This is a genomic window from Hafnia alvei, assembly GCF_964063325.1.
Classification (GTDB): Bacteria; Pseudomonadota; Gammaproteobacteria; order Enterobacterales; family Enterobacteriaceae; genus Hafnia; species Hafnia alvei_B.
In genome coordinates this window covers 3,392,422-3,623,107 of the sequence record NZ_OZ061315.1, presented here as the reverse complement: position 1 = coordinate 3,623,107, position 230,686 = coordinate 3,392,422, and the positions used below count along the sequence as shown (strand labels likewise).

The following is a 230,686-nucleotide window of genomic DNA, read 5'->3' as shown; positions in this document are numbered from 1 at the left end:
CATGGTGGCTAACTGAGCGGCGAGCAATATAAAAGGCCATTGATGCTTTTTATGATGGAATAAAAAGGCAATAGTTGCCGCCGTAGGGAACCACAAAGAGGCTAGGTTGGTGTCGTGCTGAGTGAGTGTGATGCAGAAGCAGGCAAGCAGATAAATCAGACCGGCGAAAACGGTAAGCGTCACAATAAAATAGGGCTTTTTTTCATCGCCAACATCTAAACTAACATCCATACCCCTGCCTTAATGACGTGTACGTGACACGTTCAATACGTTAATTTATCTGATATTTATTGCGTTAGCATTTTCACGAATATTAGTCTAAATGTCATCATGTGCAACATTAATTAGCATAGCAAATGAATTCTGGTTTATCTCTTGTGAGGTGTTTAGCTGTAGCGCACAAGACAACGAAAGAATCTGTGCGCTAGCTTGAAAGTTAGCGAGGTGTTAAAGCAGAAATAGCGTTGCCAAACCGAGGAAAATAAAAAAACCGCCGGTATCTGTGATCGCGGTGATAAGTACGCTGGAACCCACGGCAGGATCACGGCCAAAACGCATCATAGTCATCGGGATAATGACGCCCATTAACGCGGCCATCAGCAAATTTAGCACCATTGCCAACGTCATGACGCCACCCATAGCGGCATTGTGGTAAAGCAAAAAAGTGACGACGCCCATAATGCCGCCCCAGACCACGCCGTTAATCAGCGCCACGCCCAGTTCGCGTAATAATAAGAATGAGACATTCCCGGCCTGGATGTGCTGCAAGGCCAAGGCCCGAACTATCATGGTGATAGTTTGGTTTCCTGTGTTACCGCCGATTCCTGCCACAATAGGCATCAACGCCGCAAGCGCCACCAACTGCGAAATAGTGTGCTCAAATAAGCCGATAACGCGTGAAGCCACGAACGCCGTGCACAGGTTAATGGCCAACCATGCCCAACGGGTTTTGACCGCCTTTGTTACGGGAGCGAAAACATCTTCTTCGGCGCTTAAACCGCCCATACGACGTAAATCGGTATCACTCTCTTCATAAACGACGTCGACGATGTCTTCGATGGTTAGGCGTCCCATTAGCTTGCCTTTGCCATCAATCACGGCAGCGCTGAGTAGGTCATCTCGTTCAAAGGTACGCGCTGCATCTTCGTCATTATCTTCGGGATCAAAAGTTGCAGGGTCTTTGTCCATGACATCACCAACCAGCGCCTCTGGTTTATTCAGCAAGACCGTGGTTAGAGAGAGCTCGCCAAGCAGACGGTTAGTGCGGTCAGTGACAAACAGTTTGTCAGTATTGAGCGGAATGGTTCCGCGCATGCGTAAAAAACGCTGCACGGTAGCGAGAGAAATATCAGGGCGCACGGCAATGATTTCGAAGTCCATAATCGCGCCAACGGTATGCTTACCATAGCGGATGACCTCTCGAACCTGTGCGCGTTGCTCTGGTTCCATGGACGTAAGTAGGCGTCCCATCAAATTGCGTGGGAGGTATTGTCCGAGATAAACCTGTTCATCAATATCTAGTGATTGCAGGGCTTTGAGTAACTCTTTGTCACTCATCTCGTCGATCAGGCTGTCCCAGACGCTTTCAGAGGCTTCAACCAGCGTTTTACCGCGTTTTTCTTTTCCAACCAAACGCCATAATGCGTGTCTTTCTTCTGCAGGAAGTGCTTCTAGTGTATCCGCCAAGTCTGGCGCAGGGAGTTTATTTACTAGCGATTTTATTTCTGCGGTCTGGTCGAGAAGTTCGGGATTGTTGAGCTGCGAGGGGTCTTCAAGCTTACCGAGTATCCCTTCAGATAACGATTTATTATTGAGTAGTAACTGGAGGATACGGAAGCGATCTTCTGCGCGTTGTTTGACGCTATTTTTTGCAATGACGGGCATTGGAAAAATCATTCCTTTTTTATTAATTATTAAGCAGCAGGCGGGAATTGAGCTCTTAGATAGTAGTCGTCAGACTAGGGTTGTGCCCCTTTTTTATCCACTGACGACGTTTCTGGGGTATTCATCTGTAAAGGCTGAGATTTTTCAGTAGGCGCAGGCGTTGTATTTTCTTTTTTTTCCTGATGATGGGATATCGCACCAAAGGAGGCATAAACTAAGCGGCCAATCAAAATAAAGAAGCTGATTAGCAATACAATTTTGGTCATGTGGACGTTAGTACGTCGTTTTAATTTATGAATATTCATCACTATCTAATCATCTCGTTTTAGAGATATCAGTCTCTGATTTAGGCATAGTCGGGCTCGGGCGTCAATCATAGGATACCGTGTGATAAAAATATTTCATACTATGAATGAGTTATCTCATCACACTGCTTAACGTTTAATAGGGTAATTTTCGACGCTGACAGCGTCTAGCATTTTAGTTGCTTTTTAAATGATGGTTTAACATTGGTTCATTATTTAATCTTTTTGTGTCATGTATGCTGAGAGTGACTTACAGGATAAATCTGGATTAAGCATAATTTATGATTGAATTTAGTGTTTTTTGATCATTATCAAAAGGTAGAATGCGCCGTTACATAATATTTCAGGCCGCTCTCAGATGTATTTCATTACAATGGGCTTGGGTTGACGTTCTGAACTCCAAAGGTTGAGTTCAAAAGAGTGATTAGGAAGCCACTTTTAATTATCATTGTTTTTTCAACGGGTTCTATTTTATAAGTTGCTTTATGACCGTGTTAGAACATGTAGCAAGGAGTGACCTCGGGACCTGTTGAAGTCTAATCCATGAGCCAATTACAATATTTACTGCATCGTTTGAATTATTGGTGGGGGACTCCCCTGCTTTTTGCTCTCGTATTATTACCTTTCAGCCTTTTTGTATCTCCTCATCTCGTCACGAGTGATGGTGTCGTTTATCTTTTATTCTTACCAATGGCGGTTTCACTTTCGCTATTAATGATTTTTAGCTGGCGCGTGATGCCAGCGCTAGCCGTTGTCTCCTTTGGTCTTTATATCTATAAGATAGGTTATTTACCGGGGGCACTTGTTGCCACTGCGCTAGTGCTTTCGCTTGGTATTAGCTGGTATGGCTTTCTGAAGCATGTAGGGCGGCGTTGGTCATGTGGCTTTGGCCGAATGCAAACCATGTTGCCGCGGCTGTTTTGGATGGTTGTCGTATTGCCGCTCGTCTTCCTGATGTTGATTCAGATAATTGTTGCTCTAGGCATTTTCGAACCCGTTGAAAAAATGGCCGCATCGGCACCTTTTTCTATTAGAACGCTGATTGGCTACCAAGCATTGGTACTCGCCTGTCTCGCGGGTGTACCTGCGTGTTATTACCTGCTGCGTGTTGTTCTTAAGCCGCGTTTTCTTAGCGTCATTGTAAATCGTTGCCGTAAGGAAATCGCGCAAGGTGTCACGGCATGGGAAATTCAGATCTGGCTGTTGCTGCTCGTAGCGATGATAACCGTGTTGGTTATTCCTGCCACTGACGATAGCAGTATTTTTTATACTGACTACACGTTAACGCTGTTGCTGCCATTAATGCTTTTTGGTGCGATGCGCTATGGATATCAGCTCACCAGCTTGGTGTGGTCAGCATCGGTGATCACGTTACTCCTAAACTATGACGGTTTTGTACAATGGGATAATTTGGTTCATAGCCTGGCGTTGATTATGTCGATGATGGTGATGTTTACGCTGACGATTATTCTGATGGCGGCAGTGAATACACGCCAACGTCGTCTTTATGAAAAGACCCAGCGGGCATCAATGATCGATCCCGTCATTCAACTGCCGAACCTTCGTTGCCTACAATATGACTTGCAGCAGCATGAGCGTTCGGTTGTTTGTTTCCTACGTATTGCGAATCTCGATACGCTTTGCCGCACGTATGGCATGCAGCTTAAGCTTGAATATAAGCAACGGTTAGCCTGCATGATCAAAAAAGTGTTGGCGGCTGACGAAGATGTGTATCAGTTACCGAGTTACGATCTTGTCTTGCGTCTTAATAATCGAAATGCGCCCGAAACGATTAAACGCCTTAATGATGCGATGAAGCTATTCCGCTTACTGTGGAACGGCTTACCACTACGTTTGCACTATGGAATCGGCTATTGCACGGTTCGCCAGCCGCTGGTTCATATTTATAGCGTTATTGGCGAGTTGAGCTCTATGGCAGAGCGTTCGCTACTTACAGGGAATGCGGAATCCACCCACCTCAATGCTCAGAGCTTGCAGCAGGGTATTCATAGCAAAGTGGCGATGCTGCATCATATTCAGCAAGGATTGGATAAAGATCGGTTTATGCTGATGGCTCAGCCTATTGAAGGGTTTCGAGGCGATCGTTATCACGAAATTTTGCTTCGCCTGCATGATGAAGATGGCAATATCATCATGCCTAACGACTTCTTCCCTGTCGTCGCTGAATTTGGTCTGAATTACGATGTCGACTTATGGGTACTTGTTCATGTACTGGAGTTTATTAATTTAAACCGTGAGCGCTTTCCTGCTGCATGTTTCTCGATCAATCTGACTCCGTCAACGCTGGCTAGACCTACGCTGGTGCAGGATATCTCCCGCTTGTTGGCCAAGTATCAGGTTGAGGCCTACCAGATCATTCTCGAAATAACAGAAAGTAATATTACGCAGTCTAAAGAGCTCACGGCAAAAACACTGTCACAGCTCCGACAGATGGGATGCCGAATTGCTATCGATGATTTTGGCACTGGTTTTGCCAGTTACGATCGCCTGAAGAATATTGAAGCTGATATCTTAAAAATTGATGGCAGCTTTGTTCGTGAATTGATCGATAGCCCGATCGATCAGCAGATTGTCTCTGCGATGTGTCAGATTGCGCGCTTGAAAAAGCTTTTAGTGGTTGCTGAGTACGTCGAAGATGAAGCACAGAAGTTTCAGTTAAAAGCACTGGGTGTTGATTATATTCAGGGTTATCTGCTAGGAAAGCCGCAATCTCTCGCTTCTCTCTAAGTTAAACCATAAGTTAACGAAATCTGCGTTTTATGGCCGCCAGTGTTTTCTGGCGGCTATTTCTTTTTCATTGTTAATTAACAAATTGATTTTTATGTATTTTATTTATTCATTTTTACCATTTGATAGCGATATACATTATTTTTTTGCCATGGTCTCTCGCAGTGTAAAATTCTATGCGTGGGTTATTTATTGAACAATCATCCGCAGAGAATACCACCCTAAGGGGCAATTTATGTATGGTGATACTCTTAAAATGCCAAATCATTAACTGGTCTGCCAACTTTCTCTGGATGATGATTCCGCAAGTGAATTTAGCTCTTGTCTTTTACCTGCCAGAACGTGTTTACTTGTCGGTGTAGTCGCCATATAACGCCAGCTAATAACTTATACAGTAATCATCTGTCGGGTGGTGTAACCCACACCAATGGCTTCTCTCAGGGGAAGTCAGGGTTATGAAATCAAGACAGAGCGGCGTTTATGTGTTGGTGTGAATTATGAAGTTATGAAGAAAAAGGCGATCGTCCTATAACGCTATTTTCTTCTGTCGGCATATCTCTCATCTGTAAGGATATTTCTCCGCGGCTCATTATTCGATTGAAACTCTTTAAACTGTTATAAGGCAGCACGACATCTCATTATGACTCATCGTTTAACTTCTAAAGATATCCTGGCATTAGGATTCATGACCTTCGCGCTGTTTGTCGGCGCAGGCAATATCATATTCCCTCCGATGGTAGGGTTGCAGTCTGGCGAGCATGTCTGGATTGCGGCTATCGGTTTTCTTATCACCGCAGTAGGTTTGCCTGTTATCACCGTCGTCGCTTTGGCGAAAGTCGGTGGCGGTATCGATGCGCTGAGCACGCCAATTGGCCGTAAGGCGGGTTTGCTGCTGGCAACCGTCTGCTACCTAGCCGTAGGGCCATTGTTTGCGACTCCGCGTACGGCAACCGTTTCTTTTGAACTCGGTATCGCGCCTCTAACCGGCGACGGTGCAGCCCCATTGCTGATTTATAGCGTGGTTTACTTTGCCTTGGTCGTGGCTATTTCTCTGTATCCGGGCAAATTGCTGGATACCGTTGGCCATATTTTAGCGCCGTTGAAAATCGTTGCGCTGGCCGTTCTGGGGATCGCCGCTGTTCTGTGGCCTGCAGGTTCTCATGTTCCCGCGATTGAAATTTATCAACAGGTACCGTTCTCCAGCGGGTTCGTTAATGGCTATCTGACAATGGATACGCTTGGTGCGATGGTGTTTGGTATTGTTATCGTTAACGCGGCTCGTTCCCGCGGTGTAAGCGATACCCGTTTGCTGACGCGTTACACTATTTGGGCAGGGTTAATCGCAGGTATTGGCTTAACGCTGGTTTATCTGAGCCTGTTCAAACTGGGTTCGAGCAGCGGTGAGTTGGTGCCAGATGCTCAAAATGGGGCGGTTATTTTACACGCTTATGTTCAGCATACCTTTGGTGGTGTCGGTAGCTTGTTCTTAGCCGCGCTGATCTTTATTGCCTGTATGGTAACGGCCGTAGGCCTGACCTGTGCGTGTGCCGAATTCTTCGCTCAGTACTTGCCATTCAGCTACCGTACGCTGGTATTTATTCTGGGTCTGTTCTCTATGGTGGTATCGAATCTAGGCCTGAGCCATTTGATTCAAATCTCCATTCCAGTTCTGACCGCGATTTATCCGCCGTGCATTGTGCTGGTGGTGTTGAGCTTCACTCTGCGCTGGTGGAATTCCGCTCCGCGCGTATTTTCGCCGGTAATGGTTATTAGCTTGGTATTTGGCATCTTGGATGCGCTGAAAAGCTCTGCGTTGTCATCCTATATGCCAGCATGGACGGAGCATTTGCCGCTGGCAGGTCAAGGCTTAGCATGGTTACCACCGTCATTAGCGGTTCTGGTTGTGATGGGCATTTATGACCGCACCATGGGCGCGCGTAACGTTGCGGTGCATAACTAAAGATTACTCCAGACGGAACTCATTACATATTTAGATAGTGTATTCAGAACTCTGTGCATTTATAATCAAAAAATATGAGTTAATTTGCAGCACGGGCGTATAGCGCCCGTGTTTTTTTTGACAGGTACTAACGGGTAATTTTTGTATGCAACAACAACCCAACCAGCTGAAACGTGGGCTTAATACGCGTCACATTCGCTTTATGGCGTTAGGCTCGGCCATTGGTACTGGACTGTTTTATGGCTCTGCTGATGCCATAAAAATGGCGGGTCCGAGTGTTTTACTGGCTTATTTGATAGGCGGCGTTGTCGCTTTTATTATCATGCGTGCGCTCGGTGAGATGTCGGTCAATAATCCTCAGGCCAGCTCTTTTTCTCGCTATGCGCAGGATTATCTAGGGCCAATGGCGGGTTATATCACCGGATGGACATATTGCTTTGAAATCCTGATTGTCGCGATTGCAGATGTTACCGCGTTTGGCATCTATATGAGTGTCTGGTTTCCCGCGGTTCCGCATTGGATCTGGGTACTCAGCGTCGTACTGATCATCGGTGCGGTTAATTTGATGAGCGTGAAGGTGTTTGGCGAGCTTGAGTTTTGGTTCTCCTTCTTCAAAGTTGCCACTATCATCATCATGATTGTCGCGGGCATTGGTATCATCTTCTGGGGCATTGGAAACGGCGGCCAGCCGACGGGGATCCACAATTTGTGGAGCAACGGCGGGTTCTTCAGTAACGGCTTCGTTGGCATGATTTTCTCGCTGCAGTTGGTGATGTTTGCCTACGGTGGGATCGAAATTATCGGCATCACGGCGGGTGAAGCTGAAAATCCAAAAGTGTCGATTCCTAAAGCTATCAACTCGGTACCGCTGCGAATTCTCGTGTTTTATGTTGGTACGTTGTTCGTAATTATGTCGATCTATCCATGGAATCAGGTCGGCACGCAGGGGAGTCCGTTTGTGCTGACGTTCCAGCATTTAGGGATTACCGTAGCTGCTGGGATTTTGAACTTCGTGGTGATTACGGCATCGTTGTCCGCGATTAACAGCGATGTGTTTGGTGTGGGCCGAATGCTGCATGGTATGGCTCAGCAGGGACATGCGCCGAAGATTTTCTCTAAGGTTTCTCGCCGTGGCATCCCGTGGGTAACGGTATTGGTGATGGTTTTAGCCTTGCTGATCGCGGTGTATCTAAACTACATCATGCCTGAAAATGTTTTCTTGGTGATTGCTTCGCTGGCAACGTTTGCTACTGTTTGGGTGTGGATCATGATCCTTTTCTCTCAGATTGCATTCCGCCGCAGCTTAAGCGCTGAACAAGTTAAAGCACTGGAATTCCCATTACGTGGGGGAATATTTACCTCGGTCATCGGTATTATTTTCCTGGTGTTTATTATTGGCCTGATTGGCTATTTCCCAGATACCCGAGTGTCGCTTTATGCTGGATTGGTTTGGGTTGTGGTGTTGCTGGCAGGCTATTGCCTAGTGAAGAAGTCAGCCAAAGTTGCATCGCAGGACAAAAAGAAACAGATCTCAGATTAAGCCAGAACCTTGATGAAATGAGAACGGAGCCAAATGGCTCCGTTTTTTTATGGGGGGTTAGACGTGTAGAGGCCTTATCAACCTAATCGTAGATTTCTACCTGATTGGGCATTTGCAGTTGGTGCAGTGACCTCATGGTGCTCTTCATCTTGCTCTTCTCGCCGAGACTCACGTACGCTGAGAATTAGCGCTTCACGAACGTCATGTAAATCGCTAGTGAGTTGAGAATAGCTTTGGTTATTTTGACTGGCAAGTTTACTGATATCGACATCGGCAGAGTGCAGACTGGTCATCAGGATCAGCGCAGACAAAAATGGCATCAGGTGTGCCCTTAGTTTACTAAGGCAAAGTGTACTGAACAATTTCCCCTCCGTTGATGTGAATAAAAGGAGTGCTATTGATAACAGGTTTTGATTATAAGGGAAGGGGGTGGACATTTTTGGCCATGTTTGACATCGCTTCCTTACCTTCAGAAACAATTCTGTGAGGAAATGTCAGCTGAAGGTAAGGGATGTGTGGGCCTTAGTTTAGCTGTGTGCGGCCTATTGCCCGCATATCGTTACCTGTCGGGGTTTGATGCACGCGCAGTCCAAACTCGGAAATAATCGCGAAAGTGTGATCAAAAATATCGGCCTGAATGCTTTCATACTGAGCCCACACCGTTGTATTGGTGAAAGCATAGATTTCCAGAGGCAAACCGTCAGACGTTGGCGCAAGCTGCCGAACCATGAGAGTCATGTCTTTACGGATCTGCGGATGCGCATTGAGATAGGCAATTAGATAGGCGCGAAAGGTACCCAAATTTGTCATCCGCCGACCATTTAGCGGTGAGCTGAGATCGGCATGCAACCCATTGTTATAGGTCTTGATCTCTTGGGTTTTGGCATCGATATAAGGTGCCAACAACGCGCTTTTCATCAGCCGTTGATGCTCTTCATCTGACATAAAGTGAACGCTGGTGGTATCAATATTCAAACTGCGTTTGATTCGACGCCCACCGGATTCTGACATAGCACGCCAGTTGATAAAAGAATCAGACACCAGCGCATAGGTTGGGATCATGGTGATGGTGTTATCAAAGTTGCGTACTTTGACCGTCGTCAGACCAACATCAACAACGGTACCGTTCGCACCATATTTAGCCATTTCCAGCCAGTCACCCAGCTTAAGCATGTTGTTTGCAGAGAGCTGAATACCGGCAACCAAACCTAAGATAGGGTCTTTAAACACTAACATTAGCACCGCAGCCATGGCCCCCAAACCGCTAATTAATAGCAGCGGCGACTGGCCTATCAGAAGCGAAATCATCAAAATGCCGATGATGATTGCCGCAACCAATTTTAGGCTTTGGAATATACCTCGCAAAGGCAGTTGCTCTGCGATAGACATACTGCGCGTGAGATCGAGTAGCGTATCCAACAGCGAAAAGAATGAAAGTAGCGCGTACAGCATTACCCACATTTGTGCGCAGATAATCAGGGCATCGCCCGCGTCAGTGCCGGGATGTAGCCAGAATACCGCTTGGATATTGACGATAACGCCTTGTAACGTAAAGGCTACGCGATGAAAAAGCTTATGCTGGGTAATCACTTTCAGCCATAGCATTTTGCTGTGCTGACCGCGCTTTTCTAAGCGAGAAAGTAGCACCCGATGCAAAAGCAGATGAATGATGACCGCAGTCACCATAATGAGGCCAATAACAAGAATGAGCGAAGTCACATGTGTGAACTCGATTCCATACTGTTCTAGCCATCGTTTCAGTGTGTTGTGCATTGAGCTTCCCTTTTCTTTCAAATATTTTGACGCAATAACCTGACATAGGCTAACGACTTGGCGTTTTCAGTCAACCAGAAGCGAAGCAAAGCACCAATATAAACATAATCATCGCTATCCTCCCCCTCGCTCATCCCTATAAAAAGTGGTTATAGAGGAGTGCGGCCTAATCGCAACGTGGCATGCTCTGCGTTAATCATTCGTGGGGGATAATTTTATGTTGTTTGCCTGGCATTTACCGGTACCACCGTATGTACGTTATCACGCGGAGCATCTTGAGATCCGTCTTTGGGTGCAGGGAGACGATGAACTGCCGCAGCAGGTTATGTTGAGATGCGAGCCCGATAATGAAGAGTGGCTGTTGACGATGCAGCCAGAAAAACAGGGGCATTTTATCTGTTATCAGGCCGATCTCACGCTGCTGGCCGGTGAAGCCGTACGCCGCTACTGCTTTAAATTTTTGTGGGACGATCGGCAGCAGTGGTTTGGGCCGCAGGGCTTCAGTGTCGTTCCTCCAGCGCAGATGGAGCAATTTGCGGTAGAGATCCCTACGCAGTCGCCGGAGTGGGTTGCCGATCAAGTTTTTTATCAGATCTTCCCCGATCGTTTCGCCGCGAGCGGACAGGATCATTCGGTGGAAAATGACAGTTATTATCACCATGCAGTGCAGCGCAAGGTAATTCGCAAAGACTGGGACGATCCTTTGACGGAGGAAAATGCCTCTTCCACTTTTTACGGCGGTGATTTAGACGGAATTGTCGAACGTTTACCTTATCTGCAGGAGATTGGTGTTACAGCTCTGTATCTCAATCCGATCTTTACCGCTCCTAGCAACCACAAATATGACACTGAAGATTATTATCAGGTCGATCCCTATCTTGGCGGTAATGACGCGTTGGTACGCCTGCGTGAGGCAACGCAAAAGTTGGGCATGCGTCTGATCCTTGACGGCGTCTTTAACCATACGGGAGATACCCATCCGTGGTTTGATCGTTATCAGCAACGTACGGGTGGGGCATTTTACGATCTTGCCTCTCCTCATCGTACACGTTTCACTTTTACCGCTGACGGACGAGTGCTTGATTGGAAAGGAAACTCAACGTTACCCAAGCTTGACTTCTCGAGTCAGGCCGTGGTGGACAGCGTTTATCAGGCGGACGATAGCGTACTGCGGCACTGGTTGAGAGAGCCTTACCACATTGATGGCTGGAGGCTTGATGTGGTGCATATGCTGGGGGAAGGAGGGACTGCACGGGGTAACTTGCATCACCTTGCTGGGATGTATCGTGCGGTAAAAAATGAAAATCCCCACGCTTATGTATTTGGTGAGCACTTTGGTGATGCGCGGCGCTGGCTGCAGGCTGGTGTGGAAGATGGCGCGATGAACTATATGGGGTTTGCGCTGCCAGTGCGTTCGTTTTTAGCCGGGGTTGATGTGGCTTATCAGCTGATCCAGCTTGATGCTCAGCAGTGTGCCGAGTGGATGGACGGCTACCGGGCAGGCTTATCGCATACTCAGCAGTTGGCTATGTTCAATCAACTGGATAGTCATGACACCGCGCGCTTTTTAACTTTATTGGCCGATAAACCACAGCGTATGCGCATGGCGCTAGTTTGGCTCTTCACCTGGATTGGCGTGCCATGTTTATATTACGGTGATGAAATTGGTCTTGATGGAGGCAACGATCCGTTTTGCCGTAAAACATTCCCGTGGGATGAGTCACGCTGGGACGGTGATTTATTGGCGTTAACTAAACAGATCACCACCTTAAGACACCACAGTAACGCATTACGGCGAGGCGGATGCATGGTGGTACATGCTCGCGCCAATACGCTGGTATTTGTTCGTCAGTATGAAGATGAAACGCTGCTCATTGCTCTGCAACGAGATGGCGAAGGACACTGTGTTTTGTCTAATTCGCCAATAATTCCGACGGGCAGTTGGGAAAAATTCGACGGCGAGGGGAAATTGGCTCAAGAGGCTGACTATATCGAACTGACTTTACCTACCGAAAGTGCAACTGTCTGGCAGTGGTCTGCTGCCTAATACATCCTTTAGCTAATAAAAAAGCGGCCAATTGGCCGCTTTTCTCACATTGCTAACTGAATTACAGTTTAGCAGCGTTTTCAGACAGGTATTTAGCGACGCCGTCTGGAGACGCGCCCATACCTTCTTGGCCTTTTTCCCACTGAGCTGGGCAAACATCACCGTGCTCTTCGTGGAACTGCAGCGCATCAACCATACGCAGCATTTCATCGATGTTACGGCCCAGAGGCAGGTCGTTAACAACCTGATGGCGAACCACACCTTCTTTGTCGATCAGGAATGAACCGCGCAGAGCAACGCCAGCTTCTGGGTGTTCGATGCCGTATGCCTGCATGATTTCGTGTTTGATGTCAGCAACCAGTGGATACTGAACTTCACCGATGCCGCCATTGTCGACAGGGGTTTTACGCCATGCGTTATGAACGAATTCAGAGTCCATTGAAACGCCAACAACTTCAACGCCACGGGATTTGAATTCTTTGTAACGATGATCAAAAGCAATCAGCTCAGAAGGACATACGAAAGTGAAGTCCATTGGCCAGAAGAAGACAACCGCTGGCTTGCCTTTAGTAAATTCTTTGAAGTTGAAGTTTTCAACGATTTCACCGTTGCCCAGTACGGCAGCGGCAGTAAAGTCAGGGGCTTGACGAGTAACCAGGACCATATTAACTCCTGTTAATTGTATGTTGGATGGATGATTAAATTCTTAGGTCGGGAGTCACTATACGTATTAAACGTTGGTGAATAAAGCGTAAAGCGCCGATTGATAAGATAGCTTTTACCTATCAATAATGCAAAAGGGTAAAAGTAAAGATTGGTATATAACATAGCGCTTTTGTAAAAAAGGGCAATAGGGAAACGCACTAACTGTTAACAGCGTCAGTGTTTATAGGGTCTTTGCCTTTGCTCGGGCGATCATTTGTGGATAAAACTGCCAAAATGTTTGCTCAAGAAGGGTGTAGTTATTTTCGATATCGTTAAAAGATCCCGCCAGCGCACCGAGTTTCGGCCTGCGATTTGCCATACCTTGTAACACTTTGGCAATAAATGGCAGTTCAGCGTAGCGTTCTAGCCAGCGCTCTTGCCACATATAAGCATTGAGGTTTTGAAAGCGCTCTGGAGAATTTGGCAGCATCGGCACAATTTCAATTTGAGCACGGTTAACGAAAGCATGTAGAGAGATGTCTGGCTCCAATTCTTGCCAGTGCAGGGCGAGAAAATGATCCCATACGACATCAAGCGTGATGGGCGCAACGCGGCGAAATTCTTCGCGGAAAAAGCGTTTCGCCTCTAAAACTTGCGGGAGGCGGTCGATCATCACATCAACTCTGCGATGCATGAATATGCCGTCGATAACCTTTTCTGAGTAATTTCCCTGTGGGTTACCGCGGACAAAGTCGGCCAAAATATTGCCATACAGCGAGCTGTTGGCCAGTGAGGCAAGATGAAGGTGTGCGAGAAAATTCATCTAACCATTATAAATGAGAATGAAGATGTTTAATCCATGTTTTTATGTGGGTAAGGATTCCTATTAATAAAGACTAATAACATCCTTAACCGCTTAACAGTTGCAGCCGAACGCTTGCGGCTCTAGACTAAGCGGCCTGTTTTTTGCGTGCTCCTACGTCTGCTATATATAGAGTGAATACTAACCATGCGTGTTTCTGATTTTTCGTTTGAACTTCCCGATAACCTTATTGCTCGCTATCCACAAGCAGAGCGTAGCGCGTGCCGTTTGTTATCGCTAGACGGGCCAACGGGAAAATTAGAGCACGGCGTTTTCACTGATGTTCTGGATAAAATTGAAGCAGGCGACCTGCTGATTTTCAATAATACCCGCGTTATTCCTGCTCGTCTGTTTGGCCGCAAAGCCAGTGGCGGTAAACTAGAAGTATTGGTTGAGCGTGTGCTGGACGATACCCGAGTATTGGCACATGTGCGCGCTTCGAAGTCGCCTAAACCTGGGGCTGAGCTGCTGCTGGGGGATAACGAAGATATTCGTGCCACCATGGTTGCACGTCATGACACGTTATTTGAACTGCGCTTTGACGACGGTCGTGATGTGCTGACGATCCTGAATGCAGCGGGTCATATGCCATTACCACCTTATATCGACCGTCCTGACGAAGATGCCGACCGTGAACTGTATCAAACTGTCTATAGTTCCCGTCCTGGTGCCGTAGCTGCACCGACTGCGGGTCTGCACTTTGATGAGCCGTTGCTAGAAAAACTACGCGCCAAAGGCGTTGAGATGGCCTTTGTGACACTGCATGTTGGCGCGGGGACGTTCCAGCCAGTGCGTGTTGATACCATCGAAAATCACACCATGCATTCCGAATATGCCGAAGTGCCACAGGATGTGGTTGATGCTGTGCTGGCATGTAAGGCGCGTGGCAATCGCGTTATTGCGGTAGGAACAACGTCCGTTCGATCGATCGAAAGCGCGGCAGCGGCGGCAAAAGATGCACTCATCACGCCATTTTTTGATGACACGCAAATCTTTATCTATCCGGGCTATCACTATCAGGTGATTGATGCTCTGATAACCAACTTCCATTTGCCTGAATCTACGTTGATCATGTTGGTGTCTGCTTTTGCGGGTTATCAAAATACTATGCATGCGTACCACGAAGCGGTGGCGAAGGAATATCGTTTCTTTAGCTATGGGGATGCCATGTTTATTACCCGTAGCGAGCTAGCAGAGCAAGAAAAAATCTCTGCTGAGTGATTTCGTGGCCCGTAGAGCTGTTGATAAGACGCAGCATACGGGCCAATTTTTGCCCATAAAATGTTTAGCTTCCCGCTCTGACGGGTATGTTGAATAGGGCTTCTTTCCATTAGGAATGCAACATCAGACTGTTTTTCTGATGCTGGAGGTTTTGAGTGAAGTACGAATTAGATACTACAGATGGCCGTGCTCGTCGCGGTCGTTTGATTTTCGATCGTGGCGTGGTTGAAACACCTGCGTTTATGCCTGTTGGGACCTACGGTACCGTTAAAGGAATGACGCCAGAAGAGGTGAAAGAAACCGGCGCACAAATCTTGCTGGGTAATACTTTCCACCTTTGGCTACGTCCAGGACAGGAAATTATGAAACTACACGGCGATTTGCATGACTTCATGCAGTGGAAAGGTCCTATTCTGACCGATTCCGGTGGTTTTCAGGTCTTTAGCCTAGGCAAAATGCGTAAAATCAAAGAGGAAGGTGTCCATTTCCGCCACCCGATCAACGGCTCACCGATTTTCTTAAGTCCTGAAAAATCGATGGAAATTCAGTACGATCTGGGTTCTGATATCGTCATGATCTTTGATGAGTGTACGCCGTACCCTGCTGATTGGGATTACGCCAAGAGCTCTATGGAGATGTCTCTGCGCTGGGCAAAACGCAGCCGTCAGCGCTTTGATGAACTGGGCAATAAAAACTCTCTGTTCGGGATTATTCAGGGCGGTGTTTACGAAGATTTACGAGATGTATCACTAAAAGGGCTGGTAGATATCGGCTTTGATGGTTACGCTGTGGGCGGCTTGGCCGTGGGCGAGCCAAAGGAAGACATGCACCGTATTCTGGAACATGTTTGTCCGCAAATTCCTGAGGATAAGCCTCGCTACCTGATGGGCGTAGGTAAACCGGAAGATTTGGTGGAAGGTGTACGCCGCGGAATCGACATGTTCGATTGCGTGATGCCAACTCGAAATGCGCGTAATGGTCATTTGTTTGTGACCAACGGTATTGTAAAAATCCGTAACGCCCAATATAAAGATGACGTCACAACGCTGGATGCAGAGTGTGATTGCTATACCTGCCGCAACTATAGCCGTGCTTATTTGCATCACCTTGACCGTTGTAATGAAATTCTTGGTGCTCGCTTAAACACGATCCACAACTTGCGCTATTATCAGCGTTTGATGGCTGGTTTACGTCAGGCCATTGAAGACGGTAAATTAGACGAGTTCGTGGCCGATTTTTATGGTCGACAGGGTAAACCTGTTCCGCCAGTGGGCGCCAAATAAATTTAGGCCGGCAGGAGCGATACCTGCCGGCTTTTAGAATGGCTTGTTTCTGGCTGTTTGTAGTTGCATTCAATCTGTAGTTAATAATGAGGGATATTTAGATGAGTTTATTCATTTCCGACGCTGTGGCATCTGCTGGGGCACCGGCTCAGGGCAGCCCGTACTCTTTGGTTATCATGCTGGTAGTGTTCGGCCTGATTTTCTATTTCATGATCCTGCGTCCACAGCAGAAACGTGCGAAAGAACATAAAAAACTGATGGATGCCATCAGCAAGGGTGATGAAGTTCTGACCAACGGCGGTTTGATCGGTCGCGTAACGAAAGTTGCTGAGACGGGTTACATTGCCATTGCTCTGAACGATACCACCGAAGTTATCATCAAACGTGATTTCGTGACCGCTGTTCTGCCGAAAGGTACGATGAAAGCGCTGTAATTTTTTGATTTTCCCTAAGGGAACTGCCGTGTTAAACCGTTATCCTTTGTGGAAGTACATCATGCTGATCGTGGCGCTAGCCGTTGGTCTGCTTTACGCACTTCCTAACCTTTATGGCGAGGATCCGGCTGTTCAGATCACTGGCGCGCGCGGTGTCGCCGCCAGTGAAACAACACTGGTCCAAGTCCGTGATGAGCTTGAAAAACAGCACATCGCCAGCAAGTCTATTGCGCTGGAAAATGGTGCCATTTTGGCACGCTTCAAAGATACTGACGTTCAGCTCCGTGCACGTGAAGTGCTGATGGATATGCTGGGCGACAAATACGTTATTGCATTGAACCTTGCTCCGGCAACGCCGATGTGGCTTGAAGCCATTGGCGCGGAACCGATGAAGTTAGGTCTGGATCTGCGCGGTGGTGTGCACTTCCTGATGCAGGTTGATATGGAAACGGCTCTGAGCAAACTGCAAGAGCAAAGTATGGATATGCTGCGCAGTGATTTGCGTGAAAAGGGCATTCCATATTCAACAATCCGTAAAACTGACGGTTCCTCCAATGGCGTCCTGATTACATTCCGTGATGCAGCGACTCGTGATAAAGCGAGCAGCTATCTTTCGCCTCGTTACCTTAATAATCTAGTCTTTAGCAAGGTTGGCGATAATGGTCTGAAAGCAGTAATGACCGATCAGCGTCTGCAAGAAGCTCGCGAATATGCTGTTCAGCAGAACATCAATATCTTGCGTAACCGCGTCAACCAGTTGGGTGTTGCCGAACCGCTCGTTCAGCGTCAAGGTGCAGATCGCATCGTGGTTGAGCTGCCGGGTATTCAAGATACTGCACGTGCAAAAGAAATTCTGGGTGCAACCGCGACCTTGGAATTCCGTTTGGTAAACTCGAATGCTGACAGCACTGCTGCTGCTAGTGGACGTGTGCCGGGCGATTCCGAAGTGAAGTACACACGTGATGGGCGTCCGATCGTGATGTATAAGCGCGTTATCCTGACCGGCGATCATATTACCGATTCTACCTCGAGCCAAGACGAGTTTAACCGCCCTCAGGTTAATATCTCGCTCGACAGCGCCGGTGGTAGCGCGATGTCTAACTTTACGAAGGATAACATCGGTAAACCGATGGCAACTCTGTTCGTTGAGTATAAAGACAGCGGTAAGAAAGATGCGGGCGGCAAATCAATTCTGGCTAAGCAAGAAGAAGTGATTAACGTTGCGACTATTCAGTCTCGTTTGGGGAATAGCTTCCGTATCACCGGTATCGATAACCCGAATGAAGCACGTCAGCTTTCGTTGCTGCTGCGCGCGGGTGCGTTGATTGCGCCAATTCAGATCGTTGAAGAACGCACTATCGGCCCGACTCTAGGCGCTGAGAATATTACCCAAGGTCTGGAAGCGTGCTTGGCTGGTTTGGTTATCTCGATCCTGTTCATGCTGTTCTTCTATAAGAAATTTGGTCTGATAGCGACCTCTGCGTTGCTGGCTAACCTCGTGCTAATCGTTGGGATTATGTCTCTGCTGCCGGGGGCGACTCTGACCATGCCGGGTATTGCGGGGATTGTGTTAACCCTTGCAGTAGCAGTAGATGCTAACGTACTGATAAACGAACGTATTAAGGAAGAACTTAGTAACGGGCGTTCAGTACAGCAGGCGATCAACGAAGGTTATCAAGGCGCATTCAGCTCCATTTTTGATGCTAACGTTACGACGCTTATCAAGGTCATCATCCTGTATGCCGTTGGCACCGGGGCAATTAAAGGCTTTGCGATCACGACCGGTATTGGTGTGGCGACGTCAATGTTTACCGCCATCATCGGTACTCGTGCCATCGTAAACCTATTGTACGGCGGCAAGCGCATCAACAAGCTGTCTATCTGAGGAGTGCGTTGTGGCACAGGAATATAGTGTTGAGCAATTAAACTACGGCCGTAGAGTCTATGACTTTATGCGCTGGGACTACTGGGCTTTCGGTATTTCTGGTTTTCTGTTGATACTTTCTATCGCAATTATTGGCGTGAATAAGTTCAACTTAGGACTCGATTTTACCGGTGGTACCGTCATCGAAGTTTCGCTGGAAAAACCAGCGGATATGGACATGATGCGTGATGCTTTGCAGAAAGCCGGCTTCGTTGATCCGCTGTTGCAGAATTTTGGTAGCAGCCGTGACATTGTTGTGCGTATGCCTCCGACTACCAGCGAAGCGAGTGGTGAAGCGTTAGGCAGCAAAGTCCTTGGCGTGATTAACGAGGCCACCAACCAGAATGCAACGGTAAAGCGTATTGAGTTTGTCGGGCCGAGCGTTGGTGAAGATCTGGCACAGCACGGTGCGATGGCGCTGTTGGTAGCGCTGCTTGCCATTTTGATCTACGTTGGTGTTCGGTTCGAATGGCGTTTAGCTGCTGGGGTGGTTATTGCATTGTTGCATGACGTGATCATCACCTTGGGCGTATTGTCGTTGTTCCATATTGAGATCGATTTAACCATCGTCGCATCGCTGATGTCGGTTATCGGCTACTCACTTAACGATAGTATCGTGGTTTCCGACCGTATTCGTGAGAATTTCCGCAAGATCCGCCGCGGAACACCTTACGAAATCTTCAACGTGTCGTTGACACAAACGTTACATCGAACATTGATCACTTCAGGCACCACGTTGATGGTTATCCTGATGCTGTATTTATTCGGTGGGCCGATGCTGAAGGGCTTCTCGCTGACCATGCTGATCGGTGTTTCTATCGGTACGGCCTCTTCCATCTATGTCGCATCCGCGCTGGCGCTGAAACTTGGCATGAAGCGTGAACACATGTTGCAGCAGAAGGTAGAAAAAGAAGGGGCGGATCAGCCGTCAATTCTGCCGTAATAACCGTGAAATACTGTCGGTTAGAGTGACAAAAAACCCCGCCTCGGCGGGGTTTTTTTATGCTTGCATGTCAGCGTAAAACTACTGACGTTCTAAGCCACTGAGGCGGATGAAACCAAGGTTCTCCGGCGAGATATCGCTGAAGCGGACTTCCATGCTGGTGACATTGGTTGGTGCAGCAGGGCTCGTGAAGCTGATATTTTGCGACAGGATACTGCTTTGGTCAGGTTCCAGCGTTGCCTGATTTAACGTACCCCATTCCAGAGAGCCGGTGAAGCTAGGCAAAATCGAACCATTGGCCGTTTTGATCTGCAATACGGCTTTGCTGCCGTCTGCTTCAGGCTCAAGATGGCTGATTAAGATGCGTAGTTGACCAAGACTTGTGATCCCTAATGCGTCACTATTAGCCGCAGGGATCAGGTAAATACGCTGTTCATTATTTTCGTTCATCGCTTTCTGACGCTCCAGATACTCAGCTTCAGTGCTTAGTTTCTGGACTTTTTGTGTCAGCTCCTGAACTTCAGACTGAAGAGCTTCAGTTTTAGGATCAGAAGCGCATGCCGTTAGCATCAATGCCAAAGGGGCAAGCACGAATAAAGGGCGGAATATAGACATAGATCGCTCGATTTATTATGGACATAGATAAAAGATTAATCGCCTTTGCTCTGAATGTCACATGCTAATTGCTTTGTTTCCGATATCAATAAGTATAGTTTGCTGGAAATAATGCGTAATAAGTTTGTCTATTCAGGTTTCTTGAAACTTGAGAACGATTAGCGCTGAGACAACAATGAGACAACAAATAGTGCAGAAAAGGCATTAAATAGCACTCATTGGTCAATGTTCGATGGAAATGTGTTATTTACCGCATAATTGGTAAACTGACTTCCTTTTGTTGTTATGTCACTTCGGGGTACACTAGCGTTATCTCAGGCCTTTCAGGAAGAGCTATGCATTGCCCATTTTGTTCCGCCGTTGATACCAAAGTTATTGATTCCCGTTTGGTTGGTGATGGTACTCAAGTGCGCCGCCGCCGCCAGTGTCTGGTTTGTAACGAACGTTTCACCACCTTTGAGGTTGCTGAACTGGTGATGCCTCGCGTCATCAAAAGTAATGACGTTCGAGAACCGTTTAACGAAGATAAGTTACGCAGTGGCATCTTAAAAGCATTAGAAAAACGCCCTGTAAACTCAGATGACGTTGAAATGGCGATCAGCCATATTAAATCTCAGTTACGTGCCACCGGCGAGCGCGAAGTTCCTACTAAAATGGTAGGCAACCTCGTCATGGATGCGCTGAAAAAACTCGATAAAGTTGCCTATATCCGCTTTGCTTCCGTATATCGTAGCTTTGAAGACATCCGCGAGTTTGGCGAAGAAATCGCGAAACTACAGGACTAGGCTATTTTCAATATTTGACAGTACCAGCTTAGCGTTTATTTCATTTTTGGACGATATTTATGCAGCAAGATCAGCAGCGTGGCGACGAATTTTATATGGCGAGAGCCTTTGAGCTAGCACGCCGTGGGCGTTTCACCACCACGCCGAATCCCAATGTTGGCTGCGTTGTCGTTCTTAACAATGAGATTGTAGGGGAAGGTTATCACCTACGCGCCGGTGAGCCTCACGCTGAGGTTCATGCGTTACGTATGGCAGGGGAGAAAGCCCGCGGCGCAACGGCCTATGTCACCCTTGAACCATGCAGCCATCACGGACGCACACCACCTTGTGCCGATGCGTTAATCGCTGCTGGCGTCAGCCGAGTGGTTGCGGCAATGCAGGATCCGAACCCCAACGTCGCAGGACGCGGTCTATTCAAGCTGCAACAAGCAGGTATCGATGTTAGTCATGGTCTGATGATGAATGAAGCCGAAGCCGTCAACCGTGGCTTTCTCAAACGCATGCGGACTGGTTTCCCTTTTGTGCAACTGAAGATGGCGGCATCTTTAGATGGCAAAACGGCGATGGCATCTGGCGAAAGTCAGTGGATCACGTCGGCTGCGGCACGGCAGGACGTGCAGCGATACCGTGCCCAGAGCTCAGCAATATTGAGCTCCAGCGCCACGGTGCTGGCTGATGATCCCTCACTTACCGTGCGCTGGGATGAATTAGATGTAACGACTCAGCAGGCCTACCCGAAAGAGCATCTTCGCCAACCGCTACGCGTTATTGTTGATAGCCAAAACCGCGTCACACCAGCGCATAAAATTGTCTCACAGCTGGGCGAGACGCTGTTGGCAAGAATTCATCCTGATGAACAAGTGTGGCCAGAAGGTGTCAAGCAACTCTCTATTCCACAGTACGGCCAAGGGCTGGATCTGGTTGTGTTAATGATGCAACTGGGCAAGCAGCAGATCAATTCGGTTTGGGTGGAAGCTGGTGCATCCTTGGCCGGAGCTTTGCTACAGGCTGGCTTAGTCGATGAGCTGATTGTTTATATTGCGCCAAAACTGCTGGGCGATAGCGCGCGCGGTTTGTGCGTATTACCTGGTTTGACTGAACTGGCGGATGCACCTCAGTTTGTATTTAGCGAAGTGATGCCTGTGGGCTCAGATTTACGTGTTGTACTACGTAACGCGTACTAATCATGCTCTGAGCGTTGTTTTTACTGCTTTATTTTTGTTTCATCTCATCGCCTGCCCCAAGTTAGCGAAATGCACCTGAGCAGGGGACGAAAGAATGTGGTAGAATCCGCCCCCCTATTCGCTCTGAAGAGAGATAGGGGTATTGAACATAAAGATTTTAAGGAAACTGTATGAAAACGATTGAAGGCGTTGTTGCTGCTCCACAGGCTCGTGTTGCTATCGCTATTGCGCGTTTTAACAATTTCATTAACGACAGCTTGCTGGAAGGTGCGATTGACGCCCTGAAACGTATTGGCCAGGTTTCTGATGACAATATCACTGTAGTTTGGGTTCCGGGTGCCTACGAACTGCCATTAGCCGTTCGCGCGCTGACCGACACTAACCGCTATGATGCGGTTGTCGCCTTGGGAACCGTAATCCGTGGCGGTACTGCCCACTTTGAATTTGTTGCAGGAGAATGCAGCTCTGGTCTGGCAAGTGTAGCCATGAACAGCGTTGTACCTGTCGCATTTGGCGTACTGACTACCGAAAGTATCGAACAAGCCATTGAACGTGCTGGGACTAAAGCGGGCAATAAAGGTGCAGAAGCTGCCCTGACCGCTCTCGAAATGATCAATGTTCTTAAAGCAATTAAAGCCTGATTTTTAGTAAGGGGAATTCCGTGAAACCTGCTGCTCGCCGCCGCGCCCGTGAATGTGCTGTTCAAGCACTTTATTCTTGGCAGATATCCAAAAACGACATTGCTGATGTTGAGTATCAGTTCTTGTCAGAGCAGGACGTCAAAGATGTCGATATTAGCTACTTCCGTGAGCTATTGTCTGGTGTCGCTACTAACGCAGAATATTTGGATGGCCTGATGGCGCCAGTATTATCGCGTCAGTTGGAAGAATTGGGTCAGGTTGAGAGAGCGGTTCTGCGTATTTCTCTGTTTGAACTGAGCAAGCGCGAAGACGTCCCTTACAAAGTTGCAATTAATGAAGGTATTGAGCTCGCAAAAACTTTTGGCGCTGAAGATAGCCACAAGTTTGTTAACGGCGTACTGGATAAAGTTGCTCCAACAATTCGTAAATCTAAAAGATAAGATTGCTGTTCAGGTTTACCTGACGGAAGCCCTCGGGCCATTTCGTACACCCAAAAAGGCCGGTTCTCCGGCCTTTTTGTTGGGCAAAATTAGGTAAACATAGAAGAGTAGTATCATTAAACCACTCAGGAAATGTGTTATGGCATGCGGCGAATTTGATGTTATTGCCCGCTACTTTAACCGTCATCGGACGGCTCGTCGGGATGTGCAGCAGGGAATTGGTGATGATTGTGCCCTGCTTTCCGTTTCTGAAAAACAGCTGATTGCAATCAGCACCGATACCCTAGTATCTGGCATTCATTTCTTACCTGATATCGATCCTGCCGATTTAGGCTATAAATCTTTAGCTGTAAACCTGAGCGATTTGGCGGCTATGGGGGCAGATCCTGCATGGGTTTCTTTGGCACTGACGCTCCCTGAAATCAATGAGCCGTGGCTTGCACGTTTTAGCGATAGTTTATTCGAGCAGCTTGATTATTACGGTATGCAGCTAATTGGCGGTGACACCACCCGCGGCCCGTTAAGCATCACCTACACCATCAATGGCCTAGTGCCTGCTGGGCGCGCATTACTGCGCAGCGGCGCCCGTATCGGTGATTGGATTTATGTTACCGGTACGTTAGGAGATAGCGCCGCTGGATTAGCTATTTTACAGAATCGACTTTCGGTAGAAGATGATGAGGAGCGTAATGCGCTAATTCATCGCCATCTGCGACCCCATCCGCGCGTGTTACAAGGACAAGCATTGAGAGATCTTGCCAGCTCGGCGATTGATATTTCTGATGGTGTTGTTTCAGACTTGGGGCATATTCTGAAAGCTAGCGATTGTGGTGCTAATCTTTACCTAGACGATTTACCGATGTCAGCAAGCTTAACGAATAATACAACACCGGAACAGGCACTACGGTGGGCGTTGTCCGGCGGCGAAGATTACGAGCTATGTTTTACCGTTCCTGAGCTGCATCGTGGTGCGTTAGATGTTGCACTAGGCTTGTTGGGCGCTGATTTTACCTGCATTGGACAAATTGCCCCAGCGGCTGATGGTATGCGGTTCTGGCGTGGTAACGCTCAGGTGGAATTAGATCTTCAAGGATTTGACCATTTTGGCAAAAATTAGCAAGTACGACAGCCAGGCTGCGAAAGCGCGCCTGCGCATGAGCAACCCGTGGCATTTACTAGCAACAGGATTCGGCAGCGGTTTGAGCCCGATTATGCCCGGGACTATGGGGTCTATAGCCTCAATCCCGTTTTGGCTATTGTTGATCCAGCTACCGTGGCAGCTTTACTCGCTGGTCGTGATGTTTAGTATTTGCATCGGGGTTTATATCTGTCATCGCACGGCGAAGGATATGAAAACACACGACCACGGCAGCATTGTGTGGGACGAGTTTGTTGGCATGTGGATAACGCTGATGGCCCTACCCGTCAATAGTTGGCAATGGGTGCTAGGCGGTTTTCTAGTCTTTCGTGTGCTGGATATCTGGAAGCCGTGGCCAATTCGCTGGTTCGATCGTAATGTTCACGGCGGCATGGGTATCATGGTGGATGATATCGTGGCGGGTGTCCTCTCCGCGGTGATTATCTATGTGATTGGTCATCATTGGCCGATAGCGTTATTTGGTTAATGTATCCTCAGAGGTTATTGCAGGGCGTAGAAGCTGTGCGATAACCTACTTAGACATTTTATAATAATTGGTTTATTTCTCTCCAAGAATCACTCAAAGCAACCTGCCTGCCTGCCTGCCTGCCTGCCTGCCTGCCTGCCTGCCTGCCTGCCTGCGTACGTACGTACGTGACTGATATGTCATTTCTAACTCTGTAATTTCTTCATATTTTATCTGAATATCTAATGTGGTAATGGTGTTCTTGCCGCAGTATTGCAACCCGAACCGATATTTGCCTTGTCGAAAAATAATTACCTGATTCATAGGGTTACTGTTGTAGGAACAAGCCGCTCTTTTTGTTTGAGGTCCAAGCATGGTTATCACGGCTAGGCTCACCATATGTCATACGGCCTAAACATAAGCACTGGTGCTGCCAAATTAGGTGTAGTGGATTGCGGCTCCTAATGTCTCACTACAATATTTTAGTATGAGTAAATTGTATTTATAGTCATGTGTTTAATTGATTATGGATGTATACCATCAGAATATCAAAGATGATTGATTTCATATTATTTGTGGTGGCGTGAATTTATATTCTTTGGATTTATTTGTATTTTGAATATTAACTCACTTTTCATTTGATGAAATTATTTATGTAACTTAGTTTAATTGTATTGAATGAATAAATAAATTTTTAGAAATTATAATAGATAATAAAAAATGTTATAAAACTTATTGCATAGATTGCTAGCGAAGCAATCCGTTTTTAGTTTTATTTTTCTCATTGACTAATCGGATTATTATATGAATAAGAAATCAGAAGGTAGTGTCGCTCCCAAGGAACGAATTAATATAAAGTATGTTCCATCTACGGGGGAGCAGCATGATGAAGTTGAATTACCTTTAAATCTGCTTGTTATTGGCGATTTAAAAGGGACAACAGAAGATGCTTTAATTGAGGAGAGGCCTGCGGTCTCTATCGATAAGTATAACTTCTCATCGGTAATGAAGGAAGCTGATATACAGCTAGATATGGATGTACCAAATCGCCTAGAAGACAATGCTAAAGACGACCTACGCGTACGGCTTAACTTTGAATCAATGATTGATTTTACCCCCGACCGTGTCGCCCGTCAGGTGCCAGAGCTAAATAAACTTTTAGAGCTTAGAGAAGCACTGGTGGCATTAAAGGGGCCATTAGGGAATATTCCAGCCTTTCGTTCTCGCTTACAATCGTTATTGTCTGATGAATCGTTAAGAGACCAGCTATTAAGCGAGCTAAATATGTCTATTGCTGCTGGTGAATCTAAATAACATTATTATGTTATTTGTTCTGAGAATGTTTTGAGTGTAAAAAAGGAATTAACCCAATGTCATCAGAAACAGAATTAGAAGGATACAACGTTGAAGAGCGTGAGTATTCACCTTCATTACTAAATGAAATAATGGCTCAGACACGACTGACCCCTGGCGACGATGCCTATGATATTGCCAAGCAAGGAGTTTCAGCATTTATTAGCAATATCTTAGAAAATGGAAGCAATAACGAGCCTATCAACAAATTATTAGTTGATCGTATGATTGCCGAGCTAGACAGCAAGCTCAGTAAGCAGATGGATGAAGTTTTACATAGCTCACGGTTTAAAGAGCTAGAGTCGTCATGGCGGTCTTTGAAATTACTCGTTGATCGTACTGATTTTAAAGAAAATATTAAAAATCATATTTTGCATGCCACTAAAAGTGAGCTTTTGGATGATTTCGAGTATTCACCTGAAATCTCTCAATCGGGTTTCTATAAGCATGTTTATGCGAGTGGCTATGGGCAATTTGGTGGTGAACCGATTGCTTCAATTATTGGCAGCTATGAGTTTAATCAAAGTTCGGCAGATATGAAACTGCTGCAGTATGTTAGCTCTGTAGGCGCGATGGCACATGCTCCATTTTTATCTTCAGTTTCACCATCGTTCTTTGGTTTGAATAGCTTTACTGAATTGTCTGCAATCAAAGAGCTAAAAGCCGTTTTTGAGGGGCCTGCTTATGTGAAATGGCGAGCTTTGAGAGAAACGGAAGACGCTCGTTATATTGGCTTAACTGCCCCAAGATTTTTACTCCGTCTACCGTATGATCGCAATGAAAACCCAGTTAAGTCATTTGATTATCAGGAAGATGTGAATGCCGACCACGAGCACTATCTGTGGGGCAATACTGCATATTTGCTAGCTTCTAATATTACGGATAGTTTTGCTAAATATCGTTGGTGTCCAAACATTATCGGGCCTCAAAGCGGTGGCAGTGTTAATGATCTACCAGTGCATATTTACGATTCTCTTGGACAGTTACAATCAAAGATCCCAACCGAAGTTTTGATTACAGACCGCAGAGAGTATGAGCTTGCTGAAGAAGGTTTTATTACTTTAACCATGCGTAAAGGTAGTGATAATGCGGCTTTCTTCTCTGCTAACTCAATACAAAAATGCAAAGTTTTCCCACCTACTCGCGAAGGGAAAATTGCAGAGACCAATTATAAATTAGGTACTCAACTTCCTTATATGTTCATCGTGAACCGCTTAGCTCATTACATTAAGGTTCTACAGAGAGAACAGCTGGGGGCGTGGAAAGAGCGACAGGACTTACAGCGAGAACTCAACCAATGGATTCGCCAGTTTGTGGCCGATCAAGAAAACCCGCCATCTGAGGTTCGCAGTCGTCGTCCATTACGCGGAGCATCGATTACTGTGAGCGATGTTGATGGCGATCCGGGTTGGTATCAAGTTTCAATGTCTGTGCGCCCGCATTTTAAATATATGGGCGCAAGTTTTGAGTTATCTCTCGTCGGTCGCTTAGATAAGGAATAGTTGTATGCCTGCACTCACCCCTTGGCAAAGAACTCGGGCGTGTAGCTTGTTTGGGCGTATTGATGAAGGTGCATCGATAAGGTCACTGGACAAGTCCAGTGACCTACTTACGTCGCTGAAACAAAACCTTAACGACGTGTTGAACTCACGCCCAGGATGTTGCCAAAGTAGCCCCGAACTAGGTGTTGTAGATTTTAATGATGCAACAGGAAGCTCTGTCGATATATCTGCTTCAGTTTGTAAAGCGATTCAACAATGTATTGAGAACTTTGATCCAAGAGTAAGATCAGTGGATGTTGCCACCTTTAATAAAGAGAGCGATCCGCTAACGTTATTTTTTCAGGTCAAGGCGCATATACAATTCGAAGATATAGACAGTGTCGTCAACTTTAATATTCAGCTCGATGATAGCTCGCGTTATCAGCTGCGCTAAACTAAATAATTAAATATGAAACTAGAAGATTATTTTAGAGATGAGCTGGCATATTTACGTAATCAAGGTGCTGAGTTTTCTCAGATATGGCCGCAACTAACACGTTTTTTATCGGAGCAAAGCACCGATCCTGATGTTGAACGATTACTGGAAGGGTTCGCATTTCTCTCTGGGAGCCTGCGAGAAAAAATTGAAGATGAATTTCCAGAGTTGACTCATGGCCTCCTTAATATGCTTTGGCCTAATTATTTACGCTCTGTACCAAGCATGACAATAATTCAGTTTTCACCGAAGGAACAATCGATCAGTGAGGCCGCTTATATTTCAGAAAATGTTTTATTAGGGGCTAAAGCGATAGATGGATTATCCTGCCAGTTCTCTACCTGTCGGGATGTATGGATCCTACCCATTGAGTTAAATGGTATACAGTCAAATAACAGCAATGAAAATGGAAAACTGACTTTGTCATTTGACGTTTTTGGTCAAATTAGTCTGGAAAAGATAAGTTTAGATAACATGAGGATGTATCTTGGTAATAATGACCATAGTGCAACTCAATTATATTTATGGTTTTTACATCATTTTAAATCTGCGGCTGTATTGCTAGATGGTGTTGAGTTTTCTGTGCCAAATATAGATATCTCGCCTGTTGGTTTTAATAATCAAGACGCGCTTTTGCCATATCCAAAAAATGTATATTCCGGATACAGAATATTACAAGATTACTTTTGTTTTCCTGAGAGCCTATTATTTTTAGACTTCAAAGGATTTGGCTCTCTACCACAAGAAAAACCAGTTAGAAAAATAGAGATATCATTTTATTTTGATAAACCATTGCCAGCAGATGTAAAAATCCACTCTGATAGCTTACGATTACATTGTGCCCCTGCTGTTAATCTATTTCCACATCACAGCGAGCCTCTACAATTAGATGGGCGAAGTGTTAGTTATCCATTACGAGCTAGCCACTCACGACCAGAGTTTTATGAAATATTTTCAGTAAAAAAAATAGAAGGATGGCTGACAAAACATGGGCATGAACAGCGCAACGAAACTAAGCCCGCTCGTATTTATCACCCATTTGAAAGTTTTCGTCATCAAACTGAATATGAGAAAGAGCGTTCAACACGTTACTATCATCTAGGCGTTCACAACGCACTTAAATTCGATGGCCTAGAGCATAGCATTACATTTGTTCGCGGGGATGAATCTGTAATAACTGATGATGAAGAAACGATATCCGCAGAGTTGTTATGCTCTAACCGCCGAGTTCCTACAAGATTAGGTATTGGCGATATTAACGTAAGTTATAGTGATACACCTCCATTTGTTAGTTTTAAAAATATAACTCATCCTACCTTGCCACTTAGGCCCATTATGGATGGCGGATTACAATGGACGTTAGTATCAAACTTATCACTTAACTATCTATCGTTGTTGAACAAAGACGCGTTGTTACAAATTATTAGAAATTATGATTTCCCTGCAATGAACGATCAACAAGCCTCTAAAATATCCCAGCGACGTTTGTCAGGGATTGAACGATTAGAAACTAAGCCTGTTGATAGGCTGATAAAAGGGCAACCGGTTAGAGGTATTCAGTCAACGCTGTATATGAAGCAATCAGCATTTTCTAGTGAAGGAGATATGTATTTATTTGGCAGCGTCCTTGCTAGATTTTTTTCTTTGTTTGCCAGTGTAAATGCTTTCCATGAATTAACGGTAATTAATACAGACAGCCAAGCAAGTTATCGCTGGCCACTTCAATTGGGAAGTCGGCCACTAATATGACAGAACTTACAAATATTCAACATTATAACTTCTACCAACTCGTTGAGCTTTTATACAAAATAGAAAATCAGCAGGTTGAATGTGAGAAGGGAAGGCTTGCTAGCGAGGAGTTTATCCGTTTCTCTTCTTGTGCATCTTTGGGGTTTCCTTCTAGCGATGTCGTATCTTTGAAAAAGGATGGGCGAGGCTATGATTTAGAAGTTTCCTTTTTGGGACTTCATGGCAGCCAGTCCCCATTGCCCGGTTATTATTTAGAACGGCTGGCTTGGGAGTATGCGCAGCAAGACGGCAATCTTTATCATTTTATTGATTTTTTTAATCATCGCTTTTTGATGTTATTGCATCTAGCTTGGAGAAAATATCGCTATTACATTCGTTATCAGGCAGATGGTAATGATGGTTTTTCTCAGATGATGTTTTCGTTAGTTGGCTTAGGGAGCCGAACTTTACGCGATGTGATCCCGGTTAATCACAGCAAAATGTTGGCCTATTCTGGCCTGCTTGCTGCGCCGGGTCGATCTCCTGACGTTGTGTCGGGATTAATTTCTCATTGCTTTGATTTGCCAAACATTGAAGTAGAGAGTTGGCAATATCGCCGGGTTCCAATTGTGCCACACCAACAAAATCGTTTAGGTGAATTAAACTCTGATCTGCGTGGGAATTTCGTTATTGGCGATTATTCACCTGACGTTTGTGGAAAATTTACGCTATGCATTCATGATCTTTCTCACGCTCACTTTTTGCGCTTTTTACCTAATGGCGATCTTTATCGACCTCTAGTCACTTTTGTTGCATTTATTCTGCGAGACCAGTTGGCATGGGATTTACAGCTTGGACTAGCACCAAAGCAGTCAGTGAGAACCTGCTTAGGTCATGATAAAGGGTGCTTATTAGGATGGACGACATTTCTTGGTCAGCCTCCAGTCATTCCCCGTGTAATTATAAGTGTTCAGGAGTAACAACATGGATGGTTCTACATTTTCATCTGCAACATTAACTCTTTATATCAAAGATATTAAATCGTTGCGTGGAAGCATTGATAGGATGCATGTATTTACAACCGAAGGGGGAAGCTTTGGCTGCGAACCTGTTAGTGTCGGTAACCATTGGTTATTGCAAGACTCTGCACAGAAAATTAAGCCACTAAATGCCAATATTATTTGGAGTGATGGGCAATTCTGCTTGCAAGATCTTATTGGTAATTGCCTGATTAATCACTCTAATCATGGCTGCCCTTCAGAAAAGTTAATCGCATTATCTCAGAGTGACTCTATAAGTATTGGAGATTTAAATCTTAGTGTTCATTTGCAGTTAAATGAGCACTCTCCGGCGGCGCCAGACTATTTGCAGCTGCAAAATATCATTAGTACTGAAGAAATGAATAATGTTAACCGTGTCATCAATGAACCAACGAATCATGCTGCATCTCAATATAATTTAAGCACATCAATAAAAGAATCGAATATGCAATCTTTTGAACCAAGTACATTAGGTGTGAATCGTAACTCAGTGGCCGATAACTCATCTTCTCATTTGTTAGATAATCCATTAATGGCTCGCACAGAACCGGTTGTTACTTCGCAAGAAGAACATATGATGGATGATGAGTATCTTGATGTTCCATCCTCTTTTTATTCAGCGCCATTGAATGAAAGTAATGCTGATATATTTGAGAATGTTGCTTTGACGCCCGTATTACGTGGGTTAGGCGAGTTTTTACCTTTCAGAGACAGTCAGGCAGCGAATAGTTTTCTTGAAGAGGCAGGTCGGACATTAAATGCGGCCATTCAAGGACTATTAGATCTCAATCAAGCTCAAAAAAATACCAAAAAACAGCTACAACCGATCGAAGATAATCCGTTGCGTTTAGGGCTGAACTATAAAGAGACGGTAGAGACTCTTTATGGCGATCAAAAAAGCCAGGTTCATCTCACTCCTTCAGCGGCAGTTGCAGAAAGCCTTACTCACATGAGACTGCATTATCAGGCTTCAAATAGAGCTATTGATGCAGCTCTTTCTTCTGTCATTCAGAGCTTTTCGCCTTCTGTTTTAATGGCTCGATTTCAGCGTTATCGCAGAGACCACATGGCAAGTATCAATGATCAAAATTGGATCTGGGAAATGTATCAGCATTATTTCAACGAGTTGCTTTCTGGGCGTCAAATTGGCGTAGAAAAATTATTTCATGAAGTCTATGAGCAAGTTTATGACCAAACTTTGCGCCAGCTTCAAGGAGAGGAATCTTAATGATCCTATGGCAAAAAGTATCCGCTATTCTCCTATCGATATTGTTATTGAGTGGATGCGGAAAAGGACCTTGGTTTGGCAAGGAAGAGCCTGATGCAAGTAAATTGTCATCTACTTTGGGATTAACATTGTTGGCGGACGATGACATAAATCCAAATAGTGACAATGAAGCCTCTCCGCTAGCTTTTCAGGTGATATTAATGTCTGAGGACTCCAAATTGTTAGCTGCCGATTATGATCAGTTGACTGCAAAGGATATGAAAGAGGTTCTAGGGAAAAACTATATTGACCATCAGGACTTCACGCTATTGCCAGGCCAGTATAAGTATATTTATCCGACTGAGTTAGATAGCAAAGTTCACTATATCGGTGTAGCTGCTTATTACAGTAAGCCTAATGGTGCTCAATGGAAGAAAGTATTAAAGCTAGCCCCCATAGGACACAAGTACCAAGTGCTAGTGCATTTGCACAAGGCTGATATTGATGTACGCAAGGAAAGCGAGGATTAATTATGTTGACACGTAACCGTATTATTTGGAGTGAGGGTTTATTTATTAAACCGCAGCATTTCCAACAGCAACAACGTCACATTGATTATCTATTACATAGCCGATTCTCTGCTTTAGGAGAGCACTTCTCGGGGGTTACCGAGTTGAAAATCAATGATGATCATCTTAGCTTTGGCCGAATTACATTGAGTAGTGCTTCCGGGGTTATGCCTGATGGCAGTGTTTTTAGCCTACCCTATGAAGATGTGATGCCCTTACCGCTTGAAATTAACGATGCCAGTTTAGTCGGACAAACTGTTTACTTGGTGCAAGCATTGGCAAACGATCATGTTGCGGAGGTCAATCTACAGAATCGTTCTGGGCCAAACCACTCTCGTTTTCAATCACACCAAGAAGATGTCCGCGATCTCTATTCATTGAGCGCGGATATAACCGAACTCCCGCTGGCAAAAGTGAACTTGCGTCTTATGCTGGAGAGTCAAGATCGAAGCACCTATGCCGCTTTGCCAATTGCAAAAATTGCGGATAAACGCCCCGATGGCAGCATCTTGCTGGACAGCGAGTTTATCCCAACCTGTCTTTCAATTAGTGCGACACCACGATTAAAAAGTTTCTTATCAGAAATTAGCGGGTTAATAACAGAAAGAGCCAAAAACTTGGCTGAACGTATTGGTTCACCTAACCAACAAGGTGTTGCTGATGTAGCTGAATTTATGTTGTTGCAAATGCTAAATAGAGTCCAACCGCGGTTACAACATTTAACACACCGGGCAACTCTTCATCCTGAGCCTTTATTTCATGAACTGATTGGTCTTTGTGGCGAGATGATGACATTTACGGATGCATCTCGATTACCAATAGATACGCCTGTGTATCGGCATGACAATTTACAGCTTAGCTATACACCGCTGATGTTAGCGCTCCGCCAAGCATTGAGTACTGTGCTTTCGCCGCGGGCAGTGTCATTGCAGCTGCGCGAGCAGCGCTTTGGTGTGCTGGTAGCGGTAGTCGGTCAAGTTGAGTTGTTGCAAGAAGCAGAATTTGTATTGGCTATTCGTGCAAACATGCCGTTAGACATATTAAGCAAACAGTTTGTACAACAAAGTAAAGTGGCGACGCCAGAGAAAATCATGCAACTGGTAAGCTCGCATACCCAAGGTATTCAACTTCGGTTACTCACCTCAACGCCAAGGCAGCTGCCTTACCACAGTGGATACATCTATTTTTCTCTCGATCGCCAAAGTCCACATTGGCCTGAACTGACTAAGGATAGTGGGTTTGCATTCCATATCGGTGGGAAGTTCCCAAATCTTGATATGCAGTTTTGGGCGATTAGGAGATGACATCAATGGATATCGTTATTAATAACGACAATGCGGGGAAAAATAGCGCTGAGTTTCTTTCGGGGGCGGCTGGCGTGGAACATGCGACTAGCGACGATGCGCTTTCTTGCCTAGTGCATCGAAACCCACTGATTGAAGCTTCTGCGCCGTTGCTTGGGCTTATTAATCGGATTAAGTCATTGAATGAGCCGCCGCTGATCCCTCCCTTGATTGCTCAAGTGGAGCAAGAGATTAGAAATACGCTGCAGCGGCTTGAGGTTGAAAATTATGAGCCAGGTATTTTGCTGTCTTGGAGTTACTTTTTTTGCACCTTCATCGACGAAATGGTGATGGCAAGACCGTGGGGAGTTGATGGTTGGGCGCAACATACATTGTTAGTCCGTTTCCATAGTGAGACTTGGGGAGGCGAGAAATGCTTTCAATTGATAGATCGGTTGCTTCTCGAACCGGCTCGATATCGTGATCTGTTAGCGTTTATACATCTATGTTTGTGCTTAGGTTTTCAAGGGCGCTATCGGATGACAATGCAATATCAAGAAGATAGAGAAAAAATTCTGCGTAATATTCACCAAAAACTACAGATTTTGAACAAAATTGACCCAACCCGTGGTTTAGAAATCCTGAATGCCACAGTCGTGCATTTCGGGAAATCTAACAGTGAATCTCGGTATCGCTTGAATCGGTATTTAACCGGGAGAAAAGTTTTCTGGGGGCTGGTGACGGTGGCTTTATTTAGCTACGGCATGTTTGCCTGGGGCTTACATAATCAGACTCAAGACATTATTACTCGGTTAAATGATTTGCTGCCATAAATTATTCATGGATGAGGAAAAGCGTAGATAGCTCGCTTTACCCGTATTTTCACAAGGAGAAGTAAGTGATTAGAATTGATCTTCCTGCTTTAGTTGAGCGTCTTAATCCCGTAGCGCGTAATGCTCTAGAAAATGCCGCGGCCTGGAGTTTAAACCAGCAGGCTACGGAAATTACGGTCGGGCATTTTTTATATCAGCTGCTTGAGACGCCTTTGTGTGATGTGCGGGTGATATTTGGCCAACTTGGCGTAAACCTAGATGACTTTAAGCAAGGTTTGTTAAATCAGCCCGTCGACCATTCAGCCTACCCACAAAGTTATCCGAGTTTTTCACCTTTGCTCGTGGAGTGGCTACAAGATAGTTGGCTACTTGCTTCTATTGAGTTAAAGCATGAAAACTTGCGTAGTGGCGTGCTGCTTCTTGGATTGTTGCATCATCGCCATCGTTATTTACCGGTAGAAATTAGCTATCGTTTGGATGAATTAAATCGAGAGCAGATTGCGAAGGATTTTATTGCATTAACTCAAGACTCCGCAGAGATTCCGATAGCTAAAACTCAGGGGGAATTAAGCACGTCATCTGGCCCAAATGGGAACTCTGACGGTTCGCTTTTATCTCGCTTTACCTTGAATGTGACAGAACAGGCCCGTACTGGAAAGCTGGATCCTGTGCTGTGTCGCGACGCTGAAATTGATTTAATGATCGATATTTTATGCCGCCGTAGAAAAAACAACCCGATTGTGGTGGGTGAGGCTGGAGTAGGAAAAAGCGCACTCATTGAAGGACTGGCATTACGCATTATTGCAAATCAGGTGCCTGAAAAAATACAAGGCAGTGAGTTGCTGAGTTTAGACCTAGGTGCAATGCAGGCGGGGGCATCGGTAAAAGGTGAATTCGAAAAACGCTTCAAAGGGCTTATGCAAGAGGTCCTAGAAGCTGAACATTCTATTATTTTATTTATTGATGAGGCTCATACATTAATAGGCGCAGGAAACCAACAAGGTGGGCTAGATGTATCAAACTTACTTAAGCCTGCATTAGCGCGCGGTGAGCTTAAAACGATAGCGGCGACTACTTGGCATGAATATAAAAAATATATTGAAAAAGATGCTGCGCTATCACGTCGTTTCCAAATAGTACAGGTTAAAGAGCCGTCAATTGAGCAGGCAACGATTATTCTGCGAGGTTTACAGTCTCGGTATGAAGACGCTCACGGGGTCCTCATTAATGAAGATGCTATTCAAGCTGCTGCACAGCTCAGCGCCCGTTATCTATCTGGACGTCAGCTACCCGATAAAGCGATAGATGTATTGGATACCGCCTGTGCTCGGTGTGCAATAAATATGACAACACCGCCTCGCAATATTAGCGCTTTGCAAACGCAGCTATGTGAATGCCAGCTTGAAATTTCCAATATAGAGCGTGAACAGCGTATTGGATTAAACGACCACGCTAGTCGATTGAGCGATCTTTATCAGCTTCAGCAAATATTAAAAAATGAGCTTGATGAACAGCATGCGACTTGGCAAAAACAGCAAACGCTGGTCATTGATATCATTAAACAACGGCAAGCTATTTTAGCTGGCGAAAGTACGCCGCAGTTGGCGGAAAACTTAGTCAGACTTGAGCATGAACTAGCTGAATTACAGCTGCAAAACGTCAGTGTTTCTCCTCACGTTGACCGACTTCTTATCGCTTCTGTTATTGCCGAATGGACAGGTGTTCCCCTAAATCAAATATCGCGCAGTGAGCTTAAAGTGATTACTGAGCTACCTGACTATTTAGGGGAAGATATCAAAGGGCAGGGTTTAGCGCTGAGCCATTTGCATCGTCATTTATTAACTGCACGTGCAGATTTACGTAAAACAGGACGGCCTCTAGGTGCATTCTTGCTGGTGGGGCCAAGTGGCGTAGGTAAGACTGAAACCGTTTTGCGCATTGCCGATCTGTTGTTCGGTGGGCGAGCTTGGTTGACCAGCATTAATATGTCGGAATTTCAGGAAAAACATACCGTTTCTCGGCTGATCGGCTCCCCTCCTGGATATGTTGGCTACGGCGAAGGCGGTATTCTGACAGAGGCTATTCGCCAAAAGCCATACTCAGTTGTATTACTGGATGAGGTTGAAAAAGCACATCCCGATGTTCTGAATCTTTTCTATCAAGCTTTTGATAAAGGGGAACTTGCTGATGGTGAAGGTCGGATAATTGATTGCAAAAACATCGTATTTTTCCTGACCTCAAACTTGGGATATCAGGTTATCGATGAATTACATGATCGACCTGAAGAAATTCAAGATGCTCTTTATCCTGAACTCGCCGCGTTTTTCAAACCAGCTCTATTGGCGCGAATGGAAGTGATTCCGTATCTGCCATTGGCTCCTGATGTTCTCAGGGAAATTGTTGCGAGTAAATTAGCTCACCTGAATAAAACGTTGGCTGAGCGTTTTCATGCAGAGGTTGTGATTGACGAGGCAGTGCATGAAGAAATCTTGTTGCGTGCGCATCGAAAAGAGAATGGCGCACGCATGCTGGAATCGGTCATTGATGGTGTGTTGTTACCCCCGGTATCACTCGTTTTATTACAGCGCTTGGCCTCCGGTGAAGCTATTACGAAAATTCATTTCGGTGTGAAAAGCGGAGAGTTCAGCATTGAGGTAGATAGCTAATGAATGTTTCTGCGCAGCAGGCCACGCTGGCCCTGTTGTCATGTGAATGTTTAGAAACATTAGGGCAGGCGCTTTGCGAATGTATTTTGCAATGGGCGCCTGGGGCTTATTTACTTGTGGGTTATATATCACCGAGTAAGCAAGATCTTGCGTGTTATTCAAATGGCAAAGGTGAATCGATACTAAAATTACAGTTTGACGATTTTAGTCATCCATTTGCCCAAGTTATGCGCACGGGAAAATCAGCTGTCTGGTCAACGTTAAACTACGGGGTGCGAATTGAGCACCCTGAGTTTAGAGCGCTTGTACAAAATATGGGTAAAGAGTGTGGATTATCTGTTCAGCCTTTCTTTGATAATGAACAGCGGCTAGTAGGTATATTTGCTATTTTCGATATGCCTTCGGTTCTTAATACCTTAGTACAGCCTGAGCATGCATTTTTCTATCTATTACAGGTGTATTTATTGCAAGTTAAGCATTTAAAAAAGACAGCTGATTTGGTGTCTAAAAATAATGCCCGCCATGAAGTTTCATATGTCCAACAGATAGAAATCAACAATATATCGCATACGGTGCAACGAGCATTCGTTGGTAGAAGTTCGTATATCTGCCAATTACGTAAAAAAGTTCAGGTGGCTATAGCGCACGAAGCTCCTATCAGTATAGAAGGAGAGAGCGGCAGTGGTAAAAGCAGGCTAGCGGCTTTATTGCACACGTTATCACGACGGAAAGGGGATTTAGTTGTTGTTGATTGTAATAGTTTAGATTTGCAGCAACAGGGTATGCGCCTTTTTGGCGCTGATAATGTCAGTGAAAGCGCTTTGATAGAGGCAAACAACGGAACGCTGCTGCTGGAAAATATTGATCAACTTGCGCCTTGTTGGTATGGAAGATTACAGCATGCTCTTGATTGTGGAGAGGTACACTCTAGCCAAAATTATGACATCGCTGTAAGCCAATTCCGTATGCTAACCACGAGTTGCCAATCCCTATCAGCTCTGGCCGCTACGGTGCCATCGTTTCACTCTTTATATTTACGCCTTAATCATTACCCATTAATGCTGCAACCGCTACGTTGTTGGCGTGAAGATCTCGATCTTCTGGTACCCAGTATTATTTCAGAGCTTTGCCAGCAGCATCATAAACCGATATTTGTCATTCCTAATGAATGGCTCACTCTCCTTCATGCTTATCACTTCCCTGGCAACGTCTTAGAGTTGAAAACATTGCTAGAGATTTTGCTGCTCGAATATTCGGATGCGGAATTACCAGCCATTCACGAAATTCTTGCAGAAAGGTTAACTAATAGTCTGGGCGCAGAGCCTATTGCCGCACCTGACTATACGCAATCCGGCACTCTGAAAGAGGTGATCTCTGTTTTTGAAAAGGCAGTGATTAGTCATCGACTTCATAGAAGAAACTTCAATAAAGAGAGAGTTGCTAACAGCTTGGCAATTTCCCGCCGTTCATTAGATATGAAATGTAAGAGATTAGGGCTATCCAAATGATAATTAAACTAAGAAGAAGCCTGTTTATTATTGCGCTCATTCCGTGTCTGGTTTTTGCTGCGGAAAAACCTAAAAAGCCAGATGCCAGCACATTATTATCATCTGATGTGCAGCGAGCGATGGAAGCGTGCCGTAATGAGCCTTTTCCATTGCCTCGTTTACAGTGCTATGACCAAGCATGGCACCCCAAAATGCAGAATGTTGGCGTACCTCTTGGTAACGCTAAAACCGATAAACCTGACGAGGCATGGCAGTTGGCGATGGCTCAAGAACATCAACGCTCTTCAAATGACCCTACCTTGCTATTACGTGAGCTCAATAATAACAGTGGTGAGCCCATTTTATTGATGACAACCCCGAGCCAAGAGGGTGGCTCCGTGCAGGCTATTTTAGCTATCAGCTGCGTGGAAAATATTACTCGAATGCAGCTGGTATTTAACCAGCCATTAGGGAATGGAGAAAGCCCTTTAACATTAAGAACTAGCAAGAATGACATTGATACGCGCTGGTTTTGGCGTTCGAGTGGCTATCGTCTCGAATCCAGCCGTGGACTTAGTGGTATAGCCGAAATTCAGCAGTTATTTGGTAGCGCTACGCTCACCCTCATTGCGAATAAAAAGGCGCTAAACGGATTAACTTTCCAACTCAATAACCTCCAAACAACGCTACAGCCGCTACGTAAGGCGTGTCACTGGTAATAACAAAATACTGGCGGGATAAGCCGGTAAATACAGGGATATGTAATAAAAATGACCACAATTGAAGATACGGTATTGATGGAGCATCCATGGCGTCAGAGAGTTTTGGCGTTATTACCAGAAGCAAATATCGTTGCTCGGATCCCTGATGATTTTCCTGAATGGGAGTTTATTGATACAGAGATAGCTAAGCTTGGCTCGCTATCCCACGAGCAGGTGGATATTGCTGCACTCCAAAATGGATGTTTGCACTTATTAGAGTCCGAATGTAAAGACATGAGGATTATGGTTCATTTCCTGCGGACGTTACAGCATGGCGGAGAACCTTCAAATATTGCCCTGGCTTGTACTTTGCTCGTTGATTATGTCAGCCGCTTTGGCGCACAGGCGTGGCCTCATGATAGCAAGTTACGCCATCGACTATTACTACAGGTGATCAAGCGTTTTTCTGGCAGCGCTGGGCATTTCTGTCAACACGCTGATGCCCATTCTCGCGAACTGGTCCGCAATGGCTTGCTTCAACTGCAAAAGTTGTTTGAGTCGGTTGATCCTGCATTAGCAGGTGAGGTCACTCATCTTATTCCTCAGTTTGAACAGGTTGTGGCAGCGAAGGCCGATACGCCAATACCACAAGGCCAGATCAATAGTACCGCGCCTCAAACTGAGCAAAATGTTGTTTCATTGATGCCTAAAGTAGAGATTCAGCACGATTCCGATCGTGTATGGAAGCAAACGTTGTTGAAGGTCGCTGAGCTTCTCTGTGAAAGTCAGCCTGATGATCCCATCGGCTATAGCCTACGCCGCCATGCAATCTGGTACACCTTAAAGACCGCCCCGTTGTGCAAGGATGGGCGGACTACGCAGCTTGCGGCAGTCTCTCACGATCGTGTTGCCGACTACCGAACTGCGCTAGCGAATGCTGGAATACCCCTCTGGTAGCAGATAGAGACGAGTATCACGCTGGCTCCGTATTGGTTCGATGGACACTTTTTCTCTGCTCAAATTGCCCGTCAATTGGGGTATTCCGCGGTTGCTGAATCAATAAGGCAGTCCGCACAACGGCTACTCGAAAAAATACCCTCGCTGAATTCTATGACATTTAGTGATGGAACGCCGTTTATTGGCGATGACACGCGCCAATGGCTTGAGGAAAAGCAGAAGAATACGGATATTTCGACGGGGTCTTATGAAAGTGTTTGGGCGCAATATCGTGAACATGGCTTGAGTGCGGCCTTGAAGCAATTGGAAAACCAGCAATCGCGCGAACAGGAACCTCGTGAGCAGTTTTATAACCAACTGACAATTGCGCAACTTCTTATGGAAGCAGGGATGACGACATTATCCAACCAGCATTTTGAGAGTTTATGGCGTAATAGTCATGGTGTAACCCTTGCAGATTGGGAGCCTTCATTGCTCTCTCAATTAGAAGAACACGTAGCTGAACGTTCTGTTGTTACCACAGAGGAGTCAGTATCATGAATGTTCAGTCAATTATCTCTTCAATTTCCACATTTACCTCTAACTTGCTAACACCTGTACGTTATTTCCGTAATTTATTGCGCTTTCGGATCCCTTTTTCATTACCTCGTCCGACATTTTCATTAACGATCCTCTGGGTATTATGGGTTATTGGTCTATTCAGTATTTGGTGGTGGGGGCCCCGGTGGCATATCGGCGACCTATCCCCACTCAGTACACCAAGCCGCCAAGTCGTCGCGACATTAGGGATGTTGTTGCTCGCGCTGGTGGTTGTGATTGTTTATCTTTATTCGCAAATTTCCAAAACTGCAGCTATTCAGCAGCAGGATGAATCTGAACCCTACAAAAACAGTACGGAACAACAAGCCGGATATTTGCAAACATGGTTAGCACAGTACCAGCAGCGAAGCCATCGCCGAAATGCGATGTATGCACGGCCGTGGTATATCGTGATGGGGGAAAGTTTAAGCGGGAAAACGAGTCTGATTCAAAAATCTAATCAAATTATTCCCATTGGCACCGCTGATACACCAACTATTGCAAATAAAGAAGGCTCAGGCGTAAAAACATTACAACTTTGGTTAACACAGAAGGCTGTAATAATAGATCCTCCCGGTGAGTTTTTTGGCCAGAATAGTACTGAAGAAAAAAGTAATGAAATTTCTCGAGGTCATGCATTACGCCTAAATTTGCAAGATTGGTTAATGAAAGTGCGCCAGCGTCAGCCTCTTAATGGTGCGATTTTGACCATTAATATCCAAGAAATAATGGAAATGACGGCAGAAGGGCGACGTGAATGGTCCCAAAAATGGCAGGCCTATATTCTGGAAATGAGCGATCGTTTTGCTTGTCGTATACCGGTCTATTTAGTTTTCACTAAGTTAGATGTATTGACCGGCTTCGAGACAATCTATCCTATTCTTGACCGCTCACGGCTTGATGAAACATTAGGGATCACGTTTGCATTAGATGACGCTAATGAGGATGCCTGGCGACGGGAGCTAACCCAATTTTGGGGAGAATGGCAGGAAAACTTTAATAATTTGATGCCGGATCAAATGGTGCACCGCACGTCGCTCGATCTCCGTTCGGCATTATTTAATTTTGTGGGGCAAATTGCGGGTATTAAACTGGTTGTTGAAGAGCTGATTGCGGGATTAAAACGACATTATAATCGTGATCCCGGCCGGCAAATGCTGATTCGTGGCTGCTATTTCACCTCTAGCTTACAGCAAAATAGACGCAGCGATTTTTTCAGCGATGCGGTATGCCGTCACTATAAGCTCCACGTTAGTCATAAAAATGTGTGGGCAAATCAAGATAATCAGCGCAGCTATTTCATACCCCAGCTATTTAATCAGGTTCTTTTTTCTGAGCCTAATTTGGCGGGTGAAAATCATGAACATGTCAAAATTCGTCGTCATAACCTGACGCTTATTGCCGTGATTTCAGGTGGTTTTGCTCTGCTATTACTGAGTGGTTGGTATTATTATTATTTGAAAAACTACCATGCTGGTGAAGTTGCGCTTAATAAAGTGAGCGAATTTCAAAAGCTAGGTGAACCGGTGAGTAAACTACCATTGGGGGCTGATTGGCTGCCTCATATGGATCTTATTCGCGATGCGACGATGTCTTACGGTGACTATCGTGAGAAAAATCAGTTCATGTCAGATATGGGACTCTATCAAGGGGCCAAAATTGGTCAATTAGTCGAAAAAACCTATTTACGATTGCTTGAGTCGCGCTTCTTGCCAGTGCTGATGAAAGATCTCCAACAGCATCTTGATAACGCTCCGGCCAATAGCGAAGAGAAGCTCGCTCTATTGCGTATTATGCGCATGATTGATGACAAGAGCGGTCGTAATATTCCGCTAGTGGAAGATTATATGCGCGCTCGTTGGCAAACCGCATATACCGGACAACGTGATGTACAAGAGCGCTTGATGACGCATCTTGATTATGCGTTGCAACATACGGATTGGGCACTGGATCGTAGCCAATCAAATGCTGAAGCTATCAAAACGTATGAGCCATATGCATCTTCAATCCGCTCTGCTCAAATAGAATTAAGCAAATTACCCTTGTATCAGCGGGTTTACCAAAATCTCATTATTAAGGCGAAAACTCAGCTTCCTCAGGATATGGACTTGCGTACGGAGATTGGTGCTCAGTTTGATACGGTTTTCGTCGCTGACAATGAAGAACTCCTCAAATTGCCTCAGTTCTGGACGCGTTATGGCCTAAGCCGTTTCTTTGTAAAACAAACTGATAAGTTGGTTTCTATTACGGCACTTGATTCATGGGTGCTGGGTTTAACCGACAACGTCGATTATAGCGATGCGGATAAGGCCGAGATCGAACGTCAAATCACAGAACGCTATGTGGGAGATTACACCAGCACTTGGCGTAATGCGGTTAATAACCTGAGCATTAGGCCTTTTGATGATGTTGAGCAGGCTTCAGATGCGTTAGATGCGGTACTTAACAACGGCCAGCCTCTTTGGCGGACGCTTGTTTTACTTGGCGATAATACTCAGCCTCATTTAGTGGCTGCGCTAGCGAGCGAAGTCAAAACACCACCAGTCGTTGTAGCCAAAGGGCAAAAGGAAAACTCTGTGGCTAATAAGGTACTGAACTCAGCGCAAAAAGAATCGCTTAATCAACTCGATAATCAGCCAGAGTACCTGCTACTCAATCGTATTAGCCGTTCGTTCTCCGAGCAAAATGCGCTGGTTGAAAATGGTGACGATCAAAACGGCCAAGTCCAGCAGGCCTATAAAGCACTCAATGAAATGAGCAATGAGCTGCATCGAATCAGTAACGCCCCAGAACCGGGTAAAGCGGCGTTGCTTCTGGTACAGATGAGGTTGCAGCAGAATAACGCCGATGCTTTCTTTACCGCTCAACAGCTATCTAAAAATTTGTCAGATCCACTTGGGCGTTGGGTAGCGCAGCTGGCTGAAAACAGTTGGAATACGATAACGGCGCTGGCTTTAAAATCACTTGAGGCCGAATGGTCTAAAACCGTAGTCACGCCGTTTACCACTCAAATGGCCGATCGTTATCCGTTCGATCCTAAGGCAACCAAAGAAGTGGCGTTGAGCGATATGGAGCGTTTCTTTGCTCCAAATGGAACCTTAGATAGTTTCTATAAAAATAATCTCAAGGTCTTTATTGAAGATAGCGGTTCTTTGGATCGTGAAGGTAATAGCCTGATCCGCCCTGAAATATTAACGGCGCTGGAGCAGGGTGAAAAAATCCGCTCAACCTTCTTCTCAGCACAAAATGGCTTTGGTATTCAATTTGCCGTTGCTCCGGTCGATTTGAGTTCAAACAAACGTCGTGCGGTACTGAATTTGGATGGTCAATTACTAGACTACACCCAAGGAAATAGCCATACGGCACATTTGGTCTGGCCAAATACCATGCGAGCAGGAAATGAAAGTAAGTTAACGCTCGTTCCTGATATCAGTGGAGGATCCCCGCGCAGCGTTGGTTATGTTGGGCCATGGGCGATGTTCCGTTTATGGGATAAGGGTGAACTGACCAACGTGCAGGATAGCAGTTTTGATGTTCGTTTCTCTGTAGATAACGGAACGATGACCTACCGCGTATTTATGGATGCATCAAATAACCCGTTCGCTGGTGGCTTATTCAGTCAATTTACTCTGACTGACCAACTTTACTGATCAGGAGAATATCAGTGTCGTTGGTGATGTTCCGGCGGCACTGATGTTAGGCATATGGCTAATATTGATTATCAACAAGTAGCAACAGGAAAAGATCCGCGCGATTTTGATGAATTTGAGCGTATCCGAGGCGAAATTAATAAGATGACTCACCCTTTGCATCCTCCGGTTGATTGGAGTTTGGTGCAACGGCTTGGGGTTGCTCTATTTACTAAAAACGGCGTTGATTTACAAAGCGTGGTTTATTACTCGATGGCTCGAACTCGTTTAAATGGATGGAACGGGTTTGCCGAAGGCTGTGAGCTCATGGCGGTTCTTATTGTGTCGCAGTGGGAGACCTTCTGGCCAAGTACGGGCGCGATGAGAGCACGCAATGAGATGCTTGATTGGTTTGCCGCTCGAGTGGGCGCACTTGTACGACAACTCGTTCGTTCACCGGAAACGATGCAAGATGTATTTCGAGCCGAATATGCGCTAAAGCGCGTGAGCGATAAATTGCAACAACACAAAGAGATCAACGTTATGTTGATCAATAGCTTGCTTTACTTTTTACAAGAGTGCGTAAAAGAAAGCAAAGCGGCGGCGAGTACGTATGCGAGTGAGCCCCCCGTGGTATTGCCGCTGGTTTATCTGCCTCAGCAAGAAGCGCCAACGAACTCCTCTTTTTCCTCCGCCATACCGACAACGACAGATTCCCAACAAGTATTTACTTCAATTCATGCCCTGAAAACTAAAAAGCGTTTCCCATGGATCCCGGTGCTATCGGGCATGGTAGCAGGATGCGTGTTAACGCTTGGGGGCGTATTGGCCTATCACCTGTGGGAACCAGAAGCGCCAGTGGCACATTTTTTAGCGGCCGCACAGCCAGAGCCTGAGCTTATGCCGATCAATCAAGCGATGACTCACAACGCTGAATTGCAGCAACAAGAACAAAAGATTCTTCGCGTTTACCAGCAAAAATTACTGGATATTGCTCAAGCCTCTCCGATAAATGACTTACAGCGTGGGCAGGAAATAAGTCAATTGCTACAAAAAGTCTACCCACAAAATAGCGTTTCTACCCAATGGCGACAACAGTTAGAAAACCTATCGGCGGTAGCCAAAGATACAGGCTATTTATCTACCCAACAGGCAGTGCAAGCCTTACTGAATGAGCTCTTAGAATCAGAGAAACTACACCGCGGTTATATGACGATCTCTAGCCTTAAAACAGGGCTATACAACATTCAAAGTCAATTAAGCGCATCTCCACCGATGGCTTATTTGCTCACGCAAATAGAGCAGCAAAATCAGCAAGGCGTGAAACCTTCACCTGCCCAGTTGCACCAAATTGATGATCAACTAAAAGGGCTACAGGCACGTTATTTATTATTACAAGCAGCAAAAGAAAGAGAGTCTCAATAATAGAGTCTCAATAATAGAGTTTTGAGTGATGTTACACCGCGTATTTATTAACGAGGACGAGTTAATGAAAAAGAATGCATGGATAAAAATAGGTGCACTGAGTTTCGCTATTTTAATTAGCGCGAGCCAAGCGGAGAGCGGCACAACGCCCTCCGTGCAGGAACAAATGAGCGGATTGGCCGATTTAATCGGCAGTGCTGCTTACCTACGCGACCACTGCGGCGTGGCAGATATACCCGCTAATAAATCCCTGAGCATGATTGCTATTGTTACCGCCATGGATATGGGCTGGGATAGCCGCGAATACTACCCGAACGGTGAATCTACGGGGATGTATAACGCTAAGCTCGATCAGATGGGGCAAAAAGTTGAGCAAAGTATAACCGCGGATGGCACTGATGTTTCCAGCACCTGCCAATCGCTGGCCGCTAACCAGCACATCGCCGCATTTGTTGCTTTGGCTAAAGCCAGAGGCTAGGGGGCAATATGTCTGATAACACGGGATTACAGTTCACCTTTACCACTCAATCATTGCCTGAACACACATTTAACGTAGTCAGCTTTACCCTTGATGAAGGACTCTCACAGGTTTATTCGTTATTGGTTGAGCTTTCGAGTGTGCTACAGAAAATCAGTTTTGGCCGAGTACTCGATAATACCGCTGAGCTACAAATCTGGTACAACGGTGCGCTTCAGCGGCGAATAAATGGGGTGATTAGTCGCTTTTCCCACAGCGATGCGGGAAATGAACGCACGCGATATAGCGTCACATTACGACCCGCTATATGGACGCTGTCTTTAGAGCATTCGTCACGTATTTTTCAGCAGCAAACACCGCAACAGATTATTACTACATTGTTGCGCAAGGCTAATGTCATTCAGTTTAGTTTCCAACTGCGTTATGAACATCCAATGCGGGAATATTGCGTGCAGTACCGTGAATCAACGCTGGCATTTATTGAACGATTAGCCGCTGAAGAAGGTATTTCTTGGTATTTTCGTTTTGAAAATAATAAACAGGAAATCGTGTTTGTTGATGATTGTACCTTTTTACCAATGGGAGAAACGCTTCCCTATAATCCGCATCAGCGCGGATTGAATGAGGGCGCAAGTATTCAGCGTTTTAGCTATGAAGAAAACGTGCGTACAGCGCAGGTATTGCTTAAAGAGTACACCTTCAAAAATCCGGCATGGGAAATGCTTTATCAAGAGCATAGTCGGGGCGATCATCAGCGGAGTGAAGCGTTGCATTATGATTTTCCTGGGCGATATAAAACGGATTTTAATGGTCTGGCGTACACGGGATATCGTTTGGACGCACTGCGGCAGGACGCGATGCAAGCACGGGGGCGTTCAGATAGCCCTGCTTTGATGGCAGGTCAGTGCATTGCCATGACTTCTCATTCACATGAGCCATTCAACCAGAAGTGGCAAATTATTTCGCTCAAAACGGAAGGGCAGCAACCACAATCACAAAGGGAAGAAGCCGGTGCTACGGGGACTTTTCTGGAAAGCTACTTTTTGATGATCCCAGATGGTCAAACGTGGCGGCCTTTACCTAATGCGCGCCCGCGTGTTGATGGGCCACAGATGGCGGTAGTAGTTGGACCGGAAAATGAAGAAATTTACTGTGACGAAGTGGGGCGGGTCAAAGTTCAGTTTCCTTGGGATCTTGAAGGCAAAGGGAACGAAACCAGCTCTTGCTGGATCCGTGTCGCCCAAGGTTGGGCGGGCAGCCGCTATGGTGCTATGGCAGTGCCGCGTATTGGGCATGAGGTTATTGTCGATTTTTTAGAGGGTGACCCCGACCAACCGATTATTACTGGCCGTACTTATCACGTTGTTAATGTTCCTCCCCACGCATTGCCTATGCATAAAACGCGCACCGTGCTGCGCACCGATACCCACAAAGGGGCCGGTTATAACGAACTCTCATTTGAAGACGAGCAGGGGCAACAGCTTGTCTATCTGCATGCGCAAAAAGATCAGCAGACTGAAGTTAAAAACAACCAATACCTCGTAGTCGAGCAAGATCGCTCTAAAACGATCAAGCACGACCAGGTTGAGGAAATTGGCAACGATAAAACCAGCGATGTCACTCACGACCATATCGAACGCATCCATCACGATCAGATGATAAATGTGATGAATAACCAACAAATACAAATAGATAATCAGTATTTGTTTCATGTTCTTAATCAGCGTAAAGATAAAATGGGTGCGGATTTTTCCGAGGAGATTGCGGGAGATCACCATCACACGGTAGCGGGAACCTATGAGCTACTGGCCAATAAAAAGGTGCTGATCAACACCAACGATCTGGTATTGCAAGGGGCAAAAAGCGTGGTATTGCAAGGCCCTAGCGGCAAGATTGTCATCGATAGCTCAGGCATTTCGCTATCGTCGAATTTGGTCAATATCAAGGCCGTTACGCGTATTACCAGCGGTGGGAGCAGTTCGATGTCGGCCTTAAGTGCCACGGCAATGAATGGCGATCCCCTTTCAGAAATTTGTCCAATTTGTTTACAGTCATTGTGATAGGGAGAAAACAATGGGCGTACCCGTTGCATTACTTGGTCATCAACATGTTTGTCCGATTCCTTTTCATGTTGGTGGGCCAATCATACAAGGCGATCCGGCATTAACGGTTAACGGCATACCTGTTGCGCTGGTTGGCCACAAATGTGTCTGTGCTGTCGGCGGCCCCGACATTATCGCTACTGGCAGTCCGTTACTGACGGTAAATGGGATTGCAGTCGCTGTTATGGGGTCATCAACAAAGCACGGCGGAGTGATCGTCCAGGGCGATCCGGGTCTTATCATCGGCTAGGGACAGCGTGATGGAAAAGAAACACTGGTATTTGAATGCACAAGATCAAGAGAATCTTCAGAGTGGGCGCGAGCAAACGCTGATAGGGAATGCGTTGCGTACGGTGATGGCCATACAGGACCTTCCTCCTATATTGCTCGAAGAGGAAGGTGAAAGGCGGCTAGAAACCATTATTGCTTTGGCTCAACACTACAAGGTGATGGATGATTACCGGCTACCGATATGGATTGAAATATCGCATCGCGGCGGTGAATCATTTTGGCAACTTGCTGATGTGCGCGATGTACTACATACCGGGGAGATTGATAGCGTACGGCTAAATACGCTGCTGCAAATGGCGAAGTTAGAACAACGTAATACGGCTAAACAGACGTCAACCGTATTGGATGTAACTCACAGCGCTATCTATCGCTGGTGCGAGGCTGGGTTGCCGCTGTGGGCCATCATTGACGGCGCAGTAGATGCTGCACCTCAGGGTTTTGCTAGCGGTTTGGATGTTGCTCATTATTCGTTGTTCAATGCGGCAGACCGTTCTTTGGAAAGCCATGGTCCGTGGCTGATAGCCGCATGGGCCAAACCGCGCATGGTGCAATACCTGCTATCACGCCCAAATTACGCGATCAATACGTTATGGCTGGTCGCAGACGGTGATGCCAACGACCTTGTTACCCATCTGCAAGGTCTGCTTTATATCAAGCAACATGATGACCGGAATAGTCGGTTTCGTTTTCACGATCCACGCGTATTTTCTCATTGGCTTAATACACTCGATTCGCTCCGATTAACGGACTTCTTTGGCCCAATACAGCGCTGGATAAGCCCAGATCCTAATCCCTTATGGTCACATCAACGGCTCCAGCGTTACAGCTTGGTTGACGATGAACTGGAACATCAAATCTTTATGATGTATCCGCAAAATAAGGAGGTGACGGCATGAGCGATCATGAATGTCGTGGCGAATGCCAGTGCAAGAAAGTGGTTATTCCGGTGATTTTTGTGCCGGATATCTTAGGAACGCGTTTATCTAATGCCAGAAATCATAAAACGGTGTGGGATCCGATGGCGGGAATGGGCAGTTACCACACCCCACTGGGCACCGCTGCGATTGATTTAAGCGGGATGATCACCAAACAGACTGCGATGGCTAATGCCTCCCCTTTGGTTAAAAAACTGCTGGCGCTGCAGGAAAAATTGACGCAGTTACACGGCGCGCTGATGGCGCTGTATCAGATGAGCCAAAAAATCGCTAAGGCTCTCGGTCTTGATAGCCTTAGCAAGCGGCTTGAGGGAGCCAGCACCGATGCGGTGGGCGATACCAAAGAAACTACCAGTAAACTCAAGGCCCAACTTGCAGAAATAAAAGCCAAAATTGCCCACATCGAAAAAGAAATTACCCATGTCTTTGAGGCGATGGGGAAGGCTGAGGATATCTTGCGCATTGGGCGTAACGTGTGGGGGGCCATTTCGGTATTGGAATGGATGTTTCGTGATGCGAGCAAACGCAGGGAAATGCTGGTGGGAACGCAGATTGGCCGCGATGATAGCCTGCTTGAAATCAGCCAAGATGCAACCAAAGGCAGCGCAGATACCCTCTATTTCAGCACCATGACCTCGGTGCGGGTGCAGGATATTGATCAGCGCTTTAAACAGGGGTGGGGGGAAGTGTGCTGGCATCAATACGGTGAATTTTTGATGACGCTACAGCGCCATTTGGATGCGCGTTTTAATATCAAAGACGTTAGCGTTGCGGGGCAGAATTTGCCGGGCGATATCCCCCAGCCAGTAATGCCAACGGGAAAAGCGCTGAAAGACTTGTTGGCTGCCATTGAAGCGCTGTTTGATTTTAGCGATAAATCGGCATCCAAGCCTGCTGCAGCTACTGCCGCGCCTAAAACGGTTACCTCAGTGTCAACGCCAGCTCCGACGCCTCCGGCGGCTCCCTCCACCGATTCAAGTAAACAATCGCCACCGCCCTGGGGAGCGGATGCCAACTTTGCCAAGGTGATGGGAGGCTACGCGTTTCCCTTACACGTGGTGGGCTTTAACTGGATGCAGGGCTGTGCCGACGGTGCTCAGCGGCTCACGACCCGTATTGCACAGATTATGGCGATGTACAAAACCTCAGATGACGGCGGCGACGGTACATGGATGACCAAAAAGCCGGTTGAAAAGGTACTGATTATTTCGCATGGGGCGGGTGGGCAAGTGGTGCGGGCGATGCTTGCGGATTTATCACCGGAGACGTCGGGAGGGAGTGGTTCTGGCGAAAATTCTTCTCAGAAGGATTCAAACTCTAAGGAGAATTTTGATAATGCCGACAGTCAAAATCACCCGGCAGCAGCAGCCAGTGATAAAAGCACACCGCGTGGCAGTGCTGTTGTTATTAAAAAGGCTATCCCCTCCTTTGATAAATCTCAGTTAATTAAAGTAGTGCATGTTGGCCTGCCAATAGATGGTATGCCAGATATCTATTGCTGGTTCCGTGCGGGTATGCAAACGCCGGTATCGGTGGACTGGAGCAAGCACGATCAGGCTGCAAAAGATAAGGCGCTGGCCTATATCAGTAATCAGGTGCTCGGTGCCAATGCGGCAGAAATCACCATGGTACTGAGCTACAGCCAAAGCGCGCTGGAAGTGTTGCCCAATAATAGCTATGAGAAAGGATGGATTTGCTATCAGCCGCCGTCTATTTCATTGGTGGAGGGAGAAAAAGCCCCAGATCCGGTGGCGATGGTTGTGGATAGTGATACCTATGTGGAATACCAAAATGAAAGTCATTGGTATAAAGCAATTGATGGGAAGAAGCTTTGTGCTGAGTCTGATCGTTGCGATGATAATTTTCGGATTGTGTCTGGATATCTAAAAAATGCCTCATTATTTCATTCGACTTTGGGAGCTGGAGGGCTAGATAAAACTCAGCAATTGAGCGGCAAGAACAGTAAGCCTATGTCGCGAGATAAAGCGGTTTGGCAGGCACAGAGCGTGACTCCACTGGGAACACCGGATAGCTGGCAAAAGTTTGGTCAACGAGTGGCTAACGCCAGCGGCCTGCTCAACGGCATTGACTCGGTATTAGGTACCCATTTGTTTAGCTCACTGGCAGATAGCGGGCAGGGTACGCTGTATCTGACGGGGGCAACGACTAGTTTAACCGTGTTGCCAACCGAGTTTGTGCTGCAAAAAGGCAGCAGCGTTGGTGACGGCGAGCTTTCGCTGTCGGCGGCGAAAGGGGCTACGGAGGTCGAATGCAGTGAATATCACGATAGCCTGTATCAAGACGAAAAAATTCGTGCAGCGGTATATAAGGAGCTGCAAACCGCCAGTTGGGCCTATAACGCTGAAATTAGCGCGCCAAAAAATAAAAGGAATTAGCTATGCGGCATTTATCGTGGTTATTACTTGGCACTTTGGTGTTATCAACAGCCGGCTGTGGGCCACACTCTCTTCGTAAGGATACTGCTATGAATACTCAACTTCCCACGCAAAAACATTGCTTTGGCCTTTATGAAATTGAATTGCCTAATTTTATGTATATGAATAGCGGAAGCTATTCCTTTGAAAATTTTAGCATTGAAATTGTAAGGGCAGTCAGAACGGACTACCCAACTATTGAAAAGGATTGGGTTAATTATATTAACAACAAAGTTTCAACCGATGTGGCTATTTCTCCCGGAAGTCGAATAATTAATAAGGATATGAAGAATAATCCAAGGCTTATGCTAGAGTATATTGATACATCAAAGGAAGTATCTAAAAGATTAAACTCTATTTATATGTTTCACCCCTATTATTTAAAATCATTCGCTGAACGTAAGGAATGGATATTGGCCACGGGGAGGACAATCGAAATCTCTCGCCCGCAATCAGTCGATGGACTTGACCGGGAGTTAAAAGACAGAACTGATGCTCAAATGCGGGATATAAAAAAAATAGCCTACCATGCCTATCCTCACTACGAACAAGGCTACTGCCTTGATAATGAATATCAATATTATCCAGGGCGCTTAGAAAAAAGAGATAGCTACGGAATTACATGGAGCGGTACGACGGGAAGTAAAGATACTTCTAGCTATATAACTATTGACGTTCGGAGCTTAAATAAAGATGAACAGGAGTTTTTGGATAGTCGCACTTCCAAAGGCAAATTACTCAGAACCTTCTTCCCGAGTACCACGGTTGTTGTTGGGGGAATTAAAGGGGAACTCTATACCAGCCACGATAAACTCAACCCGACCGGGCGTGAATTCCAATGGCTGCCAAGCGGTACTGAACTGGGCAATCGCCTAAAACCGCTGATTATGATTGACGGTGAAATTGATACTCGCGATCTGCCCGTTGAATACCGCGACAAAATTAGCGGTGAGGAGCTTATCCTATGGATACTGGAAAGTATCAAAATGCGGGTGGGTGGTGACGAAGATATTCTATCTCATCGATAAATAGCCTGCTTTAAGCTAACGCCATTATTTATATGCATGGCGTTAGCGACTCAAACGTATATTTTTCCTTAATAGCTATATGACTAATGTATTTGTCGTGTTGTAAATATAAAATTGTATCGAGCAGTCTTCTTATAAAATCCATACAAACCGCCAGTTGGGCCTATAACGCTGAAATTAGCGCGCCAAAAAAATAAAAGGAATTAGCTATGCGGCATTTATCGTGGTTATTACTTAGCACTTTGGTGTTATCAACAACCGGCTGTGGGCCACACTCTCTTCGTAAGGATACTGCTATGAGTACTCAACTTCACACGCAAAAACACTGCTTTGGCCGTTATGAAATTGAATTACCTAACTTTATGTATATGAATAGTGGCGGTTATTCCTTTGACAGCTTTAGCATTGAAATTGTAAGGGCAGTCAGAGCTGATTATCCAAATATAGAAAAAGACTGGATTAATTATATTAATGAAAAAATATCTAAAGATAGTGAGTACAACAAGGGTAGTCGCATTGTGCACAAAAATATGGACTCTAATCCTAAGATAATATTGGAGTATTCAAATACAGAAAAGAATCCAGATATTGGGATGAGTTCTTTATATCGCTTTCATCCGTATTATTTAAAATCAGTCCCCGAGCGTAAACAATGGATATTAGTCACAGGAAGGTCGATAGAAATCCCTCGTCCACTATCAGCCGATAGACTAGATCAGGAGTTAAAAAACAAAACTGATGCTCAAATGCGGGATATAAAAAAAATAGCCTATCATGTTTATCCGCACTATGATCAAGGCTATTGCCTTGACAACGAGTACCAATATTACCCAGGGCGCCTTGAGAAGCAAGATAGTTATGGCATTACGTGGCGTGGCATCACAGGTGGGAAATATACCTCGAGCCGTATTACCATTGATGTGCGTAGTTTAAATAAAGATGAACAACCTTTTTTAGATAGTCGCATCTCCAAAGGCAAACTACTCAGAACCTTCTTCCCTAGTACCACGGTGGTTGTTGGTGGGATTAAAGGGGAACTCTATACCAGCTACGATAAACTCAACCCGACCGGGCGTGAATTCCAATGGCTGCCTAGCGGTACTGAACTGGGCAACCGCTTAAAACCGCTGATTATGATTGACGGGGAAATTGATACTCGGGATTTACCTCCTGAATACCGCGACAAAATTAGCGGTGAGGAGCTGATCCTGTGGATACTGGAAAGTATCAAAATGCGAGTGGGTGGTGACGAAGATATTCTGTCGCATCGATAATGACTAGCTAAGTAAAAAATAAATGCCGTGCGCTTCAACGCATGGCATTTATTTTGCTTGAAATAAAGGCTTCATAATTTATGAAGTTCAAATGTTTGTTACGTGGATGCAACCGCAGCAATGATCGACAGCGCTGTAGAGTCTTGTTTGCCACATAACCCACTAAACTCTAATTTTTAACGGTGAACATCACTATGAGCGGCTACAATGAAGTCTTAGCAAGAAACACGCAGAATGCACCAAGCGATATCGAACTCCATTCACAAACTGTCGCATTTTCTCATTATAATAATTTTTCAGTTCAGTTGCCTATTGATCCAAAATCAGGTGAATTGGTCGCAGGTGGTATAAAAGAGCAGGCCGGGCAGTGTTTTAACAATATTAAAGCCGTTGTAGAAAGCATCGAACATGTTATGAGTGATATTATTCGTATCACTATATTCGTTAAGAATATCAAAGATGCTGACGCCGTAGGTATAGTTTATAAATCATTCTTCCCAACCTATGTTCCCGCCCTAACGGTTGTTGCGGTTGATGCTTTGCCTATGGGGGCGTTAGTGCAAATTGAAGCACTTCTCTCAAACGGAGAGGGCACAATTCCAAACGCCCCACAAACTGGCGACCTGATAAAGCTTATAAATAACACGGTAAATGCGCCAGTGAGTTCTCTATCTTCACAAACAGTCGCTTTTTCTCATTATAATAATCTTTCGGCCCAATTACCTATTAATCCGATAACCGGCAGAGTGGTAGAGGGGGGGATTAAAGAGCAAACTAAGCAGTGTTTAAAGAATATTAAAGCTATTGTAGACAGTATTGACGTGTCCTTTGATGACATTGTGAAGATAAGTATTTTCCTGAGAAACCTTTCGGATCTTGAAGCCGTCAACGAAGTTTATGCTACATTTTTTCCCGACTCAGCGATTGCCCGAACCTTGGGCTATGTTCCAGCACGAGCGGTGATTGTTGCGTCAGGGTTACCTATGGGGGCTTTGGTGCAAATTGAAGCCGTGGTGTCACACGGCGACGGTACACCGCCGCAGGCCGTTGAAGATAGACATGGGCTCATTGTAGAACCACACAATACGGACAATGCGCCAAAATGCCCTCTGTCTACACAGACTGTCGCTTTTTCTCATTACAACCATTTGTCAGCTCAACTGCCTATTGATGCCAAATCCGGCAAATTAGTCGCCGGTGGTGTCAAAGAGCAGGCTGAGCAATGCCTTAAAAATATTAAGGCAATTATAGAGAGCATCGAGCACACGATGGGTGACGTTGTTAAAGTTAATATCGCCCTTAAACATATTGCAGATATTTCCGCAGTAGATAGCGTTTACACAACATTCTTCCCAAGTGGTACTCCTGCACGAAGAATTATTGGCGTATCTGCTTTACCTAAAGATGCGCTAATCCAGATAGAGGTTGTTGTCGCAAATGAGGAAGGAACGCCGCCGAAGGCATAAACTTTGACTTGTGATTTCTTCGCTAACTATGTTTATTCATCCGAATGACTGGTTTTATTGAGTGGTTCGAGATGTCGTCTCTTAATATCGTTATTTCAATCAAGCCTCGCTCTGCATAGGGCGAGCGCACGCAGTGCTCAAAAAATAAAATTCTTTGGTCGCGTAATTCCATCTATTGGCGGAAGGGCGTTTTATCTCCAGTGTATAAAAAACTTAGCACATGGTTTTTGTAGATTATTAATCTAATTATTAGGTTTTTCACAATTAAAACGCTCAAAATGGAAGTTTTTTTCTAGTTTACGAATAATGTTATTCATATTTTCTTACATTCATTTTAATGGTTGGAAACAAATTTCTCAGATAGGCAGATAGCATGCAGAAAGAAAAAGACGCACTTCCCTTTTTCTTTTAAGGAACATCCCTCTTAACTCAGTTCGGTTTATTTATAAGGATATTGCAATGCCTACTCCATGTTATATCTCCATCCAAGGTAAAACGCAGGGAAATATTACGTCTGGCGCATTCACTTCTGATTCTGTGGGTAACATTTACGTTCAGGGCCATGAAGACCAAATGCTAGTGCAGGAATTTGAACACATTGTGACTGTACCAACCGACCCACAGTCAGGTCAGCCTTCTGGCCAGCGTGTTCATAAGCCGTTTCGTTTCACCGTTGCGTTGAACAAAGCCGTGCCTTTGCTATATAACGCATTAGCTTCAGGCGAGATGTTGCCGAAAGTTGAGCTGAAATGGTATCGCACTTCCATTGAGGGTAAACAAGAGCATTTCTTCTCAACCATTTTGGATGATGCCACAATTGTTGATATTGATTGCCACATGCCACACTGCCAAGATGCCGTTAAAGCTGAATTCACTCAGTTAGTCAAAGTGTCTTTGGCATATCGTAAAATTACTTGGGAACATACCGTTTCCGGTACTTCTGGTGCCGATGACTGGCGTGCGCCAAGCGAGTCTTAATATTGGCTTAGCTTGTGTGTTAAGTGCAAAAAAATCAAAGCTACCGAAAGGTAGCTTTGTTATTTGGGCAATGAAGTTTAGTCTTGTAACCAACGCTCGATCTGGCTGACGATGCCTGCCGAATCAAGTTCGATTTCATGCAATGCTTCAGCCTGAGTACCCTGCGGGATAAATTTATCGGGTAAACCAAGGTTAAGTACAGGGACGACTTTACGCTTAGCCATCAGCAGTTCATTCACGCCGCTACCGGCACCGCCCATAATGGCATTTTCCTCTAGCGTCACTAGCACATCGTGCGTCGCGGCCAGTTCCAACACTAATGCTTCATCAAGTGGTTTAACAAAGCGCATGTCAGCGACGGTGGCATTTAGCTGTTCGGCGGCGATTAATGCATCTGGCATTAACGTGCCGAAGTTCAGTATGGCGACTTTCTCTCCCTGACGACGAACAATGCCTTTGCCAATTGGCAAACAGGCTAAAGGTTCTAACGCTGCCCCCGTGCCTGAACCTCGCGGATAACGTACAGCCGTTGGGCCTTCCTGATATTGATGCCCGGTGTGCAGCATCTGGCGGCATTCATTTTCATCACTTGGTGTCATGATGACCATGTTAGGGATACAGCGCAGGAATGAGATATCAAAGGCACCCTGATGCGTTTGCCCGTCGGCGCCTACGATACCGCTGCGATCGATAGCAAACATCACCGGAAGCTTTTGCAGCGCCACATCGTGAATGACTTGGTCATAGGCACGTTGCAGGAACGTGGAGTAAATGGCGACGACCGGTTTATAGCCACCGATGGCTAAGCCAGCGGCGAATGTGACGGCGTGCTGTTCGGCAATCGCAACGTCAAAATATTGCTGCGGGTATTCTTTCGAGAACCGCACCATGCCAGACCCTTCACGCATGGCGGGCGTGACAGCCATTAATTTGCTGTCGTCGAGCGCCGTTTCACACAGCCAGTCGCCAAATATTTTGGAGTAGGTTGGTAATCCACCTGAATTTTTTGGCAAGGTACCGCTGGCTGGATCGAATTTAGGTACCGCGTGCCAGCTGATAGGATCTTTTTCGGCAGGGGCGTAGCCTTTGCCTTTTTTGGTCATAATATGCAGCAGCTGTGGGCCTTTTAAATCACGCATGTTTTTTAGCGTGGCGGCCAAGCCTTGCACATCATGCCCATCAACGGGGCCAATGTAGTTAAAACCGAGTTCTTCGAACAAGGTGCCAGGGACAACCATGCCTTTAAGGTGCTCTTCGGTACGTTTTACCAGCTCTTTGATCGGTGGTAAGCCGGATAGCACTTTTTTCCCACCTTCACGCAGGCTGGAATAGAGTTTGCCGGAGAGCAATTGGGCCAAATGGTTATTCAACGCGCCCACATTTTCGGAGATCGACATTTCATTATCATTCAGAATAACGAGCATGTCCGCTTTGATATCGCCGGCGTGGTTCATGGCTTCAAAAGCCATGCCTGCTGTGATAGCACCATCGCCAATGACACAAACTGTGCGACGGTTTTTACCTTCCCGTTCGGCGGCAACGGCCATCCCCAATCCAGCACTGATGGATGTCGAAGAGTGGCCCACGCTGAGCACGTCGTACTCACTTTCATCGCGCCATGGGAACGGATGTAAACCGCCTTTTTGGCGGATGGTTGCAATGCGATCGCGGCGCCCAGTCAGGATTTTATGCGGATATGCCTGATGGCCGACATCCCAAATTAGTGAATCAAATGGGGTGTTATAGATATAGTGCAGCGCGACCGTCAGTTCTACGGTCCCTAGCCCTGAGGCAAAGTGCCCGCTAGAGCGGCTAACGCTATTGAGCAGATACTGACGAAGTTCGTCGCACAGCTTTGGCAGGCTTTCTTTCGGCAGTAGGCGAAGATCGTTAGGATCTTCAACCAGTGCGAGTGTCGGGTATTTGGCTATATCAAAACTCATTAGCGGCTCATGTCTGAATTACATTTTTCAATATATACCCGTCATACTTCAAGCTGCATGCGCGTTGTTAAGGTGTTGTTCACCTGCCGCCTGACTGCAACTCTGATTATTTCGGGTATAGACTCCAACCCATCAGCGTTTTAACGTGCACGAAGGGCGGTTTCTATTTTTATTGGTTTAATTATCGCGCTCAATGATGAAACTGGCTAAGGATTTTAACGCCAGAGTATCAATGCTGTGGTGTTGCTCAAGCTCTTCGAGAACATGTATTGCATCTTTATACAGATCGAGCGCTTTATTTTGGGCCTGTTCGAGGCCGAGCAATGCAGGGTAAGTGCTTTTTTCTAATTCTTGATCTGAGCCCTGAGGTTTGCCCGTTTTAGCGCTGTCACCGATAACATCTAAAATGTCGTCTTGTACTTGGAATGCAAGTCCGATGGCCTGAGCGTAACGGTCTAACAACGGCAGCGCAGCGCGTCCGGTATCGCCGGCGGCCAAGGCCCCCATACGAATAGCACAGCGGATCAATGCCCCGGTTTTGTGGCTATGAATTTGCTCAAGCGCCTGCAAATCAACGCGTTTACCTTCGGCCTCTAAATCTAACGCTTGGCCACCGCACATGCCTGCCACGCCGCTGGCCTGCGCCAGTTCGCTAAGCATCGCCAATCTATCGGTAACGGCAACCGCAGGCATTGGGCTATCGGCTAGAATCGAGAACGCCAGCGTTTGCAGCGCATCGCCGGCCAAAATCGCGTGGGCTTCACCAAATTTAATATGGCTGGTGGGCTGACCACGACGCAGATTATCGTCGTCCATAGCGGGTAAATCGTCATGCATCAGCGAATAGGCGTGAATGCATTCAACGGCCGCAGCGGGGGCATCCAGATTATCTAACGAAAGGCCGAACATTTCGCCGGTGGCATACACCAAGAAAGGGCGAAGACGTTTTCCGCCGAGCAGTGCACCATAGCGCATTGCTGCGACCAATTGCCCGTCAGAAAAGGGCAGTGGGTCAATATAGTGTATTAACGCGGCATCGGCGCGTTGATGATAGGTTTTGAGTAACTGTTCAAAAACAACCATGTTTTATTCTTGATCCGCGTTAAAAGGGGATAAAAGGGCGTCCTTATCGTCATTGAGTAGGATCTGTACGCGCTGTTCGGCCTGTTGCAGCGTCTGCTGCCCTTGACGTGCAAGCTGAACGCCACGTTCGAACTCATTGAGCGCGTCTTCTAATGGCAGTTCGCCAGATTCTAAATGAGTCACAATCTGTTCTAGTTCGCTCAGAGCTTGTTCAAAGCTAGGCGCGGCGGGTGCTTTTTTTGCCATAGTCTTCTTTTCTTCGCTGTTCTGTAATGTTGTTCTGCAATAAATAGCGGTTCTGCGATGGAGTGACAGAATTTTTTGCCACGTTACCGGAGTCTGTAGGACTTGGCAAATTACGGATTTTAAACTCGTGAGATGAGGTTCAGTGCGCCAGTGAGCAAGTTAGTGCTATACTGCGCGCCTTGTACATTGCGTCCTCAATTTCTTAGCATGCAGTGTAAGCCCTTTTAACGTAAATCACGACGAAATAGCCACTGCCATCATGAAGTTTATCATTAAATTATTCCCAGAAATTACTATCAAAAGCCAATCAGTGCGTTTGCGCTTTATTAAGATCCTTACCGGGAACATTCGCAACGTTCTGAAAAAACAAATTGATGAAGTGGCTATCGTACGCCATTGGGATCATATCGAAGTTCGCGCTAAAGATGAAAGCCGCACCGAACAGGTTCGTGATGCTTTAACACGAATCCCTGGGATCCATCACATTTTAGAAGTTGATGACTGCCCTTACACCGATATGCACAACATCTTTGAGCAAACGCTTGAAATGTATCGTGACAAGCTGGAAGGGAAAACCTTCTGCGTGCGTGTTAAGCGTCGTGGTAAGCATGATTTTACGTCGATTGAAGTTGAACGCTACGTGGGTGGTGGTCTAAATCAGCATATTGAAAGTGCTAAGGTAAAACTGTCCCATCCTCAGGTCACCGTTCATCTGGAAATTGAAGACGACCGCCTGCTGCTGATCAAAGGTCGCTACGAAGGCTTAGGTGGCTACCCAATCGGTACGCAGGAAGATGTGCTGTCGCTGATTTCCGGTGGCTTCGATTCCGGCGTTTCCAGCTATATGCTGATGCGCCGTGGCTGCCGTGTACATTACTGTTTCTTCAATCTGGGTGGTTCTGCGCATGAAATTGGCGTCAAACAAGTCGCTCATTATCTGTGGAACCGTTTTGGCAGCTCTCATCGTGTGCGTTTTGTGGCCATCGATTTTGCCCCTGTGGTGGGTGAAATTCTGGAGAAAATCGATGATGGCCAAATGGGCGTTATCCTCAAGCGCATGATGATGCGTGCGGCGTCGAAAGTTGCAGAACGTTATGGCGTTCAGGCTTTGGTTACCGGTGAAGCACTGGGACAAGTTTCAAGTCAAACGCTAACCAATTTGCGTTTGATTGACGGCGTAACCGACACGCTGATCCTGCGCCCGCTGATTTCGCACGATAAAGAACATATCATTGATATGGCTCGTGAAATTGGGACTGAAGATTTTGCCAAAACCATGCCTGAATTCTGCGGCGTGATTTCAAAAAGTCCAACCGTAAAAGCCGTGAAGTCCAAGATTGAAGCTGAAGAAGAAAACTTCGATTTCGACATTCTTGAACGTGTGGTGGCCGAAGCGCAAAACATGGATATCCGTGAAATCGCCCAGCAAACCAGCGAGCAGGTGGTCGAAGTTGAAACCGTTGATGCACTAAGCGGTGATGAAGTAGTTCTGGATATTCGCTCTAACGACGAACAAGAAGACAAACCGCTGAAGATTGAAGGGCTAGAAGTGAAAAGCCTACCATTCTACAAACTGGCTACTCAGTTTGGCGATCTCGATCAGAACCGCAACTATGTGTTGTACTGCGATCGTGGCGTGATGAGCCGCTTGCAGGCGCTGTATCTGAAAGAGCAGGGATATAACAACGTTAAGGTGTATCGCCCGTAATCTGCTAGCTTGCCATTTTGAACTCGGGCAGTGCTCGCAATCCTCACGTACTGAATGTACGCTCCGGTTGCTGTGCGCTGGCCGAGCTCAAACTGACTTCGCCGCTAACGCAGATTATACGCTTGGCAAGATGTCTGGATTACCACTCCTGATAGTCATAGATCCCCGATGCGGGAATTAACTGAGCTGCCACTTCGGCGGCTTTTTCTTTGCCTAAAAGCACGTCGATAATCTTTAGCGCAAAATCGATGCTGGTTCCCGGCCCTTGGCTGGTTAGCAGGTTAACGCGTTCATCAAAGTAAGCGCGTTTGTCGATCCACTGATTTTCGGGGATTTGATCTTTCAGCGTTGGGAAACAGGTGATATTCCCTATTGGGAATAGTTTGTGGTGAGCCAATACTAACGCTGGTGCAGCACAAATTGCGGCGACCAGTTTTCCTTCTAGATGCATTTGACGCACTTTCTCAACGACTAATTCACTGTCTCGAAAACACTCGGCGCCTTGCATTCCACCGGGCAAAACAATCACGTCATAAGACTCATCGGCAACCTGAACCAGTGGTTTATCTGCTAGCAGTTTAACGCCGCGTGAACAGACTATGACTAATTCGCCATCGCTGGCAGCACTTGCCGTAGTGACTTTAATGCCCGCGCGAACAAGCAAATCAATGGTTGTTACTGCTTCAGTTTCTTCGCTACCAGGAGCCAGACACACCAGAGCCGATGCGCTCATAGGTTTGTTCCTTTCGTTTAATGGTTTCAAAAATATGGGCATTCTCAGTAACGCTAAGCCCGTGCTTACGTGCCATCCTGAGCAGATAGCCGGTGATGTAGTCAATTTCAGTATGTCGCTGTGCCTGCACGTCTTGGTACATAGAAGAGTAATTATCGGCGGTCATGCACATCACGTTGGTCACGTAATGCAATAGGCTTTCGGGGGATGTTCGATACCCTTCAGCCTCCATGACATCGGAGATTTCTTTTACGATGGCCTCTACGTGCGGCATGTATTTTTGCAGATCGCCGTTGCGGCAGTTATAGATGACCGACAATGGATTAATAACGCAGTTAACGGCTAATTTTTTCCAAATAGCGGGCATGATGTTGTCATGCCATGCCACATCAGGAAGCGCCTGATGCAAGACTTCAGCAACGTTGCTTTGCCCAATAGCGGCTGAGTTCGTTGGACCGATATGCGTCGCACCCGCGGCAACGTGGATAATCGTATTGCCATCACGGCGCGCGGCATGGGTGGTTACCCCTTGAAATAGAGGTTGTTCAATCAGCTTTGGTAACTCATCCTGACTGCCCATGCCGTTATGCAGCAGGATAATTCGGCAATGAGGGGGGATTTTTGCCAGCAACGGAACCAAACCGTTGTATACCTGCCAAGCTTTTAGCGTAACCAATAAAATTTGGCTTTCGGCTAAATGCAGAGGGTCGTTCGCTGCGAGGTTTTTATTGTAGGACTGCCCGTTAAGTTGGATTATGTTAACTGGACAGTAGGGCTGAGGCACGCGCAACCAGCCTTGAACATCGTGCCCAGCTTGTTCCAGTGCCGATAACCATAGCTGCCCTAGCGCCCCACAACCAAGAACTGTTATTTTCATTTGGCCTCCTGCCCGATGCATCAGGCGATTTGCGCGCAAAGCAGAAATATTCAATCTATAGCCAAAATAATTCGAGTTGCATCGCGGCGGCAAAAGAGCGAGTCCCGATGAGCTTACTCGAGTAAGTGATTCGGGCGAGTGAGCGCAGCCAACAAAGATGCAGCTTGAAGTATGATGGATATTATCAGTATAAACTTTTATGACGCAGATCGCAGTGAGAAGCATTGGTTATGGTGTAAGGACGGTGGCTGGTCTTGCATCGTCGGAGGAAGCCGCTATTATGCTCGGCATTCAACCGAGAGGAGATTTAACATGCCTTCATTCGATATCGTTTCTGAAATTGATATTCAAGAAGTTCGTAACGCCGTAGAAAACGCTTCACGTGAGCTAGGAACCCGTTGGGATTTTCGCAACGTTGAAGCCAGCTTTGAGCTGAATGAGAAAAATGAAAGTATAAAAATCTCCAGCATCTCTGATTTCCAAGTCAACCAGCTCGTGGATATTATGCGCGAAAAACTGGCGAAACGTGGCATCGATGGTGCTGCATTAGAGATCCCAGAGCAGATAGAACACAGCGGTAAAACCTACAGCATTGAAGCCACGCTGAAAAAGGGCATTGATAGCGCAATGGCGAAAAAAGTCATTAAGCTGATTAAAGACAGCAAGTTGAAAGTGCAGGCGCAGGTTCAGGGTGAACAAGTGCGTGTCACGGGTAAATCACGCGATGATTTGCAGGGCGTTATGGCCCTTATTCGTGGTGCAGATTTGGGACAACCATTCCAGTTTAATAACTTCCGCGATTAACAAATTGTTTTAGGCGTAAGGTTTGTAGAATCGCGTAAGGTTTCGGACGCCAATTAGCATTTGGGTTTCCATGAAAATGCTGGTTCAGGCGTCCAACGAAAGGTTGCTGGCACGCAACCTCTCGACTCTCGCGCTTTTTACCGAGTTGTTTGTCCGACCGGTCTCGGAGCGCACGTCCTGTGCGCCCTCAACCTGCCACCAGCATCCTTGCTGGCGGCTCTATCGTGTATCTCATCCAACAAGAAAAACAAAAGCATCAGATAAACAGGCCTAAATCTAATGCTGCCCCGCCACAAACAGCTCAATATCGCCGCGGTTGGTGATTTTAGAATCAATCTTCACATACGCCGTTTTTTCTTCAGGAATAAGCACCACATCAGCCACGCCGTGCAGTTGTTTAAGCGCCAGTTCTAATTCTGGCGTTGCAGGGATCGTGTCGGGAATAACAATGCGCAAACTGCTGACGTAAGGAGGCTCTTTCATCGTCATGCTAACCGCAAGCCAGATCACGGCCAACACTGCGCATCCGGTAAACACGGTTGCCGCGCCGTTATGTGAATATAAGAATCCGCCTAAGCTCCCACCGATGGCCACGCCGAGAAATTGGCTGGTGGAGTAAATTCCCATCGCTGTGCCTTTATATCCAGCGGGCGACTCTTTGCTGATCAGTGAAGGCAATAGCGCTTCCATCACATTGAATGCAATAAAGAAAACTTGAACGCCAAAGATAATGCCCCACAGGTTTAAATCGGCGTACCAGAGGATTACCTCAGCGGCGAGCATTAAAATAACGCACACCTGAAATACCTGTTTCATACGACGCTGTTTTTCAGCATAGATGATGAAAGGGATAACGCAGACAAATGCGATCAGCATGGTCACTAAATAGACTTTCCACTGATTATCCCTTGCCAGACCCGCTTCTTCCATGAGCGGTGGCAGCGCTACAAAGCTCGACATCAGTAAAATATGTACGCACATAATGCCGAAATTAAGCTTAAGCAACCGGCTGTTTGCCAGTACTTTGCTAAAACTGCCCTTCACCATGCTCGATTCACGGTTCAGCACGTGATGGCGCGGCGTTGGGATGCAAAAGAGCGTGATGATAACGCCACCTAATGCGAGCAGCGCGATCATCCAGAAAAGCCCGGAGAGGCCAATTGCGTGGGTGATAATCGGGCCTGCGACCATTGCAATGGCAAAGGTGACGCCAAAACTGACGCCGATAAATGCCATCGCCTTAGTGCGATTTTGCTCACGGGTTAAGTCGGATAACAGCGCCATAACCGCGGCGGCAATAGCTCCCGAGCCTTGTAAAGCGCGGCCAAGGATCACGCCCCATATTGAGTCTGTCATGGCCGCAATGGCGCTGCCGAGAGCAAATATCAGTAGTCCACCGACGATCAGAGGTTTACGTCCGATTCGGTCGGAAAAGAGGCCAAATGGGATCTGGAAGACGGCTTGTGTTAAGCCATAAATTCCAATCGCGAGCCCGATTAACGTTTCGGAAGCGCCCGCCAAAGACATACCATAGGTGGTTAGCACCGGCAAAACCATAAACATCCCAAGCATACGCAATGAGAATACGGTTCCTAGACCCCAGGTGGCTTTCCGTTCCTCTGGTGTCATCTGAAAATCATTCATTACAACCTCAGTTTCTTTTAGTACGGGAACAACCCAGCGTTTCACTGCGTTGAAATTATTCTTGTTATTGGTGCTTTCTGATGAGCACTGCTCTGGAGGCAGTTGGTGGAAAGCATTCCCGAGGAATAGTATCTATTGTAATTAAAGCCGAGCTAGATTACTTGACCTTACCCGTTTTGAACAGACTAAGGACTCAGCGGGGGAGGGGGAAAAAGAAAGCCGGATGAGATATCCGGCTTTTTACGATTAACCATTAAGACTAAACGATCAACGCAGCATCGTTAGCAGGCTTTCTGTTGCCGGAGACTGGAAGTCAACCGACATCATTACGCTCAGGCAAGTGATGGTCACGATGGAGAACACAAACAGTTTGCGAGCCCATACGCGATCGTCCACCGCTTTCTTATAGCCAGAGAGCGCCATACCTAACCACCACACGCTGACCGCGGCTGCAACAACCAGATATTTATAGCCAGCATACCCGCCTAGAGACAGCATCAGCGTGGCAACCATAAACGCCACGATGTACAGCGTGATGTGGTTTTTAGCTACCGAAATACCTTTAACCACGGGCAATACTGGAATATTGGCAGCTTGATAATCCTTGAAGCGGAAGATGGCAATCGCATAGGAGTGCGGCATCTGCCACAGGCTGAAAATAGCCAGAAGGATCAGCGCGCCGGCGTCAAACTCGTTGCTGACGGCGCAATAGCCAATAACCGGTGGAGCGGCGCCAGACAGGCTGCCAATCAGCGTACCGTATACGGAATGACGCTTCATATACAGGCTGTAAACGCCAACGTAGACGATGAAGCCAATCACTGCCAACAGCGCGGCTAACGGATTAGCCGCAACATATAACAGTGCAACACCGGCAAGGCCCAACAGCGTAGCGTAGGTCAATGTCACTTTAGGCGCGATTAACCCTTTCACCAAAACGCGGTTTTTGGTTCGCTCCATAATTTTATCTATGTCTCGGTCAATGTAGTTATTAAATACACAGCCCGAGGCGACAACCAGCGACACGCCTACCATGGTCGCGATGAACAGGGGAACATCTAAGCTCCCCTTCGAGGCCAGGAAGAATCCACCGATAACCGAAATCAGGTTACCGAAGATAATGCCCGGTTTTGTTACTTGCAGGTATTGCTTCATCATCACAGGCAGCTCTTTAGTGGACCATCATATTGATGTTGAGGTTGTACATAATCCAAAGTGAGCCAACGACAACAATGGCGATAATCAAGGCGGTAAATGCCAGAGCTATCAGGTTCCAACGCTCTTCAGACGAGGTGTTCATGTGCAGGAAGTACACCAGATGAACAAAAATCTGAATCACTGCCATCGCCACCACGGTAACCAAAATCGTTTGGTGCGAAGCGGTACCTTCCATCACCATCCAGAACGGGATAACCGTAAGGATGACCGACAGAATAAAGCCAATCATGTAAGACTTTGCGCTGCCGTGGCTAGCACCGTTGTTGTCTGTAGAATGGTGACCCGTTGTAGGTGAGTGACTCATTACATTGCCCCCATCAGATAAACTACGGTGAATACGCAGATCCACACCACGTCCAAGAAGTGCCAGAACAGGCTCAGACACATCAGGCGAGTACGGTTACGCGCGGTCAGGCCTTTTTTGCCTACCTGAATCATCATCACGATAATCCAGATCAGGCCACTGGTAACGTGAATACCGTGCGTGCCAACCAAGGTAAAGAAGGCAGACAGGAATGCACTTTTGTCTGGACCAAAACCTTCGGCAATCAGGTGATGGAATTCGTAGATTTCCATCGCGATGAAGCCTGCACCGAACAGGAAGGTCAAGCCTAACCAGGTATTTACGGTGCCTACTTTACCTTTGTTCATCGCCAGCATGGCGAAGCCATAGGTGATGCTGCTAAATAACAGCAGGAAGGTTTCAACCAACACAAACGGCAGTTCAAAAATATCTTTGCCGGATGGGCCGTCAGCGGTGCCGTTGACCAAGACTGCATACGTTGCGAACAAGCTCGCGAACAGAATACAGTCGCTCATCAGGTAGACCCAGAAGCCGAACACTTTCGTGTCACCGGCGTCGTGGTGCCCATGCTCCGCATGGGCCTCCTGACCGTGAGTATGATGTAAAGTATCAGTTGTCATATTTCACGCCTGCTTTGCTAATTTGTTCAAAGTGTTGATTCTCAATACTTTCAATTTCAGGAACTTGAACGTAGTAATCAACATCATCGTTGAAGCTGTGCACGATCCACGTGGCAATCATGCCCAGGAAGCAGACAATCGCCAGCCACCAGATGTCCCAAATCATGGCAAAACCAAAGACGAGGCTGAAGCCTGCAATGATGACGCCTGCGCCAGTGTTACGTGGCATATGAATTGGTGCATATTTTTCTGGTTTCTTATAAGCGATACCTTCTTCTTTCAGCTCCCAGAATGCATCACGCGAATGAACCTGTGGCTCGATAGCGAAGTTATAGAACGGCGGTGGAGAAGACGTTGACCACTCCAGCGTACGGCCGCCCCATGGATCGCCGGTCAGATCGCGGTTCTGATCGCGGTCGCGAACAGACACGAAAATCTGAATCAGCTGGCAGGCAATACCGCATGCAATCAGCGCAGCGCCGCCCGCAGCAACCATCAGCAGAGGATGGAATGCAGGGTCAATTTGCTGGCTCAGACGACGAGTCATGCCCATGAAGCCCAAGCCGTACAGCGGCATGAAGGCAACGAAGAAGCCGATGATCCAGAACCAGAATGCGCGTTTGCCCCAAGTTTCGTTTAGCGTGAAGCCAAATGCTTTCGGGAACCAGTAAGTCATACCGGCGAAGCAACCGAATACCACACCGCCGATGATCACGTTATGGAAGTGCGCAATCAGGAACAGGCTGTTATGCAGAACAAAGTTTGCACCAGGAACAGCCAGCAGAACTCCGGTCATACCACCCACGGTAAAGGTGATGATGAAGCCAATAGTCCACAGCATCGCAGAGTTAAACACGATGCGGCCTTGGTACATGGTGAACAGCCAGTTGAAGATTTTTACCCCGGTCGGAATCGAGATAATCATCGTGGCTATACCGAAGAACGCATTGACGTTCGCACCTGACCCCATGGTAAAGAAGTGATGCAGCCAAACGATGAACGACAGAATGGTGATACACACGGTCGCCCATACCAGCGAGGTGTAGCCAAACAGACGTTTCTTACAGAAGGTTGCCACCACTTCGGAGAACACACCGAAGACAGGCAGAACCAAGATATACACTTCCGGATGGCCCCAGGCCCAAATCAGGTTGATGTACATCATCATGTTGCCGCCCATATCGTTGGTGAAGAAATGGGTGCCGAGGTAGCGGTCAGCCGTCAGTAAAGCAACGGTAACGGTTAAAATCGGGAAGGCAGCAATGATCAGAACGTTGGTGCACAATGCGGTCCATGTGAAAACCGGCATTTTCATCAGAGACATGCCAGGAGCACGCATTTTGATGATGGTGGCAAAGAAGTTAACGCCCGTCAGCAAGGTGCCCAAGCCGGATATCTGTAGACTCCATATCCAGTAATCGACCCCTACGCCAGGGCTGTACTCCTTACCTGATAGCGGTGGATAGGCCAACCAGCCAGTTTGAGCAAATTCGCCCACACCCAGCGACAGGTTGATCAGAACCACACCGGCAACGGTGAACCAGAAGCTCAGGTTATTCAGGAATGGGAAGGCAACGTCGCGAGCACCGATTTGCAACGGCACAACGACGTTCATCAGACCTACCACGAACGGCATTGCTACAAAGAAGATCATGATAACGCCGTGAGCGGTGAAGATCTGGTCGTAGTGATGCGGTGGCAAGAATCCGGCTTCACCGGCGGACGCAAGCGCCTGCTGGCTACGCATCATGATGGCATCGGCAAAGCCGCGCAGCAGCATGACAAACGCCACGATGATGTACATGATACCCAGACGTTTATGGTCAACCGAAGTTAGCCACTCCGTCCATAGGTATTTCCATTTTCCAAAATAGGTAATCAAAGCCAGAAGGGCCAGACCGCCTAAGATAATGCCGGCAACCGTAACCATAACAATCGGTTCATGGTACGGGACGGCGTCGAGTGTTAGTTTTCCAAACATCTGTTATTCCTCGGCTCCTGCGTGAGCGTGCTCACCCATGTCCATATCCATATGCTCGTCTTTCTTCATGTCCATCTTCTTGCTGCCCATGAATTTGTTAATCACATCGACAAACAATTCTGGATTAGCGCTAGAGAAGTATTCAACCGGATGGTATTCACTTGGCTTCGCTAATGCGTCGAATTCAGCCATGGTGGTCAGCTGATTAGGTGCTTTCTTAACGTTGGCAACCCACTGATCAAAGGTTTCATTATCGGGCGTTGCGATGGCGGTGAACTTCATTCCAGAGAATCCTGGACCGCTGTAGCTGCTGGAAATCCCGTTATATTTACCCGGTTCGTTGGCAATCAAATGCAGTTGGGTCTGCATGCCTGCCATCGCGTAAATCTGCCCACCTAAACGCGGAATGAAGAATGAGTTCATCACCGAGTTTGACGTGATGCGGAAATTAACCGGAGTATTGGCTGGGAAAGCCAGTTCATTAACGGTTGCAATCCCCAAGTCTGGATAAACGAACAACCATTTCCAGTCGAGTGAAATTACATCAACACGGATTGGTTTAACGTCGGAGACCAGTGGTTTATACGGATCAAGTTCGTGAGTCGTTTTCCACGTCAATGTTGCGAGGATAGCGATAATGATAATTGGCACTGTCCAAACGACAGCTTCAATTTTATTAGAGTGAGACCAGTTGGGAGTGTATTTGGCATCAGTATTTGACGCGCGGAATTTACGCGTAAATACAATTGTCATTACGATTACTGGAATCACCACGATTAACATCAGCCCAAGGGCAGTCAGTATCAGGGATCTCTGCTCTAGACCTATTTGTCCTTTAGGATCCAGAAGCGCCATATCACAACCGCTCAGCAAGGCCGAGGCTGCGATTAAAGATAATATCCCAAAGCTTTTATTTAATTTACTGAGTCTCATCTAACGACCTCAATCGAAGGCTCTCTGTCGTCCCAAATGTAGGGGCATTTTACGGGAAGGTTGCAGATCTGTAAACATTCTTAAAGGTCTGTCACTCCATTGTTTAAAAAGTCCAGTTTGTTTGTTCTAAATGTCGCATTTCATGGTGTGTTTAAGGCGAAATGTAGCTATCAAATCAGAGGCTTATTTTCACTTTGTTGTAACAAAGTAAATGTAACAAAAAATATTTACGTACCTCTGGAAATCACGTTTTGTCACTTCTAGCCTAGCTCCTAATCTGCGGTTAGCCCATGTATTGCCAGCTTTAAATAGGAATATGTGACACAGATCGTAGGGATATGTAACTCGTTACATTTAGGTTTATTTATTCTCTTAGAAGGCACGAAACGTGAAAGAGATCTCTATTTGTTAATTTTTTGTTCTTCATTTTTCTGACGTCTAAATGAATTTAGCGTGAAAATTGAACAGTTGCTTAGGTGTGAAAATACAGAAAAATATCAGTAGAAAATTATTTAATGGATAATTAAGCGGCAAATTTGAATAATAAAAAAAACGCTGCCTAAAATATAGGCAGCGTTTTTTTTATTATTTTAAGACTTAAATTAATTTAGTTACGGAATTAAATTGTCGGCTGTAGATCGCGCTGGCTGCGATAATCCAAACCCGCGCCAAGTAAAATGCCAAATAAGCTCAGCAATAAACCAATATTTAACAGCCAATCCATGAGGACATCAGCACTCGAGCCAGAAAGAGTTTCTACGAGCAGCCCAAGCAGCCATAATGCAATCAAAATGCATCCGACCAACAGTGATTGAGAGGCCAGCTTATAGGCTCGAGCAAAGCGGGTTCGGCGCGAGAACTCACCGGTGGTTTGTGTGTATTCCAAGGTTTTGCGGCAGGCGACCAGCAGCAAGAGCCCAGGAACGGCGGCGACGATCGAGAAAAGATAGAACAACGGCCAGCCATGTAATTCAACAAACCAACCCGCAACCGGCCCTACATAGACACGACCTACGGCTGAAAGCGCCGACAATAGAGCGAATTGGGTTGCTGAGAATGACTTGTTACACAGCGTCATTAACAGTGCGACGAATGCCGCGGTGCCCATTCCCCCACAGAGGTTCTCCAGAAAAATGGCGCTGCCCATGGTGAGCAGGTTTTTATCGGTCACCGCCAGCAGCCAGTAGCCAAAATTGGATACCCCTTGCAAGATACCAAATAGCATCAATGCGCGGAAAAGGGACAGGCGTTGCATCAGTACGCCGCCAAACAAGGCGCCAACGATGGTGGCAAACAACCCTAACGTTTTGTTGACGATACCAACTTCACCCGCGTCGAATCCGACACCGCGAATCAGAAACGTTGTGCTCAAACTGCCGGCGAAAGCATCACCCATCTTGTACATCACGATGAGTAATAAAATTAGCCACGCATTATTTCGGCCAAAGAAATCCTTAAGCGGCTCAATCACGGCCTGTTCAAGCGTGCGTGGTGCAGGCGCTGATACCTGAGGTTCTGGAGCAAATAGCGTAGCAGCGATACCGATCAGCATTAAACCAGCCATCAGCCAATAGGTGCCTTGCCAGCCAAAATAGCGATCGGCTAACCACAGCGCTAACCCACCGGAAACCAGCATCGCCAGCCGATAGCCCAAAACGGAAACAGCCGCGCCGGTTCCGCGTTCTTCAGCGCTAAGCAAATCAGTTTTATAGGCGTCGAAGACAATATCTTGGGAGGCTGAGCAGAATGCGACGATGACGGCCAATCCTGCCAGCCACCACAGATGCTGGATAGGATTGAGTAATCCCATGGCAAAGATGGTGATAAGTAGCAGGATTTGAGTCACTAAAAGCCAGCCACGGCGGCGACCAAGGAAGGAAGGCGTATAGCGATCCATCATCGGTGACCATAGGAATTTAAAAACGTAGGCCTGACCAACCAGTGAAAAGAATCCGATCGTTTTGAGATCGACGTTGGCAACGGTCATCCAAGCCTGAAGTGTACCGGAAGTTAATGCGAGAGGAAGGCCAGAGGCAAAACCCAACAGTAATAAAATGACCGTATTACGCTGGGTGAAAATAGCTAAGTTTGAATTAGACATTCAATTGATTCCCATGCTCTGCCCAAGGTCGGGCAGAGCGGGGTGAAAACGGCGTATGCTCATCATCATTCGATCGTGCTCTTATCCGGCAAAACGAATGGCTCTGAGCATAGAGATTAACGTGCGTTGGCTTTGATGAAGTCGCTGATGCTAGTGTCTTGCGCCATGTTAGATACGATGTCTGACATGGTATTATTGACGGCATTAGTGATTTTGCTATTCGATGCGGTAAATGCACCTTGCTCGTTGTAAACAGAGCGATAGTTTTTCACCTGCTTATTACCATTTTTCGCCTGTGCGATGATAGAAATATCAGCATTGGTGGTGATGTTGTAACGCAGATTGCCTTCTTTCACATCGGCATACAGCTGGTTGACAACGATCTGCAAATCAACAGCGCCGCTTGGACCGACCATATAACCGCGCTTAGTCATCTGATTTTCCAACACTTCCTGCAGCAAGAAACGCAGATCGCGTGAAGGCGTCAGCGTGACTAACTCACCATCGCGATTAACTTTTGCCAGCGCCTTATCTTGGCGAACATCCGCACCGTTAATGCTGATCGTGATGCCTTGCAAGGTTGGATCCTGCTGTGGCAAGGCCATCTTAGGGTTAACGTCTATTGTATTGGTGCTGGTTGCGCATCCGGCCAAAGCGAAAACGGCCAAAAGCGGGAAAAACAGTTTTTTGATCATATTCATCGAGTTAATAACCATTTTACGTGGGAAGACGCCGTGCTCATCCTTCATCTATGACTGAGTTATGACTGAGTATGATTATGACGAGCCAACGGGCTTTACGGACAAAATATCCGCCATCATAGCATTGCCATTGGGATGTTGAAGCCCCCTATAAATATTTTTATCTTAAGGATAATGAAATCACTAACGTGGTGGCGTTTTGTCTTTCTGTTTAAACATTAAACTGACTTTTAAAGCCACCCATTTGAATGATAGACAGAAAATTTTTATAAGTTACGCTACGCAAAACACGATAAAAATGTTTTGTAGCGGCGTTAGTTGTGAAAAAACAGCTACGCTTAACGTTAAGATGTGTTTTCCGATTGGGCGTTTGTCCGCCCCTGATGCGGGCTGCCACTGATAATACTTGTGATGGCTTAGCCGTTCCGAGAAGGAAATACATTCCATTAAGAGCAGCGCTCTTTCTGCCGATGCAGTATGAGGGGATATCTTATGATGAGAGAACAGATAGAAGCAAAGTTACGCGCCGCGTTTGAACCTTTCTATCTTGAGGTGGTTGATGAAAGCTATCGCCATAACGTACCGGCAGGTTCTGAAAGTCACTTTAAAGTTGTCATGGTTAGCGATCGTTTCCAAGGCGAGCGCTTCTTGACGCGTCATCGTTCTATATATGGCGTTCTGTCAGAGGAACTGGCTGATGGTGTGCATGCGTTAGCCTTACATACCTATACCCATAAAGAGTGGGAGGCGTTGCAAGATACGGTTCCTGCATCACCACCCTGTCGCGGGGCTGGCACCCTAGCCTAAGCTAACTTGCTTAAATAGGCGGCGAAAAGGCAAGTAAATTACCACGAAGGTGGAACTCTTAGCCGTTTTTGCTGTATTAATAGCGTGTTTGACGAGAAACGGCCCGAGTGGCCGTTTCTTTTTGTGTAGCAACTTTATGACTTAGGTGCGCACGCGATTTCGTGACTTTGGCCCGTGGAACTTGGCGCTACAACGTTCTACTGTTGTACCCGAGTTGCCGAGGTATCGCTCGAAACTGTGAATCACGCCGCGGACAGTTGGCGTGCGGTTCTCGACTCATCGCTCATGCATCGCTATAATGTCGCGTCTATTTTTTCCTGAATGTATTCGGGACGCTTCTACGCCCAAAGTACTTGATGTTGTTGCTAGGCGGCCAGCGAGTGAATCCCGATGAGCTTACACCGGTAAGTGATTAGGGTGAATAACCGCAGCCAACACCGTAGCGGCTTCAAGTAAGAAGGGATAAACAGGGAACACGGTTCTGCTGAAAGCGGCCGTCCCGGTTCTGTGAAGTCGGGTTTTCTTCATTGAAAACGACTTCTGGAGTTGACCGAGCACTGTGATTTTTTGAGGTATAAGATGCAAGTTTCTGTTGAAACCACCGAAGGCCTTGGCCGCCGCGTAAATATTACTGTTGCAGCCGACAGCATTGAAAAAGCAGTAAACAGTGAGCTGGTCAACGTGGCTAAAAAAGCACGTATCGACGGCTTCCGTAAAGGTAAAGTGCCAATGCACATTATCTCTCAGCGTTATGGCGCATCTGTTCGCCAGGACGTTCTGGGCGATCTGATGCAGCGTAACTTCGTTGATGCGATCATCAAAGAAAAACTGAATCCAGCTGGCGCGCCTAACTATGTACCAGGCGAATACAAACTGGGCGAAGACTTCTCTTTCGCGGTTGAATTCGAAGTTTACCCAGAGATCGATCTGAAAGATCTGGAAAGCATCGAAGTTGAAAAGCCAGTTGTTGAAGTAACTGACGCTGACGTTGACGCGATGCTGGACACCCTGCGTAAGCAGCAGGCAACTTGGACTGCAATCGAACGTGCAGTTGAAGCTGAAGACCGCGTAACCGTAGATTTCACCGGTTCTATCGACGGCGAAGTTTTCGAAGGCGGCAAAGCCTCTGATTTCGTTCTGGCAATGGGCCAGGGTCGTATGATCCCAGGTTTCGAAGAAGGTATTCTGGGCCACAAAGCGGGTGAAGAATTCGCTATCGAAGTGACCTTCCCAGAAGATTACCACGCTGAAAACCTGAAAGGTAAAGCGGCTAAATTCGATATCGTTCTGAAGAAAGTTGAAGAACGCGAACTGCCAGAATTCACCGAAGAATTCATCAAACGTTTCGGCGTTGCTGATGGTTCTCTGGATGGTCTGAAAGCTGAAGTGCGTAAAAACATGGAACGCGAACTGAAAGGCGCAGTACGTAACCGTATCAAGTCTCAGGTTATCGACGGTCTGGTTAAAGCAAACGACATCGACGTTCCAGCTGCACTGATTGACGGTGAAGTTGACGTTCTGCGTCGTCAGGCTGCACAGCGTTTCGGTGGCAACGAGAAACAAGCTCTGGAACTGCCACGCGAACTGTTCGAAGAACAGGCTAAACGTCGCGTTGTTGTAGGTCTGTTGCTGGGTGAAGTTATCACCAAGAAAGAGCTGAAAGCTGATGAAGATCGCGTTAAAGCGCTGATCGAAGAAATGGCTTCTGCTTACGAAGATCCAAAAGAAGTGGTTGAGTTCTACAGCAAAAATAAAGAGCTGATGAACAACATGCGTAATGTTGCTCTGGAAGAACAAGCTGTTGAAGCACTGCTGGCTAGCGCTAAAGTGTCTGAAAAAGCGACCAACTTCAGCGAACTGATGAACCAGACTCAGGCTGCGTAATGTTGCTCTGAACGGCTTATTCGTTCCGAAGTAATAAAAACCTTCGCTCTTGGGCGAAGGTTTTTTTATGGGAAAAGGTTTATTTCTTTGATTACTGTCCCCAAATATTGGCTAAGTGTCTAACCTATAACAACAGACACAGACAGTTGAGCATGGTCAACATAGTTTATCTACAGTAGAATCAAAGCAAATAATGCCAAAGTGATTTCTATAGGAGACGGTTAATGTCATACAGTGGCGAGCGTGATTTAGCACCGCACATGGCCTTAGTGCCAATGGTTGTTGAACAGACTTCGCGTGGCGAACGTTCATACGATATTTTTTCCCGTCTGTTGAAAGAACGAATCATCTTCCTGACTGGTCAGGTTGAAGATCACATGGCAAATCTGATCGTGGCTCAGATGCTGTTCCTCGAAGCAGAAAACCCAGAGAAAGATATCCATCTTTATATCAACTCACCGGGTGGCGTTATTACTGCAGGCATGTCAATTTATGACACCATGCAGTTTATCAAACCCGATGTGAGCACCATCTGTATGGGACAGGCGTGTTCCATGGGCGCGTTTCTGCTGACGGCAGGGGCGAAAGGTAAGCGTTTCTGCCTGCCAAATTCACGCGTGATGATTCACCAGCCGTTGGGTGGTTTCCAAGGGCAGGCGACGGATATTGAAATTCACGCCAAAGAAATCCTGAAAGTTAAAGCTCGTATGAATGAGCTAATGGCAAAACATTCAGGTAAATCGCTCGAAGAAATCGAGCGTGATACCGAACGTGACCGCTTCTTGTCAGCGGACGAAGCTGTAGAGTACGGCTTGGTTGATTCGGTAATGACTCACCGCGGCTGATTGTGTCAGACTACGGCCTAGATTCAGGACGTCTGTGAGACCTATTATCTCGTCCAGCCGCCGATAGCGTGACTATCATGTTACGGCGGGTTGCCGATATACTATAGTGAATATAAAGCGCGGAGCGATGCCCGCATCGCGCTAATGGGTTACATAGACTACGCTGATAGGCCGTTTTGCGCAGATTGGTCGCACTGCCGTTGAGCGGTCTTAGCCGTAATAGGCTGATTCGACGGGACAGATACTTAATGAAAGAGGTTTACTGATGACAGATAAGCGCAAAGACGGTTCAGGCAAGCTGCTGTACTGTTCTTTTTGCGGCAAAAGCCAGCATGAAGTTCGTAAGCTGATCGCCGGGCCGTCAGTGTATATCTGCGACGAGTGTGTCGATCTGTGTAATGACATCATTCGCGAAGAGATTAAAGAAGTTGCTCCACACCGTGAGCGCAGCTCTCTGCCAACGCCGCATGAAATCCGTAACCATTTAGATGATTACGTTATTGGTCAGGAACAGGCGAAAAAAGTCTTGGCGGTAGCGGTGTATAACCACTACAAGCGCCTGCGTAACGGCGATAGCAGCAACGGTGTCGAACTGGGCAAAAGTAATATCTTGCTGATCGGTCCAACCGGTAGCGGTAAAACTTTGCTGGCGGAAACGCTGGCACGTTTCCTTGATGTGCCATTTACCATGGCTGATGCAACGACCCTAACCGAAGCCGGTTATGTGGGCGAAGACGTTGAAAATATCATTCAGAAGCTATTGCAGAAGTGTGATTACGACGTTCAGAAAGCACAGCGCGGTATCGTATACATTGATGAAATCGATAAGATTTCTCGTAAGTCTGACAACCCGTCTATCACCCGTGATGTTTCAGGTGAAGGCGTACAGCAGGCATTGCTGAAGCTGATTGAAGGTACTATCGCTGCGGTTCCACCTCAGGGCGGCCGTAAGCATCCACAGCAGGAATTCTTACAGGTTGATACCTCTAAGATCCTGTTTATCTGTGGCGGTGCTTTCGCCGGCTTGGATAAAGTGATTGGCCAGCGTGTGAATACCGGCACCGGTATTGGTTTTGGCGCAACGGTTAAAGCGTTGTCTGAAAAAGCAACCGAAGGCGAGTTGCTGGCTCAGGCAGAACCAGAAGATTTGATCAAATTTGGTCTGATCCCTGAGTTCATCGGTCGTTTGCCAGTTGTCGCTACCCTGCGTGAACTGAGTGAAGACGCGCTGATTCAGATCCTGAAAGAGCCAAAAAATGCCCTGACCAAACAGTATCAGGCATTATTTAATCTGGAAGGTGTAGATCTGGAGTTCCGTGACGAAGCCCTGACGGCTATCGCGAAAAAAGCGATGGCGCGTAAAACAGGTGCTCGTGGTCTGCGTTCTATCGTTGAAGGCGCGTTGCTGGAAACGATGTACGACTTACCATCAATGGAAAACGTCGAAAAAGTGGTTGTCGACGAAAACGTCATTGAAGGTCAGGCGGAGCCAATGCTGATTTATGGCAAACCAGAAGCACAAGCTTCTGGCGAATAATTAGCCAGTAAACTGATGGGTTATCAATAAAATGGGGGATTTTATCTCCCATTTTTTTTTCTGTTGTTGTTTGCGTTGAATCCCTGGTAAACATCCCCATATACTCAGATACAAACTGGGTGAAGCAACAACGTAAAACGGGTTGTAAGATTCCCATAACCTGGCGGAAGCTAAACTAAGAGAGAGCTCTATGAATCCTGAGCGTTCCGAACGCATAGAAATCCCCGTATTGCCTCTGCGCGATGTGGTGGTTTATCCGCACATGGTGATTCCATTGTTCGTAGGCCGGGAAAAGTCAATCCGGTGCCTAGAAGCCGCAATGGATCACGACAAGAAGATCCTGCTGGTCGCGCAAAAGGAAGCCTCAACGGATGAACCAGGGGTAAATGACCTTTTCTCTGTAGGTACCGTTGCCTCTATTTTACAGATGCTGAAATTGCCCGATGGCACCGTCAAAGTGCTGGTTGAGGGACTTCAGCGTGCGAAAATCACTACGTTATCTGACAGTGGTGAACATTTTGCTGCACAGGCTGAATATTTAGAAATTCCAGAAATGGACGAGCGCGAACAAGAAGTGCTGGTTCGTACCGCCATTAATCAGTTTGAAGGCTATATCAAACTGAATAAAAAGATCCCACCAGAAGTGCTGACATCGCTCAACAGTATTGACGATGCGGCTAAGCTGGCAGATACCATTGCTGCACACATGCCGTTGAAGTTAAACGACAAGCAGGCCGTGCTGGAAATGTCAGACGTGACCGAGCGTCTAGAATATCTGATGGCGATGATGGAGTCTGAAATCGATCTGCTGCAGGTTGAAAAACGCATTCGTAACCGCGTTAAAAAGCAGATGGAAAAGAGCCAGCGCGAGTACTATCTGAATGAGCAAATGAAAGCGATTCAGAAAGAACTGGGCGAAATGGACGACACGCCAGACGAATTCGAAGCGCTGAAACGCAAAATCGAAGCGGCAAAAATGCCGAAAGACGCGCGCGAGAAAACGGAAGCCGAGCTGCAAAAGCTGAAGATGATGTCGCCGATGTCCGCTGAAGCAACCGTGGTGCGTGGCTATATCGATTGGATGATTCAGGTTCCGTGGAATGCGCGCAGCAAGGTCAAAAAAGATCTAAATAAAGCGCAGGAAATTCTGGATACCGATCATTACGGTCTTGAGCGCGTCAAAGACCGAATTCTGGAATATTTAGCGGTTCAGAGTCGTGTTAGCAAAATTAAAGGGCCTATCCTCTGTCTGGTTGGGCCTCCAGGGGTCGGTAAGACCTCTTTGGGTCAGTCTATTGCCCGTGCTACGGGGCGTCAGTATGTCCGTATGGCGCTGGGTGGCGTGCGTGATGAAGCCGAAATTCGCGGCCATCGTCGTACTTATATCGGTTCTATGCCGGGTAAACTGATCCAGAAGATGGCCAAGGTTGGGGTGAAAAACCCACTGTTCCTGCTCGATGAGATCGACAAAATGTCTTCGGACATGCGTGGCGATCCGGCTTCAGCGCTGCTGGAAGTTCTGGATCCAGAACAGAATATCGCGTTCAACGACCACTATCTGGAAGTTGATTACGATCTGTCTGACGTGATGTTTGTGGCAACATCGAACTCGATGAACATTCCTGCGCCGTTGTTGGATCGTATGGAAGTGATTCGTCTGTCGGGTTACACCGAAGATGAAAAGCTCAACATTGCGAAACAGCATCTGCTGCCAAAACAGTTGGAACGCAACGCACTGAAAAAAGGTGAGTTGACGGTTGATGACAGCGCAATTAGCGGCATTATTCGCTATTACACGCGTGAAGCGGGCGTGCGTAGTCTGGAACGTGAAATCTCAAAACTGTGCCGTAAGGCGGTTAAAAATCTGCTGATGGATAAATCCGTTAAGCATATTGAGATCAACGGCGACAACCTGAAAGACTTCTTAGGTGTGCAGCGCTACGACTATGGCCGTGCGGACAGTGAAAACCGCGTGGGTCAGGTTACTGGCTTGGCATGGACTGAAGTAGGCGGCGATTTGCTGACGATTGAAACCGCATGCGTGCCAGGCAAAGGCAAGCTGACGTATACCGGTTCTTTAGGTGAAGTCATGCAGGAATCCATCCAGGCGGCGTTGACCGTGGTACGCGCTCGTGCTGAGAAATTGGGTATCAACCCTGATTTCTACGAAAAGCGTGATATTCACGTCCATGTGCCTGAAGGTGCTACGCCGAAAGATGGTCCAAGTGCGGGTATTGCGATGTGCACCGCGCTGGTTTCATGCTTAACCGGTAATCCTGTGCGTGCCGATGTTGCTATGACCGGTGAAATTACGCTGCGTGGGTTAGTGTTGCCTATCGGTGGTTTGAAAGAAAAACTGCTGGCAGCTCACCGCGGTGGAATTAAAACCGTGCTGATCCCAGACGAAAACAAACGCGATTTGGAAGAGATTCCAGACAACGTGTTGGCCGATCTGGATATCCATCCGGTGAAGCGAATTGATGAAGTTTTAGCCTTGGCGCTGCAAAATTCACCATTCGGAATGGAAGTGGTTACTGCGAAATAGTGATATATCGCATAAACCGCTGATAAAACCTATGCTGGCAGTCTATTTCGGACTTGCCAGCATTTTTTTGTGCAGCTAACTTAGAGCCCTGTCAAATTAGGAAAAGCCGCATCTCATGTGTCTTGCCATGAACTGACAGGATTGATATAACTGCAGCGCAGCCGTACCCTAAGGACAATATTCCAGTACGGCATAAGATTTCTAAAGGGGATGAAAGAGTGAATAAGTCACAACTGGTCGATAAGATTGCCGAAGGCGCAGATATTTCTAAAGCAGCAGCTGGCCGTGCATTAGATGCGATTATTGCGTCTGTTACTGAGTCTTTGCAGAGCGGTGATTCTGTTGCTCTGGTCGGTTTTGGTACTTTTGACGTGCGCGAACGTTCTGCACGTACTGGCCGTAACCCTCAGACAGGTAAAGAAATCAGCATTCCTGCTGCCAAAGTACCTGGTTTCCGTGCTGGCAAGGCACTGAAAGACGCTGTTAATTAATAATGCGTCTGACTCAACCGTCTGAATTTGTTTGTATGTTATGAAGCCACGTGAGTGGAAACAATGAAACATTAGACTGACGTGGCTGAGTTGCTAGGGTAAAATACAAGGCGCATCATAACTGATGCGCTTTTTTTTATGGCTGAAGTTTCATGGAAACAGAGCCTTTCCCAGTAGGTCGATTCGGTTAATGGGATAGGTTTTTGATCTTATAGCCCAATTTTATCGTATTACGTGTGCAGTGTTGGCTACGAATCAGATAGACTGAGCCGACAAAAATTACTGTATTACCCACAATCACAGCGGAGTGTTGCCACACTATGATGGACAATTTACGCGCGGCCGCTAATCACGTCGTGCTCAAAATCATCCTGGGCCTAATCATCGTGTCATTTGTTTTGACCGGGGTAGGGGGTTATTTGACCGGCGGTTCCGGTGACTATGCGGCTAAGGTCGATGGTCAGGAAATTAGCCGTGGTCAGCTTGAGCAAGCGGTTCAAAGCGAACGTAGTCGCTTACAGCAGCAATTGGGCGACCAATTTTCAGTGTTGGCAGGTAACGAAGGCTATATGAAGGAACTGCGCAAGCAGGCTCTTAATCGCCTAATTGATGACACTCTGCTTGATCAGTACGCCAAGAAATTGGGTCTGGGGATCAGCGATGAGCAGGTGAAAGAAGCTATCTGGGCAATGCCTTACTTCCAGACCAACAACCAGTTCGACAATGCTAAGTATCTGAACATTATTGCCAATATGGGATTGAGCCCAGATACCTATGCGCAGTTGGTTCGCCAGCAGCTCACCAGCCAACAGCTGATTCAGGCTTACACCGCAACGGGCTTCACGCTGCCGGTAGAAGTTGAAGCGATGGCAGCGCTAACGATGCAGCAACGCGATGTGCGTTTGGCAACGATTGATATCAAAGCGTTGGAGAAAGCTCAGCAGGTTACTGATGAAGAGCTGAAATCCTACTACGAGCAAAACCGAAATAGTTTTATTGCGCCGGAAGAAGTGAAGGTTAGCTATATCGAAATGGATGCCGCGGCGATTCAGGACAAAATTACCGTTTCTGATGAGGATATCGCAGCTTATTACGATCAGCATAAATCCAGCTACACCCAGCCGGAGCGCAAAGATTACAGCGTTATTCAGGTAAAAACTGAAGCCGATGCTAAAGCGGTATTGGATGAACTGAACGGCGGTGCTGATTTCGCTAAAGTCGCTGCTGAGAAATCTACTGACATCATCTCGCGTAAAAACGGCGGTGAGTTGGGATGGCTAGAGCCGGGCACTACGCCAGATGAAATTCTGGGCGCTAAGTTAACCACTAAAGGTCAGCTGTCAGGCGCGGTAAAATCAAGCGTTGGCTACCTCGTTATTCGCCTGAATGACGTGAAACCAGAGCAGGTAAAACCTCTGGCTGAAGTCCGTGCGGATATTGCCACTCAGGTAAAACAACAGAAAGCGCTGGATGCTTACTATGCGTTACAGCAAAAAGTGAGTGACTCTGCAACCAGCGATAATGAATCACTGGCGGGCGCAGAAGAAGCGGCCGGCGTGAAGGCGATTGAAACTGGCTGGTTTACACGCGACAGCGTTCCTGCAGCGCTGAACTTCAAACCCGTTACTCAGGCCATCTTCGATGGTTCTCTGATTGGTGAGAATGGCGCTCCAGGAAGCAACTCTGATGTGATCAGCGCCGAAGGCGACCGTGCTTTTGTGATCCGTATCTCTGGTCATAAGCCAGAAGGGGTTAAACCGATGGATCAGGTTAAAGATCAAATCACCAATATGGTGAAGCGTCAGAAAGCCATCCAGCAGGCACGTAATGAAGGCGACAAACTGCTGAGCGCATTGCAGTCAGGTAAAGGTGACGAAGCGCTGAAAGCTGCGGGGATTAGTTTCGGTGCAGAGCAGACGTTGACGCGAGCCTCTGAGGATCGTCAGTTAGCCGATACCGTGTTTGCCATGGCGCAGCCAAAAGATAACAAGCCGGTTTATGGTTTGGCCCAAGATCGTCAAGACAACATCGTGCTGATCCAATTGGATGCGGTTAAGTCGGGTCATATGAGTAATGAAGAACTTAAAGCCTTCTCTTCTCAGATGTTGACCGGTGCAACCGGCATTACCTTCGACTCTCTGATGGATAATCTGCGTTCAAATGCCAAAATTAAATTAGGCAGCGCAGCGAGCGAAATGCAGTAAGCATCGCACTAAATTTGCATCCTGATGCAATCTCAAAAGGCCGCTTATGCGGCCTTTTCCATATCTGGAGAATGGTGTTTGTTATGTTTTTTTTCCTGCTGCACTCTGTGTTCGCTGACACACAACAGGAGAACTTCAGCATGAAAAAGCAAAAAATGATGGTGCAATTAATCGGGGTATGGGCTGTGCTTACAGGGGCCTTGCTGCTGCCGTTACAGGCTCAATCAGCGACGCCTGCTAAACCTATAACCCCTAACGTTGAACAAACACAAAAAGCCACGGACCCTCAGCCGGTAATTAAAGATGCCTCACCGGGTGCTGTGGGAACCAGCATCAATATCAACACCGCCAGTGCGCAAGAGATAGCAACGGCGCTCAACGGTGTTGGCCTGAAGAAAGCGCAGGCGATCGTGGAATATCGTGAGAAAAACGGGGCCTTTACCCAGATCGAGCAATTGGAAGAGGTGAAAGGAATTGGCGCAGCATTAATCGCACGTAACCGCGATCGCTTAAAATTGTGATCGAGCACAAAATTCAGTGGTCAAACCAGTTTGGTTTTTTAGCGCTCTGCTACTTTCAATAGTGCGCTAAGAATTAAAAATAGCTGAGCAGGCGACTGCATATTTGCAGTCGCTTCAGTCAACTACTGGAAAAGGCCATATGAACGATGAGCAATGCAACCATCATTAAGGTTCGAGGATATCATTTAGATGTTTATCAGCATGTTAATAACGCCCGTTACCTCGAGTTCCTTGAGGAGGCGCGTTGGCAGTGGCTTGAAGACCACGGTGCTTTTGATTGGATGATGAAGGAGGCCATCGCGTTTATGGTGGTGAATCTCAACATCAACTATCGTCGCGGCGCGGTGCTAAATGATGAGCTGGTGGTGGAGAGTAAGCTGCATCAGCTTAATGGGCGCAGCGGCGTGTTAAATCAAACTATCACTCGTACTTCAGACAATGAAATTATCATTGATGCTGCTTTAACGTTTGTTTGTACCGATCTGAGAACGCAAAAAGCATTGCCTTTAGAAGGTGCATTACGCGACCGTTTGCTGGAATTGAGCGGAGATAAGTGAAAATCATAAAATGAGCCGCCAATACGAGAATATAGCGGCTCATTGAAACGTGATCTTATAGGTTGATGTTGATCATGATAGCTTGATTTTAGGGGGAGCACACCGATGGGGGCGTAGCGGCGTAAGCCGCCGACAACTTTGCCTGGAGCAAAGTTGAACAACGCGTAAGCGTTGCCCTTTAGGGAGGAACACATGGATGTGTTCCGTAACCGCCCCGCGGTGTGGTAGACCCGTGTATCTCGATCTTATAAACGATAGACAAAAATCTTACAGACCGGTTTTTTCTTTCAGGCTTGCAGAAACCGCCGCGCGGTTCGCTAAATAATCATTGAGCCCGTGCGAACGCAAATGACAGGCAGCGCATTCACCGCAGCCGTCACCCTGAATGCCGTTGTAGCAGGTGAGCGTTTCCTGACGCACCAGATCAAGTTTTTGGTAATGATCGGCTAGTGCCCACGTTTCTGCTTTGTTCAGCCACATCAACGGGGTTTCGAAACGAACGTCGCGCGCCATGCCTAAGACAATTGCTTTGTTTAACGCTTTCACAAATTCGTCACGGCAGTCTGGGTAGCCGGAGAAATCAGTTTCGCATACGCCGGTAATCACGGCCTCGGCCTGCACTTGATAAGCATAAATGGCGGCTAAGGTCAGAAACAGAATATTGCGGCCAGGCACAAAGGTATTTGGAATACCGTCTTCGCTTTCGGTTGGAACCGGAATGTTGTCGCGGGTAAGGCTGCTTATCGCCAGTTCGTTAAGCAAGCCAACATCGAGCACTTTATGCGCTGATGCGCCAAGCTTAATGGCGAGATCGCGTGCCACATCAATCTCAGCACGATGGCGTTGGCCATAATCAAAAGTGATGCAATGCACTTCATCATAACGTTCCAAAGCTTGAATTAAACAAGTTGTGGAGTCTTGACCGCCACTGAATACTACCACCGCGCGTTTCATTGCCTTACCTCTATCAATCTAAAAAAAGATAGGCAGGCAATAAAATTGCCTGCCATAACGCTGCCTATGGTAACGGCTATGGAAAGAGATGAACAGCCAGACTATTCATCCGTAGGCGCGGGAACCCATGCACGACAGAAATCGAACCACCCATAGGCGGTAAGCGTCACGCCTTCTACGCGAGGAGGTGCACTGATTTGATACTGGTAATTAAACAGCGGCATGATGATGCTTTGCTGCATGAGATGGGTGTAATAATCCCGTAGAGCATGGTGGCGCTGCGTTTCGTCCGCTAACTGTTGCACGCCATCAAGCACCGAACAACATTGCTGCTGCTCTTCGTCACTCAAAATCGCCTGCCAAAGCACATCAATCCGCAGCCAATTCTCCAAGGCCACTTCCGGCGACTCGCCGATTAATCTGTCGCCTAAAATAATGTCGACGTCGGCAAACTGCTCATTAGATTCCCAACGCTTACCGTCATAGAAGCGTACTTCTAACTCACATCCAGCCTGTGCTAAGCGTTCCTGTAGTCGGTCGGAAAGCGCGGTGAGCTCTGCCGGTGGATGGTAAAGCAACGTGAGCTTCGGGGGCAGCGTAATCGGCTCAGGAGTAGGTTCCGGCAGTGGCCAGCCAGTAAGCATTGCGCTGCTGCGTGCGATCAAACCATTTTCAATCGGGAGATGATTGAGCGTATTTTCCTCGCGTATCAGCGTCGTGAGGTAACGGCTTTGAGCCGCTGTGAGTTTTCCGCGCTTCTGATTGAGAGCGATATAACAAAAGCCGACGCTGGTGCTGCGCTGTACCGGACGCACGCTAGCCAATTCCTCATACTGCCCGATGGTTATTTTTACCGGATGCTGGCTGCTGGAGGCTGACGCCTGCTCTGGACTGGATGTGATCCAATATTCAATCGCATGCAGGTAAGGGCGGTGCAGATGATAGCTGCTGTGCTGCTCAAGCCTAATGAGCATGTCTGACGAGCTGATCTGACGAAAAGGCCCCGCGCCAATTTCAGGATAATCAGGATGAGGCAAAAGGCAGAGTAAATCAGCCAGACGGTGAGCAAGCCAATAGTCTGCACGCTTTAAGGTAAAACGAATACATAGCGCATGGGGCAGAGAAATATCCGCGATGCTACTCAGAAAACTCCCGCAGCGAGGATGATGGCACAGCTGTTTTAGCCGCTGAACCAATTGTTCGGCAGATATAGGTTGTCCATTGTGCCAGCGCAAATCGCTACGCAGTAAAAACTGCCACTGCAGACCATCGGCGCTGGTTTGCCAATGATGTGCTAAATCGGGCTGTGGATGAGGATTACCGGTTTCAAAGCGAGTGAGCCCGGCATGGATTGTATGGGCAAGATGCTGTTCGGCGCGCCCGGTTAGCGCCAACGGCGCGATAGGTTCGAGCGTTCGATAGTACGGAATACGCAGCGTAGGAAGGTCCGCATCCCATTGACCGCCCAGATGCGGCATAAGCAGTTCATTGAGATGAATAGGGTCACGTTCGGCCAGCTTTAATGCATTTTGATGGTCGCCCGCGTTGAGCAGTTGCTGCATTAGGTTGGCTCGAAGCTGTTGTTCAGGAATAACGCAGTGCAAACGTGCGCGTTTCCCACGGCCCGCTGTTGCATGCCACTCCAACCACTTCAGCTCTTGAAGCTGGGCTAACAACGTACGCACGTGGCGTTCGCTACAGCAGAAAACCCCAGCCAGTTCAGCCACGGTTGTCTGAATAGGAGCATCGCCAGCGAACTGGTTTAAACGTTGATATTGGCTAAGTCTTTGCAGCAGGCGCATCGTTAAATCCTGAACAATTTTCTTCAATTGTTCACTATTAGTTCCGTAAATGCCACGCCATACTGTTTATCTCACTATATTCGTCACAAAAATGATTCGTCACAAAAAGAGGTTTCGGTATGGTTCGTTTAGCAGCCTTTGATATGGATGGCACACTGCTGATGCCTAATCATCAGGTTGGGGCTGAAACCTTAGATGTGCTGCATCGTTTATCTGAGAACCAGATTGCATTGACGTTTGCAACGGGGCGCCATTTTCTCGAAGTGCGCACTATCGCGCGCCGGTTAGGTTTGCAGGGCTATATGATTACCGGCAATGGCACGCGGATACACGACCGCGAGGGTAATAACTTATTTTCCAGCGATTTAGTGCCAGAAATTGCGCTTGAGGTTTTGCATTCTCATTGGGAAACCCCCGCCTCAGTTCACGTTTTTAGAGATGATGGTTGGTTGACTTCAGTCGAGCGCCCAGAGCTCTTAGTTCCACATGTGGAAAATGGTTTTGGCTATCAAATCACGCCGCTGCGTGCTCTACCGGCTTATGGTATTAGTAAAATCTGTTTCTGTGGCGATCACGATGCTTTAACGCTTTTACAAACGCGGCTGCGTCAGCATTTTGGCAAGGCTGTTGATCTGTGTTTTTCGGCCTACGATTGCTTAGAAGTTTTGCCCGCAGGAACTAACAAAGGCTCTGCGCTGAGTCATTTATGCGACCATCTTGATATCGATCTTGCTGATTGTATGGCGTTTGGTGATGCGATGAATGACAGAGAAATGCTGGGCATGGTGGGTAAAGGCTACATCATGGGTAATGCATTGCCGCAGCTTAAAGCCAGCTTGCCACACTTAGAGATTATTGGTCACTGCCAGCAACAGGCGGTGGCACAACAGTTAAACAATTGGCTGAGTTCACCAAAAAAACCTCACCATTCCCCCGAATAACGAGGATTCTTTTACAGCCGCCGGGCCTACACATCGTGTGTATAGCCCGGTTTTTTATTTCTGCTTTAAACAGAATAGGTAAGCTACATCGCTTCCAACTGTTGGGTATATTGGCTTAAATCGCCAATATTCGTTTTCACCCAATCAGCATCATAGTAGGTGTCTAAATAACGTTCACCGCTGTCGCAGAGCAGGGTAACGATAGCGCCTTGTTCGCCACGATCGCGCATTTGACGTGCCAGCGTTAATGCACCCCACATATTTGTTCCTGTCGAAGCGCCGACCTTGCGCCCTAATACCTTCTGCAGCCAATGGATAGTGGCGATGCTGGCGGCATCTGGAACCCGCATCATGCTGTCGATAGCCTCAGGGATAAATGAAGGCTCAGCGCGTGGTCGTCCGATACCTTCGATTTTGCTGCCACAGGTGCCCGTAATGGTGCGGTCTTTTTGCAAATAGCTATCCATAAACACCGAGTTTTCAGGATCGACCACCATCAGATGAGTCGGGTGTCCTTGGTAACGAATATAGCGGCCTAAGGTTGCAGACGTGCCGCCGGTGCCCGCACTCATGACGATATAAGCGGGAACCGGATGCGGCTCGCGCTCCATCTGGCGAAATATGCTATCGGCAATATTATTGTTGCCACGCCAGTCGGTTGCTCGTTCAGCATTGGTAAACTGATCCATATAATGGCCGTTCAACTCTTTGGCTAACTGTTCTGACGCCGCATAAATCTGGCTGGCGCTGTCAACAAAATGACAGCGGCCACCATAAAACTCGATCTGTTCGACTTTTTTACGTGCGGTGCATGACGGCATCACAGCGATAAACGGCAAATTCAGCAGTCGAGCGAAATAGGCCTCGGAGACGGCGGTGCTGCCTGAAGAGGCTTCGATAATCGTGGTGTCTTCTTTAATCCAACCGTTACATAGCCCATACAAAAAGAGTGAGCGGGCTAGACGATGTTTCAGGCTGCCGGTTGGATGCGTGCTCTCATCTTTCAGATACAAATAGATGCCGGGAAAAGTAGGAAGATTTAGGCGAATAAGGTGTGTGTCTGCCGAACGTTGAAAATCGGCTTCGATCTCGCTGATAGCGTGCTTTACCCAAGCGTTGTTCATGATAATGGCCTATGTGAGTCAGTCTGAACGTATGGGATAAGACTATCGGATTTTGCAGAAAAAGAAGTTGCTATATAGACTTCATATTGGCCTAATAAGAGAAAATATTTCTCCATAAGTGATATATGTTAGATAAAACAGACCGAAAACTGTTGGAACTCTTACAGCGCGACTGCACTCAGTCGTTGCAGGTGTTGGCCGATGCGGTCAACTTGACCTCTACGCCCTGCTGGAAACGCCTAAAACGCCTAGAAGATGAGGGCTATATCGTTGGGCGTGTGGCGCTGCTAGACAAGGATAAGCTTGGCCTTGGTCTGACCGCGTTTGTTATGATCAAAACCCAGCATCACAGCAGTGAGTGGTATCATCATTTTGTGCAGCAGGTTGAGCACATGCCTGAAATCCTTGCGTTTTATCGCATGGCAGGAGAGTACGATTATTTAATGCAGGTGCAGGTTGCGGACATGAAAAGCTACGATGCTTTTTATAAGCGATTGGTGAATGCGGTGAAAGGCTTAAGTGACGTCACTTCCAGTTTTGCGATGGAACAAATAAAAAGCACCACGTTTTTGCCCGTGGGTGAATAAAGCACACAAATTTGCCCATCACGCAGTTACCTAAGTTTCCTATCGGTGTTATCCTAGTGCTGTTTATATATACAGCATTCAAAATCAAAGCCCATAGCGGGCTATGGAATAAAAATACGTGAGATTATTTGCCCAACTAGGCTGGTATTTTCGTCGTGAATGGCGGCGATATCTGGGAGCCGTACTTTTATTAGTCGTTATCGCTATCTTGCAGCTGGTGCCGCCGCGCATTGTTGGCATCGTGATTGACGGCGTGTCAAAACAGCATATGCCTGCGACAACGCTGGCGTTTTGGATTGGTATTTTACTGCTCGTCGCGGTGGTGGTGTATCTGTTGCGCTATGTGTGGCGAGTGCTGCTATTCGGTGCGTCCTATTTGCTGGCCGTTGAACTGCGTGAAAAATATTATCGTCAGCTCAGTAACCAAGCCCCTTCATTTTATCACCGCCACCGTACCGGCGATTTGATCGCTAGAGCGACCAACGACGTCGATCGCGTTGTTTTCGCCGCGGGTGAAGGTGTATTGACGCTGGTGGACTCGCTGGTTATGGGCTTGGCGGTGCTGTTTGTGATGAGCACCCAAATAAGCTGGGAGCTGACGCTGCTGTCTCTTATTCCAATGCCGATTATGGCTATGGTCATTAAGCATCAAGGCGCGCAGCTACACTCGCGGTTTAAGTCTGCGCAGGCGGCTTTCTCTATGCTCAACGATCAGGCTCAAGAGAGCTTGACCAGCATTCGCATGATTAAATCCTTTGGTTTAGAAAATCATCAGTCGAAACGCTTTGCCGACGTTGCAGCTGAAGCCGGTGTCCGCAATATGCACGTGGCCAAGGTCGATGCACGCTTTAACCCGACGATTTTTATCGCGATTGGCTGTGCCAACTTGCTGGCGATCGGCGGCGGCGGGGTGATGGTGATTCATGGTCACCTGACGTTAGGGCAATTGACCAGTTTTGTGATGTATCTGGGCTTAATGATTTGGCCGATGTTGGCATTAGCGTGGATGTTTAACATCGTGGAGCGCGGTAGCGCGGCCTATAGCCGTATTCGCAGCATGCTGTCCGAGCCGTCAACCGTTCAAGACGGCGAACGGTCTTTACCACTGGGGCGAGGTGCTCTTAGTGTTAATATCGAGCGTTTCGCTTATAGCGAAGGGACTCATCCTGTACTGCATAACATCCAATTCAATCTCGCGCCGGGTCAGATGCTAGGCCTGTGCGGACCAACGGGCGCGGGCAAAAGCGCGTTGCTCTCATTGATTCAGCGACAGTTTGATCCCGACCAAGGGGAAGTGTGTTTCCACGGCATCTCTTTGCGTGAGCTGCGTCTTGATGAATGGCGCGCTCGGCTCGCCGTGGTGAGCCAAACACCGTTCCTGTTCTCGGATTCTGTTGCCATGAATATTGCATTAGGTAAACCTGATGCAACACAAGAAGACATTGAACGCGTGGCGAAGCTCGCCAGCGTACATGAGGATATTCTGCGCTTGCCCGAAGGCTATCAAACCGAAGTGGGAGAGCGTGGTGTGATGCTGTCCGGTGGGCAAAAGCAGCGCATCTCTATCGCTCGAGCATTGCTATTAGATGCCGAGATTTTGATCCTCGACGATGCGCTATCGGCGGTTGATGGCCGCACAGAATATCAAATTCTGCATAATCTGCGCGAATGGGGAGAGAATCGAACGGTGATTATCAGCGCTCATCGTCTTTCTGCGCTGACAGAAGCCAGCGAGATCCTTGTTCTGCAGCAAGGCGTTGTGGCTCAGCGTGGCTTGCACACTGAACTGAGCCAACAGCGCGGTTGGTATCGAGATATGCATCGCTTCCAGCAAATTGAAGCTCAGCTTGATGAACCCGATTCGCAGATTCAGGAGCCAGATAATGCGTAATATCAAACAGCTCTGGCCCACCCTGAAACGCCTGCTCGCCTATGGTGGCCCGTACAAAAAACCGTTGGCGATTGCCGTGGTTATGCTATGGGTGGCTGCGGCTGCGGAAGTTTGTGGCCCGATTATCATCAGCTACTTCATCGATAATGTGGTTGCCAAAGGCGATCTCAGACTTGGGTTGGTGACAGGCTTAGCACTGTTATATCTGCTGCTTGAATTTACCGCCGCGGGCTTGCAGTATGCGCAGGCATTATTGTTCAACCGTGCGGCGGTTGGCGTCGTACAACAGCTACGTACCGACGTTATGGATGCTGCGCTGCGTCAGCCTCTATCCGCTTTTGATAATCAGCCTGTTGGGCAGCTTATTTCGCGAGTGACCAACGACACTGAAGTGATCAAAGATCTTTATGTCACGGTGGTGGCGACGGTGCTGAAAAGCGCGGCGCTGATTGGTGCGATGCTGGTGGCCATGTTTACCCTTGATTGGCGAATGGCACTGATTTCTATTTGTATTTTCCCCGCCGTGTTTGTAGTGATGGCGGTTTATCAACATTACAGCACGCCGATTGTACGTCGCGTTCGTAGCTATCTTGCTGATATCAATGATGGTTTTAACGAAGTGATCAACGGCATGGGCGTTATCCAACAGTTCCGCCAGCAGGCGCGCTTTGGTGAGAAAATGGGGGAGGTTAGCCGCTCTCATTATCAGGCGCGTATGCAAACACTGCGTCTGGAAGGTTTTTTGCTGCGACCGTTGCTGAGCCTCTTCTCCGCGATGATCCTCTGTGGATTGTTAATGATGTTTGGCTTCAGCGCCGAAGGTTCGATTGGCGTGGGCGTGCTTTATGCTTTCATTAACTATTTAGGTCGTCTGAATGAGCCTTTGATTGAGCTCACCAGCCAACAGTCCATGATGCAGCAGGCCGTTGTTGCCGGGGAGCGCATTTTCGAGTTGATGGATGATGCTCAACAGAACTACGGCGGCGACATTCAGCCTTTGCAGAGCGGGCGAGTCGATGTTAACAACGTGACTTTTGCCTATCGGGAAGGCCGCCCAGTTTTGCAGGATATTAATCTGCACATTGCATCGCGCGGATTTGTGGCTTTGGTAGGGCATACCGGCAGCGGTAAATCGACGCTGGCTAATTTACTGATGGGTTACTATCCGGTTAATCAGGGTGAGATCTGTATTGATGGCCGATCGATCCCTACGCTGAGCCATCAGGTTCTGCGTGAAGGCGTGGCTATGGTTCAGCAGGATCCTGTGGTGATGGCAGAGTCGGTTATGCATAACGTGACGCTTGGCCGTGATATCAGCGAGGATCAGGTGTGGAAAGCGCTGGAGGATGTCCAGCTTGCACCGCTGGTCAGAAGCTGGCCGCAGGGGATTCAAACCCAGCTGGGTGAACAGGGTAATAATTTGTCTGTGGGGCAAAAACAGCTGTTAGCGATGGCGCGTGTGCTGGTTCAGGCTCCTCAAATCCTCATTCTGGATGAGGCTACGGCCAATATAGACTCCGGTACCGAGCAGGCAATTCAGAAAGCGCTCAATGTGATTCGCCAGCAAACAACCTTAATTGTTATTGCTCATCGCTTGTCGACCATTGTCGATGCTGACTCTATTCTTGTTCTGCACCGAGGACAGGCGGTAGAACAAGGCTCGCATCATGAGCTGTTAGCGAAGCAGGGACGTTACTACCAAATGCATCAGCTGCAATTGGTGGGAGAGGCGCTGGCGGCTGGATTGCATCAAGAATCACCGACGATCTAAATATTGTCCATCGCTACAAAGCCGGTTGTTATGCCACGGATGCATAGCACCGGCTTTTTGTTTTCTGCAGCGTCAATCACGGCAATTGCCTCTGTGCATTTGCAGTGCATCGTAGCTTTGAATTGTGTAAAAAAAATGCACCGTATATTCCCTGATTGCACGCTATTGGTGCGTTTTTGAGAAATGCCTCACGTTTTATCTACTGTAACCGTGTCTTTCCCTCCCTAAAACCAGCATTTTCTTCCGCGGACTAACCTTATGCAAAGTTGGCATAGCCTTTGCTCATATCAATGCGTAGACGAAATTATTCGAAGTCATGTGAGGAGAGGCCGTATGAAGCTTGTAACCGTGGTGATTAAGCCGTTCAAACTGGAAGACGTACGTGAAGCCCTTTCCTCTGTTGGGATCCAGGGATTGACCGTTACCGAGGTGAAGGGATTTGGCCGCCAGAAAGGCCACGCCGAGTTATACCGTGGGGCAGAGTACAACGTGAATTTCTTGCCCAAAGTAAAAATTGATGTGGCGATTGCTGACGATCAGCTCGATGAGGTGATCGATGTCATCAGCAAATCAGCCTATACCGGAAAAATTGGCGACGGGAAAATCTTTGTTGCCGAACTACAGCGCGTTATTCGCATTCGTACCGGTGAAACCGACGAAGCGGCTCTGTAATTAATAACTCACACAGATAGGGATGGATTAATGATGAAAACACGCTTATCCACTTTAGCTCTGGGGAGTGCTTTATTACTACCCGGTGCCGCCATGGCCGCAACGCCAGCCGTAGCAGATAAGGCTGATAACGCCTTTATGATGATTTGTACTGCGCTCGTTCTGTTTATGACCATCCCCGGTATTGGCCTATTTTACGGTGGATTATTACGCTCCAAAAACGTGCTGTCATTGATGACGCAGGTGATGGTGACGTTTGCCGCCATCTGCGTGCTGTGGATTGTCTATGGCTACTCTTTGGCATTTGGTTCCGGTAACGCCATTTTTGGCAACCTAGATGAAGTGATGCTGAAAGGGATTGGGCTAACCGATTTAACCGGCTCATTCTACAAGATGATCCACGTTGCGTTTCAGGGCTCATTCGCCTGTATTACCGTTGGTCTGATTGTGGGCTCGTTTGCAGAACGTATTCGCTTTTCGGCGGTGCTAATTTTTGCCGTACTGTGGTTCACGATCTCTTATATTCCGATGGCTCATATGGTGTGGGGCGGTGGATATTTAGCGGCAGACGGAGCGCTGGACTTTGCGGGTGGGACGGTTGTGCATATTAATGCGGCGATTGCAGGTTTGGTTGGTGCGTATCTGTTAGGTAAGCGTGCAGGATTTGGCAAAGAAGCCTTCAAGCCTCATAACCTACCGATGGTCTTTATGGGAACTGCGATTCTGTATATCGGTTGGTTTGGCTTTAACGCAGGCTCGGCAAGTGCAGCGAATGAAATTGCCGCGCTGGCCTTTGTGAATACGGTGGTAGCGACGGCGGGGGCGATTCTGTCTTGGGTATTAGCTGAGTGGATGACGCGCGGGAAACCCTCTCTGCTGGGCGCGTGTTCTGGCTGTATCGCTGGGCTGGTTGCGGTAACGCCTGCCGCAGGCACCGTTGGAGTGGGGGGCGCGCTGTTGCTCGGCCTGATTGCGGGTATCGCTGGGCTGTGGGGCGTGGTGATGCTGAAACGCTGGCTGAAGGTGGATGATACCTGTGACGTATTCGGTGTACATGGCGTGTGCGGTATCGTGGGGTGTTTAGCCACGGGTATCCTAACTGCAACGTCTTTGGGAGGAACCGGTTATGCCGAAGGGGTGACGATGGGTCATCAGTTAGGCGTGCAGGCTCTTAGCGTTGTGGTCTGCATTGTTTGGTCCGGTGTGGCAGCGTTAATTGCCTTCAAGATTGCCGATGTTTGTGTTGGCCTGCGTGTGCCGGAAGAACAAGAGCGTGAAGGCTTAGACGTCAACAGTCACGGTGAGAACGCGTACAACCAGTAGTTTCCTTTTTTATCGTTCAATTGCAGAGGTGAAAAGGGCGGAGAAATCCGCCCTTTTGCGTTATGAGTGATGCTCGTTTTTACGAACGCTGGCGGATTACGCCTTCCTGCACCGTAGACGCAATCAGCTCACCGGCTCGGTTATAGAATTGTCCACGCACAAAACCGCGAGCGCCAGACGCTGAGGTGCTCTCGACCGCATAAAGTAGCCACTCATCCAAGCGGAACGGGCGATGGAACCACATCGAATGGTCAATCGTTGCGACCTGCATGCCAGGCTCTAAGAACCCTTTACCGTGTGGCTGTAAGGCGGTTGGTAGGAAGTTGAAATCAGACGCGTAACCCAGCAAGTACTGATGAATACGTGGGTCGTCAGGCATTTCGCCATTGGCTTTGAACCAAACGTTACGGATTGGCTCTTCTACTTTGCCCATCAAAGGGTTATGGAAACTTACCGGACGCATCTCAAGCGGTTTTTCACAGGTAAATTTTTCACGTACGGCTTCAGGGATAAGGTGCGCCATGCTACTGGCAATTTCAGACTCAGATTTTAATGATTCCGGCGCGGGTACATCGGGCATCACGTTTTGGTGTTCGAAACCGTCTTCTGCAGTCTGGAAAGATGCCGTCATGTAGAAAATAGGTTTACCGTGCTGCACCGCCTTTACCCTGCGCGCGCTGAAACTATTGCCGTCACGCAGATTTTCAACGTCATAGATTATCGGCTGGCTGCTATCGCCGGGGCGGAGGAAATAGCTGTGAAAGGAGTGAATATTGCGTTCTAAAGGCACCGTTTGTTTCGCGGCATAGAGCGCTTGACCAACCACCTGACCGCCAAAAACCTGACGTAAGCCAAGATCTTCACTCTGCCCGCGATAGATCCCTTCTTCGATTTTTTCCAGATCTAACAGATCGAGTAAATTTTTTAATGCCTGACTCATGAGTGAGATCCTAATTAACCAGTGTTGAAAACAGGAGCGAAAACCCCAATTGCATTATCAATTATGGCAGAACTTATCACAAAACTATTTAAGGGGGTGCCATCGTTTCTAGGGTTCAATTATCTGAAAATGTTAATGTAAAGTAGATAAAACTGGAAAACTCAGCGCTTTGTGCCATGCTTATCAAGTATCGTAGTTTAAGAAACTATTTTAAGAGGCTCGTATCGGTTGCTCAATGTGCTTTTGTAGATTGGCATCCGATAACAAAAATAAAAGGAAGGAGACCGAACTTATGAAACTCTGGAAAATTGTAGGTGGTGTACTGATGACCGCAACGGTTGCTGGCTGTTCTTCAAATGCCGCTGATGTTCCAACGCCGGCTCCGGGTAATCAAGTGACTGCAGATGCATCGCAGATTAGCGGCCCAGCGGTACGCGGTAGCGTGAATATTCGTCAGCGCATCGCTCTGCCACCGAATGCGGAAGTTACGGTCACTTTAGCCGATGTTTCTCTGGCGGATGCGCCTGCTCGTGTGTTGTCACAGAAAGTGTTCCGCACCGATGGCAAACAGCCACCTTATAACTTTGTTCTGCCGTTCAATCCTCAGGATATTCAGCCAAACCAGCGTATTAACCTGAGCGCGGCAATTAAAGTCGACGGTCGTTTAGTCTTCATCACCGATACCCTGAATGAAGTGGTGAATAACAACGCTGGCACGCAGAAAGATCTGGTCTTGGTGCCTGTTTCTGCTGATGGTGCAGCCACCGTGTTGAGCGAAAAAAAGAAGGTTGAGGGAGCATCACCTTTCTAATATTCGTTTAGGCGATGGCGATATAGAAAACCTGCCCATTGTGGCAGGTTTTTTTATAGCTGCGACGGATCCCATCCGTAAAGAGCCAAATCGATAACGCCGCTAGCGTTGAAGGTGACGCCTTCATCTTGCAAGGCGGTACGCTGACGTACGTAATCAGGGCCAATCAGAGAGATGTTGCCGCTGCGATTGACAACGCGATACCAAGGAATCGAGGAACCCTGGGGGAGCTTGCGTAAAATACCACCAACCTGCCGTGCCGCACGTGAGGAGCCCGCAAGGCGAGCTATTTGTCCATATGTCGCTACCTTGCCAAAGGGGATAGCGTGAATTGACATCAAAACACGTTGGCGAAAATTATCTTCAGGTATCGATGGGCTATCTTTTGGCATAAGACGTTGAAGTTCAAAGTTAGTGGCTCGGAATATGGGCTCAGTTTGCCATAAGGGGCTGATGGATTGAATGATTGTTTAATAAAACGACGTTCGACAGCCTTAGCCTTGCATTTCGCGGAGGCATCACTGATAATGCCCCCGCACTGAAGTTATGCATGACGTTATGCAGTAGCAAATTCAGTCGCTCATCAATGGAGGCCCTGTTGGTTCTCCCGCAACGCTAACTTGTGAACTCGGTCAGATCCGGAAGGAAGCAGCCGCAGCAGGCGACGTGTGTGCCGGGATGTAGCTGGCAGGGCCTCCACCCATTTATACCTCTGTAATTATCTTAGCTTTAAAACCTTTCGGTTCTTTCATCTGTTACTGACCTATTCTCAAACCCGTTGTATTGCCTAATCATCATCGTTTTGCCACAACGGTAATACGCAAGTGCGAGAGAAGTTGTATATATTCTTTCTATTGGGTGAATTAATGAGGTTATCGTGATGAAGAAAGGGTTACTGGCGATAGTGTTGTTTTCATGCAGTCTATCAGTACATGCCAAAACGCCTTTGGGCAAAGATATCGATGCTGCTTTGGCGCTCTGTAAAAATGCGGCTTCTGCGACACAAGATATTTCTGACTGTTATCAGACTGCGATGAAAGCGTGGGATGCTGAGTTAAATAAACAGTATAAATCATTACTCAAAGATCAATCCGAAGTTGCACAGGCAAAACTAAAAATCGCGCAAAGAGGGTGGGTTAAATACAAAGATGATTACTTTCTAGCGATAAATGCGTTTTATCAACAAGAGCAGGGGACTGTATGGGGCCTTGTCGCGGCTGAAACCAAGCTAAATGTGATTAAAGAAAAGGCTATTGACCTAGATAGATTGCGGCGTAGTACGGATTTATCAGGTGAATAGAGCAAGTAAAGGCCAGCGTATATATACGTCATTGGCCTTTACTGTTTTTCTTTCTGGCTGCTGAAACAGTAGCACCTAATGTAAGGTGCAAAAATACAAATGGAAAACCATTGGTGATTAATCCAATTGATAAAAGTGTTTATTAATCGTTAAGTAATAAATAAAGGTAATTTCTTAAGTGACAACTTAGATTAACTAATTAACGTACATACTTCCAAACTTCAGCAGGGATCTTATCGTACAGTTTGTTCATGGTAAGTTCGGCCAAACGATGGTCGGCGGCTGAGTAGAATGTTTCTAGCTCATCGTCGGAGAGTTCGTATTTGTTTTTTTCAATTACGCGCTCTAGGGTGTCTAGCGTTGTGCACTTGCGTAAACGCATAAGGTAATCAATTTTAGTCATAAAAACTCCTGTTCGAAGGTTAAAAATTCAACGCGGATGCTGGTTTTTCACCCGCTAAATAACGCAAAATACGGCCTTTTGCTTTAAGCCATTTTTTAAGTTCTGGTTCATTTATGCTGTAATTACTAAACAGACTATAAGTTTCGTCAAGATACTCATCTAATATTTCAGTTAATTCTGAACTCTTTGGATACTTAATCTTGAACGTTAAACCAAACGTTGCGATATGTTCGTTTAATTCATTTAGTTGCAGATTAGCTACAGCAGTTGGGTCATTAACCCAGCCATGATGGCTATCACTCAGAACTTCCATTCCCTGATTATACAGCATATTGCAGAGGTATTTCAGCTCTGTTATATCGTGCTGATAAGACGTGTATTCATCCATATCATGCCTCCACCTTGCTCAACGTTGTCTCAACGAATTAGTCTATGTTGCCGTGAAGCCACAACAATAAACGTCAAAAGCAGTTTACAACCATAAGCATTACTAAAGGCCGCAACATCATAGCAAAAGCACATCTAGATTGGCGATAATTTGTGTTAATAAGTATTTAATTAAGGCGTTTTGCGTGTTTTTTAAACGCTTTTCAGACAACTCTAAAACAAATTACCTTGCGATTCTAAAGGCATTTAACTAATTAAACATCGGGTAATGACTTGAAAATAATTATCTCTCTATGATTATTGCACAAATAGGTACCTAACCAAGTGAATTTTACTTTTTATTACGCAGAGTTTATGAGTCTTGGTGTGAGAACTAAGTCCTAGAGCGCTGATTCTTTTTTTTTCAATATGTTGGAAGTAAGACTAGGCATAAGGCAGGGTAAAGAGAGCAGTGTGATGAAGAGGCGGGAGCAGCCCCACGATGTGGGGCTGTGGTGAGTAAAAACAGACATATTCAGCGTTTTTTCTTTCCTCCCTGTACGGCTTTGAAGCGTGGATTCGACTTGCAGATAACAAATATGCGGCCATGACGTTTTACAATTTTGCAGTCAGGGTGGCGTTTTTTTGCGGATCGTAATGAGCTTAAGACTTGCATTAGTTAACCTCTACAGGTTTTTTCTTCGTCATAAAGTGACCGAAACGTTGCTGGAATTTAGCTGCGCTGCCTTCTTTAGAAAACTCTTTCTGCTTACCCGTGTAATAAGGATGGGAAGCGGAAGAGACCTCTAGCGTGACATACGGATAGCTAACCCCATCCAATTCGATAGTGCGATCGGATTGGATTGTTGAACCGATTTTGTAATAAGCATCTGCGGTTGTGTCGTGGAAAACCACGGTGCGGTAGTTTGGATGGATATTGGCTTTCATTTCTCACTCTTTATTTATGTTATAACATAACAATTATTATGCGGCGCATTTTTTGCCGATGCAAGCGGATTGTTGAACAGGATTTTTAAACTGGTGAGAAATGGTCGAGAAGGGCAATAAAAAAGGCCGCATATGCGGCCTTTTGAGCAGGAGATAAATTATTTCACCTGATGGTCAACGGGATGGCTATGTTCAATGTCTTCACCGCCTTTGTTAAAGCGACGGCGAACGACCACAAAGAACATCGGTACGAAGAAGATGGCCAGAATAGTTGCAGTAACCATACCGCCCATTACGCCTGTACCTACCGCATTCTGTGCACCAGAACCGGCACCGGAGCTGATAGCCAATGGCAGAACACCCAGCATAAACGCCAGAGACGTCATCAGAATTGGACGTAGACGCATGCGTACCGCTTCTAACGTCGCTTCAATCAGCCCTTTACCTTCTTTATCCATCAAGTCTTTAGCAAACTCGACGATAAGTATGGCGTTCTTGGCCGAAAGTCCGATGGTCGTCAACAAGCCTACTTGGAAGTAAACGTCGTTGTTCATACCACGCATCGTTGCTGCCAACAGTGCACCGATAACGCCCAATGGAACCACGAGCATAACGGAGAACGGAATTGACCAGCTTTCATACAATGCAGCCAAGCATAGGAAGACCACGATGAGCGAGATGGCATACAGCGCCGGAGCTTGGTTACCTGATAGGCGTTCCTGATAGGACATTCCTGTCCAGTCAAAACCGATACCGGTAGGCAGCTTGGTCACCAAATCTTCCATCAGAGCCATTGCTTCACCGGTACTTTTACCCGGTGCAGCTTCCCCAAGGATTTCCATGGATGGCAGGCCGTTATATCGTTCCAGACGCGGAGAACCATATTCCCATTTTGATGATGAGAACGCTGAGAACGGTACCATTTGTCCTGAATCACCACGGACATAGTAGTTATTGATATCGTTTGGCAGCATACGATATGGCGCATCAGCCTGTACGTAAACTTTCTTCACACGACCACGGTCGATGAAGTCGTTCACATAAGTACCACCCAACGCGGTAGACAGCGTTTGGTTGATGTCTGAAATCGAAACGCCTAACGCCTGTGCTTTTTCCTGATCGACAATGATCTTGAACTGCGGCGTATCTTCCAAACCGTTTGGACGTACACGAACCACGGTGTCTGGATGCTGTGCGGCCATGCCTAACAGCTGATTACGTGCTTCGGTCAGTTTTTCGTGGCCGAGGCCAGCCTGATCGATAAGTTCAAAGTCAAAGCCGGTAGCCGTACCCAGTTCGATAATTGCTGGCAGGTTGAATGGGAACACCAAGCCATCTTTAATCTTACTGAATGCGCCAGTCGCGCGGGCGATAATGGCTGGAACCTTGTTATCTGCACCGGTACGTTCATCCCAAGGTTTCAAGCTGACGAAGGCCAAGCCGTTGTTCTGACCTTGACCGCTGAAGCCGAAGCCACTCACGGTAAAGACGGATTGAACGTTGGCTTTTTCTTTATCCAAGAAATAATCAGTGACTTGCGCCAGAACCTTGTTGGTACGTTCTTGCGTTGCACCAGACGGTAACTGAACCATGGTCAGAGCAATACCCTGATCTTCATCCGGTAAGAATGACGTTGGCATACGGACAAACAACAGACCCATACCGACAACGATAATCAGGTAAATCAGCAGATAACGACCGGTACCACGCAGAATGCCAGCAACGGAATTCGTATAGTGCTCGGTGCTCTTATCGAACATGTTGTTAAACCAACCAAAGAAGCCGGTGGTTTTACCATGGCTGCCTTTTTCGATCGGTTTAAGCATGGTGGCACACAGAGCCGGTGTCAGGATCATTGCTACCAGTACTGACAGCACCATCGCGGAAACGATAGTGATGGAGAACTGACGATAAATCGCACCGGTTGAACCACCGAAGAATGCCATTGGGATAAATACTGCGGACAGTACCATCGCAATCCCCACCAAGGCGCCCTGAATCTGCTCCATGGATTTACGCGTTGCTTCTTTTGGTGGTAGGCCCTCTTCGGCCATAACACGCTCAACGTTTTCCACCACAACGATGGCGTCATCCACCAAGAGGCCTATCGCGAGCACCATACCAAACATGGTTAGGGTGTTTATCGAATAGCCAAAGGCGGATAGAACAGCAAACGTCCCTAGCAGAACCACAGGAACCGCGATGGTTGGGATCAAGGTTGCACGAATGTTCTGTAAGAACAGATACATAACCAAGAACACCAGCACGATAGCTTCCAACAACGTTTTCACAACTTCGTTGATGGAAATCTTAACGAACGGCGTGGTGTCGTATGGATAAACAACCTTCATGCTGGCAGGGAAGAACGGCTGCAACTTAGCCAGCTCTTTTTTAACCCCTTCAGCGGCATCCAGTGCATTAGCACCGGTTGCCAGTTTAATCCCCAGACCTGCGGCAGGTTTGCCGTTAAAGCGTGCGATAACGTTATAGTTTTCGCCGCCTAGCTCAATCTTGGCTACGTCACGCAGCAGCACGCGAGAACCATCGGTTTGAACCTTCATCAGGATCTTGCCGAATTCTTCCGGTGTCTGTAAGCGCGTTTGCGCAATGATTGAGGCGTTCAACTGCTGACCAGGAACCGGAGGAGCGCCACCTAATTGGCCAGCTGCAATCTGGTTGTTCTGGACTTTGATCTGGTTGATCACGTCCAGAGGGGTCATTTGGTAGTTGTTCAGCTTATTTGGGTCTAACCAGATACGCATCGCGTACTGAGCACCAAACAGCTGTACGTCACCAATCCCTTCGGAACGGCTGATCGGATCTTTAATGTTGGAAGCCACGTAGTCGGCGATATCATCCTGAGACATACTTCCGTCATCAGAAATAAAGCCAGCAACCATCAGGAAGCTACTACTGGATTTCTCAACGCTGATCCCTTGTTGCTGAACTTCTTGCGGCAGCAACGGCGTTGCTAGCTGCAATTTGTTCTGCACCTGAACCTGTGCGATATCCGGGTCAGTACCAGACTGGAAGGTAAGCGTGATCGACACGCTACCCGATGAGTCGCTGGTAGAGGACATGTACATCAGATTATCGATACCGTTCATGTTCTGTTCGATAATCTGTGTCACCGTGTCCTGCACCGTCTGCGCATCAGCACCAGGGTAGACTGCGGAGATCGACACCGCCGGAGGGGCAATCGTTGGATATTGCGCCACCGGTAGTTTCATAATCGCTAGCGTACCGGCCAGCATGATAATGATGGCGATAACCCAGGCGAATATAGGTCGATCTATAAAAAACTTAGCCATGAATTACTGGCTCCTTTTTATCAATGTATCAGCAACGAGCATCACTTAAGACTTCTTCGGTTCGCTAGCCGCTGCATCTTTTGTTGAAGCGTTCCCTGCAGAAGCTTCTTCTACTTTCACTTGCACACCTGGACGAACTTTCTGCAAGCCAGTCACAATCACTTTGTCACCGGATTTCAGACCATCGGTCACTAACCATTTATCACCGATGGCTTGCGCTGCGGTTACGGTACGGTTTTCAACTTTGTTGTCGGCACCGACTAACATGACGGTTGCTTCACCGCGAGGATTACGGGTGACGCCTTGCTGAGGTACGAGCAACGCATTGTTTTTGATCCCTTCATCCAGACGAGCGCGCACAAACATGCCAGGCAACAAATCGCCTTTAGGATTCGGGAACACGGCGCGAATAGTGATTGAGCCAGTGCTTTCATCAACGGTGACGTCAGAAAACTCCAGAGAGCCTTTCTGTGCGTAAACCTGTCCATTTTCCAACACCAGTTCAGCCTTAGCCTTACCGCCTTCCTGCTCTAAAGTGCCGTTAGCCAGCTCTTCTTTTAAACGCAGGAAGTCATTGCTTGACTGAGTCACGTCGACATAAATCGGGTCAAGTTGCTGAACGGTTGCCAGCGCATTAGCCTGATTAGAGGTCACTAAAGCCCCCTCGGTCACGCTGGATTTACCAATACGACCGCTGATTGGCGAAGTGACTTTGGTGTAAGCCAGATTGATACGTGCAGTTTCTACCGCGGCTTTTGCTGCGGTAACGGCTGCATCCGCCTGACGCGCGTCGGCAACAGCTGTATCGTATTCTTGCTGACTGATGTACTTAGTACCGACTAATGTCTTATAGCGATTGACTGTCAGGTGAGCGATATTTGCGGCGGCTTCAGCTTTGGCCAAATCGCCACGTGCGCTGTCATAAGCGGCCTGATAAGTTGCTGGATCGATTTGATACAGGGAAGAACCGGCCTGGATGTCGCTGCCTTCCACGAAGTTACGCTTAAGGATGATACCGCCAACCTGAGGGCGAACTTCTGCGATGCGATATGCAGATGTACGTCCAGGAAGCTCAGTGGTGACGTTCAACGGCTCAGCTTTCAGCGTCACAACACCCACCTCAGGTGCGCTTTGCTGACCTTTTTGCTCGTTTTCGTCGTTACATCCTGTAAGAAGTAAACTACCAGAAAACATTAGCACGGCCGCCAGAGGCGTTAACCCTCTGTTTTTATTCATAGATAACCTCAAGAGTTCGATTGTTAAATGGGTATTGATTCATTTGTGAAAACCCATTGCTGCGCTAATTAAAACTGCATGTTATGGTACATACATTCATGAATGTATGTAAATCAAAGCACATTAAAAATATAACGCCATGGCACGAAAAACCAAAGAGCAAGCTCAAGCAACCCGACTGCAAATACTTGAAGCGGCAGTATGTGAGTTTTCCGCACGCGGTGTGTCCGCTACCTCTCTAACGGATATTGCCAACGCAGCTGGTGTGACGCGTGGCGCAATTTATTGGCACTTTAAAAATAAAGTAGACCTTTTTAATGAAGTCTGGAACCTGACCGAATCAAAAGTCAGTGACTTAGAGATAGAGTATCAAGCAAAGTATCCAGATAATCCACTTAGGATTTTACGCGAAATCCTAATTTATATCTTAGTCGCAACCGTCGATGACCCACGCCGTAAAGCGTTGATGGAAATTATATTTCATAAATGCGAATTTGTCGGCGAGATGCGTTCTTTAGCTGATATTCGCAAGATTTTGTACCTCGAAAATTTTGAGCGCATCGAAAATGTGCTACGTAACTGTATTGAGTGTCAACAGTTGCCTGCCGAACTTAATACTCGGCGCACAGCGGTAATGATGCGTTCGTATATAACGGGTATAATGGAAAGCTGGTTATTTTTACCAGAAAGCTTTGATTTAAAAGAAGAAGCTTCATTTATGGTCGACAGCTTTATCGACATGATCAAGTACAGCGAACATCTCCTGCATGGCGCTGTTAGCATGCCGTTTGAAGCGCCGGCATATACGGTAGCGATGACGCCGCTGAACAGAGGGAAATCCTAATGCAGAAAATTGTTTTGATCGCCAATGGGGCCGGTTATGGCCAAGAATCATTGTTTAACGCGCTGCGCTTGGCTATTGCGATGAAAGAGCAGCAGGGCGAGATTGAGCTGAAAATCTTTTTGATGTCTGATGCTGTCACATCGGGTTTAGCCGGACAAAAGCCCCATGAAGGCTATAACCTCCAGCAGATGATTGAAATTCTGACGGCTCAGCAGGTGCCTTTTAAACTGTGTAAAACCTGCGCCGATGGCCGTGGAATCAGCACATTACCGTTGATTGACGGGGTTGAGATTGGGACGTTGGTTGAGCTGGCTCAGTGGACGCTAGCCGCAGACAAGGTGCTTACGTTCTAATTTTGCATTGAACCTTAACGAGGACGATAGGGATTAATTCCCACACAAATGTCGTCCTTATTTATTATATAAAAAATAGATTTCATTTTCGGCTTTTGCCTATTCATTGTCTTAATATCTTCGTGCTACGCTAATCTACTCTTCCCGTTAAACGATCTCTTCCCATGATGGCTGGCAGCATTACGTTACGCTCTGTTAAATTAACTCGGCGCGCACAGTTTTATTTAATTTCACTAATTATTAGTGTGCTTATTTTATTGGTTCCTGATTATGCGTTAGCACTGAGCGGCGATATATCGACGCGGGCTGAAGTGCAGAACCAGTTAGATTCTTTAAGTAAGCAGAAATCGCTGTCGCCGGGAGAAAAGCTTTCGCAACAGGATTTGATGAAAACGCTCGAATACCTCGACGGTATCGACCGCATCAAGCAGGAAAGCCAGCAGCTTAAACAGCAGATTCAACAAGCTCCGCTCAAGCTAAATCAGGCGCTCAGCGGATTAGAATCTATTCAACAGGCCGATAGCGAAGCCATCACGCGTTCGTCGCTGTCGACGCTCTCTTTGCGCCAGCTAGAAAACAGGATGGGCAGCACGCTGGATGACCTACAAAGCGCGCAGGAAGACTTAGCCAATTTTAATAGCCAGCTTATTTCTCTTCAGACCCAGCCAGAGCGTGCGCAAAGCAGCATGATGGCGACGTCACAACAGATACAACAAATCCGAAACGCGTTATCCGATCCCAGCAATATGCGTCCAACACAGCAAAACATGCTGAATACGCAAATGGCGATGCTGAACATGTCCCTCGACTACCAGCGCCAAAGCTTGTCGGCTAACACTGCATTACAAGATTCCCTGCAAAAGCAGCGTGATTACGCCAATGCCAGAATCAATCAGTTAGAACACATGGTTCAACTGGTTCGCGAGGTAGAAAACGGCAAGCGCTTAACCCAGTCTGAAAAGACGGCGCAGGAAGCGCAAAACCCTGATGACGCCACTCAGGATATTCAGCAGGATCCTATTATTGGGCGCGAGCTCGATATTAACCGCCAATTGAGTAAGCGGTTAATCGAAGCGACCGAGGGCGTGAATACGCTGGTTCAGGAAAATATCCGTATCAAAAACTGGCTAGACCGCTCTCTACAGGCAGAGCGCAATTTGAAAGAGCAGATAACGGTGCTGAAAGGCAGTTTGCTGCTGTCGCGCATTCTCTATCAGCAACAACAAAATCTGCCGACGGAAAAACTGACTAACGATGTTGCTACGCAGATTGCCGACTTACGTTTGGAACAGTTCGACATCAATGAAAAGCGAGATGCGCTATTCCAAGGAACGGATTATGTCACCCAGTTGCTTAGTCAAAATAAGGATAAGCCGTCTGACGATGTGGTTAGCGCGCTAGAAGATATTGTTGATGCTCGCCGCGAGCTGTTGGATCAGCTCAATAAGCAGCTCGGCAGCCAGTTAACCTTAGCCATTAGCCTGCAGATCAATCAGCAGCAGTTGCTGAGTGTAAATGAATACCTTCAGCATACGCTGACCCAGCAAATTTTCTGGGTCAGCAGCAATAAGTCAATGAATCTCAATTGGTTTATGGACCTTCCTAATGCCCTAAAAGTTCAGGCTAATTCGCTGCACTTTGACCTCAAGCCGGGGGCGTTGGCTGAAGGCGCGCTAAGCTCCATGTTCGTTTTCATTCCCTTGCTGATCCTCTTCGGCCTTTTCCGTTGGCGCTATCGTAAAATTAATGAGCTGCTGGAAAAGCTTGGCAACGAAGTCGGCCAGCTGAAACGTGATACACAGCTGCATACGCCAAAAGCCATTGGACTGCTGATGGTGAAAGGATTACCCGGCACGCTATTCATACTGGCGCTGGGTTTTTGGTGCTACCGCTCGGATATTAGTATTAATAACTTCATATGGTCGCTGTCGTTGCAGTTTGCCATGTTCTGGATGGTTATTAGCACCACATATCGCCTGCTAGCGCCGGAAGGGGTATCGGAAAAACATTTTAATCTTTCTCCGCTGCTATGCGCGCACTATCGCCGCGTGACTCGCCGAGTTGGGGTTACGTTAATCCCGCTGATTTTCTGGTGTGTGCTGGGCGAAAAAGCACCGCTGCGCTTGAGTGAAGATGTGATTGGTCAGGTTGCAGTGCTTATTACCTTGGCACTGATTACCGCTTTTGTTTTTCCTATCTGTCGCGATGCATGGCGCGAGAAAAACTCTCATACCGTACGACTCATTATGGTGACGCTGTTAGCCATGACGCCGCTGGTGCTGATGGTGCTTACCGCGTTCGGCTATCTCTATACCACGCTAAGTCTAGGACTGCGTTGGCTCGATAGCCTCTATTTAATGGTGCTATGGACCATTATTTATGCGACGGCTATCCGTGGATTGAGCGTTGCCGCACGGCGTTTAGCCTACCGACGCGCTTTGGCTCGTCGTCAGCAAAATACCGCGCGTGAAGGCGCGGAGGGCTCAGAGCCGGTTGAAGAACCGCCATTGGCGATTGATCAAATTAATAGCCAGTCATTGCGTCTGACAACGATGGTGCTATTCCTCATCTTTGGCTGCGTTTTGTATTGGATTTGGTCCGATTTGGTTACGGTGATTTCCTACCTCGACAGCATCACCCTGTGGCACTACAGCAGCGGTTCAGGTGCAAACCAGACCTTACAGGCCGTGACGTTAGGCAGCGTGCTCTTTGCTTTGGTGTCGGTGGTTATTGCCTATATCTTAACGCGCAACTTACCGGGATTGCTTGAAGTGCTGGTGCTCTCGCGTATTCAAATGCGCCAAGGTTCTTCCTATGCCATCACCACGGTTCTGACCTATCTGATCATCGTGGTGGGGACGATAATCTTCTTCGGTTCGCTAGGGGTGTCATGGGACAAGCTGCAGTTCCTAGCTGCCGGATTATCGGTTGGTCTAGGTTTTGGTTTGCAGGAGATTTTCGGAAACTTTATCTCTGGCCTCATCATCCTCTTTGAGCGCCCAATTCGCATTGGCGATACCATTACTATCGGGACTTTCTCTGGAACGGTAAGCCGAATTCGTATTCGCGCCACCACGATCACCGATTTTGACCGTAAAGAAGTGATTATTCCGAATAAGGCGTTTGTGACAGAACGGCTGATCAACTGGTCATTATCCGATACTACAACCCGCTTACTGATAAAAGTGGGGGTCGCTTATGGTTCCGATCTGGACAAAGTGAAGCAGGTTCTTCTGCAAGCGGCTAAAGAAAACCCACGCGTGATGAACGATCCCGAACCCCAGGTGTTCTTCTTGGCGTTTGGGGCGAGCACATTAGATCATGAGCTGCGGTTATACGTGCGTGAACTCCGCGATCGCAGCTATACGGTTGATGAGCTGAACCGCCGAATCGATCAGCTATGTCGTGAAAACGATATTAATATCGCGTTTAATCAGCTGGAAGTGTATCTGCATAACCAAGAAGGTAAGGAAGTTCAGGTGATCAAAAAAGATCTGGACGGCAAAGCAGGTAATGAATCATTAGCGTAATCACGTCGTGGTAATGGCGTGATTTGAATCCCGATGGAAGCTTACGGTATTTGTTTAAGCCCTGAGTTCTGACTTAAATAAACGTTGTAAGCTTCCATGCAGGTGGAAAATATCGCCGTATTTTGCTGCTTAAGGGCTAAGCCTTCGTCACGATAGTGTTCTTCCCGTTATGCTTAGCGGTATATAAATAATCGTCAGCAATTTTCAGTATTTCCTCTGCGGTTTCACCACTCCATTTCGTAAGTCCACCGCTGAAGGTGACATGTAAGCCTGCTTCGTGCCACTGTTTCTGCTCAATGGTGATGCGCCATTTATCAAGCAGGTGCACCACGCTGCTAGCATCGCTGTTCAAAATCAGCATCACTAATTCCTCTCCGCCATAACGACACAACAATCCTTGAGGCCCCGCAATTTCCTGACCGACCTTGCCGATATATTTTAAAACCTCATCGCCCACCGGATGACCAAAGCGATCGTTGATTTGTTTAAAATTATCAATATCAATCATGGCTAAAAAGAACGGGACTCTATTTTCAATCAGGCTGGGCAAACGCTCATCAAAATAGCGGCGATTAAATAATCCCGTCAGGCTGTCTTCAATAGCGGCTTTATTGGCTTCGGCTCTGGCTCGGTGCTGTTTTTTAATTTCAGAATAGACGCTAGCCAGATCGGATGTTTTTTCGTCCATGCTGCCACTGCGTATTGTTGCCAGCAGTTCACTGAGCATCCGCTGTAGGCTCGTGTTCCAAAGTACCGCCACGGTGATATAAAGCATCACCGTGACAATCGCCAATATCAACATCGGTTGCGTCGACTCTGCAATCAACGCCTCAATCTTATTCTCCTCTACGGTAAGAATAAGATGCCAGTCGGGGTTGGTAAATGAATGGTAATAAACGTGAATACCTGAATTTTCGTCATAAAAATAGCCTTCAGCATCACTCATTTGTTTCAACCATTCTGGATGAGCAATAGGCAAGGTAATTTCTTGAGGATTGGCGTGCATGACAATCTGCCCAGAATGATGGATTACGGCCAACTTTCCATTTAATGGTAAGGCTATCTCTTTTAATGGCAGGCTCATTGCGGCCAAATCTAAATCCATCGATAACGCGCCATACCGAACCCCTTGTTCGTCATTCAGGTTTTTCGATATGGTCAACACGTTATGATGAGTAAACTCATCGCTATAGGGCATAGAGAAACGTACCCAGTTATTTTTTAGGGTATCGCGAGGAAACCAAGGGCGTTCTTTAGGATCGTATGTGGGAGACTCTATTTTAGGAATACTGTTAAACCCGACACCATCGACCCACACTAGAATGTTGGTAAAATGGCGATTAGCATTAATGGCATAGGAAACAATTTTCTTTAGATTGCTCTCATCTGAATCAATGAACATACGTGATTCACTTGGCGAGGCTTGGGTTGCAAGCGCAATGACGCTATTTTTGATATCTTTAATTTGACGATCAACTGACTGCATAGCCGTATTATGTGCGATGAAAGCTAGCGTCTCATCGATATTATGATACGTCTCTTGCTTCACGTGCTGATAGAACCACACATAGAGAACGATCAGTGGAAGAGCCAGCGTGAGAATCGCTAAGTGAACCTGCTTTTTAACTGACCATGGTTTTTGCAAAGTAGAAATCATAAATTAAGAGGCTTATGTTGCATTGAGTAACCAGAATAGTTATCTGGAGGTAAGTCCTTTACCAAAATATCCCCTTCATACTTGAAGTTGCATCTGTGTTGGCTACGTTCACTCACCCGAACCACTTACTTGAGTAAGTTCATCGGGATTCGTTCTCTTGCCGCCGTGATGCAACTCCAATTATTTTGGGCATAAATAATATATTATTTATAATAAAACTTTATAGGAGTAATGAGTATATCAACATGAATAATAATATTTCATCGATCATAAAATGATCTTGAGGGAAATCAATTTAACGTATTAAGGAAATGACTCTTCCGCCATTAATTAACGTAATGGAATGACTTTTTCCCAGAAAATAAACATAATTAGGAAGTTTTATTTCCAATGTTATAAAATAAATCTATTCAGATATTTCTAACTATGGTTAGCATGATAAATATAATATAACCAATAAGTGTTAATGGTATAAGTAAATAGGAATTTTATAAAAACAAACCAGAGTATATATTAATTATAATAAACACATTCGATACAGATTATTCTTGAAAAAAAGGAGCCATTTGGCTCCTTAAGATATGACTCGAGATGCTATACGTTGCTGAGCGGCGAAATTGTTTGGTGTTTTTTGAGCGACAATTTAGCCTGATAGTCTTTTTTTACTATTTCTAAGGCTGCTAACACGACTTCAGGACCGAGATCGTTGCTTTCCAGCAGATAGATCAAATCGACGGCAAGTTGCACTTCAGGCGCTGCTTTCTCGAGTGACATAACCTTTCCTTAGTTTTTCAATTTGCGATAGATGAACAACAACAGCATAGCACCCAGAATTGAAATGATCAGGCTAGCGAAATTAAAACCAGTGACGCTTCCCATTCCGAAGAATGAGCTGATGTAGCCACCGACTAATGCGCCTGCAATACCTAAAATAATGGTCATGAAGAAACCACCGCCATCTTTACCCGGCATGAACCATTTAGCCAAAATACCGACAATAAGACCAAGAATAACCCAAGAAATAATGCCTATGATACGTCTCCCTCAAACAAACATTCAGCGCCAACCCCGATGATATCGAGCGCGATATCAGAGAAGAAAGCTTTGATAATTATAGATAGAAATAAGCCCTCACAATGAAGGCCAGACCATTTTATTTGTTTGTAGGATGAATAGAACGACTTTCTGCATAAATGGGTTATTTTCAGAATTTTAGGAAAAGCCGAGCTCCATTTGTTCTATTTGTTTTTCAATTTTTTTCAGCGCCTGGCGGCAGCGACTTAAACGTCCTTCTAAGGCCACTAATTCTTGCTGAATACCTTGTTGTTGTTGCAACGTTTGACACTGGCCAAGCTGGCTTTCTCGTTCATAGAGCATGTCATTTAAGCGCCGTTCATAGCCCTGATTTTCTGCCAGTTTTTGCTGCAGAATAGACAGCGGCGAGCGCCGGTTTTTAGCATCTTGGCGGCGTAGCTGCTGGGTGGCGAACTCTCGCTGTAGCGCTTCGATCTGAGCGACTAAACGTTCAGCTAAAAAACTGACCTGCTGTGGGTGGTTACGCTTAACGGCATCGGTGAGTTTTGCAAAATTACCGCGCAGCTCTTGCAAATAATCTTTTAGCCCAGTTTCGGCGCTGACAAAAAGAGCACGATCAAAACGTGGTTGGCGGGTCGGTATATAACCGCTGTTTTTCAGTGAAAGCTCCAGCTGGATGATGCGCTGTTCTAACACCTGTAAAAGCTGTTGGCTTGACATCAAAGGTACCTTAGCGGTGAATATCGGGCTCAGAGAGGAGGGCGGGGTAGTTATCCCCCATGACTTTCGGTGCAATGCTCATGTAACATCAGATGGTAATGGAGTCGTGGGGAGTAGGGCAAGAGACATCATGCAACGCATATTACTCATTGTTTTGGGCTGGATCGCATTTGGTCTGGCTTGCCTAGGCGCCATTTTGCCTTTATTACCGACCACGCCTTTCCTGCTGGTGGCGGCGTGGTGTTTTTCTCGTTCGTCGCCGCGTTTCCACCGCTGGTTATTGTATAACTCTTGGTTTGGCAGCTACTTACGCCACTGGCAAAAACATCGTGGTTTGCCATCAAGAGCTAAGCCAAAGGCCATTATTTTTATTATTCTGACCTTTGCGCTTTCGTTGTGGTTGGTGAACATGTGGTGGGTTCGAATTTTATTGCTGGTGATTTTGGCCTGCCTGCTCTTCTTTATGTGGCGCCTGCCGGTAATTGATGCAGAGCAAGAAAAAACACCGTGAAATGAACTCTACAGTTGCATTTGCTCGCCAGTTTCAATAGATTTGAGCGTTTTCGTGCGCGGGTTACCTCCCTGTCCCTTTGCTCTATACCGAACACCGTAGGTCTGAGACTACAGGCCATGTATCGGGGGAAGTTCAGGTGGCTTGCGTTAGCCCGGACCCGCTGTTTTATCAGGCAACAATTTTATGACCGCTACAGCACAACAAATCGAATTCCTTAGAGAAAGCATTAAGACTATCCCGGACTATCCAAAACCAGGGATTTTGTTCCGCGATGTCACCAGCATGCTGGAAGACCCAAAAGCCTATGCACTGAGCATCGACCTGCTTGTTGAACGCTATCGTAACACCGGCGTGACCAAAGTCGTGGGCACCGAAGCTCGTGGTTTCTTGTTCGGAGCACCTGTGGCTCTGGCGCTGGGCGTAGGCTTTGTTCCTGTGCGTAAGCCGGGCAAGCTGCCTCGTGCTACGTTAAGCGAAAGCTACGAACTGGAATACGGTACCGACACGCTGGAAATCCATCAGGATGCTATCCAGCCAGGCGATAACGTTTTGGTCATTGACGACCTTTTGGCTACCGGTGGCACCATCGAAGCCACGGTGAAACTGATCCGTCGTTTAGGTGGCGTGGTGACCGATGCCGCGTTTATCATTGATTTGCCAGAGCTGGGCGGCGAAGCTCGCCTGACGGCACAAGGCATCAATTGCTATAGCCTCGTTGACTTTGCTGGTCATTAATAATCGGTGACAAGCATCAACAATCGCTGAAATAAAGCCCCGTTTATACGGGGCTTTTGTATTTTGTAGACAGTAAAATTTGCGATATGTATGCGGTCTCCAAAACGTGCCGCACGCCGGGCCGAAAGTAATTAGGAATCAACATAAAGCTGCTGTTACAATACAAAGATAGCTCGTCATAATGCGGCTGAGCGTAATCATAAGTTGAGATCTTTCTGTTTAACGCCATATATAACGAGTTCGTTGAACAGAATGAGCCCCCGGTCGGTATATGATAACCCCGATCAGCATCGCGGTTTTTGCAGTCATACTGAAATTACCCCTTACAAATCAATGATGAGTATCAATGAGCTATCAGGTACTTGCCCGTAAGTGGCGTCCACAAACGTTTTCTGACGTCGTGGGTCAGGAACATGTTCTGACCGCGCTAGCAAACGGCCTTTCTTTAGGGCGTATTCACCACGCCTATCTGTTTTCCGGCACCCGCGGCGTGGGTAAAACCAGCATCGCGCGCCTATTGGCGAAAGGGCTTAACTGCGAAACCGGCATCACCTCAACGCCTTGTGGCGTATGTGATAATTGCCGTGAAATTGAGCAGGGCCGTTTTGTTGATTTACTCGAGATTGACGCCGCTTCGCGCACCAAAGTTGAAGATACCCGCGATCTGCTGGATAACGTTCAATACGCGCCTGCGCGTGGCCGTTTCAAAGTCTATCTGATCGACGAAGTACACATGCTTTCCCGCCACAGCTTTAATGCGCTGTTGAAAACGCTGGAAGAGCCGCCTCCGCATGTCAAATTCCTGCTGGCAACGACGGATCCTCAAAAACTACCGGTAACGATTTTGTCTCGCTGCCTACAGTTTCATCTCAAGGCATTGGACGTTGAGCAGATCCGCACCCAGTTGGAAAAAATTTCCACCGCGGAAGGATTTGCCGCCGAGCCGCGCGCATTGCAGCTATTGGCGCGTGCCGCCGAAGGCAGTATGCGTGACGCGCTAAGCCTCACCGATCAGGCGATTGCGATGGGGCTGGGGCAAATCACGGCAGAAACCGTTGGTCAGATGCTCGGCACCCTAGATGACGAGCAGCCACTTGCTATTATTGAAGCGCTGGTGGATGCCGATGGCGAGAAAGTCATGGCGCTGGTTGAACAGGCGGCTTCACGCGGAGTGGATTGGGAAAATCTGCTGATTGAAACCCTGACTCTGCTGCACCGCATTGCGATGCTGCAACTGCTGCCAAATGCGCTAGACAGCCACTATATTTCCGTTGAGCAGCGCCTGCGTGAATTGGCGCGTACGCTGCCGCCGTCAGATTTGCAGCTGTTTTATCAGGTGTTACTGACAGGGCGCAAAGAGTTAACCTATGCGCCAGATCGTCGCATGGGCGTAGAAATGACGCTGCTACGCGCGCTGGCGTTTCATCCCAAAGCCGTGATTGCTGAACCTGTTGCCGCGCCGCAAACGGCGTTGCCAACCATGCCTGCACAAGGCGGGGCTCATTCGGCGATGTCAGGTTATATGCCAGCACAGAATGCAGCACCGAATCAGAGCACTATGCCGCCAGCGGGGCAGTTCCAACCGCAGAACGTGCCTCCGGCTCAGCCAGCGGCAAAACCGGCCGGGCTTTCGGATGCCACAGCCCAGCTTTTGCAGGCTCGAAGTCAGCTACGGCAAAAGGCGGGTGGGGGAACTGACCCAAAAAAGAATGAGCCGGCAGCGCCTGTAACCGCGCGGCCGGCAAGCTCAGCACTGGAGCGTTTGGCCTCAGTGACGGAGCGCAGCCAGCAGCGTCAAGCTGCCGCGGCAGAAGCGAAACCGTCTAAGAAAGAAGCCTACCGTTGGAAAGCACAAACCAAAGCGGTAGAGGTCAAACGCGAAGAAATTGCTACGCCGAAAGCGTTGCGCACCGCGCTAGAGTATGAAAAAACGCCTGAGCTGGCCGCCAAGCTGGCTGAGGAATCGTTGACCCGTGATGAATGGGCAGCCGAGTTAAATCAGCTACGCCTGCCAAAACTGGTTCAGCAACTGGCATTGAATGCGTTTCGAGAACCGGCAGAAGAGGGCAAAGTGCTTCTGCATTTACGTTCTTCGCAACGTCATTTAAACTCCGCTTCTGCGCAGCAGACTTTGTCTCAGGCGCTGAGTGAACATTATGGTCGCCCGGTTGAGCTGACGATTATCGAAGACGATAATCCAGAGCGACTCACGCCGCTGGAATGGCGGCAGGCGATTTACGAAGAAAAACTGGCGCAGGCTCGCCAGTCCATTGCTGCGGATAGCAACATCCAGACTTTGCGACGTTTCTTTGACGCCGAACTGGATGAAGAGAGCATCCGCCCTGTTTAACCGCTGTGTCAGCACGAGGCCGACACAGCCCCACGCAAAGAGAGAACACTATGTTTGGTAAAGGCGGATTGGGCAACCTGATGAAGCAAGCCCAGCAAATGCAAGACAAAATGGCGAAAGTGCAGGAAGAGATCGCTCAGCTGGAAGTGACCGGTGAATCTGGCGCGGGTCTGGTAAAAGTGACCATCAACGGTGCGCATAACTGCCGTCGTATCGAAATCGATCCAAGCCTGATGGAAGACGATAAAGAGATGCTGGAAGACCTGATCGCTGCCGCGTTCAACGATGCGGCACGCCGTATTGAAGAAACTCAGAAAGAAAAAATGGCTTCAGTTTCCAGCGGTATGCAGTTGCCGCCGGGCTTCAAGATGCCATTCTGATGCAAACCAGCCCGCTTCTTGAATCATTAATGGAAGCACTGCGCTGCCTGCCGGGCGTTGGCCCGAAGTCGGCGCAGCGCATGGCATTCCACATGCTGCAGCGCGATCGCAGCGGTGGAATGCGTCTGGCGCAGGCGCTCACCCGAGCGATGTCGGAAATCGGCCATTGTGAAGACTGTCGTACGTTTACCGAACAGGATATATGTACGATTTGTTCTAACTCGCGTCGTAAAGAAAATGGACAAATCTGCGTGGTCGAAAGCCCAGCAGACATCCATGCGATAGAGCAAACCGGGCAATTCTCAGGTCGCTACTTTGTTCTGATGGGGCATTTGTCCCCGCTGGACGGCATCGGCCCGCAGGATATCGGTTTAGATCGCTTGGAAGAGCGTTTGGGGCAGGAGTCACTCACCGAGGTGATTTTGGCTACTAACCCAACGGTTGAAGGCGAAGCGACCGCGAACTACATTGCTGAAATGTGCAATGCTCACGGCGTATTGGCTTCCCGCATTGCCCACGGTGTTCCCGTTGGCGGTGAGCTTGAGATGGTTGACGGTACTACGCTGTCGCACTCTCTGGCCGGACGCAACCCGGTTCGTTTTTAACCTCTGCCTGACCGGCGTGTAATTTATCCACTGATAAAGTGATCTGAGTTACACGTCGCATTTCTTTTTTCCTCGATTGTATTTTTTACCCTTGAAATTCAACATCCCATCCCCATTTTTTAACCACTCTACCCAAAATAGTTCGAGTTGTAGGAAGGCAGCCAGTTTATGAGTCCCTAGCAGCATAGATAACTATGTGACTTGGGTGAATAAACGCAGCTAACGCACATACGGCTTGAACAATGAAGGGTAAAACATTTTTTTCTGAGTGCTATCCATTGAGGTAAAAGCAAAATTATGAAAGGCCAAGAAACCCGTGGCTTCCAGTCAGAAGTCAAACAGCTTCTGCATTTGATGATCCACTCACTCTATTCAAACAAAGAAATTTTCCTGCGCGAGCTGATTTCCAACGCATCCGACGCGGCCGATAAACTGCGTTTCCGCGCGTTATCGAGCCCTGAGCTGTATGAAGGCGACGGTAATCTGCACGTCCGTATTTCAGCAGACAAAGAAAATCGCACCCTGACTCTGAGCGATAACGGTATCGGGATGACCCGTGACGAAGTTATCGACAATTTGGGGACGATTGCGAAATCGGGTACCAAGGCATTCTTGGAGTCTATCGGTTCCGATCAAGCCAAAGACAGCCAGCTGATTGGCCAATTTGGTGTCGGTTTCTATTCTGCTTTCATCGTGGCAGACAAAGTTACCGTTCGCACGCGTTCAGCCGGTGCTAACGCCGATCAGGCGGTATTCTGGGAATCAGAAGGCGAGGGTGATTACACCATCGCTGATATCGAAAAAGTAGAGCGCGGTACTGAGATCACTTTACATCTGCGCGAAGGCGAAGATGAGTTCCTTGATGATTGGCGTCTGCGCAATATCATTAGCAAATACTCTGACCATATCGCGCTGCCGGTTGAGATCCTGACCACCGAAGGCGAAGACGGCGAGCAGAAGTGGGAAAAAATCAACAAGGCGCAGGCTTTGTGGACGCGTACCAAGTCTGAAGTGACCGACGAAGAGTACAAAGAGTTCTACAAGCACATTGCCCATGACTTTACCGATCCGGTCACTTGGAGCCATAACCGCGTTGAAGGTAAGCAGGAATACACCAGCCTGCTGTACATTCCTGCGCAGGCACCGTGGGATCTGTTTAACCGCGACCATAAGCACGGGCTGAAACTGTATGTGCAGCGCGTATTCATTATGGATGACGCCGAACAGTTCATGCCGAACTACCTGCGCTTTGTGCGTGGCCTGATAGATTCTAACGATCTGCCATTGAACGTTTCGCGTGAAATTCTGCAAGATAGCCGCGTGACGCAAAGCCTGCGTGCAGCGCTGACCAAACGCGTGTTGCAGATGCTGGATAAACTGGCCAAAGACGATGCTGAGAAATACCAGAAATTCTGGCAGCAGTTTGGTCTGGTGCTGAAAGAAGGCCCAGCCGAAGACGGTAGCAATGCTGAAGCCATTGCTAAGCTGCTGCGCTTTGCATCAACTCATAACGACAGCGCTGTGCAGAACGTCTCTCTGACCGACTACATCAGCCGCATGGTGGAAGGCCAAGAGAAGATTTACTACATCACGGCCGACAGCTATGCCGCCGCGAAGAGCAGCCCACATCTGGAGCTGTTGCGTAAGAAAGGCATCGAGGTGTTGTTGCTTTCCGATCGCATCGACGAATGGATGATGAGCTACCTGACCGAGTTTGATGGTAAGCCATTCCAGTCCGTCAGCAAAAAAGATGAATCTCTGGATAAGCTGGCAGATGAAGAAACCAGCGAACAGAAAGAAGCTGAAAAAGCGCTGGAGCCGTTCGTTGAGCGCGTGAAAACTCTGTTGGGCGATCGTGTGAAAGACGTACGTCTGACGCATCGTTTGACCGAAACCCCTGCGGTAGTCACTACCGACGCGGATGAAATGACCACTCAGATGGCAAAACTGTTTGCTGCTGCTGGTCAGGATGCGCCTGAAATTAAATACATCTTTGAGCTGAATCCCGATCATGCGCTGGTGAAACGTGCCGCTGATGAGCAAGACGAAGCCCGCTTTGGTGAATGGATTGAACTGCTGCTGGATCAGTCACTGTTGGCTGAACGCGGTAGCTTGGAAGATCCGAACCAGTTCATTAAACGCGTGAACGATTTACTGCTGGCTTAATCGTTGTTAATCAAGTGATAACCTATGCCGCTCCGTGATACGGGGCGGCATTTTTTTATTCTGTCATTGCCGCTTTTCTCTTCTATTACCCGCTATTTTTGCGCCGCGCATTGCATTTTTGAATATCCGCTTTGATAAAAACAAAACGCTGTTTTATAAAAACGGAGAGGTTGATCGGTAATCTCTTTATATTTTTGCCATTTACCGTCATCAGGTGGCAAAAGCACAAAGGTTTTCAGTCGGTCATAAACCTACTTTAGACCCATAGGAAGAGTTCCCTCTGCTATTTCGTGAATGACGGAAATAGTGGCGGAGCGCTCAGATAAGACACTACGGGGAACGAAAGTGATGACGATGCCATTGCAAAAGACACGCAAAATAGGGCTGATCAATTATTTGGCCTACGGCTCCGGAGATTTTCTCGGTGCAGGCACCACGGCGCTGACGGCGGCTTGGCTCCTCTATTTTTACACCACGTTTTGTGGACTAAGCCCGATAGAAGCCACGTTTATTTTTGCTATGGCGAGAGTGCTTGATGCGGCAGTGAGTCCTTTGATGGGCTTTTTAACCGACAACTTTGGCTCAACGCGTTTGGGCAAGCGCTTTGGTCGGCGTAAATTCTTTATTCTGCTCGGTATTCCTTTGGTGTTCAGCTACAGCCTGATGTGGGTTGGCGAGATGCATTATTGGTACTATCTGCTGACCTATCTTTTCTTTGATGTTGTTTACTCAATGATTTTGGTGCCGTACGAAACGCTGGTGCCAGAAATGACCGATGACTTTAAACAGAAAACCAAATTCTCCGGCGCTCGAATTGGCTTGGCGCAGCTCTCCGCGATATTGGCGGCGTTTCTACCGGGAATTCTGCTGGCTTATTTTGGCAAAGATAACGCTGTCTCCTTTTTCTATGCAAGCTTGGTGTTCTCGGTCATCTGTGCAGGCGTGTTAACGCTGGTCTATTTCTATACGTGGGAACGGCCGCGAGAAGAAATGTCGGAAACTCAACTAAGAGCCGAGCAGGAGAAGCAAAAACTGACTTTGCTGCAAAGCCTGAAACGTTTGAACGTGGAACTCACCTCAACGCTGCGTATTCGTATTTTCCGCCAGCATCTGGGGATGTATCTCGGTGGCTATATTGCCCAGGATGTTTTTAACGCGGTGTTCACCTACTACGTAGTTTTCGTTTTGATGCAAAGCGCTACCGTAGCCTCTAGCTTGATGGGAACCATGGCCATCATGCAGTTTATTGCGGTCATTGGCATGATCCCGCTGTGTATCCGTTTTGGCCCTGCGCCTTCTTATCGCTTGGTGGTGGTGTTGTTCGGCCTTAGCGCCTTGTCTTATGGCGTGCTGTATTACGCGGGCATGAATGACGCGATGTCGCTGCTGCTGTTGATTTCTGCGGTGGCAGGATTGGGACGCGGTGGGATCAATTATGTGCCGTGGAATACCTACACCTATATTGCTGACGTTGACGAAGTGATCACTGGGCAACGCCGCGAAGGCATTTTTGCCGGCATTATGACGCTCACCCGCAAAGCCTCTCAGGCCTGTGCGGTGATGTTAGTTGGGATAGTTATGCAGCTCTCCGGTTTTGTTTCGGGTCAGGCGCAGCAGGCACCGGCAGTCGGTCACACCATTCTGATGATCCTCAGCGTAGGCACCGTCTGTGTGCTATGCGTCGGTTTTTATATCTCCTTACGTTTCAAGCTCAATCTGCAAACACACAGCGTACTGCGCGAAGAAACCATCAAAATGCGTGAGGCAGGGCATATCGTGCCCGAACAGATCACGCCAGAGGCGAAAGCTACCGTCGAACTGCTGGCAGGTATGCCATATGAATCGCTATGGGGTAACAACAATATTGGCTATCTCAATCGTGACAAGCCTGCGCCTAAATCGCTGCATATATTGAAAAATGCCTAATCTGAGCAGCGTAGCGAAAAGACACCGTGAAATAAATTTGAGTTATTTTCTGAATTAATTAAGGGAGTTCCCATGCTCGTATACCCGGTAAAACATAGCCCATTACTGCGTCAGCCAGAGCGCTTTATCGCTCGCGATGAGCTTAAGGGGCTCATCTGTAAGATGACTGACAATCTGATTAATATCAGCGACGAAACCGGAGAGTTCCTGCTGCGCTTGGACGATGGGCGAGTGATTGATACCAAAGGCTGGGCAGGTTGGGAGTGGACGCACGGTATCGGCCTCTACGGTATTTATCAGTATTACCAGCAAACGGGCGATCAAGAGATGCGCGCGATTATTGATGACTGGTTTACCGCCCGCTTTGCAGAGGGAACACCCACCAAAAACGTGAATACAGTGTGTCCGTTTCTGACGCTGGCTTATCGCTATGAAGAGACTCAAGATCCACGCTGGCTGCCTTACTTAGAGCGCTGGGCCGAATGGGTGATGTATGAAATGCCGCGCACCGAACGTGGTGGTATGCAGCACGTGACGCTAGCGGAAGAGAACCATCAGCAGCTTTGGGATGACACCCTGATGATGAGCGTGTTGCCGCTGGCAAAAATTGGTAAGTTGCTGAATAAACCTGAGTACATTGAAGAAGCTAAGTATCAGTTTTTGGTTCATACCCAGCATCTGATGGAGCGTGAAACTGGTCTGTGGTTTCACGGCTGGACGTTTGAGGGCCACCACAACTTTGCCAAAGCGCGTTGGGCGAGAGGGAATAGCTGGTTAACGATGGTGATCCCTGAATTTATCGATCTGCTGGATCTCCCTGAATATGATGCAACGCGACGTTTCTTGATTCAGGTACTTGAAAGCCAAGTTTCAGCATTGGCGAAATGTCAGGATGACAGCGGTTTGTGGCATACCTTGCTCGACGATCCTGACTCCTACGTTGAGTCGTCTGCCACCGCCGGATTTGCCTACGGCATTCTCAAAGCGGTGCGTAAACGCTATATCAGCGCAGACTATGCGCACGCGGCGGAAAAAGCGGTGAAAGGTGTGATTAAGCATATTAATGCCGAGGGTGAATTAACTAACGTTTCGTTTGGTACGGCGATGGGGCGAGACCACGACTATTATCGCCAGATCCCGCTGACGTCGATGCCGTATGGTCAGGCGATGGCTATTCTATGTTTGTCGGAATATATGCGCGTTTATCTTTAACGTTTATTCGCTGAGAATCAGACCAAAACGGGCGCGGGTGAGAGAAAAATCACTCGCGCCCGTTTTATTATACGAGTTTCACGTTTCAGCAGCGGCCCGATTCCTTGAGGTAGCGGTCACAAAAATGGTAAGGTTTAGTGTTTTTGAATTTTATAAAAAATAATTTAAGAGGATTTACGCGATGCGTATCATTCTGCTTGGCGCTCCTGGCGCAGGTAAAGGCACTCAGGCACAGTTCATCATGGAGAAATACGGCATTCCGCAAATCTCTACAGGTGACATGCTGCGTGCAGCAGTGAAAGCCGGTACCGAACTGGGCAAAAAAGCAAAAGAAATCATGGATGCAGGCATGCTGGTAACCGATGAACTGGTTATCGCTTTGGTTAAAGAGCGCATCACTCAGGAAGATTGCCGCAACGGTTTCCTGCTAGATGGCTTCCCACGCACCATTCCTCAAGCTGATGCCATGAAAGAAGCGGGCATCAACGTTGATTTCGTACTGGAATTTGATGTTCCTGACGAACTGATCGTTGAACGTATTATCGGTCGTCGTGTGCATCAGGGTTCTGGCCGTGTTTACCACATTAAATTCAACCCACCGAAGGTTGAAGGTAAAGACGACGTGACCGGCGAAGAACTGGTTACCCGTAAGGACGATCAGGAAGAAACCGTACGTAAGCGCTTGGTTGAATATCATCAGCAGACGGCTCCGCTGATCGGTTACTACAGCGCAGAAGCCGCGAACGGCAAGACCAAGTACGTTAAATTAGACGGTACTCAGTCTGTTGCAGCGGTTCGTGCTGAGCTGGAAACAATCCTAGGTTAATTCTGGGCTAAAACGATTTTAGGCGATTTTGGTCTAGAGCGATGAAAGGCGGCTAATAAATAGCCGCCTTTTCTATATCCACGCTTTGATGATGTTGACCAATAAGAGTAATTGGTTGGGATTTGCAGCATTTTGGTTACAATATCAAAACTTCCAATCTATCAAGATAATGCAAAACCGAGGACCGCATGAGGCAAGAAAAATTCGGCGTACTATTAGTGAATCTGGGCACGCCAGAGGCTCCAACCTCGTCAGCGGTTAAACGTTATCTCGCTGAGTTTCTTAGCGATAAACGCGTGGTAGACGTCTCTCGCCTGATCTGGTGGCCGGTATTAAACGGTATCATTTTGCCGATCCGCTCTCCTCGGGTGGCTAAACTGTATCAATCCGTCTGGATGGATGAAGGCTCACCGCTGATGGTGTATAGCCGCCGTCAGCAAGCCGCTTTGCAGGCGCGTTTGCCTAACATTCCGGTTGAACTGGGCATGAGCTATGGTCAGCCTGCGCTGAAAAGCGCAATTGATAAGCTGCATGACGCCGGTGTCGATCGCATTATTCTACTGCCGCTTTATCCGCAATATTCCTGTTCGACCAACGCCGCCGTGTTTGATGCGGTCGCTAGGCATTTTGCTCAGATGCGCCGTATTCCGTCGTTAAACTTTATCCGTGATTATGCAGAACATCCTGCCTATATTGCGGCGCTGAGCCAGACAATTAAAACCAGCTTTGCCCAGCATGGTGAGCCCGATATGCTGCTGTTTTCATTCCATGGAATTCCACAGCGTTATGCCGATCAGGGGGATGATTATCCGCTGCGTTGCCGTGCAACCACTCGTGCAGTAGCAGATGCCTTAGGACTCAGCGCTGAGCGTTACATGATGACCTATCAGTCGCGATTTGGCCGTGAACAATGGCTAACACCGTTCACTGACAAAACGATTGAACAGCTTCCTGCCAAAGGGGTGAAGCATCTTCAGGTTATCTGCCCAGGATTTTCGGCTGATTGTCTGGAAACGCTTGAAGAGATCAAAGTACAAAACAAAGAGTTCTTTATCGAAGCGGGAGGAACGCAGTTTGAATATATTCCTGCGCTCAACGATGACGCTTTGCATATCGAACTGTTTTATCAACTGGTGATGGAGCAGGTGGCGCACTCTGCATGATCGCGTTGGCTAAAGTTTAGCGTCGGAGTCTTCGACTCTGACGATTAAGCAAGTGATGTGTTAGAATTCTCGGCTTCCCGTTATTAACAACGCTTCATAACTGCTGACGACACTGATGAAATTCCCTGGCCAACGCAAATCTAAACACTACTTTCCTGTAAACGCGCGCGATCCGTTGTTGCATGCAACACAAAAAAGCGAAATTGATACCTCCTACGTAGTCGGCATCGACCAAACGCTGGTGGATATTGAGGCGAAAGTCAGCGACGATTTTATTACCCGTTACCGTCTAAGTCAGGGACATTCTCTGGTAATTGAAGACGATGTAGCGGAAGCGCTGTATCAAGAGTTAAAAGATAATCAGCTGATCACCCATGAGTTTGCCGGCGGTACTATCGGCAACACCATGCACAATTACTCCGTTTTGGCTGACGATCGCTCCATTTTGCTGGGCGTCATGTGCAGCAACGTGAAAATTGGCAGCTACGCCTATCGCTATCTGTGCAACACCTCCAGTCGTACCGACCTCAACTATCTGCAAGGCGTTGACGGCGCGATTGGTCGCTGCTTCACCTTAATTAGCGATAACGGTGAACGTACCTTTGCCATTAGTCCGGGGATGATGAATCAGCTGCGTCCTGAAAGCATTCCTGAAGAAGTTATCGCTGGTGCTTCTGCACTGGTGTTGACGGCTTATTTGGTGCGCTGCAAGCCGGGTGAACCGATGCGCGATGCCACTATGAAAGCCATCGAGTATGCAAAAAAACACAATGTACCGGTGGTGCTGACGCTAGGCACCAAGTTTGTGATTGCTGACGATCCGCAGTGGTGGCGTGATTTCCTGCGCGATAACGTGACGGTTGTGGCGATGAATGAAGAAGAAGCGGAAGCCTTAACCGGGTTTAACGATCCGCTGGCGGCATCAGATAAAGCGCTGGAGTGGGTTGATCTGGTGCTGTGCACCGCAGGGCCGGTTGGCTTGTATATGGCGGGTTATACAGAAGAAGAAGGTAAACGTAAGACTCAGCATCCATTGCTGCCGGGCGTGATTCCAGAATTTAACCTGTATGAATTCAGTCGTCCGATGCGCAAAATCGCCTGCGAAAACCCGTTTAAAATCTATTCGCATATCGCGCCATACATGGGCGGCCCTGAGAAGATCATGAATACCAACGGGGCTGGCGACGGTGCTCTCGCCGCCTTGCTACATGATGTTGCAGCGAACGGTTTCCACCGTACCAACGTGCCAAATTCCAGCAAACATCAACGCACTTATCTGACGTATTCCTCGCTGGCGCAGGTTTGTAAATACGCTAACCGCGTGAGCTATCAGGTGCTTAACCAGCATTCACCGCGCCTAACGCGCGGCCTGCCGGAACGAGAAGATAGTTTGGAAGAGTCGTACTGGGAGAGGTAAGTGGTTATCTCTGCTTATTGATTTATGTCGCTGGAGTGTAACGTTCCGCCCGCCAGTCAATATCGAGCATTATTGCCACATCAGTGAAGGCGTACGGGCAGAGACCACCAGCGCGTGGTCTCTGCACTCGCGCGCTTTTATCTGAGACGCCATTTCCGCTCCGGTTTGGTATCGCCCATCCAGGGCGCCCCAAACTCCACCGGTACATCCCTGTACCGGTGGCTCTCCATGCCAATACTTAAACTAAAAACCAGACACGCATTTTGCTTTAACTTTGACTTTTTCCGGCACGTTGTTCTTCAGCCGAATAGAGGAATGTAGGCTAGGATTCGCCGACAGGGACGTCGGCGAAAGAACGGAGGAGCCAGGATGGCGATTGCCGTTCGTTCCGTTAAAGCCGGAATGACGAGATGCGGGCACCTGCGAAGCAGGCTGAAGGGCGGTGCCAAGCTGGGGAGTCGGGGGGCAGCGATTGGCCCCCCGACTCGGACGCCTGTACAGTGTATATGTAGATTTCGGTGGATTAGGCGTACGAAACCTACACCGTTCCCATTCAGATCGGACACTCCTGCATTTTATCCGCATCCGTCATCTTATCGACCTGCAACAATTCCAGCATGCTGTTCGCAATTTCGCGTTCCCCCATCACCACCTGATTGGCGCCACGGTCTGAAATGTAGGCCACTTCATCGTCGTAGTGCGCACGGGCAATGATGTCCAGCGTATCGCGTTTGGTTCGGGCGAAAGCCACAATCTCACCGGCTTCATAGCCGTTTGGAATGGTGAGCAGCAGCCAGCGTGCGCAGTCAATTCTCGCCAGCTCCATGATTTCAGGATTAGCCGCATTCCCTAGCACGGCATGAATACCTTGCTCACGCAGCGCTTCAACGCGAGGGCGTGAGTTCTCGATAACCACCAGAGGAACGCCCGCATCGTGTAGCTTAGCCCCAATCAGGCTGCCTACGCGCCCGTAACCAACCAGCAGCACGTGGTTGCATAGGTCAACGGGGATCTGCTTCTCTTCTTCCTCTGTGACCTCTTGCAGGCTCTGGTCTTCAATGGTCTCGGTTTTGGCAAGATAGCGCTCTAACAGTGTAAACAGCAGCGGGTTAATCATGATGGAGAGGATTGCGCCCGCCAGCACCAAATTCCGTCCTTCTGGTGACAGCATATTCAACGAAATGCCTAATCCCGCCAAAATAAAGGCAAACTCACCGATCTGCGCCAAGCTCACAGAAACGGTCAGAGCAGTACGCTTGGAGTGACCAAACATTTTTACCAAGAAGAATGCGGCGACGGATTTACCAAAGACGATAATCGCCAAGCAGCCCAACACCGCCAGCGGCTGTTCAACCAGAATCATCGGGTCAAACAGCATCCCTACGGAAACAAAGAACAGAACCGCAAAGGCATCGCGTAGTGGAAGCGTATCGTGAGCAGCACGATGGCTAAGCTCAGACTCGTTCAGCACCATCCCTGCAAAGAACGCACCCAGCGCAAAGGAAACGTCGAAGATCGCCACTGCGCCATATGCCACGCCCATTGCCAGCGCTAAAACGGAGAGCGTGAACAGTTCGCGAGAACCGGTACTGGCGGTTTTCGCCAAAATCCACGGCACCAAACGGCGACCTACCACAATCATAATGGTGATAAAGGCCACGACTTTGCCCAGCGTAATACCCAGTTCGATCAGCAAATCTTTGAGCTGCATATCTTGGCCTTCGCCCATAATTCCGGCAAAAGCAGGTAGCAAAACCAGCGTAAGCACCATGGCGAGATCTTCAACGATCAGCCAGCCAATGGCGATTTGGCCGCGTTGGCTGTCAATCAACTGCCGCTCTTCCAGAGCGCGCAGCAACACCACGGTACTCGCGGTGGATAAACATAAGCCAAACACTAAGCCTGTAACTAAATCCCAACCCAACAACGACGAAAGCCCCATACCCAACAATGTCGCCACTGCAATTTGTGCAATAGCGCCGGGTATGGCGATGTTTTTAACCGCCATCAAATCTTTTAGAGAGAAATGCAAACCAACGCCGAACATCAGCAGGATAACGCCAATTTCGGCCAGTTCAGGGGCAAGCGAGGTGTCTGCCACAAAACCAGGGGTGAATGGGCCAGCAAGCACGCCTGCGACGAGATAGCCCACCAGAGGGGATATTCGCAGGCGATTTGCCAGCATACCTAAAAGAAAGGCGAGAACTAAGCCTCCAACGATTGTCGTGATAAGCGGGGTTGAATGATGCATCTAGACTCCTTCTAGCACTGCACGAACAGCTAAATAATTAATACCCTTCTTAACTTGAAGCAGCACTGGATAGCTCGCTGCAACTTCAATTAATGTGTGTATAAATCCGGCGTTTTCCACTCCTTTAGCGCAATCAATGTGCATTGGCTGAGTGAAACTCACAGGTATCTGTAATAAGTTTATTGTATTTATCGAAATTCTGCTGAGTTAATTTTGGGAAATAAGTCTTAATTTAGAAAAAAAACGCGCCAACGGCGGTAAAGAGAGGTTTTGTGATACAACCGCATGCAGCACGCGGCTTTGAGAAAAAGCAAACCCGACCAATCCTACAGGATAAGTCGGGTTATTAAGTCTAATTAGCGTCTTTATGTTCTATGTTTGGCAATAATGCCGTCAAGATGCCGAGTAATGGCAGGAATGCGCAAATTTGATAAACCAAGTCAATGCTGGTTAAATCGGCAACATAGCCTAAAACTGCGGCACCTAAGCCACCCATACCAAAGGCAAAACCAAAGAAGAGGCCTGATACCATCCCAACTTTGCCAGGAATCAACTCTTGCGCGTAAACCAAGATGGCTGAAAACGCCGATGCCAGAATCACACCGATGATCACGGTTAAAACCCCAGTCCAGTAAAGCGATGCATAGGGTAAAGCCAGCGTAAACGGTGCGACACCCAGAATAGAGCCCCAAATAACATATTTACGCCCTATCTTATCGCCCAGAGGCCCGCCAATAATGGTTCCGGCGGCAACGGCAAACAGGAAGGCAAACAAATGTATTTGCGCACTTTGTACCGAAACGCCGAACTTATGGATGAGATAAAAGGTGTAATAGCTACTAATGCTGGTGAGATAGAAGTATTTCGAGAAAATCAGCACTAGCAGTATGGATAAAGAAACCACTACGGTGCGGCGTGGAAGCACTTTCACGTTGCCGTGGCCTTTAGGCTTACCTTTGCTTTGTCGGGTTTGCTGCTGATACCACTTGCTGACCTGAAGCAAAACAACAATAGCCAACAGCGCCGCCAGAGAGAACCATGCAATATTTCCTTGGCCATAAGGTGCAATGATCGCTGCAGCTAGCAAGGGGCCGAGCGAGCTACCGAAGTTACCGCCCACCTGAAACACCGACTGCGCGAGGCCGTGGCGTCCACCAGAGGCCATACGCGCGACACGGGAGGACTCAGGATGGAAAATAGACGACCCCGTACCCACTAATGCGGCGGCGATCAGCACAATTTCAAAACTAGGCGCAACGGAAAGCAGTAAAAGCCCCGCTAAGGTGAATCCCATACCGATTGGCAGAGAGTAGGGTTTCGGATGTTTATCAGTGTACATACCGATCAACGGTTGCAGCATAGAGGCAGTCAGTTGATAGGTCAGAGTGATAAGGCCTATCTGTGCAAAATTCAGCGAAAACTCACCGCGCAGAATAGGGTAGATCGCCAGAATCAGCGATTGGATCATATCGTTTAGCAAATGGGACACGCTGATAGCGCCCAGTATGGAAAACGAGGTGCGATTGACGGGCTTTTGTGTCACGGACTCGGACACTGGATCGATGCGGTCAGTCATAGTCTGTTTTTATGATTTCGTCAGTTAAAGAGCTATTTATGCAGGCAGATAAATAGGGATAGACATCACGCTAACAATGACAAAGTTTATCATTCTTGGTCAACCGTTGTTTTTGCCTTCATATGGACTATTTACCGGCTATTGAGGCTAAATGAGCGGCGTAATTTGAAATAGCTCGCAAAAAAATGAAAAGATCCCCTCATCTTGCCGTTAGAATTTTAGACTTGGTATCAAGCGCAGTGATTTGAATTTGATAATCATAATAATGAGAAAGTCTTTGGGATGATGAATATGACGACACGGAGAATCCGTATGAAATTGGCTTTAAAAGGCACCGCATGTGCGTTAGCGGTCACTCTGGCATTGGTGCCAACGTGGGCAGCAGCATGGGAAAAAGATAAAACCTATAACATCACCATTCTGCATACTAACGATCATCACGGCCATTTTTGGCAGAACGCCAACGGTGAATATGGCTTAGCGGCACAAAAGACGCTGGTGGATCAGATCCGCCATGAAGTGGCAGCGCAGGGCGGTAGCGTTTTGTTGCTTTCCGGCGGCGATATTAATACCGGTGTTCCTGAATCTGATTTACAGGATGCCGAGCCTGATTTCCGTGGCATGAACCTCGTGGGTTATGACGCAATGGCTATCGGCAATCATGAGTTCGATAACCCGCTATCGGTACTGCGCCAGCAGGAAAAATGGGCCACGTTCCCGTTACTTTCCGCCAATATTTATCAGCAAGGTACGGAAAAGCGTCTGTTTAAGCCGTATGAGATTTTCGATAAGCAAGATATCAAAATTGCGGTAATCGGCTTAACCACCGACGATACGGCCAAAATTGGTAACCCTGAACTGCTAAAAGGTATCGAATTCCGCGATCCTGCGGTAGAAGCAAAAACGCTGATCCAGCAGATCAAACAAAACGAAAAGCCTGATGTAATTATTGCCGCCACGCATATGGGACATTATGACAACGGCAACCACGGTTCGAACGCGCCAGGCGACGTTGAAATGGCGAGAAAATTGCCAACCGGATATCTCGATATGATCGTTGGAGGCCACTCACAGGATCCTGTTTGTATGGCGTCCGAGAACCAAAAGCAGGCCGATTATGTGCCGGGAACGCCGTGCGCGCCCGATCGTCAAAATGGAACTTGGATCGTACAGGCCCATGAGTGGGGTAAATACGTTGGGCGAGCTGATTTTACCTTCCGCAACGGCGAGCTGACGCTGCAGCACTACCAGCTCATCCCCGTTAATCTGAGTCAGAAAGTGACTAAAGAAGACGGCACAACCGAGCGTGCTTACTACACCCACAAGATTGATGAAAATCCGCAGATGCTGAAACTGCTAACGCCGTTTGAAGAGAAGGGCAAAGCGCAGTTGGAGGTCAAAGTTGGCAGCGTGGATGGCAAATTAATGGGCGATCGTAGCAAAGTTCGCTTCGAACAAACCAATATGGCGCGTTTACTACTTGCCGCGCAGATGGAGCGCACACAGGCGGATTTGGCCGTGATGAGCGGTGGCGGGGTACGAGATTCAATTGAGCCGGGCGATATCACCTACAAAGATGTGCTGAAAGTTCAGCCTTTCGGCAATTTGGTGGCTTACGTCGAGATGAACGGCCTTGATCTTGAAAAATATCTGGCGGTGGTCGCCAATAAAAAAGTCGATTCAGGGGCGTATGCGCAGTTTGCTAATGTGAGCCTAGTCGCTGATGGGAAGGGCGTAAGCGACGTGAAAATCAAAGGTGAGCCTTTGCAGGCAGACAAAATCTACCGTTTAGCGCTGCTGAGTTTTAACGCCACCGGCGGCGATGATTACCCTATTGTGAGCGATCGGCCAAGCTATGTGAATACGGGGTTCGTCGATGCTGAAGTGCTGAAACAGTACATCGAAAAACACTCTCCGCTTAAAGTCGCAGACTATGAGCCGAAGGGGGAGATTGTTTATAAATCGGCGAATTAATCCGCCGACGCTAAACTGATTCAGAGGGCAGATTTCTGCCCTCTGACCTGTCGCAAAGATTGCGAACACCTAAACTTCCACCAGTCTAGCCGTCTAGATGAGAAAATTATTATTTGAAAATAGTTCTTGATAACTGAGGGTGGGTATGAGTAAATAGCGTCATCGGTTTGAAACACAGACCTTATGAACGCAGTTTTAGTAAAGCAGTCCTCAGTTCAAGCGCTATCCGCATAGATACCTCTTCTTCTTGTGAGTCTTCTCCTAAGTGCTAAGTAAGAACTTTTCAATAAGTAACTCTTTGAAGACGACCACCTTCGCTGCATGATTTATTTGAATCATTGCGGCACACAAAACAAATAAAGGAAGTATCTATGTCTAATAAAATGACTGGTTTAGTAAAATGGTTTGACGCTGGTAAAGGTTTTGGTTTTATCTCTCCTGAAGATGGCAGCAAAGATGTATTCGTACATTTCTCTGCAATCCAGAGCAACGATTTCAAAACTCTTGATGAAGGCCAAAAAGTTGAGTTCTCTATCGAGAACGGCGCTAAAGGTCCATCAGCAGTAAACGTTGTTGCGCTGTAATAGCCAACAGCCATCGCAGTAACCTCTGAGTTGCTGTGAACCGAAAACCCGCCTAGTGCGGGTTTTTGCGTTTCTAAGTATTGCATTGGATTGCATTCTTCTGTTCAGCGGCACTTTTACTCTAGTTATCAAATATCTATTCTCATTTGTGGCGCAAATGTTATCGCTGTCACGGTCAGATGAAAGAAGAGTGCTTAAGATGCCAGACAGGAGGAAACACACTGATGAAGAAAATTGTTTTAGCGACGTTAGTTGGTTTATTAGTTTCTGGTTACGGCATGGCTGCCGACGATCACTATCTTAAATATGAACAAGCGCCTGACAGCTTAAAGCTGCTACCGCCACCGCCGTCTTACACCAGCATCGATTTCTTAAGCGATAAAGCGCATTACGATGAAGGCAAAGCGCTGCGCAGCACCGAGCGTGGTAAACAGGCTTACGATGATGCTGATGTGTCTAAAGATAGCTTGGCGAGAAATTTCTCCACCGCTTTTGGCATTCCTATTTCTAAAGAAAAAAACCCTGAAACGTTCACGCTGATCACGACGATGAAAGAAGATGCGGGTGAATACGCAACGCGTTCAGCGAAGCAGCACTATAATCGTGTGCGTCCTTTTGCTTTCTATAAAGAAGCAACCTGCCGTCCAGAAGATGAAAAAGAGCTCTCCACCAATGGTTCATATCCTTCGGGTCACACCACGATCGGCTGGTCAGTGGCGCTGGTGCTAGCGGAAGTGAATCCTGCAAGACAGAATGAAATTCTCAAGCGTGGTTATGAGCTTGGGCAAAGCCGTGTGATCTGTGGTTATCACTGGCAGAGCGACGTCAATGCTGCGCGTGTAGTAGGAAGCGCGGTTGTTGCCACTCTGCACAATAACCCTGCTTTTGAAGCTCAGTTGGCGAAGGCCAAGGCTGAAGTGCAAAAGCTCAATCCTCAGAACTGATCCTGCCTTGAATATTTAACGAGTCTTGCCACATGCAGGGCTCGTTAATCTCGTTTGGCAATTTCCGCAAAGCTGCCGCTGGTCATACGGCTAAGATCCTGAGCTGCAAGCTCAATATCCAGACCACGCTTTCCGCCTGAAATAAAGATCGTGGCAAATTCTTGAGCACCGCTGTCGATCACGGTAGGCAAACGTTTCTTTTGTCCAAGCGGGCTAATACCGCCGACCAGATAGCCGGTTACGCGTTGTGCAATCTGAGGATCGGCCATGTCAGCTTTTTTAGCCGACAGCGCCTTAGCGACCTTTTTTAAATCCAGCATTGAGGCCACCGGTGTTACCGCCACGGCTAAATTCTTGCTATCACCGTTGAGTGAGACTAGCAGCGTTTTGTAGACCTGCTCGGCGTTCAAACCCAATTTACGCACGACTTCATCGCCGAAATTGGTTTCGTCGCTATCGTGATGATACTGATGGAGAGTAAAAGGGACCTTATTTTTTTCAAGAAGAAGTACTGCGGGAGTCATTTTCTAAGCCTCTACGATGACGAATCACGCAATGATAGCGCTGTTATTTCGTGGAGTCAGTTTCGGAGAGTTATTTATTCGTGCGTTATATGCATAAGTGCGGTGCCATATAGAGAATAACCGTTGCCAGAATCACTGCTGCATTGTTAATCTATGCGGGAAACTGTAAGGGCAGACGCCATGTTTGCACTTGCAGCATAACGATAATAATGAAATTCCTCTTTGACTGGCCAATAGAAATATTGGCCATTTTTTTCGCCTAATGAATCACATACGGTGCCAGCAGCTCGGGCAGGTTTCCTTCGCTGTATAGATGCAATGCGCCTACCGCCACCACATAATTTCCCGCCGGCAGAGCGAGCAACATTTCTTGCCATTTATGATTTCGTTCCCCCATCAAAATCTGGTAGAGATCGTCACTAAACGTGGCCGGCAACTCTGTCGTTGCCATAGTTTTCGTGGGTGAAATCCACCAACCGATCAGCGTTTGCAGCAGGCGAGCGTTGGTATGCCAGTGTGCCAATGTGTCTTTTAACAGTACGATCCCGTTATCGGGCAGCGCATGCAGCAGCGCCATTTGAGTATCGGCGCCTTCCAACTCCATGGTTTTCAGCGACGCTTGTTGGGCAAAGCGCAGCATTTGGTAGTCGATACCATATTCAGAACGCAAACCAAGCTGATGCGCCTGCTGTGCCTGCAGGGTCAGTGCCGTGCGCCACGCTGGATAATGTTGAATCGCGTTGGCGGGAATGCCCGTTTCTTGACAGCGCTGTAAGACTTGCTGCCAAAGCTCTGGTGAAAGCTGCGACTCCAAAGCCTCTGCGACTTCTCCGGTATCAAACGAGGGCGATGCTTGGGTTATGTCTGCTTCAACAATCAGCGCATCCGCGCGTTTAAGACGCTGAATTAATGCCGCGGGTAGAGGCGACATGTTTTCAGTACCCATATGAATACTTCCCACCAGATGCAGATGGATACCGCCTTGAAGATGGATATCAAGCGCTGGATAGGCATAAGTGGTTGTGGGAATAATTCCCAACCAGAGCGCGAACTTTCGCAGCCATTGAGTCATAAGTCACCTTTGCCTTTTTTTCTATGCTACGTGCAGTGTGAAGGTAAAGGCAAAAAAAAGCACCGAAACGTCGGTGCTTTTTGTGTCTTTCAATGTCTATTTAAATCTCATTTAGACTGTGACTTGGGCTTAAAGCGTAACAGGCGGTTGGCGTTGCTCACCACGGTAATGGATGAAAGCGCCATGGCCGCTCCTGCAACCACAGGGCTAAGCAGGGCTCCGGTTAACGGATACAGCACGCCGGCGGCAATTGGGATGCCTAACGAGTTGTAGACGAACGCGCCTAACAGGTTTTGCTTCATATTGCGCAGCGTGGCACAGGAAAGCTCCACCGCGTCAGCCACGCCGTTCAGGCTATGGCGCATCAGCGTAATTGCAGCGGTTTCAATGGCAATATCGCTGCCGCCGCCCATCGCAATACCCACATCAGCCTGAGCTAAAGCAGGGGCGTCGTTGATACCATCGCCGACCATCGCCACTTTATGTCCTTTAGCCTGTAACGCTTTAATCGCATCGGCTTTACCTTCAGGGAGAACGCCCGCGATGACCCGATCGATACCCGCTTCTTTAGCAATGGCATTTGCGGTGAGTGGGTTATCGCCGGTTAGCATCACCAACTGATAGCCCAAACCGTGTAAGCGTTGTAATGCTTCCACGCTGTCGCTTCTTAGCGGGTCACGGATAGAAAGCAATGCGGCAGGCTTTCCATCTGCGGATAACAGTACCGGCGTTATCCCGCGTTCGGCCTGCTGTTTAAGCAGGGATTTAACCTCAGAAGTATCAACCTGCTGCTGCTCCATTAGCGCGTCGTTCCCCAACAGCAACGTATGTCCATCAACGTCACCGCTCACGCCAAGACCACGTAATGTGCGGAACTGGGTAACTTCAGGTATGACCAAACGATCCGCTCGTTCTGTGATTGCGCGAGCCAATGGATGGTTTGAACCCGCTTCTAAGGCCGCAGACCACTGCAATGCCTGCGCTTCACTTACACCGTTAAAGGTGTGAATTTCAACTACTTTTGGCTGGCCTTCAGTCAAGGTACCGGTTTTATCGAATACTAACGTATCGAGTTCACTGGCGCGTTGTAATGCGTCGGCATCACGCACCAATACACCCAGCTCAGCGGCACGCCCAACACCGGCAATGATCGACATTGGCGTTGCTAAGCCTAAGGCGCATGGGCAGGCAATAATCAGTACCGTAGTCGCCACCACCAAGGTGTACACAATCTGCGGCTGTGGGCCGAAGAAGTACCAGATAAGGCCGCTAAATACCGCAATCCCAACCACGGTGGGTACAAAAACTGCGGAAATACGGTCAGCCATTTGCCCAATTTCAGGCTTGCTGCTCTGCGCTTGGCGTACCAGCTTAATGATGCGTGCCAGCGTTGTTTGGCTGCCAATAGCACCCGCACGGAACAGAACGCTACCGTCTTGCACTACGGTACCTGCATGCACCGGATCGCCTGAGGATTTCTGCTGTGGAATCGGTTCGCCGGTCAGCATGGCTTCATCCATCCATACTTCGCCGGTAATAATCTCACCATCAACCGGAACCCGATCGCCGGTAGTTAAACGTAGCGTCATGCCAAGCTTAACCTCGGCCAACGGTAATGTTTTCTCACCCTCTTCGGTGACTACGCGAGCGGTCGGCGGGGTTAAATCCAACAAACGCTCAAGCGCTTTGGAAGAGCGTTGACGCGCTCTGGCCTCCATGGCATGACCAAGGTTGATCAAACCAATAATCATCGCACTGGCTTCGTAGTAAAGGTGACGCGCTTCCATCGGGAACACATGCGGCCACAGCGTTACCGTGATGGAGTAGAGCCACGCGGCCCCGGTGCCCAATGCGACCAAGGTGTCCATGGTGGCACTACGATTCATCAGGCTACGCCATGCGCTGCGATAGAAATGCCCACCGGCAAATACCATCACAGCAAGGGTAACCAGCCCAACGATCAGCCAGTTGTTTTGGTTGCTCGCCGTGAGCTCCATGGATCCGCCGAACAGCCCCCATGCCATCAGTGGCACGCCTAGACCTAAGCCCAGAGCGGCCTGCCAGCGGAATTTTTTCACCGACTTTTCTGCGGATTCTTGCTGACGCGCCCGACGCTTTTCTTCATCTTGAATGATTTCAGCGCCGTAACCGGCTTTTTCGACGGCGTGTATCAAGGCATCTGGATCGCTATGTCCTGTGACCAATGCGCTGCGCTCGGCAAGGTTTACGCGCGCTTGTTCAACGCCAGGCACGCTCTGTAACGCATTCTGTACTTTTAATACGCAGCTCGCGCAGCTCATGCCATCGAGCAACAGCTGAACGCTATCGTCATCGTCAGAAGCGTTCGAAGTTGCAGTCGCCGGAGAAATTATTTCAGCCGCTGCCAGAGTTTCCGGCGCTTGTGGTGCTGTCGAGTTTGCTGTTGCAGACTGTGTCAGCGGCTCAGTTTTTGGGTGGCTTTCTCCACTTGGCAATAATGACGCTTCATAGCCAGCGGCGATAACGGCATTAATCAGCGTGGTTGCATCGGCGGAACCATAGACTTTGGCGTCGGTTAATGAAACTTCAACCGCATCAACGCCCGCAACAGCCTCCAGCGCTTTGGTGACGCTGGCGGTGCAATGGCCGCAGCTTAAACCGCTTAGCGCCAGCGCTACGTCAGGCGTTCCCGCAACCGTGGCATGGTAACCCGCTTGCTCTACGGTTGAGATAATCGCGTGAGCATCGGCGTCGCCGGTGACTTTGGCATAGCGTGGATTATTTAGCTGAGCCAGTTCAATATCGGAACGCGCTTCAAGCGCGGTTTTGACTTTCTTCGCACAGTTCATGCAGGACAGGCCTTGCAGCGCGAACAATTGAGTTTGTGACATAATAAAATCCTCTCGGGTATTGCCCTGCGAACACGTGGTGTTGGTGGGCGAATCACATGGTATTCTTCACTTGGACTAAGCTTAAACCTTCCTGCAAGGGTAAGGTCAAGAGGGGAGGCAGAATGAACATCAGTGAGGTTGCCAAGAAAACCGGACTCACCAGTAAAACTATCCGTTTTTATGAAGAAAAGGGGCTGATGACCGCGCCAAACCGCGCTGACAATGGCTATCGGTTCTACGGTGAAAAACATATTGAAGAGCTCACGTTGCTGCGGCAGGCGCGGCAGGTGGGCTTTACGCTGGACGAATGCCGTGAACTGGTAGGGCTTTTTCATGACAAAAGCCGCCACAGCGCTGACGTTAAGCGGCGCACGTTAGAGAAAGTGGCCGAACTGGAACGGCATATTGAAGAATTGCAGCAAATGCGCCACCGATTGATGGCGTTAGCCGATGAGTGCCCCGGCGATGAAAGTGCAGATTGTCCGATCATTAATAATCTGGCGGGTTGCTGCCATGGACATAAGGCGTAAGTGGCTTTTCCCCCGGCAAACCTCTGCGCGGGGGAGAGAGCAACTTAAATACTTTTCACCACTAACGTAATACCTTCTACGTCGATAACTTCTACAACGGCCCCGATCGGTAACTCCTGCGAACAGGTCACTCGCCAGCTGCTGTCGCCGATACGAATGCGTCCATTGCCGTTGACGATAGGGGCTTCAAGCGTGGCTCGCGCACCAATAAGCTGTCGGCTACGTTGATTAAGCAGATCATCATTATTTCTTGCTACCGGCTGACTGCGCCGTAACCAGCGCCACCATAGTAGCGCGGTGGCGACAGTGAGGATCGCAAACAGCGTGGCCTGCCATTCCCAGCCAAATGGCAGTACCCACGTTAGCAGGCCGACCAATAGGGCTGAAATGCCGCACCACAGCAGATACCCGCCAGCGCCTAACAACTCCGCAGCTAGTAGCACACCGCCCAGCGACAGCCAAAAACCATGCGGATTTTGGGCAATGTAATCAATCATTATGATTTGCCTTTAACGGGGCCTGTTTCTTTCAGCAATTCAGCGATACCGCCGATGGAGCCCATCAGGTTGCTGGCTTCCAGCGGCATCATGATCACTTTGCTGTTAGTGGCAGAACCGATTTTTTGCAGCGCGTCAGTATATTTTTGTGCCACGAAATAGTTAATCGCCTGAATGTTCCCAGCGGCAATCGCCTCTGACACCATTTTGGTGGCCTGAGCTTCAGCTTCAGCGGCACGTTCGCGCGCTTCTGCCTGCAAGAATGCGGACTGGCGTTCACCTTCGGCTTTCAGGATCTGAGACTGCTTTTCACCTTCGGCACGCAAAATGGCTGCCTGACGTACACCTTCCGCTTCGAGAATATCTGCACGTTTGGTTCGCTCGGCTTTCATCTGGGCGTTCATGGAGGCAACCAGTTCGACCGGTGGACGCACGTCGCGGATTTCAATACGCGTCACTTTTACGCCCCAAGGATTGGTGGCTTCATCAACGATATGCAGCAAACGACCATTGATGTGGTCGCGCTGTGACAGCATTTCATCCAGTTCCATCGAGCCCAGAACTGTTCGAAAATTTGTCATGGTTAAATTGACGATGGCGCGTTCTAAATTGCTCACCTCATAGGCGGCGCGCGCAGGGTCGATAACCTGAATAAAGCAAACGGCATCGATAGTGACGTTGGCGTTATCTTTTGAAATGATTTCTTGGGCTGGGATGTCTAAAACCTGTTCCATCATGTTGATCTTACGACCGACGCGATCCATGAATGGAATGATTAAATTCAGGCCAGGCATTAATGTTTTGGTGTAGCGGCCAAAGCGCTCGACGGTCCACTGGAAGCCTTGCGGCACGATTTTAATCCCTGACCATACGATGACCAACGCAACAACCACTAAGACGGGAATAACGGTAAACATCGACAACCTCCTGTTAGCGAACGGCCTCATACCGCACGATTGGTAATAGTTTAACCAATCGTGCGTAAGACTGACATGATTAACAGGAATAAATCATTTTAGGTTAATGAAGATTAAGACTTCTCGGGTTTATTCATCAAATCCGGTTAATTCAAAGACCCCAAGATGACCGTGACCGTCTAAATCAACGGTGTGAGTTTGTGGGCGAGGCGTGACCAGCACGGCGCTGTCGTAGCGGTTAAGCGTAATAGAGTTGCCGCCGCCAATTGGCGTCAGTGAAATTTCTCCGTCGTGGCAGAATAAAATAATGGTGCTGGCGTGACAGCGGAGTGGCGGCATCTTCGGGCTGGTGGTCACCCACTGAAGGCGTGCGCCATAATAGCGTGGGTCGTAAATCAAATTCAGATCGCGCACTTTGCCATTGAGCAGCGTACTGCTCACGCGACTATCGCCGGAAAAACGTTGGATCCCACAGGTCAAAATCGGTGGCTCGATGCGCCCATCGATTTTTAGCTGCAAGCCATCGCCTTCCAGAATGGAAAGGATGCGCTGATATCCCGTATAGCTGGAGAAATCACCGTCAGAGGAAACTTCTGCCATGGATAAACGCCAGCGAAAATCGCGCCCGCTTGGGGAGTCCACTCGCATGATCTCCTGCGTAACGCCTTGTCCATTTTTCCAAGGCATCGCGTGATAATCAGCCCATCGTATGATCTGCCATTGATTCATGAGGTGAAATGTCCTTTTAAACGATGTCGAGTTCCGGGAAACAGCAATTTTGCAAAGGTAACATTATGATGTTTAGACCAAGTTCGACGTTCGATCAATAGGCAAGGTTCATTCGCCTGAATGTGCAGCCAGTGGCTTTCTTCAGCCGAAGGCAGCAGGGCTTCAACAATATGTTCCCCTTCGGTGAGTGGTGCTACGCGTGATAAATAGTCGTGCGGCGTGATTTTGAGAAAGTCCTGCTGCAGGTAATCAGGCGCAACGATAGGATTTACATAGCGATTTTCAATCTGCACCGGCGTGTCATTTTCGTAATGCACGATGATAGAGTGAAATATTGGCGCGCCCACGCTGAGATTTAACGCTGCGGCTTGTTCACTGTTAGCCTGCGCTTCATCCAGCAAGATTATTTTGCAGTGATGGCGGTGATTGCGCGCCAGAATTTCGTCGCGAATGCTGTGCACTTCGAACAGTGCAGATTGCCCTTTCGGCTCCGCAACAAAGGTGCCAACGCCCTGCATGCGCACCAGCAATCCTTGATGGGTTAATTCCCGCAACGCTCGATTGATGGTCATGCGGCTGAATCCCAGATGCGCGACCAGCTCGGCCTCAGAGGGAATGCGATAATTTGGCGGCCAAGCTCCGTTACTGATGTTATCGGTAATCATTTTTTTGACCTGCTCATACAGCGGCGCAGGCGTTGATAGCGGTGATAAATCAGCGGGAAGAGTCATGGATAACATTCCTTATGGGCAATCGCCGATGTTCCATTGATGTAGAATTTGCCATGCAATGCGTGCCGCGGTGCGGGCACCGAATTGCTGAATATCCAAAGAGGGATTGTATTCCACCAGATCCGCTCCCCACAATGACGGACTTTCACATATCGCACCTACCAGCCGCAAAAGTCGTTCGATTGGTAATCCCACGGCGGCGGGCGCTGAGACGCCGGGCATTTGCCACGCAGGAAGTACATCCAGATCGATCGTTAGATAGACGATCTCACACTTATCCATAAATGCGCCAATCTGGCGATGCAGATCGTCAAGCGATCGCGTGAGCGCGTCGGTATCCCATACGATCTCAACGTTCAAACGCTTGGCCTCGGTGACCAATGCCTGCGTGTTTGCCGCGAGGCTAGCGCCGACGCAGAGATAATGAAACGGTCGCTGGCTCTGCTCGCAGTAATGGGCGAGCTGGCGAAACGGCGTGCCTGACGTCGCCACGTCGTTGCGGCGTAGATCCAGATGCGCATCAAAATTAATTATGCCGACGGTTTTGTTGGGATGTGCCTGATACAGCCCTAAACCGTGAGCGAAGGCGGTTTCATGACCGCCGCCGAAGACCAAGGTTCTCACCCCTTGCTGATGGTATTGCGCGACTTTTTGGCTAAACTGAGCCTGCACTTCTTCTAGCGGGGTATCGCCAACGCGCAAAGTGCCGCCGTCGGTGACGCGGTAATGTCCAGCATGCGCAGCAAGATTAGCCAGCATTTTACGCAGCGCATCGGGGGCAGCGGCGGCACCGGTGCGGCCATGATTGCGTTTAACGCCTTCATCACAGGCAAAACCGAGCAACACGATAGGGCGGGGCTCATTGTGCTGCCCAATGGTTTGAAATAAGCGTAATGCTTCAGGAGACTCCGCCAGATCGTTACGCCCTTGCCAAACATCATCAGCGGTGGGTTGCCAGTGGCTCATTGCATTTCCTCGTTTTCGCTCTGTTTTTGTGTCGCTTGGCCTTGATAAATCCGCTGATACAGTGGATTTCGCCCCAGCTCATAAATCACTTCAACCGGTTTTTCTGCCTCCCATACCGCGAAATTAGCCTGAAAACCGGCGGCAAGCTGTCCGTGGGTGTGCTGGCGATTTAATGCCTGAGCCGCATGTCGAGTCACGCCTAGCCACGCCTCTTCCGGCGTGAGGCCAAATTGCACGCAGGCCATATTCATCGCGAGGCGCAGAGACGCAAAGGGGCTGGTGCCGGGATTGAAATCGCTGGCTACCGCCATAGGGACGCGATATTCGCGCAGCAAATCCACCGGAGGGCGTTTGGTTTCGCGTAAAAAATAAAAGGCACCGGGCAGCAGAACCGCCACGGTTTGGCTGTGTGCTAAGGCTTGAATACCCGCTTCATCTAGATGCTCAATATGGTCGGTCGACAGCCCGTGATAGCGAGCCACTAGCTCGCTGCCGCCCAGATTAGAAAGCTGTTCCATATGCCCACGCACAGGAATTCCAAGCTGTTTGGCTGCCGCGAACAGCTTTTCGCTTTGCGCAAGTGAAAAACCCACGCTTTCGCAGAACACATCAACAGATTCAAACAGTTTTTTCTCCCACAGCTGCGGCAGGATTTCCTCACAAATCAGATCGATATAGTGGTCTGAACGGCCATGATATTCCGGCGGAGTGGTGTGTGCCGAAAGTAGCGTAGGGCTAACGTCGATGGCGTTTTGTCGAGCCAGCTGCTGGGCAACACGCAGCTGTTTTTCTTCATTGATGAGATCCAGACCATAGCCGGATTTCATTTCCACCGTGGTCACACCTTCGTCCATTAAAGCCTGTAAACGCTGCTGGCTGATGCTGAGCAGCGTATCCGGCGAGGCATCACGCGTGGCGTGCACGGTTGAATTGATTCCGCCGCCTTTCTGGCTGATTTCGGTGTATGACACCCCGTTCAGGCGCTGTTCCCACTCGTAGGCGCGATCGCCACCGAACACCAAATGGGTGTGACAGTCGATAAGACCGGGAGTAACAAGCCGATCCTGTAAATCGATCTGCTGGGGATGCTGAGCGGGAAGTTCATCCTCTTGGATCACCGCTATAATATGTTTATCGCGCACCACCAGTGCATGACGATCGAGAACACCATAGGGCGTTTTGTACTGCGCGCTCATGGTAGCTAAGCGTCCGTTGCGCCAAATAACGTCGGACTCCAATAAATTCATAGCATCCCCAAACCTGTATAGAGTTGTATATACATTTATTTTCGAAAGGCCGATAGGTGTCAAACGTTTTTGATGAAAATGTTATTTAATTGTGACGTCAAATGCGATGTGCGGCTGAGGTGCGCCGTGTTTGGCTTAGCGGGGGCAAATCTGCGACAATGTAGCGCAGCTTTTTTATGGTAAGAAAGTTTTATTAACAATGAGAGTGTCATGTCGTATCCGATAAACGAACTGTTCCAGACCCTGCAAGGGGAAGGTTTTTACACCGGTGTTCCGGCTATTTTTATTCGCCTGCAAGGGTGTCCGGTAGGGTGCAGCTGGTGTGATACCAAACATACGTGGGAACAGTTGCCCGAACGAGAAATCGGCATGAACGAAATCTTGATCAAAACTGAAGAGAGCGATGCGTGGGGCAGCGCCAGCCCTGAGCAATTGCTGGATATCCTGCGCGAGCGCGGATATACCGCTCGCCACGTGGTGATCACTGGCGGTGAACCCTGCATCCATGATTTGCGTCCGTTGACGGAATTGCTGAATCAAAATGGGTTTTCCTGCCAGATTGAAACCAGCGGCACCCATGAAATCCGCTGCTCTGAGGCAACCTGGGTGACCGTCTCTCCAAAGGTCAACATGAAAGGCGGAATGAAAGTATTGGAGTCTTCTTTGGTGCGCGCCGATGAGGTTAAACACCCCGTTGCACGTGAGCGCGATATTGAAGATTTAGACGCATTACTTTCCGTACTTCACGACGATAAGAAACGCATTATCGCGCTGCAGCCGATTAGCCAAAAAGAGAGCGCGACGAAGCTGTGTATTGAAACCTGTATTGCGCGCAACTGGCGCTTGTCGATGCAAACCCATAAGTATTTGAACATCGCCTAAATATGCTGATGAGAAGCGCGCTGCTAAATAATTATCGGATGATTTTTGGCACTGCGCTTCTGATGTGGGTGTTTTTGCTAACCGGCTGTGTCAAGTCTGACGCGCTGTGGGGTGTGGTAGATAAAGTTTGTCGTGTTAACTATCAGCAAAAGCACGATCCCGCGCCCTGCGCCCAGATCTATACGCCGGCTCACGATCGGCGATCTGCGTTTACCGTGATTCAAAACCCGCGCTTTCACTTTCATTTCATTTTGGTCCCCAATGATCGGATTATCGGTATTGAGAGCCCTGTACTGCTAGAAAATGACGCACCGGATTATTTCGGTTACGCATGGACGATGCGCTATCGGCTGGCGTATGAATATGGCAGACCGGTTCCCGACGATATGCTGGGGCTGGCGTTAAATTCAGCCTATGGGCGCAGCCAGAATCAACTCCATATTCATCTCACCTGCTTACGTGAAGACGTTCGCCGCCAGTTAAAAGCCGAGCGCCCTTATATTGGTCGCGAATGGGCTTTGCTGCCTGATTTGCTGTTGCGTCATCCGTTTTATGCCAAGCGCATTGAGCAGCCGGCGCTCATCGGCGTGGATCCAATCAAATCGCTCGCCGATCAGTTTCATCTTACGCCTGAACAGCTGGCCTATTATGGCGTGGCGGTGGTGCCAACGACGTTTGAAACTCAGCCAGGCTTTATTTTATTGGCGACACGGGTGGGAATGGGAGAGAGGAATAGGGCATCGGTGGAGTCATTGTTAGATAAGCGCTGTGAGCTGCTGCAAACAATCCCGGCTCAGTGAACCGGGAAAAGGGAGTCAAATTTAGTACGCCTCTTCTATCGCGACGTCGGGTTCTTTCTCTGAATGATCGGCTAATGCATCATGTGAAATTTGCAGCTTCAGGTCGAATTCGATCATGGATATTTCCTGATTAATTTCGGCTTTAAGTGCATCAATTTTGTTTAACGAAGTGGATTCCGTCACTCGTCGGCTTCCTAGTCAAAAACAGGGATGCCTATGTTAACCAGCATTCTGATATATAAAATCAATCAAATCCTAAATTTAGACCCGCCTCTCACAAAAAATGAGGCCGTTTCACCCCCGTTTACGCTTGGCATACAACCGCTAAACAAAGCTGCTTACATGCGTTAAAAAATGTTACCTATTTCCTCCATAATCTCTCTGAGCAGAAACTAATGAGTGAATGTGTACATGTCATTTGCTAATTGATTTTGCGACATTATTCATTGCCAGCATGGGATGCCTCTGTCAAAGTAACGCGTTTAAAATTAAGGAGGAAAAATGTTGCCGTCTGCAGGTTGGTTAGGACTCAGTTATTTCACCTATTTTTTCTCTTTTGGCATATTTCTGCCGTTTTGGAGTTTGTGGCTGCAAGGTGAGGGAATTTCTCCCGAGTCAATTGGCATATTGCTTGGCGCAGGGATGATAGCCCGTTTCCTTGGTAGTTTATTCATTGCTCCCGCCGTTAAAAAAACCTCTCAACTGATTACCGCTCTCCGTCTTATTGCTCTCCTCGCCCTGATCTGTTCTATCGCATTTTCCTTTGGTACCGCATGGGCGTGGCTGCTGGTGGTGATGGCCGGATTTAGTCTCTTCTATGGGCCGTTAATTCCTCTGACCGATGCGCTGGCCGCGACGTGGCAACGTCAGGTGGGGCTGGACTACGGCAAAGTACGTCTGTGGGGATCAATGGCCTTTGTCATTGGCTCAGCGGTAACGGGAGAAGTGGTTAATGCCTTTGGGCATAAGGCCATTATGTATTGCCTGTGGGCGGGTCTGGCGGCCATGCTGGTGGGAATGCTTCTACGACCGCGCCATATGCCACAGGATGCACCAAAAGATAGTGCGGTGCAGGACATCACGCCGTGGAAAATTTTATTAAAAGAAGCGCCGGTATGGCGTTTTTTATTGTGTGCCGCTTTACTTCAAGGCGCTCATGCAGGCTATTACGGATTTAGCACTATCTACTGGCAGGAGGCGGGCTATTCCGCGTCGGTGGTTGGCTATCTGTGGTCGCTGGGCGTTGTTGCTGAGGTTATCGTTTTTGCATTAAGCAAGCGCTTATTCCGCCGTATGTCGGTTTCCCAGTTGCTGTTACTGTCGTGTTTTTGTGCGGTGATCCGTTGGATTTTAATGGGGTCAACAACGGCGCTGCCGTGGCTGATTTTGATTCAAATTCTGCATGCGGGCTCTTTCACCGTATGTCATTTGGCGGCAATGCGCTTTATTTCGGCACGGCAGGGCGGCGATGTTATCCGTCTACAGGCGATTTATTCGGCGCTAGGCATGGGCGGAAGCGTGGCGATCATGACCATGCTGTCAGGCTTCCTGTTTGAGCACTATCAAGGCGGCATGTTCTATGCGATGGCGCTGGTGGTATTGCCGGTGATTTTCTTCAGACCGAAAGTGACAAGCCATTAGTTTTGTGGCTAAGACCCCCTCCCAGCCTGCCCTTTGGCAGGGGGGAGGGGCCGATCGAGATTCTTACCAACATCACCGCACAGTTCCCTCCCTGCAAAGGGGAGGGTTAGTGTGGGGTCATTACCCAAATATCACGGGAGGGTTTATGACTTACCCGCAATCAGCCCATCTTTTCGAAACATGCTTTTAATCCCGCGTACTGCCTGACGAATACGATCTTGGTTTTCGATCAGCGCAAAACGAACGTGGGTATCGCCGTAGTCACCAAAACCAATCCCCGGAGAAACGGAGACTTTGGCATCGGCCAACAGCTTTTTGGCAAATTCTAGCGATCCAAGTTGCGCATAGGCATCGGGGATTTTTGCCCAAACATACATCGATGCTTTAGGGTTTTCTACCATCCAACCGGCCTCATGCAGGCCTTTGACCAGCACGTTGCGACGTTGACGGTATTGCTCGGCAATATCTCGCACGCATTGCTGATCGCCTTCGAGAGCGGCAATCGCCGCCACCTGCAAAGGAGTAAAAGTACCGTAGTCGTGGTAGCTCTTGATACGTGCCAGTGCGTTAACCAGCTCAGGATTGCCGACCATAAAACCGATGCGCCAGCCAGCCATGTTGTAGCTTTTCGACAGGGTGAAAAACTCGACGGCAACGTCTTTGGCGCCGGGGATTTGCATAATCGAAGGGGCTTTCCAGCCGTCATACACAATGTCGGCATAGGCCAAATCGTGTACCACCAAAATATCGTGCTCTTTGGCCAGCTTGATGACGCGCTCAAAGAAATCTAATTCAACGCACTGGGCTGTAGGGTTTGAAGGAAAGCCCAGAATCATCATTTTAGGCTTGGGAATACTTTCGCGAATGGCACGTTCTAGTTCGTTGAAAAAGTCGATGCCTGAAACCAGCGGCACCGACCGCACCTGCGCACCCGCAATGACCGCGCCGTAAATATGAATGGGGTAGCTAGGATTCGGTACTAAAACGGTATCGCCATGATCGAGCGTGGCCAGCATCAAATGCGCCAGCCCCTCTTTTGATCCGATAGTAACAATGGCTTCACTATCGGGATCGATATCGACCTGATAGCGATCTTGATACCAGTGCGAGATCGCGCGGCGTAAACGTGGAATACCGCGTGACGTGGAGTAGCCGTGGGTATCTTCACGCTGTGCAACCGTACACATTTTTTCAACGATGTGCGGCGGCGTTGGGCCGTCTGGGTTCCCCATGCTGAGATCGATAATGTCTTCGCCGCGCCGGCGCGCAGCCATTTTCAGCTCAGCGGTAATGTTAAATACATAAGGGGGAAGACGATCAATACGAGTAAAACGACGCGGAGTGCGTGAGTCTGTCATAGATACCTCAAGATGACGTTAGCGCCCGGACCGTCCGAGCGACGCTGCCTGTTTACAGGCTATTAACGAAAATAGGCGAAGCCGAAGATTCTGTCGAGCGGATTTTTTAAACCGCGCTTTCCAGAACACTCCGAGCCCTTATCGCTGAGTTTCAACTATGCTTATACCCGTCATACTTGAAGCTGCATCTGTGTTGGCTGCTCTCGCTCACCTGATAAATCTGCCTGGAGCAGATTTAAACGCAGTTTACTGCGGCCCTAGTGGCGAGGCCCATGGATGGGCCGAGTAATCACTTACTGGAGTAAGCTCATCGGGACTCGCTCCTTTGCCGCCTTGATGCAACTCCAATTATTTTGGGTATGTTAGCTGACATTAAATTTGCTAATCATTTTTCGCCAATCCTTTGAACATGATTTTGATACAACAAAGAGGGAACACTATGTTTAGAAAAACCGATAAAGTTGAACGAACCATCGAAGAAGAGGTTTCATTGTTGGCGGATGCGCTGGAAGGGGTGCTGCAGGAGGGGGCAGATAAAACTCAGGATGAAATCGCTTCGCTGCGTCGTAGCGCACAAGATACGCTGCGTGAGGTGAAAGCGCACATCAGCGGTGATACCCCGTGTCCAGTGACGGAACGAGTAAAAAATGCCTGCTGCGATGTGAATGGCTATGTGCGCAATAAACCGTGGCACAGCGTGGGAATTGGGGCAACGGCGGGGTTGATTCTGGGGCTCTTGCTTTCAAAACGCTAATCAATCACAAGCGCTATTTGCGTGAGCAATATGTGTGAGAGATTTATGTGACCGGTGCCATACCGGTCACACCATGCTCACTATCAGCCGCGATAGGTGCAGCCTGCGGTGCAGGTTTCTTTCACTAATACGGCGCTTAGCAATGGCAGCTCAGGTTTCAGCTGTTGCCAAATCCACTGGGCTAACACTTCGCTGGTTGGGTTCTCAAGACCAGGAATATCATTCAGATAATAGTGGTCGAGGCGATCCAGAATGGGTTTGAACGCCGCTTTCAGCTCGGCAAAATCCATCACCCAGCCGGTATAAGCATCCACTTCGCCGGTAATTTCAATGCGTACTAAAAACGAATGACCGTGCAGACGACCACACTTATGTCCTTCTGGAACGTGTGGCAGATGGTGCGCAGCCTCAAACTGAAAATCTTTAAACAGGGTGGTTGTCATGATGACGCCTCGTAACCTAAAAAACCTGCGCATACTACCGGAAAGCGCCCGTTGGCGGTAGTTTTACCGCGATTGTTTGAGTATAAGCAGAAAATTTATTCTTCAATGTCCAAAAGGCGGCCCGTTTTATTTCTGCGCCGTTATTTTTTTGTCAGGTTATCAACTCTTCGAACTTATCTATTAAGACTCCTTTCGGTGTGAAGAATAAAACCAATAGCAAAGTCGATGAAAATAGTTATGTAATAACTAACTGTTATTCATTGATTTTATAGGTTTTAACCTAAAACACCCTAGCTTCTATCACCTACCTGAATTAGTGGTTAGTTCAAATGGTTATTTGTTATTTCCATCACTTATTTAATTGTTATTATCCAGCTAGGTAACCTTACAAAAAGCGCTACATCAATTCGCCACACCCACGGTTCTTAAAGCTAAGTCTGAGGCTGCTTGAAGTACCAAAGGGATCACTGTGCAAGGAACACTTAGCAATGACGACTCAGGCTCCTCCTACTTCCATGCTTCCACTCACGCCGGAGCAATTGGCAAAGCTCCAGTCGGCGATTGGTGAGTTTTCACCACACCAGCTGGCGTGGCTCTCCGGTTATTTCTGGGGAATGGTTAACCAACAGCCGGGCACGGTAGCCGTGACGCCAGCACCGGCTGCAGCGGCTTCAATTACCGTGATTTCTGCCTCGCAAACGGGCAATGCACGACGGGTGGCAGAGCAGCTGCGCGACGATCTGACCGCAGCCGGTCTGGGTGTGACGTTGGTTAACGCGGGTGACTATAAATTCAAACAGATCGCGCAGGAAAAGCTGCTGCTGGTTGTTGCTTCAACCCAAGGGGAAGGCGAACCGCCGGAAGAAGCCGTGGCGTTGCACAAATATTTGTTCTCCAAAAAAGCCCCTCAGATGGCCGGAACGGCGTTTGCGGTGTTTGGCCTCGGCGATACGTCTTATGAAAACTTTTGCCAGACCGGAAAAGATTTTGATGCCCGTTTAGCAGAACTGGGCGGTGAGCGGTTATTCGACCGCGCCGACGCCGATGTTGATTTCAAATCCGCGGCAGAGGCATGGCGTAAGCAGATCGTAGACGTTCTGCAACAGCGCGTGCCACAGGCAACGGCGGCGCAGGTTCAGGTTAGCGTGGCGGGAAGCGTGGCGCAGATAGTCAGCAGCCCATACAGCAAAGAATCCCCGCTCACGGCCTCTTTGGCGGTGAAGCAAAAAATTACCGGACGCAACTCTGATAAAGACGTGCGTCATATCGAAATCGATCTCGGCGAATCAGGTCTGAGCTACCAGCCGGGCGACGCGCTGGGCGTGTGGTATCACAACGATCCTGACTTGGTTGAGGAAATTATTGGCCTGATTTGGCGCACCGGCGATGAGATGGTCACCATCGACGATCAAACGATGACGCTGCGAGAGGCGCTGGCAGAGCGCTTGGAGCTAACGCAAAACACCACCGTTATCGTGGAAAAATACGCGGCACTTTCGCGCGATGAGCGTTTGATTGAGCTATTAGCCGATAAGCATCAGCTGCAACAATACGCACAAACCACGCCGTTGCCGGATATGATCCGCCAAGCACCAGCAGATTTAGACGCTGAGCAGTTAGTGGCGCTGTTACGCCCGTTAACGCCGCGTCTTTATTCCATCGCATCCTCCCAAGAAGAAGTGGGCAGCGAAGTGCATATTACCGTTGGCGTGGTGCGTTATGAGGTTGATGGCCGCGCCCGCACCGGCGGTGCTTCGGGCTACTTAGCCGATCGTCTGGAAGAAGATGGCGAGCTGCGCGTTTTCATTGAGCATAACGACAATTTCCGTCTGCCTGCGAATCCGCAAACGCCGGTCATTATGATTGGCCCTGGCACCGGCATTGCTCCGTTCCGTGCATTTATTCAACAACGTGAGGCCGAAGGGGCAGAAGGCCTTAACTGGCTTTTCTTTGGCAACCCTCACTTTACCGAAGATTTTCTCTATCAGGTGGAATGGCAGCGCTTCGTTAAAGACGGCGTTCTATCCCGTATCGATTTGGCTTGGTCACGCGATCAAAAACACAAAGTCTATGTACAGGACAAGCTGCGTGAGCAAGGGGCCGAGGTTTGGCGCTGGATCGAACAGGGCGCACATATTTACGTCTGCGGAGACGCCAACCGCATGGCGAAAGACGTTGAACAGGCGTTACTGGAGCTATTGGCTGAACACGGTGGAATGGATGCCGAACAGGCCGATGAATTTTTAAGTGAGCTGCGCGTTGAGCGCCGCTATCAGCGGGACGTTTACTAATAATGAGCAAATCGATGCAAGATAATTACGCCTTTAGCAGCAAACACCCGGGGCCATTAGTGGTTGATGCACCGTTGGCCGACGCTGAGCGCCTGAAGCGCGAGAGCAATTTTCTGCGCGGCACCATTGCCGAAGATTTAAACGATGGTTTGACCGGTGGTTTTAACGGCGACAACTTTCTGCTGATCCGTTTTCACGGTATGTACCAGCAGGACGACCGCGATCTTCGCGCCGAGCGCGCCGAGCAAAAGTTAGAGCCGCGTCATGCCATGATGCTGCGCTGCCGTTTACCGGGCGGCGTGATGACGCCACAGCAATGGCTGGGTATCGACAAGTTTGCCGATGAAAGCACGCTGTACGGCAGCATTCGTATTACCAACCGCCAAACGTTCCAGTTTCACGGCATCTTGAAGCAAAACGTCAAGCCGGTGCATCAGTTGCTTAATCGTTTGGGTTTGGATGCGTTGGCGACCGCCAATGACGTTAACCGTAACGTGCTGTGCACGTCGAATCCCGTGGAGTCGGCGCTGCATCAAGAGGCCTATGAATGGGCGAAAAAACTGTCTGAACACCTGCTGCCGCGTACTCGCGCCTATGCAGAAGTGTGGCTGGATCAGGAAAAAGTCGAAACCACCGATGAAGAGCCGATTCTCGGTGCCACCTATTTACCGCGTAAATTTAAAACTACGGTAGTGATCCCGCCACAGAACGATGTGGATCTGCATGCCAACGATCTCAACTTTGTGGCGATTGCTGAAAACGGCAAGCTGATCGGCTTCAACGTGCTGGTCGGCGGTGGACTGTCTATTGCTCATGGTGATAAAGCGACCTATGCCCGCACGGCCAGCGAGCTTGGCTTTATTCCCGTAGAACACACCTTGGCCGTGGCTGAAGGCGTGGTGACGACGCAGCGCGACTGGGGAAACCGCACCAATCGTAAGAATGCAAAAACCAAGTACACCTTGGAGCGCGTCGGCGTTGAAAACTTTAAAGCTGAAGTGGAAAAGCGTGCGGGAGTGACGTTCGAACCGGTACGTCCTTATGAGTTTACCGGACGCGGCGATCGCATTGGCTGGGTGAAAGGCATTGATAATAAATGGCATTTAACGCTGTTTATTGAAAATGGACGCATTCTGGACTATCCAAATCGGCTGTTGAAAACCGGCATGGCAGAGATCGCCAAGATTCATCAGGGGGATTTCCGTCTGACGGCGAACCAAAACCTGATCGTGGCGGGCGTGGCTGAAACAGACAAAGCACGCATCGAACAGATTGCGCGTGAACACGGCCTGATCGACGACGGCGTTAGCGAGCAGCGCAAAAACTCGATGGCCTGCGTGTCTTACCCAACCTGTCCGCTGGCGATGGCGGAAGCCGAGCGCTTCCTGCCACAGTTCGTGACTCAGGTTGAAGAAATCATGCAAAGCCACGGCGTTGGCGATGAACATATTGTTCTACGTGTCACTGGCTGTCCGAACGGCTGTGGGCGTGCGCTGTTGGCGGAAATTGGTCTGGTCGGAAAAGCGATGGGCCGTTACAACCTGCATTTAGGCGGGAATCGTGCCGGAACGCGGATCCCGAGAATGTATCGTGAAAATATCACCGATGCTGAAATCCTTGGCGTGATTGACGAACTAGTCGCCCGCTGGGCGAAAGAACGTGAAGCCAATGAAGGCTTTGGTGATTTCACCATTCGCGCAGGGATTGTGCGCCCGGTGCTGGATCCGGCAAGAGATTTTTATGACTAGATGATTGAGCTCTGTCTTTAGCGGCACGTTGTTATTCAGCCGAAGGAAAATCGGAGGGTTAGCACGAGCCACAGGGATGTGGCGAGAGTCGTAGGGCGCAGGGAGCGCCTCTGCGACGGTGCGTTAAAACCCGGAGTGTTTGACTGAGTGAACCCGCAACGCGGGCTGAATAACGGTACCTAGCCGGGATGCAAGGGGGCGGCAATGAGCCCCCTTGCACGGACGCCAATCGCGTTGTTGCAGGGTTTATTGGTGGTTTTTGGCGGACGGAATGTATCTCAATTCGATATGTTGCAACGCCTTTGTGCGGAGGACTTTACTTATGTCCAAATTAGATCTTCATGCATTAGCGGTATTACCCAAAGTCGAACAGGTCATGGCGTTAGCTGAAATTAATACTCAGCTAGAAAAACTGAGCGCGCAGGAAAGGGTGCGTTGGGCGCTAGAGCATTTACCCGCCGAGTTTGCCCTTTCTTCGAGTTTTGGCATTCAGGCCGCGGTATCGCTGCACTTGGTCACCCGTGAGCTACCGGATATTCCGGTGATCTTAACGGATACCGGTTATTTGTTCCCTGAAACCTACCAGTTTATCGATACCCTGCACGAAAAGCTGAATTTGAACCTCAAGGTTTACCGCGCAGAACAGTCGGCTGCGTGGCAGGAGGCCCGCTATGGCAAACTGTGGGAGCAGGGCGTTGAGGGCATTGAGCGCTACAACGATATTAACAAAGTTGAACCGATGAACCGTGCACTGCGTGAGCTTGGCGCGCAAACGTGGTTTGCAGGCCTGCGCCGTGAACAATCAGGCAGCCGTGCACATTTGCCGGTGCTCGCGATTCAGCGTGGCGTGTTTAAAATACTGCCGATAATCGATTGGGATAACCAACAGATTTATCAATATTTACAGCAGCATGGGCTTAGCTACCACCCGCTGTGGGAGCAAGGCTATCTCTCCGTTGGCGATACCCACACGACGCGCAAATGGGAGCCGGGCATGGCGGAAGAAGAAACGCGATTCTTTGGGCTAAAACGCGAATGTGGATTACATGAGTAGCCTTTGTTGAGATAAAAAGCCTGACCTTAGCGTCAGGTTTTTTTTGCTCAGGAAATTATTTATTTAACTATTCAGTATAATTTTTTTCACATTAAAGCAAAAAGCGGTATCCTCGAAAGGATTCATCATACGAATAAAAGGACTATGGCTATGCAGGAACAACCTCTTGGTGCGAGTCAGGCTTCCGGCTCGCGTGCGTTAATTCAACAACTCACGGATATCGTGGGTAAATCTCATATTCTTACCGACGCGCGTAAAACGGAACGCTATCGCAAAGGCTTTCGTTCAGGACAAGGTGATGCGTTGGCGGTGGTCTTCCCGGGCAGTTTGCTCGAACAGTGGAAGGTATTTAAGGCCAGCGTTGAGGCCGATAAAATTGTGCTAATGCAGGCTGCCAACACCGGACTGACCGAAGGCTCTACGCCGAGCGGTAACGACTACGATCGTGAAATCATTATTATTAGCACTCAGCGCTTGGATAAAATTCAGCTGCTGGACGAAGGCAAGCAGGTCGTGGCTTTGCCGGGCAGCACGTTGTGGCATCTAGAACGGATCCTAAAACCACTAGGGCGTGAGCCGCATTCGGTGATTGGCTCTTCCTGTATTGGCGCATCGGTTGTGGGCGGGGTGTGTAATAACTCTGGTGGATCTCTGGTACATCGCGGCCCTGCGTACACCGAAATGGCGCTGTATGGCCGCGTTAACGAGCTTGGGCAGGTTGAGCTGGTGAACCATTTGGGCATTGCGTTAGGCAATACGCCAGAAGAGATCCTGACGCGTTTAGAAAACCAGAAGTATGGCCCGCAAGACGTTGAGCATAGCGAACGCCAAGCGTCCGATCACGATTATGCCGAGCGAATTCGCGACGTTGAAGCCGATACGCCGTCGCGATTTAACGCCGATGAGCGCCGTTTGTTCGAAGCCTCCGGCTGTGCGGGTAAGCTTGCGGTATTTGCCGTGCGCTTAGATACTTTCCCAGCGCAATCCTCATCGCAGGTCTTCTATATTGGCACCAACCAGCCGCAGGTGTTGACCGAACTGCGTCGGCATATGCTGGCGAATTTCAAAAATCTGCCGGTGGCGGGGGAGTACATGCATCGCGATATTTTCGATATTGCGGAAGTGTATGGCAAAGATACTTTTGTGATGATCGACAAACTTGGCACCGATAAAATGCCGATGTTCTTTACCCTGAAAGGGCGTATGGATGCCATCTTTGGCAAAGTGCCTTTCCTGCCGGGCCATCTGGTCGATCGCACCATGCAAACGCTGAGTCACCTGCTGCCATCGCATTTGCCCAAACGTTTGAAAGAGTATCGCCACCGCTTTGAGCATCATCTGATGCTGAAAATGTCGGGCGAGGGTATTGAGGAAGCGCGTGCGTGGCTGGAATCTTATTTTGCTCAGGCAGAAGGGGAGTTTTTTGTCTGCACGGCAGAAGAAGGCGCCAAAGCATTCTTACACCGATTTGCCGCCGCAGGTGCTGCAATCCGCTATAACGCGGTACATAGCAAAGAGGTTGAAGACATCCTTGCGCTCGATATTGCGCTGCGCCGAAACGATCATGATTGGTTTGAGCGTTTGCCGCCGGAATTTGACGATGCGCTGGTGCACCGCCTCTATTATGGGCATTTCATGTGCTACGTTTTCCACCAAGATTACATTGTTAGAAAAGGCGTCGATGTGCATGCGCTGAAGGAGAAAATGCTGGCGCTGCTGGATACGCGCGGCGCGGAATATCCTGCGGAGCATAACGTTGGCCATCTGTACAAGGCTAAGCCACAGCTGAAAGCCTTCTATCAACAAAATGACCCGACTAACACGCTTAATCCGGGCATCGGTAAAACCTCCAAGTTGAAAAACTGGGGCTGCGACTGCGCAGAACATCAGAAGTAACATGAGCTGGAGCGCCCGTTGACCTTGACGTGGCGCACCGTGTTCACAATAATGAATGCCTTGACTCGGGGTGCCCACATGAAAATGAAAGGGCTGAGAACTTACCCGTATTACCTGATCTGGATTATGCCAGCGTAGGGAAGTCTCGGTGCATGAGCGCATCGTCTTCTTGACCGCCGGTTGGGAGGAATATGTCCATCGCGTCGAATCCACACCTTACCGAATTTCCCCACATTGAATTACCCGGTGAAAGCGCCGCCGCTGCTTTTGCGCAGTTTCGCCATCACGCTCCACTTGTCCATTGTCTCACCAACGAAGTGGTACAAACGTTTACCGCGAACGTGCTGTTGGCGCTGGGGGCATCGCCTGCCATGGTGGTTGAGCCGCAAGAGGCTGCGCAATTCTCTTCATTGGCTGACGCGCTGTTAATCAACATTGGTACCCTGCATGCGCAAAGAGCGCAGTCGATGCTAGCCGCCATTGAGTCTGCCAATCATCATCAAAAACCGTGGGTGCTTGATCCGGTTGCCGTTGGTGGATTGGCTTATCGCACCGAATTTGCACGTCAGCTTTTAGCGCTGAAACCCAGCGTTATCCGTGGCAATGCCTCAGAGATATTGATATTGGGCGGGATGGAAGCGGGCGGTCGCGGCGTTGATAGCACCGATGACTCTGCGGTGGCATTGCCGGCCGCTCAGGCTCTGGCGTTGCAAACCGGAGCCGTGGTTGCCGTAACAGGTGCAACGGACTATGTCACCGACGGTAGGCGTGTGTACGGCGTCACCGGCGGTGATGCGCTGATGACCCGCGTGGTAGGAACCGGCTGTGCATTGTCCGCCGTGGTGGCGGCGTTTAGCGTTCGGCAGACCGATCTTTTGCTGGCTGTGGCCACCGCCTGTCAAACGATGTCGCTGGCCGGTGAACGCGCGGTCGCCGTATCTCATGGCCCCGGTAGTTTTGTTCCCGCTTTTATCGACGCGTTATATCACTTAACCCCGCAGGATTTTATTCGCTCTGGAGATCGCTCATGAAACGTATTAATGCATTAACGATTGCAGGAACCGATCCGAGCGGTGGCGCAGGCATTCAGGCCGATCTCAAAACCTTCTCAGCTTTGAGCGCCTACGGCACCAGCGTGATTACGGCGCTGGTGGCGCAGAACACGTGCGGTGTGCAGTCTGTGTATGAGATTGAACCGAAGTTTGTGGGGGCGCAGTTGGCGTCGGTACTCACCGATGTACGCATCGACAGTGCGAAAATTGGCATGCTGGCCAATGCCGATATCGTTGCTCAGGTCGCGCAGGCGTTAGACCTGTATCCTATCCCCTTTGTGGTGTTGGATACGGTGATGGTGGCGAAAAGCGGTGATCCGCTGTTAGCCCCTGAAGCGGTGCAGGCCGTGCGCGATTTATTACTCCCCAAAGTCGCGCTGATTACCCCAAACTTGCCCGAAGCAGCAGCGCTTTTAGCCTGCCCAATGGCGACCAATGAAGATGAGATGCGTCGCCAAGGCTATGCCCTGTTAGACATGGGCTGCCAAGCGGTATTGATGAAAGGCGGGCATCTGAGCGATAGCGAAAGCCCGGACTGGCTATTTAGTCGCCAAGGCGAACAGCGATTTACCGCTCCACGGGTGAATACCCGCCATACCCACGGCACGGGCTGCACGCTATCCGCGGCGCTTGCAGCGTTGCGTCCGCGATATCAGAGCTGGAGTGAAACGGTGTTTGCCGCGAAAAATTATCTGCAAAAAGCCTTAGAGGCCGCTGATTCCTTAGAAGTTGGCCACGGCATTGGGCCGGTACACCATTTCCATCAGTGGTGGTAGGTAAACGTGGGATTGCCATCGTCGAAAGAAAAGGTGGCATGTTATGCGTAAGGAAGAAAAGCCAATTATTGTCAATAGGGGGCGCCAATAGGGGACTTTTCTGCGCCCTGAATGATTTAGGATATACTGACTAAACTAACAATAAACTTGGCATTTTTATGGGTCATCTCAATAATCGTAGCGTCATAGAAAAGCCTCTGGAAAGCATTCATCGTTTGATGACTGCTTTTATCAGTATCTCCAAACCTTATCTACGCGATGGCAAGAACATCGAGGCTCGTTTAAAAGATAAACACGCGGAGTATGAGGTTTATCTGGTGACAAAAGGGCGGGTCGATATATGGCGTGAGTCAGATAATCGCCTTGTGGAAACGGCTTTTGCGCCATCAATTCTTGGGCTGCAAGGCTCTGCTTATCGATCTCAATATTATCACTTAAAGTTTCCGGCAGACGTTGAAGTCAGTACGTTGCCGTTGCAAGCCGCCATGACGATCATTGAGCAGCAGTCGCTGTGGCGCGATGTTTTTTACTATCAGGGCTACCTCAACGATCGTCAGTTACACCATGAATCTATGCTGATAAACAGCTCTACCTATGAAACTGTTTGTCTCTTTCTCCAAGACTTATCGCATTATTCAGATAGCGAGCGCGCGAAGTTAAGCGTTGCGGATTATATTTTACAGCGTTCAAATCTCGCACGTAGTGGTGTAATGAAAGTGCTGGCGGACCTGCGCTTCGGTGGTTATATCGATATTCAGCATGGCAAGCTGATCAAAATCCTTAATAGCTTCCCTCGTAACTACTAAGCGGTTCCTGCTTGATAAAATGCTATTTTTTATTATTAAGCCCTACTGTTATAATTAAATTTATTTCTTATATATAGAATAAGAACAGGTCCATATTCAATTCGTGGAGGTGTTATTATATAGATATTCATAATTAAGTCATACTACATATAAAAAATTAATATTATTTATCCTTTTGAATTATCTTGTTTTTATCGTTTTTAATGGCGTTTTACAGGGTTGGTTTTCTTGGTCAAGTTAATATTTTATCCATTTTTGGACGTTTTAATGTTTAGACGACTCGCTCATAATTTGGGTCATTCGCGGTTCGGTAAGGGATTTTTAAATTTCTCATTATATAAAAACAACTCCCTGTTAATAATAGCTCTCGGTGCATATGAAAAAGATAATTTTATATTTATTGATAGCGCCATCGCTAAGCATTCTATTTGCAGGTGTTAGTTATTCATCTAATAATAATACGCTACCCGATCTAGGCATTAGTAGCGATACAGTATCGAACCAAAATAATGCTTCTTCAACGAAAGTTTCAAATGAAAAAGATAGCCCTCTTGAGAGGAAAACTTCTGAAGTTTTAGTCAATGAAGCTCAGAGTCATTTTCAGAATCTAACACCGGAAGGTATGAAGTCAGAAGCATTACAGTATGGAAAAAATCTAGCTACGGCGACAGCGCAGTCAAAAATTGAGTCGCTGCTTTCACCCTATGGTCATGTTGCAACAAATTTAAGTATTAACGATCGGGGAAGCCTTGAGGGTTCTTCGCTTGATTATTTAATTCCATGGTATGAAGGGGAAAGCGATCTCTGGTTTAGTCAATTTTCAGTCCATAACAAAGATGGACGTACTGTTGCAAATATGGGGACAGGCATTCGCCATAATTTAAATGAAGACTGGATGCTAGGTTCTAATCTTTTTTATGACCGCGATATAACCCGTGGTCATCATCGAGCAGGATTAGGCGGAGAAGCCTGGACTAATTTTTTAAAACTGAGCAGCAATTATTATATGCCGCTCTCCTCATGGAAAGATTCCCCTGATTTTGATGATTATCAGGAACGACCTGCACGCGGCTGGGATATTCGATTACAGGCCTATCTCCCCGCTTATCCACAGTTGGGTTCGTCCGTGGTATACGAGCAATACTATGGCGATCAGGTGGCATTATTCGGCAAGGATAGCTTGCAGGAAGACCCCTCGGCCGTAACGGTCGGTATCGACTATACGCCGGTTCCGCTGATTACCGTGCAGGCAGGATACAAAAAAGGGGATTCGGCTCAAAGAGAAGTGACGGCGAATATAAATCTGGATTACCGCATTGGCGTCCCGTTATCAAAACAGCTTGATGGCGATGAAGTGGCGAAGATGCGCAGTCTTGCAGGTAGCCGCATGGATTTTGTCGATCGTAACAATGACATCGTGCTGGAGTACCGTGAGAAAAACGATCTGGACGTGGGGCTTTATCTCAAACCAACGGGCACTGCGGCGGCCTGTATTCTTTCAGACGATCCCGACAGCGCCGAGGCTTATGAAGGCTGCCATTGGACAGCGAATGCCACAGTCACTTCGCACCTGAAAATTAAAAGTGCTAAATGGGTGCCAATGAGCAATTTCAACCCAGAAAGTACGCTCGGGTTGCCGGCGCTAACGGCTGAAAGCATCAGCAACGGGCAAAATAACCACTGGACGCTGACCTTTCCTGCATGGGTAGATTCAACCGATCCTAGCGCGAATAAATACCGCCTTGCCGTTACTTTAGTCGATGATAAAGGACATACAAAACAGTCGAACACCGTCAATATCATCGTGGCGGAAGCCCCGATTGATTACCAATTAGTTATTGATGACAGCGGCGAGCAGAAAAAAGCGATTAAGCTTTTAGCGAATGGCAATAATTTCGCAAACTTGCACGCCAGTGGTGCAAAAGTGACTGGGCTAGCCGGTGAAACAACGCCGTTGGATGCCAAGAATCTGAACCTGACCTTCCATGCCTATAAAATGGAAGATAAGTCTCACTCTCAAGAAATTGCTATTCACGCCTCGAAAAGTGACTGCAAATCAGGGGGGGAATATCTGTTCTTTAAAGAGCCGCCATCGGGTTCTCAAGCGATATTAGGCAGTACGATGAATGGGGTGTTTTCCGTTATTGCATCCAAACATGATGACGGCACCCAGAAAACAAATGCCGTGCTGGTCGATTTTAGCTCCGCAAGCACAATGATTTATAGCGCCATTGTTGATAGTGAAAATCCAACCGTTAATTTAACGGCGACAAAGCGAAACCTGCTTCAATTAGGTCATAAATATCAATTTAAAATTGCCTATGACAGCAATAATAACGGGCAATGGGATGCAACAGATCGGGAAACTGTTTCCGATAGCGATCCGACTCCCCTAATTTCACTGGTTGATTATAAATGGATGTTTGATGGTATTTCCCCAAATGGAACGAAAGGCGGTTATGCGGTAAGCGCGACTGAGAATAATACTATTTTAATTCCAAAAACGAATGCAGAGGCGAGTCAAGTATTAGCCAATGCGGGTGCGGATGGTGTGCAGGGATATGAATTGAAAGTTGACTATCAACTCACGCCATCGGGACAACAAATCATGAATAAGCTGCGTGCGAAATAATAAGCTCAGACTATTCAGATAATAATTAATATTAACTTAATGAGTCATTCTTGATATGAAAAAACTTAATAAAACACTGCTTGCAACCTTTGTTTTCGCCAGCTGTAGCCCGTTTGCGATGGCCGTTATGACGGACTCTGCGGGCACGCTGAACGGTACTGTTCCCGTGCTGAAAGCGAGCGCTGCAGGTGCTAATCACAGCGTTGCTTTTGGTAACGATCACCACAGCGGTTCCGTTGATGCCATGTCACCAGGCGATAAAATCACGCTGAGCTATGTGCTAGAAGACGCTGAAGGGGATACCGACAGCAGTACGGCCTCTATTAAATGGTTCACCACGACCGATGGCGTTGGGGCTAACAAAGTGATGCTGAGCGGTAACGATGGCAAAGCTGATTACACCATCCAGAACGCAGACGCCGGGCTTTATCTGGGGGCAGAAATCGTTGAGCAAACGTCAACGGGGGTGCCAACCACCGGTCAAACGATTGTTATCAACGATATCAGTAAATACGATAACAGCGACAATATCCCTGATGGCCCAATCGTGGGCGGCACAATCGGTACCGCGATTGTTGATAGCGCAGAACCAACGGTTAACCTGATCGGCAAAGCAGATAGCAAACTGTTGGTCGGCCATACTTATCAGTTCAAAGTTTGGTATGACGTCAACAACAACGGTAAGCAAGACGCTGGCGAACTCGACGCATCGGCTAACTATAGCTACAAATGGTTCTTCGATGGCACCAGTGCAACCACCGGTACCGCAGGCGGTTATGCTGTAAACGGCACGGATAACAAAGATCTGGTCATCCCAGCCACGAATGCTGAAGCGAAAAATGTGTTCGCAACGGCAGGCGCTGATGGTGTTCAGGGCTACAGCCTGAAAGTCGATTACACCGCGAAAGTTAAATCTGTGCTGAAATCGAGCAAGCGTAAGTAATCTGCATAAATAATAAGAGTTGGGTGCTTCGGCACCCAATTCTCATTGCAGGATGAAGTCATGAAGAAAATGTGTCTCAACAATCGTGTAGTGGCATTTATTTTATTGACCTCTTTGGGGTCGTTAGGGATAGCTTATGCTACTGACCTAACGGGGGGTACTGGGGTTATTAATGGTACGGCGCCAGTTATTTATAATGGTAAGAACGAGCCAGACAGAGTGGATTTTAGCCGTGAATATAACAATGTGGATGAGGGCGAAGAGTTAGATATTGCTGATAAAATAGAGTTAACGTGGAAAGTGACTGACGCTGAGGGCGATCAGGAAATTACACTCCCCACCGTTGAGTGGATTTGTACTGATGCGAGTAGCAATAAACATGTGTTGGCAACCGCTATAAATGAATATGTTATTCATCCTGCAGATAAGGGTTGCACTATCGCGTTAATATTACCCCGACCACTCTCACCGGTGTTCCACGGGAAAACGCTAAGGTCTCCATTGCCGATATTAGTTCTTATGACGACAACGACAATATTCCTACTGGTCCTGTTAACCCGCATATACTCAATATCATTAATTATATTGTTGCGCCGAATAATCAAACGGCAAAATATACTGTTCCCGCCGATGCTAAACTTCAGACTGCATATGCAGGGGCGCAAATACAAATTGTCACTGATAACGTGGCCGACCAAATTGATGAATGGACGACCAGTAATCCAGCTATTGCGACCGTGAGTGATACAGGGCTGGTTACTATCAAGGCGAAAGGGGGATTCAGGATAACGGCGCGACACAATGAGGTTAAAGCATCAATAATCTTTAATCCGCAGCTATTCTTTATCTTTAATACTGAAAAACCACTGAACTGGTATGACGCAAAAGCCTGGTGTGAGAATCAAGGCTACCGATTGCCGACAGACGATGAGTTGTCTACAAAAGAGGGGGCGCGTGGAATTCCGAGTGGATCGCTGTGGCAGGAGTGGGGAAGCAGCATGAGTGATGCTCCACACAAGGGAGTCGTATTATGGTCGTCTTCTCTGGGGATCGCGGCTGAAGATGCTTATTTTTATATGTATATATCGTCAGGACATATGGTCTCTAACCATGCCAATGTCAGTGAAGGTGTAACGTGTATCGTGCCGTAAGTGGCCAATAAAAAACGGGGGCAGTTAATTGCCCCCGTTTTTATTATTCAGATGTCACCAATTTAAACAATGCGGCTGCGCGTTGGACGTGCTCGGCATCGAAGCGGTTGAGCGTGAAAAACTGCTCATTTTTTCCAGGGCGGATAGCTAATGCGAGCTGCTTTTCACCTTGTTCGTTATTCAACCAGCCATAAAGATAGCTGCCAATATCAGCGCCGTCTTGCCAGCTTATAATGACCGATGTGGCTGGTGACGTTTCACCCGCAGGGCGGGTGGCAATAAAGAGCTCGCCTTGCCATAGTCCGCTAAACTCATCATCTTTTTGCAGCTTTTTACCATTAGAGGCCAATGTGGCCGCCAAGCTGTTAGCTTTCTCTTCCGTTACCGTTTTCTCAAGTATTTGCCACAGCGGATAGTCGTTTTCAACCTGATAGCAGGCGGCTCCGAGGTAATCATTAATATCTCGCCATTGCTGATTGACCGTCTCTTTCATTTCACTATCAAGAATATTGCGGTATTGCATCAGGCCACCGCCGTTTTCACCTAATTGCTGGTAGGCAATCAGTGACATTGTTCGCGGTTTGCGGCGAAACGTTGCCCACAGCAGAAACTTGGGAATACGAAAGGTAATAGCCTGCACGCTAAAACGAAAATGACCCGGACGCGTCAGCATAAAACCGTTTGAGGTGCCGCGTTTGTCCTGATAATTACGGATCATCACCAGCGGACATAGCCCCATCCAGCCGGTTAAGTAATGCTCTTTGATCGAACCGTTCAAATCCAGATCGGCCACCATCTGTGAAATCTTATCTTCTTCTAGCTTATTTAATGGGTGCGCAAGTTCTGCGCTGTGCAGGCTTTTTTCTAGCGGTGGCAACGAAGGGAGTGTGAACATGCTGGTTTTCTCTGGTCGATTCTTATGGTTGATAGCTTACCTTAAGTTGTCATACCAACGAGTATTTCCCGCTTTTTTGTCCTAACTTTCGTGGTATGGATCAACTTTTACGGTATGGCGCGGTCATATAAAATACATGTATGTTTTCTTATTATTCGATTTGTTATAGATATTTGACTGTAAAGGATGTTGATAATGACTGATAAAAAAATACTACGAGCGGCGCTGTTAGGGGCTGTTATGAGTTTGAGCACCGCCAGCTTAGCGGCTTCGATACCGGTCTCAACCTCGGAGCTGGTACAACAATCAGGCTATCAGCAAACATGGCAGAAGATGGTGAAAGGGCAGAAAAACTTGCCGGTATGGGCACGTAAAGGCTCTGGCACCTCAACGCCGCCAGAATGGGTAACGTGGCAAGGTAAAAAATATCAGGTTGGCAATATTTGTAAGCCGCATGACTGCGCGAATAATTTTATGTACGTGGCGTTTAGCAATGATAAAAAACAGGTTTGGGGAGTTCGTGTGGAAATAGCGGATACCCCTGACGCGCTTGACCATCCAAGCAAACACGCAAAATACCAGTGGCTGGGTAAGCCAGATAGTCAGATGAAAGCGATGCTCACCAAGCAAATTGAAAGCGCGCCTGATTGGAATTAATTTTTTAACGCATTTTCGGTTGGTATTCCCCAAGGTCTGTTTATCGCTTGGGGAATACATCAGTAGATCACGTTTATGATGTGTTGCATATAAAGTATTTTCTTTCGAAACTATCAGCGAGCAATTAATAATCGTGTTTGTCTTTCTATGTCATTGACTGTGTAATAAACCGTAAAGCCAGCAGGGTTTTATAACCGTTGATGCTAACATTTTGGCCGTTGTTTAACTCTCTAATGACGGTAATGTTCACAAATATGAAAAAATATCTTTTGCTGGCGCTATTCAGCACATTCTCTTTATTTTCTTTTGCATCACACGCGGCAGACTATCAGGAAGGCGAACAGTACGTAAAATTGAAAAATAAGGTACCCAACGCCCCTGCCGTAGTTGAGTTTTTCTCCTTTTATTGCCCGCCATGCAGCCAGTTTGCAAGTGTTTATAAAGTCAGTGAAGCCGTTAACGAACGCTTACCTCAGAACGATAAAGTGGTGAAATATCACGTAGGCGCCATGGGGTCGATGGGGGAAGCGCTGACAGAAGCATGGTCTGTAGCCATTGCACTGGGAGTTGAAAACAAAGTAGAGAAGCCTCTCTTCGATGCTGTGCAGAAAGAGCAATCGATAAAGAACAAAGAGGATATTCGTCAGGTATTTATTCAGGCGGGTATACCAGCTGAAGAATATGACGGCGCACTACATAGCTTTATGGTGAAATCAATCACTGCAAAACAACAAAGTGCCGTAGAGGCCTTCGATGTTCGTGGTACCCCATCATTCTATGTTGATGGTCAATATCAGGTTAAGAATGACGGAATGCAGAGTAAAACCATTGATGGTTACCGTTCTGAGTTTGCAGATGTAGTGAAATTCCTGATCGATCAGAATAAGTAGTTTTCAGTACCGTAATAAAAAGCCCGTCGATATTTTCTCGCGGGCTTTTTTGATCAAAAGACCTTTTCTTGTAATACCCATACAGCGGCTTCTACACGCGATTTTAACTTCATTTTTTTCAGCAAATGCTTCACGTGAACTTTTACCGTACTTTCGGTAATCATTAATTTACGGGCGATCATTTTGTTCGGTAAGCCTTGCGCAATCAGCTTCAAAATATCGCATTCGCGCGGGGTTAATTGCTGCACATCGCGCTCTGAAGAAGGGCGACTTTCACGCAGGCTGGCGGCTAATACCGGCGTGAGCGCTTCACTGATAACCACTTGTCCGGCAGCGGCCTGATGGAGTGAACGCAGCAGATCCTCTGGCTCCATGTCTTTAAGCAAGTAGCCATCGGCACCGCGCTTTAACGCACTGATGACGTCATCTTCATGATTCGAAACGCTAAACACCACCACGCGGCCTGATAGTGTGCGGGTACGAAGCTGATCCAGCGTTTCCAGCCCGTTCATGCCCGGCATATTGAGGTCGAGCAAAATCAAATCAGGATCGAGCTCTTCCGCCAATTCAATACCTTGTTGACCGTTGCTGGCTTCGCCGATCACCTTTAGCTGTGGCTCAAGGCTAATCAGTTGTTTCACGCCGCTGCGAAGCATCGGGTGATCGTCAATTAACAGAATCGTATATTGATCGTCTTGAGTTAATGTGGAATTCATCAATTTCTCCTCTAAACCAGATGCCGTGGGATTAGCGTAATTCCTGCGGGAATGTGACTCGTACTTCGGTGCCACCGCTCGCACGGCGTGAAATTCGGCATTCTCCGTTCAGGCTCTGGGCTCTATCGCTCATAATCACGAGACCGTAGTGATTCTGTCGCTCAGGGGAAGCGCTAATACCCAGGCCGTTGTCACAAATAGACATAACGATTTCATCATCTTGTAGGGTGATGGTCATATCAACCTGCGTTGCCTGCGCGTGTTTAAGTATGTTGCTTAGTGCTTCTCTGGCAATTTGCACTAAATGAATAGCCTGATGTGATGGAACACATTTGGCTGGAAGCTGATAGTCAAAATGGATAGCAAAACCAAAGCGTTGATTAAATTCGGCGACGGTGACCTGCAAAGCAGCCAGTAACCCCGGCTCGCTAAGCTTCAGACGAAAAGTCGTCAGCAGCTCGCGCAGTTGACGATAGGCGGCATTCAGCTCTTCGCGCATCTCTTGCAGCTGGGTTTGAATATTGTCAGGCAACGCCGTGGACTGCATCTGTAAATAGCTGATTTTCATCTTTAAGCATGAGAGCGACTGGGCGATGGAGTCGTGCAGCTCACGGGCAATGGCAGAACGTTCTTCCATCACCGCCAGCTGTTGCTGTTGATCGGCCTGTTGTTCCAGCGCCAAGGTGCTGGTGATCTGTTCGGACAACGTCATCATCAGCTGCGTTTGCTCGGGCTGTAGCGTTACGCCCTCAGGCAGCTGGGCCAAAATCAAACCATACCGGCCGCTTTGATCGTTCAAGCTCCAACTGACCGTAGAGCTAGGTTTATTTGGAACATGCTCAGAATGATTTAAACATTGAACGCAATGCGTATCAGGACAGTGTTTGGGACGCTGTGTTTCCACACAGTTAAGCTCATCAAACTGCTCGTCGCTGTTATTTTCATATAAGCGTATTTGCAGCGAATGCAGCGGCGTGAGCTCTTGCAGCTCCGTGAGCACCGGCAGCAGGCGAGAACATAACGGTGCGCGTGAATGGAGCTGGCGGCTGGCACGATATAGATACGACAAAACCTGATTTTTCTTTTGTAAATCCGTGGTTTTTTGTTCGACCAGCTGCTCGAGTTTGCCATACATCAGCGAGAGTTCGGACGACATGGCATTCAGCGTTGAACCCAAAATAGCCATTTCATCCTGATGATCGGTCTGCTGAAAACGCTGGCTGAAATTTCCTTGCCCAATTGCCTGCGACATACTGACTAACTGGCGCCAAGGGTGGAGTAATCGACGGCGTAAATAGACTACGGTGCCAACCAGCAGTAACAGCGTGAGAATAATAAAAATCTTTTGTACTACGCTAACCATCGTCAAACGCTGTTCGGTTTGGTGATCGATGGCGGAAACCAGTTCATCTAAGTGGCCGACGAATTTGGCCACGTTATCTCGAGCATCGTCAGGGTGCTGTGCTGCCAGCAGCGCGGGAAGCAGATCGCCTTGCCAAGCACGCTGCAGGGCGGAAAACTGCGTGTTGAGATGCTCTTCCTTGACGGCTGAAAGCAATACCGGGCTGTTTAAATCTTTATTTAATTCATTAAGGCAGCGCTTGCTATCCGCATTAGCATTCAGCGGTACCATCGAGAGTAAACGATAGCTCTGCATTCTCAGCGACCCGGACGTGTTGATCGCGTGCGCGTTGCCTTGAATGCTCTGTGCCATCCAGCTAGAAACGCTCATTCCTGCGATACCACATACGCCAAGCAGTAGCATCAAAACGGCTACCTGGCTGACGATGGAAAAACGTGCACAGAAATGTTTCATGAAAATCTACCGGCTGCGGAAAAAAGGAAAGATACCTTTGAAAAGCCTTTTTAAATCATCCTAGCCTATAACCCCATACCCATAAGGAAGTAACCCTTAATATTTGCGTGTGCTACTCACACAGCGGAGGCGCAATTATTAAAGCTTTAACCGGATGATTCTTCGGAAATATTTTTCTCATTATAGACTACTCATTAAGGGAGTTATGGCTGATTTCGCCAAATTGCTACCTTACAGCGGCTTGATTTGTATCAAGTTTGCCCACGGGCGTGATGCGTACAACTCCGCTACTAACCGGATAAAGGCAGAGGTTTTTATGACACAAGCATCCGCTCCAGATACACAACCGAAAGGGGGCGTGATCCAGGATTGGCGCCCTGAAGAGCCTGATTTTTGGCAGCAAATCGGCCAAAAAACAGCTCAGCGTAATCTATGGATTTCAATTCCCTGTTTATTACTCGCTTTTTGCGTCTGGATGCTGTTCAGCGCGGTGGCGGTAAATCTCAACAAGGTCGGGTTTAACTTCACCACCGATCAGCTGTTTATGTTGACCGCGCTGCCTTCTGTTTCGGGCGCGATTTTGCGTGTGCCATACTCCTTTGTGATCCCTATGTTTGGTGGGCGTCGCTGGACCGCAATCAGCACTATTTTCCTCATTATTCCCTGCCTATGGCTGGGATATGCGGTGCAGGACCCAACGACGTCGTTCAGCGTTTTCGTGACGATTTCCCTGCTGTGTGGTTTTGCCGGTGCTAACTTTGCCTCCAGCATGGCTAACATCAGCTTCTTCTTCCCTAAGAACAAACAGGGTGGAGCGCTGGGCTTAAACGGGGGCTTGGGTAATTTGGGCGTCAGCGTGATGCAGCTGATTGCGCCGATTGCTATTTCCATCAGCATTTTCGGTATCTTCGGGGGTACAGGTCATACCCAGCCAGACGGTAGTAGCCTGTGGTTGGAAAATGCCGCGTGGATCTGGGTGCCGTTCCTGATTATTGCCACGCTGTTTGCTTGGTTTGGCATGAATGATTTAGCCGCGTCGAAGGCCTCGCTCAGCCAACAGCTACCGGTGCTTAAACGTGGGCACCTGTGGATCTTGAGCGTGCTGTATCTCTCTACGTTCGGCTCGTTTATCGGTTTTTCGGCAGGTTTTGCCATGCTGTCAAAAACTCAGTTCCCTGATGTGGTGATCCTGCATTACGCCTTCTTTGGCCCGTTCCTCGGTGCGCTGGCTCGTCCGGTCGGCGGGGCTCTGTCCGATCGCTTTGGCGGCATTCGGGTTACGCTGATCAACTTTGTGCTGATGGCGATTTTCGCCGCGCTGTTGTTCCTGACGCTGCCAACTCACGGCGTAGGTGGTTCGTTTATTGCCTTCTACAGCGTCTTTATGCTGCTGTTCTTAACCGCAGGCTTAGGCAGTGGTTCAACGTTCCAGATGATTGCGGTGGTATTCCGTAAGATCACTATCGACAGCGTGAAAGCGCGTGGCGGTAGCGACGATCAGGCACAGCGCGAAGCCGTCACCGATACTGCGGCGGCGTTAGGTTTTATCTCCGCTATTGGTGCAGCAGGGGGCTTCTTTATTCCTAAAGCCTTTGGCACATCGTTGGCGCTGACCGGTTCTCCGGCTGGGGCAATGAAGATCTTTGTGGTGTTTTACGTCGTCTGTATTCTGATTACGTGGTTTGTTTATGGCCGTAATTTGAAAACGCTGGCAACAAAGAAAGCCCGCTAATAGGTTTAAAGTAAGATACTTAAGCTTATTTTTAGGGGGAGTACACCGATGGGGTCGTAGCGGCGTAAGCCGCCGACAACTTTGCCTGGAGCAAAGTTGAACAACGCGGAAGCGTTGCCCTTTAGGGAGGAACACATGGATGTGTTCCGTAACCGCCCCGCGGTGTGCTAGACCCGTGTATCTCGATCTTTTAAACGGTCGGTAACACGTTAATAAGTTTGCTCGTTCTAATAAAAAAGCCCCCGCTGAATTCTCGCAGGGGCTTTTTTATTATGGGCGAACAGCGGGGTGACTATTCCCCATAGGCCGCGTTTAAATTGTCATTTACACGCGCTGGGTTGGTTTCTGGCGCCATCAGCGGCCCGCAGCGATAGCTGTGTTTGCCAAGAGTTAATCGATAATTACCGGCTTTATCCACGCCCCAATAAATTTCAGGGCTGTTATTGGCTGTTTCTTTAGCCAGTTCATAGCTATCGGATTTAGTGTTATGGATAGCGGGAGCATATTGGGAATATTTGTAATCGCTGACAAAGCCATTATGAGAGTAAAAATAATCCCAAGCCTTGGTTTTACGGTTAATCAAACCGATAACGGCGTGACCATCGGCCACATTTCTCAAGGTTAGGTTAATGTTTTTTCCGCATTTTTGATGCTGAATGGGAGAGCTGGTGTCTGGCTCAATGGCATTAGCGAATAAGGGAAGCGCTGCCAAAACAGGGAACATCACATATTTTATATGACTCATCAGGTGTCAATCTCAAGAGTAAAACGCGACTTCTGGCTGAAAGAATAATCCAGAAGGGAATATTTTCGGCGTGATGCTGATATGTCTGAGCGGTAAATACAATATCCCATTTTCATGTTGTTACTCTTTTTTCTTATATTTTGACGTTGAAGTATTAAGCAAAAACACTGACCTGATTGCCATCAACGACTTACCTACCCCCAAATAGTCTTGCCTAGCAAATTATCCTCAATAAAACATGCGGATTTAAAATTAATCTCTATTTTTCATTTAATTAGATGCTTTTCTGGATCTTATCCTTTGGTGGTATTTCGCACTGATGTGGGAATTGGTCCCGCGTTCCGCCTTGATCGCAATCAAGTTCCGCGCGCGTAACGCTCGGTAGTCTGGCCGCAATCTGAGCAATGCATCACGCATATTTCACAATAATGACAGGGGATTTAATCCCCGTATCAGGAGAACTCCGGATGAGCAAATTTCTTGACCGGTTCCGTTATTTCAAACAGAAAGGCGAAACGTTCGCTGATGGCCACGGCCAAGAACTGAACGTTAACCGTGACTGGGAAGACGGATACCGTAGCCGCTGGCAACATGACAAAATCGTGCGCTCTACCCACGGGGTAAACTGTACCGGTTCATGTAGCTGGAAGATTTATGTCAAGAACGGGCTAGTCACTTGGGAAACCCAGCAGACTGACTATCCTCGTACTCGCCCTAATTTGCCAAACCACGAGCCACGCGGCTGCCCGCGCGGCGCGAGCTACTCTTGGTATCTGTATAGCGCTAACCGCGTGAAATATCCGATGATGCGCAAGCGTCTGATGAAGCTGTGGCGTGAAGCGAAAGCTCAGCATAGCGATCCGGTAGACGCATGGGCTTCTATCGTTAGCGATACCGAAAAATCTAAAGAATACAAACAGGCGCGTGGTCGCGGCGGTTTCGTTCGTTCTAGCTGGAAAGAAGTGAACGAGCTGATTGCGGCATCCAATGTTTATACCGCCAAGCAGTACGGCCCAGACCGCATTATCGGCTTCTCGCCGATCCCTGCGATGTCGATGGTTTCCTATGCGGCGGGCGCACGCTATCTGTCGCTGATCGGCGGCGTATGCCTGAGCTTCTATGACTGGTACTGCGATTTACCGCCTGCGTCGCCAATGACGTGGGGCGAGCAAACCGACGTGCCTGAATCGGCTGACTGGTATAACTCTTCTTATATCATCGCTTGGGGCTCTAACGTTCCGCAAACGCGTACGCCGGATGCGCACTTCTTCACCGAAGTGCGTTACAAAGGCACGAAGACCGTGGCGGTGACGCCTGACTACGCGGAAATTGCCAAGCTGTGCGACCACTGGCTGAACCCGAAACAGGGTACCGATAGCGCCATGGCGCTGGCGATGGGCCATGTGATCCTCAATGAATTCCACGTTCAGCGCCAGACCGAATACTTTGCCGACTACGTGCGCACCTACACCGACATGCCAATGCTGGTGCTGCTAGAGCAGCGCGCAGAGGGGCATTATGCGGCAGGCCGTATGCTGCGTGCTTCTGACTTGGTGGATGGTTTAGGCCAAGAGAATAACCCTGAATGGAAAACCGTTGCGATTAACCAAAACGGCCAGCTTACCGCGCCGCAGGGGTCTATCGGCTATCGTTGGGGTGAGAAAGGCAAATGGAATCTCGAACAGCGTGACGGCGTGAGCGGCGAAGAAGTTAAACTTCAGCTCAGCCTGCTCGATAACTATGACGAGATTGCCGAAGTGGGCTTCCCGTATTTCGGCGGTATTAAAACCGGCGAAAGCGATCCGTTCAACAGCGTTGAGCTGAAAGACGTGCTGCTGCATAAGCTGCCGGTTAAACGCCTACAGCTGGCCGATGGTACAACGGCGTTAGTGACCAGCGTCTACGATCTGACCTTGGCAAACTACGGCATTGAGCGCGGCTTGAACGATGAAAACTGCGCGCAAAGCTATGACGACGTGAAAGCCTATTCTCCAGCTTGGGCTGAACTGGTGACCGGCGTAAGCAAAGAAAATATCGTGCGCATTGCGCGTGAGTTTGCGGAAAACGCCGAGAAAACCCACGGTCGCTCCATGATTATCGTGGGTGCCGGTGTCAACCACTGGTATCACATGGATATGACCTACCGCGGCCTGATCAACATGCTGATCTTCTGCGGCTGCGTCGGCCAAAGCGGCGGCGGCTGGGCTCACTACGTGGGTCAGGAAAAACTGCGTCCGCAAACGGGCTGGACTCCGCTGGCATTTGGTCTGGATTGGCAGCGCCCACCGCGCCACATGAACAGCACCTCTTTCTTCTACAACCATTCAAGCCAATGGCGCTATGAAACCGTTGGCACCGAAGAACTGCTGTCGCCAATGGCGGATAAATCTCGCTTCAGCACCAGCCTGATTGATTTAAACGTACGCGCTGAACGCATGGGGTGGCTGCCTTCCGCGCCTCAGCTCGGGACCAACCCGCTGCATATCGCTGAACAAGCCCGCGCCGCAGGCCTGTCTCCGGTGGATTACACGGTGAAAAGCCTGAAAGAAGGTTCGATTCGCTTTGCCGCCGAGCAGCCGGACGATGAGAAAAACTTCCCACGTAACCTGTTCGTATGGCGTTCAAACCTACTGGGATCTTCCGGTAAAGGCCATGAGTACATGCTGAAATACCTGCTGGGTACCGAACACGGTATTCAAGGTCAGGATTTAGGCCAGCAGGGCGGAGTGAAACCTGAAGACGTCGAGTGGAAAGACAACGCGGGCGAAGGCAAATTGGATCTGGTGGTTACGCTTGATTTCCGTATGTCGAGCACCTGTCTCTATTCCGATATCGTGCTGCCAACCGCCACATGGTACGAAAAAGACGATATGAATACGTCGGATATGCATCCGTTTATTCATCCATTGTCTGCCGCGGTCGATCCTGCGTGGGAATCCAAAAGCGATTGGGAAATCTATAAAGGTATCGCCGATGCGTTCTCGCGCATGTGTGACGGTCATTTAGGTAAAGAAACTGACATCGTTACATTGCCTATCCAGCATGACTCTGCTGCCGAATTGGCGCAGCCGTTTGGCGTGAAGGATTGGAAAAAAGGCGAATGCGATCTTATTCCGGGTAAAACCGCACCGCACATCATTGCGGTTGAACGTGACTATCCAAATACCTATGCGCGCTTTACGTCTCTGGGGCCGTTAATGGACACCTTGGGCAACGGCGGCAAAGGCATTAGCTGGAATACCCAGACCGAGGTCGATTTCCTCAAACAGCTTAACTATACCCAGCCAGACGGCGCAGCCGCTGGACGTCCGAAAATCGAAACCGCGATTGATGCGGCAGAAGTCATTCTGTCATTGGCACCTGAAACTAACGGACAGGTAGCGGTGAAAGCATGGCAGGCGCTGAGCAATATTACCGGTCGTGACCACACCCATTTGGCGCTGAACAAAGAAGACGAAAAAATTCGTTTCCGCGATATTCAGGCGCAGCCGCGCAAGATTATCTCTAGCCCAACGTGGTCAGGTTTGGAAGACGAACATGTCTCTTATAACGCCTGTTACACCAACGTGCATGAGCTGATCCCGTGGCGCACCCTGAGCGGCCGTCAGCAGCTTTATCAGGATCATGAATGGATGCGTGCCTTCGGGGAAAGCTTGCTGGTCTATCGTCCACCGATTGATACCCGCGCGGCGGCACCGGTGATGGGGAAATCCCCTAACGGCAACAAAGAGAAAGCGCTGAACTTCCTGACTCCGCATCAGAAGTGGGGCATTCACTCAACTTACAGCGATAACTTATTGATGCTGACGTTAGGCCGCGGTGGCCCAATTGTTTGGCTGAGCGAAGATGACGCCAAAGAGTTAGGCATTGAAGATAACGACTGGATTGAAGCCTTCAACGCCAACGGCGCATTAACCGCGCGTGCGGTGGTGAGCCAGCGTATCCCAGCGGGTATGACCATGATGTATCACGCGCAGGAACGTATCGTGAATATTCCTGGTTCAGAAATCACCAGCCAACGCGGTGGTATTCATAACTCGGTCACGCGTATTTCGCCTAAACCGACGCACATGATTGGTGGCTATGCTCAGTTGGCCTACGGCTTTAACTACTACGGCACCGTAGGTTCCAACCGTGATGAGTTTGTGGTGGTACGCAAGATGAACCGTATCGACTGGTTAGACGAAGAAGGTAATGACTACTCACAGGGTAGCCAGCAGGAGAAAGCCAAATGAAAATCCGTTCTCAAGTCGGCATGGTGCTGAATCTCGATAAATGCATTGGCTGCCATACCTGTTCCGTGACCTGTAAAAACGTCTGGACCAGCCGTGAAGGCACCGAATACGCGTGGTTTAACAACGTAGAAAGCAAACCTGGCGTAGGCTATCCCCACAACTGGGAAGACCAATCCCAATGGAAAGGTGGCTGGATCCGCAAGATTAACGGCAAGCTAGAACCGCGTATGGGCAACCGCGTGGGGCTGCTGTCGAAAATCTTTGCTAACCCTGATGTTCCGGGATTAGACGATTACTACGAACCGTTTGACTACGATTATCATCATCTGCAAAACGCGCCGGAAAGTAAGCATCAGCCGATCGCGCGTCCGCGCTCGCTGATCACCGGCCAGCGTATGAAGAAGATCGAAAACGGCCCGAACTGGGACGATATTCTGGGCGGCGAGTTTTCCAAGCGCGCCAAAGACCAGAACTTCGCCAACATGCAAAAAGAGATGTACGGCCAGTTCGAAAATACTTTCATGATGTATTTGCCACGCCTGTGCGAGCACTGTCTGAATCCGGCGTGTGTGGCAACCTGCCCAAGCGGCGCGATCTATAAGCGTTCGGAGGACGGTATTGTGCTGATCGATCAGGACAAGTGCCGCGGCTGGCGCATGTGTTTGACCGGTTGCCCATACAAAAAGATCTACTTCAACTGGAAAAGCGGTAAATCGGAGAAGTGCATTTTCTGCTATCCACGCATCGAGTCAGGACAGCCAACCATCTGTTCTGAAACCTGCGTAGGGCGTATCCGCTACCTCGGCGTATTGCTGTATGACGCAGATAAAATTGCCGATGCGGCATCGGCAGAAAATGAACAAGATCTGTATCAGCGCCAGCTGGATATCTTCTTGGATCCTAACGATCCGGCGGTGATTGAACAGGCCTTGAAAGACGGCATCCCGCAGGGCGTGATTGAGTCTGCGCAGAAATCGCCGGTGTACAAAATGGCGATGGACTGGAAGCTGGCTCTGCCGCTGCATCCTGAATATCGCACGCTGCCAATGGTGTGGTATGTACCGCCGTTGTCGCCAATTCAGTCGGCGGCCGATGCCGGTGCTTTGCCACATACCGGCGTATTGCCCGATGTTGAAAGCCTGCGTATCCCCGTTCAATATTTGGCTAATCTACTGACGGCGGGTGATACCGCTCCGGTGCTGCTGGCGCTGAAACGCATGTTGGCCATGCGCCACTTCAAACGTGCCGAAACCGTTGACGGGGTTATCGACACCAGCGCATTAGAGCAGGTGGGATTAACCGAAGCTCAGGCGCAGGAAATGTACCGCTATTTAGCCATCGCGAATTACGAAGATCGCTTCGTGATCCCATCAAGCCACCGTGAACAAGCGCGTGAAGCGTTCCCTGAAAGCAAAGGCTGCGGGTTTAGCTTTGGCGATGGCTGTCACGGCAGCGATACCAAGTTCAACCTGTTTAACAGTCGCCGCATTGATGCTATCGACGTGACGCAGAAAACGCCGCGTGATGCCGGTATTCATGGGGAGAAAAGCTGATGATGACGCTGCGTATTATCGCTCGTCTGCTGGATTATCCCGATGAGGCATTGTGGGAAAATCGGCAAGAGCTGGTGGAGGCATTAGATGATGCCAGTGAATTGACGCTGGCGCAGTCGGTGCAACTGCTGACCTTTATTAGTGATTTCACCCAAAACGATCTGATGGATGTTCAGGCGCAATACTGCGAACTGTTCGACCGAGGCCGTGCAACGTCTCTGCTGCTGTTTGAACACGTACACGGTGAATCCCGCGATCGCGGTCAGGCGATGGTCGATCTGATGGCACAATATAACGCCGCAGGTTTAGAGATCGACAGCCGCGAGCTGCCTGATTTTTTGCCGATGTATCTCGAATTCCTCGCTAGCCGCGATCTTGAAACGGCGCGTCAGGGATTGTTGGACATCGTGCCGATTCTGGCGTTATTGGGCGCACGTCTAAAAGATCGCCAAAGCCACTATGCCGTGCTGTTTGATCTGCTGCTGGCAGTTTCAGGCACTCACGTCGCCAGTGAACAACTGAGCGATAAAGTTGCGCAGGAAACGCGTGACGATACGCCGGCGGCATTAGATGCGGTGTGGGAAGAGGAACAGGTGAAGTTTCTGGGTGAAGAAGGCTGTGCTTCGGCACAGCAGAATGCCCATCACCGTCGTTTCGCAGGTGCGGTTGCGCCGCAGTATCTCAGTTTGGACGCCACGCCGGTGGCAGGAGAACGCTAATGAATTATCTCAACCAGTTCTTTTTCGATATCTATCCGTATCTGGCGGGGGCAATTTTCCTGATTGGCAGTTGGATCCGTTACGACTATGGACAATATAGTTGGCGTGCGGGCTCTAGCCAAATGCTGGATAAAAAAGGCATGCGTCTGGCGTCTAATCTTTTCCACATTGGGATTTTAGGTATTTTTGCTGGGCATTTCCTAGGAATGCTAACGCCGCACTGGATGTATGAATCATTCCTGCCGGTGCCAATTAAGCAAAAAATGGCGATGTTTGCCGGTGGTGCCTGCGGTGTGATGATGCTGATCGGCGGTGTGATGCTGCTTAAGCGGCGTTTAATGAACCCTCGTGTGCGTGCAACCTCAAGCGTGGGTGATATCTTAATCCTAACGCTGTTGGTGGTTCAGGTGTGCTTGGGGCTTCTTACCATTCCTTTCTCCGCCCAGCATATGGACGGCAGTGAAATGATGAAGCTGGTGGCGTGGGCACAATCTATTGTGACATTCCATACCGGTGCGGCTACGCATTTAGACGGTGTTGCGCTGATCTTTAAGCTGCATATCGTATTGGGAATGACGCTATTCGTGCTATTTCCGTTCTGTCGTCTCGTGCATATCTGGAGCGTTCCGGTTGAGTATCTCACCCGTCGCTATCAGCTAGTACGTAATCGACATTAATATTAAACCGGATAAAAAACTCCGTATGTCATTAAGAATACGGAGTTTTTTTTTGCGCTCTAAAAATATTGTGATGGCCCAATGAATCTGGACATTTCTGCTTATTTTTATTGATTATAATTACTTAATAAGTAATGTAGTGATGGTTTATGGATCTATTGTGATTATTAATTGATATTGTTTCATATATTTTTTATATAAACATGAGCGCACTATCTATGAGCGGATATACCGAACGCAATGCTTTGGGCAAAATAAAAGTTTTTGACCTAAATTTACTGACTGTTTTTGAAATGGTGTATACCCATTCGAGTGTGAGTTTGGCTGCCTCATCTATGGGAATGACACCTTCCGCCGTTAGCCAGTCCTTGCAGAAATTACGCAGTCATTTTAACGACCCGCTGTTTATTCGTGAAGGAAAGGGCATTTCGGCTACCACAGTGGCGACTAATTTGCATGAACAGCTGACGCAAAGTATGGAGCAGCTTGGCCGCGTGGTTAGCGTTTCATCCGAGAATGACTTGAAGAAGAAGTTTGTCGTTTACTCACCGCCGTTTATGGGAATGGCATTGCTGCCTGCGGTGCTGCAAGGCCTGCACAATGACGGCGTTGACTATGAAATTGTCCATCATAGTGGCTACACGGAATCGGTTAAAACCGAAGAGCTGCTGAGTTTTCGTAAGGCGGATATTATTTTCAGCACCAGCCCTTACACCAGTTTTTCAACGGTGTGTGTTCCCTGTGCTGAAACAGAGCTTTTATTTGTTTGTCGTAAGGACCATCCGCGATTAAACGGGGTACTGACTCGCGAATTGGCTGCGCAGGAAAAATTTACCGCATTTAACGTTGATGACCCTGAAATAGTGGCAGGGAAGATCGCAATTAATGACGCGCTGGGTAGCCGAAATACCGTTTTCTCAAGTAACTCAATGCTAACGATTATGAGCGTAGTGGAAAATACCGACACTGTTGGGGGGATCCCTATCGGTTTAATGCAGCGTTTCGCCGGTAATTTTAATGTACAAGTGTTAAAAACAGATTTTGCTATGCCGCGGGTAACGTTTTATATGATTTATAACCGCTCCTCCACGCATAATCCGGTATTTTCAGCGATGCTGGAGCGTTTAAAGAAAGAGATACCAGAATCTCTAAAAAGTGAAGTCAAAGAAGAAGGTTGATGGGCTTGTAAAAGCCCATCGTTTTACCGCTAGGCGATAGTGACGCTCTTATCTAAGTAAACATCCTGTACGGCGTTGATTAACGCAATGCCGTCTTTCATCGATTTCTTAAAGGCTTTACGGCCTAATATCAATCCCATACCACCGGCTCTTTTATTAATCACCGCGGTGCGCACGGACTCAGACATATCGTTTTCCCCGGCGGCACCACCGGAGTTAATCAGCCCTGCACGGCCCATATAACAGTTAGCGAGTTGATAACGAACGAGATCAATCGGGTTGTCGGTGGTGAGTTTGCTGTAGACGCGTTCATCGGTATAACCGAAATTCACCGCTTTATAGCCGCCATTATTCTCCGCCATTTTTTGCTTCACGATATCAGCGCCAATGGTGGCGGCCAGATGGTTGGCCTGCCCGGTTAAATCGGCGCTGGCATGATAGTCGACGCCATCTTTTTTGAACGCTGGATTACGCAGATAGGCCCACAGCACGGTAACCATCCCCAGCTCATGCGCACGCTCAAAGGCGGCAGAAATCTCTTCTATCTGGCGACGTGACTCAATGGAACCGAAGTAAATCGTGGCACCCACGGCCTGTGCGCCCATATTGAAGGCCTGTTCGACGCTGGCATACAGCGTTTGATCATATTGAGTGGGGTAGCTCAGGGTTTCGTTATGGTTAAGCTTAACGAGGAACGGAATTTTATGCGCATAGCGGCGCGATACGGAAGCCAGAACGCCATAGGTTGAAGCCACGCAGTTGCAGCCCGCTTCAAGCGCCAGTTCAACGATGTTTTTAGGATCAAAGTAGAGCGGGTTTGCTGCGAAAGATGCACCGGCTGAGTGCTCAACGCCCTGATCGACTGGCAGAATCGACAAATAGCCTGTTCCGGCTAAACGACCGGTATTGTACAGATTCTGCATGGCGGTCAGCACACGCGGCGAGCGGTTATTGTCGATCATCACGCGGTCAACAAAGTCTGCTCCGGGGAGATAAAACTGTTCTGCGGGTAGGGTGGTACAGCGATGTTGGAGCAGTGAATCGGCTTCTTTACCTAACAACTTAGCGATATCAGTCATGGTGAACTCCCGTCTTGGCTCAGGCAAATAACCTAGAGCAATGAGTGAAATTACTTAACAAGATATTAGCGGTTTGCTTACAGCCAGCCGGTACAATACATGCTTTATTGCACCCGCTCTAGATGAAGGGAGAAAAAGTGAGACTTGCCGCCGTCAGCCTGACAGGACGGCAATGTGTAAACGTTACTCGAACCAGTCTTTGTTTTGCTGCTCAATCGGCGTGATGGTGTGAATCATCTGCTGTAGATGAGCAAGTACGGCCTCTTCTGCGGCGTCGGCGTCACCTTTGGCGATCGCCTGATAGATTTTTTCGTGCTGGCTGATCAGGCTTTCCGGCGGTGAAACTTTGCTTAAGGTGAGAAAACGCACTCGGTCCATCGTTGCCTTGATGTTCTCAATGGTTTCCCAAGCTAGAGGGCAGTCAGCAATATCGGTCAGTAACTGGTGGAACCGATCGTCCAAGGCTAAGAACTCGCTGGTTTGTTGATGCTGAGCGGCCAGTTTTTGACGGCTAATACTGTGTTCGAGCAGCAGTAGTTGGCTTGGTGTTGCCAGTTCTGCGGCACGCCGTGCAATGCTGCATTCAATAGCGCAGCGAATAAAACGCCCGTCAGCCACGCGCTTAACCGATATTTTCTGCACAAAGGTTCCGCGCTGCGGCAGGATCTGTACTAATCCATTTTCCGCCAGTTTAATAAATGCTTCGCGTACCGGTTGGCGTGAAACGTTAAAGCGTGTCGAGATCTCTTTCTCTGAAAGCAGCGTACCGGGAGGAATGGTGCATTCAACAATGTCTTTACGCAGATAGCGATAGATTTGCTGATTCACTGGAACAGTGCCATTTAGGTCGTAATTCTGCTGAGGTGTAGACATCGACATACGTATGGGATCGTTGAGTTTTTATAAAAGTATCCGCATTTTAACAGCATTCAGGCATAAGTTTGCCTAAATCTTGTGATCCTGACGATGGGCCGAGAGCAATACCGTTAAGTAAGGCCCACCAGAGCGGGCCAAGAAATTAACACGCCGTTGATTTCAACGTGTGGGCAACGCTGTTCTTTGCTCCCCGTTCTAATAGCATGGCATACGCGGCGTTTATCGCCTGCACAAACGCGGGATCCTGAGGTAAATCAGCGCCAAATATGGCCTCGAGTGAAAGCAATGCTGACACTCTTTCACATCCTTCCGCTGAGTTTTGTACGCAGCGCTGAATATCAACCCGCAGCGGATCGCTAATCTCGATATGCTGCCCGCGTTCATCAATGCCGCCGACATAGCGCATCCAGCCTGCGATGCCCAACGCAAGAAGTTCAAAGCGGGAGCCGCGTGCGAGATGCCAGCGTACAGAGTCGAGCATTCGCTGAGGGAGCTTTTGGCTGCCGTCCATCGCAATTTGCCACGTGCGGTGTTTGAGTGCCGTGTTTGAATAACGAGTGATAAGCGAATCGGCGTATGCCTGCAAATCCACGTTGGGAACGCTGAGCGTGGGTGCTTGTTCATTCAGCATCAGCGCCCGTGCAGCATGGCGATAGTTTTCATCCTGCATGCAGTCATTAATGTGTGCATAGCCCGCTAGATAGCCTAAATAGGCTAAAAACGAATGACTGCCGTTCAGCATGCGTAGCTTCATCTCTTCATAAGGCAACACGTTGCTTACCAGTTCTGCACCAACGCGTTCCCAAGCAGGGCGACCGGCGACAAAATTGTCTTCAATAACCCATTGCCTGAAGGGTTCGCAGGCGACGCCAGCGGGATCGCGTACGCCGAGTTGCAGTGCGATTTGATCGAGCGTTTCAGCTGTGACGGCAGGAACAATGCGATCGACCATGGTGGAAGGAAAGGTGACGTTTTGCTCGATCCATTTAGCCAGTTCCGGCGACTGCGCCGCCGCCAGCCCGCAGATAACGTTGTGGGTAACATGCCCATTCTCTGGCATGTTATCGCATGACATTACCGTGAATGCAGGTAGGCCCAGCTCGTGCCGTTGAGCCAGAGCCGCAACGATAACGCCCGCTGCCGACTGTGGTTGCTGCGGATGTTGAATATCGTGCGCAATCAACGGGTGCTCAAGATTAAGCATGCCGCTGGCGGGATAGTGACAATAGCCTTTCTCCGTAATCGTTAGGGAGACAATAGCTACGTCCGGCTGGCAAAGCATATCCATAACCCGATCCAATCCATCAAGCTGAATATGCAACGCCTCTCGCACAATTCCCACGACGCGGCACTGCCAGTTTTGCGCCGACATTTCCGCTACGCTGAAGAGATTTTGCTGGTGGCGTAAATCGAGGATCTGTTGCTCGCCGCCGATAAGGTTAACTTCGCCATAGCCCCAATCGCTCTGGTGGTCGGCGGCTAATTGGTCGGCATAAACGGCCTGATGAGCGCGGTGAAAAGCCCCAAAACCGAGATGCACGATGCGGGTTTTCAACTGTTCGCGAGAATAGTTGGGAACGATAGCGTTCGCATGAAGTAAGTCGTTTTTCATCAATATGTCCATTAAGTCTGACAGAGATAAATCGGCCGCATTTTCCGGCAAGATTAAACGTGGTTCATTACCGCGGGCGTAGAAGCTGCCGGACGAATAACGAAGAACACCAGCAGCGCGCCCAGCGCTGCCACGCCGCCAGCCAAGATAAAGGCGCTGTCGAATTTACCGGTGTTTTGCACAATAAAACCGGTCACGATTGGCCCGACAATTCCTGACACGCTACCCACCAGATGAATAAAACCGCTGGCGCCGCCGATACGTGATTTATGCACCACGTCTTGAATGATCGCCCAGTAAATCGATCCGGTGACATAGAGGAAGAAAATAGACACCGACATCAGGATCACCGCAGGAACCACTTGGCTGACCGTGCCCGCCAGCGCGACGCAGATTGCGGCGGCCAATAGACAAACCACCAGTACAATTTTGCGCGACAGCAGCAGCTTGCCGGTGAGGCGGAATATCCAATCAGAGATAATGCCGCCCAAGGCTAGACCAATAAAACCAACGATCCAAGGAATGACCGTGGTGATGCTCATCTCTTTGATATTGAGGCCGTGGGCCTGAACCAGATAGGACGGAAACCAGCTGAGAAAGAAAAACAGAATGTAGTTGTAGCAAAAGAAAGCAAACGCGGTGGCCAGAATGATGGGCTGCTTCATGTAAAACATCAGCGAATGACCCGGCTGCTGGTTGTTGTCCGTGTTCAACTCTTCACTTTTTTGCTGAGCGATCAGTGCACGTTCTTCCTGGCTGACATGACGGTTTTTTTCCGGCGAATCTGAAGCGATAAAGAACCAGATCAGCATCCAGACAATGCCGATGGCGCAGATAATCATAAACGCAGGACGCCAACCGAAAGCTAAGGCTAAATATCCCACGATAGGCCCCGCAACGGCGCCGCCGAGCGGAGAACCGGCGCTCAGCAAGCCCATAGCGGTTGCCGCTTGCTTGCGTGGAAACCAGCCGTTAATCATTTTGTTGGCCGAGGAGCAAATAGGGCCTTCGGCCATACCGAACAACACGCGCAGGATCAGCATGGAATAAAAGCCGGAGGCCAGCGCGGTAAAACCGCAGAAAATTGACCAAAGCCCCACCGCAACGCCGAGCACGACTAGCGGGCCAAACTTGTCGACGGCGAGGCCGCCGATGAAATTGAAGATGGCGTAACCGAAGAAAAAACTGCCAAAAATAATGCCGAACTGTTCAGCATTGAGCGATAAGTCTTGTTCGATCATCGGTAACGTAATTGACAGTGCAACACGATCTAAATAGTTGATCATGTAGACTAAAAACAGCAGAAACACGATAGTCCAACGTAAATTCTTAGCCATAACTACCCCACGCGGTACTTTTATCATTATGTTGTTGGGTGTGCGTCTGCCCATTTGTGGCAGACACATGCGTATTCCATTCTTTTGGATAAAAATTATTCGCTAAAATCTATTCACTAAAATCTATTCGTTAAAATCTAAAAGCACCTTGCAACAGGTTTTCTGATCTTGTTCGAACAGAACGAGCGCATCGGTAACGTGCTCAAGTGGAAAGCTATGGGTGATCAGCTTTTCTGGATGGATTTTCTTTTCCTTCATCCATTCAATAACCTGAGGAAAACGCGCGCTGTTGAGACGCGAGCTGAAGATTGAGATTTCCTTACTGGTAATGCTTTGCTGGTTGAGCACGCAAGGATCGGAAGAGAATCCCATAATGCCAATGCGTGCGGCGGGAGAGGCCAGCGCAATAGCCTGAGGCAATATTGAAGGGTGGCAGGCTGCGTCAACGATAAGCGTCGGGCGAATGCCTTCCTGCTTTAATACTTCCGCTAAATCGAGATGGGTATTGTCGATGATGCGATCGGCACCGTTCGTCTGTGCCATTTGCAAACGCTCAGAAATACGGTCGGCGACAATAATGGTAGATACGCCATACACGCCGCGTAACGCCTGAATCACGGTTAGGCCCATTGGCCCCGCACCGTATACCAAGGCCACATCGTTGGGCTGAGGTTTGAGCTGAGCACAAATATTAGCGGCAATGGTAAAGGGCTCAATCATGGTCGCTTCTGCTTCAGGAATGCTATCGGGGACGACATAAGCATTGCGCGCAGGCGCACAGGCATATTCACTGAACCCACCGTCGCGGTGTACGCCGATAACCTGCAACTCGGTGCAAACATTTGGCCGCCCAATAGAGCAAGGGTAGCAATGGCCGCAGCTGACAACGGGATCGATAACCACGCGTTCTCCTCGTCGGCTGGCGTCTACGCCTTCCCCCACGGCATCGATGATGCCGAAGAACTCATGACCAATAACGCGTGGATACTTGGCGAAAGGGTTATGCCCACGGAAAATATGCACGTCTGAGCCGCAGATCCCCGCGCGACGCACGCGAACTCTGACTTCACCCGTTGGTGGTTGTGGGATCGGGCGATCCTCAATCACCAGCTTCTCTGGTTGTTGAATAACGATGCTTTTCATTGGAAATTCCTCTCAGTTACCAATTCCACAACGTGCCATCTTCGAGGCGCGCAACGGGCAAATAGGCTGGTTCATACGGATATTTAGCCGCGAGTTTTTCATCGAATTCGATACCGAGCCCAGGTTTGTCACCCGGATGCATGTAGCCGTTATCGAAGGTCCAGCTGTGTGGGAACACTTCCAGCATTTGCTCGGAATAGCCCATGTATTCCTGAACGCCAAAATTAGGCACCCACAGATCAAAATGCAGCGCGGCAGCCATGCAAATCGGAGAGAGATCGGAAGGGCCGTGAGAGCCGGTACGTACTTGATATAACGCAGCGAAGTCGGCAATACGGCGCATACCGGTGATGCCGCCCGCGTGGGTAATGGTGGTGCGGATATAATCTATCAGCTGCTCTTCGATCAGCTGTTTGCAGTCCCAGATGCTGTTGAATACTTCACCCACGGCGATGGGGGTAACCGTGTGCTGGCGGATCAAACGGAAGCATTCCTGATTTTCCGCAGGCGTTGGATCTTCCATCCAGAACAGACGGTAGTCTTCAATGCTCTTGCCAAAACGCGCAGCTTCGATAGGCGTGAGGCGGTGATGCATGTCGTGCAGCACATGTTCGTCAAAGCCAAAGCGGTCGCGGACGGCGGCGAATAACTTCGGGGTAAAATCGAGATATTTTTCCGTTGACCATAGCTGCTCTTCTGGCCAATTGCCCTTGGTGGCAGGTTCATAGGCCAGACCTTTGCCTTTGGACATCCCATAGGTGGTTTTCATACCTGGTACGCCGCACTGCACGCGAATAGCTTTAAAGCCCAGCTCTTTGTGTTTGGCGTAATCTTCCAACACGTCATCCAGCGAGTGGCCGGTGGTGTGGCAGTAAACCATCACACCTTCGCGGGATGCGCCGCCGAGCAGTTGATACAACGGCATGTTGGCGGCTTTGGCTTTGATATCCCATAGCGCCATATCAACGGCAGAAATGGCTGACATCGTGACGGGGCCGCGACGCCAATAAGCGCCCTTATAGAAAAACTGCCAAATATCTTCGATCCTATGCGCGTCGCGTCCGATCAGCTGTGGGCAAACGTGATCTTGTAAATAGGAAGCCACCGGCAATTCACGCCCGTTAAGCGTTGCGTCTCCGATGCCGGTTAGCCCGTCGTCGGTGGTGATTTTCAGCGTGACAAAATTACGTCCTGGACAGGTAACAAATACTTCAGCTTTAACAATCTTCATCGTTGAATTTCCTTAGCGCGGATTTTTCTCTGCTTGGAATGTGACCTTAATGATGACGGAAACATAAACCTGACATAACTACCATACAAGTATAATGATCGAAATTTGCCCGATGAGATCACGGTTTTAGCTGAGGAAGAAAAATGAAAGGTGCGTAGAGAGTGCCCCTCCTAAATAGGGAAGGGCAGGGTGAAAATCAGAGAGAATTAGGGCTTTTTACGGCCTTATTAGCCAATCAGTGGGCAGTTTGGCGGCAGACGCAGGCTGATGGCATCGGGTTCGATTTCAATGCGAAAATGCTTGGCGCTCAAGGGCTCGCCGTCCAGATTGAGCGTCATTTCATGAGGTGAGGTAATTTCTAACCACGGCAACGAGGCCTCAATGACGTTTTTATTGCTTTCGCCTTTGAGCAGGCTTTCTAGCAGCGCGGGCAGCAGCTCATCAGAGGTTAAAACGCGCAGATCCAGTTTTCCATCATTGATTAAGGCTTCGGGGCACAACGGCTGCCCACCACCTGCTTGACGGCCATTGCCGATGGCAACCACCAGCGCATTGCCTTCCCAATGGAAATCAGGGCCGGAAATCTGGCAAAAATCAGCCTTGAGCGTATCCATTCGCAGAATCCCATGTAGGAAATAAGAGGCCCCACCGAGAATGGATTTTAATTTCTCAGGCGTTTCGGTAGTGATTTTGGTGCCGAATCCGCCGGTCGCCATATTGATAAAAACGCGTTTATCGTTGATGCGGGCAAAGTCGATCGCTACTGCGCGCCCTTGCAAAGCGAGTTGTAGCGCCGCCTGAGGTTCTTCAGGAATTAAACAGGCGGTAGCAAAATCATTGGCTGTGCCAAGCGGTAACACGGCTAATACAGGGCGGGAGGATTCACTGTGCTGGCTCAGCGCATCAGACACTTCGTTAATGGTGCCATCGCCGCCGCCGGCCACAATCGTTTCGACGCCGAGCTCTACGGCCTCCGCCACATAGCGTTTAGCGTCACCATGTTCCCACGTCACGCGTACATGCAGGGTATTTCCCGCGGTGCGCAACCCGTCAATCGCTTCACGTACGTCCTGATTGCCGGCGCCTTTGCCGTTCAAGATAACTAACGCGGAGTGTAATTGAGGCATGTGTTTTCTCCTGAAGGGGTAAAAATACTAATTCTTACATTGTTATAACATAGATATTCATCCTGTTTTACCTGTATGAATTGCATTCATCAATGAATATTAATGAAACCGCTCTCATCGGGAAATATAACGTAATAAATGACGCTGAAAGGTTTCAGTTGAAAGGAATAAATGAATTGATTAAATATAAAATTAACTTTAATTAAGTAAAATGATTAATTAAAAGCTTAATAAGCCATTTCCTGATTTCTAGGTTATTTAAAATTATCTAGATATCGGATGCGATAATCTGAAAAATAAATTAATTTACCAAAGTAACTATCATGTAACATATTGATTGTAAAAGGGTAGGTATTTTTCTGTGCGGAGGTGAGTAAATAAGGAATAGAAAGATTAACGAATTTAAATAGTTGACTTAGGGGATTATAAAACGTTGAGTAAAAAAGAAAACCAGCCCAAGGGAGATTGGGCTGGCAAGGAGGTGGTTCCTAGTATTGCTTTTTCGTTATATCTTTTTGCCACTCGATAATATCTATATACGATAAGTTTAAGTGTGATCTTAATCTTATATTCGGAATATTAAGTACAAAAAGAGATAAAAAAAAGCGCAGCTTATAAGAAATAAGCTACGCCTAGGCGTTTAGCGGGCCGAATTACGCTGGTGTATGCGGATTGCGCGTATCGGTGCCTGCCAAATTACGCATCAATAGCGCGAATTCAAGATCCAAATCTTCAGGAACAGGGATATAGACAATATGCCCGTCTCCCGGCGCGACTTGAGTTGGCTCGCCTTTCTTGTTTTGCATCGCTTCAAGCGTGAACTGCACGTTGCCTTTTGGCGTCATCATTTCAACGCTGTCGTCTAATGAGAACTTATTCTTCACCAAGACTTCGGCATAACCCTCGCGGCGTGCGCCTGTCAGTTCGCCAACAAACTGCTGGCGATCGGATACAGAATAGCCATAGTCGTAGTTCTGTTGATCTTCGTGCACGTGGCGACGCAGGAAACCTTCGGTATAGCCACGGTGCGCTAATGCTTCCAGCGTGGTGAGCAACGTTGGGTCGAACGGCTTACCCGCCACGGCGTCATCAATCGCGCGGCGGTATACCTGAGCGGTACGAGCGACGTAGTAGAAGGACTTAGTACGACCTTCAATTTTCAATGAATGAACGCCCATTTGGGTCAGTCGCTCAACGTGCTGAATCGCACGCAGGTCCTTGGAGTTCATGATGTAGGTGCCGTGCTCGTCTTCGAATGCGCTCATGTATTCGCCCGGGCGCATCGCTTCTTCTAACATAAAGACTTTATCGGTCGGTGCGCCGATACCCAGCGTTGGCTCAGCGGGGACTTCGGTAACAGGGATCGGTTCATGAACGTGAACGATATTGCCGACGGTATCTTCTTTGCCTTCCTGAACTTTATATTCCCAACGGCAGGCGTTGGTGCAGGTGCCCTGATTAGGGTCACGCTTGTTGATATAGCCGGAAAGCAGGCAGCGGCCAGAATAGGCCATGCACAGTGCGCCATGCACAAAGATTTCAAGCTCCATATCAGGAACCTGCTGGCGAATTTCTTCAATTTCTTCCAGAGAAAGCTCGCGCGACAGGATCACGCGGGTCAGCCCCATTTGCTTCCAGAATTTTACCGTCGCCCAGTTAACCGCGTTTGCCTGTACTGAAAGATGAATTGCCATCTCAGGGAAGGCTTCGCGCACCATGGAAATCAATCCCGGATCGGACATAATCAGCGCGTCCGGCCCCATTTCGATAACCGGTTTGAGGTCACGTAGGAAGGTTTTCAATTTGGCATTGTGCGGCGCGATATTCACCACCACGTAGAATTTTTTACCCAGCGCATGTGCTTCATTGATGCCGAGGGCGAGGTTCTCATGGTTGAATTCGTTGTTGCGAACACGCAGGCTGTAACGAGGTTGACCGGCATAAACAGCATCAGCGCCATAGGCGAACGCATAGCGCATGTTTTTCAGCGTACCGGCCGGAGAGAGTAATTCCGGAGTAAACATAGGTTTGTATTTCTCTTTAAAGGTCTGATCACAAGTCAGTCTGTACCTGTAGGTACAGTGAAGGCGGGCATTATAGAGGGTTCGGCGAGGGAGCACAATGAATGTGGGGGCATTGGGTTGCCCCCGAAAGATAATCACCCGTGCGTCAAATCTCTGATATCCGTCGTTGCGCCGTTTTTCACCACCGACTGAATCCCTTTTCGTGCGGCGCTCTCAGAGCTATACATTTCACTGGTGCCGATCACCTGATGATTCTTTGCTTTGAGAATGAAATAGGGCTGATCGCTGCTGCTGTTTTTGATCTCAAACTGCGCTTCATCGGGGGAGTTTGACTGTACCGATGCGATGCCGTTGTCAGCAGATGCCTTACTGGCATACATTTCGCTGGAAAGAATAATCTCTCCATTGCTGGCTTTTAGATTGAAGTGGAACTGTCCGTTCTTCGCTTTTTTGATTTCGTAATAGCCGATTGCCATGGGTATCTCCTAAATCTATCCCCGCCATACTTTAAGCTGCGTCAGCGTTAGCCGCGCTCGCAACGTGAATAATGACGGATAAGTTTTGCAGTGATTAACTGCGTCAATGAGAGTGAGATGGATGCCGTTTACGCTGAATAAATCAGGATAAGTATAGACAATGGCTGGATATTTGCAGGCATTTACCTGATTGGAGGAAGATAAGAAAGGGCGCTCCCGCGGCAGGCACGGGAGCGATGATGGCGGTTTTATAGCACTTTACACGGTGCCCCTTCCCAGCGATAACCGATGCCGTAAACCGAGCGAATAAACGGCTCGCCGTTTTCGAGCTGCTCCAATTTACGACGTAAGTTTTTAATGTGGCTATCGACGGTGCGGTCGGTGACGACGCGATAATCATCGTATAGATGATTGAGCAGTTGCTCGCGTGAAAGCACGGTGCCGGGCTGTGTCGCCAGCGTTTTCAATAGCCGAAATTCAGCCGGCGTTAAATCTAGCAGCTGATCTTTAAAACTGGCCTGATAGCGGTTTTCATCGATGATCAGAACCGGTTCGGCGTTCGCTTCATTTTGGCGTACGCAGCGACGTAAAATGGTTTTGACGCGCGCCACGACTTCACGCGGGCTGTAGGGCTTGCAGATATAGTCATCGGCGCCAATTTCCAGCCCCAGCAGGCGGTCTATTTCTTCAATTTTCGCCGTTACCATCACAATCGGCACATCAGAGAAGCGACGGATTTCGCGGCACAGCGTTAGACCATCGGTGCCGGGCAGCATTAAGTCCAGCAGAATTAAATCCGGTGGCGTTTGATGGACATAGGGCAATACCTGATTTCCATCTGCTAGCAAGTGGGGCTGATATCCGCCTGCGGTTAGATAGTCGATCAGCAGTTGTCCTAGCTTGGGTTCATCTTCGACGATCAACACGCGTTGTCCTGCGGGGTCAACGTCCATGATTCCAGCAATACTGTTCATACCCATTACCTTCCTCTTAGCTCTCTGTATCAAGCGGCAACTGCAGGCTAACGGTTAAGCCTCCCAGCGGTGAGTGCTCTGCGGTCATTTGTCCGCCGTGTGCTTCTACTATATTTTGGCAGATAGATAATCCTAAACCGGAGCCGCCGCTGGCGCGGTTGCGCGAGCCTTCTGCGCGATAAAAACGTTCAAATATTTTCTTGAGTTGGTCATCGGTCACGCCGGGGGCGCTGTCGTGCCAATAAAGCTGCAAATAGGTATCGCGGATTTGTCCTTGTACCTTGAGTTGCCCGTTGCCATCAGTATAACGCAGGCTATTTTCGAATAAATTATTGAACAGCTGTAGCAAGCGGTCAGGATCGCCAAACACACAGGCTTTTTCGGGCAGGTCGAGCGAAAGCACAATGTTTTTCATTGCGAAGCGATCGTGGAATGCGCTAGCGGCGATTTGTACTAGATGAATGACGTCAATGTGCTCTTTGCGGTAGGCGAGGGCGCCTGCGTCAGACATAGAGAGCTGATGCAGATCGTTGACCAGTTTGGTTAACGTGCTCACTTCGGCCTGCAACGAGGCCAACGAATCCTGCGTCATTTGACGAACGCCGTCTTGCATCGCTTCTAATTCACCCCGCAGCACCGCCAGCGGCGTGCGTAGCTCATGGGAAACGTCGGCCATGAGCGCGCGGCGAATATGCTCATTTTTTTCCAGCGTGATGGCAAGCTGGTTGAAGTCTTGTGCCAGCTTGCCCAATTCGTCACGTGATTCCACTTCAACGCGGGTAGAAAAATTACCGGCGGCGAGCCGATGCATGGCGTCGACTAAGCGTTTAACCGGGGCGAGCATACTGCGTGATAGCGCCCAGGTAACGCCCGCCGCCAGCAGCGTCGCCAGTGCCACAATCAGCCAGCTGGTGCGCCGTTGCTGCAAATCGAAGTTGATATCGGTATTCCGCGTCAACCGCTCCGGCGGTGTCGTGACCACCCATCCCACCGTGCTTCCTTGATACGTCACCGGTTGGCGTGTGCCTTCGGTGGGGATCTCGCCAGGCGGCCCAACCATTTTGCGATTTTTGCTATCAATCACCCAAAACGGCGTGCGCCAGCCGTGCGGAGGCAGCGTATCGTTGCCTTCGTTGCTTTGCTCAATGTTATGCATGATCTGAAAAATCACACGGTCGTTATGGCGAAGAAAGCGCCAGCTTCCGGCCTGCGCATAGCGCTCTTCCAGCTCAGAGGCCAGCAGCCGCACTCGCTGTTCATTGCCGTGTTTGATGTAGTCGATAAAGCCGCGCTCGAAGCTTAGACGCACGCCCCAGTGCATGGTGATCAACACCAGAATGCAGGTGGAGAAAATGGCAAGAAACAGCTTGCCTGTGATACCGAGCTTCATGGTTCCTCCTTGCGGCGGCGCACTGTGCGCTCAAGAGTGCTGTTTTCCAACGTGTCGTCCGGGACGCGTAAAAATACCAGCGCGGGTAGGGCAATAATCAGGGCAATGCAGACATAGGTGAATAAAAATGCCTGATGGATCTCTAGGCTATTAGCGATGATTTGATGATGTGAGAACATGCCGAGCAGGAGACCCGCTACGCTTACGCCCAAGCTCATAGAAAGCTGCATGATCATCGACAGTAAACTGTTGCCGCTGCTGGCGAGTTCATCGGGTAAATCTTTCAGCGTGAGCGTATTCATTGATGAAAAACGCATGGCGTTAATCATGCCTTGAAAGAACAGCACCAGCGGAATAGCCCAGAGGCTGATATACATTGCGGTAAACGGCAGCGCCAAACTCACCACCGCTAACGCCAACGTGGCTCCGACCAATACCCGACGATAGCCAAACTGATTCACCACCCGCACCACGATACGCTTCATGCCCATACTGCCGATAATCATCGGGATCATCATCAGCCCTGCGTGAAACGGCGAAAATCCCATACCGATTTGCAGGAAAATCGGCGTCATAAATGGCAGCATTCCGCTGCCGATCCGCCCGAGAAAACTGCCGCTCAGCCCGAGAGAGAACGTTTTGGTTTTGAGCAGTTCGAGGCTAAACAGCGGGGCATCGCTGCGTTTGGCGTGCCAATAGTAACTGGCTAGAGCAATACCGCCGGACAATATCAGGCCGTAAATCATGTTGGTCTCAAGCCCAAGCCCTTTATGACCATCGAGCGCCAGCGTCAGCGTTGCCATCCCAACGGCGAGCATGACAAATCCCCTGATATCAAAACGCCGCGTTTGCATACTGTAATTGGGCATCAGCCACAGCGTTGCTATGGCGCCGATAATACCCACGGGTAAGTTGATTAAAAATATCCAGTGCCAGCTGGCATATTGCACTAGAAATCCGCCTAGTGCAGGGCCAACCAGTGGGCCAATTTGGCCGGGGAGCGTAACGAAGGTCATCGCCGCCATATATTGGCTACGCGGCACTATTTTCATCACGGTTAAACGCCCAACCGGCACCATCATGGCGCCGCCAATACCTTGCAGCACGCGTGCCATCAGCAGTTGGTTTAGGGTTTCAGCCTGAGCACAAAACAGAGAGCCCAGCGTAAACAAAATAATTGCGCTGAAGAAAACACGTTTCACGCCCACGCGGTCGGCTAGCCAGCCGCTGGCGGGTAACATCACCGCCACGGTGAGTACATAGGCCACCACCACCGACTGCATGCGCAGCGGGCTTTCCCCAAGGCTTGCGGCCATTGCGGGCAACGCCGTGTTGACGATGGTGGTATCCAGCGTTTGCATGAAAAAGCCAAAAGCGACAATCCATAGCTGCCAGCGGACCGAGGCGGATTGTTCAGGCATGGATAAAGCTCCGGTAAGTTAAGTCATTATTTAGGTTCAGTGAGTTATTCCGAACGCTAACAGGCATTGTTGTTTTACTGTGTGAACCAGCAAGCGTCCGGACTAGGGGGCTCGCCGCCGCCCCCTAGTGACCCGGCTCGGCACCACCTACCAGCCTGCTGCGCAGGTTTCTTCGCTGCAAACTCTGGGCTTAATCGCACCATCGTAGAGTCGTTCCCGACTCCCTACGATTCTCGCGGCGTCCATGCCGCTCGTGCTTGCCCGCCGTTTTCCGCTCAGCTGTCCGGTAATGTGCCGCTGTACAAGGTCTATCTCGGCAGCGGTTTTAGCGTTTTTACTTTGCTAAAGCGGCTACGTAGTCGGTCAAAATAGAGATACACCACCGGCGTGGTGTAGAGCGTAAGCAACTGGCTCATCACCAAACCACCGGCAATAGTGATACCTAAAGGCTGACGCAGTTCTGCGCCGTCGCCGCTGCTAAACGCCAGAGGCAATGCGCCAAACAGCGCCGCCATGGTGGTCATCATGATCGGGCGGAAACGCAGCAGGCAGGCTTGGAAAATTGCATCGCGCGGGCTCATGCCGCCGTTGCGCTCGGCCTCTAGGGCAAAATCGACCATCATGATGGCGTTCTTCTTCACTATCCCTATCAGTAGCATGATGCCGATCAGCGCAATCAGGCTAAAAGGTGCGCCAAACATTTCTAACGCCAACAGCGCGCCCACACCTGCCGAAGGCAGCGTAGACAGAATGGTCAGCGGATGCACGTAGCTTTCATACAATATACCCAGCACGATATACACCGTTGCAATGGCGGCTAGAATCAAAATGATCTGCGAGTTTTGGGTGTCTTGGAAAACCTGCGCGGTACCCGCGAAGGTGCCACGTACCGTATTCGGCACGCCCAGCGCGGTCATTGTGCGTTCAATGGCGGCAGAAGCATCTGACAGCGCGCCCCCTTCCGGTAAGTTGAAGGAGATGGTCGATGCCGCAGTTAAGCCCTGATGATTGACCGATAACGGCGCATTGGCCGGTTGCCATTTTGCAAAATAGGAAAGTGGGATGGCTTTGCCGTCGCTGTTAATCACAAACATTTTGTCTAGCGAGCTTTCGTCCTGCGTATACTCCGGTGCCACTTCCATCACCACGTGATATTGATTGAGCGGCTGATAGATGGTTGAAATCTGTCGTTGACCGAAGGCGTTATTGAGCAAGGCGTTAGCATCAGCCACGTTAATGCCCAAACGCGCCATACTTTCACGGTCATAGGTCAGCGCCAGCTCCGAGCCTTTATCTTGCTGATCGGAGCTCACATCGGCCAGTTCAGGAAGCTTGGCAAAGGCTGCGCGAATTTTAGGCTCCCACTTACGCAGTTCGGCAAGATCGTCCGATAGCAACGTGTACTGGTAGCTGGCGTTGCCTTGACGACCGCCTACGCGAATATCTTGTACGGCCATCAGGAACAAATTCGCTCCCGGCTCTTTGGCCAGCTTGCCGCGCAGACGCGCAATCACGTGCTGAGCATCGTCTTTGCGTTCACCCAACGGTTTTAACGAGATAAACATCATGCCGCTGTTAACGTTCGAGCCGCCGGTGAATCCGGTTACGTTATCCACATCGGGATCGCTGCGCACAATTTTCATGAAGTCCTGTAGCTTGCCCCGCATCGCCTGAAACGAAATGCTTTGGTCGGCTTGAATAAAGCCCATCAGACGGCCCGTGTCCTGCTCAGGGAAGAAGGTTTTCGGAATAGATATATACAGCCAAATATTCAGGCCGATGGTGGCGATCAGGATCAGCAACACCCAGCGGGCATGATTTAATACCCAGCCCAGACTCTTGCCGTAGCCTTGCTGCATTTTCAGCAGCAGTTTACCAAAACCGCGGATCCGTTCTTGATGGCGTGACGGGCGCTTTTTAAGCAGATGCGCGCACATCATTGGCGTGAGCGTGAGTGAAATCACCAGCGATATGCCGATAGCCACCGAGAGCGTGACCGAAAATTCTCGGAACAAACGCCCCGGCAAGCCGCTCATCAACAGCAGCGGAATAAACACCGCCACTAGCGATAGGCTCATGGAGAGCACGGTGAAACCCACTTCACGCGCACCAATCAGCGCGGCTTTTTTCGGTTCCATGCCCGCTTCCACGTGGCGTGAAATATTCTCCAGCACCACAATGGCGTCATCGACCACAAATCCGGTCGCGATCGTCAGCGCCATCAGCGAAAGGTTATTCAGGCTAAAATCGCACAGGTACATGGCGGCGAAGGTGCCGATGAGCGAAACCGGTACGGCGACGGCGGGGATCAGCGTGGCTCGGCCAGAGCGCAAGAACAGGAATACCACCATGATCACCAAGCCGACGGCGATAGACAGCGAGCTCTCTACTTCGTCGAGCGAGGCGCGGATGGTCGGTGAGCGATCCTGAGCCACCTGCAAATCGATTGAGGCCGGGATCAACGCTTTGAACTCTGGGATCTCTGCGCGAATACGATCGACGGTTTCGATAATGTTGGCATCGGCGCTGCGGCGGATCATGATCAAAATGGCGGGTTTGGCGTCGGTCATACCCGCATTGCGCACGTCTTCCACCGAATCTTTAACGTTGGCAACGTCGCTGAGGCGTACCGCAGATCCGTTGTTGTAGTGAATGATTAAGGGCTGATAGTCCTGTGCGGTTTTGATTTCATCGTTGGTTTGCACCTGCCAACGCTGGTTTTGCGCGTCAACCGCTCCCTGAGGACGACGTACGTTAGCGTTGGCAATAGAGGTTCGCACGCTGTCGAGTGAAACGCCCTGATTGAACAGCGCTTCAGGATTGAGCTCGACGCGCACCGCGGGCAAGGAACTCCCGCCAACCGAAACGTCGCCCACGCCGTCTACCTGCGCGATTTTTTGCGCCAGCTGAGTGGAGGCGATGTCATAAAGCTTTGCTTGATCATAGGTGTCTGACGTCAGCGTCATGATCATGATCGGCGCATCAGACGGGTTAGCTTTGCGATAGCTTGGGCGGCTCGGCATACCCGACGGCAGCAGGCTCTGCGCCGCATTAATCGCGGCCTGCACGTCACGTGCGGCGCCGTTGATATCGCGGTTAAAATCAAACTGAATAATGATACGCGTGCTGCCGAGCGAGCTGGATGAGGTCATCTCGCTGATCCCGGCAATGCGCCCTAATGCGCGCTCCAACGGTGTCGCCACCGATGACGCCATGGTTTCAGGCGAGGCGCCCGGCAGAGAGGCGCTCACCATAATGACCGGATAATCTACCTGCGGCAGCGGTGCGACGGGCAATAATCTAAAGCCCAAAATTCCGCACAGCGTAATAGCCAGCGTCAGCAGCGTGGTGGCGACTGGCCGGTTGATGAACAGGGCGAAGAAGCCTTTTGACGGAGAGAACTTCACTGGACGTTCTCCTGCGGATCTTTAGCCGGATGCGTGTTGCGCGAAACCTTATCAAACAGCAGGTAAATCACCGGCGTGGTGAACAGCGTCAGAATTTGGCTCATGACCAAACCGCCGACCATGCAAATTCCCAGCGGCTGGCGCAGTTCGGCCCCAACGCCGGTGCTGAGCATCAGCGGTAGCGCACCCAGCAACGCCGCCAGCGTGGTCATCAGAATAGGGCGGAAACGCAGCAAACAGGCTTGATAAATGGCGTCATACGGCGCCATTCCTTGCTCACGCTCGGCGGCAAGGGCGAAGTCGATCATCATGATGGCGTTTTTCTTCACGATACCAATCAGCAAAATGATGCCGATAATGGCAATCACGTCGAGCTCGCTGCCCGCCATAATCAGCGCCAATAATGCGCCCACCCCGGCGGTCGGCAGCGTTGACAGAATGGTAACCGGATGAATAAAGCTTTCATACAGCACGCCCAGAACGATGTACATCGCGATAATCGCCGCCACGATAAGCCACAATGTGCTGCCCAGCGCCGATTCAAACGCGAGCGTTGCACCTTGGAAATTCGTAGTGATATCAACGGGCATATTAAGCTGCTGTTCGGTGCTGGTGATGGTTTTCATCGCCTGCTCAAGCGAGTAGCCGTCGGTAACGTTGAACGACACCGTGGTGGATGGGAACTGATCGAGATGGTTGATCGACAGCGGCCCAAAACGTTGCTCAATAGTAGCAATAGAGTTCAACGGCACATTTTTGCCGTCGCTGCTGGTGAGATACACATCGTTAAACGCGGCTAAACCATTGCTGTGATCCTGATTATGCTCCATCACCACGCGATACTGGTTGGCTTGGGTATAAATCGTGGAGATCAACCGTTGGCCGAAGGCGTTATACAGCGCGTTATCCACGTCGGCCATGGTAATGCCTAAGCGGCTGGCGGTATCGCGGTTAACGTTCACAAAGGCCACTAATCCCTGATCCTGCCAGTCACTGCTTACGTCTTTCAGCATCGGTGATTTTTGCAGTTCACCTACCAGTTTCGGTACCCACGTGCTCAGCTCGTCCAGCGACATGGCCTGTAAGGTGAACTGGTACTGCGTACGGCTGACCTGCGTATCAATGGTCAGATCCTGAACTGGCTGAAGATAAAGCTGAATACCGGGGATCTTGTCGGCCATTTTTTGCAGACGCGGGATGATCTGCTGAACGCGATCTTTACGCTCATCCAGCGGTTTCAGGTTGATCTGCAATCGTCCGCTATTTAGCGTGGCGTTGGTGCCATCCACGCCGATAAACGAGCTCAGGCTCGCGACGTCAGGATCTTTAAGAATTTCAGCCGCCAGCGTTTGCTGACGCTGCGCCATTTCGCTAAAGGAAACCGACTGCGGTGCCTGAACGGTGCCTTGTATCAGGCCGTTATCCTGAATAGGGAAGAAACCTTTAGGAATGAAAATATACAGCAGAACGGTCAGCACCAGCGTGCTCAGCGCCACGCTCAGCGTGAGCATCGGGTGATTCAATACGACTTTGAGCCATTCACCATATTTGGCAATGACGCGTTCGAAGAAACGCTCGCTGGCACGCGAGAAGCGGTTTTGTTTGCGCAGCGATTCATGGCTGAGCATACGCGCGCACATCATTGGCGTTAGGGTTAACGACACCACCGCCGAAATCAGGATCGCCACCGCCAAGGTGACCGCAAATTCGCGGAACAGGCGGCCAATAATATCGCCCATAAACAGCAGTGGGATCAGCACCGCAATCAGGGAGAAGGTTAGAGAAATAATGGTGAAACCAATTTCGCCCGCCCCTTTCAGCGCGGCATCCAGCGGTTTTTCCCCTTTTTCGATATAGCGCGAGATGTTTTCGATCACCACGATGGCGTCATCAACCACGAAGCCGGTGGCGATAGTTAGCGCCATCAAAGTGAGGTTGTTTATCGAAAAATCGAGGAAATACATGACGGCGAATGTACCCACCAGCGACAGCGGCACGGCCACGCTAGGAATGATTGTGGCGGGAACATTGCGTAAGAACAGGTAAATCACCATCACCACGAGGGCAATCGCTAATAGCAGCTCGGTCTGAACATCGCTGACCGAGGCGCGAATGGTTTCGGTGCGGTCAGTCAGCACCGTCATTTTTACTGATTTGGGCAGACTTTCTGTCAGCTGTGGCAGCAATGACTGGATGCTGTCGGCAGTGGTAATCACGTTCGCACCCGGCTGGCGCTGAACGTTTAAAATGATGGCCGGTTTGGTATTGGCCCACGCGGCCAGCTTGGTGTTTTCTGCCGCCTGTTCGATGGTTGCCACGTCGCTTAAGCGAACCGGAGCGCCGTTGGAATAGGCCACGATCAGATCGCGATAGTCCTCAGCCGACTTCATTTGGTCGTTGGCAGACAGCGTAACCGAGCGCGTTGGGCCGTCAAAGCTCCCTTTCGCCGAGTTAACGTTGGCGTTAACGATAGCGGTACGGATGGTTTCGCTGTCTAAACCATAGGCTGCAACCGCCGGTGCGTTTAACCGCACGCGCACCGCAGGGCGTTGACCGCCTGAAATCGTCACCAGACCCACGCCGCTAACCTGCGAGATTTTCTGCGAAATACGGGTTTCCACCATATCTTCAACCTGCGTCATCGCCACCGCATCGGAGGTGACGGCGATGGTCATGATCGGCGGATCGGCAGGGTTAACTTTGCTGTAAATCGGCGGATAGGGCAGGTCGGTCGGCAGCAGATTGGTGGCGGCGTTAATCGCGGCCTGAACCTCTTGCTCCGCGACGTCGAGCGGCAGCGTTAGCTGAAATTGTAAGGTAATCACCGACGCGCCGCCGGAGCTTTGCGACGACATCTGTTTTAAGCCCGACATTTGGCCGAACTGACGTTCCAGCGGTGCGGTAATGGCAGACGTGGTGACGTCTGGGCTGGCGCCCGGATAAAGCGTTACCACCTGAATCGTTGGGTAATCCACCTCTGGCAACGCGGAAACCGACAGTGAGCGATAACCGACGATCCCCGCCAGCAGAATAGCCACCATTAGCAGCGTGGTGGCGACCGGGCGCAGAATAAACAGGCGAGAAGGCCCACCGGCGGCGGGCGTTTCGTTTTTAGGCTCTTCAGAACCGACAGGCGTGTGTTGCATTATGACTTGTCCTGTTTACCAGCGTTCTGCTTATCCGTGTTTGGCTTAGCAGGAGCATCTTTGCCTGCTTGTGCCTGAGTTTGTGCGGCATTTTCGCTATGAGGCGCAATCACTTCGACGGTTGCACCTTCGGTTAACTGATCGATACCGTCAGTCACCACGCGCTCGCCCGCTGAGAGCCCACCGGTAATAACCACGTCAGAGGCATCACGGGTTCCCACGGATACGGCGTGCTTACTCACCTGATTTTTATCATTCACGACCCATACGAAGTTGCCTTCGTTCCCCATTTGAACTGCAGCGGCAGGAGCCACCACGGCGTCGCTTTGAGTGGATACTTTCAGACGCACGTTAACAAACTGATTGGGGAATAAGGTGTCGTCTTGGTTATCAAACCGCGCCTTAATTTTGATGGTGCCGGTGCTGGTGTCGATCTGGTTATCCATGCTCAGCAAGGTGCCCGTGGTCAGCAAGTGCTGATTGGAGCGATCCCACGCTTCCACCTCTAACTTGCCGTTTTCTTTTTGTGCCTGCTGAATGCTGGCGATATTCACTTCTGGCAGCGTGAAGACCACATCAATTGGATGCGTTTGGGTTAACACCACTAAACCGGTGGTATCACCGCTAGTGATATAGTTGCCTTCATCAACCAGCTTCAACCCCACGCGACCATCAATGGGGGCGGTGATACGGCTATAGGTCAACTGAAGCTTGGCGCTGTCAACGGCACCCTGATCGGCCACGATGCTGCCCTGCGTTTGAGTCACCAGAGAGGCCTGCGTATCCAGCTCTTGCTGAGAAACCATGTTGGTTTTGCTGAGCTGCTGATAACGCGCTAGGTCACGGCGCGCATTGGCTAAAATAGCCTGATCTTTGGCCAGTTGCCCTTGAGCTTGAGCCAGCTGAACCTGGAAAGGGCGTGGGTCGATCTCTGCCAATAAATCACCGGCCTTGACCTGCTGGCCTTCGGTGAAGTGGATTTTCATCAGTTGGCCATCGACGCGGCTACGTACGGTGACCGTATTGGCAGCCGTTACTGTCCCTAAACCGGTGAGATAGTAAGGCACGTTAGATATGCGTGTTTCTGCCGCCTGAACCGGAGCCAATATGCCGCTGCCGCCACGACGACCGCCGGCTTTGCCACCTGCTTTCCCTTTCTGTGCCTGTTCTGCGCCAGCTGTGGGCGCTTCAGTGCCGCTGCTGGTATAACGCCAAACAATGACGCCAGCCACAACAAGAACGGCGATAGCCCACCAAAGGCGTTTACGGGAGGTCGGTTTATTGAAAGCACTCATTGCAGACTGAATTCTCCAGAGAAATATCCCCGCCGCAGCGGGAATATAAAAATTGGACTTAGTGGTCCAATCACAAACAAATTAGTGACTCGTGTCAGTTTACTATTCTAGGCCGTTAGCTTTATCTAAAAATGAAGGAAATATGGAAGATAAGTCAGATAGGGTAAGACCTTTCTGGATTTAGCCTAAATTGTCTATCACCTATACGAATAATTAGTGCTAATAGTATTCGTTATCAGCGTTGTTTTCTCAAATCTCAGCACAGGAGCCAATAATGAATTTACGTGAGCTAGGACGTTCTGGTATTCGAGTTCCGACCATTACCTTTGGCGGGAACGTATTTGGTTGGACCGTGGATCAGGCAACCTCGTTTAGCCTGCTAGACGCATTGCTAGAGCATCAATTGAATTTCATTGATACCGCCGACGTTTACTCTGCGTGGGTGCCAGGAAATTTTGGCGGTGAGTCTGAAACTATTATCGGTAACTGGCTGCAAAAAAGCGGCAAGCGTGACCAAATTATTCTGGCCACTAAGGTGGGTAAACCGATGGGGCCACAGTTGAAAGGGCTGTCGGCTCGTTATATCCGCGAGGCGGTTGAGGCGTCTTTACGTCGCTTGAAAACCGACTATATCGATCTGTATCAGGCGCATGATGACGACCAAAACACGCCGCTGGCGGAAACGATGAATGCCTTTGATGCGTTGATTAAAGAGGGCAAGGTGCGCGCGATAGGGGCGTCGAACTACAGCGCGGAGCGCTTGGCTAAAGCGTTGGATGTAAGCGCTCAGTTAGGCTTGGCGCGTTATGAAACCATTCAACCCGAATACAATTTATACGACCGCCATGATTTCGAAGTTGAGCTGGCACCGCTGGTACAAAAAGAAGGTCTGGGCGTGATTAACTACTACGCCTTGGCCAGCGGGTTCCTCTCGGGGAAATACCGCAGCGCTGAAGATGCTCACAAAAGCGCTCGAGGTAACGGAATTGTGGAGAAATACCTCAATAGCCGTGGGCTGGGGATCCTTGATGCGCTGGAGCAGGTAGCCCATGAGGTCAATGCCTCACCGGTGGCCGTGGCGTTAGCGTGGCAAATTGCACAGCCGGGAATAACCTCGCCGATTGCGAGCGCAACATCGTTAAAACAGCTAAACGAGCTCGCGGTGGCCGCTAATCTTCGCTTGAGCGCGGAACAGGTTAGGGTGATTACCGATGCCAGCGCTTACTAAACAAACGTTCAGTTAATGAGCGCTTGAAGCCATATCCGGCGCGGTTCTCTCACAGTGTGAACTAAGTCAGTGACAGCACTGTTTTTTTCATACAAGATGCAGTAACCCCTTCTCAATACAGGTGCCATAGTATGTTGAATGTAAATGAGTATTTTGCTGGTAAAGTGAAGTCGATTGGTTTTGACAGTGGCAGCATTGGGCGTCAGAGCATTGGCGTAATGGACGCAGGGGAATACACCTTCTCAACCGATAAGCCGGAAGAGATGACGGTGATTACAGGTGCATTGCGTGTGTTAATTCCGGGTGCGCCTGATTGGCAGGTGTTCTCATCAGGCGAGACGTTCTTTGTTCCGGGGCATAGCGAGTTTAACTTGCAGGTTGCGGAACCGACTTCGTATCTGTGTAAATACCTGAGCTAAGATTTCTTAGTCTCAAACAAACGGGCTGGAGTTTAACTTCAGCCCGTTTTTGTTAGCTCTACTTATTTCTCTGATTCGCCGCCGAGCGCTTCAATAATATTTTTGATTAACGCAGCCAGTTCGCTGGTCATCAAAATGAAATCGGCATCGAAACGCTGCGCATAATCGTCGCGGTCGATGTCTTCGTTCTGATCGCGAATCGTTTCAGAGAACTTCAAACGCTTCAGTGAACCATCGTCTGACAGCACTAACTGAATGCGCTCCTGCCAGTCCAACGCCAGCTTGGTGACCAGTTTGCCCGCTTCAATGTGAACGGCAATCTCGTCAGAAACCAGATCCTGTTTTTTGCAGCGGATCACGCCACCTTCTTCCAGAATCGCTTTCAGTTCGGCTTCGTCTTGCAGGGCAAAGCCTGCAGGGACTTCGCCGGAGCGCACCCATTCGGTCATCGTCAGCTCAATAGGGCTTTCCATGGTTAATGGCACAACCGGCAGCGAGCCAATGCTTTTACGCAACAGCGCTAAGGTGTCTTCTGCTTTTTTCGGACTGGCGGCATCGACCATGATCAGGCCATTCGCCATATCAATCCACAGCCAAGTCTGGCTGAAACGGCTGAATGCGCGCGGCAGTAACGTGTGCAGCACTTCGTCTTTTAACGAGTCTTTTTCGGTTTTCTTAAGCTTGCGGCCTTGCTCGCCTTCCAGCTTTTCAATCTTTGCCTGCAGCGCCTGCTTTAAGACCGGCGATGGTAAGATTTTTTCTTCTTTACGTGCGCACAGCAGGATTTGGTCGTTGACGTAGTGAGTCAGCGCATCGCTGTGGGAACCCATCGGAGAGACCCAGCCCGTTTTCGCCATATCCTGACTACCGCACGGCGTAAAGGCCATCGAGCCCAGCATTTTTTCAACTTCATCTGGCACCAGATGAACATCGCGGCTCAGACGGTAAACCAATAAATTCTTAAACCATAGCATTAGCGTTGTCCCTGATCGTGACGCATCGCGCGCCATGTTTTATACCCTTCATACTTGAAGCTGCATCTATGTTGGCTGCGCTCTCTTGCCGCCTTGATACAACTCCCATTATTTTGGGTATGGCAATGTGTTAAACAGGCCGCATGATAACGAATAAAGAGGGTCGGCTGTAGTATTAATTGCCCGAGAAATTCTGCAAACTAGTTCGACTCAGTATTCGTCTGCTTAGGGGGCTATGTGCGTATTGGTATAGATTTGGGCGGCACCAAAATTGAAGTTATTGCCTTGGGAAATAACGGTCAGGCGCTGTTTCGGCATCGTATTGCCACCCCTCGTGATGACTATGCAAAAACCGTTGAGGCGATAGCGGGGCTGGTGGAGTTAGCCGAAAAGCAAACCGGTCAGCGGGGGAGCGTGGGTGTGGGGATCCCTGGCACATTGTCGCCCTTTACCGGTCTAGTGAAAAATGCGAATTCCACCTGGCTGAATGGCCAACCATTAGACAAAGATCTGGCTAAGCGCCTGTCGCGCGACGTTCGTTTGGCCAATGACGCCAACTGTCTTGCGGTGTCTGAAGCAACCGACGGAGCAGCTGCTGGGGCGCATCTGGTGTTTGCGGTGATTATCGGTACCGGCTGTGGCTCAGGCATTGCTATCGACGGGCGGGTACACGCGGGTGGAAACGGCATTGCGGGCGAGTGGGGACATAATCCTTTGCCTTGGCTTAATGACGACGAGTGGCAGTATCAGAAAGAGGTTCCTTGCTACTGTGGGAAATCAGGTTGTATTGAAACCTTTATTTCGGGTACCGGTTTCGAAACAGACTACCAGCGCTTAGGTGGTCAGCCGCTAGCGGGCGCTGAAATCATGGCGTTATCCCGCCAAGGTGATGCGTTGGCTGAGCGTGCGATCACCCACTATGAACAGCGACTGGCAAAATCGTTAGCCCACGTGATTAACATCATCGATCCTGACGTGGTGGTGCTTGGCGGTGGGATGAGTAATGTGGACCGGTTATATACAACGGTGCCGCCGTTGATCTCAACGTGGGTATTCGGGCGGGAATGTGAAACGCCGGTACGTAAAGCCAAACACGGTGACTCCAGCGGCGTGCGCGGTGCTGCGTGGCTGTGGCCGCTTTGACATCAATCCCGACTTTCTCTTGAGGAAAAAGTCGGGAAGATTTATTTCTGGTGCGAAAAACTTACTTCGGCGCTACCGCGTTACGGCTAGGCACCGTGACGGTTCGATTGTGATTCAAACGTTGGATTGCAGGTAGCGCCAGCGCGGCGATTAAGCCACAGGCCGCCGCGGCCGAAAGCCACATTCCCGGCATCGCTTTGTCACCGGTGGCGTGGATCAGATAGCTGGATATGGCTGGTGTAAATCCGCCGAAAATCGCGGTAGCCAAGCTATAAGCCATGGAGAAGCCTGATGCGCGCACTTCTGCGGGCATGATTTCGGTGAGGCATACCACCATCGCGCCGTTGTAGCTGGCATACATAAACGACAGCCACAGTTCAACTTCAATCAAATGCGCAAAGCTTGGATGTGCTACCAGCCAGTTCAACGATGGATAGGACGTTAGCAGCATCAACGCGCTAAACAGCAACAGCAATGGCCGCCGTCCTACTTTGTCTGACAGCGCGCCCATCACCGGCAGCCAGAACAGGTTTGAAATTCCCACCAACAGCGTGACTAAAAAGCTTTGCTGAGCGGTAAACTGCAACACCGTTTTGCCATAGGTTGGTGTGAAGGCCGTGATGAGGTAGAACGACACCGTGGTGGTCACCACCATAAACATGCCAACCAAAACCAATTGCCAGTTACTCGCCACTGAACGGGTAATTTCGCTCATGCTTGGGCGATGTTTGCGTTGGTTAAATGCCTCTGTTTCTTCAAGCATCCGGCGGATATAAAACAAGAAAGGCACAATCAGGCAACCCACGATAAACGGAATGCGCCAGCCCCACTCGGTCATCACGCTCTTCCCAAGGTACTGATTTAATCCCACGCCCAGCAATGCTGCAAAAATAACGGCAATTTGTTGGCTGCCGGATTGCCAGCTAACGTAGAACCCTTTGCGATCTTTCGGGGCAATCTCAGACAGGTAGACCGACACACCGCCCAGTTCCACACCGGCGGAAAACCCCTGAAGCAGGCGGCCCGCCAGAATCAGCAGGGGCGCAGCCATGCCGATACTGTGGTACGACGGCGTACAGGCGATGGTCAATGTTCCCAGCGCCATCAGGCCTAAGGTAATCAATAAACCCCGGCGGCGGCCGTGATGGTCAATATAGGCACCCAGCACAATCGCACCCAGAGGTCGCATTAAGAAGCCCGCGCCGAAGGTCATCAGCGTTAGCATTAACGAGGCAAAGGGGCTTTGAGTGGGGAAAAAGGTTTCGGCTATCGCGCTGGCGTAATAGCCAAACACCATAAAATCATACATCTCGAGAAAGTTACCGCTCGTTACGCGGAATACGGTTCGGGCGTTAGCCTGAGAGGGCTTTGAGGCAGATGAAGTCATGTGTTACTTCCTGTGTTTTTGTTTGCATTTTTTTTACAAGTTAATCACCGCCGAAAGTGTGATGTTGGTAGGTGTTTCTTTTTTGTGCATAAAAACCAATGTAACGATCTGTAAAATAGAGCGCTTGTTTTTTCATAAAATCCCGTAACGCGGCGCGAATCACAGAAGTGAAAATCAGCTGTTGGCAATTTGGTTTATTTTGACAATACTGTTTATGGATACAGTATTTCACTTGGCAATGAGAGAGGGCGTTACAATGGAAATGATTGTAGAGCAGCGCGCCGAGCGCATTTTCGCGGGTATTCGCATGGTGGGGCCGTTAGACCAAAATGTGGGTGTCGGTTTCCAGAAACTATATCAGTGGATTGATAATAATAAGGTGGATGAAAACGGTGACTGGATTGCGATCTATTACGACAATCCAGAAGAAGTTCCACCGGAAGAGATGCGCGTTGATACCGCGATTACCGTCGAGCCTGATTTTGTTTTACCGGCCAATAGCGAAGGGGTTCGCATTGATACCTTGAAAGGCGGCTTATACGCGGTGGCGCAGGCGCATGTTGAAGACGGTGATTTTGGTCGCCCGTGGATGGAGTTTTTCAACGAAGTGCTGCCAAGAAGCGGCTACGTGCCGATTAACGCGCCATGTTTTGAAAAATACCACAACGATGGAACTGAAAGCGGCATCTGGGATTTTGAAATGTGTGTGCCTGTACAGAAGGCATAATATATTTTCTTTATTATCGACTGGGAAAATGCGCAGAGGGAATACGGGATGATATGCGTGTGTGAAGTGATATGTCGCTGACGGATCATCCGTTTTTCACTGAGTTATTAAGTGGGCTGGTTTTGAATCCTCAGCAGCTCAAGCACACATACTTTGCTCAGCGTTCGCGTGATAGCCAAGGCCATTCGTTAGGGAATAGCCTTGGTGCGAAATTCCCACGTCTTGAGATTGTTTTACGTGGTAGCTACACGGCAGAAAAGCCCGCTGGCACGAGCATCACGTTGGCTCACGGCGATGCGTTGTTTATTCCTGCATTTGCTAGCAGCCAGCCGACGTGGGACAAGGATGTATTATTGCTTAGCGTGCTGTTTGCGCCGTCCTACATTGGTTTTCATTTCTTTGATAAACGCGCTACGACGGCGGGTTTTCATCGTTTAAGAACGCTGGAAATAACCCAACAAAATGCCGAAGAGAGTGAGCATATTTTACAGGCGCTAAACGCGTTGGCGGCAAGAACGGCAGATCCTGATATTGGTCGTTATTTGGTTCTGAGTTTGCTGCATGTTTGCCGTAACCAGTTGGCCTTACCGTTGGCAAATAAAATGCAGCGCGGTGCCTTTTTATATAAAAGTATCTGTACCTACGTTCAGGATAATTTTTCCAGTGCGTTAACCCGTGAAAATACCGCGGTCATGTTTAATATCAGCGCTAATCATCTGTCTCGTATTTTTCAGCAAGAGGGAAGTATGAGCTTTATTGACTATCTGCACTGGGTGCGGTTGGGCAAAGCCAAGATGATCTTGCAGAAATACCATTTGAACGTGAACGAAGTGGCCCACCGCTGTGGTTATAGCGATGCGAGCTACTTTTGCCGCCTGTTCAAGCGGCAGTTTGAGATAACGCCCTCGGAATACCGAGAGCGTTTCCTGTCGAGTTAATTAAAAGGTTAATTCGCTTTGTAGCAGCGAGAGAATGGCTTCTGCGTTGGGTGCTGAGCGCATTGCTTCACGAAACTCTTTCTTCACTAATTTACGCGCGAGCTGGGAAAAGACTTTAACGTGACTAACGCTGTCTTGTGCGCCTAGAGTCAGCATAATAACGAAGTCGACCTCACCCATTTCTGACTGCCAATCAATAACGTTTTCGAGCCGAGCAATGCTGATACTGGAGTGTTTAATATGAGTCGATTTGGTGTGCGGAATGGCAAAGCCAAAGCCCACACCGGTGGTGACGATATCTTCACGCTGCCAGATATCCTCTTCCAGTTCGGTAGGATGATCGGTGCGATCCTGAATGGCTAAATTGCCGCACAGGTATTGAATCACCTGTTCTTTATTCGTCAGGTGAGCGGGAACGATAATATTCTCTAGCGCCAGCAACGGTTTCTGATCTGCGGGGATCGCCTGCGTATCCAGTAACGCTTCAATATCGTTAGCCGATTTGCACTCACAGGCGCGGTTGGCCAGTGCTACGCACTCTTCGGCGCTGAGTTTGCGTGCCAGCTCTTTAATCGCCGGAATGCGCGCGCCGCTCATGCTGAGCTCGTCTAAACCTAGACCAATCAGCAGAGGCAGATAACGAGGTTCCCCACCGAGCTCACCGCACAGTCCCACCCAGCGTTCACGTCGATGCGCGACGTCGATAATCTGGCGCAGCATACGCAGAAACGAAGGGGTAATCGGATTATAAAGGTGCGCGACGCGCTGGTTATTGCGATCGACGGCATACAAATATTGCGTCATATCGTTGGAACCAATGCTAAAGAAATCAACCTCATCGCAGAAGTGGTCGATGATAAAACACACCGATGGCACTTCGACCATAATACCGAGCTCTAGGGTTTCGGCGTATCGCAAACCTTCTGCTTTCAGCGAGCGCTGAGCCGAGGCAATTTGCTGTTTTACCCACAGAATTTCATCGAGCGTGTGTACCATTGGGATCATTAAACGCGCATACCCGGTGGTTGCCGCTCGAAGTATGGCGCGCAGCTGAATGGTAAATAGCTCGGTAAACTCGGGATAAATGCGCACCGCGCGATAGCCAAGAAACGGATTTTCTTCTTGAGGGATATTCAGGTAGCTGATTTTTTTGTCGCCGCCGATATCCATGGTACGAAAAATCACGGGATGGGTGCCCGCATTCATCAACACCTGCTGGTAGGCTTCAAACTGTTCTTGTTCATCGGGCGCTTTATCGCGGTCCATAAACAACATTTCGGTGCGAAATAGGCCAATGCCTTCCGCCCCTTGGCTAAACGCGGCGGGGGCTTCTTGCGCAGTACCAATGTTGGCACCTATTTCAATGCAGCGCCCATCCTGCGTGACCGCTGGAAGATCCGCCATTTTCAGCTGACGTGCACGGTTTTGTTGTTCCAGCCCAAGTGCAACAGAGAAATACCCACTGACGTCTTCGTTGGGCTCAATCACTAGAATGCCGGCCTGCGCGTCGATAAAGACGGTCTTATCATCTAAGTGTTGCAAGGCCGACAGTTCGATCCCCGACAGCACGGGAATGCCCAACGAGCGCGCTAAAATGAGCGTATGCGAGGTGCGCCCGGTTTGCGTTAACACCATTCCTGCCAGTAGCTGTTTGTCTAAGCTTAAAAACTGACTCGGCGTGATATCTTCGGCGGCAATAATCGTCGGTTTATGCAAAACAAGGGGATCGCCCAAATTGACGTTGGGATAGGCGACGTGCAGTAATTGAGCGGTAATGTCTCTAATGTCTTGCACGCGCTCGCGCAGGTACTCACTCGCCGACATGGCTAATTTGCCACACACTTCTTCCATGCTTTCAATGGCTGCGGTCGCCAGACTGCACTTTCTCTGATTCAGATGACGCAAAATGTTTTGGCTAAATTCTTTGTCCTGAATCAGCGAGAGATGGGCATTGACAATGGTTTTGCTTTGCCCTTTTAGGCTGGTCAGCTGGTGGTTAAGCTGCTCGGCTAGCGCAATCAGGCTATGTTCAAGCAGCAGAGGATCCTGCACGTTGGCCGGTTGTGATTTATAAATGTCGATATTGGTATGGCGGTAGATTAACAACGCGCCATGCCCGATGCCGCTCGAGAGCCCACAGCCATGGATCAGGCTTGGCTGAAAACGAGAAAGCGAGCGTGGAATAGGGCGCGTGGTGGCTACGGGCAGAGGCTCAATTTCACTGTCGCTGTCGGCAAAACTCTGTTTAATATAGGTATCTAACGCGCGATAGGCTTTTTCTTCATCGTGCCCGTGGATTTCTAGCAGGCAGGCGTCGTTGAACAATGTTCCGGTGCTGATAAGCGCTAGCGAACTTTTAGCGTCGGCACGGTGGTTTGAGCGCTGATTAATAAAGATAATCTCACTGTCAAACAGACCGCACTGCCCCTTGAGCTCATAGGCTGGGCGGGCATGTAGGCCGTTTGGCAGAGGGCAGAGAAATTCTATCTTTAGCATGGCATGAATCCTTTTCTAAACTCGCGCTACTGCGAAAAGTCCGTTAGATGATGGAGTGTGTCGGCATTCAGTCGATGGATGACTGCAACGAGAAGCTGTTTGGTCTGTTCGATATCCCGCAAATCTGCAATTGATGCGGCGCAATGGCCATGTCGCGTCGGTGCACCCAGTACTGCGGTTGGAATACCTTTGCCGCAAAGATGTACGCTGCCGCCATCGGTACCGCCGTTGCTGAACATATCAGTCTGCAATGGAATGGCATTTTGCTGCGCGGTGTCTTGAATAAAGTTCAGCAGGCGCGGGGACGGAATTAGGGTTTTGTCGTACATCACCAGCATCGGCCCTTGTCCAATTTGTCGATGATTCGCGGCGCCGTAATCGAAGTTTTTTGACCAACATGCGGTGTCGAGGATTAAGGCTAAATCAGGCTGAATCATGTGTGCCGCAGTTTTACCACCGCGCATTCCCACCTCTTCACTAGAAGAAGCAACTAGCCAAATTTCGGCTTCCAACTCAACGTTGCGCAGGGCGTACATTAATTCAATCAGCAAGAAACAGCCGAGCCTGTCATCAAAAGCTTTTCCCATGATGCGCGATTCAGGAGAAAGCACTTTGAAGTCGCTAGCGTAGGTAACGCGATCGCCAATGCGAACCCCACACTGATTCACTTCTTCCGCCGATGTAGCACCAATATCTACGCACAAATTACGCGCTTCAGATCCGTGTAGCTCAGCGTCCAGTAATCCGTGGATTTTGTTGCCGTGCTGCGTAGTAATGCGAACGGGCTGCATGAAACGAGCTAGCATGCGCACGTTACCAATGGGGATAACCTCAACGGCACCTTCGCGAGTGATGCTACGCACCATAAAACCTACTTCATCCATATGGGCGCAAATCATAATCTTTGGCCCTGATGACTGGTTGAGCTGAATCAGCGTTGAGCCTAGCCCATCAAAAGAGACCTTTTTGCCGCATAGGTTTGCGTGCTGTATGAGAATATCGCGAACTTCCTGTTCGGAAGAGGCGATGGCATCTGCCTCGCAGAGGGCCTGCAAGAGATCGATATTCATTGGATATCCTCGCCGGTGGTCAGCAATTGTTTGGGCATTTGGTATAAAACATCACAGCCGTTTTCGGTGACCAATACCACGTCTTCAATGCGCACGCCGCCCAGTTCTGGCAGGTAAATGCCGGGTTCTACGGTCAGCAGCATGCCGGCCTGTAGCACCGTGGTGTCTGTTGGCGAGAAACGCGGATTTTCATGCACATCAATGCCAATGGCGTGGCCGGTATTATGGCCAAAGAAATTGCCATAGCCTGCGGCTGAAATGATGGAGCGTGCCACGCCGTCGACATCACAACAGCGCACGCCTGGTCGAATAGCGGCGATGGCAGCGAGTTGAGCCTGCAATACCACCTGATAAATCGCATAAAGCGGGTGCTCTTGCAGCGGTTTATCGTCATTGCCCTCAACCAAAAACGTGCGGGTCATGTCCGAACAATACCCCTGGTATTGAGCACCAAAGTCGAGCGTGATCAACTCTCCGGCTTTAACGACTTTTTGTGAGGCTTTGGCATGAGGCATGGCCCCACGGATCCCGCTGGCAACGATGGTGTCGAATGATGTTTTTTCCGCGCCTTCGTTTTTCATGAACCATTCAAGTTCGTTGGCGATCTGATGTTCCGTCATGCTGGGGCGAATATATTGGCGAATGTGAGCGCAGGCGCAGTCGGCAATTAAACATGCAGATTTGATGGTGTCGATCTCGGCCTGCGTTTTTATTTGGCGCAGTTCATCGAGACAAATTGGGCTCATCTCAGCGTTAATTTTTTCGATAAGAGACAGGCTTTGGCTGTAGCTCAGATGCTCGGCTTCAAACCCAACACAGGTGAGTTTTTCCTGCGCAATGATTTGATTGAGGATGGCCGATGCGTGGTGTTGCGTATCCGTCATGTGCAGTTGATAACTCTCTGCCTTGGCGGAGAGTTCATGATAATAACGTGAGTCGACCAAAATATGCTGGCTGGTGCGGGTGATAAAGAGATATCCCGATGAGCTGAGCAACCCAGTATGACTAAATTTATTCTGTTTAGCGTTAATAATAACGGCGTCTAAATTGCGTTTGGCTAGCCATATTTGACAGGCGGCGATCGCTGAATAGGGGGATTTATGCATGAGCTACTCGCTTAAATATCATGTTAAGGCAGACCCGCCATACTTGCTGCCACCGACTGTTAACGTGATGGCAGCACCTTTATCAATTAAGACATCACCTCAATGTGCAATTTGCCTTTCTTAAATAGGATATTGCGGATAAATACGGTAATCAGCGCGGTCACGATGGCACCTAATGCAATACCAAAGATATAAGCCCCTAAATTGGTGACTAAAGGCCACGCCCAAATAGCCGATTCAGGGAACCACTGCACTGCGCCTAATGCAACGGCGGTGGTTGAGCCAACGATGGCACCCGTCATATAGGCCGGAATCGAGGCCAATGGGCTTTCGAGTAGGAATGGAATTGCGCCCTCGCTAATCCCCATGAAGGCGAGGAACATAGCGGTTTTCCCCTGAGGATACAGTTGGCTGCTAAACAAGTGGCGCCCGGTGAGGCGGTAGTCAATGAGCGTTGCCAGCCCTAAACCGATAGGGGGGATCACAATCGCGATAGCGCGCGCGGTGATTGGCAGAACGTGATCGCTGGTGAAGCTAAAAGCGATAAAGCCTGCCGCTTTATTTATTGGCCCACCGAGGTCAATAGCGGTGGTGGCGGAAATTCCCACGGCATACATCAGCACGCCTTTATCGCCCGCCGCTTGCAGCATGACGCGAATACCGGCATTCACCCAACCGCCAAACGGGGTAATGACGTAGTACATTGCTAACATAACAAAAACGGCTGACAGAATAGGTAATAAGAAGGTGGTTTTAAATGCCAGTAAATAAGCAGGTAATTGGATTTTGGCATTCATCCATTTCACTAAATAACCGGCGGCAATGGCGATGATCAGCGCGCCAATAAACGTTGAGGGAACCGGGGAATTAGTGACCCATTGCAGTTTACTTAAATCCCATGTTAATTCAGGCGTTGGCTGAGTTGCGATTAATCCCCCAATAAACCCTGCGGGAAAAGCCAGTTTTCCGCCGATTGAGTTAGCAACAAAAGCGGCAAACATCGGGATGGCAAAGCTAAATAGAATTCCGCCAAATGATTGCGATAAATAAGCAAACTTCATCAAGGACAGATTGAAACCAACGTACTTTCCGGTGTTGATGGCCTCCATAATGCCCATCTCGGGAGGCACTTTTAGCCATGCGTAGGCGATAAGCTGGGAGAAGGCGAGAATAACGCCGCCCATGATCAGCGTCGGTACCATACGTGAAATACCTGACATTACATGCTGTGGTAGATCGCCCCACATACTGGGTTTTGCCGTTGGCATCGCATTTAGATTTTTAGTCAGTGTCGCTTCGCCGCCTGACGAAGGATTTACTGCGCTCCTTTTCTTAATAGCCATAGGTACATCTCCCTGATGAGTTCATTGAAAGTTATACCCGTCATACTTCAAGCTGCATTTTTGTTGGCTGCGTTCATTCACCCGCATCATTTACTTGCTGCCTCAATGCAACTCGAATTATTTGGGTATAGACGTATATTTTTATTGTTCAGATTGAATCATCTCTTCAATTTCACGCAGGATCCCATCCGCATTTTTAATCGCGTCCTGCAGGGTAATTTCATACACGTCGCGGCTTTCAAAGCGTTCGTTATCTTCAGGCGTAATGGCAACCGAATGAATAATGATGTCGGCCTCCGCGATATCCTGCGCGGTTAAGCGGTTTTCGATGCCGTCTGCACCCTGAGTTTCAATTTTGATCTGGTCATAACCTGCGGCTTTTGCGGCATCTTCTAGCGCCTGAGCGGCCATAAACGTATGAGCTAACCCCATTGGACATGCACAAACAGCGATAAATTTTTTAGTCATAACTACCTCTGAGTCAGAAAGGGAAACCAATCGCGCTACGTTGCTTGCTCTTTTACGTAGGCTGAAATCTTGAAGGGAGTATGGCGTTTAAAAATGAGGGGATGTTATGGGACAAAACATGCATTTACTGGATATTTATATCCCTAATTGTGAAGTGTGAGCTCTCTCGCATTGTATCGGCGTGTTTTTTCGGAGGTGGTAGCATTGCATCATGCTGCGTCGAGGGCCACTATACGTACGCTTTCATAATTCTTTTCAATCGGTTTATCGTATGAATCTTAATCGTTTTTGTTATCTTTTGCTCGCACTGGCGGCAGTCGGTAGCCTGTTCTCCCTGCATCCGTTTGTGATGTGGTGCCTGTTACTCAATGCGTTAACGTTGATTATTTACGGTATTGATAAATTAGCCGCCATAAAATCGTGGCAGCGAGTCCCCGAGATAACGTTGTTATTCTTTGGCCTGATCGGCGGCTGGGTCGGCGCGATTTTAGGTCAGCAAATTTTCCGCCATAAGACGCAAAAACAACCGTTTAAAACCTATTTTATTATCACGGTGATGGTGAATTTAGCCGTGACGATTGGGGCTATGTATTGGGTTTATCAGTATGGGATAGGGATTCAGTGGTAGAAGCCGCCTATCCAATGGGGGATAACGATTCGTGCTTTGGCCGAGTAAAAGTTATCCCCTCCTATTATTAAGTCATGATAAAAAATCATCCCCCATAACTAGCAATGCTAATAAGTTTTTAAACATAATTTACCTCGGCGTAAAAATATAAATAATGTATACCCGAAAAAACTCTGCCGCTTATCTTATTATATTTCTGGCCGCATTGAGCGGTAGCGGAATTCAGTTGGAGACATATTGAAATAGCCTTTAAATATCTGGCAGAAAGTGCTCTGGCTTGGGAACCCCATTTCCTGTGCAATTTCGAAGACTTTTAACTCTGTGGATATGAGTTTTTGGGCGGATGCTTTTAGTCGTGTAGTTTTGATGAAGGATGAAACGCTAACGCTGTGGTGCAATTGAAATTCACGTAAAAAATAAGAGCGTGAGTATCCAGATATTCTTATCACATCGGAGGCATTGATCCCTTGGTGGATATTTTCATTAATCCAACAAATTACAGCTGGAAAGCTTTGAATAACACATTTTTCTCTTTTCATATTCTTATCCTAATTGGCTCAATTTTAAGTTGCTCCACCTAAAAGGCCTCAAGGATTGTACCAATGCGAAACCGTTAAAATAATCAAGTTATTAATAACGATATGTTTAGATAAACTGAACGAGCTAGGATGGGATATCACTCCGACGGACATTGCGAGAAGGACAATGTTGTATAGAACATTGTCCTTCTCGCAAAAGCAAAGCTTAACAAAATATAAAGATTAGGGGATGTTTTATTCCCCATTCCCTATCGCATACTGCGCTTCTAAGCGGCTAATCCCCAACCCATTCACTTTTTTCACTTTTATTTGCACCGGTATCCGTTCTTTCATGGCTTCAACGTGGCTGATGACGCCAATCATTTTGCCGGTTGCGTTGAGCGTATCGAGGGCATCGAGCGCGGTATCAAGGGTTTCCGCATCCAGTGTGCCGAAGCCTTCGTCAAGGAAGAGCGAATCAATGCTGGTTTTATGGCTGACCAGATCGGATAGCGCCAGCGCCAGCGCTAAACTCACCAAGAAGCTTTCGCCACCGGATAAGGTGCGAGTATCGCGTACCGCATCGGCCTGCCACGTATCGACCACTTCTAGCTCCAGCGCGTCGCTGGTTTTACGTTGCAGCAAATAGCGACCGTGCAGGCGGGCAAGCTGCTGGTTGGCCAAATAGACCAGGTGATCCAACGTTAAACCCTGCGCAAATTTTCTGAATTTATCGCCGCTGCTTGAGCCAATTAGCTGGTTGAGATAGCTCCAGTCTTCATACTCCTGCCTGCTCTGTTCAATACGCGCAAATAGGCTTTGCTGCCCCTGTTTTCGCTCGGCGTCGCTGCGGATCTGCTGCTGAATTTGTCCCTGCTGTACGCTGTTTTCGCGCAGTTGCTCAGCCAGCATAGACAGTTGCTGATTGAGATTTTCTAGCGTGGCATTGATATCAAGATTTTCAGGGCGTTGCGCTAGCCACTTGGATAGCTCGCTTTCTGCCTGCTGTAAGAAAGCTTGTGCCTGCGAAAGCTGATTTTTGCATTGTTCACGCAGCGCGATCAGGCGTTTGAGCTCACTTTCGTCTAACAGCGCGGCAATTAACGTATTTTCATCAGCGAACAGACTGTTTGCCAATGCCTGCTCAAACTCTGTTTGCTGCTGGCTGAGCCGTTGTTCTAATTGCAAGCGTTGTTGTTGAGCGCTTTCGAGCTCACCGCCGAGTTTATCTAGCTGTTGTCGTATCTGGTGTTCAGCCTGTTGAGCTTGCTGAAGCTGGTTTTCAACCTGCTGTTCAGACTCAATTAACGAACGGCGTACCTCGTCTACGCTACGTCCATTCAAAAGGCTTTGGCGTTCGGCCTGCATCTGCTTCAGGCGGGTTTCAAGCTCAGAACAAAGCTGATGTTGTGTTTGCCACTGTGTTTCTAGGGCGGCAAAGGTTTGGCTGAGGCTGTGCTCTTCCGCCATCAGGCGTGTATTTTCTAGTGTTAGTTTTTGGCTGTGGTTTTGGCGCTGTTGCCAGAGCGTAAACTCGTTGCTGCGCTGTTCCAGCCATTCGGCTTCGTTGCCAGAGATAGGCGCGGTTAATTGCAGTTTATGCAGTTCATCGGTAAGGGCGATGTCACGTTGCTGCTGCTGTGCTAACTGTTTACTGTAGTCCTCGCGCCACTCATTGAGCTGCTTGCTCTGCGTTTGAGTGCTCAATTCCAGCAGGCTGATGTGCTGTAGCGTTTGGTTGACCTCTTGCTGAATATTGTTCAGCGCATCTTTGGTCTGCTGCCAGCTCTTGCTCAAAATCTCTCGCTGACGCAGCGTGTGTTGCAGAGCCTCTTCTTGCTGATTAATTTCGGTGAGATAGCTTTCTAGCGCCTCACGGTCGTCAATCGCTAAGCTGAGTTCGAGCGCTACCGTTGCCTGAGCCCAGCGCTGTTGATACTGCATGACTTCAGCTTCAACGGCTTGGGCTTCTTGCTGCTGCTGATTTTGCGTCTGCAGCATCAGCTTGTGCCGCTCTCCCAATTCGCTGCCTTCGCGACTGAGATTTTCGACTTCTATGCGTAGCGCGTCGCGGCGCTGTTCACTGTCTGAAAGGGTGGGTGTTTGGTAGTTTTTAACCGCCGGATGCTCCAGCGATCCGCAGAGTGGGCAGGGATCGCCAGCCACTAAGCGCGTACGTTCTTGTTCCAGTCCGATCACTCGACGCTGTAGATCGATCTGCTTTTCCAGATCGCTAAGATGCTGACGTTTCTCTTTATAGGCTAAGCGTTTGGCGGCTAAAAGCTGCTCTAGGGCGTGCAGTTCCTGCGTGCGTTGCGCATTTTGTAACTGCAGCTGTTTTTGTCTCTGTGAGGCTTTTTCAAACAGCGGGCTGGTTTGTATCAGAATTTGGCGCGCAGGCTGCCCACGGTGCAATTTCTCACGCTGTGCTTCTAGCTGCGCTGAACTGTGTTTCTGGTTGAGCTGCTGATGCTGTAATTCAGCTTCAGCGCAGATTTTTTGCTGCTGAGCTAAACGCTGGCTGAGTAGGGAGCCCGCCTGCTGCAGAACCGTGAGCTTTTCTGTTTCGGCAGCGATATTCTTTTCTGCATCGGTAATGCGTTTACGCAATTCATTTAAGGTTTGGTTTAACTCAGCCGATTGTTCGAACTGGCTCTTCCAGCGGCCTAAATGGCTATTCCATTCAGCATGTTGTGCCGTGTCAGCTAGCTGTTGCTGAAGCTGGTTGATTTCCAGCAGCTGGGCCTGCAGTTTTTCTCGGTTTTGCTTAAGCGCGGTTTCCTGTTTCCGCTTTTCTTCACTAAGTTGCGTGAGTTTTTGCTGCTGAATTAACAGGTCTTCGCGTATCTGCGCCAGCCGTGAATCAAGCGGAACCACCTGTTGGTTAATCAGCGTTTCCGTTGCAGCACGTTGTTGCTGCTGTTGCTGTTTGGCATGAAGCGCTTGGGATGACGCGGTTTGCAGCGAGGCTATCTGCGAGGTCAACTGTTGGCGCTGCTGTTCGCGCTGTTGCTGGTTTTGAGTCGCAGATGCTAAATCAGCGCGTGTCTGGCGTAGCGTTAGCAACAATGGGCGCAGTTTCTCGGCCGGTTCACTGCGTTCAAGGCGTAAAATTTCCGGCTGGGCGGTTTGCCATTGCTGCGATGCTGCGGTAACGCGCTGAGTGCACTGTTCTCGGTTTTGGCTGAGCTCTTGGCTTTTTTGCAGCCAATGGAGGTCGGTCATCAGCGTTTGGCGCAACGACGTTTGCTGCTGTTCTTCACGTTGCAACTGGGATAAACGCTCGGTGAGCTGGTTTAACGCCTCTTCGCTGAGCAGCTCTACGCCTGCGGCGCGTTCATGCAGCGTATCTAGATCGATTTTTGCCTGTTTGAAACGCTGGAATATTTGTTCGGATAGTTGCCCATAAATTTCGGTGCCGGTGAGTTCTTCGAGTAATTCAGCTCGCTCGGCCGGATCGGCGTTGAGGAAGGCGGCGAACTGGCCCTGTGACAGCATCATCGACTTGGTGAAACGGCCAAAATCCAAACCGGTAATATCGGCAATTTTATGCAGCTTGGTTTGGATTTTATCGGTGATGATTTCACCATCGGCAATATGCGCGAGCTCTACTTTTGGCGTTTGTAAATTGCCATCTGGCTTGTTATTGGCACGGCGCTGGCTCCAGAAAGCGCGATAGCCAACGCCTTTAACTTCGAATTCAACTTCGGCCAGTGATTCTGCGGTGCCGCGTGTCATCAGTTCATTTTGCGTTGGTGACACTTTCAAACGCGGCGTTTGGTGATACAGCGCTAAACAGAGTGCATCAAGCAGCGTCGTTTTGCCCGCGCCGGTTGGGCCCGTGATGGCAAATAAGCCGTTATTGGCAAAGTCTTCACGGGTGAAATCGATCTTCCATTCGCCCTTGAGCGAGTTGATGTTTTTTAATCGTAGGCTGAGGATTTTCATGCGTCATGCTCCACGCGAGTCTCGTCTTGCTGTTGTTCTAACACCAGCTCATCCAGCACCTGATGGAATTGATTTCGAATGCGCGATTGCTGTGCGATCAGCGCTTCATCGTCGGTTTCTTCCTGCGCCAAACGGCGCTCAAAGACGTCGCTGACGCTCAGCTCGCTCAGCGTTTCTTTGTCTTGGCGCGTGAGGGCGCTCAAGCGTTGTTCTTTGCTGCGGCGTAGCAAAATCACCTCAACGGGAAGGTTTTCTGCCTGCTGCTGGATCCTGCGTTGGAGATCGTTCAAATAGGCGCTGCTGTTGATTTCAATATCCAGCCAGACCGGTTTTTCGCTCTCGCCGTGATCCGCCGTGGTGGGTTTAAATGCGGCGAGCTGTTGCTCGATTTGCTCAATGCTGCCTTTGATGAGCTGCATTGGCTGAAACTGGGGGACTGGCATGAGCGTCACTTTTTCCAGCGTAGCCCCTGAGAAATCGACTAAGCAGATGCTTTTCTCACTGCCTAGTTCATCGAAGCTAAGGGGGATCGGCGAGCCACTGTAGCGAATATGCTCGCTGCTGGTCACGCGCTGGGGGCGATGGATATGGCCCAACGCAATGTAATCGGCAGGAGGAAACGCGGAGGCAGGGAACGCATCGAGTGAGCCAATGTAGATATCACGCACCGAGTCGGACGTGCTGGCACCGATAGTGGTGAGATGTCCGGTGGCAATAATCGGCAGGTTTCCGCCTAAGGCGTCGCGTTCGGCAACGGCCAGATCGTACAACGACTGATAATGCGCAGCGATAGCCTGCTGGAGGGCGTTTTGTTTTTCTGCGGCAGATTGCCCCGCTAAGCTGATTTGGATATCTCTAGGGCGCAGATATGGCACCGCGCACAAAATAGCGCCGACGGAGCCATTGCGCTGTTTGAGCGGCAATACCTGATGCTGTAAATCGCCTGCGCTGCTGGCGATAACTTGGGTGTTCAAGCAGGCTAATAAATCGCGAGATTCATTCAGCGTGGCTACCGAGTCATGGTTGCCACCTAACACCACCAACTGGCAGCCCGTTGACTGTAATTCCACCACGAAGCGGTTATACAGCTCGCGCGCGTAGCTCGGCGGTGAACCGGTATCAAATACGTCGCCAGCCACAATAATGGCATCGACTTGATGCGCCGATGCTTGTTCAATGAGCCAGCGCAGAAAGGCCTGATGTTCAGCGCTACGGCTTTTGGTATAAAAATGCTGACCAAGGTGCCAGTCTGAAGTATGGATAAGACGCATAAGAGTTCTGCTGTCCTTGCTGTGCGTAGCGTGGGTCACTACCGAGAATAAAATTGATTATACGCAATCTCGAGGGGAGGTGAACCCATGTCCGGCGCTAAGGCCATAATCGGTCTAGGTTTACAAAACCATTTATTACAGTGATGCTGGGCATATTGTTTTTTTTCATAAATCTGTCATAAATCTGACGCATAATGGCGCCCGCAACCAAACTTAAGCAGGATTAACAATGGCCAGACGCATATTGGTAGTAGAAGATGAAGCGCCAATTCGTGAAATGGTGTGTTTTGTTTTAGAGCAAAACGGCTACCAACCGGTTGAAGCCGAAGATTATGACAGCGCGGTGAACTCACTTTCTGAGCCTTATCCTGATTTAGTGCTGCTGGATTGGATGCTGCCGGGCGGTTCTGGGATCCAGTTCATCAAGCATATGAAGCGCGAGGCGTTAACGCGTGAAATTCCTGTGATGATGCTGACCGCTCGCGGTGAAGAAGAAGATCGGGTGCGCGGTTTGGAAGTGGGCGCAGACGATTACATCACCAAGCCCTTTTCGCCCAAGGAACTGGTGGCCAGAATTAAAGCTGTGATGCGCCGTATTTCACCGATGGCGGTGGAAGAGGTGATTGAAGTGCAGGGGCTGAGCCTCGATCCGACATCACATCGCGTGATGGCCAATGAAGCCCCGTTGGATATGGGGCCCACTGAGTTTAAGTTGCTGCATTTTTTCATGACTCACCCCGAGCGCGTTTATAGCCGCGAGCAGTTGCTAAATCATGTCTGGGGCACTAACGTTTATGTAGAAGATCGCACCGTGGATGTTCATATCCGCCGGCTGCGCAAAGCGCTAGAGCTGAGCGGGCATGATAAAATGGTGCAAACCGTACGTGGGACGGGCTATCGTTTTTCGGCGCGTTTCTAACCCGCTATGCATATGCCGTGACGCTTGTTTAAAAGATCGAGATACACGGGTCTAGCACACCGCGGGGCGCTCCGGCGGCTTGCGCCGCTACGACCCCATCGGTGTACTCCCCCTAAAATCGAGCTTAAGTAAACGGTATGATTATGCATTGGGACCCTTAATCGGGCCTCACTGATTTTGGGTATCACTATGTCTATTATTTCTATGTTGTTAAGAACAAAGAGCCAACATCGTGCTTGAACGCCTATCGTGGAAAAGACTGTTGCTGGAGCTGCTGTTTTGCTGCATTCCGGCGGTGATCCTTGGGCTACTGATCGGCTATTTGCCGTGGTTTCTGCTGGCTGCGGTGTCTGCGCTTTTAGGCTGGCATTTCTATAACCAGCTGCGCCTCTCGCACTGGCTATGGGTCGACCGTAGTATGACCCCACCCGCAGGGCGAGGAAGCTGGGAGCCGTTGTTCTATGGTTTATATCAGATGCAGCAGCGTAATCGACGCCGTCGTCGCGAGCTGGCACTGCTGATTAAACGTTTTCGCAGCGGCGCAGAGTCTTTGCCCGATGCGGTGATTATGACGACCGAAGAAGGCAATATTTTCTGGTGTAATGGCTTGGCGCAACACCTGCTCGGTTTTCGTTGGCCGGAGGATAATGGTCAGCACATTCTTAATCTTCTGCGTTATCCCGAATTCACGCATTATCTGCAATCGCAAGATTTTGCCCGACCGCTCACGCTGCACCTCAATAATGGCCGTTTCGTTGAATTTCGGGTGATGCCGTATGCCGAAGGTCAACTGTTGATGGTGGCGCGCGATGTGACTCAAACGCGGCAGTTAGAGGGGACTCGGCGTAACTTCTTTGCCAACGTAAGCCATGAACTGCGAACGCCGCTGACCGTGTTGCAGGGCTACCTCGAGATGATGAACGATGAGGATATGGCGGCTCCGGTGCGGCAAAAAGCGCTTGCGACCATGCAAGAGCAAACCAAGCGCATGGACAGCTTGGTGAAACAGCTATTGACCCTCTCTAAGATCGAAGCGGCTCCGCCGATTGCCCTGAATGAAATTGTCGATGTGCCCGTGATGCTGCATATGCTCGAGCGTGAAGCGCTGTCGTTGAGCAACGGTCGACATGAAATCACCTTCCGCATCAACGATAAGCTGAAAGTGTTCGGCAACGACGATCAGCTGCGTAGCGCGGTTTCTAATCTGGTATACAACGCGGTTAACCACACGCCGGACGGCACCAAAATTGAAGTCTGCTGGCAGCAAACTACCCAAGGTGCGCAGTTCGAAGTCAGCGATAATGGCCCCGGCATTGCAGCAGAGCATTTGGGGCGTTTAACGGAGCGTTTCTATCGGGTCGATAAAGCGCGTTCGCGCCAAACCGGCGGCAGCGGCTTGGGGCTAGCGATAGTCAAACATGCGTTGAATCATCATGAAGCTACGCTCAATATCATGAGTGAAATTGGCCTGGGCACGCGCTTCGTGTTTACCCTGCCGCCGCATCTCATTGTGCCACTATCAGGTGAGAGCGTGGCGCAAAAAAACAAAGGCCAGAAAGGGCTACCGAGCAAGGAAATCTGATGCAGGGACGTCAAATCAAACAATGGAAGGCGGCGCTGATTGGCGTCGTTTGTGGTTTTATCTCGTTACCCGCGATGGCGATCGGCCAATCGATGCTGTCGGGGAATTTGTCCAGTGCGGGTTCGGATACGATGGTGAACCTGATGGCGCTGTGGGCAAATAACTTTTCGCAGAGTAACCCCAATGTGAATGTGCAGCTGCAGGCAGCGGGTTCGTCCAGCGCACCCACTGCGCTGGCTGCGGGCGCCGCTCAGCTAGGGCCGATGAGTCGCCCTATGAAGGCGGCGGAAATCGCGGCTTTTGAGCAGCACTATGGTTATCCTCCGTTAGCCATACCCGTGGCTTTAGATGCTTTAGTGGTGTTGGTACATCAAGATAATCCGCTGCGTGAAATCAGTTTTAATCAACTAGACAGCATCTATTCCAGCACGCTGCGCTGTGGTGATTCAACGCCGATTACCCAATGGAAAATGCTGGGTTTGGGCGGAGAGTGGAAGTCGCGAGCCATTTCGCTCTATGGGCGCAACTCGGCGTCGGGCACCTATGGTTATTTCAAACAGCAGGTGTTGTGTAACGGCGATTTCAGCCCACGTGTCAACGAGCTGCCAGGTTCGGCATCGGTCGTGCAGGCGGTTGCGGGTTCTCTTAATAGCATTGGCTATGCCAGCATCGGTTTTCGTGCCAGCGGTGTGCATATGTTGGCGGTGAGCCAGTTTGGCGGCCCAGCGATTGAGCCGACGGCGGAAAATATTGTGCAAGGCCGCTACCCGCTAGTGCGTCATCTGTATATCTATGTGAACAAAGCACCGGGAAAACCTCTGTCACCGCTAACCGCCGCCTTTATGGACAGCGTGCTGTCGGCGCAGGGCCAAAAACTGGTGTCACAAGACGGCTATATGCCTTTATCAGCGGCAGATGTTGCACAGGCGAGGGCAGAGTTGGGGCTGGAGTAGCATGCTCCGATTCTGTGTGTCGGCTATTCCCTATCAACAATAAATATTCTCATAGGAGTTGATAGAGAGTTCTTAAACGATCGCGGCTTTATTTAAGGCTTAGTTAAAAGAATAAAATATATATGTTTCTTTGTCGGTTACTCAATTTTTTTTAATCTGTTTTTATCAAAAAAGAATGAGAGCTCATCAAACTCAATTGTTTTCTCTGTTTTATTCAACACGATATTCTTCTCCGGATGCTTTTGTACTTCTGTGCTTAGTTTTTGATATACTTCATTTAAACTTTTCCCACGCCATTCACTTTCGATAAGATCAGTGATGATAATTCTGGATCTTACTTCTGAATCTACACTTGCATTAACATATGCGAGTGTAATAGAGCGGTCTATCCATAGATATGTTAAAACTGTGCATAGTACTGATAATATTACTAGTGATGTTATCAGTATAACAGTTGTTAATTTCATTTTTGTGCTGCCTCGAATGCATTTTTTGAGAATGTTCTACATTGGTTAGATGAAAAAGGATTCCAATTATCTTTATCCCTTTCTTTATTATTCGCCACGCTAACCGCGTAATCATAAGCCACCTGTTGGTCAGCCGTTTGGCTACATGTCAGTTCAACCGGTGTATTATGTCCTCATTGCAGGCTTAAGCCAGTAACGGCCACCTTATCGTAACAGATAAATATTGTGATTTTTTTACTTATAGCTTCGTGCTCTTCTTTTTTTATGAGAAGAATGTGATGCAAATCTATTTACCAGAGTTAAATCAATACAATCCCCTGAATAATATACAAGTCCAGCTTGTGGAGATTCTACCATTATCCCCACATTAAAATCTCCCCACTCATCTTTATCGAAACCTTTAGCAAACTCGTTGTTTTCAAAATTGCAAACAACGACTCCGTTTATTCCTCCCCCAAGAGTAACGATATCCCCCAGTAAAACATCACTACCATCTGGATACTTCATATTCGATCCTTTTAAGACACAAACGGTTCTATAGGTATAGAACCTGCTGGAGGTAAAGGCATTAGCGGCAGATGTTGCACAGGCAAGAGCGGAGTTGGGGCTGGAGTAGCGAGCCCCGATTCTGTATTTTTACTAAGAATAAGAAGAGGGTAATGCCTCCAATTAGTAAAACATGTATTTAATGACTTTATATTTTAAAGTTTAACAAAAATGTAATTCATGATCTTGCCTTGATCGTTCTGTCAATATGAGTTCACCAGATGCTTACATACGAATGTAACTAATTTCGAGTGCAACTGCGTCGCTGATGCCTATTGACATTGCATATGTGAAAAAATTTAACTGACAATGAATATTATTTTATTGATTACTGGAATTACTTTTCTGCAGTTTTCTATACAAAATAGGAATAACATAAAACCATTGGATATAACCAACAAAAAACAATATACCCCATTCTATGACCAGATAAAAATAATTAACCTCAAGCCCATTGAGATCCCCATCAACCATTAACGCTATTAAGTAAATAGCGCCAGACAAAAAAGCTGAAACTATAAGTCCTGATGGGAATGATAGAACAAGCATAGAGTAGGAAAGAAAAATCTCTATATCACTATTATTAGTTCCATCATAAAAATAAAGGGTAATGCTCAAAACAACAATAGAGATACTTACCCAAGAAATTTTTAGAATAAACACTTTATTAAATCATCCAATTTTATTAAACCATCCCATAGGTAAATTATACGGTCTATCACAAGACTTTTTACAACTGTCAAGCACATCATCTGACCAATCTTGGCAATCAGTACCCAAAGGTATCTGATACCACGGTCTCTTTTTACTTTTAATTCTATTTTTTACGCATTCATCGACACAGTCTCGATCATCAACTTTTTTGCAAGCACCATTGCCATCAGTTGGCCATGTATCATCAGTTGCTTTGCCTTTACTGCCTGGTAAAACTGCTGCCCCAGTTCTATCCTGCCCACCGCACGTATATCCTCCCTGACCATCATCAACACACAGATATTGATGGTAGAATGGATTGCCCCAAATATCAGGGCCACTACGAGTTCCAGTTCCTCCTAGAGTGTGGAGGGGTATGGTACACATATATGTATGTAATCCTAATGGATCTATATATTGTGTAGGATCTAACGGATAACCATAAAAGTTTAACCCGCCCCTCAACCCAATCGGATCCTGAGCAATATATCGTCCTATCGTCCTATCGTCCTATCGTCCTATCGTCCTATCGTCGGATCGTAATAGCGATGGCGGTTGTAGTGCAGGCCGGATTCTTCATCGTATTGCTGACCTTGCATTCTGATTGGCTGGTGCAGCTGATGCGGGTTTTTTTCACTTAGCGCCTTTCTCTATGCATCTAACGAGATGCAGAAATTATGGAAGAGACTTCATCAAATATAGCAGATTGTTAAGTTCTAACGGGTTGAATATTTAGTGCGTTGAATACATGTCAAGGATAATAAAAATGCCAAAGAAAAATCAATTTCCCCGGCATTTTTATTTCATCATTCCAATGGTTTAACTAATTGTAAGTTTTTAAATGACATGCTTAACATTCCGTCAGAAAGATAAAGAAAAAATTTATATACCTTTTTGTTTTTTATTTTTTTTATATATCCATTGCTTATATTTCCTGACTTGTGATTATCGATTAACTCAACAGAATCCATAGCTAACACTAAATGATCTACATCAGAAAATTCTACTATCATTTTCTCTCTAATATTTTCATTTTTATAAACATAAGTAAATAATGTTATGTTGAAATGAGATTCTTTGAGCGTTGTTTTTATTTCCAATAAAACCCCATCATGCCAATCAATTGAGCTCACTATATCGAAATCACTGATCATATAGGTTCCATTTTCCTCATGGAGTAACAGCGTTTACAGGTATTGACCACCAAAGAGGTGGCACAAGTGAAGGTATAAATCGAATCACTCTATATACAATGCACCCTGCGCCAATTGTAGCACCAGTAGCAATAGCTGCATCAGTTGTTGATAGCCCGGAACTTTTGCAGGAGAGATTTTTACTTGGTTCTGGCTCGAAACCATATTTTTTTGCACATTTCTTAATGGCATTTGGTGCTGATGAGTAATAAATGACTATTCATAATATTGAACTACTCATGATTATGTTAGTTACACTCCGTATTAATAAAACTTGTGCATTACTCCTCTTGTTTTATTATTTTCACTTTATCAATATAATTCCCTGATTAGTCGATCCATAAATACAGTAATCTGATGCTTAATCTCTAAGCTTACTTTTTTTGTATGATAACGGGAGTTTTTTGTTTTTCGAGTGTTTCCAATTCGAGTTTTGCTTTATTATTGCCATTTTTTTTTGCTAACTCCAGCCAAAAAATAGCCTCATTGAGATTATAATATTTCGAGTACTCAGGGAGTTCACCTGATAAGAAATATCCGTAACTGTACTGGGCTACATCATACCCTTGATATGCTGATTTCTTTAAGTACAACATTTGTTTATCAATGTTATTGAGCGTTAAGAGGTAGTATAAATATAATCGAAATGATGCTTGAGAGTCTCCCTTAGATGACTTTTTTTCAAGGTCTATTCTATATTTTTTTTCTAAATCATAAGCTATTGGAGTTGATGATGTCTTGATTTTTATTTTAGAGCTATTTTGATACTCGTCCAGATTAACTGAGCTGGTTACTAGAATAATAACTAAAATAACGAGTAAAAATTTCATCTATAATTCCAATTTCAATGTATATCGCCGGGTTTTTCAACCCGACCTTTAACTGAAGAAACTACATCACCTGATGGTCCGTAAGTCACCCAATTACCTGTATTACTACTATTTACATCCATGGAGTCCATTGGTGCTGTATATGTGGAGGTTAAACCACCCTCATCTGTTTTTTCCCAGACCGTCCATTTAGAATCAGGTGCAGTTACATTTGTCTGAAGCTCCTTAGCTAACTGACTTGCAAAAGAACCGCTTCCCCCTTTTCCTGTATCACAGGAAAATAATCTTATAGGCATTCCTGATTTATAGTCCTTATTTTTTCTTATTAGCTCAGCTAAAAATTTAGCTGGCAAGAGGCCTCCTTGCTCATCAAGAATGATTTTAGGATGCCCATGAGCTCCAACAGTAAAGACCCCAGGGATATTTATTTTATCGGCAATCGAATGAATAAGTTTGTTTGCTTCAGTGTCGTTAGGATATAAATTTGAAC

192 protein-coding genes, 1 other RNA gene, 2 pseudogenes, 1 riboswitch and 1 other annotated feature (2 of these 197 running past the window's edge) are annotated in these 230,686 nt (G+C 48.5%); of the genes and pseudogenes, 108 read left to right on the top strand and 87 right to left on the bottom strand.

The genetic code is table 11. The features are described 5' to 3' along the window. The 3 genes from AB3Y96_RS17085 to AB3Y96_RS17075 all read right to left on the bottom strand — a co-directional run. On the bottom strand, positions 1-231 hold the start of the coding sequence (locus AB3Y96_RS17085) for a PAS domain S-box protein (protein ID WP_367299786.1). 2,757 nt of this gene lie to the left of the window's left edge; 231 of the gene's 2,988 nt are visible here — the first part of the coding sequence; its start codon is at positions 229-231; the stop codon falls past the left edge of the window. Between the two features lie 216 nt (positions 232-447). Beyond that, on the bottom strand, positions 448-1,884 hold the full coding sequence (gene mgtE, locus AB3Y96_RS17080) for a magnesium transporter (RefSeq protein WP_072308341.1): 1,437 nt from the start codon (positions 1,882-1,884) through the stop codon (positions 448-450). Positions 1,885-1,958: 74 nt separating this feature from the next. Further along, positions 1,959-2,189: a YfgG family protein gene (locus AB3Y96_RS17075; protein ID WP_072308342.1), complete on the bottom strand. Its 231-nt coding sequence runs from the start codon at positions 2,187-2,189 to the stop codon at positions 1,959-1,961. Positions 2,190-2,732: 543 nt separating this feature from the next. On the opposite strand from AB3Y96_RS17075, the gene AB3Y96_RS17070 reads away from it, so the two are divergent. The 3 genes from AB3Y96_RS17070 (at position 2,733) to proY (ending at position 8,437) form a co-directional block, all read left to right on the top strand. After that, complete coding sequence (locus AB3Y96_RS17070; protein WP_072308343.1) at positions 2,733-4,937, top strand: EAL domain-containing protein; 2,205 nt, start codon at positions 2,733-2,735, stop codon at positions 4,935-4,937. Positions 4,938-5,577: 640 nt separating this feature from the next. Beyond that, positions 5,578-6,897: a branched-chain amino acid transport system II carrier protein gene (gene brnQ, locus AB3Y96_RS17065; protein ID WP_367299785.1), complete on the top strand. Its 1,320-nt coding sequence runs from the start codon at positions 5,578-5,580 to the stop codon at positions 6,895-6,897. Between the two features lie 145 nt (positions 6,898-7,042). Further along, positions 7,043-8,437, top strand: coding sequence for a proline-specific permease ProY (gene proY / locus AB3Y96_RS17060; RefSeq protein ID WP_072308345.1), 1,395 nt, complete (start codon positions 7,043-7,045; stop codon positions 8,435-8,437). Between the two features lie 77 nt (positions 8,438-8,514). On the opposite strand, the gene AB3Y96_RS17055 is transcribed toward proY, so the two are convergent. Both AB3Y96_RS17055 and AB3Y96_RS17050 read right to left on the bottom strand, forming a co-directional pair. Then, entirely contained in the window at positions 8,515-8,757 is a 243-nt protein-coding gene (locus AB3Y96_RS17055) for a hypothetical protein (RefSeq protein ID WP_072308346.1), read from the bottom strand. A gap of 202 nt (positions 8,758-8,959) precedes the next feature. Continuing rightward, positions 8,960-10,210 carry a mechanosensitive ion channel family protein gene (locus AB3Y96_RS17050; RefSeq protein ID WP_367299784.1) on the bottom strand — a complete coding sequence of 417 codons (1,251 nt, stop codon included), beginning with the start codon at positions 10,208-10,210 and terminating at the stop codon, positions 8,960-8,962. A 217-nt stretch (positions 10,211-10,427) separates the two neighbouring features. Here AB3Y96_RS17050 and malZ point away from each other — a divergent pair, with 217 nt between their 5' ends. Next, entirely contained in the window at positions 10,428-12,257 is a 1,830-nt protein-coding gene (gene malZ, locus AB3Y96_RS17045) for a maltodextrin glucosidase (RefSeq protein WP_367299783.1), read from the top strand. Between the two features lie 61 nt (positions 12,258-12,318). Here malZ and AB3Y96_RS17040 read toward each other — a convergent pair whose 3' ends face one another. Next, entirely contained in the window at positions 12,319-12,921 is a 603-nt protein-coding gene (locus AB3Y96_RS17040) for a peroxiredoxin C (RefSeq protein ID WP_004847724.1), read from the bottom strand. A 222-nt stretch (positions 12,922-13,143) separates the two neighbouring features. Beyond that, the gene (locus AB3Y96_RS17035) at positions 13,144-13,725 is read right to left on the bottom strand and encodes an ACP phosphodiesterase (RefSeq protein ID WP_367299782.1); all 582 of its coding nucleotides are present in this window, start codon (positions 13,723-13,725) and stop codon (positions 13,144-13,146) included. 186 nt (positions 13,726-13,911) lie between these two features. Here AB3Y96_RS17035 and queA point away from each other — a divergent pair, with 186 nt between their 5' ends. From queA to secF, 5 genes are all read left to right on the top strand, one after another. Further along, the gene (gene queA, locus AB3Y96_RS17030; RefSeq protein ID WP_072308350.1) at positions 13,912-14,985 is read left to right on the top strand and encodes a tRNA preQ1(34) S-adenosylmethionine ribosyltransferase-isomerase QueA; all 1,074 of its coding nucleotides are present in this window, start codon (positions 13,912-13,914) and stop codon (positions 14,983-14,985) included. A gap of 155 nt (positions 14,986-15,140) precedes the next feature. Further along, on the top strand, positions 15,141-16,268 hold the full coding sequence (gene tgt, locus AB3Y96_RS17025; RefSeq protein WP_025800036.1) for a tRNA guanosine(34) transglycosylase Tgt: 1,128 nt from the start codon (positions 15,141-15,143) through the stop codon (positions 16,266-16,268). A gap of 101 nt (positions 16,269-16,369) precedes the next feature. Beyond that, the gene (yajC, locus tag AB3Y96_RS17020) at positions 16,370-16,702 is read left to right on the top strand and encodes a preprotein translocase subunit YajC (RefSeq protein ID WP_004096758.1); all 333 of its coding nucleotides are present in this window, start codon (positions 16,370-16,372) and stop codon (positions 16,700-16,702) included. Between the two features lie 28 nt (positions 16,703-16,730). After that, entirely contained in the window at positions 16,731-18,587 is a 1,857-nt protein-coding gene (secD, locus tag AB3Y96_RS17015; protein WP_072308351.1) for a protein translocase subunit SecD, read from the top strand. 10 nt (positions 18,588-18,597) lie between these two features. Further along, positions 18,598-19,569 (top strand): protein translocase subunit SecF, encoded by a 972-nt coding sequence (secF, locus tag AB3Y96_RS17010; protein ID WP_072308352.1) that lies wholly within the window; start codon positions 18,598-18,600, stop codon positions 19,567-19,569. Positions 19,570-19,650: 81 nt separating this feature from the next. Here the strand turns inward: secF and AB3Y96_RS17005 are convergent, their stop codons facing one another. After that, positions 19,651-20,184: a DUF3251 domain-containing protein gene (locus tag AB3Y96_RS17005; protein ID WP_367299781.1), complete on the bottom strand. Its 534-nt coding sequence runs from the start codon at positions 20,182-20,184 to the stop codon at positions 19,651-19,653. Between the two features lie 335 nt (positions 20,185-20,519). Here AB3Y96_RS17005 and nrdR point away from each other — a divergent pair, with 335 nt between their 5' ends. The 30 genes and pseudogenes from nrdR to AB3Y96_RS16855 all read left to right on the top strand — a co-directional run bounded on the left by nrdR (position 20,520) and on the right by AB3Y96_RS16855 (position 57,259). Then, positions 20,520-20,969, top strand: coding sequence for a transcriptional regulator NrdR (nrdR, locus tag AB3Y96_RS17000; RefSeq protein ID WP_004096754.1), 450 nt, complete (start codon positions 20,520-20,522; stop codon positions 20,967-20,969). 59 nt (positions 20,970-21,028) lie between these two features. After that, a complete protein-coding gene (gene ribD, locus AB3Y96_RS16995) occupies positions 21,029-22,153 on the top strand; it encodes a bifunctional diaminohydroxyphosphoribosylaminopyrimidine deaminase/5-amino-6-(5-phosphoribosylamino)uracil reductase RibD (protein ID WP_072308354.1) in 1,125 nt (374 codons plus the stop codon). A 170-nt stretch (positions 22,154-22,323) separates the two neighbouring features. Beyond that, positions 22,324-22,794 carry a 6,7-dimethyl-8-ribityllumazine synthase gene (gene ribE / locus AB3Y96_RS16990; protein ID WP_025800027.1) on the top strand — a complete coding sequence of 157 codons (471 nt, stop codon included), beginning with the start codon at positions 22,324-22,326 and terminating at the stop codon, positions 22,792-22,794. Between the two features lie 20 nt (positions 22,795-22,814). Continuing rightward, on the top strand, positions 22,815-23,234 hold the full coding sequence (gene nusB, locus AB3Y96_RS16985; RefSeq protein ID WP_004096748.1) for a transcription antitermination factor NusB: 420 nt from the start codon (positions 22,815-22,817) through the stop codon (positions 23,232-23,234). Between the two features lie 139 nt (positions 23,235-23,373). Then, positions 23,374-24,351 (top strand): thiamine-phosphate kinase, encoded by a 978-nt coding sequence (gene thiL / locus AB3Y96_RS16980; protein ID WP_367299780.1) that lies wholly within the window; start codon positions 23,374-23,376, stop codon positions 24,349-24,351. Then, positions 24,338-24,859, top strand: a complete 522-nt coding sequence (gene pgpA / locus AB3Y96_RS16975; RefSeq protein WP_072308356.1) for a phosphatidylglycerophosphatase A — start codon at positions 24,338-24,340, stop codon at positions 24,857-24,859. The genes thiL and pgpA overlap by 14 nt, the downstream gene beginning before the upstream one ends. 783 nt (positions 24,860-25,642) lie before the next feature. Then, positions 25,643-26,152 carry a type VI secretion system contractile sheath small subunit gene (gene tssB, locus AB3Y96_RS16970; RefSeq protein ID WP_072308358.1) on the top strand — a complete coding sequence of 170 codons (510 nt, stop codon included), beginning with the start codon at positions 25,643-25,645 and terminating at the stop codon, positions 26,150-26,152. A gap of 56 nt (positions 26,153-26,208) precedes the next feature. After that, positions 26,209-27,693: a type VI secretion system contractile sheath large subunit gene (gene tssC / locus AB3Y96_RS16965; RefSeq protein WP_367299779.1), complete on the top strand. Its 1,485-nt coding sequence runs from the start codon at positions 26,209-26,211 to the stop codon at positions 27,691-27,693. Between the two features lie 4 nt (positions 27,694-27,697). Further along, entirely contained in the window at positions 27,698-28,126 is a 429-nt protein-coding gene (gene tssE, locus AB3Y96_RS16960) for a type VI secretion system baseplate subunit TssE (protein ID WP_367299778.1), read from the top strand. Between the two features lie 15 nt (positions 28,127-28,141). Next, positions 28,142-29,917 carry a type VI secretion system baseplate subunit TssF gene (gene tssF / locus AB3Y96_RS16955; RefSeq protein WP_367299777.1) on the top strand — a complete coding sequence of 592 codons (1,776 nt, stop codon included), beginning with the start codon at positions 28,142-28,144 and terminating at the stop codon, positions 29,915-29,917. Further along, positions 29,914-30,876: a type VI secretion system baseplate subunit TssG gene (tssG, locus tag AB3Y96_RS16950; RefSeq protein ID WP_367299776.1), complete on the top strand. Its 963-nt coding sequence runs from the start codon at positions 29,914-29,916 to the stop codon at positions 30,874-30,876. Before tssF ends, tssG begins: the two co-directional genes overlap by 4 nt. Positions 30,877-30,880: 4 nt before the next feature. Further along, positions 30,881-32,164 (top strand): type VI secretion system-associated FHA domain protein TagH, encoded by a 1,284-nt coding sequence (gene tagH, locus AB3Y96_RS16945; protein ID WP_367299775.1) that lies wholly within the window; start codon positions 30,881-30,883, stop codon positions 32,162-32,164. Beyond that, positions 32,164-32,673, top strand: a complete 510-nt coding sequence (gene tssJ / locus AB3Y96_RS16940) for a type VI secretion system lipoprotein TssJ (RefSeq protein ID WP_367299774.1) — start codon at positions 32,164-32,166, stop codon at positions 32,671-32,673. The genes tagH and tssJ overlap by 1 nt, the downstream gene beginning before the upstream one ends. Positions 32,674-32,675: 2 nt before the next feature. After that, positions 32,676-34,016 (top strand): type VI secretion system baseplate subunit TssK, encoded by a 1,341-nt coding sequence (gene tssK, locus AB3Y96_RS16935; protein ID WP_367299773.1) that lies wholly within the window; start codon positions 32,676-32,678, stop codon positions 34,014-34,016. Between the two features lie 5 nt (positions 34,017-34,021). Then, on the top strand, positions 34,022-34,828 hold the full coding sequence (gene icmH / locus AB3Y96_RS16930) for a type IVB secretion system protein IcmH/DotU (RefSeq protein ID WP_367299772.1): 807 nt from the start codon (positions 34,022-34,024) through the stop codon (positions 34,826-34,828). A gap of 65 nt (positions 34,829-34,893) precedes the next feature. After that, the gene (gene tssH, locus AB3Y96_RS16925) at positions 34,894-37,494 is read left to right on the top strand and encodes a type VI secretion system ATPase TssH (protein WP_367299771.1); all 2,601 of its coding nucleotides are present in this window, start codon (positions 34,894-34,896) and stop codon (positions 37,492-37,494) included. Continuing rightward, positions 37,494-39,002 (top strand): sigma 54-interacting transcriptional regulator, encoded by a 1,509-nt coding sequence (locus tag AB3Y96_RS16920; protein WP_367299770.1) that lies wholly within the window; start codon positions 37,494-37,496, stop codon positions 39,000-39,002. The genes tssH and AB3Y96_RS16920 overlap by 1 nt, the downstream gene beginning before the upstream one ends. Further along, positions 38,999-39,700, top strand: coding sequence for a type VI secretion system-associated protein VasI (gene vasI, locus AB3Y96_RS16915; RefSeq protein ID WP_367299769.1), 702 nt, complete (start codon positions 38,999-39,001; stop codon positions 39,698-39,700). The genes AB3Y96_RS16920 and vasI overlap by 4 nt, the downstream gene beginning before the upstream one ends. 51 nt (positions 39,701-39,751) lie before the next feature. Continuing rightward, positions 39,752-41,179 (top strand): annotated as a pseudogene (gene tssA / locus AB3Y96_RS16910) (type VI secretion system protein TssA). Next, positions 41,176-44,868 carry a type VI secretion system membrane subunit TssM gene (tssM, locus tag AB3Y96_RS16905; RefSeq protein WP_367299768.1) on the top strand — a complete coding sequence of 1,231 codons (3,693 nt, stop codon included), beginning with the start codon at positions 41,176-41,178 and terminating at the stop codon, positions 44,866-44,868. The pseudogene tssA and the gene tssM overlap by 4 nt, the downstream one beginning before the upstream one ends. Before the next feature lie 54 nt (positions 44,869-44,922). Then, positions 44,923-46,272: a VasL domain-containing protein gene (locus AB3Y96_RS16900; protein WP_367299767.1), complete on the top strand. Its 1,350-nt coding sequence runs from the start codon at positions 44,923-44,925 to the stop codon at positions 46,270-46,272. 64 nt (positions 46,273-46,336) lie between these two features. After that, a complete protein-coding gene (locus AB3Y96_RS16895; RefSeq protein WP_367299766.1) occupies positions 46,337-46,750 on the top strand; it encodes a molecular chaperone in 414 nt (137 codons plus the stop codon). 8 nt (positions 46,751-46,758) lie between these two features. Next, the gene (locus tag AB3Y96_RS16890) at positions 46,759-48,810 is read left to right on the top strand and encodes a type VI secretion system Vgr family protein (RefSeq protein WP_367299765.1); all 2,052 of its coding nucleotides are present in this window, start codon (positions 46,759-46,761) and stop codon (positions 48,808-48,810) included. 13 nt (positions 48,811-48,823) lie between these two features. After that, complete coding sequence (locus tag AB3Y96_RS16885) at positions 48,824-49,102, top strand: PAAR domain-containing protein (RefSeq protein ID WP_367299764.1); 279 nt, start codon at positions 48,824-48,826, stop codon at positions 49,100-49,102. A gap of 10 nt (positions 49,103-49,112) precedes the next feature. Further along, positions 49,113-50,039 (top strand): DUF4123 domain-containing protein, encoded by a 927-nt coding sequence (locus AB3Y96_RS16880; protein ID WP_367299763.1) that lies wholly within the window; start codon positions 49,113-49,115, stop codon positions 50,037-50,039. Further along, the gene (locus AB3Y96_RS16875) at positions 50,036-52,474 is read left to right on the top strand and encodes a hypothetical protein (RefSeq protein WP_367299762.1); all 2,439 of its coding nucleotides are present in this window, start codon (positions 50,036-50,038) and stop codon (positions 52,472-52,474) included. Before AB3Y96_RS16880 ends, AB3Y96_RS16875 begins: the two co-directional genes overlap by 4 nt. A gap of 89 nt (positions 52,475-52,563) precedes the next feature. Then, entirely contained in the window at positions 52,564-53,541 is a 978-nt protein-coding gene (locus AB3Y96_RS16870) for a hypothetical protein (protein ID WP_367299761.1), read from the top strand. A gap of 296 nt (positions 53,542-53,837) precedes the next feature. Then, a complete protein-coding gene (locus tag AB3Y96_RS16865) occupies positions 53,838-54,815 on the top strand; it encodes a hypothetical protein (RefSeq protein ID WP_367299760.1) in 978 nt (325 codons plus the stop codon). A gap of 194 nt (positions 54,816-55,009) precedes the next feature. Then, positions 55,010-56,281 carry a RidA family protein gene (locus tag AB3Y96_RS16860; RefSeq protein ID WP_367299759.1) on the top strand — a complete coding sequence of 424 codons (1,272 nt, stop codon included), beginning with the start codon at positions 55,010-55,012 and terminating at the stop codon, positions 56,279-56,281. Between the two features lie 459 nt (positions 56,282-56,740). Continuing rightward, the gene (locus AB3Y96_RS16855; protein WP_072308548.1) at positions 56,741-57,259 is read left to right on the top strand and encodes an Hcp family type VI secretion system effector; all 519 of its coding nucleotides are present in this window, start codon (positions 56,741-56,743) and stop codon (positions 57,257-57,259) included. A gap of 77 nt (positions 57,260-57,336) precedes the next feature. Here the strand turns inward: AB3Y96_RS16855 and dxs are convergent, their stop codons facing one another. From dxs to xseB, 3 genes are all read right to left on the bottom strand, one after another. Next, complete coding sequence (gene dxs / locus AB3Y96_RS16850; protein WP_367299758.1) at positions 57,337-59,202, bottom strand: 1-deoxy-D-xylulose-5-phosphate synthase; 1,866 nt, start codon at positions 59,200-59,202, stop codon at positions 57,337-57,339. A gap of 177 nt (positions 59,203-59,379) precedes the next feature. After that, positions 59,380-60,285: a (2E,6E)-farnesyl diphosphate synthase gene (ispA, locus tag AB3Y96_RS16845; RefSeq protein ID WP_072308550.1), complete on the bottom strand. Its 906-nt coding sequence runs from the start codon at positions 60,283-60,285 to the stop codon at positions 59,380-59,382. A 3-nt stretch (positions 60,286-60,288) separates the two neighbouring features. After that, positions 60,289-60,531 carry an exodeoxyribonuclease VII small subunit gene (gene xseB / locus AB3Y96_RS16840; RefSeq protein ID WP_367299757.1) on the bottom strand — a complete coding sequence of 81 codons (243 nt, stop codon included), beginning with the start codon at positions 60,529-60,531 and terminating at the stop codon, positions 60,289-60,291. Positions 60,532-60,790: 259 nt separating this feature from the next. Here xseB and thiI point away from each other — a divergent pair, with 259 nt between their 5' ends. Then, positions 60,791-62,239 carry a tRNA uracil 4-sulfurtransferase ThiI gene (gene thiI, locus AB3Y96_RS16835; RefSeq protein ID WP_367299756.1) on the top strand — a complete coding sequence of 483 codons (1,449 nt, stop codon included), beginning with the start codon at positions 60,791-60,793 and terminating at the stop codon, positions 62,237-62,239. Between the two features lie 139 nt (positions 62,240-62,378). Here thiI and yajL read toward each other — a convergent pair whose 3' ends face one another. Then, positions 62,379-62,972 (bottom strand): protein deglycase YajL, encoded by a 594-nt coding sequence (gene yajL, locus AB3Y96_RS16830; protein WP_072308552.1) that lies wholly within the window; start codon positions 62,970-62,972, stop codon positions 62,379-62,381. Further along, positions 62,935-63,849, bottom strand: coding sequence for a 2-dehydropantoate 2-reductase (panE, locus tag AB3Y96_RS16825; protein ID WP_367299755.1), 915 nt, complete (start codon positions 63,847-63,849; stop codon positions 62,935-62,937). The genes yajL and panE overlap by 38 nt, the downstream gene beginning before the upstream one ends. Before the next feature lie 312 nt (positions 63,850-64,161). Between panE and AB3Y96_RS16820 the strand changes: the two genes are divergently transcribed. Then, entirely contained in the window at positions 64,162-64,653 is a 492-nt protein-coding gene (locus tag AB3Y96_RS16820) for a YajQ family cyclic di-GMP-binding protein (RefSeq protein WP_040044356.1), read from the top strand. Between the two features lie 276 nt (positions 64,654-64,929). Here AB3Y96_RS16820 and AB3Y96_RS16815 read toward each other — a convergent pair whose 3' ends face one another. The 8 genes from AB3Y96_RS16815 to AB3Y96_RS16780 form a co-directional block, all read right to left on the bottom strand. Beyond that, positions 64,930-66,297 (bottom strand): MFS transporter, encoded by a 1,368-nt coding sequence (locus AB3Y96_RS16815; protein WP_367299754.1) that lies wholly within the window; start codon positions 66,295-66,297, stop codon positions 64,930-64,932. A gap of 267 nt (positions 66,298-66,564) precedes the next feature. After that, complete coding sequence (gene cyoE / locus AB3Y96_RS16810; RefSeq protein WP_025800005.1) at positions 66,565-67,455, bottom strand: heme o synthase; 891 nt, start codon at positions 67,453-67,455, stop codon at positions 66,565-66,567. Positions 67,456-67,468: 13 nt separating this feature from the next. Beyond that, complete coding sequence (locus AB3Y96_RS16805; RefSeq protein ID WP_025800003.1) at positions 67,469-67,819, bottom strand: cytochrome o ubiquinol oxidase subunit IV; 351 nt, start codon at positions 67,817-67,819, stop codon at positions 67,469-67,471. Continuing rightward, a complete protein-coding gene (locus AB3Y96_RS16800) occupies positions 67,819-68,439 on the bottom strand; it encodes a cytochrome o ubiquinol oxidase subunit III (RefSeq protein WP_025800001.1) in 621 nt (206 codons plus the stop codon). Before AB3Y96_RS16800 ends, AB3Y96_RS16805 begins: the two co-directional genes overlap by 1 nt. After that, the gene (cyoB, locus tag AB3Y96_RS16795; protein WP_072308556.1) at positions 68,429-70,420 is read right to left on the bottom strand and encodes a cytochrome o ubiquinol oxidase subunit I; all 1,992 of its coding nucleotides are present in this window, start codon (positions 70,418-70,420) and stop codon (positions 68,429-68,431) included. Before cyoB ends, AB3Y96_RS16800 begins: the two co-directional genes overlap by 11 nt. A 3-nt stretch (positions 70,421-70,423) precedes the next feature. Then, the gene (gene cyoA, locus AB3Y96_RS16790; RefSeq protein ID WP_072308557.1) at positions 70,424-71,353 is read right to left on the bottom strand and encodes a cytochrome o ubiquinol oxidase subunit II; all 930 of its coding nucleotides are present in this window, start codon (positions 71,351-71,353) and stop codon (positions 70,424-70,426) included. 619 nt (positions 71,354-71,972) lie between these two features. Next, positions 71,973-73,454 carry a muropeptide MFS transporter AmpG gene (gene ampG, locus AB3Y96_RS16785; protein WP_367299753.1) on the bottom strand — a complete coding sequence of 494 codons (1,482 nt, stop codon included), beginning with the start codon at positions 73,452-73,454 and terminating at the stop codon, positions 71,973-71,975. Positions 73,455-73,570: 116 nt separating this feature from the next. Next, positions 73,571-74,149, bottom strand: coding sequence for a lipoprotein (locus AB3Y96_RS16780; protein ID WP_139130923.1), 579 nt, complete (start codon positions 74,147-74,149; stop codon positions 73,571-73,573). Positions 74,150-74,632: 483 nt separating this feature from the next. On the opposite strand from AB3Y96_RS16780, the gene bolA reads away from it, so the two are divergent. The 9 genes from bolA (at position 74,633) to AB3Y96_RS16735 (ending at position 85,546) form a co-directional block, all read left to right on the top strand. After that, complete coding sequence (bolA, locus tag AB3Y96_RS16775; protein ID WP_172625154.1) at positions 74,633-74,962, top strand: transcriptional regulator BolA; 330 nt, start codon at positions 74,633-74,635, stop codon at positions 74,960-74,962. Positions 74,963-75,541: 579 nt separating this feature from the next. Further along, on the top strand, positions 75,542-76,846 hold the full coding sequence (tig, locus tag AB3Y96_RS16770) for a trigger factor (RefSeq protein WP_367299752.1): 1,305 nt from the start codon (positions 75,542-75,544) through the stop codon (positions 76,844-76,846). A gap of 224 nt (positions 76,847-77,070) precedes the next feature. Next, the gene (gene clpP, locus AB3Y96_RS16765) at positions 77,071-77,691 is read left to right on the top strand and encodes an ATP-dependent Clp endopeptidase proteolytic subunit ClpP (RefSeq protein ID WP_025799989.1); all 621 of its coding nucleotides are present in this window, start codon (positions 77,071-77,073) and stop codon (positions 77,689-77,691) included. A gap of 265 nt (positions 77,692-77,956) precedes the next feature. Further along, a complete protein-coding gene (gene clpX / locus AB3Y96_RS16760) occupies positions 77,957-79,228 on the top strand; it encodes an ATP-dependent protease ATP-binding subunit ClpX (RefSeq protein ID WP_025799987.1) in 1,272 nt (423 codons plus the stop codon). A gap of 190 nt (positions 79,229-79,418) precedes the next feature. After that, complete coding sequence (gene lon, locus AB3Y96_RS16755; RefSeq protein WP_040044362.1) at positions 79,419-81,773, top strand: endopeptidase La; 2,355 nt, start codon at positions 79,419-79,421, stop codon at positions 81,771-81,773. 218 nt (positions 81,774-81,991) lie between these two features. Beyond that, a complete protein-coding gene (hupB, locus tag AB3Y96_RS16750; protein WP_008814266.1) occupies positions 81,992-82,264 on the top strand; it encodes a nucleoid-associated protein HU-beta in 273 nt (90 codons plus the stop codon). Positions 82,265-82,584: 320 nt separating this feature from the next. After that, complete coding sequence (ppiD, locus tag AB3Y96_RS16745; RefSeq protein WP_367299751.1) at positions 82,585-84,468, top strand: peptidylprolyl isomerase; 1,884 nt, start codon at positions 82,585-82,587, stop codon at positions 84,466-84,468. A 140-nt stretch (positions 84,469-84,608) separates the two neighbouring features. After that, positions 84,609-84,989: a helix-hairpin-helix domain-containing protein gene (locus tag AB3Y96_RS16740; RefSeq protein ID WP_072308604.1), complete on the top strand. Its 381-nt coding sequence runs from the start codon at positions 84,609-84,611 to the stop codon at positions 84,987-84,989. 146 nt (positions 84,990-85,135) lie between these two features. Beyond that, positions 85,136-85,546, top strand: coding sequence for a thioesterase family protein (locus AB3Y96_RS16735; RefSeq protein ID WP_072308560.1), 411 nt, complete (start codon positions 85,136-85,138; stop codon positions 85,544-85,546). A 267-nt stretch (positions 85,547-85,813) separates the two neighbouring features. Here the strand turns inward: AB3Y96_RS16735 and queC are convergent, their stop codons facing one another. After that, positions 85,814-86,500, bottom strand: a complete 687-nt coding sequence (gene queC / locus AB3Y96_RS16730) for a 7-cyano-7-deazaguanine synthase QueC (protein ID WP_025799977.1) — start codon at positions 86,498-86,500, stop codon at positions 85,814-85,816. A 101-nt stretch (positions 86,501-86,601) separates the two neighbouring features. Further along, positions 86,602-88,302 carry an SgrR family transcriptional regulator gene (locus tag AB3Y96_RS16725; RefSeq protein ID WP_367299750.1) on the bottom strand — a complete coding sequence of 567 codons (1,701 nt, stop codon included), beginning with the start codon at positions 88,300-88,302 and terminating at the stop codon, positions 86,602-86,604. 119 nt (positions 88,303-88,421) lie between these two features. On the opposite strand from AB3Y96_RS16725, the gene cof reads away from it, so the two are divergent. Beyond that, complete coding sequence (gene cof / locus AB3Y96_RS16720) at positions 88,422-89,243, top strand: HMP-PP phosphatase (RefSeq protein ID WP_367299749.1); 822 nt, start codon at positions 88,422-88,424, stop codon at positions 89,241-89,243. Positions 89,244-89,326: 83 nt separating this feature from the next. On the opposite strand, the gene AB3Y96_RS16715 is transcribed toward cof, so the two are convergent. Then, the gene (locus tag AB3Y96_RS16715; RefSeq protein ID WP_040044367.1) at positions 89,327-90,367 is read right to left on the bottom strand and encodes a PLP-dependent cysteine synthase family protein; all 1,041 of its coding nucleotides are present in this window, start codon (positions 90,365-90,367) and stop codon (positions 89,327-89,329) included. A gap of 125 nt (positions 90,368-90,492) precedes the next feature. Here AB3Y96_RS16715 and AB3Y96_RS16710 point away from each other — a divergent pair, with 125 nt between their 5' ends. The 5 genes from AB3Y96_RS16710 to amtB all read left to right on the top strand — a co-directional run bounded on the left by AB3Y96_RS16710 (position 90,493) and on the right by amtB (position 96,611). Further along, positions 90,493-90,954, top strand: coding sequence for an Lrp/AsnC family transcriptional regulator (locus AB3Y96_RS16710; RefSeq protein WP_025799970.1), 462 nt, complete (start codon positions 90,493-90,495; stop codon positions 90,952-90,954). A gap of 118 nt (positions 90,955-91,072) precedes the next feature. Beyond that, positions 91,073-92,845 (top strand): SmdA family multidrug ABC transporter permease/ATP-binding protein, encoded by a 1,773-nt coding sequence (locus tag AB3Y96_RS16705; RefSeq protein ID WP_367299748.1) that lies wholly within the window; start codon positions 91,073-91,075, stop codon positions 92,843-92,845. Next, on the top strand, positions 92,838-94,616 hold the full coding sequence (locus tag AB3Y96_RS16700; RefSeq protein WP_367299747.1) for a SmdB family multidrug efflux ABC transporter permease/ATP-binding protein: 1,779 nt from the start codon (positions 92,838-92,840) through the stop codon (positions 94,614-94,616). The genes AB3Y96_RS16705 and AB3Y96_RS16700 overlap by 8 nt, the downstream gene beginning before the upstream one ends. A 333-nt stretch (positions 94,617-94,949) precedes the next feature. Continuing rightward, positions 94,950-95,288 carry a P-II family nitrogen regulator gene (gene glnK, locus AB3Y96_RS16695; RefSeq protein ID WP_004091732.1) on the top strand — a complete coding sequence of 113 codons (339 nt, stop codon included), beginning with the start codon at positions 94,950-94,952 and terminating at the stop codon, positions 95,286-95,288. Between the two features lie 30 nt (positions 95,289-95,318). Next, positions 95,319-96,611: an ammonium transporter AmtB gene (gene amtB, locus AB3Y96_RS16690; protein WP_367299746.1), complete on the top strand. Its 1,293-nt coding sequence runs from the start codon at positions 95,319-95,321 to the stop codon at positions 96,609-96,611. A gap of 79 nt (positions 96,612-96,690) precedes the next feature. On the opposite strand, the gene tesB is transcribed toward amtB, so the two are convergent. After that, positions 96,691-97,551 carry an acyl-CoA thioesterase II gene (gene tesB, locus AB3Y96_RS16685; protein WP_072308566.1) on the bottom strand — a complete coding sequence of 287 codons (861 nt, stop codon included), beginning with the start codon at positions 97,549-97,551 and terminating at the stop codon, positions 96,691-96,693. A gap of 292 nt (positions 97,552-97,843) precedes the next feature. Here tesB and AB3Y96_RS16680 point away from each other — a divergent pair, with 292 nt between their 5' ends. Further along, the gene (locus AB3Y96_RS16680) at positions 97,844-98,362 is read left to right on the top strand and encodes a YbaY family lipoprotein (RefSeq protein WP_367299745.1); all 519 of its coding nucleotides are present in this window, start codon (positions 97,844-97,846) and stop codon (positions 98,360-98,362) included. A 53-nt stretch (positions 98,363-98,415) separates the two neighbouring features. Here AB3Y96_RS16680 and AB3Y96_RS16675 read toward each other — a convergent pair whose 3' ends face one another. Continuing rightward, positions 98,416-98,754, bottom strand: coding sequence for an MGMT family protein (locus AB3Y96_RS16675; RefSeq protein ID WP_367299744.1), 339 nt, complete (start codon positions 98,752-98,754; stop codon positions 98,416-98,418). Between the two features lie 204 nt (positions 98,755-98,958). Here AB3Y96_RS16675 and ffs point away from each other — a divergent pair. Both ffs and AB3Y96_RS16665 read left to right on the top strand, forming a co-directional pair. After that, an RNA gene (gene ffs, locus AB3Y96_RS16670) (signal recognition particle sRNA small type) lies at positions 98,959-99,055 on the top strand. 187 nt (positions 99,056-99,242) lie between these two features. Further along, positions 99,243-99,662 (top strand): lysozyme inhibitor LprI family protein, encoded by a 420-nt coding sequence (locus AB3Y96_RS16665; RefSeq protein ID WP_367300337.1) that lies wholly within the window; start codon positions 99,243-99,245, stop codon positions 99,660-99,662. Between the two features lie 199 nt (positions 99,663-99,861). On the opposite strand, the gene AB3Y96_RS16660 is transcribed toward AB3Y96_RS16665, so the two are convergent. The 6 genes from AB3Y96_RS16660 to AB3Y96_RS16635 all read right to left on the bottom strand — a co-directional run bounded on the left by AB3Y96_RS16660 (position 99,862) and on the right by AB3Y96_RS16635 (position 105,926). Next, positions 99,862-100,065: an HHA domain-containing protein gene (locus tag AB3Y96_RS16660; protein WP_004091739.1), complete on the bottom strand. Its 204-nt coding sequence runs from the start codon at positions 100,063-100,065 to the stop codon at positions 99,862-99,864. 19 nt (positions 100,066-100,084) lie between these two features. Then, positions 100,085-100,453: an Hha toxicity modulator TomB gene (gene tomB / locus AB3Y96_RS16655; protein WP_046457234.1), complete on the bottom strand. Its 369-nt coding sequence runs from the start codon at positions 100,451-100,453 to the stop codon at positions 100,085-100,087. A 513-nt stretch (positions 100,454-100,966) separates the two neighbouring features. Beyond that, positions 100,967-101,107 (bottom strand): type B 50S ribosomal protein L36, encoded by a 141-nt coding sequence (gene ykgO / locus AB3Y96_RS16650; protein ID WP_004091741.1) that lies wholly within the window; start codon positions 101,105-101,107, stop codon positions 100,967-100,969. After that, positions 101,107-101,379: a type B 50S ribosomal protein L31 gene (locus tag AB3Y96_RS16645; RefSeq protein WP_072308570.1), complete on the bottom strand. Its 273-nt coding sequence runs from the start codon at positions 101,377-101,379 to the stop codon at positions 101,107-101,109. The genes ykgO and AB3Y96_RS16645 overlap by 1 nt, the downstream gene beginning before the upstream one ends. A gap of 158 nt (positions 101,380-101,537) precedes the next feature. After that, entirely contained in the window at positions 101,538-104,690 is a 3,153-nt protein-coding gene (locus tag AB3Y96_RS16640) for an efflux RND transporter permease subunit (protein ID WP_367299743.1), read from the bottom strand. A 45-nt stretch (positions 104,691-104,735) separates the two neighbouring features. After that, the gene (locus tag AB3Y96_RS16635) at positions 104,736-105,926 is read right to left on the bottom strand and encodes an efflux RND transporter periplasmic adaptor subunit (RefSeq protein WP_072308572.1); all 1,191 of its coding nucleotides are present in this window, start codon (positions 105,924-105,926) and stop codon (positions 104,736-104,738) included. A gap of 139 nt (positions 105,927-106,065) precedes the next feature. Between AB3Y96_RS16635 and acrR the strand changes: the two genes are divergently transcribed. From acrR to mscK, 3 genes are all read left to right on the top strand, one after another. Next, entirely contained in the window at positions 106,066-106,770 is a 705-nt protein-coding gene (gene acrR / locus AB3Y96_RS16630) for a multidrug efflux transporter transcriptional repressor AcrR (protein WP_072308573.1), read from the top strand. Beyond that, positions 106,770-107,123: a DsrE/DsrF/TusD sulfur relay family protein gene (locus AB3Y96_RS16625; protein ID WP_025799943.1), complete on the top strand. Its 354-nt coding sequence runs from the start codon at positions 106,770-106,772 to the stop codon at positions 107,121-107,123. Before acrR ends, AB3Y96_RS16625 begins: the two co-directional genes overlap by 1 nt. A 167-nt stretch (positions 107,124-107,290) precedes the next feature. Continuing rightward, on the top strand, positions 107,291-110,653 hold the full coding sequence (gene mscK, locus AB3Y96_RS16620; protein WP_367300336.1) for a mechanosensitive channel MscK: 3,363 nt from the start codon (positions 107,291-107,293) through the stop codon (positions 110,651-110,653). Positions 110,654-110,789: 136 nt separating this feature from the next. Here the strand turns inward: mscK and AB3Y96_RS16615 are convergent, their stop codons facing one another. The 4 genes from AB3Y96_RS16615 to priC all read right to left on the bottom strand — a co-directional run bounded on the left by AB3Y96_RS16615 (position 110,790) and on the right by priC (position 114,065). Beyond that, positions 110,790-112,310 (bottom strand): diguanylate cyclase, encoded by a 1,521-nt coding sequence (locus AB3Y96_RS16615; RefSeq protein ID WP_367299742.1) that lies wholly within the window; start codon positions 112,308-112,310, stop codon positions 110,790-110,792. A gap of 594 nt (positions 112,311-112,904) precedes the next feature. Next, positions 112,905-113,084, bottom strand: coding sequence for a pleiotropic regulatory protein RsmS (gene rsmS / locus AB3Y96_RS16610; RefSeq protein WP_072308577.1), 180 nt, complete (start codon positions 113,082-113,084; stop codon positions 112,905-112,907). Between the two features lie 9 nt (positions 113,085-113,093). Next, positions 113,094-113,342: a GlsB/YeaQ/YmgE family stress response membrane protein gene (locus AB3Y96_RS16605; RefSeq protein ID WP_072308578.1), complete on the bottom strand. Its 249-nt coding sequence runs from the start codon at positions 113,340-113,342 to the stop codon at positions 113,094-113,096. Positions 113,343-113,522: 180 nt separating this feature from the next. Further along, positions 113,523-114,065: a primosomal replication protein PriC gene (gene priC, locus AB3Y96_RS16600; RefSeq protein WP_367299741.1), complete on the bottom strand. Its 543-nt coding sequence runs from the start codon at positions 114,063-114,065 to the stop codon at positions 113,523-113,525. A gap of 130 nt (positions 114,066-114,195) precedes the next feature. Between priC and AB3Y96_RS16595 the strand changes: the two genes are divergently transcribed. From AB3Y96_RS16595 to AB3Y96_RS16545, 11 genes are all read left to right on the top strand, one after another. Next, positions 114,196-114,576 carry a DUF454 family protein gene (locus AB3Y96_RS16595; RefSeq protein ID WP_367299740.1) on the top strand — a complete coding sequence of 127 codons (381 nt, stop codon included), beginning with the start codon at positions 114,196-114,198 and terminating at the stop codon, positions 114,574-114,576. A gap of 186 nt (positions 114,577-114,762) precedes the next feature. After that, complete coding sequence (gene apt / locus AB3Y96_RS16590; RefSeq protein ID WP_072308581.1) at positions 114,763-115,314, top strand: adenine phosphoribosyltransferase; 552 nt, start codon at positions 114,763-114,765, stop codon at positions 115,312-115,314. Positions 115,315-115,660: 346 nt separating this feature from the next. Beyond that, a complete protein-coding gene (gene dnaX, locus AB3Y96_RS16585) occupies positions 115,661-117,664 on the top strand; it encodes a DNA polymerase III subunit gamma/tau (protein WP_367299739.1) in 2,004 nt (667 codons plus the stop codon). Further along, positions 116,997-117,061, top strand: a sequence feature (DnaX frameshifting element). It overlaps the preceding gene by 65 nt. Before the next feature lie 50 nt (positions 117,665-117,714). Then, positions 117,715-118,044, top strand: a complete 330-nt coding sequence (locus AB3Y96_RS16580; protein WP_004091772.1) for a YbaB/EbfC family nucleoid-associated protein — start codon at positions 117,715-117,717, stop codon at positions 118,042-118,044. Further along, positions 118,044-118,649, top strand: coding sequence for a recombination mediator RecR (gene recR, locus AB3Y96_RS16575; protein ID WP_040045699.1), 606 nt, complete (start codon positions 118,044-118,046; stop codon positions 118,647-118,649). Before AB3Y96_RS16580 ends, recR begins: the two co-directional genes overlap by 1 nt. A 297-nt stretch (positions 118,650-118,946) precedes the next feature. After that, positions 118,947-120,815 (top strand): molecular chaperone HtpG, encoded by a 1,869-nt coding sequence (gene htpG, locus AB3Y96_RS16570; RefSeq protein WP_046358910.1) that lies wholly within the window; start codon positions 118,947-118,949, stop codon positions 120,813-120,815. 348 nt (positions 120,816-121,163) lie between these two features. Then, positions 121,164-122,741: an MFS transporter gene (locus tag AB3Y96_RS16565; RefSeq protein WP_072308584.1), complete on the top strand. Its 1,578-nt coding sequence runs from the start codon at positions 121,164-121,166 to the stop codon at positions 122,739-122,741. A gap of 72 nt (positions 122,742-122,813) precedes the next feature. Beyond that, positions 122,814-123,953 carry a glycoside hydrolase family 105 protein gene (locus tag AB3Y96_RS16560; RefSeq protein WP_367299738.1) on the top strand — a complete coding sequence of 380 codons (1,140 nt, stop codon included), beginning with the start codon at positions 122,814-122,816 and terminating at the stop codon, positions 123,951-123,953. 181 nt (positions 123,954-124,134) lie between these two features. Further along, the gene (gene adk, locus AB3Y96_RS16555) at positions 124,135-124,779 is read left to right on the top strand and encodes an adenylate kinase (protein WP_025799917.1); all 645 of its coding nucleotides are present in this window, start codon (positions 124,135-124,137) and stop codon (positions 124,777-124,779) included. 188 nt (positions 124,780-124,967) lie between these two features. Continuing rightward, entirely contained in the window at positions 124,968-125,942 is a 975-nt protein-coding gene (hemH, locus tag AB3Y96_RS16550; protein WP_072308586.1) for a ferrochelatase, read from the top strand. Between the two features lie 115 nt (positions 125,943-126,057). Further along, the gene (locus AB3Y96_RS16545) at positions 126,058-127,359 is read left to right on the top strand and encodes an inosine/guanosine kinase (protein WP_367299737.1); all 1,302 of its coding nucleotides are present in this window, start codon (positions 126,058-126,060) and stop codon (positions 127,357-127,359) included. A gap of 553 nt (positions 127,360-127,912) precedes the next feature. Here the strand turns inward: AB3Y96_RS16545 and ybaL are convergent. Then, the gene (gene ybaL, locus AB3Y96_RS16540) at positions 127,913-129,610 is read right to left on the bottom strand and encodes a YbaL family putative K(+) efflux transporter (RefSeq protein WP_072308589.1); all 1,698 of its coding nucleotides are present in this window, start codon (positions 129,608-129,610) and stop codon (positions 127,913-127,915) included. A gap of 352 nt (positions 129,611-129,962) precedes the next feature. Beyond that, entirely contained in the window at positions 129,963-131,186 is a 1,224-nt protein-coding gene (locus AB3Y96_RS16535; RefSeq protein ID WP_367299736.1) for an MFS transporter, read from the bottom strand. A 312-nt stretch (positions 131,187-131,498) separates the two neighbouring features. On the opposite strand from AB3Y96_RS16535, the gene ushA reads away from it, so the two are divergent. The 3 genes from ushA (at position 131,499) to AB3Y96_RS16520 (ending at position 134,688) form a co-directional block, all read left to right on the top strand. Continuing rightward, the gene (gene ushA, locus AB3Y96_RS16530) at positions 131,499-133,160 is read left to right on the top strand and encodes a bifunctional UDP-sugar hydrolase/5'-nucleotidase UshA (protein WP_367299735.1); all 1,662 of its coding nucleotides are present in this window, start codon (positions 131,499-131,501) and stop codon (positions 133,158-133,160) included. Positions 133,161-133,531: 371 nt separating this feature from the next. Further along, complete coding sequence (gene cspA, locus AB3Y96_RS16525) at positions 133,532-133,744, top strand: RNA chaperone/antiterminator CspA (RefSeq protein ID WP_004091792.1); 213 nt, start codon at positions 133,532-133,534, stop codon at positions 133,742-133,744. 224 nt (positions 133,745-133,968) lie between these two features. After that, entirely contained in the window at positions 133,969-134,688 is a 720-nt protein-coding gene (locus tag AB3Y96_RS16520) for a phosphatase PAP2 family protein (RefSeq protein WP_367299734.1), read from the top strand. Between the two features lie 44 nt (positions 134,689-134,732). Here AB3Y96_RS16520 and ybaK read toward each other — a convergent pair whose 3' ends face one another. From ybaK to copA, 3 genes are all read right to left on the bottom strand, one after another. Then, positions 134,733-135,212, bottom strand: coding sequence for a Cys-tRNA(Pro)/Cys-tRNA(Cys) deacylase YbaK (gene ybaK, locus AB3Y96_RS16515; RefSeq protein ID WP_025799902.1), 480 nt, complete (start codon positions 135,210-135,212; stop codon positions 134,733-134,735). A gap of 259 nt (positions 135,213-135,471) precedes the next feature. Next, positions 135,472-136,284: a TraB/GumN family protein gene (locus AB3Y96_RS16510; RefSeq protein WP_072308593.1), complete on the bottom strand. Its 813-nt coding sequence runs from the start codon at positions 136,282-136,284 to the stop codon at positions 135,472-135,474. Positions 136,285-136,391: 107 nt separating this feature from the next. Further along, positions 136,392-139,154: a copper-exporting P-type ATPase CopA gene (gene copA, locus AB3Y96_RS16505; protein ID WP_367299733.1), complete on the bottom strand. Its 2,763-nt coding sequence runs from the start codon at positions 139,152-139,154 to the stop codon at positions 136,392-136,394. A 122-nt stretch (positions 139,155-139,276) separates the two neighbouring features. On the opposite strand from copA, the gene cueR reads away from it, so the two are divergent. After that, the gene (cueR, locus tag AB3Y96_RS16500) at positions 139,277-139,684 is read left to right on the top strand and encodes a Cu(I)-responsive transcriptional regulator (RefSeq protein ID WP_040044373.1); all 408 of its coding nucleotides are present in this window, start codon (positions 139,277-139,279) and stop codon (positions 139,682-139,684) included. Between the two features lie 44 nt (positions 139,685-139,728). On the opposite strand, the gene AB3Y96_RS16495 is transcribed toward cueR, so the two are convergent. The 6 genes from AB3Y96_RS16495 to hutI all read right to left on the bottom strand — a co-directional run bounded on the left by AB3Y96_RS16495 (position 139,729) and on the right by hutI (position 144,771). Further along, entirely contained in the window at positions 139,729-140,181 is a 453-nt protein-coding gene (locus tag AB3Y96_RS16495) for an NfeD family protein (RefSeq protein WP_367299732.1), read from the bottom strand. Beyond that, the gene (locus AB3Y96_RS16490) at positions 140,181-141,098 is read right to left on the bottom strand and encodes an SPFH domain-containing protein (RefSeq protein WP_025799893.1); all 918 of its coding nucleotides are present in this window, start codon (positions 141,096-141,098) and stop codon (positions 140,181-140,183) included. Before AB3Y96_RS16490 ends, AB3Y96_RS16495 begins: the two co-directional genes overlap by 1 nt. A gap of 129 nt (positions 141,099-141,227) precedes the next feature. Then, positions 141,228-141,827, bottom strand: a complete 600-nt coding sequence (locus tag AB3Y96_RS16485) for a HutD family protein (RefSeq protein WP_072308597.1) — start codon at positions 141,825-141,827, stop codon at positions 141,228-141,230. Next, the gene (gene hutC, locus AB3Y96_RS16480) at positions 141,824-142,558 is read right to left on the bottom strand and encodes a histidine utilization repressor (protein WP_367299731.1); all 735 of its coding nucleotides are present in this window, start codon (positions 142,556-142,558) and stop codon (positions 141,824-141,826) included. The genes AB3Y96_RS16485 and hutC overlap by 4 nt, the downstream gene beginning before the upstream one ends. Before the next feature lie 12 nt (positions 142,559-142,570). Then, a complete protein-coding gene (gene hutG, locus AB3Y96_RS16475) occupies positions 142,571-143,524 on the bottom strand; it encodes a formimidoylglutamase (protein ID WP_367299730.1) in 954 nt (317 codons plus the stop codon). Beyond that, positions 143,521-144,771, bottom strand: a complete 1,251-nt coding sequence (gene hutI, locus AB3Y96_RS16470; protein ID WP_367299729.1) for an imidazolonepropionase — start codon at positions 144,769-144,771, stop codon at positions 143,521-143,523. Before hutI ends, hutG begins: the two co-directional genes overlap by 4 nt. 210 nt (positions 144,772-144,981) lie before the next feature. Between hutI and queE the strand changes: the two genes are divergently transcribed. Together queE and AB3Y96_RS16460 are read left to right on the top strand one after the other, a co-directional pair. Next, positions 144,982-145,653, top strand: coding sequence for a 7-carboxy-7-deazaguanine synthase QueE (gene queE, locus AB3Y96_RS16465; protein ID WP_061554923.1), 672 nt, complete (start codon positions 144,982-144,984; stop codon positions 145,651-145,653). Positions 145,654-145,655: 2 nt separating this feature from the next. Then, entirely contained in the window at positions 145,656-146,453 is a 798-nt protein-coding gene (locus tag AB3Y96_RS16460; protein WP_367299728.1) for a CDP-diacylglycerol diphosphatase, read from the top strand. Between the two features lie 21 nt (positions 146,454-146,474). On the opposite strand, the gene AB3Y96_RS16455 is transcribed toward AB3Y96_RS16460, so the two are convergent. Next, positions 146,475-146,636, bottom strand: coding sequence for a hypothetical protein (locus tag AB3Y96_RS16455; RefSeq protein WP_367299727.1), 162 nt, complete (start codon positions 146,634-146,636; stop codon positions 146,475-146,477). Positions 146,637-146,954: 318 nt separating this feature from the next. Between AB3Y96_RS16455 and AB3Y96_RS16450 the strand changes: the two genes are divergently transcribed. Continuing rightward, entirely contained in the window at positions 146,955-148,094 is a 1,140-nt protein-coding gene (locus AB3Y96_RS16450; protein WP_367299726.1) for a 3-phenylpropionate MFS transporter, read from the top strand. 143 nt (positions 148,095-148,237) lie between these two features. Here the strand turns inward: AB3Y96_RS16450 and alaC are convergent, their stop codons facing one another. Next, positions 148,238-149,452 (bottom strand): alanine transaminase, encoded by a 1,215-nt coding sequence (gene alaC / locus AB3Y96_RS16445; RefSeq protein WP_367299725.1) that lies wholly within the window; start codon positions 149,450-149,452, stop codon positions 148,238-148,240. A gap of 439 nt (positions 149,453-149,891) precedes the next feature. On the opposite strand from alaC, the gene AB3Y96_RS16440 reads away from it, so the two are divergent. After that, a complete protein-coding gene (locus AB3Y96_RS16440) occupies positions 149,892-150,206 on the top strand; it encodes a YqjD family protein (RefSeq protein ID WP_367299724.1) in 315 nt (104 codons plus the stop codon). An 83-nt stretch (positions 150,207-150,289) separates the two neighbouring features. Here AB3Y96_RS16440 and queD read toward each other — a convergent pair whose 3' ends face one another. Beyond that, the gene (queD, locus tag AB3Y96_RS16435; RefSeq protein WP_008814216.1) at positions 150,290-150,649 is read right to left on the bottom strand and encodes a 6-carboxytetrahydropterin synthase QueD; all 360 of its coding nucleotides are present in this window, start codon (positions 150,647-150,649) and stop codon (positions 150,290-150,292) included. Positions 150,650-151,137: 488 nt separating this feature from the next. Here queD and cysJ point away from each other — a divergent pair, with 488 nt between their 5' ends. From cysJ to AB3Y96_RS16385, 10 genes are all read left to right on the top strand, one after another. After that, a complete protein-coding gene (gene cysJ, locus AB3Y96_RS16430) occupies positions 151,138-152,940 on the top strand; it encodes an NADPH-dependent assimilatory sulfite reductase flavoprotein subunit (RefSeq protein WP_367299723.1) in 1,803 nt (600 codons plus the stop codon). A gap of 14 nt (positions 152,941-152,954) precedes the next feature. Next, on the top strand, positions 152,955-154,688 hold the full coding sequence (cysI, locus tag AB3Y96_RS16425) for an assimilatory sulfite reductase (NADPH) hemoprotein subunit (protein WP_367299722.1): 1,734 nt from the start codon (positions 152,955-152,957) through the stop codon (positions 154,686-154,688). Between the two features lie 322 nt (positions 154,689-155,010). Next, positions 155,011-155,742 (top strand): phosphoadenosine phosphosulfate reductase, encoded by a 732-nt coding sequence (cysH, locus tag AB3Y96_RS16420; RefSeq protein ID WP_072308609.1) that lies wholly within the window; start codon positions 155,011-155,013, stop codon positions 155,740-155,742. A 150-nt stretch (positions 155,743-155,892) separates the two neighbouring features. Further along, positions 155,893-157,638 carry a D-lactate dehydrogenase gene (gene dld, locus AB3Y96_RS16415; protein ID WP_367299721.1) on the top strand — a complete coding sequence of 582 codons (1,746 nt, stop codon included), beginning with the start codon at positions 155,893-155,895 and terminating at the stop codon, positions 157,636-157,638. 56 nt (positions 157,639-157,694) lie between these two features. Continuing rightward, positions 157,695-157,796: riboswitch (TPP riboswitch) on the top strand. A 33-nt stretch (positions 157,797-157,829) separates the two neighbouring features. Next, a complete protein-coding gene (gene thiM / locus AB3Y96_RS16410) occupies positions 157,830-158,669 on the top strand; it encodes a hydroxyethylthiazole kinase (protein WP_367299720.1) in 840 nt (279 codons plus the stop codon). Next, the gene (gene thiD, locus AB3Y96_RS16405) at positions 158,666-159,466 is read left to right on the top strand and encodes a bifunctional hydroxymethylpyrimidine kinase/phosphomethylpyrimidine kinase (RefSeq protein WP_367299719.1); all 801 of its coding nucleotides are present in this window, start codon (positions 158,666-158,668) and stop codon (positions 159,464-159,466) included. Before thiM ends, thiD begins: the two co-directional genes overlap by 4 nt. A 158-nt stretch (positions 159,467-159,624) precedes the next feature. Then, positions 159,625-160,272, top strand: a complete 648-nt coding sequence (locus AB3Y96_RS16400) for a helix-turn-helix domain-containing protein (protein WP_367299718.1) — start codon at positions 159,625-159,627, stop codon at positions 160,270-160,272. A 376-nt stretch (positions 160,273-160,648) separates the two neighbouring features. Next, a complete protein-coding gene (locus tag AB3Y96_RS16395; protein WP_367299717.1) occupies positions 160,649-162,904 on the top strand; it encodes an inverse autotransporter beta domain-containing protein in 2,256 nt (751 codons plus the stop codon). A gap of 55 nt (positions 162,905-162,959) precedes the next feature. Further along, on the top strand, positions 162,960-163,847 hold the full coding sequence (locus AB3Y96_RS16390; RefSeq protein ID WP_367299716.1) for a SinI family autotransporter-associated protein: 888 nt from the start codon (positions 162,960-162,962) through the stop codon (positions 163,845-163,847). 431 nt (positions 163,848-164,278) lie between these two features. Then, complete coding sequence (locus tag AB3Y96_RS16385; protein ID WP_367299715.1) at positions 164,279-164,998, top strand: Ig-like domain-containing protein; 720 nt, start codon at positions 164,279-164,281, stop codon at positions 164,996-164,998. Between the two features lie 43 nt (positions 164,999-165,041). Here the strand turns inward: AB3Y96_RS16385 and AB3Y96_RS16380 are convergent, their stop codons facing one another. Continuing rightward, positions 165,042-165,893: a hypothetical protein gene (locus tag AB3Y96_RS16380; protein ID WP_367299714.1), complete on the bottom strand. Its 852-nt coding sequence runs from the start codon at positions 165,891-165,893 to the stop codon at positions 165,042-165,044. Between the two features lie 195 nt (positions 165,894-166,088). Between AB3Y96_RS16380 and AB3Y96_RS16375 the strand changes: the two genes are divergently transcribed. Both AB3Y96_RS16375 and AB3Y96_RS16370 read left to right on the top strand, forming a co-directional pair. Further along, positions 166,089-166,550 carry an inhibitor of vertebrate lysozyme family protein gene (locus AB3Y96_RS16375; protein WP_367299713.1) on the top strand — a complete coding sequence of 154 codons (462 nt, stop codon included), beginning with the start codon at positions 166,089-166,091 and terminating at the stop codon, positions 166,548-166,550. A 254-nt stretch (positions 166,551-166,804) separates the two neighbouring features. Continuing rightward, the gene (locus AB3Y96_RS16370; protein ID WP_072308619.1) at positions 166,805-167,440 is read left to right on the top strand and encodes a DsbA family protein; all 636 of its coding nucleotides are present in this window, start codon (positions 166,805-166,807) and stop codon (positions 167,438-167,440) included. 53 nt (positions 167,441-167,493) lie between these two features. On the opposite strand, the gene narL is transcribed toward AB3Y96_RS16370, so the two are convergent. Both narL and narX read right to left on the bottom strand, forming a co-directional pair. After that, positions 167,494-168,156: a two-component system response regulator NarL gene (gene narL, locus AB3Y96_RS16365; RefSeq protein WP_072308620.1), complete on the bottom strand. Its 663-nt coding sequence runs from the start codon at positions 168,154-168,156 to the stop codon at positions 167,494-167,496. 31 nt (positions 168,157-168,187) lie between these two features. Further along, positions 168,188-169,972, bottom strand: a complete 1,785-nt coding sequence (gene narX, locus AB3Y96_RS16360; RefSeq protein WP_367299712.1) for a nitrate/nitrite two-component system sensor histidine kinase NarX — start codon at positions 169,970-169,972, stop codon at positions 168,188-168,190. 316 nt (positions 169,973-170,288) lie between these two features. On the opposite strand from narX, the gene AB3Y96_RS16355 reads away from it, so the two are divergent. Beyond that, on the top strand, positions 170,289-171,704 hold the full coding sequence (locus tag AB3Y96_RS16355; protein ID WP_367299711.1) for a NarK family nitrate/nitrite MFS transporter: 1,416 nt from the start codon (positions 170,289-170,291) through the stop codon (positions 171,702-171,704). Between the two features lie 292 nt (positions 171,705-171,996). Here AB3Y96_RS16355 and AB3Y96_RS16350 read toward each other — a convergent pair whose 3' ends face one another. Then, complete coding sequence (locus tag AB3Y96_RS16350; RefSeq protein ID WP_072308622.1) at positions 171,997-172,449, bottom strand: hypothetical protein; 453 nt, start codon at positions 172,447-172,449, stop codon at positions 171,997-171,999. Positions 172,450-172,916: 467 nt separating this feature from the next. On the opposite strand from AB3Y96_RS16350, the gene AB3Y96_RS16345 reads away from it, so the two are divergent. The 5 genes from AB3Y96_RS16345 to AB3Y96_RS16325 all read left to right on the top strand — a co-directional run bounded on the left by AB3Y96_RS16345 (position 172,917) and on the right by AB3Y96_RS16325 (position 180,811). After that, complete coding sequence (locus tag AB3Y96_RS16345) at positions 172,917-176,684, top strand: nitrate reductase subunit alpha (protein ID WP_367299710.1); 3,768 nt, start codon at positions 172,917-172,919, stop codon at positions 176,682-176,684. Next, positions 176,681-178,237 carry a nitrate reductase subunit beta gene (gene narH / locus AB3Y96_RS16340; protein ID WP_367299709.1) on the top strand — a complete coding sequence of 519 codons (1,557 nt, stop codon included), beginning with the start codon at positions 176,681-176,683 and terminating at the stop codon, positions 178,235-178,237. The genes AB3Y96_RS16345 and narH overlap by 4 nt, the downstream gene beginning before the upstream one ends. After that, positions 178,237-178,956: a nitrate reductase molybdenum cofactor assembly chaperone gene (gene narJ, locus AB3Y96_RS16335; protein ID WP_367299708.1), complete on the top strand. Its 720-nt coding sequence runs from the start codon at positions 178,237-178,239 to the stop codon at positions 178,954-178,956. Before narH ends, narJ begins: the two co-directional genes overlap by 1 nt. Beyond that, the gene (gene narI, locus AB3Y96_RS16330) at positions 178,956-179,633 is read left to right on the top strand and encodes a respiratory nitrate reductase subunit gamma (RefSeq protein WP_043494832.1); all 678 of its coding nucleotides are present in this window, start codon (positions 178,956-178,958) and stop codon (positions 179,631-179,633) included. The genes narJ and narI overlap by 1 nt, the downstream gene beginning before the upstream one ends. A 218-nt stretch (positions 179,634-179,851) precedes the next feature. Continuing rightward, positions 179,852-180,811 carry a LysR substrate-binding domain-containing protein gene (locus AB3Y96_RS16325; protein ID WP_072308625.1) on the top strand — a complete coding sequence of 320 codons (960 nt, stop codon included), beginning with the start codon at positions 179,852-179,854 and terminating at the stop codon, positions 180,809-180,811. A gap of 29 nt (positions 180,812-180,840) precedes the next feature. Here AB3Y96_RS16325 and fbaB read toward each other — a convergent pair whose 3' ends face one another. From fbaB to AB3Y96_RS16250, 15 genes are all read right to left on the bottom strand, one after another. After that, complete coding sequence (gene fbaB, locus AB3Y96_RS16320; protein WP_367299707.1) at positions 180,841-181,890, bottom strand: class I fructose-bisphosphate aldolase; 1,050 nt, start codon at positions 181,888-181,890, stop codon at positions 180,841-180,843. 183 nt (positions 181,891-182,073) lie between these two features. Further along, a complete protein-coding gene (locus AB3Y96_RS16315) occupies positions 182,074-182,769 on the bottom strand; it encodes a GntR family transcriptional regulator (RefSeq protein WP_367299706.1) in 696 nt (231 codons plus the stop codon). Between the two features lie 139 nt (positions 182,770-182,908). Beyond that, entirely contained in the window at positions 182,909-184,378 is a 1,470-nt protein-coding gene (locus tag AB3Y96_RS16310) for a mannitol dehydrogenase family protein (protein WP_367299705.1), read from the bottom strand. A gap of 53 nt (positions 184,379-184,431) precedes the next feature. Further along, positions 184,432-185,715: an MFS transporter gene (locus AB3Y96_RS16305; RefSeq protein ID WP_072308629.1), complete on the bottom strand. Its 1,284-nt coding sequence runs from the start codon at positions 185,713-185,715 to the stop codon at positions 184,432-184,434. A gap of 123 nt (positions 185,716-185,838) precedes the next feature. Next, positions 185,839-186,858 carry a Zn-dependent oxidoreductase gene (locus tag AB3Y96_RS16300; protein WP_367299704.1) on the bottom strand — a complete coding sequence of 340 codons (1,020 nt, stop codon included), beginning with the start codon at positions 186,856-186,858 and terminating at the stop codon, positions 185,839-185,841. A 16-nt stretch (positions 186,859-186,874) separates the two neighbouring features. After that, positions 186,875-188,089, bottom strand: a complete 1,215-nt coding sequence (gene rspA, locus AB3Y96_RS16295; RefSeq protein ID WP_367299703.1) for a starvation-sensing protein RspA — start codon at positions 188,087-188,089, stop codon at positions 186,875-186,877. 227 nt (positions 188,090-188,316) lie between these two features. Beyond that, entirely contained in the window at positions 188,317-189,216 is a 900-nt protein-coding gene (yegS, locus tag AB3Y96_RS16290; protein ID WP_367299702.1) for a lipid kinase YegS, read from the bottom strand. Positions 189,217-189,869: 653 nt separating this feature from the next. After that, complete coding sequence (gene yegQ / locus AB3Y96_RS16285; RefSeq protein ID WP_367299701.1) at positions 189,870-191,240, bottom strand: tRNA 5-hydroxyuridine modification protein YegQ; 1,371 nt, start codon at positions 191,238-191,240, stop codon at positions 189,870-189,872. A gap of 134 nt (positions 191,241-191,374) precedes the next feature. Continuing rightward, complete coding sequence (locus AB3Y96_RS16280; RefSeq protein WP_072308633.1) at positions 191,375-191,716, bottom strand: YegP family protein; 342 nt, start codon at positions 191,714-191,716, stop codon at positions 191,375-191,377. Between the two features lie 248 nt (positions 191,717-191,964). Further along, positions 191,965-192,669: a two-component system response regulator BaeR gene (gene baeR, locus AB3Y96_RS16275; RefSeq protein WP_038502970.1), complete on the bottom strand. Its 705-nt coding sequence runs from the start codon at positions 192,667-192,669 to the stop codon at positions 191,965-191,967. A gap of 37 nt (positions 192,670-192,706) precedes the next feature. Next, positions 192,707-194,080, bottom strand: coding sequence for a two-component system sensor histidine kinase BaeS (gene baeS / locus AB3Y96_RS16270; protein ID WP_072308634.1), 1,374 nt, complete (start codon positions 194,078-194,080; stop codon positions 192,707-192,709). After that, positions 194,077-195,501 carry an MFS transporter gene (locus tag AB3Y96_RS16265; RefSeq protein ID WP_367299700.1) on the bottom strand — a complete coding sequence of 475 codons (1,425 nt, stop codon included), beginning with the start codon at positions 195,499-195,501 and terminating at the stop codon, positions 194,077-194,079. Before AB3Y96_RS16265 ends, baeS begins: the two co-directional genes overlap by 4 nt. Before the next feature lie 308 nt (positions 195,502-195,809). Next, positions 195,810-198,908 (bottom strand): multidrug efflux RND transporter permease subunit MdtC, encoded by a 3,099-nt coding sequence (gene mdtC, locus AB3Y96_RS16260; RefSeq protein ID WP_072308636.1) that lies wholly within the window; start codon positions 198,906-198,908, stop codon positions 195,810-195,812. Then, a complete protein-coding gene (locus AB3Y96_RS16255) occupies positions 198,905-202,054 on the bottom strand; it encodes an MdtB/MuxB family multidrug efflux RND transporter permease subunit (RefSeq protein WP_072308637.1) in 3,150 nt (1,049 codons plus the stop codon). Before AB3Y96_RS16255 ends, mdtC begins: the two co-directional genes overlap by 4 nt. Continuing rightward, positions 202,054-203,349, bottom strand: coding sequence for an MdtA/MuxA family multidrug efflux RND transporter periplasmic adaptor subunit (locus tag AB3Y96_RS16250; RefSeq protein ID WP_367299699.1), 1,296 nt, complete (start codon positions 203,347-203,349; stop codon positions 202,054-202,056). Before AB3Y96_RS16250 ends, AB3Y96_RS16255 begins: the two co-directional genes overlap by 1 nt. A 274-nt stretch (positions 203,350-203,623) precedes the next feature. Between AB3Y96_RS16250 and AB3Y96_RS16245 the strand changes: the two genes are divergently transcribed. Next, positions 203,624-204,577, top strand: coding sequence for an aldo/keto reductase (locus tag AB3Y96_RS16245; protein ID WP_367299698.1), 954 nt, complete (start codon positions 203,624-203,626; stop codon positions 204,575-204,577). Positions 204,578-204,708: 131 nt separating this feature from the next. Further along, on the top strand, positions 204,709-204,996 hold the full coding sequence (gene ppnP / locus AB3Y96_RS16240) for a pyrimidine/purine nucleoside phosphorylase (protein WP_004091927.1): 288 nt from the start codon (positions 204,709-204,711) through the stop codon (positions 204,994-204,996). A gap of 62 nt (positions 204,997-205,058) precedes the next feature. Here the strand turns inward: ppnP and rdgC are convergent, their stop codons facing one another. Beyond that, complete coding sequence (gene rdgC / locus AB3Y96_RS16235; RefSeq protein WP_025799807.1) at positions 205,059-205,970, bottom strand: recombination-associated protein RdgC; 912 nt, start codon at positions 205,968-205,970, stop codon at positions 205,059-205,061. 237 nt (positions 205,971-206,207) lie between these two features. Here rdgC and mak point away from each other — a divergent pair, with 237 nt between their 5' ends. Continuing rightward, positions 206,208-207,113, top strand: a complete 906-nt coding sequence (gene mak, locus AB3Y96_RS16230; RefSeq protein WP_072308640.1) for a fructokinase — start codon at positions 206,208-206,210, stop codon at positions 207,111-207,113. Positions 207,114-207,174: 61 nt separating this feature from the next. On the opposite strand, the gene AB3Y96_RS16225 is transcribed toward mak, so the two are convergent. Continuing rightward, entirely contained in the window at positions 207,175-208,500 is a 1,326-nt protein-coding gene (locus AB3Y96_RS16225) for an MFS transporter (RefSeq protein ID WP_367299697.1), read from the bottom strand. 256 nt (positions 208,501-208,756) lie between these two features. Between AB3Y96_RS16225 and sbmC the strand changes: the two genes are divergently transcribed. Both sbmC and AB3Y96_RS16215 read left to right on the top strand, forming a co-directional pair. Further along, positions 208,757-209,227: a DNA gyrase inhibitor SbmC gene (gene sbmC, locus AB3Y96_RS16220; RefSeq protein ID WP_025799801.1), complete on the top strand. Its 471-nt coding sequence runs from the start codon at positions 208,757-208,759 to the stop codon at positions 209,225-209,227. 71 nt (positions 209,228-209,298) lie between these two features. Continuing rightward, positions 209,299-210,165, top strand: coding sequence for a helix-turn-helix transcriptional regulator (locus AB3Y96_RS16215; RefSeq protein ID WP_367299696.1), 867 nt, complete (start codon positions 209,299-209,301; stop codon positions 210,163-210,165). Here the strand turns inward: AB3Y96_RS16215 and ptsP are convergent, their stop codons facing one another. The 5 genes from ptsP to AB3Y96_RS16190 form a co-directional block, all read right to left on the bottom strand. Next, positions 210,166-212,661, bottom strand: a complete 2,496-nt coding sequence (ptsP, locus tag AB3Y96_RS16210) for a phosphoenolpyruvate--protein phosphotransferase (RefSeq protein ID WP_072308643.1) — start codon at positions 212,659-212,661, stop codon at positions 210,166-210,168. It lies immediately after the preceding gene. Positions 212,662-212,687: 26 nt separating this feature from the next. Continuing rightward, positions 212,688-213,731, bottom strand: a complete 1,044-nt coding sequence (gene ypdE, locus AB3Y96_RS16205; protein ID WP_367299695.1) for an aminopeptidase — start codon at positions 213,729-213,731, stop codon at positions 212,688-212,690. Further along, the gene (gene ypdF / locus AB3Y96_RS16200; protein ID WP_367299694.1) at positions 213,728-214,837 is read right to left on the bottom strand and encodes an aminopeptidase; all 1,110 of its coding nucleotides are present in this window, start codon (positions 214,835-214,837) and stop codon (positions 213,728-213,730) included. Before ypdF ends, ypdE begins: the two co-directional genes overlap by 4 nt. An 86-nt stretch (positions 214,838-214,923) precedes the next feature. After that, positions 214,924-216,180, bottom strand: coding sequence for a PTS fructose transporter subunit IIC (locus tag AB3Y96_RS16195; protein WP_367299693.1), 1,257 nt, complete (start codon positions 216,178-216,180; stop codon positions 214,924-214,926). A gap of 141 nt (positions 216,181-216,321) precedes the next feature. After that, positions 216,322-216,648 carry a PTS fructose transporter subunit IIB gene (locus AB3Y96_RS16190; protein WP_025799789.1) on the bottom strand — a complete coding sequence of 109 codons (327 nt, stop codon included), beginning with the start codon at positions 216,646-216,648 and terminating at the stop codon, positions 216,322-216,324. Positions 216,649-216,919: 271 nt separating this feature from the next. Between AB3Y96_RS16190 and AB3Y96_RS16185 the strand changes: the two genes are divergently transcribed. Then, entirely contained in the window at positions 216,920-217,276 is a 357-nt protein-coding gene (locus tag AB3Y96_RS16185; RefSeq protein WP_367299692.1) for a DUF1294 domain-containing protein, read from the top strand. A gap of 188 nt (positions 217,277-217,464) precedes the next feature. On the opposite strand, the gene AB3Y96_RS16180 is transcribed toward AB3Y96_RS16185, so the two are convergent. The 3 genes from AB3Y96_RS16180 to sbcD form a co-directional block, all read right to left on the bottom strand. Beyond that, positions 217,465-217,815 (bottom strand): helix-turn-helix transcriptional regulator, encoded by a 351-nt coding sequence (locus AB3Y96_RS16180; RefSeq protein WP_367299691.1) that lies wholly within the window; start codon positions 217,813-217,815, stop codon positions 217,465-217,467. A gap of 234 nt (positions 217,816-218,049) precedes the next feature. Then, a complete protein-coding gene (locus AB3Y96_RS16175; RefSeq protein ID WP_367299690.1) occupies positions 218,050-221,742 on the bottom strand; it encodes an SbcC/MukB-like Walker B domain-containing protein in 3,693 nt (1,230 codons plus the stop codon). After that, on the bottom strand, positions 221,739-223,013 hold the full coding sequence (gene sbcD, locus AB3Y96_RS16170) for an exonuclease subunit SbcD (RefSeq protein WP_367299689.1): 1,275 nt from the start codon (positions 223,011-223,013) through the stop codon (positions 221,739-221,741). Before sbcD ends, AB3Y96_RS16175 begins: the two co-directional genes overlap by 4 nt. A gap of 229 nt (positions 223,014-223,242) precedes the next feature. Here sbcD and phoB point away from each other — a divergent pair, with 229 nt between their 5' ends. From phoB to AB3Y96_RS16155, 3 genes are all read left to right on the top strand, one after another. After that, entirely contained in the window at positions 223,243-223,932 is a 690-nt protein-coding gene (phoB, locus tag AB3Y96_RS16165) for a phosphate response regulator transcription factor PhoB (RefSeq protein WP_004091956.1), read from the top strand. A 232-nt stretch (positions 223,933-224,164) separates the two neighbouring features. Further along, the gene (gene phoR / locus AB3Y96_RS16160; protein WP_367299688.1) at positions 224,165-225,514 is read left to right on the top strand and encodes a phosphate regulon sensor histidine kinase PhoR; all 1,350 of its coding nucleotides are present in this window, start codon (positions 224,165-224,167) and stop codon (positions 225,512-225,514) included. Next, positions 225,514-226,467, top strand: coding sequence for a PstS family phosphate ABC transporter substrate-binding protein (locus AB3Y96_RS16155; protein ID WP_367299687.1), 954 nt, complete (start codon positions 225,514-225,516; stop codon positions 226,465-226,467). Before phoR ends, AB3Y96_RS16155 begins: the two co-directional genes overlap by 1 nt. A 137-nt stretch (positions 226,468-226,604) precedes the next feature. Here the strand turns inward: AB3Y96_RS16155 and AB3Y96_RS16150 are convergent, their stop codons facing one another. From AB3Y96_RS16150 to AB3Y96_RS16115, 8 genes and pseudogenes are all read right to left on the bottom strand, one after another. Next, a complete protein-coding gene (locus tag AB3Y96_RS16150; protein WP_367299686.1) occupies positions 226,605-226,934 on the bottom strand; it encodes an Imm58 family immunity protein in 330 nt (109 codons plus the stop codon). 234 nt (positions 226,935-227,168) lie between these two features. Then, positions 227,169-227,441, bottom strand: a complete 273-nt coding sequence (locus tag AB3Y96_RS16145) for a hypothetical protein (RefSeq protein ID WP_367299685.1) — start codon at positions 227,439-227,441, stop codon at positions 227,169-227,171. A gap of 360 nt (positions 227,442-227,801) precedes the next feature. Beyond that, positions 227,802-228,143, bottom strand: coding sequence for a hypothetical protein (locus AB3Y96_RS16140; protein ID WP_367299684.1), 342 nt, complete (start codon positions 228,141-228,143; stop codon positions 227,802-227,804). 9 nt (positions 228,144-228,152) lie between these two features. After that, positions 228,153-228,814 (bottom strand): annotated as a pseudogene (locus AB3Y96_RS16135) (RHS repeat-associated core domain-containing protein); the annotation flags it as partial. A 165-nt stretch (positions 228,815-228,979) separates the two neighbouring features. Further along, positions 228,980-229,324 (bottom strand): hypothetical protein, encoded by a 345-nt coding sequence (locus AB3Y96_RS16130; protein WP_367300335.1) that lies wholly within the window; start codon positions 229,322-229,324, stop codon positions 228,980-228,982. A gap of 19 nt (positions 229,325-229,343) precedes the next feature. Next, positions 229,344-229,427, bottom strand: a complete 84-nt coding sequence (locus AB3Y96_RS16125) for a hypothetical protein (protein WP_367300334.1) — start codon at positions 229,425-229,427, stop codon at positions 229,344-229,346. 313 nt (positions 229,428-229,740) lie between these two features. Next, positions 229,741-230,196: a sel1 repeat family protein gene (locus tag AB3Y96_RS16120; protein ID WP_367299683.1), complete on the bottom strand. Its 456-nt coding sequence runs from the start codon at positions 230,194-230,196 to the stop codon at positions 229,741-229,743. Positions 230,197-230,210: 14 nt separating this feature from the next. Next, on the bottom strand, positions 230,211-230,686 hold the 3' portion of the coding sequence (locus AB3Y96_RS16115; protein ID WP_367299682.1) for an RHS repeat-associated core domain-containing protein. Its footprint extends 3,628 nt past the window's final position; the window shows 476 of its 4,104 coding nt (coding positions 3,629-4,104); the start codon falls outside the window, past its right edge; the stop codon is at positions 230,211-230,213.

Excerpts from the sequence above, each read along its gene's own strand:
- AB3Y96_RS16660 (WP_004091739.1), bottom strand. The coding sequence starts at position 100,065 with ATGACTAAAATTGATTACCTTATGCGTTTACGCAAGTGCACAACGCTA.
- amtB (WP_367299746.1), top strand. The coding sequence starts at position 95,319 with ATGATGAAAACACGCTTATCCACTTTAGCTCTGGGGAGTGCTTTATTA.
- yegQ (WP_367299701.1), bottom strand. The coding sequence starts at position 191,240 with ATGTTTACTCCGGAATTACTCTCTCCGGCCGGTACGCTGAAAAACATG.
- AB3Y96_RS16545 (WP_367299737.1), top strand. The coding sequence starts at position 126,058 with ATGAAATTCCCTGGCCAACGCAAATCTAAACACTACTTTCCTGTAAAC.
- AB3Y96_RS16595 (WP_367299740.1), top strand. The coding sequence starts at position 114,196 with ATGCAACGCATATTACTCATTGTTTTGGGCTGGATCGCATTTGGTCTG.
- hutC (WP_367299731.1), bottom strand. The coding sequence starts at position 142,558 with ATGACTCTTCCCGCTGATTTATCACCGCTATCAACGCCTGCGCCGCTG.
- rspA (WP_367299703.1), bottom strand. The coding sequence starts at position 188,089 with ATGAAGATTGTTAAAGCTGAAGTATTTGTTACCTGTCCAGGACGTAAT.
- brnQ (WP_367299785.1), top strand. The coding sequence starts at position 5,578 with ATGACTCATCGTTTAACTTCTAAAGATATCCTGGCATTAGGATTCATG.
- yegS (WP_367299702.1), bottom strand. The coding sequence starts at position 189,216 with ATGCCTCAATTACACTCCGCGTTAGTTATCTTGAACGGCAAAGGCGCC.
- AB3Y96_RS16120 (WP_367299683.1), bottom strand. The coding sequence starts at position 230,196 with ATGAAATTTTTACTCGTTATTTTAGTTATTATTCTAGTAACCAGCTCA.
- AB3Y96_RS16280 (WP_072308633.1), bottom strand. The coding sequence starts at position 191,716 with ATGGCAATCGGCTATTACGAAATCAAAAAAGCGAAGAACGGACAGTTC.
- AB3Y96_RS16870 (WP_367299761.1), top strand. The coding sequence starts at position 52,564 with ATGAATACTCAACTTCCCACGCAAAAACATTGCTTTGGCCTTTATGAA.
- AB3Y96_RS16485 (WP_072308597.1), bottom strand. The coding sequence starts at position 141,827 with ATGAATCAATGGCAGATCATACGATGGGCTGATTATCACGCGATGCCT.
- narH (WP_367299709.1), top strand. The coding sequence starts at position 176,681 with ATGAAAATCCGTTCTCAAGTCGGCATGGTGCTGAATCTCGATAAATGC.
- AB3Y96_RS16355 (WP_367299711.1), top strand. The coding sequence starts at position 170,289 with ATGACACAAGCATCCGCTCCAGATACACAACCGAAAGGGGGCGTGATC.
- sbmC (WP_025799801.1), top strand. The coding sequence starts at position 208,757 with ATGGAAATGATTGTAGAGCAGCGCGCCGAGCGCATTTTCGCGGGTATT.
- xseB (WP_367299757.1), bottom strand. The coding sequence starts at position 60,531 with ATGGCAAAAAAAGCACCCGCCGCGCCTAGCTTTGAACAAGCTCTGAGC.
- vasI (WP_367299769.1), top strand. The coding sequence starts at position 38,999 with ATGATAATTAAACTAAGAAGAAGCCTGTTTATTATTGCGCTCATTCCG.
- AB3Y96_RS16310 (WP_367299705.1), bottom strand. The coding sequence starts at position 184,378 with ATGAAAAACGACTTACTTCATGCGAACGCTATCGTTCCCAACTATTCT.
- dnaX (WP_367299739.1), top strand. The coding sequence starts at position 115,661 with ATGAGCTATCAGGTACTTGCCCGTAAGTGGCGTCCACAAACGTTTTCT.
- AB3Y96_RS16440 (WP_367299724.1), top strand. The coding sequence starts at position 149,892 with ATGTTTAGAAAAACCGATAAAGTTGAACGAACCATCGAAGAAGAGGTT.
- hemH (WP_072308586.1), top strand. The coding sequence starts at position 124,968 with ATGAGGCAAGAAAAATTCGGCGTACTATTAGTGAATCTGGGCACGCCA.
- AB3Y96_RS16635 (WP_072308572.1), bottom strand. The coding sequence starts at position 105,926 with ATGAATAAAAACAGAGGGTTAACGCCTCTGGCGGCCGTGCTAATGTTT.
- AB3Y96_RS16920 (WP_367299770.1), top strand. The coding sequence starts at position 37,494 with ATGAATGTTTCTGCGCAGCAGGCCACGCTGGCCCTGTTGTCATGTGAA.
- AB3Y96_RS16185 (WP_367299692.1), top strand. The coding sequence starts at position 216,920 with ATGAATCTTAATCGTTTTTGTTATCTTTTGCTCGCACTGGCGGCAGTC.
- baeR (WP_038502970.1), bottom strand. The coding sequence starts at position 192,669 with ATGGACGTTGACCCCGCAGGACAACGCGTGTTGATCGTCGAAGATGAA.
- AB3Y96_RS16860 (WP_367299759.1), top strand. The coding sequence starts at position 55,010 with ATGAGCGGCTACAATGAAGTCTTAGCAAGAAACACGCAGAATGCACCA.
- apt (WP_072308581.1), top strand. The coding sequence starts at position 114,763 with ATGACCGCTACAGCACAACAAATCGAATTCCTTAGAGAAAGCATTAAG.
- priC (WP_367299741.1), bottom strand. The coding sequence starts at position 114,065 with ATGTCAAGCCAACAGCTTTTACAGGTGTTAGAACAGCGCATCATCCAG.
- tesB (WP_072308566.1), bottom strand. The coding sequence starts at position 97,551 with ATGAGTCAGGCATTAAAAAATTTACTCGATCTGTTAGATCTGGAAAAA.
- ispA (WP_072308550.1), bottom strand. The coding sequence starts at position 60,285 with ATGGTTGTTTTTGAACAGTTACTCAAAACCTATCATCAACGCGCCGAT.
- AB3Y96_RS16390 (WP_367299716.1), top strand. The coding sequence starts at position 162,960 with ATGAAAAAACTTAATAAAACACTGCTTGCAACCTTTGTTTTCGCCAGC.
- tssE (WP_367299778.1), top strand. The coding sequence starts at position 27,698 with ATGCCTGCACTCACCCCTTGGCAAAGAACTCGGGCGTGTAGCTTGTTT.
- AB3Y96_RS16145 (WP_367299685.1), bottom strand. The coding sequence starts at position 227,441 with ATGAAGTATCCAGATGGTAGTGATGTTTTACTGGGGGATATCGTTACT.
- queD (WP_008814216.1), bottom strand. The coding sequence starts at position 150,649 with ATGACAACCACCCTGTTTAAAGATTTTCAGTTTGAGGCTGCGCACCAT.
- nrdR (WP_004096754.1), top strand. The coding sequence starts at position 20,520 with ATGCATTGCCCATTTTGTTCCGCCGTTGATACCAAAGTTATTGATTCC.
- AB3Y96_RS16560 (WP_367299738.1), top strand. The coding sequence starts at position 122,814 with ATGCTCGTATACCCGGTAAAACATAGCCCATTACTGCGTCAGCCAGAG.
- AB3Y96_RS16155 (WP_367299687.1), top strand. The coding sequence starts at position 225,514 with ATGCAGGGACGTCAAATCAAACAATGGAAGGCGGCGCTGATTGGCGTC.
- AB3Y96_RS16895 (WP_367299766.1), top strand. The coding sequence starts at position 46,337 with ATGAAAAAGAATGCATGGATAAAAATAGGTGCACTGAGTTTCGCTATT.
- bolA (WP_172625154.1), top strand. The coding sequence starts at position 74,633 with ATGAGGGGATATCTTATGATGAGAGAACAGATAGAAGCAAAGTTACGC.
- AB3Y96_RS16175 (WP_367299690.1), bottom strand. The coding sequence starts at position 221,742 with ATGAAAATCCTCAGCCTACGATTAAAAAACATCAACTCGCTCAAGGGC.
- AB3Y96_RS16580 (WP_004091772.1), top strand. The coding sequence starts at position 117,715 with ATGTTTGGTAAAGGCGGATTGGGCAACCTGATGAAGCAAGCCCAGCAA.
- AB3Y96_RS16350 (WP_072308622.1), bottom strand. The coding sequence starts at position 172,449 with ATGAGTCATATAAAATATGTGATGTTCCCTGTTTTGGCAGCGCTTCCC.
- narX (WP_367299712.1), bottom strand. The coding sequence starts at position 169,972 with ATGAAACATTTCTGTGCACGTTTTTCCATCGTCAGCCAGGTAGCCGTT.
- rdgC (WP_025799807.1), bottom strand. The coding sequence starts at position 205,970 with ATGCTATGGTTTAAGAATTTATTGGTTTACCGTCTGAGCCGCGATGTT.
- dxs (WP_367299758.1), bottom strand. The coding sequence starts at position 59,202 with ATGAGTTTTGATATAGCCAAATACCCGACACTCGCACTGGTTGAAGAT.
- AB3Y96_RS16520 (WP_367299734.1), top strand. The coding sequence starts at position 133,969 with ATGAAGAAAATTGTTTTAGCGACGTTAGTTGGTTTATTAGTTTCTGGT.
- cysH (WP_072308609.1), top strand. The coding sequence starts at position 155,011 with ATGTCCAAATTAGATCTTCATGCATTAGCGGTATTACCCAAAGTCGAA.
- clpP (WP_025799989.1), top strand. The coding sequence starts at position 77,071 with ATGTCATACAGTGGCGAGCGTGATTTAGCACCGCACATGGCCTTAGTG.
- AB3Y96_RS16380 (WP_367299714.1), bottom strand. The coding sequence starts at position 165,893 with ATGTTCACACTCCCTTCGTTGCCACCGCTAGAAAAAAGCCTGCACAGC.
- AB3Y96_RS16245 (WP_367299698.1), top strand. The coding sequence starts at position 203,624 with ATGAATTTACGTGAGCTAGGACGTTCTGGTATTCGAGTTCCGACCATT.
- cueR (WP_040044373.1), top strand. The coding sequence starts at position 139,277 with ATGAACATCAGTGAGGTTGCCAAGAAAACCGGACTCACCAGTAAAACT.
- ppiD (WP_367299751.1), top strand. The coding sequence starts at position 82,585 with ATGATGGACAATTTACGCGCGGCCGCTAATCACGTCGTGCTCAAAATC.
- AB3Y96_RS16305 (WP_072308629.1), bottom strand. The coding sequence starts at position 185,715 with ATGGCTAAGAATTTACGTTGGACTATCGTGTTTCTGCTGTTTTTAGTC.
- malZ (WP_367299783.1), top strand. The coding sequence starts at position 10,428 with ATGTTGTTTGCCTGGCATTTACCGGTACCACCGTATGTACGTTATCAC.
- AB3Y96_RS16890 (WP_367299765.1), top strand. The coding sequence starts at position 46,759 with ATGTCTGATAACACGGGATTACAGTTCACCTTTACCACTCAATCATTG.
- alaC (WP_367299725.1), bottom strand. The coding sequence starts at position 149,452 with ATGACAGACTCACGCACTCCGCGTCGTTTTACTCGTATTGATCGTCTT.
- AB3Y96_RS16880 (WP_367299763.1), top strand. The coding sequence starts at position 49,113 with ATGGAAAAGAAACACTGGTATTTGAATGCACAAGATCAAGAGAATCTT.
- narI (WP_043494832.1), top strand. The coding sequence starts at position 178,956 with ATGAATTATCTCAACCAGTTCTTTTTCGATATCTATCCGTATCTGGCG.
- adk (WP_025799917.1), top strand. The coding sequence starts at position 124,135 with ATGCGTATCATTCTGCTTGGCGCTCCTGGCGCAGGTAAAGGCACTCAG.
- tssB (WP_072308358.1), top strand. The coding sequence starts at position 25,643 with ATGAATAAGAAATCAGAAGGTAGTGTCGCTCCCAAGGAACGAATTAAT.
- AB3Y96_RS16375 (WP_367299713.1), top strand. The coding sequence starts at position 166,089 with ATGACTGATAAAAAAATACTACGAGCGGCGCTGTTAGGGGCTGTTATG.
- AB3Y96_RS16675 (WP_367299744.1), bottom strand. The coding sequence starts at position 98,754 with ATGCCAAAAGATAGCCCATCGATACCTGAAGATAATTTTCGCCAACGT.
- AB3Y96_RS16665 (WP_367300337.1), top strand. The coding sequence starts at position 99,243 with ATGAAGAAAGGGTTACTGGCGATAGTGTTGTTTTCATGCAGTCTATCA.
- tig (WP_367299752.1), top strand. The coding sequence starts at position 75,542 with ATGCAAGTTTCTGTTGAAACCACCGAAGGCCTTGGCCGCCGCGTAAAT.
- AB3Y96_RS16565 (WP_072308584.1), top strand. The coding sequence starts at position 121,164 with ATGACGATGCCATTGCAAAAGACACGCAAAATAGGGCTGATCAATTAT.
- cyoB (WP_072308556.1), bottom strand. The coding sequence starts at position 70,420 with ATGTTTGGAAAACTAACACTCGACGCCGTCCCGTACCATGAACCGATT.
- proY (WP_072308345.1), top strand. The coding sequence starts at position 7,043 with ATGCAACAACAACCCAACCAGCTGAAACGTGGGCTTAATACGCGTCAC.
- AB3Y96_RS16645 (WP_072308570.1), bottom strand. The coding sequence starts at position 101,379 with ATGAAAGCCAATATCCATCCAAACTACCGCACCGTGGTTTTCCACGAC.
- AB3Y96_RS16815 (WP_367299754.1), bottom strand. The coding sequence starts at position 66,297 with ATGAATGATTTTCAGATGACACCAGAGGAACGGAAAGCCACCTGGGGT.
- fbaB (WP_367299707.1), bottom strand. The coding sequence starts at position 181,890 with ATGACTGATATCGCTAAGTTGTTAGGTAAAGAAGCCGATTCACTGCTC.
- tssM (WP_367299768.1), top strand. The coding sequence starts at position 41,176 with ATGAATGTTCAGTCAATTATCTCTTCAATTTCCACATTTACCTCTAAC.
- panE (WP_367299755.1), bottom strand. The coding sequence starts at position 63,849 with ATGAAAATAACAGTTCTTGGTTGTGGGGCGCTAGGGCAGCTATGGTTA.
- AB3Y96_RS16885 (WP_367299764.1), top strand. The coding sequence starts at position 48,824 with ATGGGCGTACCCGTTGCATTACTTGGTCATCAACATGTTTGTCCGATT.
- queC (WP_025799977.1), bottom strand. The coding sequence starts at position 86,500 with ATGAAACGCGCGGTGGTAGTATTCAGTGGCGGTCAAGACTCCACAACT.
- AB3Y96_RS16450 (WP_367299726.1), top strand. The coding sequence starts at position 146,955 with ATGTTGCCGTCTGCAGGTTGGTTAGGACTCAGTTATTTCACCTATTTT.
- clpX (WP_025799987.1), top strand. The coding sequence starts at position 77,957 with ATGACAGATAAGCGCAAAGACGGTTCAGGCAAGCTGCTGTACTGTTCT.
- AB3Y96_RS17075 (WP_072308342.1), bottom strand. The coding sequence starts at position 2,189 with ATGAATATTCATAAATTAAAACGACGTACTAACGTCCACATGACCAAA.
- AB3Y96_RS16740 (WP_072308604.1), top strand. The coding sequence starts at position 84,609 with ATGAAAAAGCAAAAAATGATGGTGCAATTAATCGGGGTATGGGCTGTG.
- AB3Y96_RS16190 (WP_025799789.1), bottom strand. The coding sequence starts at position 216,648 with ATGACTAAAAAATTTATCGCTGTTTGTGCATGTCCAATGGGGTTAGCT.
- AB3Y96_RS16800 (WP_025800001.1), bottom strand. The coding sequence starts at position 68,439 with ATGACAACTGATACTTTACATCATACTCACGGTCAGGAGGCCCATGCG.
- AB3Y96_RS16535 (WP_367299736.1), bottom strand. The coding sequence starts at position 131,186 with ATGACTGACCGCATCGATCCAGTGTCCGAGTCCGTGACACAAAAGCCC.
- thiI (WP_367299756.1), top strand. The coding sequence starts at position 60,791 with ATGAAGTTTATCATTAAATTATTCCCAGAAATTACTATCAAAAGCCAA.
- ribD (WP_072308354.1), top strand. The coding sequence starts at position 21,029 with ATGCAGCAAGATCAGCAGCGTGGCGACGAATTTTATATGGCGAGAGCC.
- ypdF (WP_367299694.1), bottom strand. The coding sequence starts at position 214,837 with ATGCATAAATCCCCCTATTCAGCGATCGCCGCCTGTCAAATATGGCTA.
- AB3Y96_RS16780 (WP_139130923.1), bottom strand. The coding sequence starts at position 74,149 with ATGATCAAAAAACTGTTTTTCCCGCTTTTGGCCGTTTTCGCTTTGGCC.
- AB3Y96_RS16855 (WP_072308548.1), top strand. The coding sequence starts at position 56,741 with ATGCCTACTCCATGTTATATCTCCATCCAAGGTAAAACGCAGGGAAAT.
- ppnP (WP_004091927.1), top strand. The coding sequence starts at position 204,709 with ATGTTGAATGTAAATGAGTATTTTGCTGGTAAAGTGAAGTCGATTGGT.
- AB3Y96_RS17005 (WP_367299781.1), bottom strand. The coding sequence starts at position 20,184 with ATGTCTATATTCCGCCCTTTATTCGTGCTTGCCCCTTTGGCATTGATG.
- ampG (WP_367299753.1), bottom strand. The coding sequence starts at position 73,454 with ATGTCTAATTCAAACTTAGCTATTTTCACCCAGCGTAATACGGTCATT.
- ybaL (WP_072308589.1), bottom strand. The coding sequence starts at position 129,610 with ATGCATCATTCAACCCCGCTTATCACGACAATCGTTGGAGGCTTAGTT.
- AB3Y96_RS16680 (WP_367299745.1), top strand. The coding sequence starts at position 97,844 with ATGAAACTCTGGAAAATTGTAGGTGGTGTACTGATGACCGCAACGGTT.
- AB3Y96_RS16865 (WP_367299760.1), top strand. The coding sequence starts at position 53,838 with ATGAGTACTCAACTTCACACGCAAAAACACTGCTTTGGCCGTTATGAA.
- AB3Y96_RS16460 (WP_367299728.1), top strand. The coding sequence starts at position 145,656 with ATGCTGATGAGAAGCGCGCTGCTAAATAATTATCGGATGATTTTTGGC.
- AB3Y96_RS16395 (WP_367299717.1), top strand. The coding sequence starts at position 160,649 with ATGAAAAAGATAATTTTATATTTATTGATAGCGCCATCGCTAAGCATT.
- AB3Y96_RS16180 (WP_367299691.1), bottom strand. The coding sequence starts at position 217,815 with ATGAAAAGAGAAAAATGTGTTATTCAAAGCTTTCCAGCTGTAATTTGT.
- AB3Y96_RS16700 (WP_367299747.1), top strand. The coding sequence starts at position 92,838 with ATGCGTAATATCAAACAGCTCTGGCCCACCCTGAAACGCCTGCTCGCC.
- acrR (WP_072308573.1), top strand. The coding sequence starts at position 106,066 with ATGGCACGAAAAACCAAAGAGCAAGCTCAAGCAACCCGACTGCAAATA.
- AB3Y96_RS16195 (WP_367299693.1), bottom strand. The coding sequence starts at position 216,180 with ATGGCTATTAAGAAAAGGAGCGCAGTAAATCCTTCGTCAGGCGGCGAA.
- AB3Y96_RS16640 (WP_367299743.1), bottom strand. The coding sequence starts at position 104,690 with ATGGCTAAGTTTTTTATAGATCGACCTATATTCGCCTGGGTTATCGCC.
- AB3Y96_RS16715 (WP_040044367.1), bottom strand. The coding sequence starts at position 90,367 with ATGAACAACGCTTGGGTAAAGCACGCTATCAGCGAGATCGAAGCCGAT.
- lon (WP_040044362.1), top strand. The coding sequence starts at position 79,419 with ATGAATCCTGAGCGTTCCGAACGCATAGAAATCCCCGTATTGCCTCTG.
- narJ (WP_367299708.1), top strand. The coding sequence starts at position 178,237 with ATGATGACGCTGCGTATTATCGCTCGTCTGCTGGATTATCCCGATGAG.
- AB3Y96_RS17040 (WP_004847724.1), bottom strand. The coding sequence starts at position 12,921 with ATGGTCCTGGTTACTCGTCAAGCCCCTGACTTTACTGCCGCTGCCGTA.
- cspA (WP_004091792.1), top strand. The coding sequence starts at position 133,532 with ATGTCTAATAAAATGACTGGTTTAGTAAAATGGTTTGACGCTGGTAAA.
- AB3Y96_RS16725 (WP_367299750.1), bottom strand. The coding sequence starts at position 88,302 with ATGCGCCTGCTGCAAAGACTTAGCCAATATCAACGTTTAAACCAGTTC.
- AB3Y96_RS16900 (WP_367299767.1), top strand. The coding sequence starts at position 44,923 with ATGGCTAATATTGATTATCAACAAGTAGCAACAGGAAAAGATCCGCGC.
- ypdE (WP_367299695.1), bottom strand. The coding sequence starts at position 213,731 with ATGAATATCGATCTCTTGCAGGCCCTCTGCGAGGCAGATGCCATCGCC.
- AB3Y96_RS16875 (WP_367299762.1), top strand. The coding sequence starts at position 50,036 with ATGAGCGATCATGAATGTCGTGGCGAATGCCAGTGCAAGAAAGTGGTT.
- AB3Y96_RS17070 (WP_072308343.1), top strand. The coding sequence starts at position 2,733 with ATGAGCCAATTACAATATTTACTGCATCGTTTGAATTATTGGTGGGGG.
- narL (WP_072308620.1), bottom strand. The coding sequence starts at position 168,156 with ATGAATTCCACATTAACTCAAGACGATCAATATACGATTCTGTTAATT.
- icmH (WP_367299772.1), top strand. The coding sequence starts at position 34,022 with ATGGATATCGTTATTAATAACGACAATGCGGGGAAAAATAGCGCTGAG.
- AB3Y96_RS16150 (WP_367299686.1), bottom strand. The coding sequence starts at position 226,934 with ATGAAATTAACAACTGTTATACTGATAACATCACTAGTAATATTATCA.
- copA (WP_367299733.1), bottom strand. The coding sequence starts at position 139,154 with ATGTCACAAACTCAATTGTTCGCGCTGCAAGGCCTGTCCTGCATGAAC.
- AB3Y96_RS16325 (WP_072308625.1), top strand. The coding sequence starts at position 179,852 with ATGAGCGGATATACCGAACGCAATGCTTTGGGCAAAATAAAAGTTTTT.
- AB3Y96_RS16265 (WP_367299700.1), bottom strand. The coding sequence starts at position 195,501 with ATGCCTGAACAATCCGCCTCGGTCCGCTGGCAGCTATGGATTGTCGCT.
- thiM (WP_367299720.1), top strand. The coding sequence starts at position 157,830 with ATGTCCATCGCGTCGAATCCACACCTTACCGAATTTCCCCACATTGAA.
- dld (WP_367299721.1), top strand. The coding sequence starts at position 155,893 with ATGCAGGAACAACCTCTTGGTGCGAGTCAGGCTTCCGGCTCGCGTGCG.
- tssG (WP_367299776.1), top strand. The coding sequence starts at position 29,914 with ATGACAGAACTTACAAATATTCAACATTATAACTTCTACCAACTCGTT.
- tssC (WP_367299779.1), top strand. The coding sequence starts at position 26,209 with ATGTCATCAGAAACAGAATTAGAAGGATACAACGTTGAAGAGCGTGAG.
- tssJ (WP_367299774.1), top strand. The coding sequence starts at position 32,164 with ATGATCCTATGGCAAAAAGTATCCGCTATTCTCCTATCGATATTGTTA.
- cysJ (WP_367299723.1), top strand. The coding sequence starts at position 151,138 with ATGACGACTCAGGCTCCTCCTACTTCCATGCTTCCACTCACGCCGGAG.
- AB3Y96_RS16615 (WP_367299742.1), bottom strand. The coding sequence starts at position 112,310 with ATGATTTCTACTTTGCAAAAACCATGGTCAGTTAAAAAGCAGGTTCAC.
- AB3Y96_RS17035 (WP_367299782.1), bottom strand. The coding sequence starts at position 13,725 with ATGAATTTTCTCGCACACCTTCATCTTGCCTCACTGGCCAACAGCTCG.
- queA (WP_072308350.1), top strand. The coding sequence starts at position 13,912 with ATGCGTGTTTCTGATTTTTCGTTTGAACTTCCCGATAACCTTATTGCT.
- ushA (WP_367299735.1), top strand. The coding sequence starts at position 131,499 with ATGAAATTGGCTTTAAAAGGCACCGCATGTGCGTTAGCGGTCACTCTG.
- AB3Y96_RS16250 (WP_367299699.1), bottom strand. The coding sequence starts at position 203,349 with ATGAGTGCTTTCAATAAACCGACCTCCCGTAAACGCCTTTGGTGGGCT.
- ptsP (WP_072308643.1), bottom strand. The coding sequence starts at position 212,661 with ATGCTAAAGATAGAATTTCTCTGCCCTCTGCCAAACGGCCTACATGCC.
- thiD (WP_367299719.1), top strand. The coding sequence starts at position 158,666 with ATGAAACGTATTAATGCATTAACGATTGCAGGAACCGATCCGAGCGGT.
- AB3Y96_RS16490 (WP_025799893.1), bottom strand. The coding sequence starts at position 141,098 with ATGTTTACCGTTATTCCCGTCTTAGTGGTTGTTGCGTTGGTCATCGTA.
- yajL (WP_072308552.1), bottom strand. The coding sequence starts at position 62,972 with ATGAGCGCATCGGCTCTGGTGTGTCTGGCTCCTGGTAGCGAAGAAACT.
- mgtE (WP_072308341.1), bottom strand. The coding sequence starts at position 1,884 with ATGCCCGTCATTGCAAAAAATAGCGTCAAACAACGCGCAGAAGATCGC.
- rsmS (WP_072308577.1), bottom strand. The coding sequence starts at position 113,084 with ATGTCACTCGAGAAAGCAGCGCCTGAAGTGCAACTTGCCGTCGATTTG.
- phoB (WP_004091956.1), top strand. The coding sequence starts at position 223,243 with ATGGCCAGACGCATATTGGTAGTAGAAGATGAAGCGCCAATTCGTGAA.
- cyoA (WP_072308557.1), bottom strand. The coding sequence starts at position 71,353 with ATGAGACTCAGTAAATTAAATAAAAGCTTTGGGATATTATCTTTAATC.
- AB3Y96_RS16225 (WP_367299697.1), bottom strand. The coding sequence starts at position 208,500 with ATGACTTCATCTGCCTCAAAGCCCTCTCAGGCTAACGCCCGAACCGTA.
- AB3Y96_RS16300 (WP_367299704.1), bottom strand. The coding sequence starts at position 186,858 with ATGAAAAGCATCGTTATTCAACAACCAGAGAAGCTGGTGATTGAGGAT.
- mscK (WP_367300336.1), top strand. The coding sequence starts at position 107,291 with ATGGCTGGCAGCATTACGTTACGCTCTGTTAAATTAACTCGGCGCGCA.
- AB3Y96_RS16710 (WP_025799970.1), top strand. The coding sequence starts at position 90,493 with ATGTTAGATAAAACAGACCGAAAACTGTTGGAACTCTTACAGCGCGAC.
- sbcD (WP_367299689.1), bottom strand. The coding sequence starts at position 223,013 with ATGCGTCTTATCCATACTTCAGACTGGCACCTTGGTCAGCATTTTTAT.
- hutI (WP_367299729.1), bottom strand. The coding sequence starts at position 144,771 with ATGAATTTATTGGAGTCCGACGTTATTTGGCGCAACGGACGCTTAGCT.
- AB3Y96_RS16400 (WP_367299718.1), top strand. The coding sequence starts at position 159,625 with ATGGGTCATCTCAATAATCGTAGCGTCATAGAAAAGCCTCTGGAAAGC.
- queE (WP_061554923.1), top strand. The coding sequence starts at position 144,982 with ATGTCGTATCCGATAAACGAACTGTTCCAGACCCTGCAAGGGGAAGGT.
- AB3Y96_RS16735 (WP_072308560.1), top strand. The coding sequence starts at position 85,136 with ATGAGCAATGCAACCATCATTAAGGTTCGAGGATATCATTTAGATGTT.
- AB3Y96_RS16345 (WP_367299710.1), top strand. The coding sequence starts at position 172,917 with ATGAGCAAATTTCTTGACCGGTTCCGTTATTTCAAACAGAAAGGCGAA.
- AB3Y96_RS16820 (WP_040044356.1), top strand. The coding sequence starts at position 64,162 with ATGCCTTCATTCGATATCGTTTCTGAAATTGATATTCAAGAAGTTCGT.
- tssF (WP_367299777.1), top strand. The coding sequence starts at position 28,142 with ATGAAACTAGAAGATTATTTTAGAGATGAGCTGGCATATTTACGTAAT.
- tssK (WP_367299773.1), top strand. The coding sequence starts at position 32,676 with ATGTTGACACGTAACCGTATTATTTGGAGTGAGGGTTTATTTATTAAA.
- AB3Y96_RS16495 (WP_367299732.1), bottom strand. The coding sequence starts at position 140,181 with ATGATTGATTACATTGCCCAAAATCCGCATGGTTTTTGGCTGTCGCTG.
- AB3Y96_RS17050 (WP_367299784.1), bottom strand. The coding sequence starts at position 10,210 with ATGCACAACACACTGAAACGATGGCTAGAACAGTATGGAATCGAGTTC.
- cyoE (WP_025800005.1), bottom strand. The coding sequence starts at position 67,455 with ATGATGAAGCAATACCTGCAAGTAACAAAACCGGGCATTATCTTCGGT.
- glnK (WP_004091732.1), top strand. The coding sequence starts at position 94,950 with ATGAAGCTTGTAACCGTGGTGATTAAGCCGTTCAAACTGGAAGACGTA.
- htpG (WP_046358910.1), top strand. The coding sequence starts at position 118,947 with ATGAAAGGCCAAGAAACCCGTGGCTTCCAGTCAGAAGTCAAACAGCTT.
- AB3Y96_RS16255 (WP_072308637.1), bottom strand. The coding sequence starts at position 202,054 with ATGCAACACACGCCTGTCGGTTCTGAAGAGCCTAAAAACGAAACGCCC.
- thiL (WP_367299780.1), top strand. The coding sequence starts at position 23,374 with ATGGCATGCGGCGAATTTGATGTTATTGCCCGCTACTTTAACCGTCAT.
- ribE (WP_025800027.1), top strand. The coding sequence starts at position 22,324 with ATGAAAACGATTGAAGGCGTTGTTGCTGCTCCACAGGCTCGTGTTGCT.
- AB3Y96_RS16315 (WP_367299706.1), bottom strand. The coding sequence starts at position 182,769 with ATGTCGATGTCTACACCTCAGCAGAATTACGACCTAAATGGCACTGTT.
- ykgO (WP_004091741.1), bottom strand. The coding sequence starts at position 101,107 with ATGCAAGTCTTAAGCTCATTACGATCCGCAAAAAAACGCCACCCTGAC.
- AB3Y96_RS16805 (WP_025800003.1), bottom strand. The coding sequence starts at position 67,819 with ATGAGTCACTCACCTACAACGGGTCACCATTCTACAGACAACAACGGT.
- ybaK (WP_025799902.1), bottom strand. The coding sequence starts at position 135,212 with ATGACTCCCGCAGTACTTCTTCTTGAAAAAAATAAGGTCCCTTTTACT.
- baeS (WP_072308634.1), bottom strand. The coding sequence starts at position 194,080 with ATGAAGCTCGGTATCACAGGCAAGCTGTTTCTTGCCATTTTCTCCACC.
- AB3Y96_RS16370 (WP_072308619.1), top strand. The coding sequence starts at position 166,805 with ATGAAAAAATATCTTTTGCTGGCGCTATTCAGCACATTCTCTTTATTT.
- AB3Y96_RS16625 (WP_025799943.1), top strand. The coding sequence starts at position 106,770 with ATGCAGAAAATTGTTTTGATCGCCAATGGGGCCGGTTATGGCCAAGAA.
- AB3Y96_RS17055 (WP_072308346.1), bottom strand. The coding sequence starts at position 8,757 with ATGCCATTTTTGTCTGCGCTGATCCTGATGACCAGTCTGCACTCTGCC.
- tagH (WP_367299775.1), top strand. The coding sequence starts at position 30,881 with ATGGATGGTTCTACATTTTCATCTGCAACATTAACTCTTTATATCAAA.
- AB3Y96_RS16215 (WP_367299696.1), top strand. The coding sequence starts at position 209,299 with ATGTCGCTGACGGATCATCCGTTTTTCACTGAGTTATTAAGTGGGCTG.
- yajC (WP_004096758.1), top strand. The coding sequence starts at position 16,370 with ATGAGTTTATTCATTTCCGACGCTGTGGCATCTGCTGGGGCACCGGCT.
- AB3Y96_RS16510 (WP_072308593.1), bottom strand. The coding sequence starts at position 136,284 with ATGACTCAATGGCTGCGAAAGTTCGCGCTCTGGTTGGGAATTATTCCC.
- tomB (WP_046457234.1), bottom strand. The coding sequence starts at position 100,453 with ATGGATGAATACACGTCTTATCAGCACGATATAACAGAGCTGAAATAC.
- hutG (WP_367299730.1), bottom strand. The coding sequence starts at position 143,524 with ATGAGCCACTGGCAACCCACCGCTGATGATGTTTGGCAAGGGCGTAAC.
- recR (WP_040045699.1), top strand. The coding sequence starts at position 118,044 with ATGCAAACCAGCCCGCTTCTTGAATCATTAATGGAAGCACTGCGCTGC.
- cysI (WP_367299722.1), top strand. The coding sequence starts at position 152,955 with ATGCAAGATAATTACGCCTTTAGCAGCAAACACCCGGGGCCATTAGTG.
- cof (WP_367299749.1), top strand. The coding sequence starts at position 88,422 with ATGGTTCGTTTAGCAGCCTTTGATATGGATGGCACACTGCTGATGCCT.